Below are 230,686 nucleotides of genomic sequence, written 5' to 3' on the forward strand. Positions count from 1 at the left end.
AAAATGTCGACGACCTCGCGTTCCGGTGGCAGGCTCTGGATCAAGGCGGCATTTGCCACCGTCTGGACATCTCGTCCGGTAATCTCGCGTGACTGATCGTCAATGGCAATCATGCCGCTACATGGTTCAATTTTTAACATATTTGCGGGAATTCCCACAATCACATCGTGAATTTCGATGCTGGCCTTCTCTTCGGCTTGTCGAACGGCGCGCTGAATTGCTTCAGCTGCCTTGTCAATATCCACGATTACCCCGCGGCTGACACCATTCGAACGTTCGTTTCCCACACCAATAACGTTCATTTGCCCTTTAACATTCTCAGCAACAATGACTTTTATTGAGGTGGTTCCTATATCGAGACCAACGTACATCCCTGAATTATCCATAGAAAAAGGAACCTCCTAAGTTAATCTAATATCAACACTGCATGAATTCGCTTTTTCCCCTAATTATTTTTCAGTTTACCACATTTACTAGGGGTTGAAAAAGCCTTATTGACGCTTTTTCGCCGTTGCAATCAAAATGAATTATTTTGTAAAGGGGTACGAGTACGCCCCGACCTCCAAATTGACCACACCTTTTTGCTTCATCTTCGCCGCAATTCCCGGATAATAGGCCATTTTCTGGGCAAAAGTCGGGATGCTGGCGTAGACTTCGTTCCCGTCATTCATGAACAGATGCACCCGATTGGGATTATCTTTATTCGGGGCATCATGAATTTCGCTGATATTGCGTTTAATTTCCGAATCAAGCTTGGCGTATTGCAGAATCATACGGTGCAGTGTTCGTGAACTCTTAAAGTTACCGTACACCGGCGTGCCACTCTTAGGTTGCGTCACCGACTGTTCACTAACAATACCATTTTCCAAGACTTCATAGTAACGATTTTGCTTCATCACGTACCCCGCGGTCGCGTACTCGGTCACCCGAACCGTGGCCTGGTTGGGCCGTTGAAAGTGAATCGTGACGCGCTTTAACCGTGAATTTCGTTGGGGCGCTTGTCGTTCCAAACGTTGCGTGTGCCCCAGCAGCTTGAAGATTGAATCTCCCGGTTGAAGTTGGACGGCCCGCTGAACCCGTTGGGTGCTCAGCGCCTGTGCCCCCCGCACGGTCACGGATTGAAGGTGACTGAGCGGCGAAATCAGGTAAACCATCGCGGCAATCACCACCGCAAAGCTGGTCAACAGTAACGTTAACCGGCGGACCAACTTGCGGTTGCGTTGGTGCTTTAACCGGGGTAATTTATCCCCAATGCGTTTGGCTTGATGAATCCACTTCGGTGCTTTGGCTTGCTTTCGCTGGGCCGCTGCTTTTCGCTGGTAATTCTCCCAGGGCGTCAACGTTTCTTGTTGCTTCTTATCGTTGCGGTTCAAACGAAACTTCACAGCCGCACACCTCCCACTTACTGGATTAGCGCGCTAGTCACGCTTGAGTGAAAGAACCACGTCCAAGACCCGGTCCGCGGCGTCTGGAACACCCAATTGCTTGGACGCAGACGCCATGTCTTGCCGCAAATCATCGTCGGTCATCAGTTGATCGGCCTTGGCCACCAGGGTGTCCCCGGTCAAGTCGGCTTCCTTGATGATCTCCGCCGCCCCCACATTAACCAACGATTGCGCGTTCTTGGTTTGATGGTCCGCCGTGACGTAAGGACTCGGGATTAGAATGGACGGAATCCCATCGGCCGTAATCTCGGCAATGCTGGTGGCCCCGGCACGACCCACAATGGCCGCCACCTTAGGCAGAACCTCCGGCATATTCGGAATGTACGGTTTCACAACCACGTTGTCACCAAGCGTGGTGCCCTTGAGCTGTTCCATCACGCCATCGTAACGCTTCTGTCCGGTGACAAAGACCACCTGATAGTCGCGCTGGTTAAAGGCGGGAATGGCCGCCACCGTTGCCGCATTAATCTTGAGAGCGCCTTGTGAGCCCCCGAAGATGAGCAACGTTGGGACGTCATCCTTCAAGTTGTAGGACTGCCAGTTGAAGTCACTGACGACTTCGGCAGCCTCCTGCGCCCGTGGATTCCCAGTCTTCACCATCTTGCTGGCTGGCAATTGGTCCAGCGCTGCATCGAAGACGTAGGCAATCCGGTCCACGTAGCGACTGAGGAATCGGTTGGTAATCCCTACCACACTATTTTGCTCGTGAATCATCGTCGGGACGTGGAGCCGGCTAGCGGCATACACCACGGCACCCGAGACATAGCCCCCGGTCCCAACGACCACGTCAGGCTTAAAGGTTTTGATCATTTTTTTCGTTTCGTGAACACTCTTGAGGAACAGATACAGCGTCTTGAAGTTCTCCAACGACAGGGAACGCTTGAATCCTTGAATCTTTGTGGACTTAAACGGAATGCCCTTGGCTGGTACAATACTGCTCTCCAGGCCCCGTTCTGAACCCACGTAGAGAACTTCTGCGTGGGGGTCTCGTTTCTTTAAGGCTTTAATTAGGGCCAGCGCCGGGTAAATATGCCCACCGGTACCGCCACCCGATACGATTAGTCGCATTTACTTTTCCTCCTGCTTACCCGTAAGCTTCTCCACGGCTTTGATAAAGCGATCGCCGCGGACCTCAAAGTTCCGGTATTGATCCCAACTGGCATTGGCTGGCGATAAGAGAATAATATCGCCCGGAGCGCTCAGTTGGTAAGCGACTGGCACCCCGGCTTCGGCGTTTTCGACCGTCTTGATGGTCTTCACGCCCGCCTGTTTTGCCGCGTCTTCCAGTAATTTAGCCGTTTGACCGAAGAGTACAATGGCCTTGACGTGCGCCTTCAGCGACGGCACCAACTTCTCAAAGGTGTAGCCCCGATCCAAGCCCCCAGCCAATAACACGACCGGTGCGTTGAACCCCTTCAAGGCCATCTCAGTGGCCTCCATGTCGGTAGCCTTAGAGTCGTTGTAGTATTGACGGCCCTCGGCTTCTAACACGTATTGCGTCCGGTGACGCACACCACCGAAGCTCTTCAGCACGCTGACAATCGCGGCGGTGCTGACCCCCTTGATCTTAGCGACCGCAATTGCGGCCAACGCATTTTCGACGTTATGATCACCGGGCACCTTGATCTCGCTGGCGGCCATGATCTTTTCACCGCGGAAGTACAACTCCCCGTCAACCTCGTAGGCTCCATCTTGCGACTGATTCAGCCGGGAGAACGGGACAACCTTGGCGGCAGACTGCTGACTTAATTCCCGCCATTCGGGATTATCGAAGTTGACGACAAAGTAATCGTCGGCCGTTTGATTGGCCGTAATCTTCATCTTGGCCGCAACATAGTTGGCCCGCGTCTTGTGATAGTCCAAGTGATTCGAGAAAATGTTGGTTAAAACGGCGATGTGCGGGTGAAACTTGGTAGTTCCGACCAGCATGAAGCTGGAAACTTCCAGCACCAGCGTATCGTCGGCCGTTACTTCTTGGGCCACCTTACTAGCAGGAACCCCAATATTACCGGCGTACACCGCGTGACCAGCCGTCCGATCGTGATCCAGCATCTTCTGGATCATCGTGGTCGTCGTGGTCTTGCCGTTGCTCCCCGTGACGGCAACCATCTCGGCCTCGGCCACTTCACTGGTGAGTTCCATCTCGGTGATGATGGGTAGCTTCAGGTCCAACGCACGCTTCACGACGGGAACATCGTAGGGAATCCCCGGATTTTTCACCATCAAGTCATATCCGGCATCTAACAGATCCGGCGTTTGCTTCCCTAAAATCACCTGAAAACCGGCTGCCTGCAACTCCTGGGCATCCTGATTCTTTTCCAGTGGTTGAACGTCACTGACGGTCACCTTAGCCCCCAAACGCTTTAATAATTTGGCTGCATTGGTTCCGCTCTTGGCCAATCCCAAGACCAGAACCTTTTTCCCTGCATATGTCGTGATCTGCTTCATAACACCGTTCGCTCTCCATTCGTTTAGTGTTGCTGATTTATTTTCATTTTATATTGTTGCTGTCCGTCGTCAGAACGACGGCGGACCTACTTAGCTCTAAAATTGACACTACCCCTAGTTTATCAGGTTAGCCGGCTTATCTCACTAAATCTGCCAAAATCTACAAGAAATCTTCGATATTCGGCAAGTTTCCCTTAAAACTGCGGCTTAGTCACGACCCCGGCACCCTTCACTCGACTAAAAAAGGCTAGCCCCGCCCTAACGAGCAAGCTAGCCCATTAGTCGTCAGTCGTTAGTGTGCAAGAATCGTCCACACCCCAGTTAACGCGGTAATCAAACCAATTCCCCAGAAGGTTAAGTCAATCTTCCATTCACTCCAACCCTTCATTTCGAAGTGGTGGTGAATCGGACTCATCAGGAAAATTCGTTTGCCCGTTAACTTGAATGAGGCAACTTGCAACATAACACTCGCGGTCTCAATCACAAAGATCAACCCAATCCACAGCAACGATAGTTCATGATGCAACAGGATGGAAACCGCGGCTAACGCGCCACCCAATGCTAAAGAACCGGTGTCACCCATAAAGATCTTGGCGGGTTTGTGATTAAAGATGAGAAAACCGAGAAGACTGCCGACTACGGCAAAACAAAAGATAGCAATGTTGAGTTGATGTTGTTGGTAGGCAACGATACCGTAAGCCGTAAAGGCAATGCTGGCCAACCCACTGACCAGACCATCCAGCCCGTCCGTTAGGTTCACCGCATTCGAGAAGCCCACCAACCAGATAATAATGAAGACGGCGTACCAGCCACTCATGTGCCAGTCGCCCAGCCCCGGCACGTGAAGCGCCATTGGGAGCTGCTCGTGGATGTAGACCCAGAATAGAATCAGGGCCCCGACGATTTGACCCAGCAACTTCTGCCAGGCCTTCAGTCCTTCATTTTGACGGTGGAACAGCTTGATACTGTCGTCCCACATCCCCAACGCGCCGTACAGGACCAAGATAAACAATAAGATCCAGGTCGTGGATAGAACGTGGTGTGGGGCTAGCGCCCAGCTCGTCACCAAGGTCATGATGACAATCGCGATGATGTACAGCAGGCCACCCATGGTTGGCGTGCCGGACTTTTTCTCGTGCCACGTGGGGCCTTCTTCTCGAATCATCTGGCCTTCATGGCGCGCTCTAAAGTAGCGGATTAGTGACGGCATAAACGCCACGGTAATTATAAAACCACCCAGTAAGGGTAAACCAACATTCATCATTTCTCTTTCTCAATCCTCGTTCTTATTTATTTTGTTTCAGGGTAACTGTTAACGTTGCACCCGAGGCAACGGTGGTACCCGCCTTAATACTTTGCTTCGTCACGTAGCCATCGCCCGTCACGTTCAGTTTAAGGCCTTCAATCTGAGCTAATTTTACCACATCACCCTTCGACCAGCCGGTTAAACTTGGCAGAGCGACCGTGCCGCCCGTATTCAAGAAGACCCGTTGATTCTGATACAGCGTGGTGCCGGCAGAAACAGATTGTTTGGTGACCTTCTGCCCACTGCCTAACGTGGTGACCGTGGCGCCAGCTTTGGTCAACGCCGCCGTGGCTGCCGTCAATGACTTGCCCGTGACGGCTGGCATCTTGGATACCTTGGTTGTCTTGGCTTCGGTATCCTCCTGAAGTGCCCGCGCCATGACGGGTTTCATGATCGATGCCAGTAGTTGGGTTGCCGTCTTGCTGCCGAGATGTGGCTGCTTCATCGTGATATACATGACGTACTTAGGATTGCTAGCGGGGACCGTGGCAGCGACGGAGTACAGATAGTTGTCATCGCCTGACAGATACCCCTTTCCGTTGCTGACCTGCGCCGTCCCGGTCTTCACCGCGACTCGCTGCCCGCTCATCTTGTAGTCACTCCCAATACCATAACTCTTATAGACGACATCTTCCATATGTTTTCGGACAGCCTTGGCCGTTTTGGCCGAAATGGGGTTGCCCATGACTTTAGGCGAGTACTGTTTCACCGTCTTGTTGGTGTCCGAGTCGGTCACCTTACTGATCACGTAAGGTTTCATCATCTTCCCGTTGTTGCTGACGGCCGTCATGGCCTGTAGCATCTGGAAGACCGTGACCTGAATCCCTTGACCAAACGCCGTGTCGGCCTGTTCGATCGGCCGCTGGAAGGCAATGCTCCCACTCAACTCGCCGGGCAACCCAGAGTTGGTACTCTTGAGGAAGCGGAAGCGGTCGATATACTTCTTCCAGGTCTTGGCCCCCATCTGTTGTTCCAAATGGGCCATGGCAACGTTACTGGACAATGCAACCCCCTTGTTATAGGTAATGGTACCCCAGCCAGAGGTGTTCCAGTCCGGAACGGTCTGATTGCCAATCGCGTATTTCCCAGATTGGTAGGTCGCATTCCCATTGTAGTTGCCACTATCAATGGATGACGCCAGGGTAAAGATCTTCATGGTCGACCCCGGTTCGTAAGCGTCCTGAACCAACGTGTCCCGCCAGATCTGATCGATGCCCTTCTTGGTCGTGGCGTTGAAGGTTGGCCGTTGCGTCGCCGCTAGAATAGCCCCGGTCTTGGCGTTCATCAGAACCGCGTTCATCGAGTTGGCCTTGACCTGACTTTGTACGCTACTCATTTCCGTTTCCAGTAGGGTCTGTAACCGGGTGTCTAACGTGGTATAGACGTTATCGCCGTTTTTGGCCTTCTTATACTTCTGTTTCGTCCCGGGAAGTTGGTAGCCATACATATCCTTCTTAATCTTCTGCGAGCCGTTCGTCCCGGTCAGTTGCTTGTTGAAGGCCTGCTCGATTCCCATGGACCCCGTCAGCGTGGTCTGACCATCGCTAGCGGTCTTAGCCTGCGCCAACCCGATCAAATGCGAGGCAAACGTTCCATTGGGATACAATCGAGATTCCTGCTGAATGAAGTTGACCCCGTTGAGATGTTCCTTTTGAATCTTCTGCTTGGTGGTCAACGAGATATTTTGGCCGGCCGTCCCAAATTCAACCTGAAACGGATGACCCGAACTGGGGTTGAGAATCTTGAGGGCCTTCTCGCGACTGATTGGCAGATTCTTGGCCAACACGGTCGCGATCTTTTCCTTATTCGTGGCGTACAGCTTCTGTCCGTCCACACTCTTCTGTCGCTTATCTAAGACGACGTACAGGGAGTAGACGCTGGTATCCTCGGCAATGGCTTGGCCGTTGGCATCGTAAATGGTCCCCCGCTTGGCCTTCAAGGTCTCGTTCGCCGTATACAACTTCTGAGCGGAAGCACTCAGGTTGACGTTTTGAACCTTTTTTCCAATGGAGATATACGAAAAGCGACCAACGATGAGGATAAAAACCGCAATGAAAAGGAAAAACAGAAACTGGCCAACGTACTTCCGGTTCCTGCGGGGCTGCTTATTCATCATTTGTCGCTTATTTGGATCCTTCATTATTTGTTAACATTCCTTATGCGGTCGTTTTGGAGAGATAGACCTTGCTTTTTAGCAATTTTATCAAGCCGACTGCGACTCTGCAACTCATTTATTTGTTGTTGCTTGTTGGTATTACGATTGGTATAGGTGGTCACAGCACTGTTGACGCTTTGCAGTTCGTGCTGGGCATTGCTCAAGGAAATTTTCGCGGAAACGACACAGACCATCAGCACAGCCAAAACGAGGCCGCAAACGGTCATCAAACATTTTTCAAATTTAGAAACCGGTAATTTTTGGCTATTAGGATTGCCTTGAGGGTGAACCTCCGGCTGCGCTTGCCGTTGCGGTTGTTCTATGTTTGGGCGTTGTTGGGGTTCCTGTGTGAGAGGAACGGCTTCAGCTAAATTATTTTGCGCCATAATTGATCATCTTCCTATGTCAATATTTAGTAATTGGTTTGACTATTTAACTTTTTCTAAAACGCGAAGCTTGGCACTATGAGCTCGGTGGTTAGCAGCCAATTCCTCCTCCGAAGGCGTAATCGGCTTACGATTAACCAACTGGTAGTCGGGCTGCAAGTTATCCGGAATCACGGGAATACCGTGGGGAAGTTCCGGTAAGGAGGAATGTTCACGAAACATGGTCTTGACTAACCGGTCTTCTAACGACTGGAAGGTAATGACACTGACCCGGCCGTGAAGTGCCAGCAGGTCGATGGCCTGTTCCAGAGAATCCTCTAGGGCGCCGAGTTCGTCATTCACGGCAATCCGAATCGCCTGAAAGACCTTCTTGGCAGGATGACCCCCGTGGCGCCGAGCGGCAGCGGGAATCCCCTCCTTGATAATCTCAACGAGTTGCCCCGTCGTGTCGATGGGGGCTGTGGCCCGGTGGCGTTCAATGGCCCGGGCAATCGGCTTGGCAAATTTCTCCTCACCGTAACGGTGGAAGATGCGCATCAAGTCGTTGAAGTCCCATTCATTGACCACGATCCAAGCGGTTAACTTGGCGCTCTGATCCATGCGCATGTCTAGCGGTGCGTCGTGTTGGTAACTAAATCCCCGGTCGGCTTCGTCAAATTGCGGCGAAGAAACACCGAGGTCGTAAAGAATACCATCGACCTCGGTAATGTTCCGGGCGTTGAGTTCTTCTTTGATTTGGCGGAAGTTACGCTTGATAAACGTGAGCTTTCCCTCGTCAACGTACTTCTTTAAGTGTTCTTGATTGTAAGTAATTGCGGTCTGATCTTGGTCAAATGCGTACAGGTGACCCGTGGTTAACTGCTCCAGAATGTGCTGGCTGTGACCGCCACCACCGAGAGTGCAGTCAACGTAGGTGCCCGTTGGCTTGATGGCTAACCCCGCCACTGCTTCATTTAACAAAACCGTTACATGATGAAAGTCTTCCATGAACACTCTCCCTTCCCGAGTTACATCCCAAAGTCGATTAAATTTTCGGCGATATCGTCGAAGTCTTCTTCGGCGGCGGTAGAAAATTGTTCCCACCGTTCTTGACTCCAAATTTCAAAGCGGTTCGCCACACCCACGATGACACACTGTTTGGTCAATGCGGCGTGCTCTTGTAAAGATTTGGGTAAGTTGATTCGTCCCTGCTTATCCAGCTCGCACTCCGTCGCAGCGGAGTAAAAGAACCGGACAAAGGCCCGTGCATCTTTACGGTTGACTGGCAAGGCTTTCAATTTTTCTTGCAAGGCTGACCACTCGGACATGGGATAACCGAATAAACACCCATCCATCCCGCGGGTCACCACAAATTGTTCGCCAAGCTGCTCCCGAAATTTTGCGGGGATAATGAGCCGGCCCTTGGTATCGATTGAATGTTCAAATTCGCCCATGAACATGGCCATTACCCCCTATTTGTAACTATTGTCAAGTTTACCACATGCCCCCACTTTCTACCACAACGTTTCCGAATTTTTATAAATTTCCCCACAAAGCTTAAAAAAGCCGCGGCGAACATCTGTTCACCGCGGCTGGAAACCCTTCATATTTCACCCAAAAACCGGTTCAATAATCAAAATTATTAATATTTATGCATTAACTAACTAATTACAAGTAAAAAGCACACGCCAAATCCGAGAAGCCAGTACAAATCGGTTAGGCGCCAGAATGTTTTGAAGAAGCTGGGATACAAAATCTCGTGGTTGCGAATCGCCTGTAGCAAAGTCACCACGATTCCCACCAACATCCAGCCAATCACGAGCCAGGGCATGATAACCCCCGCCCCTGCCGGAATCAAGATGAGTGAGCACCCTAAAAAGAGGGGCGCCATCAGATCCCAGGTGCTTAGCCACGCTGGCCAACGCCGTCGTAGCAAAGCTTTAACGCCCCGAATGAGCAAGAACCCAATCACCAGTATGGCCAGTTGCCCGCCCGGCGATGTCCAAAACTTCATGTTACTTCCCCCCACTGCTAGTCTTCGTTATATTATAGAGATTTCGCGGGGGACTTGCAATCGAGATTTGTAACAACTCCTTGACAAGTTACCCGAACCTGTTGCATTTCGACCGACGCCACGGTAAACTAGTTGAGTAAAATGGGACGTAAAGAGGTGGCTATTCACGTATGGAAAAGAAAAAGAAATCAACATTTCAAAAGATTCTCAACGTTTTTGTTTGGATTATGATCATCGCAACGATTGGGTCACTTGTTTTCGGTGCCATTACCGCGTTCATGAACTAAGCAAGTCCAAGAGGTAAGCTTCGCAGGATAGTGTTTTTCCTGAGAAACTTGCCTTTTAATTTTGCATAAAAACCACAAAGCGTGGTCGACCATTCATTCCGTCACGCAGTGCCTTTTTAACCGGCTAGGCGACGATTTCTGACTATCAATAAGGTAAGTTAGCTAATTAACTGGTTACGCTTACATTGTCCTTCAACATAGATGATGCTGTCCGCCTTACCGTTCGTCAAATCTGGTCTGGATCGCTGTGGGCAGGATCGGGAAAAGCCAAAGGGCGGTCTTTTCCCTCGCTTTGAGCCGATGACCAACGTCTCAAAGTCGTCATTTTCCAAGCAGAGCGCTCGAAAAATCCCACGGCTGAGACCAAATTTGACTCACTCACGGCTGCATGAGACGTATCCAATTCAGCTAGCCGAATGTTGCCACTGCAACGATATTGCCGCGCGTTCAGTAGTTTTCAACCATCGTAACCGGAGACAGTCAGAGATGGAGGTAGCCATAACAGCAGTCTTAGCTGATGTTCTGAGTTAGCTTACAGAGTGGCCGTTGGAGGTTGACGATCTTGGTCAGACTTCAAACCGAGCCGGAGAACCGTTTCTCAGTCCACAGACGTTCCCTCTGGCAAACCCGTAGCCGTGAGTGAAGCGACCTATGAGCTCAGCCGTGGGATTATCTTAGCGGCATCAGCCGGTTAGATAATGGCGACTTGGAAACGCCGATTCTGGGCGGTTCCAAGCGAGCTCCGAGACCGCTTTTCAGGCTCGGAGCGTCTGTTATGATCCCTTTGGGGTTGTCAAATGAAATAATATAATTCATCTGACAATCAACGGAGGGAATATGACATGTCGAAGATCAAGTATAGTGCCGTGGAGAAGCTGGAGTTGATTAATGAGTTTGAAGCATCAGGTCAAACTAATATTGGCTTTGCCAGAGAACATGGTTTGGCAGACAAGGAGGCGGTCATTCGGTGGCGGGCGTTGTACAAACGAGATGGCTTTGATGGGCTTAAAGAATCTAAAGGTTGTCGCAGATACAGTGAGGTCTTTAAGCTAAGAGTCGTGTATGCTTTTTTGAACGGCGAAGGTTCACAACGAGAAGTAGCAATGAAGTATGGTTTGCGCTCAGCTACGCAGGTAAATTACTGGGTTTCCAGGTATAATAGGGACAAAACTGTGACGGCAACCCCGTCTAGAAAGCAGGTCCCAACGATGAGCCGAAAAACTACTCTGGCAGAGCGTATTGAAGTGGTTGAGTACATTACCAAGCAGAACCACTCATATAACGAAGCAGCTGAACATTACAGCGTCTCCTACCAACAAGCCCGTTCGTGGGTGCTTAGAGCTAAGAAAGGTGGTTACAACGCCTTAGAGGATCGACGCGGACACCGTAAGCCACAACGAGAATTAACCGACTTAGATAAGGCCAATTTGCGGATTAAGCAACTAGAAGGTCAAGTCGCCGACATGGAATTACTGAAAGAATTCGTAAAAAAATTTCAAGAAATTCAGCACAAGGGGTGAATCAGCAACATCGACTGGCATATCAGGCAATCAGTGAGGTCAGTCAAGGAAAGCGAGGCGCCATTAAGACATTATTGACGCATATCGGAGTTAGTCGGCAAGCTTATAACAAGTCTTTTCATCGGCAAGAAACGCCGTGGGAGACTCAAGAGCGGCTTCTAGAAAAGCGAATCACTTATTGGTTCAATCAACATCATCAAGCAATCGGAGCTGGCAAGATCTTGTCCAATCTACAGCATGATGAACAGGTGACGTTTAAGGTAACAATCAAGCGTGTTAAACGAATTATGCGTAACTTGAATATCAAGTGTCAGATTCGGGTTAAGAAGCGCCAACGTATCAAGGAACAGGAACAATACATTCAGGACAATGTTTTGAATCGTAACTTTAAAGTCGCCGGTCCCAACCAGGTTTGGCTTGCGGATTCGACTGAGTTGTCTTACGGACCAAAGGGTCAATTCAAAATCCGACTGAGTGGTGTTTTAGATCTATGCGGCCGGAGACTGATCGCCTCATTTTTGAGCACTACAGAAACAGCTGTGGCAGAGATCCAGGTTTTTAAACAGGCTTTTGAACAGGCTGGCGATGTACACCCACTGATCCATACGGACCGTGGAGCTGCTTACACCGCTAAAGCTTTCAATAACTTTCTGTCAGAACATAAAGTGATGCGCAGTATGTCCCGACCAGGAACACCTTACGACAACGCGCCAATGGAGCGTTGGTGGAATGAATTTAAAGCGCATTGGATGGAACGTCATCCAATGCCAAAAACGTATCGAGAGTTTGTGGAGCTGGTAAACGAAGGCATCCACTACTTTAATTACTTGGATCGTTCCCCAGAAAGAAACGGCCTCACCCCAGTAGAATACTGGAATGAAGCCGCTTAGAGTAAATATCCATTTTATATTATTTCGAATGACAACTTGACAGGGACTAGTACAGTCCCCCCACCGCGTTCCAGCTCATAGGTCGCAAACGGTAAGGCGAACAGTGCCATCCGCAACCGTCAGCGAGTCGAGAATGGCTGGCAACCGTAGGCAAAAAGTTACACGACACCCCCAAAACGTCAAAATCCTATGGTCCGCGCCAGAACGCTAACCATAGGATTCTTTTATTGACACCGGGTTAAGGCCGCCAACTGCTGGTCCACAGCTTGGCGACTGGGCGTGGCCTTTCCGATCAGGTCGAGCAGGTCTCGCCCCGTCTCCGTCACCACCGTCTCTAATCCGCTGGTGGCCAGCGAAGCATAGACACTCAGCAGCGTCTGTAAGCTTTGATAGTCCGTCTGCCACTGCACATCACGCTGTGGATTCGCTAGTAAGGTCAGCGTTAACCGGTGAATATTCTGATTAATTCGGGCCCGCGTTTGCCGTTTACGTCGCCGTTCTCGCAAGAGTGGTAAGCTCACAATTCCCAGGAGAATGATAAGCTCACTCACGGCTTTAAGCCAATTGGTCCACATCCCCAATACCATCGAAAAAGCCTCCCCCCATTTAGTTAACAGGATACGCCCGTTAACCCTGTCCGCCAATCATCTTGACGGCTGGGGAGAGACTTAGTTAAGTCACTTACTCTGTAGACGTTTTTAACGTCTTATTCCGATGTCTCTGGCTGGTCGGCCGAACTGTCCGGTTGCTTGTAGACCTGGCGGGGTTTACTTCCCTCCTGTGGGCCAATGTACCCCCGCTGCTCGAGATCATCCATGATGCGCGCCGCACGGTTGTACCCGATGCGGAACCGCCGCTGAAGGAGTGACGTGCTGGCTTTTTGTTGGTCCACCACGAATTTCAGGGCATCGTCAAACAGCTCATCATCACTGTCGCCGGCCTCTTCTTGCTGAATCTCCTCGTCGCTAACCATCATGTCCTCGTCGTAGTCGGCGGTCTGTTGTTGCTTGATAAAGTCGACCACGTTGGCCACGTCTTCGTCCGGGATAAATGCCCCCTGGACCCGCACGGGCGAGTTCGCGTCGACGGGCTGATAGAGCATATCCCCGCGACCCAGAAGCTTTTCGGCCCCGTTGGTATCCAGAATTGTTCGGGAGTCAATCCCACTGGACACGGCAAAGGCAATCCGGGATGGCACGTTAGCCTTGATCAGACCAGTGATGACGTCGACGGATGGTCGTTGCGTTGCCAAGATCATGTGCACCCCAGCGGCCCGGCCCATCTGCGCCAACCGAATGATGGCGTCTTCGACTTCGCTGGAGACTGTCATCATCAAGTCGGCCAATTCATCGACGACGACCACGATGTACGGCAACGTGGGCCGCGCCTGATCGTCCTCGGCGTTGGCTTTCTGCACAAACGCGTTGTAACCAGAAATTTTCCGTTGTCCGAACTGCGAAAAGAGTTCATAGCGGCGTTCCATTTCGGCGACGACCTTGTGCAGAGCCCGGGCGGCCTTCTTAGGTTCCGAGACCACCGGCGTCAACAGATGGGGAATCCCATTGTAAACACTCAGCTCGACCTTCTTCGGGTCAATCAACATGAGCTTAACCTGATCGGGCCGCGCATTCATCAAGATACTGGTAATAATGCCATTGATCGCCACGGATTTACCACTCCCAGTGGCCCCGGCAATCAGTAAATGCGGCATCTTGGTCAGATCCATGCTAACAACCTGCCCCGTGACGTTACGCCCCAACGGCACCTGTAATGGTTTATTGGGGTGAGCCGGTTGGGCTTCGACGACATCGCGAAAGGCCACGGTCGACACTTCTTTGTTGGGCACTTCAATCCCAATCAAGGACTTTCCGGGAATCGGTGCCTGAATCCGAATGCCCTTGGCCGCCAATGCGAGTGCCAAGTCATCGGCAAGATTGACAATCCGTGACACCTTGACCCCGATGGCCGGGTGCAGTTCGTACTCGGTCACGGAGGGGCCAAGGCTAACGTTCTTGACTTCGGCATCCACGCCAAAACTATCGAGGGTCTGCTTCAAAATCTTCGTGTTGGCGTCGATAGCGTTCACCTCATCGGTCTGATCGGTTGGTGGCACCTGTTTCAGAAGATCAGCCGTGGGTAATTTGTAATTCGGATCGACCGGCGTGCTGTTGACCAGCCCCGCAGTGTCCTCTTCGGCTTCGGCGGATGCCGGCGTTGCGGCCGCGCTGCTTGGCGTCTGAGACTGCTCATTCGCCACCGTAATATGGTAGCTGGGTTTCTGACTGGCCGGTTTAGCCGTAGCCACCGGTTCTGGCAGATCCTTGGCGTCCGGATCGGTCGGCGTGACCGGTGGTGTCGCCTTCGTGGGCTTGGCTGTCTCACGTTTAGCACGCAGATCTTTAGCCTTCTCGTTACCACGCTTCAGAGCATCGCCACTGGCCTGAACGCCGTGGTGCAGCGTCCGGGCAATCGTCTGAATCCACCGCTGAATATCCGCGAACGGAATCTGGAAGAAGACGATGACCCCACCGAGCATGATGAGCCACGCGGCAACCTGGGCCCCCACTAAGGCAATCAACCAGGCCACAATACTGAGTTCAAACGCCCCAATGGCTCCACCACCGAGCTGGGCGGTCAGGCCCCCACTCCACAGGTCGGCTAACCCGGCCTGCCAGGTGATGGCAAGAAACTGGCTGTGTTGATCAACTTCAATAAAGTGATTGGCCGTAATCCACAGGAGCCATCCCCCATAGATTAGACCCCCACCGAGCCAATAGTGTCGCGCCAGCTGGGGTAACACTCCCGTGACGGCCAAGGCGGCACCCAAGGCCCCAATTAAGACGAGACCAAACTGATAGGTATCCCCGATGGCTAAGCGGATCAGATTGGCCCATAACGTCCCTAAGAGACCGAGATTGAAGAGGCCCAGTGCGGCTAAGGCTAGAAGTACCAGCCCAATGACATTACTGGTATAGGGAAACGGCTGCTTTTTCGTCGTCCGCCGCTTAGTCGGTTTACGTTTTGCTGGCCGACGCCGAGACGTCTTTCGTTTCGTAGCCAAGAAGCGGCCCCCTTTCGTTTTTCAAAAATTATTTCAGCTTATCGTGTGGGTACTGATGAACCCGTTCGAGATTCGGAAATTGTTGCTGCCGCAAGACTTCGTAGATGACAATGGCAGCCGAATTCGAGAGGTTCAGCGCCCGAATGTGGCGGTCATCTTGGGGAATGCGAATACACTTCTCGACGTTCTTACGCATGAACGGTTCGGGTAACCCCGTGGTCTCCTTACCGAACAAGAAGTAGTGGTCGTTATCGTTTAGACTGTAATCGGGTTCCGTGTAGTCCTGATCCGCAAATTTTGAGACTAAGTAGAGTTGCGTTGGGTCCGGAATTGACGCTAAAAATTCCGGTAAGTTTTCGTGGTAGCGGACATCGACCTTGTCCCAGTAGTCCAGGCCGGCCCGTTTCAAATGGGCATCATCGACCGAGAACCCCAGCGGCTTGATGAGGTCTAAGACCGTATCTGTGCCGGCACAGGTCCGGGCGATGTTTCCCGTATTGGCTGGAAATAGTGGTTCAAATAACGCAATATGATTCGTCATACTCTCTCTCCGTTCTGTCTATCAAACATTCGTTCTGTTCCATCATTATAGCCATTCTGGTAGGCTTTTGACAAGGCCCGCTTTTCACGGTCACTCACCAATTCTGCGTGACGGTAACATGTCAGCTTACACCCAGTTGACCACAGAAAAAAAGCAGTTCCTCGGTGTGGGCACGGCGAGGAGCTGCTTTAGTGAAGTGCTACTTGTCAGCCGCTAACAGTATTCGCTGATATCGACCGCCAAACGATTTCTCATTGGTAAATATAACACCGCGCTGTCAGGTTCGCAAGTCCCTTGCCTAAGATTCTTTAACGTTTTACTCAATTCACTTGCGCGCTTAACAAAGTCACATCGACGGTGATGTGGTCGAACGGATGGGCTTGAACCTCCGCCAGTTGGGCCTCATCAGCACCCCAGTGCATCGGAGTCATCAGCATCAAGTCGGCGAATAGGTCCGCTGGTACCGGCACTTGATAGCGAATTCGCTGGGTCGTCGCCGTTGGGTAGTGTTGCTTAAATAAGCCCAGCACGTTGCCGTTATCGTAGGTGGCGTGCGCACTACCGGCCGGGAAGATGGCCTGTCGCAATTCAATCAGGTAATCGGCGTTGGGGATCACTTTCAACAGACGACCACCGGGGGCGAGCACGCGGTTAAACTCCTTGTAGGCCGACGGTGAGAAGAGATCCAGGACCGTGGTGAAGGTCCCGTCACTAAAGGGCATCTGGGCCAGATCGGCCACGCAGAAGAAGGCGGAACTTCCCAGTTGCGTCGCCAGATTAATTCCCGGCTTGGAGAGGTCAAAGCCAATGGCGGTATCGCGATTGTCGCGGCGTTGCAGAACATCCGCCAATGGCGTGCCCTCCCCGCAACCCACGTCGAGAATGGTCTGCGGACCGGCCGGCATTTGGGCGGCGAATTCGGCCGTAATCCCGGCAAACAAGCCGGCCTGGAGCATCCGGCGCCGGGCGGCCAACATGGCATTGTCGTATTCACTGGCCACGGCACGTTGCATGAAGTATAGGGTACCCTTCTTGGACAGATCCACGTTGTGCCCCTGCGGACAGACCAGGCTGTGTCCGTCGACGTGATCGTACGGGGCGAGGCAGACGGGACAGCGGAATAAATTTACGTGCGCGGTCAAAAAAGCAGCCGCTTCATCAATCTTTTTCATCAGTTGTTTCTCCTTGTTCAGTTCCGGGCGTGGCGGGTTCCGTGTAGCCACCCACGAATTGGCGGTACCAGCGGAAACTTTCCGTAGCAATCACGCGAATCACGGCGTATCCGGGAATTCCCAGAACCACGCCGAGGACGCCAAAGGCTTTCCCGGAAATTAGTAAAATAAAAATAATTGTTAACGGGTGAATCTTAAGGGAGCTTCCCAAAACGAGGGGCGAAATGAACCGGCCCTCCAGCGTCTGCTCAATGACGAAGACCAGCAACACCTTCACCAACATCCACGGTGAAATGAAAGCCGCGACTACCACGGCCGGTACCATGGCTAAAAATGAGCCCAGATACGGGACCAAATTCAAGACACCGGCGACAATCCCCAGCAACAAGGCAAATCGTAGGCCAACAATCAGGAATCCCACGTAGAAGAGAATAGCGACGATAAAGGCCACGATTAATTGTCCCCGAACGTAGTTGCTGACTTGGCGGTTCATTTCGACCAAGAGGTGCTTGGCCGATTCACGGTGCTTAATGGGCAACACCTTGGCCAAATAATCGGGCAATTGATGACCATCACGCAATAGATAGAAAAGAATAAATGGTGCCGTGATGACCCCCACTGCGATGGCGACTACTCGGCCAACAATGTTGCCGACGGAGCTGACCGTGCTCTGGGCGAAGCTAGAAATCACCGACGATGAACTGTCGGCAACCTGCTGGTTAAATTGATCCAGTTGATCCTTTAGTCCACTCAGCCGGTCGTCCTGTAGCCACAGGGAAACGGTGTTGGTTACGTCGCGCCAGTAATGCGGCCACTCGGCAATTAATGTGGTCAATTGCCGTTGAACCATGGGGATCAGGCTCCCGATCCCCCACACCAGAAGCAATGCCACGATGACGAATAGCCCCAGAATGGACCAGGTCCGTCCCACATGGCGTTTCTCCAAGAGATCGACCAGCGGATTGAGTAAATAATACCCCACTCCGGCCAGAATCACTGGAAGTCCCACGATCTGCCAGACCAAAACCAATGGCGTGGCGAGCCACGGGACTTTACTTAGGACTAGTAAAATGAGTAAAATAAGAAGCGTAATAGTTAGTATGGAGACCAAACGATTATTGACCACCCAGTTCCAGAACCAGGAACGTGATTTATGCGTATCTGCTTTCAATAGCTTCACTCCCGTTGATAGCGTGCGTACATTGTACCATATCGTTAGTGACATTGACGACTATCTCACTTGAGAAAGGATTGACGATTTTGCTGTTAGTTGAACCGTTACTGGAAAATTACCCGCAACTCCCCGCCGCTGTGGAGGCTGGGGCCAAACGCGTCGCCCTCGCCGACAACCTCGCCGTTGGCGGTACCACCATTAGTAAGGGGGTCATGGGGGAAGCCGTGCGTTACGCCCACGAACATCAGGTCACTTTAGACGTTGTGATCGCCCCACGTGGCGGCCATAGTCCCTACGATGACGTTGAGATTAAGATGATGGAGGCCGACCTCTTAGAAGCCCAGCAACTGGGCGTGGACGGCGCTATCTTTGGTGCGCTCACGCTCCAACACCAACTCGATCAGGAGGCTCTGAGCCCCCTAATCGCGGCCGCTGGCGGGATGACGCTAACCTTCAGTACGGCCTTTGATCAGATTCGGCCCCAGGATCGCGGGGCAGCCGTTGACTGGTTAGCTAATCAGGGCTTTGACCATATCTTGAGTACGGGTTTGGCGAATGAAGACCGGTTAGAAGACTGGACTATGACCAAACGCCTGACGGATTCCGTCGGGTTGACGCTGGTGCCAGCTGGCGTAGCGACTAACGAGGTCAAGAAGTTCGCCGATCAGTTGGGGACCAACCTCTTTTATGGTAAGAAAGTCTTGGCCCTGTAATTAACAGAGAAAGACTTGAACTTTTAAACAATAGACAAAGGGAGTCGTGGCCAATCCGCCATGACTCCCTTTGTGTTGAGCGAACACCCGCCAATCTTCGAGTTGCCGCATGCAATGTCTCAGGAAACCGCATGTTTCAAGAGACGCTCTTCGTGATTGGTCCAACCCCAAGTTCGCAGTCCCACTGGCTACTGTATCTGCAATCAGTTATTACTTAAATTTCAATTCACCAATACTCCTCGCTACCACAGATCAATCGCGAACCGTTTGCCCTCGCTTAATCGTTGTCAGCAATGCTTGCCATTTGGCCATCACCGCCGCCTCTGTATAGCGTTTAGTCAACCGCAAACTATTCTTCATATAATTTTTCTGTAGTTTGGGATCTCGCAAGTACGAACGAACCTTCCAAAATAACAAGTCCTGATCGTCGCGTGTTACCAAATTGCCGTTCACACCGTCTTCCACCAATTCACTCGGACCATAACGGATGTCATAGCTAATCACCGGCACGCCAAAGCTGAGTGCCTCCAACGTGGCCAACGAGAAGCCCTCCTCATTACTCGTCATCATTTGCAAACTAGCCTGGGTGTACTCAGCAGATAAATCAGTAACAAACCCGCGAAAGAAGACATGTTCACTCAGGTCATGCTCAGCAACGTAAGCCCGAAGTTTCTGCTCTTCATCTTGGTTACCAAAACCAAATAGGTGCAACTCAACATCTGGAAATTCGGTCACCAACCGCGCAACTACTTGAACTTGATGCAATACTTGTTTCTCTGGCGAAAATCTGGCCACACCAATAATTCGGTGCGGTTTTTTTTGACGCAAGTTTACCTTCTGCGACTGCGTATAGCCAACTGGAATGACGGATATCGGCGGTAATTGGTCAAATCGCGCCTGTAAATCTACCTGCTGTTGATGCGTGGAGACGATGAACCGGTCGAATTTTTCCGGCTGTGACAATGGTACTTGATACGAACTCTTCAAGGGTGCCGTCAGAACATCCTCCTGCCCACGCGCATGGGTGCTGTGAAAGACCGCGCACACGGTGACATCAGTGGCAATATTCGCCATAGCTTGACCAATATAACCATTCTTATCACAGAAATAGACGTCCCCCACTGTATATAGCGTATCGAAGAAAAAGGTCTGGAGTTGTTCTTCGGTGTCAAAGAACCAGTCTCGTTGGCGAAAATTTTTGAGGATGACTCGCTTTAACACGGTTTGCCCTTTAACTTCCTGATACGTTTTTTCCATTTTAACCTGTCCGTTACGATTAAAATAAACCTCAGCTTGAACGCGTTGTTGTTCTTTCAGATATTTTGTCTGACTCAGAAACCCTCGAGAGTCGTAAATGTCTCGCTTAACCTTCTGATGGTCTTGATCAAAGTAATTCACGTAGACCAATTGCTGATGGTCTTCATTAGCAAAATGGGCGTACGCCACGTAACGATTCTGCTCGTCAAACAACCGGACATCCGGGGCAATGTCGACAAATTCTAAGCGAAAGCCACAGACTGTTTCCCAAAAATCCAACCAGTCTCGATGCACGTCAATATTATCATCGGTAGCCTCCTGAAAATAATCGTAGAGCGTAAAGCACCGTCCCTGAAGGCCAAACTTAACTGCGTTTTCATGAATTTTAGGATTGTACTTGGTATAAAGACAGGTTGCTGGCCATCCGGCATCGGTAAATAACTTCATGCGATTTACCTGAGCCTTTTCGATACCCGTCAATTTCCCGTTTAGATACGCCCCAACAAAGTAATTCATTTGGCTCCCGCTCCTTTAGTCCATTAAACTTCCCACGGATATTTACCATTTTTATCTTTCTTCGTGTGTTTCATCATGTACTCAGTCCGTTCGTCCATCCGCTTACGGGTCTTTTTTTTATTTCGGTGTCGAACGACCAACACTACAATCCCCAAGACAATGTAGATAGACATTCGAATAAACATCTGAACTTTTTTGTACGCAAACACGCTGGTCAAGATTATCACGGGTCGTCACCTCCTAATAGTTGTAGCGTACATAATTAATCAAACCAGAGAGAAAATGCTCACAGTCATCGATTCGCGTTCGAAAGTGATCATTCCGGGTAAAGAAGCCACCGTAAAATTTGCTGGGCTTGTAGAAAAACATAGCAACCTCGGGTTCAAACGCTCCAACCACTAGCTCATGCTCGGCTCGATATATCCAAACCGCCCGCAAATATTGGACATCATAGTTCTCAAGGAGATCGTCATTACCCGTCCGCTGAACAGCAGCCACCAAACGCATCGTGGCATTCAGGAGCTCCAAGCGGGTTGGATGTGGTGTTATCTGCCGTTTAATAATGTCTAGCTGATCGAACGCATTCTGCAGCCCCATGGCCATGTACTCGCGATTATCAGGAAAGACATGAACCGCCTCGTTCGTCGCGTAGGCAATCCAGTGATCATGATACTTGCCATAGTCATTTTTTACCATAAAGTCAAGCGTCTGCTGTGCCAGCTGTCGAATCTCCTCATCATCAGTGAGCTTGAACAATCGAAGTAGTGCAAAGACAATCTCACCTTCATAGTAAATAATGCGGAAGTGGTCTTTGACCGTCAAATCGGAATTCAACACGTGATTGAACTCGCCCGATGACTGACGAAACGCCTGCACACCGTAAAAAGCCTGACGGGCAACCTCAGTAAATTGGATATCTTGCGTCACTTCTTGATATTTGCAGAGCGCCAAGATTAGCATAGCTTGCGCACCCAGCTTAATTTCTGGTGTTCCTTTTTTCGGTCGTTCAATCACCAACCGTGCGCCATCATGAGTAATCGTTAACTCGTCAATACCCCATTTCAAGGCCCGCTTCACGCGATCAAAATCTTCAGTTTTACCAGTAAATGCAATTGCTTCCAGTAACGCATAAATACTGGAAAAGTGGCGCACACTATTATAGTTTGTTAAAACTCGCTGCATTGCTGGGAAATAACCATAAATAAATTTGCCATTGTCTTGGATTTGCCGTGCTAGATAAGATTCCCCTGCTATCAAATAGTCTGTAATCTCCCGGCGGGGGTCAAGGAGCCGCCGTACACCGATCGTTCCATCCTCCCATGTTGCTAACGGCCAGATATGCTGCCCATCGGAAAAGATACCAAAAGTTGAAAAGCTCCAAATATACTGATTGCCTGCCAAATCAGGTTGCTCGCATCCATCACGTGTTTGTAAATAACGCGCGATTGCTTCAAAATCTAACCAACTACCGGTCTTATTCTCTCCAATAACATGTGCTTCCCCGGGATGAATGAACTCGTGGCCGTTAATTTCCATTTCCAGCAAAGCCGAGTGGAAATCAGCATCGAAGCTAAGTCCTCGCCGCCAAAAGTTCATGCGCTTCATGGATTTTAATTCACGCTGTAAACCAGTCATTTTTCTGCGCTGAACACCGCACACAGCATCAATTCGAACCCAAGAATTCTGCGATGCCGGTGCCAAAATCATCAGAATTTTCGACCATGCCGCTTCGAAATTATTTTCATGAATAAACTTAGTTGTTGCGCGATGGCGTCGATCTGAAACCGACAATGCTAATGTAACCTTTCCTGTTGCAACATCTTGGGCTGAACCAAGATTACTCATCGCCTCTCGAAATTCTCTGATCACTGACTTTTTCATCACTAGAACCGCCCTTCGGATTTACTTCTCTTACAGATAAGAGCCCCCCCAGTTTGACCCAAAGGGGACCCGATTGGGTATAAATTAAGTATACCCACATTCAACATCTTTTATTACTATTTGCATCCTTTGTAACGATTAATTCTAGTCGTCACCGTGCTTTCTATTCTTGCCACCAAAGTACCACCATGAGCCACCAGTTACCGCTGCAATTGCAGCTAGGATTGATCCCCAAAGTGTCAGGTTGTTACCATCCTTTTGTGCGCTCTGATCGGCTGTCGTTCCATCACTAGTCGTGGCCGAGTTGGCAGCCCCACTCTTCGATGCACTCGGCTTGTCAGCAGACTTCTTATCCGACGAGTCATTTGCAGAAGAACTAGCGTTATTGCCATTAGCAACTGGATTAGCTAGGTTAGTAGCAACGGGTTGCTCGCCTGTTTCTGCGGGTGATGAGCTTGCAGTGCCAAGCAACATAGCCATTGCGGAAGCTGTTCCAGCGTAAGTCCCAGCTGTACCCACACCAGCGTTCGCATCAGCATTTGAACTACTGTTATTGCTACCAGTTTCAGCACCATTTCCACCATTACCAGCAGAACCGGAATTGCTACCGTTAGAATCAGAACCGTTGCCATTACCAGTGTTAGAACCACTATCGGCATTCGAGTCACTGTCGGAATCAGAGTCGCTATCACTGTCCGAATCTGAGTCACTATCAGAGTCCGAGTCACTGTCTGAATCAGAGTCGCTATCCGAGTCGGAATCGCTATCCGAGTCAGAGTCACTATCTGAATCGGAATCACCATCTGAGTCGGAGTCGCTATCACTGTCCGAATCTGAGTCACTATCAGAGTCCGAGTCACTGTCGGAATCCGAGTCGCTATCTGAGTCGGAATCACTGTCGGAATCAGAGTCGCTGTCGGAATCCGAATCACTATCGGAATCAGAGTCACTATCGGAATCAGAATCACTGTCGGAATCACTGTCTGAGTCTGAGTCACTGTCGGAGTCGGAATCACTGTCTGAGTCTGAGTCACTGTCAGAATCTGAATCACTGTCTGAGTCAGAGTCACTGTCGGAATCAGAGTCGCTATCCGAGTCGGAATCGCTATCCGAGTCAGAGTCACTATCGGAATCAGAATCACTATCTGAGTCGGAATCGCTATCCGAGTCAGAGTCACTATCGGAATCAGAATCACTGTCGGAATCTGAATCGCTGTCAGAGTCGGAATCACTGTCGGAATCAGAGTCGCTATCTGAGTCTGAGTCGCTATCCGAGTCAGAATCTGAATCGCTGTCAGAGTCGGAATCACTATCTGAGTCGGAATCACTGTCGGAATCAGAATCACTGTCTGAGTCTGAGTCGCTATCTGAGTCTGAGTCACTGTCTGAGTCCGAGTCGCTGTCGGAATCCGAATCGCTATCTGAATCAGAGTCACTGTCTGAGTCCGAATCACTGTCTGAGTCCGAGTCACTGTCGGAATCCGAATCGCTGTCAGAGTCCGAATCACTATCCGAGTCAGAATCACTGTCAGAATCTGAATCGCTGTCTGAGTCGGAATCCGAATCACTATCAGAGTCACTGTCTGAGTCGGAGTCACTGTCTGAGTCGGAATCGCTATCCGAGTCAGAGTCACTATCGGAATCAGAATCACTATCTGAGTCGGAATCGCTGTCGGAGTCGGAATCACTGTCGGAATCTGAATCGCTGTCGGAGTCGGAATCACTATCTGAGTCAGAGTCGCTGTCGGAATCAGAATCACTATCTGAGTCGGAATCACTGTCGGAATCCGAGTCGCTATCCGAGTCAGAGTCACTATCTGAGTCGGAATCACTGTCAGAGTCTGAGTCACTGTCAGAATCTGAATCGCTGTCTGAGTCCGAATCACTATCTGAGTCGGAGTCACTATCTGAGTCGGAGTCGCTATCCGAGTCGGAGTCACTGTCGGAGTCCGAGTCACTATCTGAATCTGAATCGCTGTCTGAGTCCGAATCACTATCTGAGTCGGAGTCGCTGTCGGAATCAGAATCACTGTCGGAGTCTGAGTCGCTATCTGAATCGGAATCACTATCAGAGTCGGAGTCACTATCTGAGTCCGAATCACTGTCAGAGTCTGAGTCACTGTCGGAATCAGAATCACTATCAGAGTCGGAGTCGCTATCGGAATCAGAATCACTGTCAGAGTCGGAATCGCTGTCGGAGTCCGAGTCACTGTCGGAGTCGGAATCGCTATCGGAATCAGAGTCACTATCAGAGCCCGAATCACTATCTGAATCAGAGTCACTATCAGAATCAGAATCACTGTCGGAGTCGGAATCACTGTCGGAGTCCGAGTCACTATCTGAGTCGGAATCGCTATCCGAGTCGGAATCGCTATCCGAATCGGAGTCACTGTCGGAGTCGGAATCGCTATCTGAATCAGAATCACTATCTGAATCAGAGTCACTATCCGAGTCAGAGTCACTATCGGAATCCGAATCACTATCAGAGTCGGAATCACTATCTGAGTCAGAGTCACTGTCAGAATCGGAGTCGCTATCCGAGTCAGAGTCACTGTCAGAATCTGAATCGCTGTCGGAATCCGAATCACTGTCAGAGTCTGAGTCACTGTCAGAGTCTGAGTCACTGTCGGAATCCGAATCACTATCAGAGTCCGAGTCCGAATCACTATCGGAATCAGAGTCACTATCGGAATCCGAATCGCTATCCGAGTTGGGGTCTGAATCACTGTCTGAGTCAGAGTCGCTGTCAGAATCTGAGTCGCTATCTGAATCGGAGTCACTGTCAGAATCGGAATCAATATCGGAATCGGAGTCACTATCTGAGTCAGAATCACTGTCTGAGTCAGAGTCACTGTCAGAGTTCGAGTCACTATCTGAATCAGAGTCACTGTCGGAATCGGAGTCGCTATCCGAGTCGGAGTCGCCATCCGAGTCGGAGTCACTATCGGAATCTGAATCGCTGTCAGAGTCGGAATCACTATCGGAGTCGGAGTCACTGTCAGAATCGGAGTCGCTATCTGAGTCGGAGTCACTGTCGGAATCACTGTCAGAATCTGAATCGCTGTCTGAGTCGGAATCACTATCAGAGTCGCTGTCGGAATCCGAATCGCTATCTGAGTCAGAATCACTATCGGAGTCGGAATCGCTATCTGAATTATCTTCCGCAGCAATCGCTAAATTAGCATAGCTTAACGCGTCATTTGCTGCACTGGAAGCTTTATCCTTTGCTGTCTTAGCTGCGGAGGCTGCAGATTGTGCCTGAGAAGCATAATCCTTAGCAGCCGCATTGTCGCCAGCAGCTTCTGCCGATTTAGCATTATTGTAATGTTCAGCAGCTGTTGAGGCAGCAGCTGAGGCTTCCGAAGCTGCAGACGAAGCTGTTGCTGCCGCGTCTTGTGCCTGGGTTGCGTATGAAGCTGCGCTAGAATTATTGCCCGCATACTGATCAGCAACGTTAGCATAAGAGCTTGCTACAGAAGCGTAATTATCGGCTTCTGCTGCGGCCGAGGCTGCTTCCGAGGCTGCCGATTCAGCATCTTCAGAGGTTGTACCATTAACTGTTAACAATCCGGCACCCAACGTGGTTGTTGTTCCACCAGAAGTAATCTTTAAGAAGTAGTAACCACCTTGGTTAGTCTTAACATCAGACAAGGAAAGTGTGGCGCTCGTTGCGCCAGCAATTGCTTCTTGCGTTCCATTTTCAGTACTTGCGTAATACCACTGATAAGTCGCCGTTTCCGAGCTAGATCCTGCATCAGTAGCAGGTGTCCATTCTAAATCTTCGCCGGCGTTAACCGTCTGATCGTTCAGACCACTACCAACCGTAACTACCTTAGTTGCCGTATACGTGGTGCCATCAGCATTGGTAATCATTGCAGTAATTGTTGTTGTTCCTTTAGCACCTTCAACGGTCTTGAACACACCGGAAGAATCAATGGTGGCTACTGCCGTGTTACTACTGGTCCAGGTCACATTACCCGTAGCATTTACAGGATTCGTGTTTGCCACATAGTTCGTCATATCATTTGTGAAGACGTAACTATCACCCTGAATCTCAATTCCCGTCGCAGGAATTTCGCTGTCATAAATGTCCACTTCGGCTAAATTACTGTAAAGCGTATCCCCTATCAAACCGTATGAGGACTTTACTTGGAAAATCAAAGTTCCTGTGTACGTTTCACTGGTCTTAACGGTCAGCGTTGAGCTCAAAGTAGAGGTTGTGATGAAACCACCCGTCTTATCGGAAACATCTTGCGATTCCAGATACCCGGCAGACACTGCCTTAGCGACCGTCATCCACTTACCGTTAGCCTGAACGTACCAAGTACTTGAAGCACCAAAGATATTTCCAAAACCAGCAACCTTAGAAGTCGTCGTCAGCGAAATTGTACTCCCAGCAACGGTCGTCGTTAATGCTGCTGGTTGCTGCGTGTACCCGGAACTCATGGTAAGTCCCCAAAGGGTTGAGGCATTCCCACTTGGTTTTCCATAGGTACTGCTAGTGTTGTTCGAGTAGTTCACTGCATAGCTGGCAGCGACTGTTGCGTCGGATGCGGCTGTCGTTGCCGCTACTGCGTAGGAGCTGGCATCGACCATAGCTGAATCAGCTGAGGCCGCAAACTGACTTGCCTCCACAAAGTTACCCACGCTAACCGCCGACGAAGCCAACGTCATGTAGCTCGTCGCTGCAAGTGCTGCCTCATCACCGTAAGCAGCATCCAGTAAAGCCGACTGAGCGTAATAGGCTGCCTGGGCCACGTAGGAAGAACCTAGACTCGTGTTAGTCTTCATCGCCGTCGCTAACGAATTAGCAACTGATGAAGCTGCACTCGCTTCTGTCGCCGCAGTCGAAGTAGCTACTGCGGCTGAACTGGCTAACGTAGTCGTATTAGCTAATTGTGCGTCAACAATCGTCTTCGTTGCTGAACTGGCCGCTGCTGAGGCTGCACTCAGTTGATCGTTGGTATAAGCCAAATAGGTAACCGCTTCGTCATACATCATTTCTGCGGTATCTGCATCACCTTCCGCTGCCGCTGAAGCTGCCGTTGAAGCTGCTTCGGCTGCCTCATTGGCATTGCTTAAGGCCGCAGAAGCCGCAGAGTTTGCTGCTTCATAGAAATCGGTAGCTCCAGAATTAAAGTCAGCAGCTGAAGAGTAGGCATTCGTCGCATCATTAGCATGAGACCCAGCAATCGTTGCCAGATTAGCCGCTTCATTCGCAGCACTGGCCGTTAATTCAGCATAGCTAGAAGCCAAGTAGTCATTAGCCTTAGCCTTCTCCAATGCCGTATTCACGTGACCCAGTGCGGTGCTGGCCGCGGTACTAGCCGCGGTGTTGTATGAGCTTGCAGTTGAAGCTGCCGCGGCTGCATCTAGTGCGTAAGAACTGGCCGCGGAATAATCCTTAGCCGTTTCAAAAGCCGCTGCGTTACTGTAAGCCGTGCTGGCTGCCATTGCCGCACTTGTTGCGCTAGAAGCATTGGTTGCCGCAATGGAAGCTTGCGTTTTAGCCATTTCGGCATAGGACTTCGCTGCAACAATATTCTCAATATCCGCAACTTCATAGGCATTGGCAATCGCGCTGCTAGCTGCCGAAGTTGAGGCATTGGCCGCATCCGCGTAACTTGCGGCCAGGCTCGCCGAACTTGACGCTTGATCCGTGTAATCTCCGTTAGCATCTGTCACAACGACGGTTAAAACATTAGACGCCGCTTGGATTGATGACGTAATCACAACCGCAGTGACTTTTTTACCCGTAACTACTGCTTGGAAGTAATATGTTCCTGCTGTATTTAAGGTGATGTTATTGATCGTCGTTGTCTTGCTTCCAGTGGTTGTTTTTAATTCATTCCAAGCCTTACCATCCGTTGAGTAATACCACGTATACGTCTGTGTCCCGGTCAGAGAATAAAGCGTCCCTAGCCCACTAATGGTCGTAGTAATGGTTAAAGTATCTCCTACAGAAATCGCATCATTGTCAATCGCTGTAACTAATGTGGCACCATCCGCATCGGTGGCTTGACCCTCAACATGTGTATTAAACTTTTCTGCCAACGTTGCAGCAACATCGGCATCACTAGCTGCAGATGACGCTAAGACTGCGAAACTCGAAGCAGCTTTAGCATAAGAAGTGGCGTCCTTAGCGTTGGCGGCGTTAGTAGCGTTGACCGCAGCCGTTGAAGCTGCTGCGGCGGCTGCCGCGGCGATAGTTGCTGAACTGGCAGCATCAGCGGCATAAAGAACGGATTGATCACCTTCGTACTTTGCTGCTTCGCTCGCTGAAACGCCGGCGGCACTGGCAGCCAAACTCGCGCTGACAGCGCTAACTGTAGCACCACTAGCAATGTTCGCTACGGCCAGTGTTGAGGCTTGTTCAGCCTGATCTTCAGCAGTTGTCTTGGCTTCTGTTGCCGTTGATAACGTGTTCACAGCTTCGCTCGCCAAACTGTTAGCCGTCGAAAGCGCTCCCATTGCAGCCGTGTATTCTGTATCATCTGTTGCTGTGGCAGCAGCAGCCGCAGCACTGCTGGCCACCGTCCAAGCCTGAGCTGCTTTAATAACTGCTTCATTCAACGCTGCAGCTGCGCTGGAAGCTTCCGCCGCAGCGCTGTTGGCCGACGAATAAGCTGCCAAGGCTGCCGAATTATTCTTATCATATTGCGTAGCCGTGTAAGCACTACTTGCAGCAACCGCCGCCGCGGAAGCCAAGTCCGTAGCCACACTAGCAGCAGAGTTCACGTTCACATTAGCACTGCTAACCAAATTGACAATCTGTTTCGTCGCGGCGTTACGCGCATCCGTAGCTGCTGTGGTCGCTAATGAAGCATACGAACTCACAACATCTGTGTAGGAACTCGCCATTGATAAGGCATTCACGTAAGCCACCGTATTAGAACCAACATCACCAGCAGCACTACCCGCAGCGATATCAATCGATGCTTGGGAATACATGGCGGCCAAACTATTATAATGCTCGACAAAATCATAGGCTTTTTCTGCTTGCTTGTAGGCGCTTTGCGCAGCACTATTGGCCGCTTGGACGTCTAAAGCATTTTGCGATTCCACCACTGCGGCATAACTGCTAGCAGCGCTAGCCGCCGATGACGCAGTGGCCAAGTCAGCAGCTGCAGCTGAATTTTCGGCCGCAGTACTGCTGTTGGTAGCAGAGCTGGATACCGTAGCGCTTTCATAAACAGGTGTGACAACAGTTTTCTTCGTTGTAGCCACCCGCGCAACGGTCTGACTAACTTCTTTGGTCAGCGTCACATCAACCTTGGCAGCTGTGGCAAGACTAGCAGCCGTACTGGCCGTATTCTCGGCAGTGCTGGATGCACTCGTCGCCTCGGCTGAAGTGGCTACCACGCTGGTTGTACTTGTCGCAGCGTTTGATGATGTTGTTTCTGAACTACTGCTAGTCTCAACTTTTTCATCTTCTTGAACCGCGGCTACTGAAGCAGCCGAAGATGTTGCGGCACTACTAGCCGTCGAACCAGATGCGCTATTAGCGGCTACCCCCGTGGTGCTCGCTGACGTGGCTCCTGATTCTACTTCATCTGCAGCTGAACTCGCTGAACTAGCCGCCGATGAGACGACTTTGGCATTGGTTTGTGTGTCAGCTTGACTGCTGGTATCCGCACTCGCAGTCAGTGTTCCGGCCCCCAAAAGCGAAAACGATGCTAATGCAGCGAAAACCCAGGTTTTCCCTACCTTGTACATCTTATACCGCAATTTTGGATCGCCATTAAAAGCTTTATTCCGCATGAATTTCACTTTTAATCGTCCTCCTTAAGTTGTCTGTAAATGGCCGATCGTAAATATGCCTCCCAGTTACGCATCATACTTACTTATTTGAAAATTGAGTATAATCGGCTAATATACTTTTCTATAATGAAGAGTCGTCCATGTAAACGTATACCCCCTATAAACGAAATCTTCAACGAGCTTATTCTATCACAAATTTACTATCGATACTATTTTAAAGATAAAATTATTATTGGTCTATCTAAGAAAATGGTAAAAATCCAGATTTTCTATTTTTTTATCAGGTGTTTTTAATTATTAAGCCAACTGATTATCCATCTATTTATATGCCTATAAGAAGCTTTTTAACTGTTCTAATCAGTTTGTCAACTCTTTATTTGTCATCAATTAAAAGGGTTTTAGATTTCAAAAAATCCATCCTATTTTTTTGAATCATTAACAACTCCGATCAAATGTCGATTTGTTAGTTGGACTTTTTTCGATATTTTATTATATTTGGATTAGAATTTCTGTCTAATTTCGTTTATCTCATCGTAATTTAGACCCATAAAATAAAAAGAATTGCAATTAAATAGCTTATAATTGTACGGAATACTTATGGGATATTAACTAACATTCATCACGTTTTACTCACAAGTTTGAAAATATGTAACATTGTTTTTTTCTGCCGCATCTTAACGTCAAAATACATCTTTAGGAAACCCCAACTTTAAATTTTGACGAAGTATCCCTGAAAGAATTCGTTTTCCTAGCAATCGCTTTCATTTAGATAGTTATGTAAGTACGATGAAATTGCCACAAATTACCCAACAATAAGCATCTTCCTATCAATTGTTTTTTTAATCCGTTGTCAAAAAATAAGCAAAAAAAGATCCACCTGTCTCCGGCCATTAGCCGTTGGTAGATCCTTCACTTTATTCTTTATTTGATTACCGCAACGCGCCCTGAATGATAGACCACAGTCAGTTGATGTCCTGACAAGACACTAGTAGCCACACGCTGCGGTCGCTGCCAACTCGTTCCGGCGATAGCAAGGGCCGCTGCATCCATAGGTGTACTCCGAATACCTCGACGATTGGCCGGCAAGCGATTAGGACCCGTTTCCCAAACGCCCATGACCTCGGTCGTAATGTAGCCTTCGCGGCCGGCATTCTCCCCCGCCGGACCACCGCCCAGATCGGGAATCCCCAGTGCATGACGAATCTCACGAATTAAGACGGCCTCACGATTGACCTGATTATCTTGCGTAGAAAATCCCTGTGACTGCCAGTTTTTCGGAAAGAACTGGATACCCGTGCCATCGTAGTGTTGGCCACCAAGATACTTCTGTTTGGTCTGGCTGTCATGAATAACCTCATCACTGGCACGCGCCTTGTCCACAACCTGAACGATTGTCTCACCCGCAACTTTATTCCAAAAAGTGGCAGCATCCTTAACCATCGGCGTACGCATCAGCTTTGATTCATTGTATAGCTGTAGCACGCCATCACTTCCCATAAAATTTTGAATGTTCTGTCCCGACTGACGATAGGTGTAATCCGTCGCTACCCGGGCCAAACTGGCATTTCCCGTATACTTATTACCATGTGTCAATCGCGTTAACGTTTGTAGTGTTAACGTTTGTAGTTGTGGTTTAGAAAAAAGCTTTTGATTTACGACGCCCTCATTAGGGTTGTATGGCTTCGTTCGTTGGTAATAGCGGATATTACCGGACATCAAAATGTGTAGCCGGTTCATTCCCGCAAAGACACCCATGATTACCATTGCAAGGCCCAACAGCCAACCCAATCGCTTTAGCCATTTTTGCATACGACTCATCCCCCAGCGATACAGTCGAAGTCACTGCGCCATTGTTATAACGAACCGACCGCAACGACTTGGTCAAAATCCAACTGTCGAGTCGACGCGGTCAGCTGTGACTGTGAGTACAATCGACGGGCAATCTTACCTCGCCGATCCGCCTTCGTTCACTGATAGTAATGCCGATTGGGCTCGTACGTGACGTCTCGTGTGACCAGATACCATCTGTTCGTCGCATTTTGACACCCCTTAAAGAAAAACCGCCCAAACGTATCTAACGTTCAGCGGCTTTTCGTATCCAACCGCGCTATCCAGCGGCAGTGACGGTCGTCAAACTCTCAAAATAGTCCAGTAATTCCTGCCACTGGGCAAACACCGCGTCTTCGGAATAACGCTTGGCATTGTCGTAGGCGGCGTCACTGAATTTCTGTAGCAATTGCCGGTCGCCCAGCAGCTTAATCAGTGCATCCGCCAGCTGTTGCGGCTGGCCATTTTCAGTCAAAATCCCGGTCTGACCATCCTGAATGATGTCGCTAGGCCCATACTTAACGTCGTTGGCCACCATCGGGACACCGTGAGACTGCGCCTCTAGCAAGGTCAACGAGAACCCTTCGGCCCGACTAGGTAGCACGCCAATCTGCGCGCGATCATAGACCGCACCGATATCGTGGGTGTAGCCCTTAAAGCTGACCACATCACTCAGACCAGCATCGACCACCTGCTGCTTGAATTTCTTCTCAATATCGCCGTTCGCATAGCCCCATAATTCCAAGCGTGCATCCGGAAATTGTTGATGAACCTGCGCGAACGCCTCGATGGAATGGTTCTGCTGCTTTTCCGGTGCCAGCCGCGCCACGTGAACGATCAGATTCTTCTGGCGCTGGTCAAAATCCTGATGCTGGGCCGCAATCTCAGCGTTCGTGACGTAGCCCACGGGAATCGTGAAGGCCGGAATCGCCGTTCCAAATCGGTCAACGATATCCTGACTCTGTTCCGGTGTCGCTGAAATGACGGCATCCCACTTATTCCAGTTATTCAGCGCGTTGGTATAGTTATTATTCAACGGCGAATGGCGCATGTCGCTGGGGTCACTAACATGGTCATTGTGCAGATGCAACACCTTAAAGGCTGGCGTTTCCATGTGGAAGAGTCCCCAGTCACACTCGACAGTCCGGTCACAAATAAAGACGTTGTGGGCGGTCTGCCGATTCAATTCATCGTAGAAGAACCGCGTCAGCTCATTCATCCCCGTGAAGACCCAGCTACTGTGCCGATAATTCAGCACACGCCACGACAGACAAGCCTTGCCTGCCCGGTTGAGGTAGTGATTCTTCTCGATGTGTGCTTGACCATCCGGCCCGAAATACTGTTCCTGCGAGATCTTCCCGTCCCAGTCGAAGAATTGTTCCAGGCACTTGAACCCCCGAACATCCCACCACACCATCTTGACGGTTCGACCATTCACGTCAAAATACTGGACGTTACTGATCTCTTCACTATTTTTCCGGAAGTAAACAATCATCAGCATCTTCCCCTGCGCGAAAACCTGTAGCTGATTGTCCTTGCGCGTCGTCGTGGTGTTCGCCGGCAAGGGAAAGTCGCCCAACGTAAACGACTGACTGGACACGTCACCACTGCCACAAAAGAACTCAAACAAGTTGACAAAATTTTTCCGCGCAATACCAGCTTGCTTTAGGATGTTACTCAGCTCCATCGAGAACACCCGCGTCACGATCTTGGCGGGTACCTGATGCTTGTCAAATAACCGTAACCGATTGATTTCGGCCTGTTCAATCCCTGATTTTGAATACTGCATGTTGTCATTTAAGAAATAATACATCCTCGCACCGTCCCTTCCTAAACCGTTACGTGCGTCTCAAGCGCCTTCTGCCACCGATTCCAAACCTTCCGACGCGTCCATTGCGCCCGCGAATTCGTGTACGCTGCGTCACTAAACGTCGCCAGTTGATCCGCGTCCGTAAATAGGCCCACGATCTTCTCGGCCATTGCCAGCGTCTGCCCCGGATCGACCAAGTACCCATCCTGGCCATCGGTAATGAAGGCCGCCGGACCGTAATTAAAGCGATAGCTCACCACGGGTAACCCATGCATCAGCGCCTCCATCGTGGCTAGCGGCCCACCATCAGCCAACGACGTATTGATTAGAACCTGATAGCCATCGTAAAAGTCCGTTAGATTAGGCACATAATCTTTGAAGGTCACGCTATCCGCTAGTTTCAGATCAGTCACCAACTTCTTCATATCCGCGACGTATTGCGGGTCGCCATAGCCGTACAGGGTAAATGTCGCGTCCGGAACGCGGTCCTTGACCAGCGCGAATAGCCGCAACTGCTGATCAATCTGTTTATCCTGCCCAATTCGTCCGACGTACAACAGGCTATGCGGCTGCCGCTGACTCGGCGCCACCTTCTCCGTGCCTTCCTTGGACAGGGGCGTCGTCGTGACGGCGGGCATGGCAAAGATCGTTGCCTTGGGGAACCGCGTGTGCAAGTGCTCCGCTTGCTGTGGCGTGGCCGTGATAAAACCATCAAAGTGGCTGAAGTGTTCAAAGGCGGGCTCTAAGAAACCATCCAGAGCAGCGTGGACTGGATCGTTAGGGTTAACGGCATGATTAATCGGAATGTACAGATATTTGTGGGACGCATCGTTCAAGGCCAACAACGGCTGAACCCCCGTCCCCGGTCGGTCAACGATAAACGTCGTGGTCTCGGTATCGCGGTTACTAAGTTCATTCAAGAAGAAAGTAAACAGATCATCCCGATTCTGGAAGAACCGGTCACCCTCACCGCGATAGTCCTTCAGCAGGATTCGCGACAACAACGGATTGCCCTTCGTATCCGCCGCATAGTATTCCTCCAACGCGGTCCGACCGCTCGGCGTGTAGTACCGTTGCAAGATGAGCTTCCCGTTTTGACCGAAGTATTGCGTGGCCGACTTGAACCCGCGCCAATCCCAGAGGTCGGTCCCCACGCGGTTTCCTTGGGGATCGAAGAACTCCTGATAGAAGACTCGACCGATGGTTCCGGGAATAAAGCCCACATTTTCCACCAACCGATCGCCATTGGCCACGCTACTGAAGTTGGCCCCCACCGTGATCTCGTATTCAATCGGAATATTCAGGTTATCCGTCGTCTTCACCTGAACCGGCTGTACGTCCGTGGCCTGTTGAAAATAATCAAACATATTCAGAATTTGGTCATCCGTGACGCCAAAGTCCCCAATTGTCCGATGAAGTAACCGGTCATAAATTTTGGTGACAATCTTCGCCGGCGCCTTGTAGTGGTTAAACAGCTTGACGCGGTTCATGGCCGTATGCTCCACACTCGAATTTTTTTGTAAAATGTATTCGTTAATAAAGTAGTACACAGCGCAACACTCCCATTCGTTTAATGGTTTTATTCTCTCTATGTATGCGGTCACATTTTTGGTCGTTGCAACCGCATATCAACAATTGTCAATTATACCTAATTTCTTTTACAATTAAAACTAATTGCTCCTAAAAACAAAAATTCACTCAACAGGATTATTCAGACTTTGAACCAATTTCTCCCACTTTTGCATGGTCTTCGTTGGCGAATAGTCCAAGACGAGATGCTGCGCGTTTCCCATAAAGGTGCGCTGTAAATCGGGATTTGCCAGGTATTCACGAATCTTTTGATAGAGTTTTTCCTGGTCGTTCACCGGAACCAAGAAACCATTCTCGCCATCGTGAATCATTTCGTTAGGCCCATAGCGAATGTCATAGCCAATGACCGGAACCCCATAACTCAATTCCTCGACCGTGGAAAGTGAGAAGCCCTCTTCAACACTGGTCATCAGCGCCAAGGACGCCGGTCGATACTCACTGGTCAGATCCTTCTGGAACCCTCGCAAGAAAACGTGTTCACCCAAATGGTGCTCGTCAATGTAGACTTGAAGTTCCTTTTGAATTTTCTGTCCAAATCCCAGCATGTGTAACTGAACACGTGGGAATTCCGGAATCAATCGTTCGATAGCCTTAACCTGATGCATGAGTTGCTTTTCCGGCGAATACCGGGCGACACTGATGATGCGATACGGGTCGCGACGCATAACGTCCACTGGATGTGGCGTGGCAAAGCCAACGGGAATCGTGGTCACCGGTGGTAAATTGTCAAAGCGTGCCAGTAAATCACGGCGTTGCTGGTCGGTCGACACCACGATCCCGTTGAATCGGGCCGGATGGGCCAAGATATAATCATAAATGCCGTGCTTAAGCTCGCCGGTCATGATGTCTTGGCCCACTCGCACGTGGGTACTGTGGAAGACTGGACAAATCTTGATATCCGGTCGTGTCCGATCCAGCGACGTCGCCATTTGCCCGTTGCGATCGGTGAAGAAGATATCACCGGGCCGGGCAAGTTCGTCTAGGAAAAACGTTCGAAGTTCGGCCTCATCGTTGAAATAGTAGTCACGTTGCTGGTACTGTTTCAGGGTAATCTCTCGTAGGACCGTCTTCCCGTTGACTTGCTTGAACTGTTTGATGAGTTTTACCTGTTGCTGGGGATTGTAATACAGCTCCGTATCGGTCAATCCCTTCTCCACGAGTAGACTGGTCCGACTCAAAAAGCCATGGGAATCATAGACGTCCCGGCGAATCTTCGCGTGGTGACGGTCGAAATAATTGACGTAGTCGAGACGGGTCGCCTCTTTATCCAAGAAGTGGGCGTACATCAGAAACAGCCCATCTGCGTTGTCGACTCGAATATCACACGTATTGGGAACCTCGCGCAACCGGTAATGACAAATGGTCTGCCAATAATGTCGCCAGTCAAAATGATAGAGCGGCCCATGCTGCTGACTGTTCTGGAAATAGTCGTACATGGAAAACCCGACGTCCGCAAAGCCGAATTTTTCGAGGTGCTCATGCAACCGCGAACCGTACGATAAGTACAGAAGCGTCGCCGGCATCCCGGCCTGCTGGAACAACTGCATGCGGTTAAACTGGGCCTTCTCAATGCCGGTAACCGCCGATCCCAGACTGGTATCTACAAAATAATTCACACTGCCTTCCCCCTTGGGCACTAGCTTTCGTCCAACACACCCGCAAAATAGCACGATGGATGAAAGCACTTGCAATAGTATATGTTCCTAATTTAAGCCAAATCGCGGATGCAAGCAACTAATCCACCCTCAAACTTCGCCAGCGACTGGCATGATAAGGTTTCCTTACCAACACAAAAGCCAGCTTCCATCCGCCTTACAGATAGAAACTGGCTATACTTTAACTTTTCTAGTTTTCACTGGCCGCCTACCGTTCGCGCCAGATGAGCTGGAACGCGGTGGGCAGGACGCCCTGAGCCTGAGAAACGGTCTCAGGACTCGCTTGGAACCGCCCCAGACCGGCGTTTCCAAGTCGCCATTATCTAACCGGCTAACGCCGATCAGATAATCCCACGGCTGAGCTCATCTGGCGCTTCACTCTCGGCTACAATGGTGACACCCAATCAGACATGTTGTGGTTCCCAAACACGTAGACTTGCAAAGAATTTACACCGCTTCCCAGTAAAGTCACAATCTACGCTGGAGGAAGACAGTAATGGCGCCAGCCGTGACAACCCAGTTAGCCGACGTTTCTTGCCGGGTTACTGGGTGGGACGACTTGGGAGACTGGCGACTTTTGCCAGGCTTCCAAGCGAGGTGGAAGCCCGCTCCTTGGCTGAAACCGATCCCCACAGCAGGCAGAATTACTGTTAGCCGCAGGCAATGATTTAATCAATCGACTAACGGATAAGGCGGTCAGCACCATCCAGTATTTCCCGTTGAATCACCCGTGCCATGTCAGTGGGCAACGGTGCGTAACAGGTGATCCAGCGCTGGTCGAACGGCTGGTAAAAGGACAACCGCGCACAGTGCAACGCCTGCCGGTGAATCCACGGATTGGTCTGCGTACCGTAAAGCCAGTCCCCCAGCAACGGATGCCCCAGCGACTGGCAGTGCACCCGAATCTGGTGAGTCCGGCCCGTATACAGCTTAATAGCCAATAGGCTGGCCGTCTTGGACTGGGTTACCACCCGTAGTGCCGTCTTGGCTTGGCGGCCATCCGGACGTACCATGCGTTTGATAAAGGAACCCGGGGCCCGCCCAATGGGGGCCGTAACCGTCACCTGTCGTGGGGTGACCCGGCCCGTAGCCACCGCAATATAGCGCTTATCCAGTTGGCCCAGCTTTAACTGCTTATCCAAAATAGAATGGGCAAAGTGATGCTTGGCAAAGAGCACGGCACCACTGGTCTCCCGATCCAACCGCGTCACGATGTGGGTCACCGTGCTGGGCGCCTGAATCGTGACGAGATGGCCCTTCACCCGATTAGCTAGGGTATCATCCGGATACAAATGTGATGGCACCGAGGCCATCCCCGCTGGCTTATTCACCACTAGGAAGTGTTCATCCTCGTAGAGAATCTCCAGGGGCGCAAAGGATGTGCTCACGTTGGCATTGGCTGGTTCGGGGGGCAGCTGTAGCCCCACCGTTTGTCCGGGTCGCGCCATCGCAATGACACGTACCTCCTCACCGTCTAGGGTCACGACACCGCCGTGAAATTTCACACGTTTGAGAAACGTCCGGGTCACGCCATGATCCATCAAGACCGTCCGCACATGCATGGGACTAGTGCCCGTCACGCGCCACGCAAAACTGGTCATCCGTTCTCCCTCCCGATGAAGGAAGATTCGACGCGTTGCCAGAAATGAGTGTGCCGGTACTCAGCAAACGAAATGCGCTGCTGGGCAATCTGATAGGAGATGGCCTTGATAGGCCGACCTTCAATACTCAACTGGTCGCACATCAAGACGTTGTTCGCCGAACTGACCGGCTCTACACGAATCCACTCGTCCGCCGGAATAATCAGCGGCGACCCGAGCGTTCGAAAGACCAGATTATTGATGGAGGCAATTTCGGCCATCTGAATGGCATCAAACTGCGGGCTCAGCACCGCACCGCCCACGGCCTTGTTGTAGGCCGTCGAGCCGGTTGGTGTCGAGATACACAGGCCATCCCCCCGAAAACTTTCGAAGAATTCACCCTTGATATAGACATCCGCCACCATGGTTCCGGAAACCTTCTTGATGGTTGACTCGTTGAGCGCCAGCGCCCGGTCCGGATGAGTGCCATCGGCGTAGTCGACTTTAATCGTCAACAACGGGTAGCTGACACTCTGACCGTTATCCTCGACCAGACTGTCAATTAGCTCTTGGACCTCATAGTCCCGCCAGTCCGTGTAAAAACCCAGATGGCCGGTATGAATCCCAACGAAACGCACCCGATCTAAGCGGTCATTGTAGTGGTGAAACGCCGATAACAGCGTCCCGTCGCCGCCGACCGTAATGACGATGTCCGGGTCCAGACTGTCTAGGACAATTCCTGCCGCCGTTAATCCTTTTTTTAAGGCCGTCGCAACCTTCACTGAGGCTTGGCCGTTGTTGCCATAAATGGAAACCTTCATTGCGTCAATCTTCCTTACTCTGAGGGGCGTTCGGCGTATCCCCACCCGCACCGTTCTGCGGTGTGTAGTGCTGCGCCTCCTGAATCTCTTCTCGAATTTCGGACATTTCCGTGTCCAACTTGAAGGCGGCCTCCGCCGCGCGCTGAAGTCGTGCACTCAGTTCCGTCGGGAAGTCCCCTTGATACTTATAATTCAACGAATGCTCAATCGTTGCCCAGAAATTCATGGCCAGTGTCCGCACCTGAATTTCCGCTAAAATCTTCTTTTCACCCGTGACGAGCTGTACCGGATACTCAATCACAATGTGATATGACCGGTAGCCACTAGGTTTTTCATTATGAATGTAATCGCGTTCCTCAAGAATCGTGAGGTCGGTTCGTTGCCGGAGGAGGTCAACGACTTGATAAATATCCTCAACAAATTGGCACATGATTCGTAGTCCCGCAATGTCTTGCATATCCTGTTCCAAGCGTTCCTCCGCCACGTGGCGCCGCGTCATCTTCTCCACGATACTGGGGACTGGCTTGACGCGACCCGTGACAAATTCAATGGGCGGCCGTTGATTGCGATTCTCAAATTGTTTCCGAATGCCGCGGAGCTTGACTTTCAGCTCGCTGACGGCCTGTTGATAGGGCAATAAAAATTGATCCCAGTTTGCTATCATGACGACTATCCCCCAACCTTAATTACACAGCTTACCTATGAATTTTACCATAACTTGAGCGTAATCGAGACTAATTACCTCCTATCTGACCGCGAAATTTGAAAGTTGGGGTTAGTTTGATTTTCACGAGGCGTTTAGCTTTACCTGGCCGCAAAAATGTTGCATGATTAGGTTGCGTTTTAAACGAACGGGGCTCACCATCAAACAAACGTTTGGATTGCTATTTTTTGTATTTTTGCTAAAGTAGTGCTATTGTTACTTTTTGTTTGGTGATCCTTGCTGATTACCAACAGGATAGATATTAGGAGGAAGCAATGTGTTAGAAGTCTATTTGTTCGTCAACCCACTGGGGGCACGCTGTATGCGCTCAGAACAGAATATTATGCGGTTGGCTGACCACTTAAATAGCAAGGTGTCGTTTCAATTCGTCCCGCTGCTAAATCAACAAATTATCGAACAGGCTTTGCCAGAGCGGCACAGCTTGGCACAACGTAACGCTTACTTTAACGTTTACTACCAGGCGATTCTCGCCTATAAGGCAGCGCTCTTTCAAGGTAAGCGGAAGGGACGGAAATTTTTACTCGACATGCAGACGGCCGTCGTCAACAACCATCAACAGTTCTCCCAAAAACTGGCGGTTGAAGTTGCCAAGGACTGCCACTTAGACCTCGACATGTTTACCGAAGACTGCGATTCTGATCTGGCGAAACAAGCCTTTCAGACGGATCAGAAGATGGCTGCCGAGATGAAGATTGAACAGTCCTCATCGGCTGTGATCTTCAACTGTGATGTTTCGCAATGTGGGTTGTTACTCAACGATGTCACCTATGATTCTCTGTGTGATGTTTGTGAAAGTCAGGGTGTTGCGACGCGAGAAATGTTAATGGGCGAACCTAATTATGCGCAAAACAACCAACCCAATTCAGCAGCTGCGGGCGCTTTTGCTCCGCATTTACGGGTATTATAAATCGTTTTACATCAAGATCTGAGCGTTCGTGCTCAGGTCTTTTTTTCGCGGCTAAATAATTTATGGTGACCCTAAAAATTTGCGTTTAAAATCCCCCTAAATGTGAGCGGATATGGTATGATTGACCCAACTATTTTAGCCCAAAGGGGAACGTTTATGACAACTGCCATCGTTACAGATACTGCTGCTTACCTCACTGCCGATCAGATCGCCCAATACCCCATCACGGTGCTACCGATTACGGTGATTCTCGGTGGGCAGCAATATCCCGAATCCGAATTAAGCCTGCAAACCTTCTACGATTATCTCAAAACCGACCAGGAACTGCCCACGACGGCTCAGGTCTCCTTGGGGCAGATTGAGGAAGCCTATGACCGACTGGTGAGTCAGGGCGTGGATGAGATTATCTCCATCCACCTCTCCAGCGGGATTACCTCGTTCATGAGTAACCTGCGCGCGTTCTGCCAAACGTACACCAAGGCTAAGATCTATCCCGTTGACTCGCTGGTCGCCAGTGCCGGTGAAGCCAACCTCTGCTTGCTAGCGGGTAAGCTCATCGCGGCCGGACAATCGGCCGACCAGATTGTCCCCCAACTACTGGCTCTACGTGATACGCAGCACGTCTATTTTGCGGTCGATAATCTCAGCCACCTTGCGCGTACCGGGCGATTAACCAATCGCTCGGCCATGATCGGCAATCTCCTGAATATCAAACCCCTGCTGACCTTCAATGAGGCCGGGCAAATCATTGCTATTGATAAGGAGCGGACGATGCGCCGAGCCTTTGGCTTTATCACGGCTCACCTGAAAGCCGATCTCCAACAGATTGACTATCCGCTTCACGCCACGGTCATTGACGCCAACAACGAGGAGACGGCTCTGCGCTGGCAACAGGCCCTCCACGAACAATTTCCCACCGTCCGGGTCTCGCGAAGTACGTTAGGCCCCGCCATCAGCGTGCACACCGGCGAAAAGACCATGGGCGTGCTTTGGCAACAGGACTGGCAATCCATTTCCGATTAGACTAATCAAAAAACAGCATCCGTCTGCGAACTCATCGCGGACGGATGCTGTTTTATTGTTGATTTATTTCTTTAAGTCATGCGCCAATTGGCTAAATTCAGCCAACCGTTCATCAAACGTCTTAAACGCCGTCTCCAGGTAATCTGGCTTCGTCATGTCAACGCCAGCCTTCTGCATGACCTCGATTGGCAAGGCCGAGCTCCCCGACTTCAGGTAATTCAGGTAGGCATCGCGTTTGGCCGCGTCACCGCTGAGAATCCGTTGTGCTAGCGTGGTGGCCGCCGCGAATCCAGTCGAATACTGGTAAACGTAGTAATTGTAGTAGAAATGTGGAATCCGTGTCCATTCGTCCGCAATCTGCGGATCGGAGATGACCCCGTCACCGTAGTAACGCTGATTCAGGTCGCCATAGAACTTGCTCATGAAGTCGGCGGTCAACGTTTCTCCGGCCGCGTCCTGCTGGTGAATGTAATCCTCAAATTCAGCGAATTGGGTTTGCCGGTAAACCGTTCCCTTGAAGCCATCTAGGTAATGATTCAAAATGTACGCCCGAACTTGCGGGTCAGTTTGCGTCTTCAACAGATAATCTGTCAGTAAGTTCTCGTTGGTCGTTGAGGCAATCTCGGCCACGAAAATCGAGTAGTCTCCGTACTGGTAAGGCTGATTAGTCCGCGTGTAGTGGCTGTGCATGCTGTGCCCCATCTCGTGAACCAGCGTGAATAGGCTCTCCAGACTATCCTGCCAATTCAGCAAGATGTATGGCTTGGTATCGTACATCCCACCGGAGTAGGCCCCCGTCCGTTTGCCCTGGTTCTCAACGACGTCAATGGCCCGGCCATCAAACATCTTCTGCACGTTAGCAACATAGTCGGGACCCAGAACGCGCAACGCTTTGAGTGCTTCCTGCTGGGCTTCCGGATAAGTATACTTCAGGCTCGGTTCCCCGGTAATTGGCGTATACAGATCGTACATGTGGAGTTCGGGTAGGCCGAGAATTTCCTTCCGTAGGTTCACGTACTGATGGAGTGAATCCAAGTGAGCATTGACCGTCTTCACCAAAGTATCGTAGACTACGGCTGGCACATGATTACTGCTCATCGCAGCTTCACGAGCGCTCCCGTAATGTCGGACCTGAGCGCTAAAATTATGCGTTTTAACCTCACTAGACAGCGTGCTGGCAAAGGTATGTCGGAATTGCTGATAAACGCTGTACAGCGCCTTAAATGCCTGCTCACGGACCTTAGGCTGAGTGGACTGAAGTAAGACGCCATACAGCCCCTCCGACAGCCGGACATCCTTCCCGTCTTCGTCCTGAACGACAGGGAATTTGAGATCGGCATCGCTCAAGACACTGTAGGTCTTAGCAGAAGCACCAAAGATATCGCTGGCGCCGGCCAAGAGCTTTTCCTCAGCTGCGGATAACGTATGGTCCCGCTCCTCGCCCAACACGTCAAAGAAGTGTTGGTATTCGGTCAGCCGGGGTTCGGCGTCGATCAAGGCTTGGATGACCACCTGTGGCAACGCCAAGACTTCTGGCTCATACCAAGATGTCGCGGCTGCCACCGTGGCGACCAGACTCTCGGCCTGGCCAGACAAGGCCTGCGCGTTGGCGTCGCTAGTATCCTGGTCGTTTTTCAGGGAGGCGTAGACGTAGACCTTTTCCAATTGACGGTTCAGGTCAAAAATTGCCGCCGTCACCTCGTAGAGATCCGCCGCACTTTCCGCCAGTTGGCCTTGATGGGTAGCCACCTCTTTGGCTTGTTGTTTAACCGCGGCGACCGCCGCCTTAAAGGCCGCATCATCGGCATAAATGGGGGTCAGATCCCAAGTCAATGCCTCGGGAACCGCTGTGCGTTTGGGAATTTGTTTCATGTCCAGTCCTCCTTCAAATTTTACATACTCCCAGTTTACCACTTTCACGCCCAACGTTGGCGGCTGATCTCCCGGTCATCTCACTATTTTTTAATTTCTCCGACCCACCGCAAAGGGCGCAGGATCACCCAGCCGGCGGCAACCGTGCGCAAATACCCTTGTCTCTCCAGGTCGGCCATCAACTGCCGCTTAGCAATCTCTAATGACTGGTCAGCCGTCACCCCCACTGCCCGATAATGGCCGCCCACCACCTGAAAACTACTGACGGCTAGCCGATTAACGGTCGCAGCCGCTACAGTTGTCGTCGGTAGCGCGAAGAGCTTCGCGGCAACCAGTGCGCGCCAAATCAGTAGGCCTTGGCCAAAGAGTGGTCGGGTCTTTGCCGTCGTAGCCAACGTGCTGGGAATATCCAAGAGGTGGTGGCCCAGCGGATAAAGGTGCTCTTGGACGGCCAAGACGGCCGGTGTTTTCAGGTGAAGGTCCCGCGCTAATCGGGAGCGCCAAGCTGGATAGTTCAAGACCAGCTTCGGCAACGGCTGTTGATTGCCAGCGGTCAGTGCGGACAGCGTCGCCAGCCAGGTCGTACGACCATGATAGTTTCCCAGTGCATCTTGATAGAGATGGTGGTCGATTCGCAACCGTTGCCGGCGAACATCCCAAAATAACAGGCAGAGACCCCAACCGCGTAAATGCTGCGCGAATCGTTCAATCAGCGACCATCCCAGCTTCTGTCGCGCATAACGACTCCCGAGGAGCCACAGGGGATGGACACCCAGCCGGCGGTACCCTGTCGTTCGTGACCAGACCTGCTGCGTGGTGATGGGACTACACTGAAATTCCAACGCCACTGGCGGCCGGGTTGGGCGTGCCACCCAACAATCCGCACGCTGCTGAATTTCAGGCAACACGTGCTCCAACGTGACGGGTCCCCAATCCGCAAAGAAAGCGGCCAGTTGGCGTTTACCCGCAATATGCTGGGGCGTCTCTCCCTCGCTTAGAATCGAACAGGGGGATTGTGGACGATGGGCAAAGTACGGCTGCACGCGCGTTCCGTGCCGCAAGCCCACGCGTTGATGACAGGCCGGACAGGCGTAGTCTGATCGCCGCTGTGCGTATAGCGCATCCACCAACTGATCCTGCAACAACGCCACCAACATTTGACCACCCCTTTTCTACACCCTAACTCCGTAAAAAGAGGTCCATTATTCGTCAATTTCGCAAATTTCGATAAAAAAGTCCGCCGAACAGGTCCTGACTCATCGCCAGTTCCTGCCCCGCGGGCCGTCTATTTAATCTTGATCCTTCATCGGGAAGTGGGCAATCACTTGATAGATTGGTCCCTTCGCCGAGAACTTCTGTTCGTATTCCGTCTGAATATCTTCCACGCCATCCGTTGCCGCGTGCAAGTCCAGCCACACCCCATCGAAGACCAGGCCGAAGTTATTCAAGCTCCCCAAGGAATACTCAAACAAGCCGCGGTTGTCGGTCTTAAATTGGATCTCTCCTTTAGGCTGAAGGACATCGGCATAGTGCGCCAAAAACACGGGTGATGTCAACCGCCGCTTGGCGTGCCGCGACTTGGGCCACGGATCGGAGAAGTTCAGGTACAGGCCAGCTACTTCGCCCGCCGCAAAGAACGTATTCACCGCTTCGCCATCAGTGTGGACCAACTGAATGTTGGTTAACTCACTGGCCACGACCTTCTTCAGCGCCGCCGCAATCACGGAAAATTGGATTTCAATTCCAATAAAGTTCCGATCCGGATGGGCCTTGGCCATCTCGACGATGAACTGTCCTTTCCCCGTTCCGATTTCAATGTACAACGGTTGTTCCTTGGGAAAGCGGCTCTGCCAATTGCCCTTCAATGGTTCTGGTTCCTCTACCAAACGTTCAGGATGTTCGGCCACGTAATCCTTGGCCCACGGTTTATTTCGCACACGCACGATGCAAGTCCTCCTCTAATCACAACGGCGGGCGCAAGGTTCTGCCTCGCTCCCGCCGACGTTTAATCCGTTACTGACGCTCTTGTCAGTTTTTCCAGTAAAATTAAGTGTTGATTCATAATTTGAAACCGTTGTTGGTGGTAGCTGTCCGCAATCACACTCAGGCAGTGAATCCGCGCGTACCAGTTCACCCGCGCGGTCAAATCAGCCGTGATCGTCTCACCGTAGTCCTGAAGCCAACGTCGCCATTCTTCCAGTGGCACGTATTCACAGAGCAGGGCACCCAGATCATAGGCCGGGTCCGCAAACGTTGCAGCGTCCCAGTCGACCAGGTACAGGCGCCGGCGGTCAGACAACAACCAGTTCTTATGATTTAAATCACCATGACAAACTTCGTAATGCGTCTTGGGCAGTTGCGGTTGCTCCTCCTGCAACGTCGCAAACGCCGATTGAATCAGCGGATGGCGGCGTAAGTCAGCGGCTAAGGCTGGCTGCAAGCGAGCTAACAACTGGGCGGGCGTGGTAAATCGTCCGCCGACTTTTAATAACATATCATGAAGCAGGTGGGCATGATGGACCCGATGAAGTAGCCGAGCGACCCGTTGCTCGCGCATTTCCTCGCGGTGCAACGTCCGGCCATTGAGCCACTCCTGGGCAGTCATGACATCCCCACTGGCAAGCCGCTTAGTCCACACCAACCGGGGTGTGATGCCCTCCATGGAGAGCGCGGCCAGAAACGGTGACGCATTTTGTTTTAAGAACACTTTTTGTGAAGCCTTCGTTCCCATATACGCCGTGCCGGTATTTCCGCCCAGCGGATACAGACTCCAACCGTCACTGATATCCAGCGCCATGGCCACCCCTCCTCGATTTGTCAGCTATTATTAATTCTATGGGCAAATGCGAGCCACGTCAACCCCTATTTTCAACAGAACGGGCTAACCGGTGTGGCGTGTAGATTCTTGCCAGATACCAAACTTCGATGACCTCCACTAGCAGCGTCATGCCAGCCGTCAACACGTGCGGATTGGCCACGACCACGACCAGCCAGAGTAACAAGGCCGCCACGCTCAAAATCAACGTAATCAGCGTCACGAAGCTCTTGAGCCGTTGCGCGGGCAAGACAGGATAGACGTGGGTAAAGACCACATCATCGTATTGCTGGAAGAATGGTAAGAGTTGAAAGCCAATCAGGTAGATAAAGAGTGCCGCCAAGATCACCGGCAGCCACTCGCCACGAACGAAGTACAACAGAAGCATGCCAATCACGGTTAGGCGAACGACTAGGCCACTGAATTCGCTGCCCCGCACCATGCCGCGACTAAAGAGGTAAAGGTAAAGGTGGTCGTGACTAGGCTTGATGAGCTTGTACAGGCCATCTAGGTAGCGGCGACGCTTGATGGTGCCCGACAACATCGGAACTTCCGTGAACATGTTGAAGAAACGATAAATGCCCAGCATCCGGTTATCCTCAATCTTGATCTGCTCACGCCAACGAATCTGTTGTTTCTGCCAATGCTGCGCAAGCCAAGTGGCCACAGCCCCATCGAGGATGAGCGCCAAAATAATTGCGGCCCACGGCACCGTCCAGAGACCAACCGCCAAGATAATCAGACTCACACCCCACTTGATGGCCCAGTGGTTCATCCGCGTCTGACCATTTATCTGGTAGGCACTGGCCAAGTCCAACCGCAGCAACGCGTCCTTAAGGATAATCTGCGCCACGCCCAATTCGACGAGGCGTAACACAGGCCACCCCATTGTCACGCTCATGAAGGGGGCCAGTAAGAAGACCGCCACAAGCTGGGTGGCTTGGGCCAGTCCCTGGCTGTAACGCCGTGCCGCCACGAGATAGGCGTGCATCGCCCGTTCCTTAGGCAGCAAGAAGACCCGGTCGGCATCCTCAATCAAGGTGGCGAACCGGCCAATCTGAGCGACGATTGCCAAGACGACTAAGGCCACCACGGGCGCCCACCAGTAACCGGTCTTGAGCGTCTTCAACATATTGGAATAGCCATAACCCAGTCCACCGAGTAAGAAGAGTAACGCAAAAACAAAGAAATCATTGAATACGAGCCGCAAATACTTGGCCATTTCCCGGAGATGGCGCTGCAGCCGCGTCTTAAATAATCCGGTCATGCGCGATCAACCTTCGTCATCGAAAGGTAGATGTCGTTCAGCGATTCCCCCGCTTCCGGAAGAGCGGCTTGTAACTCGCTGAGCGTGCCTTCGGTCTTCACCTGGCCGTCGTGAAGCAGGACAAACCGGTCACAGTACCGTTGGGCCGTATCCAACACGTGGGTCGACATGAGGATGCTGGCCCCCTGACGCTTACGATCTTCAATTAATTGTAAAAGGTCATTGACCGCCAACGGGTCCAGCCCCAAGAAGGGTTCATCAATTATAAATAACTTGGCCTGCGTCAGAAAGGCACAGACGATCATGACCTTTTGCTTCATCCCTTTGGAAAAGTTCGCCGGGAACCAATCCAGCTTATTGTCCAACCGGAACGTCTTCAGTAACTTATGCGCCGTAGCCCACGCCTGGTCGTGATCCAGGTCGTACGCCATCATCGACACCTCCAGATGCTCACGCAACGTGAGTTCTTGGTAAAGCACCGGTGTCTCGGGGATATAGGCAATCTGCTGTTTGTACGCCTGACTATCCTGTTGAATCGTCACGCCATTCAAGGTAATCGTCCCCTTGTGGGGTGTGAGCAACCCAATAATATGATTAATTGTCGTTGATTTACCGGCACCGTTGAGCCCGATTAAACCAACTAATTCGCCGTCCTTAACGTCAAAGCTGATATCTTTTAAGACGGGAATCTGGGAGTAGCCCCCCACAACGTGGCTAACTTCTAAGGCCATATACATTCCCTCATTTCTCTTTTATTTAACCGATTCGGGAGTCCGCCGAATCCATACATCCATGACCAATCACCCGGTCATAACTCAGCTATTATACCATAGCTCACCCAGTGAACGAACGATAGAGGTGAATCGGGCCCTATTGATGGTGTATAATAAACGAAATCGAAGCGAAAGAAGGAGATTTCATGGATAAAATGACACTCGAACCGCACTATGATGACGATTGTGTCTTTTGCAAAATCTTAAAGGGGGATATCCCGAGCTACACGGTCTACGAGGACAACATCGTCAAGGCCTTCCTCGACATCTCACAGGGGACGCCGGGCCACACGCTGGTGATTCCGAAGACCCACGTCAAGGACATCTTCGCCTACGACGCCGATCTCGCCGCAGCCGTCTTCTCCCGGATTCCCCGGATTGCCCGAGCCGTTAAAGCGGCTAACCCCGCCATTACCGGCATGAACATCGTCAACAATAACGGTAAGGTGGCGTACCAATCCGTCTTTCACTCTCACTTCCATCTGGTACCGCGCTACACGGACGATGATGATTTCCGGATGATCTTTAAGGATAATTCCGGCAACTACACGCCAGATGATTACGCGGCTATTCAGGCTAAAATCAAGGCACAACTGGAGGACTAACGATGGGTATTGGAAAATTCTTAACCGGCGTCACCCTCGCGACGGGGGTTGGTTTGGCAGCCTACTTTACGTTAACGAAACAGGACCCGCGCACTTGGGCCAAACAGCTGAGCGCCCAAGCCAAGGTCACGATGGACCAAGTCGACGATGTCAAGACCGCTAAGGATAACCTGACAGACAAGGTCCAAGCCCTTAGCGCGGCCGTGACCACCGCTACCCCCGCGATCGAAGACATTCAAAGTGACGTCGAGAAATTTGCGTTCAAGATTGCCCCACGCGTCGAGGTTATTGAGGACACCGTTTCTCGCTGGGATAGGTTGTAATTTTGAACTTTTTGTAAAGCTTCTCGTACCTTTTTGGGTTTAGGAAATTTTGTGTTATGATATCCAAGTATGGTGTTTACACCAATTTTGATGAATGGATGTGTTGAGTAATATGAAGAAATGGTTTATCGCCCTTGCCGGCTTGTTACTGACTGTAACGCTTGCTGGTTGTGGGAACCAAACCGTTGCAACCACTAGCGGTGGTAAAATCACCGAAAGTGCTTACTACAGCAGTTTGAAGGGAACTTCATCTGGTAAGCAAGTTCTGCAACAAATGATCCTGAACAAGGTCTTGGAAAAGCAATACGGTGACAAGGTTAAGAAGTCCGAAGTTACCAAGCAATTTAACACTTACAAGACCCAATACGGTTCATCATTCAAGAGTGTCCTTTCCCAAAGTGGGATGACGGAATCCAGCTTAAAGACTGAAATTCGTTCTAACTTACTTCTGAAGGAAGCCGTTAAGGACAACGTTACGATCACGGACGCCCAATACAAGAAGCAATTCAAGAGCTACGAACCAGAAGTTTCCGTTGCCCACATCTTAGTTTCCAAGAAGTCCACTGCTAACACGGTTATCAGCGAATTGAAGGATACCAAGAAGAGCGACATGACGAGTGAATTCACGAAGTTAGCTAAGAAGTACTCCACTGATACGGCTACCAAGAACAAGGGTGGTAAGTTGAGTGCCTTCGATAGCACCGATACTTCTCTGGATTCAACCTTCAAGAAGGCTGCCTTCAAGCTGAAGACTGGCGAATACACCGCTACGCCTGTTAAGACGCAATACGGTTACCACGTCATCTTGATGCTGAAGAACCCTGGTAAGGGAACCATCAAGGAACACAAGGCCGAATTGAAGAAGCAAATCATTGACAACGACATGAACGATTCTACTGTTCTGCACAACGTGGTTGCCAAGGTCTTGAAGAAGGGTGACGTTTCCATCAAGGATAACGATTTGAAGAACATCTTGTCTGATTACTTATCATCAAGCAAGTCTTCAACCACGTCATCTTCATCATCCAAGTAATTTCTGAATTTTCAAAATCCCCGGATCATCGGCAACGATGGTCTGGGGATTTTTTTATGGTCGGTTGGCTAAAGGTTGCAAGCTATAAAACAGCTAAAACCCTTAGTATGACTAAGGATGCCACCCATGATAATAGGCTGGCTGCCTTACCGTTCGCCAAATTTTACTCACTCACGGCTAAACGAGATGTATCCAATTAAACTAGCCGAGCGTTGCCACGCCCGCGATGTCGCCACGTTCAGTTGTTACCTGTACCTGCTAGTAGCTCTCCCCCACTCTTGTGTTTCCAATTTGCTTGAAAGTCTCCCGCCTATTGCTTATCATCATTAAAAAAGCTAGCGTTCACGTGACACCCCCTCTTTTCCAAGGTGTCACCCGAGCGCTAGTTTTTTCAATCTCATTTCTCAAATAAGGCTGGGTCAATCCGCCGATCCTTGAAGTAAAATTCGCGATCATGATCGTTAACCTCGCGCAACACGCGACACGGATCGCCCACCGCGACCACGTTATCCGGCAAATCCTTGGTCACGACACTGCCCGCACCAACGACCACATTGTCGCCAATCGTGATGCCGGGCAGGACGATAACGCCGGCACCGAGCCAGCAGTTCCGACCAATGTGAACCGGCATGTTGTACTGATAATTCTGCGCCCGCAATTCCGCGTTGATGGGATGACCCGCCGTAGCTAGCGTGACGTTCGGTCCAATCATGGTGTGGTCGCCCACGTAGATGTGGGTATCATCGACCAACGTCAAATTGAAGTTGGCGTAAATGTTGGCGCCAAAGTGGACGTGGTGCCCACCGAAGTTCGCGTGAAACGGTGGTTCAATGTAACAGTTGGGCCCCAGCTCGGCAAACAACTCCTGAAGCAGTCGCTGTTGTTGCTCGGACTGACTGGGCCGCGTGTGATTGTAGTCGTAAAGCTTATCTAGATAGCGTTTCTGTTCAACCTCAATGGCCGGATCGTCCGGCAAGTAGAGGTCGCCCGTATGCATTTTGTCCCGATTCGTCATGTGAAAAGTCCCTCCTGCTACCACTTCAAGTTCTATTGATCGTCTCGTCGACTAGTCTTGCTGATCCTTGGGCGCATCCGTGGTTGGCCGGTAGAAGCGCCGACCGTCCAAGGCAAAGACGCGTTCCGAGAATTCTCCCGGTTCCGTATGTTCCACCACGGTATCCAACATCATGATGGAGGCGTCCAGTTCGTCGAGTTGATGAAGCACATCGGCTTCTCGCAAGGCCGGCCGCACTGGCGAACCGTACTCCAATAAACCGTGATGACTGAGAACCATGTGCCGTAGCAATAGCACATCTTCAGCCTGCGGATCCAGCTTCAGCGGCTCGCAAGCCCGGACCAATTCGCCATCAATCAGAACGATGTGCCCCACCAGATTACCGGCCAGGGTGTAGGTCGTCGCTTGGGGCCCCGATAGCTCAATGGTCTTGCCTAGATCATGCAAGATGGCCCCGGCGAACAGTAGCGGCGCGTTTAAATCCGGATACTGTTTCACCACCGAATGAGCCAGCTTCAAGATGGAGATGGTGTGAAACGCCAAGCCCCCCTTAAACGCGTGATGATTACTCTTGGCCGCCGGATACGTGAAGAACTGATCCTGGTATTCTCCCAGCAGTTTTCGCACTAACCGGTTCCAGGTTGGCTGCGTAATTTCAAAGATAGTTTGATTGATGTAGTCTTCCATGGCTGCCCGGTCCATCGGTGCCTGCTCGATAAATTGTTCAGGATCGGTCGGCTCGCCAGGTTTGGACAGTCGCAGATGGAAAATCTTAATCTGGGGATGCGTTTGATAATTCTCCCGTTTGCCTTGCAAGTGGACGATCCGGCCTGCGACGTAATTGGTGACGTCTTCGTCGGAGGCGTCCCAATATTTCCCAGAAATCTCGCCGGAACGATCCTCAAAGACTAGGGCAATATACTGCTTCCCATTCTTTGCTATCCGCACATCGGCGGACTTAAGGAGCACGAATAAGTCAACCGCTTCGTCTACTGCATAGTCCATTAATTGTTTTGTTGCCGCCATGTTAGACCCTCCTAATCGGTTAATCGAATTAAAGTTTCTGTGGTTAATTCATCTGCGACCACGGGATCGGCCGTGAGCAAAATCACCTGTACCTTGGCACTAATCGTCGCCAACAAGCGATAAGCCGCCCGCCGTCGCTGATCATCAAAATTCACCAAGCCATCGTCAATCACCACGGGCATGGCTACCTGTTCAGCCATGACGACGGCGAAGGCCAACTTGACCGCAAAGTCCAGTTGTTCCGCCGTTCCGCGCGACAGCTGACTGACCGATCGCCAAGCGCCATCTGGCCGGCGTACCCGAAGTGTGGTTGGGGTGAGTTCAATTTCAGTATACCGGTTTTCCGTTAATTTACCATAGAATTGGCTAGCCGTTTTCACAATTTGTGGGAGCCGATCACCCGAGGCCGCGGCTAAAGTGGCCGCAATCCACTGGCTCACCAACCGGTCGACCATCCAGTCTTGGGTTAGCGATTGCATCCGCGTTTCCAAATTGGCCAATTGCTGGCGTAACGTGGCTTGCGTTCCACTCGCCGTCAAATGGGCCAGTTGCCCCGCTCCGGTGGCCAATGCTTCGGTCACGGTATCCAGCTGGTGCTGTAACGTGGTGACCTGCTGGGTTGCCGCCGTCTCCTGCTGGCGCAACGTGGTCTGGTCGGACACACGCTGCAAGGCAGCCAATTGCTGATCGCCCATCTGCTGGGCCAGCGCCGCTCGTTGGCTTAACCGGTTGCCCTGAGCACGGACTTGTTCGTACTGGCGGTAGAAGGCGTCCGTACTCCGAACGTTGCGGGTCCGCAGAAAGGTCGTCACGGCCTGGCGGGCCTGGTCGATGGCGACCTGATCGCGCTTCAGTCGTGCGGCAATCGCCGTGACATCACTTTCCTGTGACTGTAGATGCTGCTGCGTGGCCTGAAGCGTCTTAAGCTGCGTGATCAAGGCCGTCAGATCGTTGGCCGCAGCCCGCGGGAGGACCCGTTGAACGGCCGTCTGGAACTCCGTGACCGTCTGCGCCGCCGTGGCCTGTTGGGCCGTGGTTGCTTCAAGACGTTGCGTCAGGCGTTCCCAGGTCACAATGGCCTCTTGGGCCGCCGTCCACTGGTCAACCGGTATATTGCCCAGACCGTGGGCGTCACCAATGTCATCGAGCTGTCGGGTCACCCGGTCGATGACCTGACCATCCTCACGGAGCTGGGCCTGAACGTCACGAATGTCTTCTTCTAGCGATTGCTGCTGCCGACTGGCCGGTGTGCTGCTATCCACGATGAAGACGCCGTAGTAGCCCACGGCCACCCCCAACAAGGCGCCAGCGAGCTTAAAGAGTGTCGCCGGTAAGAACATCGACCCCACTAAAACAATCAACCCGGCGGCCAACCAGCCAATCTGCTTATCGGCCAACGGATTCTTGTGCTGCTGGCGCGTCGGTTGTTGCTGGCGATACTGTTCGTTTAATTGATTGAGCTGTTGCTGCAAGCGGCGGCGCTTTTGCGTGGCCAACGTCAGGTTGGACTTTAGCTGCCGAACCCGCTGAGTCGTGGCCAGTGAAAAGGTTCGCGGCATCTGACCATCCGCGGCGTACTGCTGTTCAATCCCATCGGCCTGGTGCTGCAGGTCGGCTTGATCCGCCTGTAACCGGTGGCGCTCACGCTCGGCAATGGTGATGTCCGGCAGCCGGGCGATTAAGGGGTCAACTTGCCCACTCACCAGGAGATAATCCTGAAATAATGGGTCGAGCTGCTGTTGTGCCTGCAGACTGCTGAGTTGATCCTGATCCGCCTGTTGCGCTGCCTGCGTGGCCTTCACCTGATTGGTTAGCCGTTCCAGCGCCGTAGCGTCGCGCTGCTGAAACCCGTCGTGCGTGGACGTCGGCGTGGACGCCAACTCGCGCCATTGTTGATAAACGGGCCACAGTGCCAGTTGCTGGTCATACTGACTAGCAATCTGGCGTTGCACGGCCAACTGCCGCTGGAGATCCGTTTGTTGTTGGCGCCGCTGTTGCTGGTGCTGCAGTAGATCCCAGTAAGTGGCATAGCTGGCATTGGCCTTGTTTAATTTGGCCGTCAACGTCGCATGTTCCTGAAGTAGCTGGTTCAGGGCCGGTTTACGTCCCTGTGGCTTATACAGGTCGTCAGCGGCGCGGTCCAATTGCTGGGCCTGCCGTAGCCAAAAGTCACTGCCCACTGCACCCACATGACGAAGGCGATCGACCAATTCCTGCTTGGACGCGGAAAACACGGTCCCCAGTTGGGGTTCATTCATGGCGTAAACGTTCTTAAATAACTGCGCATCTACCGGCGCCAATAAGCGCGAGAGTGTGGCCGCCGGCAAAGTTAAATCCAATGTCGTATTACGTAAAGTGACCTTGCCGCCTCGGGGCCCATCGACGCGACTAAGTAGATAGTCGGTTCCGGCCAACGTGAAGGCAATCTCCCCGCCAAACTGACTACCATCCAACGGTTCATAGCGTAGTTCGGGGTGCTTCTTGGTGGGAAAGCCAAAGAAGATGGCGCTGATAAACTGCGTCAACGTTGACTTACCAGCTTCGTTGGGTCCCAATAGTACCGTCAATCCCGCCGCCAGTCGAAAGGTCCGGTCGTGAAATTTGCCGAAACCGTAAATCGTGAGCCGATTAAGACGCATGGTCATCCTCCTCCCCCATGAGTTGGGCTAATTTTTGTTGCGCCGCCGTTTGAAGCTCGGCGGGGGTCTGTTCACGTGTGAACCAATCGGCTAGCGTAGGCGTCTGCGCTAATTTACCAAACAATTCCTGCAAGTTCGCTGGCGTAAACGTCGCGGTAGCCCCCTGGTCCCAGTATTGCTGATCCAACTGGGGCGCGCTGGTCGCTGTCGTCTGGGCCGTGACGGTGATCTTAACGACGTAGCGATTGGCCTGACGCATCACGCGTTGCTGAGTCCGCTGCCAGAGCGCCAGCCAGTCACCGCTGGCAAGCTGTTCCGCGTCATCGCTGGTCAAGGCTTGCGGCAAGCGAACCATCAACGCCGTTAGCGTGGGCCGGTTCGCGGGATTGGCCATCAACCAATCCACTAATTGTTGGCTCAACGCCGTCAACGTTGTGATATCCGGGCAGTCCAATTGCGGTGCGGCCCACAGAACGGCGGCCGTGCTGAAGAAGTGCGGGACGAGTTTTCCCCCTTCACTGGTAACGAGGTAGGCCCCTCGGTCGCCCGCCTCGGTGATGGCCCGACCCTGCGTGTTTCCGGCGTATAAAATGGGCGGCTGTTCCGCCAACAACTGACGCTGGTGAATGTGCCCCAACGCCCAGTAATCATAGCGTTTGGCCAATAATTCGGTCACGGTAAACGGTGCATAATGGTCATCGCTTCCGGTTCCGACCGCCCCGTGCAGCATGCCAATGTGCCAGTCCGCGGCAGCATGATCGGGAAAGGCCGGCGTCTGATCGGCCGTAACCCAGCGTTGCGGATAGCTGAAGCCGCTGATGGCCACCGTTTCACCGGAAGCCAGCGTCAAGGTCTGCGTGCTCACGTCGGCACCGAAGACCGTGACGTTGTCCGGATAAGCAACGGTTTGGTGCTGATCCGCTAGGTAATCGTGATTGCCAAAACTGATGAGCACGGGAATCTGCGCCTCATTGAGACGATCAAACTGTTGAAATAAATACGCCTGCGCCGCGACACTTTGCTCAGCGCGGTCGAACAGGTCCCCCGCCAGTAGAACAAAGTCAACGTGCTCGGCAATGGCGCGATCGAAAACGGCAGTTGCCGCGTGAAACGTGGACTCGCGCACCTGCGTCAACAGGGCGGTGGGGAGGTGTTGCAGCCCCAAAAACGGGCTATCTAAATGTAAATCAGCCGCATGAATAAATTTCATGATTCGGGCCTGCCTTTCTTAAATTAATTGCCAGCCGTGATGCCAACTGGGTATTCGTACTGGATTGGCTGGGTTATAGCCGGCCAGCTTACATTCAGCGGCTGGCAAGGCGGGGTTAAATATTCATATCCCCTAGAAACCTTAGCCAAAAAAATCGCCGGCACCGACCTCCCGAATGGAATGGTTGCGCCGACGACTCTCGAATCCTAGCCTTGGTAAATGGCCTGGATTGGTTGGGTAATCATCTTGTTTAAATCGGTTAACAGGTCGTTAACGCCCCGTTCCTTGTCCATCAAAGCCTTGATGGCGTCCTTTTGGGAAACGCGACCGGCAACTTCTTGGACGTGCTTCATTTCGTCGTCCGTCGGTTGTTGACCTGCCATTTGTTTTTGTTGTAAGTCCATTTGAATTTGTTCAAATTCCTTAAACAACTTGTACGTTTCGTCGTCAGCCTTCATCGTATCGAAAGCTGCTTGAAGGTCCTTGAATTCTTGCGTTTCTTGCAAGGTTTGGGCCACTTGTTCACCCAATGCGTGCATGTCTGCCATTAGTGTTCCTCCTCGGTGGGCGTCCGCCCGGATAGGTTAATCAACAACTATTGTACCATGCTTTAGCGTGCAACCCCAGTGCGTTTCGGCTATTCCACGTAGGATTTCGCCTTTTCCCACCACGATTTCACCTTGTCGGCGGCGTTGTTGAAGGACTTCCCGGCATTGTCGATACCGTTTTGCACCTGATCCCAGATATCACTAGCTGAGGAATCCGTCCCAGAGTTCTCCGCCTTGGCCAGCGTGGACGCATCCTTCGTGGTGAAGGACGTCCCCTTGGTGTTCGGCAGGATCCCCTGCATCTCGGCCTGGAACAGTGGGCCTTCGCCGGTACCACTGACGTTTTCCAAGTGATGCTTGCTACTGGTGCTGTCAAAGCCTTCCCAGGTGGTAACGACCACGTCCGGTGTGTAACCGACGATCCATTTGTCACGGGTGGCATCGGCATCCCCGTCGGCTTCGGTACTCCCAGTCTTCCCGGCGATCGTGTAGCCGTACGGCTTAGCCGTGGCGCCGGTCCCGTAGTTGAAGACGCCCATCATCATGCTGGTCATCTGCTTGGCGGTCTTCTGGGACATCACCTTGGTGGTCTTGGCCGCGCTGTCATCGGTGCTGACCACGACATTCCCCGATGCATCCACAATCTTACGAATGTAGTGTGCCGACGACATGGTCCCGTTATTGGCAAACGCTGTGTAGGCCTGCGCCAACTGCTGTGGCGAGACCCCAGTCTTCAAGCCCCCCAGCGCTAACGCCAGGTTCTTGTCGGACTTGGTCACGGGTAGACCAAACTTCTTCACGGACTCGTATCCCTTGTCCACACCGATCTTGTTGAGTAGCCAGACGGCGGGCGCATTGGTACTCTGGGCCAACGCCTGATACATCGGAATCTTACCACTGTACTGATTGCCGTAGTTTTCCGGCGTATACTTGTTCGACCCATAGGATTTCTTCTTGTCGGTCAGCTGAGAATCGTAGTAGTAACCATTCTCCAGAGCCGGTGTGTAGACGGCCAGTGGCTTAATGGTCGACCCCGGTTGCCGTTGCATTTGCGTCGCCCGGTTGTAGCCCCGGAAGACGTGTTTGCCCCGGCCACCGACCACCGCCTCGACACCCCCGGTATCCGGATCGATTGCGATGCTGGCCGCTTGGACCTTGGTCCCATCACTGGCGTTGGCTGGGAAATAGCTACTGTTCTTGAACAGCGTCTGCATCTGTTGCTGGTTCGATTGATCCAGCGTCGTGTAGATCTTGTAGCCCTTGTTCATGATTTCAGATTCCGTCAAGCCATATTTGCTGACCGCTTCGTTAATCACCGCATCGAAGAAATAGGGATACTTATAGGTGTTCTTATAGGCATAGTTATCACTGGTCGTCAGGGCCGTGGCCTGGTACTGCTTGGCTTGCTCACTGGTGATGGCGCCCGTTTCGGCCATTAAGCCAATGACCACGTTACGGCGAGCACGCGAAGCCGCCGGATGATCGATTGGATTGTAGGCACTCGGTGACGTCAACATCCCCGCCAGCACAGCGGATTCCGGAACGGTCAGGTTCTCCGCGGACGTGCCGAAATACCGCTCGGCCGCATCTTGAACGCCCCAAACCCCGTTACCAAAGTAGGCATTGTTCAGGTACATCGAGAGAATGTCCTTCTTGGAATAGACGTTTTCGATTTCAATCGACAGGAACAGCTCCTTGAATTTCCGCGTAAAGGTCTGTTCCTGCGTCAGATAGGCATTCTTCGCCAGCTGCTGGGTTAGTGTACTCCCCCCACCGCTAATGTAGTTATGCCGCAACACCTTGTTCTTGGCGTACAGTAAAATGGCCCGTGCGTAACCTTTGAATGAAAACCCATATTCATGGTAAAAGTTACGGTCTTCGGTCGAAATCACCGCGCTTTGAACGTTGGATGAAATGCGTTTCAGCGGGACATAGGTACCCTTTTGCGAATACAACGTGCCCGCCTTTTTATTACTCCGGTCATAGATCTGCGTGGGATTTTCCAGCGCAGCCTTGAGATCGCCGACATTGGCCGTCTTCGCCATAAATGTCAGGTAACCACTTAACATCAAAAACGCGCTCAACGCAATCACAATCAACCACCGAGTCAGTTGGAATCGGTGCCAGATATAGCTGAAGCGTGTCTTGAAGCCTGACCAAAAGTTCTGATTAGGTTGTTGGTTATTCATAATAGCCTCTTCTTATCTCAATTGTCGGCTGACAGACTGGGCGGGATTCCCCGCCAATCCGTCAGTCTGTTTAGCCGAGTTCTCTCAGAACTCTATCCTGGGGTCCAAAGGCATTGGTGCCGGTAAAACAGGTCACCAATCGCCATTTGCGCCCACGCTCACGTGTCATATCACCATTTTAGCATAGACCTTACGTCGACCTAAATTTTCGGTGAAACTTTACGAAGCTTTAAAATAGCTTAACGGTCGCTGGTCAGAAATTAAAAAGCGTAAAACGAACGGCTATTCGCTTTACGCCTCTATCTGACTCCTGTAAATTTAGTGGACGATATCTGGATTCATCTCGTCGGCAATCATGTCGTGGAGCTTCTCGGCAACCGCCGCACTGGGACTGATAATAAAGATGGTATCGTGGCCGGCTAACGTTCCCGCTACTTCGGGGAGATTGAGATCGTCGAAGATTGCGGCCAACAGGTTCCCGTTGCTCGGCAGCGTTTTCAAAATATTGACGAATTCAACGCGCGTCAAACCCGTGACCACTTCGTTGATGGTCTCACGGAGACGTTCCTCTTCACTCCGGTTACCGGCCTTAAAAATCGTGTAACGCAAATGGCCGTGGCCATCCTGGGCCTTAACGATCTGCATTTCGCGAATGTCCCGTGAGATGGTGGCCTGCGTCGCTTGAATGCCAACCTCCTCGAGGTGTTCCATTAATTCTTCTTGGGTACCAATAGGATATTGATTGATCAGTTGCTCGATTCGTGATTGACGCATGCTCTTCTTCATTGCGACCACCCTCCCGCATAAAATTGCATTAAGTATAACAAAGGATGCGGAATTTAGCCACACGTCTCTGCATATTTATAAAGCAAGTGTACCAAATATTCGTTTTCAACGCAAAAAGAAGTGTCACATTGGTCGGGAAACTGCTGAACCGGTGCCTTACCGTTCGCGGAATCTGGGCTGGAACGCTGGCGCAAGGCGGTCGGTACGCGACTATCATAAAAGGCCGCAACCATCAGTCTCCCGATGGTCACGGCCTCTACAATTGCTTGATTTAGTTCAGGATTACATTTCATCCGGTGCTTGAACACCCAGTAGACGCAGGGATTCCTTGAGCACCGTGGATACGGCCTTAACTAAGGCTAACCGTGCAGGTAATTCGGCGTCCTCCGTCAAAATCTTGGAGTGCGCGTAGTACTTGTTGAAGGTCTTGGCTAAGCGAATGGCGTACTTGGCAACCACGGAAGGTTCCAATTCCTTGCAAGCCATCTTTACAATGGCTGGGAAGTCAGCCAACGTCTTGATCGTATCCCAAGCTTCGGGATCGGTGATTTCATTGCCGGCTGGCTGCACGTCAACACTGGCCGCCTTGCGCAAGATGCTTTCTGCCCGGGCGTGAGAGTATTGAACGTAAGGTCCCGTCTCACCCTCAAACTTCAGTTGATCGGCCAAGACGAAGTCGATATTGTTGGTCCGTTCGTTCTTCAAATCACCGAAGACGATGGCCCCGACACCCACTTGTTGGGCAACGGCTTGTTTGTTGGCCAAATCAGGATTCTTTTCGTTGATTTCTTCAGCGGCCAACTTGACGGATTCGTCCAGTACCTTGGCCAACAGAATGATCCGACCGGAACGCGTGGACAACTTCTTCCCATCCACGGTAATCAGGCCAAACGGCACGTGTTGCAGGTTGTCAGCGGACTTCACGCCCATCTCCTGAAGCACGGCCTTCAATTGCTTGAAGTAGTAAGTCTGTTCGGAGCCCACGACGTAAAGGTTCTTAGCCGGTGCGTACGTCCGGTCACGGTACAGGGCCGTGGCGATGTCCCGCGTGATGTACAGCGAAGCGCCATCACTCTTGAGGATCAACGCTGGGTTCAAGTCATACTTGCTCAGGTCAACCACTTGGGCCCCTTGCGATTCGACCAGCAGGTGCTTATCCTTCAAGATCTGAACGACTTCCTCGAGCTTGTCGTTGTAGAAGGCTTCACCGTTATAGGTATCGAATTTAACGCCTAATTCGTCATAAACATCATTGAATTCTTGTAAGGAGGCTTCCCGGAACCATTTCCACAGCCGGTGGGCTTCTTCGTCGCCGTCTTCAAGTTTCTTGAACCATTCACGCGCGATATCGTCCAACTCTGGCTTGTCCACGTCTTCCTTATGGAAACGTACATAGTATTCCACCAGCTTGTTAATCGGGTCGGCCTTCACGTCGGCTTCATTCCCCCACAGCTTGTAGGCCGTGATTAGCTTCCCAAATTGGGTCCCCCAGTCACCCAAGTGGTTGTCCTTGATGGGGTGGTAGCCGTTCTTGGTCAAGATCTCAGCGATCGAGTTTCCAATCACCGTTGAGCGTAAGTGGCCCATGGACATTGGCTTGGCGATGTTAGGAGATGACATGTCGATTGGCACGTTACCACCATGACCGTCTTCGTTTTGACCGTAACTGGCACCGGCCGTCAGAACCGTCTTCAACGTGGCCTCACTGTAAGCTCCCTTGTCAAAGAAGAAGTTCAGGTAAGGACCCACGACTTCGACCTTTTCAAAGGCAGTCGTGTCTAGCTTGTCCGCTAAGTCCTGCGCAATCTGTTGGGGTGCGCGGTGCAAGACCTTGGCCAACGTAAACGTTGGGAACGCCATGTCCCCCTTATCAGACGTCTTAGGCCGTTCCAACTTGGCGGCAATTTCGTCCGCGGTCAGTTGGCCGTCCAGTGCTTCGGCTAACGCAGCAGTTACTGTTTGTTTGTAATCCATGCTAATTTTCCTCCCTATAAGTTCCTTCATTGACGTGGTGGGTTTAGTTTACATCATTTTACCGGTGAGATAAAAAAACGTCCCCTACAAAATTATTTGTAAGAGACGAGATTTCCCGCGGTACCACTCTGTTTGACTTAAAAGTCCACTTAAATGATCAATTTAATTGACTCAGCCGCTCCGTTCCGTCCCGTTGATTACCCGGCTCACAGCCTCCCGGATTCGCTGAAAATCATGACGCGACGTACTATTTCGTCTGAGGTGCTTTCGAATAATAAGAAAGACGACCCTAAAGGCCGCCCCATTCGAAAGCGGGTGACGGGAATCGGACCCGCGACGCAAGCTTGGGAAGCTTGAATTTTACCACTAAACTACACCCGCACAACACAAATGAGTATAGCATACCATTTGTGAGTTGTCATTATCTTTTTGCAAATAAATTCAAAATAGTTAGTGAAAACTAGTTTTTATCCGCTTTGTTTCCGGTAATCTTGGCAGCTGACTTGCGTACAACGGCACGGTTATTCATGTCTCCAACCGCCGTCTTATCAGCTGGATCGTAGTCCCGAATCTCAACTAAAACTGAATTATCATACACTTTGGTTACTTCACCCGTGAAATCATGTTCCAGGGGACCAAATTTCTTTGCCGCAACGTAATCGCCAATCTTAATCTCAGTAGTCTCAGCCATTGTTCGTCGCTCCTTTCGTATGCAAATAACAATTATAGCCAATATCAACTTTAAGCGCAAGCATTGACTCCCCCGTTTTTGCCACAGAAATGTAAGATGTTTGAAATAAAAGGCAGATCACGAACTTTAAGGTTAATTTAAATCGTCAAACAAATAAAATCCGATTGTTATCCAAATTATCTAACTTTTGTGCGTGCTAAATCGCCCAATTCCGAACAACGGCGATAGATTACCCCCTTATTTATTCAATATTCAACCTTTGAAAAATACGTTATAATCGAGGCGTTGCGTTACAACTTTTTTTAAATAAGCACTACTCAGTAGGAGGAGAAGTTATCATGAAGAAATGGCAACACTGGGCAATTCGGGGAATTGCGCTCACAGCCGGCTGTCTCGGCCTATTCTGGTCGTCCACGACCGCAAGTGCCAATGCAATCAACACCTACATTGACAATCAGGACTACAGTACCCCTAAGATTACCAAGTCTTACAAGTCGGTACTGCCGAAATACAGTTATCGGTATAACAAACCCGAGGGGGTCGTCGTGCACGAAACGGCCAACCCGAATTCAACGATTTTCGGTGAAATCAGCTATATGACTCGGAATTATAACAATGCCTTCGTCCACACCTTCGTGGATGCTAGCAACATTATTAACATTGCCAACACGAAGTACCTGTGCTGGGGGGCTGGTCCCGTAGCCAACCAACGGTACGTCCAATTCGAACAAGTGGAAGTCCACTCCAAGGCGGCCTTCGCTTCCGAACTGAACAACGCGGCTTACTACACAGCCTATATTTTGAAGCAATATGGGCTGACGCCTAAGCGCTATACGACCGTGCTCTCCCACCACGATGTCTCAAATCGTCTGGGTGGTACGAGCCACTCCGATCCGGATGGTTACTGGGCAACCAACGCGAAGAAGTACTTCGGCACGACGTACAATATGACCGACTTCGTCAACTTGGTGAAGACGCAGTACGCCGACCTTGGCGGTAGCACGGACGCTGATACGACTGTGACCGATGACTCCACACAGCACACGGTCGCTAAGCCAGCGACGAAGCCTAAGGCCAAGACCGTTAGCTACTACCATGGTGGCAACAACGAAACGGCCACGTTGGCCAACAACTACACCAACTGGACCGTTTATAACCACGTTAAGGGAACGAATGGTGCCCGTAAGATTGGCTGGGGTAATCTTAGTGCCGATCACCGTGGTACTAAGGTCTACGTCGACAGCCGCGGGGTCAAGAAAGGCGGCTGGAGTGGTACTTGGTACCGGATTCGCTTTAGCAAAAACTCTGGCTACAAGTACTGGGTCTACAGCAAAGTGCTGAACTTCCCGAAGGTCACTTATAGTGACGCGAGCGGGACACCGACACTGAACACGACGCAAAATAGTGCGCTGTACAACCACGTGTTAAACTCGAACTACCTGTCCAAGACGGTAGCGCACACGCAGGACTTCAAGGCCGATACGACCGTTAAGATTAACAAAAAAGGCTATAAAGCCAGCGACAACTCGACTTGGTACCGGGTGACCGTTGCCGGTAACACCTACTGGGCTAAGTCTACAAGTCTGACTGGTTTAGACGCTTAATGACGATTTCAAAGAACGGGTCACTTCGGGTGGCACGTTCTTTTTATTAAGGAGCTGAAGCCCATGGGTCAGATTCAATTCTATGGAGCCATCTCACTAGATGGTTACTTGGCCACTCCTGATGATCAAATCGACTGGCTGACCACCTTGCCCAATATTCCTGCTGATGTGGGTGCGCAGACACTGCGCCAGATGACCAGCGCAATTCTTGGGCGCGTAACCTACGATGCCGTTCAGGCACTGGCACCGAATGCCCCGTTGAACCCGCACAATCCGCAGATGACCAGTTACGTCATGACGCATCAGTCCCGACCAAACCAGCCGGGGGTCACCTTTACTGACGAACCGGTGACGACCCTGGCACGCCGGTTGAAGCGGGATGGCAACGTCTGGATTGTCGGTGGCAGTGGCGTTTTGACCCCCCTGCTGACGGCTAATCTTGTGGATGAGCTGTACGTCCAGATTGCCCCAGTGCTGTTGGGCGGCGGGAAGCGATTATTCACCGCGTTACCGCACCGTCAGACATTGAAACTGGTCGCCACCCACCAATACGGTCCGCTTGCGGAAGTCGTTTATCACCTGAGTAATTAATTCCCTTTTTGCGGCCGAATATGGTACGCTTAAAGCAAATGGTGCTTAAGGGAGCGGTTACAATGTGGTTAGCCTTACATTTTTGGACCTGGATCATCCTGACAATCTTGGTGATCGTCGGTCTTACCCGGCGTTCGGAAAAACGGATAACGCAATTTCTACTTTTGGCAAGACTGGCCTATTTGGTCATGATTATTAGTGGTGTGGTACTGAGCATCCGCACCTTCGTGCACGCCCCCCTGCTAATCAGTCTCAAATTCGTCCTAGGCATCGCCACCATCGCGCTGATCGAAGTCAGCTTCGGCCGCAAGATGGAACGGGACACGCCGCATCTGATTTACTGGATACTGGCCGTCGTGGCGCTGATTACGGTTGGTTTGGGATTGACGCTGGCGTTTCATTAAGTTGATAGTTATGAAATAACCCAGGAAGCGGCGGTGGCCGTTTTCCTGGGTTATTTGGTGTGTGCAACAAAAAAGCGTAGATCGCCGCAAAACCCAGGCAATCTACGCTTTTAAACTGATCATATAGAAAGATTTATTTACCTTTCTGTTCCTTCAACGCCATCTCCAGCGTCCGGTCAACCAGCACGGACTGGCCATCAATCGTTGGAATCTCCGTCTCCGGCTCCCGCTCCTGGGCCAGTGACAGCTCGGTACATCCCAGGATCACCAGGTCGGCGTGCTGCTCCGTCACCATTTCCCGTAGAATTCGGTGATACAGCGCCGCATCGACGTGATTATTTTCCTTGATATTGTCGTAGATCAAGGTCATCGTCTCATTCTCAATGGCTTCCGTCGGCAATACCGGCTCTAACCCGGCCGCCTTGACCTCATGTTCATAGATCTTGTCGGCAATGGTTCCCCGCGTCCCGGTAATCCCGATGCGCTTGACCTGCGGATAACGGCGCTTAATCTCTTTGACCGCCTCACGTGGCATGTGCAAAATCGGAATATCCGTCGCCGCCTGCAGGTCTTCATAGAAATAGTGCGCCGTATTACATGGCAACGTAAAGAACTCTGGCCGCAACTGGCTCTGCTGTTTAATATCCTCCAGCAGGCTCGGCAGTGGGCTGGGCTGGCTATGGTCTAAGATATAGTTTGTCCGGTCCGGAACCGTCGCATGATTGACCAAAATATAATTCAAATACTCCTGATCGGCGTGGGCCGGTGTCCGCAAGTTTAATTGGTGCACGTAACTTTCGGTCGCCATAGTCCCCATGCCGCCAATAATCGTAAAGAATTTTTGCATGGTAATTACCCCTTGTTTTCTGCGAAGTACTTCTTGAAGTTGACGGTGTAATTATGTTGCATCCACTGAATCAACGCCCACCGCTTCAGGTTCATATCCTGATCATAACGATACGTGGTGCCATATCGACCGGCGGCAATCAACTTGAGTGCCCGCTCCTTGTCAGCATTCTCGCGCGTGTATTGCTTGAAGACCTTGACCGGCACACCCAACCAGAGTGCTTGCTTACTTTCGTCTTGATTGCCATAAACGGTTGGGGCGTCAACCAATTCATTCTTAACATAGTCCTTCACAACCCAATCCGCAAGGTTGTACCCATTCAACGTGACGAAGAAGCTGCTCCGGCCCTGGCGTAGGTTGATTTCAAATAACTTGAACGTTTGGTCACGGACGTCGTACTTCATATCAAAGTTGGCATAACCGGTGAACTCGATGGCTTCCAGGAACGTCTGGATGTTGTGGTAAATTGTCTCGTTATATTCCGGAATGATCGCCACGTAGTTTCCAATCGCCGATGGTGCTGGGTCTTCCAGCAATGGGTGCCCCAGGCACATCATCTTCACGTGATGGTGTTGATCGACGTAGGCGTTCAGCACCCGCATATTACTGTCGTCACCGGGCACGAAGTCCTGCAAAATCAGGTCGGACGTGTACCCATTGGCATAGATTTTGCCGACGATATCCTTGAATTCAGCTTCACTCTGAATCCGGAAAGCCTTCTTTCGACCCTCAAAGTGGACATCGAGCCATTCCACACTATTAGCTGGCTTCAACGCCACTGGATAGTCGAAGGGCTGTTCCACATCCCCGGCCGTCGCTTCCGCCTTGGTGATAATCCGCGTCGCTGGGTACGGCAGGCCATACTTATCGCAGACCTTGTAGAAATTTTCCTTGTTGTTCAAATGCCGCAACTTGTCGTAATCAATGTACGGGCAAATGAAGACATCCTCCAACTCGGCCTTATGCTTACTAATCAGTTCGGCATAGCCATCCCCACACCCGATTAAGATAACCGGCTCCGGATGGTTGGCATACCGTTCCTTGAGCTTACGCATGGTTTCAATCCACACGGGGTCCTCGTCGAATCCCGGAATCAATTCCAAGTTGACTACTTTTGTATAACGCGTGGGTGCCAGCTGGATACTAGCAAAGGCCTGCACGGGTTCATGATAGAGCTCATAAAATGACCGGGCCATCCCGTAAACGTTGAAGTCACTCCCCAACAAGATAGGGGTGAATTTTACGCCATTGTTTTCCATAACGATTTAAAGTCCCTTCACAACTACATTTTTCTTGTTAAACACAATCAAGGTTGTTAGCGGACGAGTCCAATAGCAACCTTGAGCGTTATCGGTGAGCCATCGCTGGCGGACCGTTAAATATTAAACTTGTGTCCGTCGTACCAGATCAACCGTCTTGGCCGTTGTCTCTTCTGGGAAGTACACTTCGTACCACAAGATAAACGTGTAGATGGTAAAGATCTTCTGCATGCTGGACTTACCGTTGATGTGTTCCCGCAGGATGTCCATCAGGGCCTCGGTATCAAAGAACTTGTGGGCCACGTCAGAATTAAAGGCTTCAATGATCCGTGACTTGTAAGGTTCCGTCTTGATCCAAGTGGCGATTGGAGATGGGAAGCCCATCTTTTCCTTCTTCGCTACCCGTTCTGGCAGTTCGGCCTCAGCCGCCGTCCGCAAGGAGACCTTGGTTTCATCGGCGTGAATCCGCGTCTTGACTGGCATCGTGGCCGCAAACTTCGCGACTTCCTTATCAACCAATGGTGTCCGCACTTCCAGCGAGTTCGCCATACTCATCCGATCGGCCTTGTGTAAGATATCGTAAGGCAACCAGGTGTTGATATCGAAGTACTGCATTTGGGTCATTTCATCCAAGCCCTTGACGTCATCGAACAGGTGCTTGGTGTAAGCCCCAGCATCCTGATTCAACTTCGGATTCTTCAAAATCTTGTTACGATCATGGTAATCAAAGACGTAGTTTACCCGGTAGTAGCGTTCACTCAACGGTTGCGCCCCGCGGACTAAGAACCGCCGACCGTGGAACCGTGGGAACTTCTCGGCAATGCCCCCGAGCATCTTACGAATTCCCTTAGGTACCCACTTCTGGTAACGCTCGAACGGAATGGCTTCCAGATACGTGTTGTATCCACCGAAGAATTCATCGGCGCCTTCACCAGACAGTGCCACCTTCACGGACTTACGCGTCCCCTTAGACAGGTAGTACAGTTGCATGGCCGATGGGTTCGAGAGGGGTTCATCCATGTAGTACATGATGGTTGGTAAAATATCGAAATAATCGTCCCCGGTCATGTACAACGGCGTGTTCTTTTGCTTGATTTCCTTGGCAAATTCCGTTGACCAACTCAGTTCACTGTACTTAGAGTTCTTGAACCCTAAGGAGAAGGACTGGATCGGCTTTAATTTAGAAGCTTCGTTCAAGACGTAGGAAGAATCGATCCCACTGGACAGGAAGCTCCCAACTTCAACGTCGGCGATCATGTGGGTCTTAACGGATTCGTCGACGATGCCGCGAATCTTCTTGGCATCCTCTTCAACCGTTTGGCTGTTGTCGATGTGATCGTAGTTAAACTTGAAGTAGCGGTGCGTCTCCGTTTCACCATTGGCCCGGTGAATGAAGTATTGCCCCGGCAAAACCTTGTAGACGTTCTTGAACATCGTGTCCCGTGATGGGATGAATTCAAAGCTCAAGTGAATCGGTAAGAGGGCTTCGTTGAATTCCTTCTTAAAGTTGGGATGTTCGAGGAACGCCTTGATTTCGGACGCCCAGAGGAACGTCTTACCGTCGTCGTAGTAGTACATAGGCTTGATCCCAAAGTGATCCCGAGCGCCAAAGACTTCGTTCTTCGTCTTGTCATAGATGGCAAAGGCGTACATCCCCCGGAGCCGATCCAACAGCTTAGGCCCCCAAGCATCGTAACCGTGAATCAAAACTTCTGAATCCACGTCCGTTTGGAATTCGTAGCCGAGCTTCTGTAAGTCTGCCCGAATTTCTTGATAGTTATAAATTTCACCGTTAAACGTTAAGACCTTTGTCTGGTCCCGGTTGTACATGGGTTGCTTTCCGTGAGCCAAGTCAATGATTGACAAGCGGCGGAACCCCATCACGGCCTGATCATCACTGAAGTAGGCTTCGTCATCCGGTCCCCGGTGCTTGATCCGGTCTGCCATATCATTAATCGTGGTAGCCGGAACATCCTTTTGATTCACATAGCCAACGAATCCACACATGTGCGTATCCCCTTTTTCCTGTTTATTATTAAGTTTCGTCTATTTTGGTCGTTCATTAAGCAATTAATGAAACACAACACCCATCATTTTAGCAAATTTATTTCGGGAATACCATATTATTAAGGATTCTTAAACGGTTCGCTGAAAATGCGTTATGACGGGGCTAAGGCGTCGAGTTCACTGAAATCGGTTACTTTAATCTGTCGACGCCCAATCGTTTCGATAATTCCGGCCGTCACTAACTGCCGGAGCTTACGGCTCAACGACTCCGGCGTCATCCCCAGATAAGCCGCCAAATCCTGCTTGCTCATCGGTAAGTCCACCGTGCCGGTCGCGTGATTGCTGAGTTCTTGTAAATATCCCGCCAGTCGGGGTAACGCGTCGGGAATTGCCAATAGCGTTGCCTGCCGTTCCGCGGCCTTCAGTCGGTCGGCCAGTGCACCCAAGAGGGCCATCGACAACGGTGGTAGCTTCTTAATCAGCGCCGTTAGTGCCGCCCGCGAGATCGTGCATAGCTCGGTTGTCTTAGTGGCTTCAGCGTATGAAGCGTGAATTTCATCGGTGAACAAGGCAATCTCGCCCACGAAGTCCCCTGGATTCAGCACCCGTAAGACCTGTTCTCGACCGTCTTCGGCCAAATGATACAACCGGACCTGTCCCTGATTGACGATATACAGGGTCTGTGAAACCTCACCCGTACTAAAGACGGTGCCCCCCTTGTCCGCGTGAATCGGTCGGGTTACCTGCGCTACTGAAGTCCTCTGATCCACTGAAAGCCGCTGAAAGATGGGCACCTGTGAAACACACTCCAGCTCCCGTTCAATCGAATGTTGATGCGTATGTCCCTGTTCCATGACGCAATCTCCTCCTTAACTAGTCATCCACCGTCCATTTTAGCAAATTATGACGGTAAATCGGTAGCAAACGCCTTATTTCCTAAAATCCCCAATTGTCAAATCAAGTGCAACACAGGACAGTAAGGCGTAAGCATAACCGGATGCATGTTCTTGAAGACCTGTGTTTTGAAGACCTGGGCGGCGCTAGCATAGCCCAGGGATTTACGTAAGCGATGGTTAAGTGCGTTTTGAATGGCTTGGATCGTTGGTAGATCAAAGTTCTTGAGAGAGATGCCCTTCGGAATGTACTCACGGATGAGACCGTTGAGATTCTCATTAGACCCTCGTTCAGAGGGCGTATAAGGATGAGCGAAGTAAACTTTGGTTCCTTGGACCTGATCTAGCTCGGCAAATTCACTGCCATTGTCAAATGTGATTGACTGGAAGTTCTTAGGACCATAGGCCGTAATGACCCCTTGAAGTGCCTGGCGGCAAGTGTCAGCGTGGTAGTCAGGAATCTTAACGATGATTTCAAAACGACTGACACGCTCGGTTAATGTCATCAGTGCGGGCTCGCTAGCAACCCGCTTGCCCTTAACTAGGTCTCCTTCCCAGTCACCCACCAAGATGCGTTGGTCGACGATAGCTGGTCGCTCATCGATTGAGCTACCCAATATCTTCTTATTCTTTCGGGAGCGAGTTCGACGAGTGCTCTTTACTCGGCGACGAAGCTTGACTGGTAAATCAGCGTTACAGAGGTCGAGATAACCTAAATCAATGTACCGATAAACCGTGGGGGTCGATGGACACGGCTTGTCCGGATAAAGTTGATGGAATCGGTGGACGAAGCTATCGACACTATCGACTCTAATCTTGGTTTTGAGTGCTTGGACTAACAGCTTGAAGAAGAGCCAGCAACGCTTTAGTAAACCCTTAGAATGGCATTTAAGGCGGTCTTTTTCATAGACAGCCTGTCCTGCTTCAGCAAAATATTGATAGTATGGCAGATAGTCGGAGTTAAGCTGGCGAACCGTGCCACGCTTGATTTCGCGTGAGATAGTACTGGGATTTCGATGAAGATTACGAGCAATTTGGCGAACAGATTGGTGGTCCTTCAAGAACGCTTCAATTTGGCCACGCTCTTCGGCAGAGAGTTGTTGGTAAGTAATGGTAGTGGTATGATTTGACTGGGTCATGGAGATACCTCTTTCTTTTTGGTTTGGTCGCTTAAAAGTATAGGTCTCCATGGCCTATTTGTTTACCCTTAATGTCTTAAGGGGTGTTGCACTTCAATTTTAAATCGGGCTATTTCCTAAAATATGCTATAGTGAAATTCATAAGAACGCGTACCATCCTGAAGGAGGAACTGTTATGACCCGTCAAACCCACCAAGCCTGTACATCCTTTCTGGCCGGCAAATTGGCCACCATCGACGGCAGCCCGCTGATTGCCCGCAACGAGGACAACGGGGTCGCCATCTGGCCCAAACGCGCCGTCGTTCACCCCGCCACCGACCAGCATCCCACGACCTTTGTCTCTCAGAACAACCAGTTCACCACGACACTGCCGGCCCACGCCGTCCAATACACCGCCGTTCCCGACAGTGATCCCAGCGCCGGCGATTACGCCGAAAGCGGGATTAACGCGCACAATGTGGCCATGAGTGCCACGGAATCCGCCTACGCCAACAGCCGCGTGCTCGGTGTCGACCCACTCGTCAGTGACGGCATCGCCGAGGACGCCATGGTCACGGTCATCTTGCCCTTCGTCGACTCGGCTCAGGCTGGAGTCAAGCGCCTCGGCCACCTGGTCGAAACGCACGGCGCGGCGGAGGCCAACGGCGTGTTGTTCTGCGATAGCGACGAGGTCTGGTACATGGAAATTGTCAGCGGCCATCACTGGGTCGCGCAACGAATTCCCGACGACATGTACGCCGTGGTTGCCAACCAGCTGGCCATTCAAGACATCGACTTCGACCGGCCCGGTGACTTCCTGACTTCCGCCAATCTTCAACACTTCGTTCAGGCCAGCCACTTGAATCCCGATGGCAATCGCTTCAACTCCCGCCACATCTTCGGGACGCAAACCGTCTTCGACGCCCACTACAACACACCGCGGGTCTGGTACGGCCACCGGCTCTTCACGCCCAGTGCCTTTGAAAATCCCACCGATCAAGAATTACCTTTTCTGCGACACGCGGAACGAAAAATCAGTGTGCCCGACGTCGCTAATCTACTGGGGTCGCACTACCAGGAGACCCCTTACGATCCGTTAGGTCACGGCACAGAGACCGAACGCCACCTCTACCGGGCCATCGGACTGTCGCGAACCGAGAATTCCCACATTCTCCAGATTAGACGCCACGTCATCCCCCGCCTGGCCGGCATCGTTTGGCAGTGCTTCGGTAACCCGGCCTTCAATCCTTACGTGCCATTCTACGCGGCCGGTGATCAGCTGGGCGTCGACTACAGCGCCAACAATCAACGCTTTACGCCCCAAAACCCTTATTGGGCGGGAAAACTACTCGAAACGCTGGGAGAGGCCCACTACCAGCAAAATCGCGAACAAATTGCGGACTTCCTCAAGCAAACGCAGTCACTGGGCATTCAGCGACTTGGCCTAGGTGATCAGTTGGATCAACCCAATGCGGCGTCACTGGGAACGTTCAATGCGGCCACCGCTGAACAATTCGCCACGGCGATTGAATCTCAGGCCGGTAAACTGCTCTGTACCAACGCTGAACAGTCCCAGCTATCCTTTAAGATGGATCAGAATTTGTGAAATGATATCGTTTTCAGAGCAAGTGCGGTATAATGAAATTAGCAGCTAGCCCCGAAAGGAATGATTATGATGGATGAAGTTGTACTGTTCAATCCTGGCGATTCAATTGGTAACTTTCACGATTATCACGAAGCCGTCCAAACGGCTCAAATCTATCAAGCCCGTCACACCGATTCCGGTCATGTGTTGGTCGTCAAAAGTGAAAAAGGCGAGCCCTCTTTTGATATTTTCCTAGCAGAATCCCAATTAGGAAACGGCCAAACCGGCCACGCGGCCAGCGAGAAGTACCGCATCAGCAAGAAACTTTAATTTTGGATAAGACGAGCGTCAACGGAAATTATTTTCGTTGGCGCCCTTTTTGTTTTGCTTTAGTTTTTCGTTTTAAACAAGGCGAGTTCGTCCTTCAGGTACCGGCCGGTCACACTCGCCGGATTCTGACTGACCGCGGTGGGCGTTCCGGTTGCCACTAGGTGCCCGCCGTTGATTCCGCCGCCCGGTCCCATGTCGATGACGTAATCCGCATTGGCAATGAGTTCCAGGTCGTGTTCGATGGCAATCACCGTGGCCCCCTGCTGAAGCAACTGGTCAAAGACCGCGACCAACTGCTGAACATCCAACGGGTGCAGGCCCACAGTCGGTTCGTCGAAAATAAACAGTGTGCCGTTCTGGCGTTTACCAATCCGTGAGACTAGCTTGAGTCGCTGCGCTTCCCCACCGGACAAAGCCGGTGTACTTTCACCCAACAACAGGTAACCCAGGCCCATATCATGTAAGGTCTGGAGGGTCTGTTCGATACCGGCCTCATCCGCGAAGACGGGTAACGCCTCATCTACGGACAGCGCTAAGACATCGGCAATACTGTACCCCTGCCATTTTACGGCCAACGTCTCGCGATTATACCGTTGCCCGTGACACTGCGGACAAACCTCCGTGATGTCCGGCAAATACTGGACGTCCAGCGAAATCTGCCCGGTCCCATTACACGTGGGGCAGGCCCCCGCCTTAACGTTATAGGAGAAGCGACTACTGGTGTACTCCTGCGCCTTGGCGGCCGGTGTGGCGGCGAACAGCCGCCGCAGCCGATTCAAAATATCCGTATACGTCGCCACCGTCGACCGCACGTTCTTCCCAACTGGCACGGAATCGACCTTCACCACGTGGCGAATCCCCGCGCGGTCCAGGTGCGTGACGTGTTGCGGTAGTGGCCGATGGTCCACGTCCGCCTCAATGGCTGGAATCAGACTGTCCAGAATCATCGTGGTCTTACCGGCCCCACTCATCCCGGTCACCGTGGTCAGGCGATTCTTGGGGAACTTCACCGCGACATCCTGAATATTGAAGCGGTGCTGAACCTCCAGACCGAGACTGCCCTTCTGCCAGAGATCCTGGTCGCTAAGCTGTGGCCGCTCTCGGAGCGTGGCGGTCCCATTGAGAAATGGGGCAATCAACGACTGCGGACTGTGGGCGATCTCGGCGACCGGTCCCTGATCGATGACCGTGCCGCCCTGCTTGCCGGCGCCGGGTCCAATCTCGATGACCTCATCGGCGGCCGCAATGATCCGCGTGTCATGGTCGACGACCACCACGGAGTTTCCTTGCGCGACCAACCCTCGAAAGGCCTTGATGAGTCCGGTGACGTTCGCCGGATGGAGGCCGACCGATGGCTCATCCAGCACGTAGAGCACGCCGGTAGTCGCACTCCGCAGTGTCCGCCCCAGCTGAATCCGTTGGAGTTCACCGGTCGACAAGGTGGCGCCGGGCCGACTCAACGTGAGGTAGTCCAGGCCGAGGTCGACCATCGGTTGGAGACTCAATAACAGTTCATCCACTAGGTCCGTCCCCAATTTATGCATCCGTTCCGGCAACCACTCGACGATCGTCTGCGCAAAGGTCCGTAGTTGATTAATCGGCAAGTCACAGACCTCGGCCAAATTTTTACCGTTGAGCTGCTGTTTGAGTCGTTTTGGATTCAGCCGCGTGCCATGACAAGTGGGACAGGTGTCGAACGTGTAAAACTTGTTCAGTTTGGCAATGGTCCGATCGTTCTTGGTCGTGGCGAGGCTGTCCTCCACCGCGGCGAAGGCGTTCTCGTAGACCGCATTGTCCATATGAAAGATTTTCCCCTTACTGCTGGGGATGTTGATGGCCACCGTCTGCTTCTTGCCGTGGAGTACCCGCTGCTTATCGGCGGCGCTCAGGTCCTTGTAAGGCACGTCAATCGGAATCCCAATAGCGTTGGCTACGATGGGCATAAAGTTCCGTCCAGGCAGATGCCACGACGCCACAGCGCCCTCCTCAATGGTCTGATCTTCATTGGCAATCAGCAGGGAGGCATCCAGCTGACGGACCTCGCCCAGTCCCCCACAGGTCGGGCAGGCGCCACCGGAATTAAAGGCGAAGTCCTCCGCCCCCGGTGCCCGAAACTTCACGCCGCACGTGGGACAGGTCACGTAGCCGTCGTTCTCCGCCACATCAAGGGTCGGCGGCACCTGGTGGCCGTTGGGACACACGGGCGACCCCAGCCGTGAAAAGACGAGTCGTAAGATATTGAGGCTCTCCGACATGGTTCCCACCGTTGATCGGACCCCGGGCACCGCCGGCCGTTGACGCAAGGCCAACGCGGATGGCAGATATTCCACGGAATCAACCGCGGCCTTCCCCATCTGATTAATTCGGCGGCGCGTAAAGGTTGACAAGGCATTGAGGTAGCGGCGCGCCCCCTCTGCGTACAGGACCCCCATGGCCAACGACGACTTGCCAGACCCACTGCGGCCGGTAATGGCCACGAACCGGTTCAGGGGAATATCAACGTTGAGATTCTTCAGATTGTTGACACGGGCGCCCCGCACCTTGATTTTTGACGGTAACTGATTAGGCATAGAAATAATGGACTCCTTTCGAAATTAGTCAGTGCTTTCATTCTACCCTAGTTATCCGGAAAATTCAGGCGACCGGCTCGACGATCGTTTTAAGGCCGAATTGCGTCCAAGTGGCAACCACTCGCACCACAACCGGTCGTTGGCTCGAACCATTTCGGCCATTTTTCTGACGAACGTGTATACTAATTTTGAGAACCGTTTATCCAAGAGATAAATCCACTATCTGAGGAGGATTTTCGTGAAAAAAACGAGCAACTTATCAACCAGTATTATTATCTTTCTGATTCTAGACGTGCTTCTGGGTATTCTCTTTTTCCTGATGGGTCAGACCATCACCTGGTCGACGATAATTGCCGCCGGGTTAGCCATCATCTACTGGGCTTGTCCCCAGATTGGGCGATTAGTGGGCTTGAACCGCCCCCAACCAACTTCCCCCACAGTCACTGCCAATCAGCCGTACGCCGACTACTATCAGTTGAATTGTCAACTGGATAAGGATACCTGTCCGGACTGTGGCGCACGGGACGGCCGGATTTATCGCACGGATGAAGCCCTGCCTGGCCGTAACTATCCGCCCTTTCATCCCGGCTGCCGCTGTACAGTGACGCCCTGCACGGGAGAGTTGCCCGCAGCCCCTGACCGTCAGTACCGCGATCCCCAGACAAATGCCCTCAAGACGGGCCCCTATCTGACCTACGCAGCTTGGCGACAGGCCATGCTGAAACAATATGGTCCGACCGTCTTTTCACCTAAAAATTCGCAAAAATGATTGTTCCCGTTCACCCAAATCGGTATACTTGAAAACATTAGGGGGCGAGAACGATGGTACGATGGCTACCGTTTATTTTAGTCAGTATCCTCTGGGCAACCCTGTGTCTACGTGACTGGTCCCAGCACCGCTTCCGGCGAATCTGGTGGTGGTTGGGCTGTTGGGGCCTCAACGCCCTGACCTGGACGCCAATCGCCATTACCTTGGGCGGTAGCGTTGGTCAGATTCAGTCTTTCCAGTGGGCCGGGGGTACCTGGGTCTTATGGCCGCTACAGCCAGCAGGAATCGACGCGTCATTCTGGTTAAATATCGTCATGACGGTGCCGCAGGGAATCATCTGGCAATACAATCACAGCGTTCATCGGTGGCGGCAATGGCTGCTGGTGGGGCTGGCAACGGGATTCACCCTGGAAGCCGGTCAGGCGCTCTTCAATCGCCTGGTCAGCCTCGGGCGCTGGGTCGATATCAATGATGTCATTACCAACTGTCTGGGTGTGATGATTGGCGCAACCGTGATGTGGCTCTGCCAACGTCGCTATCCAGACCTAAAATGAGGAGGAACACGCGATGTTCATGACAACTGGTGGGCTAAACCGGGCCCACACGATTCAGGGGATTTTAACTGCAACGACCCATACGATGCTTCGGTCGGAAAAACCCGATCAATTCGAGTTATTCGATGATTTGTTCACCGAGGCCAAACAAAAGCTGATGGCCCAGGCCCAGGAGAATGCCGCCGATGGCCTGATCAACGTGCGGTTTAACACCGAGGTTGTTCGCATGAACGTGGCCCCCAAATTTCTGGTGGTGCACGCCTACGGAACGGCCGTGAAATTCCCGAAATAAAAAAATTTAAATTAGGGGTTCACATTTATACACGGATAGTGTAGTATATTACTTGTTGTTGAGTTGCCCCGATGGCGGAACTGGCAGACGCGCAGCGTTCAGGTCGCTGTTTGAGAGATCAAGTACAGGTTCGAATCCTGCTCGGGGCATCATTTAACAAAGAAAAGGAACGCTGAGAAATCAGCGTTTTTTTTTGTTCAAAATTTTTGAACCCGATCAAGCCACCCGCTTCCCATCATTGAAACGGTTATGTTCAGCAGAGAGTCAAGTCAACGTGAATCGCGTTGAGCAAAAGTGAAACCTTGTTGATCGCATTTCTGCTAAATGATTTGCGGAAATTTTGCACATCTTTTTGCCAACTTTTCCCGACATAATTGTTATAGTCTCTCTCCATATTTCTGTTTCACCACGCTACCCTAGCGCAAACTTTCTGGCTAACACAATTTTCTCATTATCATTTTCATAAAATTTAACTTTCCATTTGAGAATCTTCTGGTATACTTAAGCAGTCTTATCAACCGACTGTTTAATTGACAACTTTAATCACCGTAGCTTCACCTATTTCGTTTTATTCATTAAAAAACTGCGATCAGGGGATCATCTTTTTTTAAAGGTCCTGTCAGGCTTACGCCTATTGCACATACCCTGTACAATTTCCCATCATTTCATTTATCTATGAATGATGGTATTTCCCATGTCTACCCATAAACATGCCGTTCATTGGTCGATATGCTATATAATTAATCTAGTGTGACGTTTAAGCGAAGCTGTCCGACAGTTAACCTGTTCACGTGCACACCTGACTGCAGTTTTCAGTCAACATGCAAGATGTTTTACTTGCCAGTAGCAATTTAATTGTATACAATACTCTGGAAAGTAGACGAAAGGAGGCCAATGCAATGGCAGACGTTAATCCTGTCCTGTTGGACGAACAATTATGCTTCTCAATTTATTCGGCCAGCAAGAAATTTAATCATTTTTACCAAAGTGCCCTCGCGCCCTTTGGCTTAACCTACCCCCAATATATCGCAATGTTGGTGCTCTGGGAAAAGGCACCGCTCACCGTGCATCAACTCGGTGAACGGCTGGAGCTGGACAGTGGTACTCTGACTCCGCTATTGAAGCGTCTTGAAAAACAAGGCTGGGTCAGCCGGGTCCGGAGTCAAACCGACGAACGCCAGGTCCTCATTCATTTAACTGAAATGGCCACCACGAAACGTGATGAAGTCTATTCTCGAATCGGTCAATGCCAAACCTTACTGGGCATGTCTTCCGAGGAGATTGACGACATGATGTCCGAACTGGTCACCGTCAAGGAACAACTCGATACGGTCAGTCACAAACGACTGATCGCCAAAGAAGTCGATAAGATCAACTAAAAATGACCAACGCCCCCTATTCGAGTGTGTTGGTCGTTTTTTTAGTTATGTAGCTGAGGGGTGAAAGCTAGAATCCGCAGTGTGCCAAGGATAAGACTCATTATAATACGATAATCGCGTACTGGCCGCCTTACCGTTCGCCAAATTTGGTCTGGATCGCGGTGGGCAGGACCGGGAAAAGCCCAAGAACGGTCTTTTCCCTCGCTTTGAGCCGTCAACCCGCGTCTCAAAGACGCCATTTTCCAAGCAAAATCCTTGGAAAATCCCACGGCTGAGACCAAATTTGACTCACTCACGGCTACTTGAAGTGTATCCAATTAAATCGGCCAAACGTGGTCACGCCAGCGATGTTACCGTAAGTTTAATGGGTTTCAACCAGCGTAACCGGAGGCAGCCAGAGATGGAGGTAGCCGTGGCAGCGGTGTTAGCTGACGTTTTGAGTCAGCTTACAGCGCGGGACGTGTTTGGAGACTGGCGATTCTTGTCAGGCTTCAAGCCGAGCCGGAGGACCGCTTCTCAGGCCGCAGGCGGTCCCCACAGCGCCGGAATCTCTGGCAGCCGCAGGTGACAGCGGTGACTCATTTAATGGCGACAAGTTTTGTCAGCTGGGGATTGAAGCAGGTTTGCGAACTTTCAACCTTCAGTTATGTAGACTGGCAATCATGGCGACTACCGCAATCAGATTGTTAAAGCCGTGCATCACCATCGTGGCCTGAATCTTATCCGTCCGGCGATAAACGTAAGCGAACGTGCCACCCATCATCGCATAGATCAGCCAGCTAATGGGATTATTACTCTGGTGCACCAGCGAAAAGACGACGCCACTGACCACTACCGGAAGCCAAAAAGCCTTGGCCGGAAAGCAACCGCCCACAAGAAGCCCTCGAAAAGTGAGTTCCTCCAGAATTGGTGAGGCCAAGACCGCCGTGAGACTCAACATGACCAGTGTTAAGGTGCTGTGGCCCATGATATCAGCGATGAGCGTATTGTTCTTCGTGCTGGTTTCGCCAAACAATCCCGCATTGACCAAGCTTAAGACAATCTCGACCCCAATCATGAAGGCGTACCCCTTCGCCATCAGTTTCCAATCCTGCCGTGTGAGTCGTTGCCACCGAACGGGATGAACTCGCCAATACAGCCAGCCGCCCAAGGCAATGGCCACCGCAAATCCCAGCAGATAGCCCGTTGCCCATAGCCCACGCTGCAGAGATGTACCGTGCGTCATGAAGGTCAATGGAATCTGAACAACCGAGACGACGACAATCATAATTAGAACCCAGCCAAAGTTCCAATAGCTCGGTCCTTGCTCCTTTAGTTGCACGTTATCATTCCCTTTTTCATTTTGTTTTCTTGCTAAACAAACCCCTCATCCCCCTTACACTACCAGTCTTTTGACGCTGTCAGCGGAATTTTGTGAGAAATTTGCTAAATATTTATATTTTAATAGCATTTTTGACCATTCTGCGTTACTATAGGGTTGCGGGTAAGTTTGAACTAACTTCAACTTACGCGTGAGGCTTCTGTCCTCATTCAACAGACAGATTTCATTTTACTCCCCCAAAGTAGATGAAATTTTTACAACATAATCCCTCAATTATGTTGTAACCTTACTCTTTGGCCATTGCGACTTATCGTAATGGCTTTTTTTGTGCCCAATTTTGGGCCATCACTCGTCATCTTCAACCGATCGGTGGGGCCATAATTCCCAGAATAGCCAGAAATTCACCACCGTGGCCAACACCAGACCACCGAAGCCAAAGAGCACCTTCGCCCAGCCCACGAGCGCCCAGGCCAGCAAGCCCCACATCGTTCCGCCAATAATCAAACCGGTCATCAGAATAATCAGAATTGTCGTGACCACTTTCATCGGTGCGCGCTCCCTTCACGTTGTCATGCTAAAAGCTTACCACGTTTCGGATAATTTATCGAAAGCAATTTTAGCCCTCACCTGCTTTCAAACTGATCGAACCAATGCTGCCAATCGCAAATCGTGCAATCGCTTGCAACGGCGCTGTTTTAGCGTTTTACCTCATCATTATTTTAGGCCATTTAAGGGGAATTAATTGCTTATTGGCAAATGGTACCCTAAGATAAATGGTGAATGAATACACTAAGTTATAGCAGAAAGGACGACGATCAAGCTTGAAAATCATTACTTTACACGTTTTAGATGATTCCCTACAGGTGAGCTACGCGCCGGCTGGTCAACCGGCCGCCCAACGCCAATTTACAATTGCTTATAATTCGAATCAGGGAATCGGTGAGAATCTGGAGAACCTCCGCGTGAAACTCGTGGGACTCGACGTTGACGCCGCCGTCATCGACAACGCCCTCAGCTACCCCTTCTCCGATACGGTAGTGGGCATCAATCACCAACGCATCGATATTGGGTTAGCCATCACCAACATGCTCAACATCCCCGTCGTCAGCAGTCAGGCCATTGCTGAACAAGGCCTAGACGCCGCGTTGAAAGCAAAGCGCGACTATCTAAGCTGGCATCTGGATTATTACGGCCAGTACCAAGGTAAACGTAACTACGGCCAGGAAGCCATGCTGACTGTGGGAAACGGCTTCTTCGGCCTACGCGGCGCCTACACGGAAGCCCACGCCGACAAAGACAACTATCCGGGCATGTACACAGCCGGACTCTACGATCAGCTGACGACCAACATTAACGGTCGGCAAATCACCAACGAAGACCTGGTGAACCTGCCTAACGCTCAGGCCCTGACCTTTGGTGTCGACCACCAGAATCCCTTCCAGATTAAGGCCAGCGACATTCAAGACATCTACCGGAGCCTTGACCTGCATACCGGGGCGCTAACCACCACCATGCTGGTCCAGCTTTCCACGGGGCATAGCCTCCAAATTAAGACCACTAAGTTGGCCAACATGCACGACTGGCACCGGTTGAGTATTCAATACAGCGTGACCCCCCTCAACTTCGCGGGATCCCTGCAGATCTACTCCGAGATAGATGGTAGCGTTATCAACGCTAACGTTGACCGGTATGCCGCCTTCAATCAACGTCACATCAAGGTTACCGGCACCGGTCAGCAGCCCGATACCATTTACCTGGAAGGTCAGACGCACACTTCGCAGGTCAACTTCATCTTGGGGTCTCATTTGGCAGGACCCGGCCAGGCCCTACCAGCACCGGTGGACGTTCGGCCCAACGCCGAACAACACATCCAGCAGATGCGCTCGGTCGCCGTTCAGCCTAACCAGACCTACACCTTCGAGAAGAACGTGGTCCTCTTTACCAGCCGTGAAACGAAGACCGATCTGATGACCGCGGCTAGTGCCGAATTACCTAAGACCACGTTTGCCGATTCGCTGTCCAGCAACACCGCGTACTGGCAGAAGCGGTGGCAAGACACCGACATTCAGATTACCGGCGACATCACGGCTCAGAAGCTGACACGCGTCAACCTCTATCATCTGTTCATCTCCACGCAGGCCATCGCTTCCGGCAAGATTGACGCCTCGGTCAACGCCCGGGGGCTCGATGGTGAAGCCTACAGAGGGCACGTCTTCTGGGATGAAATGTTCGACCTACCCGTCTACGCCTTGCACGATCCGCAGTTAGCCAAGCAACTTCTGATGTACCGGTATCGTCGTTTACCCGCAGCCAAGCAGAACGCTCAGAAGGCCGGTTTCGCCGGCGCCATGTATCCTTGGCAATCCGGGGCCAGCGGGGATGAACAGTCGCAAGTTGTTCACCTGAATCCGCTGACGAACACCTGGGACCCCGATTATTCCTCATTGCAGCGCCACATTTCACTGGCCGTGGCCTATAACGTCATCATGTATACTCACATCACGGGTGATCAGGACTTCATGACCGATTACGGCCTAGAAATGCTAGAAGAAATTGCGCAGTTCTGGCTCAGCAAGGCAAAGTATGACCAGCAAACCAAGCGCTACACCATCGACCAGGTCATGGGCCCCGACGAATTCCACGAGAATTATCCTAACGCCGATGCAACCGGCCTCAGTAACGACGCCTACACCAACCTCATGGTCACCTGGCTCTTCAACAAGTTGACCGATCTGCGGCACCATTTGCCACAAGCCAAGGTCCAGACGGTCGATCAAAAGACCGACTTCACCAAGGCCGTAGCCGAGAAACTCTACGGTGTCAGTCACCACTTAAAGCTCGATATTAACGAGGACGGCATCATCGGGCAATTCGAGGGCTACTTCAAGCTACCCCAACTCGACTTCAGCAAGTACCAGAAGAAGTACGGGGACATTTCCCGGATGGATCGGATCCTGAAGGCCGAGGGCAAGACGCCTGACGCCTACCAAGTGGCCAAGCAGGCCGATGCACTAATGGCCTTTTATAGCTTGGACGCCAAGACCGTGATGGGGTTGCTCAAACAATTAGGCTACGACTTACCGCAACAGGCCCTGTTAAAGAACCTACAGTTCTACCTTGACCGGACAACCCACGGCTCCACCCTTTCTCGTATCGTCTACGCCGTTCTGACGGCGATGGCGGGTAACATGGACCAGTCGTGGCAACTCTTCTCTCAGGCCCTGTTATCGGACTATTACGACATTCAAGGCGGTACGACCGCCGAAGGGATTCACCTCGGTGTCATGGGTGCCGTCACCCTGATGTCGACGCGGCATTACGCCGGTGTCGACGTGCTGGCACCGGAGATTACGGTGATGCCTCATCTGCCAAAACAGTGGCAGGCCTTGCGTTTCAATCAACTCGTTCGGGGCATCCGCTACCACTTTGAGATCGATCATCACCAAGTCAAGGTGACGGCCGACCACGCTACGACGCTCACTATTGGTCAACATCAAGTTTCACTAAAACCGCAACAACCCGCAACTATTTCATATTAAGGAGTGTTTTTCATGACAAAGTTCGCTGATATTAAAGGATTCGTTTTTGATTTAGATGGGGTCATTACCGATACGTCGGTACTCCACGGTAACGCCTGGCACCAACTCGCCGACTACCTAGGGGTTGCCTGGAGTGACGAACTCGCCAATGGCCTCAAGGGTATTAGCCGCATGGATTCTCTGGAAATGATCCTGAAAGCTGGGGGCAAGGAAAACGACTACACCCAGGCTCAAAAGGAAGAACTCGCCACCAAGAAGAATACGAACTACGTGGCCGAGGTCGATAAGATGACGCCTGCCAACATTTTGCCGGGGATGAAGGCCTTCCTCGATGATCTGCGGGCCAAGGGGTATCAATTGTCGTTGGCTTCCGCTTCTAAGAACGCTCCCCGCGTCCTCAGCAAGCTGGAATTGGCCGACTATTTCCCCAAGGTCGTTGACCCGGCCAGCCTAACCCACGGTAAGCCCGACCCCGAGATCTACACCAAGGGGGCCGAACTGTTGAACCTACCTGCCGCCCAGTGTATCGGGGTAGAAGATGCCGCGGCCGGGGTCCAAGCCATTAACGCGGCTGGTGAAGTCTCCCTCGGTATCGGCGACGCCACGGAATTGGGCGCTGCCGACATGGTCTTCGCCAATACGGCGGACGTCACGTTAACTAACATTGAAAAGAAACTCGGCTAAGCCTGTTGTTTAAGGCTACTGGACAGCTACGATCACGCGGCTGTCCTTTTTGTTTGCCCGCGATTACATCCCCCTTACTTAGTACTAATGGAAAAATGGCGGATTTTGTTGCGGTTTGACGGTTGAGTTTAGGAAAACTTAGGAAACTGGTCAGCAATAAGTTTATTAACCAATCAAAAATGGTGCCTCCATCATCCCTTTCAACCTCGCAGGAATAGACGATGCACCATTTTAGTTTCTCTTTTTATCAATTAATAATGTTTCAAGTGTTCTTTCTTGGAAAATGGCGTCTTTGAGACGCGGGCTGACGGCTCAAAGCGAGGGAAAAGACCGCCCTTGGGTTTTTCCCGATCCTGCCCACAGCAATCCAGACCAAATTTGGCGAACGGTAAGGCGGTCAGCACGCGACTACCCTATTATAGTGGGCGTTATCCTTGTTACACTGAGGATTCTAGCTGTTTTCTAGCGTTTAATCTTCGAAACGGCATTCGATTGAATCCAACGATGATAACCATGGGGGCTAACGATTTGAACATAGGTCTTCTTTTTATGACCAATACGCAGTTTGACCCGCTTAATCAGACGCCACTTAATTTTAGAGTCCTTAGTCAATCCAACTTTGTACTTCAAGTGCATATCATAAAAATAAGGACGATGTTTCTTCAGATGCACCATTTGAGCATGTTTAAGCCTCTTCACTGAAATGACTTTAATCCTAACCCGCTTATGTTTAGTCTTAACGGTTGGCTTGTGCTCCGGCTTGCTACTCTGTACAGCATCCGGTTTAGTGACCGCCTTGTTTACTTCTGAGTCCACTGAAGTCGACGGTATCGTCACATTCGGTCGTGAAGGTGCCTTGGGCGCTGGATAAGCTCGTTCCTCCTTATCGTTTGAAACTAAGTACTTAGACTTCAAGACCTCCTGCTGATACTTCGTAAATCCTAGACCGTTCACCAAATAACTGGGCATATTCTTGTAATAGCTGTTAATCTCACGATAATACTCTCGTAGCCAACTATATTGAACATGATGCTGATACCGTTCCGACAACATAAAATCTTTAGCAATTGTACTAGTATCCATGCCCAGCGCCGACATAATCAAAACAGAGGCAATCCCCGTCCGATCCTTACCAGATGAACAATGAAACAAAGTCGCTCCCCGCTGAGTCAAGAGACCATCCAAAAACTTCTTGTAACCTGTCATCGCCGAATAACTAAACTCTAATTGATGATTATAAAATCCGGCATCGCCAGGCTTATTCTCCTTAGCATCTTCGAAATCACCACTTGCATTCGTATTAAGACCAGCATTCGCAAACTTGCCTAGAATAGAAATGTTTTCCCAAGTGGCCTGTGGAATTTGCTTATCCTCACGCCCTTTGATTTGGCCAGCGGTACGCATATCGACAACATGTTTAACATCATGACTCTGTAGGACTTTAATATCTTCAGCAGTAAATTTCGATAGGTTTGCCGAACGTAATAACCGGTTGGTTTTGATTTTCCATTTTCCGTCAGCCGTCACATACCCACCTAAATCACGCGTATTATTATTACTCGAAGCATCACTCAATTTGAGGCGAGCACCCGGTGCGCCAGTTGCTGGCTCTTCTGGTACATCAAATGTTTTAGGTAAACTAGTTGGCAGATCGTTCGGATCATATGGCAATTTGGGCTTCGCGTTTGGCTTACCTGGCACTACGTTAGGCTTCACGCCACCATTTCCACTTGCACTGGAACCAGAATTTTGACCATTATTTGGCTGCGTTGGGACAACCGGCTTGTGCTCACCGTTATTGGCCACTTCGCTTCCATTCGGTACCGTAGCGACATTGGTTGCCGCATCGCGAGTTACACCATTCGCTAAGGCTGAGGTTACGGGTAAACCGGCATTCATCAAAGTTAACGTCAGAATAGCTAAACTCAGTGAGTGCTTCAAACGTTTATTCATGAAATCCCTCCAAAAGACATATTTTGTTGCCAATTACTAAAGTACCGAAACTTTATTTATTTCTGATTAACATCGCGTATCATTAATGTAAACGATTAATTTATATTCATGAAAGCGCAACATCTTTCTCAGGAGTCACGACCGATCGATTACATGCCTGCCTTTCACAACTATCCCCCTACTTAGTACTAATGGAAAAATGGCGGATTTTGTTGCAGCATGTCGGCCGAGTTTAGGAAAACTTATGAAACGGGATGTAAGGATTACCGGATTACCCATGTGCTGAGCAACGCTTGAAACAACCTCGACAGTAGCCGTGGGATTGTCCGAGCGGCGGTTACCGGTTAGACAATAGTGACTCCCACCGCGTTCAGCTCATTCTGCGCGAACGGCAAGACAGTCACTACCAGTATTACCCCCAAGATTTACCCACAATAAAACGGCATGTCCGTCAGCCCCACAAGCCGTGGGAACCGGCAGACATGCCGTTCTGATCTTCATCATTTTATTGAGCCTACCGAATCAGGCCGAAATGCCGCAAGCCCTTAACAATTCCGTCGTCCATGTTTCCAGCGGTCACATAAGCCGCCTTGTTCTTGGCTTGGAAGACTCCGTTACCCATGGCAATCGGGATGTCCACTTCATCAAACATCTGGAGATCATTTAAGCCATCCCCAAACGCGTAGCTCTTGACGTCGGTCAGTCCCGCTTCCTTGAGGAAGGTTCGAATCCCCGTCTGCTTGGTAACGCCCGTCTGCATGGTATCGAGTGCCCGCGGATTATTCCGGACAAACGACAGCGTCCCGGCAAACTTTTCTTGGTAGAGCCGTTCCTTATCCCGATTGAAGACGTTGAGAAAGTTAATCTCCTGGTGCTGGTACCACGTCGGGTCCACCTGAGCGTCCAACCGTAATAATTTAAAGTTATCGGTGGTATCCTGGTTAGCCTGACTCAACCGGAACCCACGATTGTTGAAGTACCCCAGCGGATCACCCTGCTCCTTAGCAAACGCCGTAATGGCGTCCAAGGTCTCTCGGTCAATGACCGCGGCCGTTAATTTTTTACCTTGATATTGGACGTAACTCCCGTTAGCACTGACCACAGCGTCAATGCCGGTCGCGTCCAAGACGTATTGAATCTCAAAAATGTTTCTTCCAGTCGCAATAACTGGTAGAATATGATGTTGTTGCATTTCTTGAATGGCTGCGACACTTGTCGGTAAAACATTCTTGTTGTCGTCAAATAAAGTACCATCCAGATCAAAAAAGACGATTGCTTGATACATTTAATCAACCTCCTAATCCACTAATACCAACGGTTTCATTATACAACAATGACCAAAGTACTGGAAATGGCGAAAATTTTTCTTCCCGGCAGATGTAGTAGTCAGTCATTTTATGGTACACTATATCTTGTATTTCGAATAAAAGAGGGGCTATCATGGTGATAATTACAGCTGGAATGATCGGAGTCGGCAAAACGACTCTAACTGGAAAAATCGCATCACACTTAAACACGCAAGCATTCTTCGAACCCGTTGGTGATAACCCGGTGTTACCACTTTATTACCGGGATCCAAAGCAATACGGTTTCTTGCTACAAATCTACTTCTTGAACAAACGCTTCAGTATGATTAAGCGCGCGCTCGCGGACGACAACAACGTCTTAGACCGCTCCATCTACGAAGACGCCCTGTTCACGCGAGAAAACAACGCTGAGGGTAACATCACGGACACCGAGCTTGAGGTTTACTTACAACTCCTCGACAACATGATGAACGAACTCGATGAACTGCCAAAGAAGGCGCCAGACTTACTGGTCTATGCGGACGCCGACTTTGACACCATCCTTCACCGGATCAAGAAGCGTGGTCGGGACTACGAACAATTCGACAACAACCCCGAATTGGAATCCTACTACAAGAAGATGTGGACGGCCTACCAAGGGTGGTTCGCCGACTATGACATCAGCCCTAAGATCAAGATTGACTTGCAAAAGTACGACCTTGACCAACCTGGCAACACTGAAATTGTCCTGAGCCAAATCGACGATGCCTTAAAGGACATCCGCACCGATGCGACGGTCTAACTAAAACAAAAAATCTCCCCCAAGCCACTTGGTTTGGGGGAGATTTTTTTGTCTAGTGATCCGCCGTTTCGGATGGTAACAGAATAATTTGACTATCGCCATCATCGTAAGCCAATACGGTTTCTGGTAGTTCGGGAGCATAAGCGAAATTGGTATCAAACCCCGCACTGAGCGCACCGGGTTGATCATCATCGTCCATTTGAACGTATTCAAATGTGGTCGTTCCCTGGTTATTGTGTAACTTGAACGTCAGTAAATTCTCCAACGGGAAGACCCCTTGAAGATCGTGGTCGATAATTTTCCAAACGGCGTCGATCATGTCGCCGGGTAGAACCGCAACGGTGCCATAACTGGCATAACGTGCATGATTTTTTTCGAACATTTTCTTCGCCTCCACTCTCGGTCATTTAGAACTATTATACCGTACTCCCCTTTAAAACGGGAATAATTACGCTTGATGATCGCTAAGACTCTGTGTTTCCTTGCGGTCAAACAGGTTAACGATAAATGACAGAACAATCAATAGCGCACCTGCAATAAAGATCACATGCAAGCCTTGGTACAGAATACCATGTAATGTCGGTAAAAGGTTAGCTGGCAACTCTTTGGCCGTCTGTGGGTTAATCAACTTATTCATCATTGCCAGATTGGTTCCGGCATGACTGGCCACGCCACGCGCCATGGCCACGTTCATGATAATTCCCAGGACCGACACCATGACGGTCTGACCCAGCGTCCGGGCCAACGTGTTAAAAGATGTGGCCACGCCGATCTCGTCGACGGCCACTTTGCTCTGCACCGTGACGGTCGTGGTGGTGATCGTAATCCCAAATCCGGTCCCACAGATTGCCGCAATCACGAAGAAGCTCCAGAATGGTGTGGTTGCGGGAATCACAGCCATGGTGACCGCACCAATCAGTACCAATGTTAGACTGATATTGACAATTTGATACGGGGACCGTTTCATCAATAATTTACCCGCGATGAAGGACCCAACAATCCACATCAGAGAGCTAGGCGTAATCGCGAACCCGGCTTCGGACGCTTTCAGGCCCAACAGCCCCTGCGTCCAAGTGGGAAGATAAACTTCAAAGCCCATGATGAACCCACTCAATAGTGCCGCAATTAAGTTCTGCACCACGAAGGTCCGGTTGGCAAATAGCGCCATGGGAATCAGTGGATCAGCCGCTCGCTTTTCCCGGTGAATAAATATCCAGAACGCGGCGATGGCCACGGTGAAGCCAGCGACGACCCAGACAACGTTGAGGTCACCCTCACCCAGTAGCTGGAATGTCAGCATGACCGCCAATAAACCTACGGACAGCCAAATACAGCCGGCCCAGTCCATGCTGAAGGCCTTGCGTTGCGTCTGTTCATTCAGGTAGAACCAGATCAACCCCATCGTGACAATCCCAATCGGAATGTTGATGAAGAAGATCCAGTGCCAGCTGAGTTGGTCGACGATGAAGCCCCCCAGTAAGGGTGCAACCACTGCCGCAATCCCCCAAGCAGAACCGTTGAGACCCATCACGCGGGCCCGCTGCTCTACCGGGTAGATATCGGCTAGAATCGTAAAGGAGACGGGCATAATCGCGCCGGCACCGATACCCTGCAACGCTCGCCAGGCAATCAGCGTCTCCATGCTGTGGGACATCCCCGATAGCGTGGACCCCAAGACGAAGATGAATAGGCCGACGAGGAACACCACTTTCCGTCCCATCGTATCAGCCAATTTACCATAGATGGGCGTGGCAATAGCGCTGGTCAGCAAGAAGATCGAGAAGACCCAGTTCATCAGGGCCACCCCGCGTAAATCACCGACGATGGTTGGCATGGCAGTGGAGACGATGGTCCCTTCAACGGCGGACATGAACGTTGCCACAAATACGGCAATCGTTACAACCTTAACGTTTGTTTGTTTCTTTTTCATAATTTCCTCCTACCGTTGGGCCCCACCACACAACGAAACTGAGTAGCCAAGCGCGCTACTTCCCAAGTTCTGTTTGAAACAGTAATACTTTATATTATCACGGGTCACCTCTAAAAATACAACCCCTGATGACAATAAACCAGTGAAGGGCTTCATGATTGTGCTTGCTGGCCGCCTTGTTGGCCGCCTTACCACAGCCGATAGTGAGCCCAAGATGAGCTCAGCCGTGGGATTATCTGAACGGCGTGAGCCGGTTAGATAATGGCGACTTGGAAACACCGGTTTTTGGTGATTCCAAGCGAGGAGAAAGACCGCTCCTTAGGCTTTCTCCGTCCTGCCCATCGCGTTCCAGCTCATCTTGGGCGAACGGTAAGGCGACCAGCTCACACAAGGCGGCTGTGATAGAATGCCTGGCAGACGCGGATTACTCGCCCAATTAATTTTAGCCACCAACTCAAAAATCCTGCTGGCAAGCCGTTGGCCCACTAGCAGGATTTCAATTTAAACGTTAATCAGCATGCTTTACTTGCAAGCAGCCTTCAAGGCATCAACCTTGTCCGTGTGTTCCCAAGGCAAGTCGATGTCGGTCCGACCAAAGTGGCCGTACGCAGCGGTTTGCTTGTAGATTGGCCGCTTCAAGTCTAACATCTTGATGATGCCAGCAGGACGCAGGTCAAAGAGTTGACGCACGGCCTGAGCTAATTTAGCTTCCGAAACGGTCCCGGTGCCAAACGTGTTGATGGAGACAGAAACGGGTTCAGCCACCCCAATCGCGTAGGCAATCTGCACTTCACATTCGCTGGCCAACTTGGCCGCCACGATGTTCTTGGCGATGTAACGGGCAGCGTAACTCGCTGAACGGTCCACCTTCGTGGCATCCTTACCGGAAAAGGCCCCACCACCATGGTGCGCAGCGCCACCATAAGTGTCCACGATGATCTTCCGGCCAGTCAAACCGGCATCCCCTTGAGGACCCCCGATGACGAAGCGGCCCGTAGGATTAATGAAGTACTTGGTCTGATCATCCAACAGCTTGGCTGGAATCACGTCTTTAACGACCTTGTCGATCACGTCTTGACGAATCTGATCCAACGTCACGTCGGGATCGTGTTGCGTGCTCAAGACGACCGTGTCGACACGTAATGGCTTGCCATCATCATCGTATTCAACGGTGACTTCCGCCTTAGCGTCTGGCCGTAAATAATCAATGGTACCCATCTTCCGCAAGCTAGCAATCCGCCGCATTAGAGCGTGACTGAGCGTAATTGGTAGAGGCATCAATTCTGGTGTCTCATCGATGGCGTAACCAAACATTAACCCTTGGTCACCTGCACCAATCTTATCTAATGGATCTTCGTCCCCTTCACGCGTTTCGTAGGAGTCATCGACCCCTTGCGCAATGTCGGGTGATTGTTCGTCGATGGCGACTAAGACGGCACAGTTGTCACCGTCGAAGCCATATTGGCCATCCGTGTATCCAATTTCTTTAATGGTCTGACGGACCACCTTTTGGATGTCCACGTAAGCCTTGGTTGAGATTTCACCGAAGACCAGCACCAAGCCGGTCGTCACGGAAGTCTCGCAGGCCACCCGTGAATCCGGATCCTGAGCCAGTAAGGCGTCCAAGATGGCGTCACTGATCTGATCAGCGATTTTATCTGGATGGCCTTCTGAGACGGATTCTGATGTAAATAAATGTCGTTCTTGCAATGGATATTCCCCCTAGATAGTGTTGACGACGAGTTGACCGATAATCTCGCGTCAGTCGGTTACAAGGCAGCTTCACGTGATCCGTGAATCCTATCGGGAATTGACTCATAACTTAAGCATTCTAACATATATCACGGGTGGTTAAAAGAAAGCTTGCCGTTTTTTTGAAAAGAATGATTGACCACGCACAAAACAATATCTATTATAAAAGACAATACTAATATTTGTTGAAATGGAGCGATTCCATGACCACAATCATGGCCTTCTTTAAAAATCGAACGGTCCAGCAGCTGTTCATCTTTGCCTTTTTTCAAAATATCCTCTGGTGGGTCGCCGGGTCGACCGCGGCGACGGGCACGCCCCTGGCTACCGATGTCAAAATCTACCTCGGCGGATACGGGATGCTACTGGCAGCCGGCTACTTTCTGATCCTAAAACGCCATTTTCAATCCCACATCGGGCCAATTCTCGTGGTGGCTGCCGCCACGCTGGGGTTTCTGGCGGCGCCACACGACCACCTGATTCAGCTATACGCGCTACTACTCTGCGTGTTTTTGGTGCTCGCGTGCATCCCCCAATTAGGTCTACAATCCGCTTATGGCCTCGTGGTCTTTAGCTTTCTGGCAGGCTGTGGCGTTCCGGTAATTCTCTTCTTTCTACGAAATCATTACCTGGCAACCCAATTTCTCCTACCGTTAATTCCCCTCGTCGCCAGCTACCTGCTCTTCTTCGAGCGCGACTACTTGCCCGCCGAACGCGATTGGCGATGGACGCTGGTGACACCAGCCGTCATGTTAATCGCCCTGCTCTTTTTGGACTTGTCTTGGCGGGTCCTGTTCGCCGCAATCTTTGCTCTGGCCTATTGGTGGTTGCAGCCCAAGATCAACGACCGTTATCAACTGGTCACGACCAGCGTCGTCCAATTACTTCTCGGCCTACTAATTTTTAACTAGGCGGCTAACGATTTAGTTATGTAATTTTAAAGTTTCGCTAAGCTCGGCGGCAATCGGTCCCGTTCGGTGAATTCCCGTGTTAAAATGGGGCATCATTGAAATTGGAGGAACTCCTATGCCTGAAATCAAAGTGATCGGTGACATCCTCAGCGGTAAATTTCAGCCCACGCTAACTGGAAACACCATTGTCGACGCTGCCCTGATCGATCGCTTTTGTCAGAGCCTAATCACGGCTTTATCCCTATCTCCACAATCAGTTCAAGCCGAACACCACTGGGATCTGGTGGTTGACCCGACTACTATCTACGTCGTTGATGAGCACATTCTTAACGCTAGCGGCCATCAACATCGCCTGGCGAATATTGTCCCGGTGAGCCACACTGAGCTCCTACGTGGCCAAATTGGGGCGACTAAGCGGCGATTAGCGACAATTTTAGCAGCCCAGTCATCGGCAAACTAATGAATCCAACCGGCATGAAAATAGCGGTTGGATTTTTTCTTTACCTCTTTTTTGACTTGCGTTCACGCGAAACGTGAGCCAAGGGACGTTTGATGCGCCCCTTAGCCCACGTTTCAATTACCAACTCAGCGGTTCAACTTAACTATCGTGCGCAATCCGGCTCACGCTTTAGGTGAAATCCTTGATGTGCAACAACGAACCCCGTAGCCATAATGACCGGACTTCCAATCGCTGCTGGAGTAACATAAGTCCGTCGACCAGCTGACAGGGCCGACCGTCGACGTAAAATTGCGATTTTTTCCAATACAGATGCTGATTTTGAATGTCAAACGTCCGTCTGATCTTGTACCCGAAGTTGGTGTAGGTCAGCGTCTCGACCGCAGTCCCCTGCTCAACAACGCACTGGTCGGCCTGTAAGAGTTCTGCGGCGGGAAAAGAGAACTTGCGATGCGACTTACGGTCCCAGAATTCTAACTGATAGGTCGCCGCCACGGACTGCTGGAGGAAGTGTCCCACGTGTCGAAAGAAGTTCAGCCGAAAGTGGGTCAAATCGGTGACGTCGCGGTAAAACAAGCGCTGATGATGGTAATTATCCAAAGGTTCACGTAGCTGGCGTTCAACTTCAATCGTCAATTGTCGATGGGCCTGGCGAGAAGCGAGGAAGCGGTCGATCACATCGCGATCCTGAGCTGTTAAGGGCTGATTACGCGTCTCGTTCGGGAATAAGGTCAATTGCTCATTGGCGTCAGTTGTCATAGTTACTCCTTTTTCGGGCCTCTTAAGCAGGCCTCCATAATCTTACTTTAGCACGTCGGACGTACAATTAACAATTGATATTGTTTGCGTTCTGTCTTACATATCTGATTAATGCGCAGATTATGCATTTTTACACGGTGGCTACGGGATTTTAACTGCATGAACAGTCAATTATCGCTTATTCATGCAGAAAAAATTGTCGTGGCACTCGTCAAAATTCATGGCGATCACTTCGGATTTTGATTCAGTTGTAATTACCGGCTAATACCGGTAACATGATGGTCAAGAACCCTAAGGAGGATACTGATTATGCCAGAAATTTTAGTCACCACCACGGAAAAGATTCCCGGACAGGACTACGAGGTATTGGGCGAGGTCTTCGGCCTGACGACGCAGTCTAAGAACATCATGCGAAACATCGGCGCGTCACTCAAAAACGTCGTGGGCGGTGAGATCAAGGACTACACCAAAATGTTGAATGAATCGCGAAATATTGCCATCGAACGGTTACGGGCCAATGCGATTGCCATGGGCGCCGATGCCGTGGTCATGATGCGTTTTGATTCCGGTTCCATTGGCACGGACATGCAATCCGTGGCCGCTTACGGGACCGCCGTGAAATATCGATAATTGCCCCACATTCGGTAAAGTGTTACTATAGAATGTTCGTTACATTCGAAATATAATTAACTTAATAAAAAGAGCAGTTAAAGTGACTCTATAAAAAGAGTTCTACTTTATCTGCTCTTTTTTTGCGTGTTTTCAATTTTTAGAAAGCGCTTTTTCGATAATTTTACAAGTGGCCACAATGCCTAATGTGTAACGCTTTTCGCGGTGTTACAGGTCTTTTTCGACCATTTATATCCACATCGACAAGATTGTCCCCCGAAAACTATCCACACTCGACATTATGGCATAACACCTCTTCCACTCCCCGTTCTATACTGACGATAGTCAATAAGATATTACACAACCGAATTGTAAAACGTTCGGAAATAAGAAAGAGGTCATTCAAATGTTAAAGAAAGTTGTTAAATGGACAGTTTTAGTCGTTGCCACCATCGTCTTAACTCTGGCCAGTTTCAGTTCCACGATCTTCGCTTCCGCTAGCAAGCCCACACCATCTTGGGGGAGCTGGGATGATACTACGATTACTTACAAGACCAACACCTCTTCTAAGTACTACAAGAGTGTTTGGAAGAACGCCGTTAAGCGTTGGAACAAGGTCGGCGTTGTTCAGTTAAAGGCTGCTAAGAGCGGTGAAAAGGCTGACATCACCTTAACTTCTTCCAAGTCATTAAGCACCAAGAGCGGCAAGTTGGCCGGTTACACGAACTACTCTTACTTAAAGAAAAGCGATAACAACCAGATCGTTTCCGCCAAGTCCACGTTGAACCGGAGTCTCTTAACCAAGTACGGTTACACCAAGAGTCAACGGACCAACGTTGCCACCCATGAAATTGGCCATGCTTTAGGCCTGAGCCACTCCGGTGACAAGTCCAGCGTGATGTACGCTTCCGACCGTTACGCTTCCATCGACCATCAAGACAAGGTTGGTTTACAAGACGCCTACAACGCTTAAAACATCTAACAACAAACTTTCTTATTTGACTGACAGACTCTAGCTTGTCCGGCTAGAGTCTTTTTTTGCGCCACAATAAGGGGTCATAGACGCCATCCCGTCAGACGGTCATAAACGCTTGTTGGTGGGCTTTTTCTAGGGGTGCCGTCATTTGTCAAGGTTGCTGTTCCACGGTAGTTAACGGCTGGTTGGCTAAGGTCATGGCACGTGCTCTGCCCCCCATTCATTAGCGCTCATTATGCTAATCACCTGGACAGTTCTTTCCTATTTAATTTGCTATTTATCGGTAAGCTTTGATACGTCCCTATATCTCCGGTGAAAGAGCGCGGAGAAGACTTTCCGACTGCTAATCCCCTTCCCACCCACTAGGACCTGTTGTGCCTTGTAACGTATCCTATAGCTTTAACCTACCACGCAATTGTCTAGGTCAATCCCGCTTGATCAGCACCCGCTTAGATAGCCGATTGGGCCGTATGACTCTCACTACCTACGTGCGAGCGTAAACAGAAATGGCCTGCCCTCAAAACTCGAGGACAGGTCATTTCTTCCAATATGACTATTCGTAGAAACGAAGACGCCTAACACCCACATGGACAAAGCTCAATTGGGTGGTTACTTGCTTTTGCTGAACAACGTGACTAGAAGCAGCGTACCCGTGACCAGGGGACCGAACAGTATCAGTAAGAAGCTTATCAATAGGTGTTCACAGAATATGTAGATCAGACTAAAAACTTCACCAATGCTTCGCGTGGTCCCTATTGCGTAGTACCAGGGATACGCGGGTATACCATTTGATGTCGAGGTTCTGTTTTTACCACGCCTAATAAACAAGTATCCCAATTTTCCCCGTAACCATGGATAACACAATAACCAGCTTAGAAATATCCAGACAGTATAGGGGGTTATCGGAACTAACCACCCATTCTTAGTATGTTGCGTATTCCAAGTTAGCAGAATTATCATTAAAAATGCCCCGTAAAGTAAGAATAACAAGTATCTCAGCACGCTTTTCATGATTTCACTTTCTTCCCCTAAAGATTGTCTAGTTCCCTACAGATCACGTTTCCCTTACTCAATCGCATCATAAACTTTTCTTTGGCTTCCAAATTGCTCTCTACCGTTCATAAATTATATAATATGCTCAACCTACTCAGCGTGCTTTTCCAATACCCGATCCGCTGTTTTCTCTACCATATTCCTTGCGCTCACTCCCTATCACAATTTCGTAGCAAGGAACCATCAGGTACAGTTAAGAGCTAACTGAAGCCCAGGATAAAGGCGTATAGTTTCGCTCCCCTCACCTTAGCCTCCACAGCCGAATGAAGATGCTTGACCACGGCTACTAGCCCGGATCGTTTGTGCGGAGACATAGGCGAACATTTTAACCGTTAAAAAAAACGACAAACATTGATTTCTCAACGTTTGTCGCATCTTTATGAAGACCGAACATGTTCTTTGTGATACCGGAGGTGGGGTTCGAACCCACACGACCTCAACGGTCACTGGATTTTGAGTCCAGCGCGTCTGCCAGTTCCGCCACTCCGGCAAAAAAATACTGATTGGATACACCCAGTCAAAGGTGGTAATCGGATTCGAACCGACGATGAAGGTTTTGCAGACCTCTGCCTTACCACTTGGCTATACCACCATAATCGCCTATCCAATCTGACTGGACCAGCTGAAATACTTCAAGATGCCCCAATCTAGGGCGGTATGTGGGAATCGAACCCACGCGTGCCGGAACCACAATCCGGTGTGTTAACCCCTTCACCAATACCGCCATCACATTACAAACAGGGATAGTAGGAGTTGAACCCACATCGACGGTTTTGGAGACCGTTGTTCTACCATTGAACTATATCCCTATAATGATGGTGGGGAGTGGATTCGAACCACCGAACCCGAAGGAGCGGATTTACAGTCCGCCGCGTTTAGCCAGACTTCGCTACCCCACCATAAATGGCGCGGGACGGAATCGAACCGCCGACACATGGAGCTTCAATCCATTGCTCTACCAACTGAGCTACCGAGCCATACCATCATGTAATATGTTTGTTGTGTATTAAATTGTTAATAACATAACAACGGTCCGTACGAGACTCGAACTCGTGATCTCCTGCGTGACAGGCAGGCGTCCTAAACCAACTAGACCAACGGACCATAATGTATTATGTTATATGGAGGATACAGGGCTCGAACCTGTGACCCTCTGCTTGTAAGGCAGACGCTCTCCCAACTGAGCTAATCCTCCAAAATGACCCGTACGGGATTCGAACCCATGTTACCGCCGTGAAAGGGCGGTGTCTTAAACCACTTGACCAACGGGTCATACTTATGAAACGGAGAGTGAGGGATTCGAACCCTCGAAACAGGTTAGTACCCGTTTACAGCATTTCCAATGCTGCTCCTTCAGCCACTCGGACAACTCTCCATTATTAAGCTCCGGCAGGCGGGCTCGAACCGTCGACAACCTGATTAACAGTCAGGTGCTCTACCAACTGAGCTATGCCGGAATAATCGCGTGGCAACGTCCTATCCTCGCAGGGGGCGATCCCCCAACTACTATCGGCGTGCTAAAGCTTAACTTCCGTGTTCGGCATGGGAACGGGTGTATCCTTTAGGCTATCGCCACCACACTACTGAGAGCTTATTCTCTCAAAACTAGACATCATCAATTACTTTCCAACGGAAACAACCACGTTTTCAACTTGGTTAAGTCCTCGACCGATTAGTACTGGTCCGCTCCACGCCTCACGGCGCTGCTACTTCCAGCCTATCTACCTGATCATCTCTCAGGGGTCTTACTTCCATATAGGAATGGGAAATCTCATCTCGAGGCGAGTTTCACACTTAGATGCTTTCAGCGTTTATCTCATCCATACATAGCTACCCAGCGATGCGCCTGGCGGCACAACTGGTACACCAGCGGTATGTCCATCCCGGTCCTCTCGTACTAAGGACAGCTCCTCTCAAATTTCCTACGCCCGCGACGGATAGGGACCGAACTGTCTCACGACGTTCTGAACCCAGCTCGCGTACCGCTTTAATGGGCGAACAGCCCAACCCTTGGGACCGACTACAGCCCCAGGATGCGATGAGCCGACATCGAGGTGCCAAACCTCCCGTCGATGTGGACTCTTGGGGGAGATAAGCCTGTTATCCCCAGGGTAGCTTTTATCCGTTGAGCGATGGCCCTTCCATACGGTACCACCGGATCACTAAGCCCGACTTTCGTCCCTGCTCGACCTGTCTGTCTCGCAGTCAAGCTCTCTTCTGCCTTTACACTCGACGAATGATTTCCAACCATTCTGAGAGAACCTTTGGGCGCCTCCGTTACTTTTTAGGAGGCGACCGCCCCAGTCAAACTGCCCACCTGACACTGTCTCCCACCACGATTAGTGGTGTGGGTTAGAGTGTTCACACAGCGAGGGTCGTATCCCACCAGCGCCTCACTCGAAACTAGCGTTCCGAGTTCTACGGCTCCGACCTATCCTGTACAAGCTGTGTCAACACCCAATATCAAGCTACAGTAAAGCTCCATGGGGTCTTTCCGTCCTGTCGCGGGTAACCTGCATCTTCACAGGTAATATAATTTCACCGAGTCTCTCGTTGAGACAGTGCCCAGATCGTTACGCCTTTCGTGCGGGTCGGAACTTACCCGACAAGGAATTTCGCTACCTTAGGACCGTTATAGTTACGGCCGCCGTTTACTGGGGCTTCATTTCTGGGCTTCGCCGAAGCTAACTCATCCACTTAACCTTCCAGCACCGGGCAGGCGTCAGCCCCTATACGTCATCTTACGATTTTGCAGAAACCTGTGTTTTTGATAAACAGTCGCCTGGGCCTTTTCACTGCGGCTACACTTGCGTGTAGCACCCCTTCTCCCGAAGTTACGGGGTCATTTTGCCGAGTTCCTTAACGAGAGTTCACTCGCTCACCTTAGGATACTCTCCTCGACTACCTGTGTCGGTTTGCGGTACGGGTAATTAATCACTAACTAGAAGCTTTTCTCGGCAGTGTGACATCTGGCGCTTCCCTACTAAAATTCGGTCCTCGTCACGCCTTGTCCTTAGCGATAAGCATTTAACTCATCGCCAGACTTGACGCTTGAACACACATTTCCAATCGTGTGCACACCATAGCCTCCTGCGTCCCTCCATCGTTCAAACATGATTAACTAGTACAGGAATATCAACCTGTTATCCATCGCCTACGCTTCTCAGCCTCGGCTTAGGTCCCGACTAACCCTGGGAGGACGAGCCTTCCCAGGAAACCTTAGTCATTCGGTGGATCAGATTCTCACTGATCTTTCGCTACTCATACCGGCATTCTCACTTCTAAGCGCTCCACTAGTCCTTGCGGTCTAGCTTCGTTGCCCTTAGAACGCTCTCCTATCACGCGACCTATTGGTCGCATCCACAATTTCGGTAACATGCTTAGCCCCGGTATATTTTCGGCGCGGGATCACTCGGCTAGTGAGCTATTACGCACTCTTTAAATGGTGGCTGCTTCTGAGCCAACATCCTAGCTGTCTATGCAACTCCACATCCTTTTCCACTCAGCATGTATTTAGGGACCTTAATTGGTGGTCTGGGCTGTTCCCTTTCGACGGTGGATCTTATCACTCATCGTCTGACTCCCGGATATAAATCTGTGGCATTCGGAGTTTATCTGAATTCAGTAACCCATGACGGGCCCCTAGTCCAAACAGTGGCTCTACCTCCACGATTCTTAACTCCGAGGCTAACCCTAAAGCTATTTCGGAGAGAACCAGCTATCTCCAAGTTCGTTTGGAATTTCACCGCTATCCACACCTCATCCCAGCATTTTTCAACATACACGGGTTCGGTCCTCCAGTGCGCTTTACCGCACCTTCAACCTGGACATGGATAGGTCACCTGGTTTCGGGTCTACGTCAATTTACTGAAACGCCCGTTTCAGACTCGCTTTCGCTACGGCTCCGGTCTTTCCACCTTAACCTTGCAAATTAACGTAACTCGCCGGTTCATTCTACAAAAGGCACGCTATCACCCATTAACGGGCTCTAACTAATTGTAGGCACATGGTTTCAGGAACTATTTCACTCCGCTTCCGCGGTGCTTTTCACCTTTCCCTCACGGTACTGGTTCACTATCGGTCACTAGGGAGTATTTAGCCTTGGGAGATGGTCCTCCCGGATTCCGACCACGTTTCACGTGTGTGGCCGTACTCAGGATACTGAACTGAGGGTCAACGATTTCATCTACGGGGGTATCACCCTCTGTGCCGAGCCTTCCCAGACTCTTCGATTATCATTGACTTTGGTAACTCAAATGTTCAGTCCTACAACCCCAAAGAGCAAGCTCTTTGGTTTGGGCTATTCCCCGTTCGCTCGCCGCTACTTAGGGAATCGATTTTTCTTTCTATTCCTGTGGGTACTTAGATGTTTCAGTTCCCCACGTCTGCCTCAACTCAAGTATGTATTCCCTGAGTTGTAATTACTGATTAAAGTAATTGGGTTTCCCCATTCGGAAATCTCCGGATCAAAGCTTACGTACAGCTCCCCGAAGCATATCGGTGTTAGTCCCGTCCTTCATCGGCTCCTAGTACCAAGGCATCCACCATGCGCCCTTCATAACTTAACCTAACGATTACGTCGTAATCGCTGATTAATTGAGTATTAGCGATATAAACTAATTAAAAAACTCAAAAATACGCAGTTGTTTCTCGGTTTAATTATCTTAATAATTAAAGGAAAATAATTGATAATATCTAGTTTTCAAAGAACAAATTCCTTGGCACTTTACGTGCCAATGGAGAATAGCGGGATCGAACCGCTGACCCCCTGCTTGCAAAGCAGGTGCTCTCCCATCTGAGCTAATTCCCCAAAATGATGACCTTGCGGTCAATGGGCATAAATGGACTCGAACCATCGACCTCACGCTTATCAGGCGTGCGCTCTAAACCAGCTGAGCTATACGCCCAAAATCATTTAGCAAAATCATATAATTATGAGAGTAGACCTCTCAAAACTGACCATTGTTTCGACAAAGTATGTGTAGCCTCCGTATATTCCTTAGAAAGGAGGTGATCCAGCCGCAGGTTCTCCTACGGCTACCTTGTTACGACTTCACCCTAATCATCTGTCCCACCTTAGACGGCTGACTCCCGAAGGTTATCTCACCGGCTTTGGGTGTTACAAACTCTCATGGTGTGACGGGCGGTGTGTACAAGGCCCGGGAACGTATTCACCGTGGCATGCTGATCCGCGATTACTAGCGATTCCAACTTCATGTAGGCGAGTTGCAGCCTACAATCCGAACTGAGAACGGCTTTAAGAGATTAGCTTGGCCTCACGACTTCGCGACTCGTTGTACCGTCCATTGTAGCACGTGTGTAGCCCAGGTCATAAGGGGCATGATGATTTGACGTCATCCCCACCTTCCTCCGGTTTGTCACCGGCAGTCTCACCAGAGTGCCCAACTGAATGCTGGCAACTGATAATAAGGGTTGCGCTCGTTGCGGGACTTAACCCAACATCTCACGACACGAGCTGACGACAACCATGCACCACCTGTCATTCTGTCCCCGAAGGGAACGTCTTATCTCTAAGATTGGCAGAAGATGTCAAGACCTGGTAAGGTTCTTCGCGTAGCTTCGAATTAAACCACATGCTCCACCGCTTGTGCGGGCCCCCGTCAATTCCTTTGAGTTTCAACCTTGCGGTCGTACTCCCCAGGCGGAGTGCTTAATGCGTTAGCTACGGCACTGAAGGGCGGAAACCCTCCAACACCTAGCACTCATCGTTTACGGCATGGACTACCAGGGTATCTAATCCTGTTTGCTACCCATGCTTTCGAGCCTCAGCGTCAGTTACAGACTAGACAGCCGCCTTCGCCACTGGTGTTCTTCCATATATCTACGCATTCCACCGCTACACATGGAGTTCCACTGTCCTCTTCTGCACTCAAGTCTCCCAGTTTCCGATGCACTTCTCCGGTTAAGCCGAAGGCTTTCACATCAGACTTAAGAAACCGCCTGCGCTCGCTTTACGCCCAATAAATCCGGACAACGCTTGCCACCTACGTATTACCGCGGCTGCTGGCACGTAGTTAGCCGTGGCTTTCTGGTTAAATACCGTCAACTCCTGAACAGTTACTCTCAGGAGTGTTCTTCTTTAACAACAGAGTTTTACGAGCCGAAACCCTTCTTCACTCACGCGGCATTGCTCCATCAGACTTTCGTCCATTGTGGAAGATTCCCTACTGCTGCCTCCCGTAGGAGTTTGGGCCGTGTCTCAGTCCCAATGTGGCCGATTACCCTCTCAGGTCGGCTACGTATCATTGTCTTGGTGGGCCTTTACCTCACCAACTAACTAATACGCCGCGGGTCCATCCAGAAGTGATAGCCGAAACCACCTTTCAAACAAAAACCATGCGGTTTTTGTTGTTATACGGTATTAGCACCTGTTTCCAAGTGTTATCCCCTGCTTCTGGGCAAGTTACCCACGTGTTACTCACCAGTTCGCCACTCGCTTCATTGTTGAAATCAGTGCAAGCACGTCAATTAACGGAAGCTCGTTCGACTTGCATGTATTAGGCATGCCGCCAGCGTTCGTCCTGAGCCAGGATCAAACTCTCATCTTATAGATGATGTGCTTGAATAGCTCATCGATTGTTGTTACATTTTTAAAAGCGAATTGACTTCGCAAATATTGTTTGGGTTTGATATAAATATCAAACCGCCCTACACATATTTGGTTTGTCGAAACAATGTTCAGTTTTCAAAGGTCTACCAAGTTATCTAATGAAGCATTTGCTCCGTGACAACTTTTAAAGTATATCATGCTGTCAATTTACTGTCAACTGATTTTTTCAATATATTTTGAATAAATATTGAATTTTGGAAGCTCAGTTGAATAAATATTCTCAACAACGATTACTACTATATCAATTATCAATCAGACCGTCAAGCCTTTTTTTAAATTAATTATGTCGCAATCTTTCGTTGCTGTTACAATGTTTGTCCTGTAAATGACAACAGAAAATAGTTTACCAATATCTGCGACTATGGTCAAGTAAAAAATGAATATTTACTGAAATTAGTTTGATGTTTTATGCGAAAGCCCGTCACACCGGCACTTCCACTCCTGTAAAAATACCCATTCTGATCACCCCACTACCCCCACGTACTCACACTGGTCTAGCTCGGAAACCCATTAATCTACCAAAAAAGCCGCAATCACCGTTAAGTGATCACGACCCTTAATCAATCTATTTTAATTCTGGCGCATCCGTCTTATAGTCCGACACGGTACTCTTACCATTGTTCTTCGCCAAAACACTGGTCTTTTCCGACTTCTCTGCGTCCGCTAAACGTTCCATCGCCGGCTTCAGCTTATAGGTAAAGGACGTCTTGTCCACCTTCTTAAAGCCCTTCGGTGTGTAGAACCGTAGCAGGTCACCGTAGATAACCCGATCGGATAAGGACAGTTCCGTCGTGACATGGTTTTGAAGCTTGGCAACTGCCTTCTTCTGCGCCGCCGTCAACTCCAAGACTTTCCCCGTCTGCGTATCGTAGACGGTGCCCCCTACCTTGGTATACTTCGGCGAAACAAAGTTACCGTCACGGAAGGCCACCGTTTGATTCCGATTCTTAGCCAAGAGATCTTGCCCAAACTGAATCGTATCCGTGTTCTTAACGCCTAACAGATCCAGCAAGGTCGGCAGGACATCAATCTCACCACCATAGGTATGATTAATGCCCCCCTTGAGTCCATTGGCGTGAATCATGAATGGCACCTTCTGGAATTGGGCCAAGTCATAGCTGGTAACCTTGCTCTTGCCCAACAGCTGCGCAATCGCGGGACGGTGGTTGTTCGAAATACCATAGTGGTCCCCATAGGCCACGATCACACTATTCTTATACAACCCGACCTTCTTCAGGTAGCTCAAGAACTCGGCAAAGGATTGATCGAGGTAGTGGGCCGTCTGCACGTAAGGGTCCACCGTCTTATCCCCCGTCTTAGTTGCTGGGAAGTCCGTGTTCTTCTTATCCAACTCATAGGGATAATGGTTTGTCAGCGTAATCAGCTTCGCATAAAATGGCTGCGGTAACTGCTCAATATACTTAGCCGACTGTTTGAAGAAGATCTTATCCTTCAAACCATAGCCGACACTATACCCCGGTTTCTCCGTATAGTAGCTGGAGCTAAAGAAGTATTGATATCCCCAGGACTTGTACGTGTTATCCCGGTTCCAGAAGCTGGGAACATCCCCATGGAATGCCGCCGTCGTATAGCCGTCCTCTTGACTCAGGATCGCTGGGGCCGCCTGGAACGTGTTCTGCGTCCCATAGGTGGTCATCGCCGAACCCTGTGGCAGGCCAAACAGAGAGTTTTCCAACATCATTTCAGCATCGGAGGTCTTCCCTTGGGCCACCTGATTATAGAAGTTATCAAATGACAGGGTATTATTGTTATGGTAGAACTTATTCAACGTCGGGGTGACTTCCTTCCCGTCAACCTTGTAGTCGATCAGGAATTGTTGGAAACTCTCCAAGTGAATGATGAAGACGTTCTTCCCCTTCTCCTTGCCATAGTATGACACGTTGGGACTAACCCGATTTTGCTTCAGATATTTCAGCACACTCTTCATGTCCGAGGCATTCGCACTCGCCCGCGTGGCACTCTCCTTTTGCGTCTGGTAGGCGTTAAAGGCCGCATACTCATTCAGGCCGAGATACTTCACGATATAGTTATTGTCAAATGTCCGGGTCAGAAGCCCCGTTCGATCGGCGTTCGCCATACCAAACTCCGCGAACATCAGAGCAAACGACAACACCGTCAGTGAGAAAGCGTACCGCCGCTTAAACGGTCGCGCATCAATCTTACTGACGTGCGTGGCCAGTAGAATAATTAAAACCACAATATCGACATAAACAAAAAAATCATACAAATGCGTAATCTGAGCCAGACTCTTACCCAGGTTATTGCCCACAGAACTAGAGCCCTTCATAATCCCAAAGGACAAGAAGTCCGAGAACTCTCGGTAGTAGACCACATTTGCAAAAATCCAGGTTGATTCCAGTACATCAATAATCAGCATCAACCAATAGGCTAATCGCCCCCGGAAATACAGGGCGATCCCGAACACCAACAGAGCGGCCGGTAGTGGGTTAATCAGCAGTAAAAACTGTTGAACACTCCCCTTAGCACCTAAAGTAAACTCGGTCTGATAGGCAATGTAAGTTTTTACCCAAAATAAAACGACGATTAAAAGGAAAAATCCCATCCGGGTATTTAACCAGTTCGTCTTTCGCTTAAAAAAGTTCGCCATTACGACTGCCTCCACATAGTAATTAACATCTCTCAAGTATAGCGGATATTGCGAGGTAATCAATCCGATTACAGAACCTTTGGAAAAAATTCAATCTTTCATCATTATAAAAAAACAAAACTATGGCCACCCATAGTTTTGTCTTAGTTATCCGTCAATAAATCAAACAGTTCGATAGCAACTAAATCGATGTTATCAAATTCAAAAGTCGTTTCCGGATTGTGTTCAGTTAACGTGTACGTGTGAGTGGCTTGGTTAAAGACAACCGTTGCCTGCTCAACGCCTTCTTTTTCGAAACGACGGGGTTGTGGCTCGTCGGTGGCATCCTCTTGCATCGCCTTTAAGCGATTGATGATACCGATCAATTGAGATTCTTCCATGGTTGGTCCCCTTTCTAGCTTTCCCTTATGATTTTACCAAACTTAGCACGAGATGACACGCCCTAATGCAGAAAAACTCACGGATTTCACAAATCCGACTCTTCTGTCACCTTATCTGGACGAATCACCATGGCAACCAAGCCCGCCAGCATCCCAAAGTAGTAGGTCAACAAGCGCCATAGAATCATTGCTAAGACCAATTTACTATTTGACGTGATGTAGCTTCGGAAAATCATTTCAAAACTATACTCGGCCCCACCAGAGCCTCCTGGAATAGGAAACAGAGAAATCACCATGACAATCAGAATATGGAAACTCGTCACCATAACGATATTGGCCGTGGTGTACCCCAGTGACAGCATAATGAAGTAAGGGATCAAGTAGTAAAAGGCCAATTGAAAGAAAGTAATCACAAAGACGCGGAGCATGAGCTTGCCCTTGCCGCTGATGCGGACACTCTCCGCGTAAAAGGAATCAATCTTACTATTCAGGCTATCTTCGATTCGGTGAAATCGTTCGGCCTTCATGAACCAGTGGAAGGGATACAGGAGCACTCCGACCATCTTCTTGGTAAACGAATACCAAAACATAATCATCAAGAGTCCCACAATAACGGCCAGATGAATGGTGAAACCAAAGATCACCAGCCAGGAGAGTGCGTGGAGCTTGTCTTGAATCTGTTGAAACCCAATAATCAGTGCAATGATAAAGTTAATCACGATCATTGACTGATAGACCACGAACTTCATCAGTAAGACCGAACTCGCTTTCCCAGCATCCACTCCGGTCTGCATCAGGGCAAATAGTTGTGCGGGCTGACCACCGGAAGAAAACGGGGTAATCCCGTTAAACAACTGCTCCACCAGTGGAATTCGCACGGCATCCTTAAAAGTAAAGCCCTCGATTCGATCGGAAATAAAAACCTTCACGATCCAGGACTCCAAGCCTAAATACAGAATCATGCATAAAATGGCGACCCCAAACCACCAGAAGTTAATATGCACAAAGTCATTGACCAAAACAGAAAACTTAATGTCCCGGAGTGAATACGCAAAAATCGCAAATCCCAAGAGGAACATCAAAGCCAGTACCCATTTATTTCGTCGTGACATTCAACTTACCCCTCTTTTGCTTGTTGCGTATAGAACTTCCGCCAAATCTCAGTGAGGTGTTCCTCGGAGTAACGATCGGCGGCCGCGAGACTCTGCTGACGCCAGTGCGCCAACGCCGCCGGATCATGCGGTAGGCTGTGAAGCTGCGCGTTCATCTCGTCATAGTCCTGTGCGGGTTGGTAGTCCCCGGCAATGATGGCCTGGTAAAGATCCAAGTCCCGCAGCAGCACCGGCGTCCCCGTACTAAAGGCTTCTAGCACAGACATCGGAAAGAGTTCATTGAAGGACGGCAGCAAGAAGAGGTCCGCCAGATTGTAGTAGTCCACAAGTTGTTCCCGGGGCACAATCCCCGGAAAGCTCAGATTAGCCGGTGGATCGTCCACGACCTTCTTCAAGGCCGCGTACCCATCCGTCATCCGGCCAAACGAAAAGCCACCCGCCCAGACAAACTGAATCTGCGGATTGTTTCGCGCCAGTTTGATGAAGTCAAATAACCCCTTGCGCTCCTGAATTTGGCCAATCCCCAGCACGGTAAACTTCTGTGGATCATAGCCATAGTGTTGCCGTAGCGCCAACTTACGGTCCTGGTCGACCGGATAGAACTCCTTACGACTCACAAAGTTAGGAATATACGTCACCCGTTCGGCCGGGATTCCGTAGGCCACTAACTTGGGAATAAAGGTCGGATTGACCACCACAATGTGGTCCATCCGTTTGTAAAAGGCAATCACGTATTTATAAAAGATTGACCGGAAAGGCTGGGGAATCTTCAAACTCCCTTCCAACGTTTCCGGCAAAAAATGAACGTAACCAATCTTCCGGCCTCGTCCGGGTAAGAAGGTCGACAGGTAATACGTCGGGTTAATCGTGTGGTAGTGGGTCACATCGACGCGACCATACCGATTAACCGTCACCTGAAACTCATCCTTCAGCCGGGTAGCCAGTAGATTCATTAGTTCATTGTAAGCACTCCCCACGCCCTGTCCCTTAACGGAATCAGCCTTGGAGAACATGTTAATTTTTAGCATTCAATTGCTCCTCTAATCACTAAAGTCTGGGGTATCCTCGTGCGTGGCTTCGTAGCTGGCCTGCGCGTCTTGATAGAACGAAATGACCCGCTGACCAAACGTATCCGCAGAAATCTCGGCTAATTTGCGCGCCAAAAGGTCTGGATCTTGCTCCTCATCCCCGTGCTTGAGGTAGTCAATCACGTTGGCGACCATCTCGTCTTCGGTCTTAAACGTTACACCGAGCGTCCGCTTAGACAATAATTCATCCGTATACGGACTGGTCATCACCACGATCTTCGTCCCCGCGGCCATCGCTTCAATATAGGTCAGTCCCTGCGACTCTGAATCGGATGACGATAGAAAGACGTTGGCCATGTGGTAGTAACGAAAGACATCGTTATTATTCACCTGACCCGTAAACGTCACGTGATCCGTGAGCTGAGCGTCTTTGACCTGTTGCTCCAGATCCGCTTTAGCCGGTCCATCTCCCACGATCAGTAGCTGTGCGTCGGGCACGGCCGCTAAAATCTTAGGCATCGCGGCAATACTTTCCTTGATATTCTTCTCGTAAGCCAACCGGCTCAGTGACAGAATTACCGGCGTATCCGGCTGATAACCCAGATCACGCCGCAGATTAGCCGTATCCGGTTGTTCATACTGGTGGAGATTAACCCCGGTGGGAATCACCCGAATCGGCGCCTTGACGCCATAATCCGTTAAGGTCGTCAGTACGCGATCACTCGGTGCCACGACCCCCGTAAGGTGATAACAGAAGGCCAACGTCCCCTGTTTAACGTGGACGGGCTTCAGAATCTTCCCGTTAGCCACGTAGTGTAAGTAATCCTCATACATCGTGTGGTAGGTGTGCAGACACGGAATCTCAAGGTTCCGCGCCACAAACTTTCCAATCCACCCCATCGAAAACTCGGTCTGCGTGTGGACGATATCTAGATTCAATTCCTTTGCAATCTGATAAGCTTGAAACAATCCCCGTACCGCAATCCGCCGCTCCGTAAAGGACACGAACGGAATACTTGAAAAGCGGAACACATTGCGTTCGTACACGTTACGCTCGACGTTTGGATCGGTCGTCGTAAAGATGTAGACTTGGTGTCCCTGCTTTTCCAATTGATCCCGCAGCGTCTTAATCGACGTTGCGACCCCACTCACTTGAGGGAAATAGGTATCCGTAAATAAGCCAATGTTCATCGCCAATCCCCCTTGCGTCTGTGTTTGGCTAAAAGTTTTGGAGCTTCGCTTTGTACAATCATCACAATTATATGGGTTTGGCTAGGCGATTGCAAACGTCAGCCGTCATCGCAAGAAAATCTCATCATTTAACCGACTAAACCGATACACGATTGCCGAGCGACTGGCCTTAACCGTCGGAACGGTTGGCAAACAAAAGGCCCTGCAACATCATCGTGATTTGCAGGGCTTCTTCGTTGTTTTAAATTAATAGTTGCGTGCTAACCGCCTTCGTAACCACAGGCGGTCCCCACAGCGTCGGAATCTCTGGCAGCCGCAGGTGGCATTGATGACTAATTTAATGGCGGTAGACCTTGTCAGCTTGAGCGTGCGCGCGACCTTTCAACCGTTGCCCACTGATCAGGCTTAAAACCAACAATCTTGTCATCATTAACCAGCCCTGATTCCCCGATCAGCCGTGTTGCGCAACCACCGTGATTTATTTCAAGACGTCTGGAACCGCCGCTTGGACCATCGTCACGACTTCCTGGCTGGTGCTGGCGGAATTCACCGTTGTTTCGGCCAATGACGCCAACTCGTGGGCGTCCAACTGACTGATCAGCTGGCGCGTCTTGAGGATTGACCCGGGCGCCATGGAGAATTCGTCCAGGCCCATCCCCAGCAGTAACGGCAACGCAATTGGGTCACCCGCCATTTCACCACACATCGCAACTGGGATTCCCGCCGCGTGTCCCGCCGAGATGACGTGATCGAGCAGTCGTAAAATCGCCGGATGATAGGGTTGGTACAGATAAGCCACGTTTTGATTGGTTCGATCAGCGGCCAGCGTGTAGCCAATAAGGTCGTTGGTCCCAATGCTCATGAAGTCCACTTCATTGGCGAACCGGTCAGCCAATAACGCCGCGGCCGGCACCTCGACCATCATCCCCACGGCAATCTTCCCCATCGGAACGCGCTTGGCGGTTAACTTCGACCGCTCATCATCATAAATGGCCTTGGCCTGCCGCAACTCATCCAGCGTGGCAATCATCGGAAACATAATCTTCAAGTGCCCGAAGGCGGAGGCCCGAATCAAAGCCCGTAACTGACTGCGAAAGACCTGTTGGTGGGCTAGGCTCTGCCGGATGGCTCGCGCACCCATGAAGGGATTCGCTTCATTTTGTGACGGGCGATACGGTAGCGGCTTGTCTCCGCCGACGTCCAACGTCCGAATCACCACCGGCCGCGGACTTAACTGCTCGAGTACCTGTCGGTAAATGGCAAACTGCTCGTCTTCGGTCGGCAGGTGTTGCGCGTCCAAATAGAGAAATTCCGTTCGGAACAACCCGACACCCTCGGCCCCGCTGGCCAACACCCGAGGGAGATCCGTGGCCGTGCCCATATTGGCGGCCAGCGTCACGCCGACGCCATCCTTAGAGACCGTCTCGTAGTGCGTCAACTTCTCCAATCGCCGTTGGTTCTTCACGCGCTGCGCCATTGTGCGCCGGGCCACTGCAATCTCATCGGCCGTGGGCCCGACCGTCACGTTGCCCTGCGTCCCATTAACGATGATCAGCTCACCGTTCGTTAACTCGTGAGTCGCCGCCTGGGTTCCCACCACGGCGGGAATATTCAGCGACCGCGCCAAGATTGACGAATGAGACGTTCGACCACCGGCGTCGGTGACGAAGCCCAACACTTGTTTGGGATTCACCGCGACCGCCTCACTGGCAATCAGGTCATGGGTCACCACAATCACCGGTGCTTGCACCAAGGCCAGGTCTGGGAGTGTCACCCCCAGCAGATGAGCCGTCAGCCGTTTCGCCACGGCCTGCCAATTCGTCAGACGTTCCTGTAAATAGGGATTGTCCGCCAATTCGGCGAGTTCATCCTTGACCGTCGTCGACACCAGACTCACCGCAAATTCGGCATTGATGTGCTGCTCACGAATCCGTTGTTCAATGTTTCCTATCAGGTCTTGGTCCCTTAACATCGCCATTTGCGCAATAAAAACCTGGGCACGGTCAGCACCCAGGTTTTTATTTACACGAGTTTTTATCGTCTCAATTTCCGAGACGGTTGCTTCAAGGGCCTGATGGAAACGATTTAATTCGTAATCAAGATCAGTGATTGCCTGCTGGGAAACGTGGAGGTCTGGTTCGTCTAGCCGGTAGACCCGGCCGCAAGCCACCCCATCACTGGCAGCAATCCCCTTGAGCATCGCCTTCATTAGTCAGATAAGCCCTCTTTAGTCATCGTTTCAGCAATGGCAGTCATTGCATCAGCTTCGTCGTCACCATCAGTCGTGATCGTGATGTCGGCGTTTTGGCCAACACCCAGGGACATAACCCCCATGATAGACTTCAAGTTAACGGACTTGTCTTGGTATTGCAAGCTAACTTCAGAATTGAACTTACTTGCTGATTGTACCAATAAAGTTGCTGGACGTGCATGGATACCAGTTTCTGCTGTAACATGAAATTCGCGTTTTTCCATAATTGATCGATCTCCTTTAAGCTTAGGTTGACTACTTACCGAACATGACCCGCCTTGACCTGCGCATTGGTCAAACAACCATTCAACGTGTCACGCCTACCTATTAAGAATATCAATCTAAGCGGTAAATTACAAGTTATACATGAACCGCTTTCATCAAAAAATCATTATTCACCGCTATTTCCGGCGTCGTGATCGTAGTGATAGATGAGTTTGCCGCCCTTTTCCGCCTGGCCGACAACCCGTTTGCGCGTTTCAAATGCCATGAAAGCTTTTTGAAAGGCGGGGAAGTCTTCCGGGGTCACTTCGAACTGTTCAATTTTTTTATCCTTTAATTGGTTCATTAACTCTGTAAAGTCACGATCCACTGTCATCACCCTCCTTCCTTGTTGTGTCGACAATGTTGATGTTCTCCCCTATCTTACGGGCAAAAGTGACGTTGGTCAAAACTTTTTCCAAACTTTTTGCAATTTTCGAATAGTCATTTTAGCATTCTAGGGGCGAGAGTGCTAAAATGTAGTCGTTCGCTGGAAATCCCCCGCTACACCGCGAGTTTTCCGTGCAGACAAAATACTTGCACGGTCAGCTGAACGCGGTATAATGTGGTCAATGGTCAAGAAAGGTCAAAGCTTTTCGCAGACCGCGTGGGAATTTCCCACGAGAACTCCAGGCAAGAAAGGAGACGACAAGATGCTATGTCAAAATTGCCACCGCAATGAAGCAACGATTCACCTTTACATGAGTGTAAATGGGCAGCGGCAACAAGTTGACCTATGCCAAAATTGTTACCAGCTGCTAAAGCAACAGCAATCAAACGATTCTGGAAATGGAGGTGGCCGTATGGCACAAGATCCATTCGGCTTTAATAACCTGGATGATATTTTCCGGGCTATGCAAGGCGGCGACAACAACCAAGCTAATTTCCGACAGACTTCCGGTCAGGGTCGACCAACCCAACCTTCTGGCAATCAGGGGGGCTCAGGCAACGGCTTACTCAGCCAATATGGCTTGAACCTCACGCAGTTGGCCAAGGATGGTAAAGTTGACCCCGTCATCGGTCGGGATAAGGAAACGGCGCAAGTCATTGAAATCCTTAACCGGCGGACCAAGAACAACCCCGTGTTAATCGGGGAAGCCGGTGTTGGGAAGACGGCGGTTGTTGAGGGCCTTGCGGAACGGATTGTCGAAGGCAACGTTCCTCAAAAGCTCGCCAACAAGCAGATTATTCGTCTAGACGTTGTCTCACTGGTCCAAGGTACCGGAATTCGGGGCCAGTTCGAGCAACGGATGCAACAGTTAATGAAAGAGGTTCAGTCTAACCCCGACATCATCCTCTTTATCGATGAAATCCATGAAATCATGGGTGCCGGGAATGCCGAAGGCGGCATGGATGCTGGCAACGTTTTGAAGCCAGCCCTCGCCCGTGGTGATTTTCAACTGATCGGTGCCACCACGTTGAGTGAGTACCGGGACATTGAAAAGGACCAGGCCTTAGCTCGGCGGTTCCAACCCGTTACGGTTGACGAACCGAGTGCTGATGAGGCCATTAAGATTTTAAAGGGTATCCAGAAGAAATACGAGGATTACCACCACGTTCACTACGACGACGATGCGATTGAAGCCGCCGTTCGCCTATCCGATCGGTACATCCAAGACCGGTTCTTACCCGACAAGGCCATTGACCTGTTGGATGAGGCTGGTTCACGGAAGAACCTGACGATTAACGTAGCTGATCCAAAGGCCATCGACGAGAAGATTAAGTCCGCCGAAGACCAGAAGCAAGCCGCCTTGAAGCAGGAAGACTACGAAAAGGCTGCTTACTACCGTGACCAAGTCACCAAGTTGGAGAAGTCTAAAGAGAATGCCAAGGATGCTGACCAAAACGCTTCCGCTGAAGTCACGGTCAAGGACATGCAAGACATTGTCGAAGAAAAGACAAATATTCCAGTCGGTGAATTACAAGCCAAGGAACAGCACCAACTCAAGAGTTTAGGGACTGATTTGGAAAAGCACGTTATTGGCCAAAATGAGGCGGTCGATAAGGTTGCCAGAGCCATCCGGCGTAACCGGATTGGCTTGAATGGCACGGGCCGGCCAATCGGATCCTTCCTCTTCGTCGGGCCTACCGGTGTTGGGAAGACCGAATTAGCCAAGCAACTGGCTAACGAAATGTTTGGCTCAACGGATGCTATGGTGCGGTTCGACATGTCTGAGTACATGGAGCCACATTCCATTTCTAAGTTGATCGGGTCACCACCTGGCTATGTCGGCTATGAAGAAGCTGGCCAACTGACTGAGCAAGTTCGGCGTCATCCATACACCTTGATTCTGTTGGATGAAATCGAAAAGGCCCACCCCGACGTCATGAATATGTTCTTACAGATTCTTGACGACGGGCGGTTGACCGATTCTCAAGGACGGACGGTTTCCTTTAAGGATACGCTGATCATCATGACCAGTAACGCCGGGACCGGCGATGCCGAGGCCAACGTTGGTTTCGGGGCTGCCGCTGAAGGCACGACTCACTCCGTTTTGGGCAACTTGACCAACTACTTCAAGCCAGAATTCCTTAACCGGTTCGATGACATCATTGAGTTCAACTCATTGAGCAAGGATAATCTGATGCACATCGTCGACTTAATGATCGATGATGTTAACCAGATGTTGGCCGGTCAAGGTCTGCACATCCACGTCACGGAACCCGTTGAAGAACAACTGGTTCAAAAGGGCTACAATCCAACCATGGGGGCTCGGCCGCTACGGCGGGTCATCCAAGAAGAGATTGAAGACCGGATTGCTGACTTCTATCTCGACCACGCAGACGTTAAGAATCTCGTTGCCAAGATTGAAGACGGGAAGATTACGTTGGCTGCTGATAATGAAGCTAACGCCTCAACTACCAGCACAACGGATTCAAGTGAAAAATAAATGATATTTTAAGGGGACTCGGCCATTACGGCTGGGCCCCCTTTTTTCGATTAATTAAAGAAAGTGTTCTGCTTGAAAAATGACAACTTTGAGACGCGGGCTGACAGCTCAAATTAAGGGAAAAACCACCCTTGGCTGGCCCCGATCCTTCCCACCGCATGCCAAACCGGTATGCGCCGCAATGATGGGGACCAATGACTGGTGTGCCGTAAAACTGATAGCGTTCACATGTTGGCGTGACGGGGAAAAATGGTATACTAGATTTTAAAGGAAACTTCTGGAGGTGAATGGCATGGCATTTTTTGACTGGTTACGACGTTTAATTGAACCTAAACCCCGACGCGACACCGTTCCGCAGCCGGTGGCTCCGCGCCGTCGTTCCAGCAAATCGGTCGTTCCCCCTGTTGAACCGGTCACACCCAGTCAACCCGCGGTAACGCCACCAGTTCTGACTGCCCCAACCATCACTTTACAACCACATCCACAGCCAACACCACCGCAACCGATTGCTACCTTGGTGGTTCGACTGGTGGACGAGCACGACCGGCCCCTACAGCCAGCGTTAGTCCTTACGGGGCAGCTGAATACGCCCGTCAACTACCGCTTTCCCGAGATTTCAGGTTACGCGCTCTCGCGGATTCACGGCTTCACGCAGGACTTCATTAGCGAATATGGCTTAACCACGGTCATTTATCGGCGGCTACTAGGCAAGCCCATCATTGGCTACCTGGTCGACTTCGACTCCGGACGATTACTCGACCTGCCGCAGATTCACCGCGGTAAATTGGGCTTAAACTACACGCTGACGCCCCCTGAGATTACCGGTTACCATATTTTTCAGGCGCAGGGGCCACAACGGGGAACATTTACCCAGCACGCTAAGCGCGTCGTCTACTTCTACCGCCGCGACAGCTGGGAAACCGTCCAGCGCGTCCGGCAGTACGTCTTCTTGCAGGCGGACCACGCCGTCTACGATGAGCCGAACGGCAACGACTACGGTTATCAATTCCCAGCCGATTCCCTCTGGCGACTCTTCATGATTATCACGTTAACGGACGGGTCCGTCTGGTACAACCTCGGTGGCAATCAATGGCTATCGGCGCGCGAGACCCGGCGCCGTGAACACCGGCTGGCCCACCCCGCCCTACCGCAGAAGCGGCTCTGGCATCCAGAACCCTTCGAACGGCTGGGAGCGGTGGATTACGTTCCCGGCGAAGCGGTCTCTATCTACATGGAACCGTACGGTGAAACGGCTGGCCAGTTGACTCACGGCGAATCACTGGACATCCGCGGCAAAATTGTTGACGATCAACAATTAACCTGGTATCAGATCGGCCCAGAGGCCTACATCAACGCCCGTTACGCACGGTTAGTCCCAACACAAACAGCTTAATTGCAGACAAAAGTCCTCCGAACAATCATGTCAGATTGTTCGGAGGACTTTTTCAGTGATCACTGGTTTTAAGTCTAGAGACTGCCACCCCACCGTGAGTAAATTTTAGACTCACTCACGATTACTTCAGCCACGACAACCCACGGGCAACGCTAAATTCGTCGCTACGTGGTCTAACCGCATCAGCTTAGCCGGAGACGAACGGTAAGGCGATCATCCGCCACCAGTAATACGCAGAAGCCAATTTAGAATTCGGCGTTACCCGGTGTCCGTGGGTAAGGGATCACGTCGCGGATGTTTTCCATCCCCGTCACGTACATCAGTAACCGTTCGAACCCAATCCCATAACCGGAATGCTTGGTTTCCCCGTACTTCCGCAGGTCGAGGTACCATTGGTATTCCTCTTGTGGCAAGTGGTTGTCCTTGATCTTCTTTGCCATTTCAGCCTGACGCTCTTCACGTTGGCTCCCACCAATCAATTCACCGATCCGTGGAACCAGTAAGTCAGCGGCCGCAACGGTCTTGCCGTCGTCGTTATCCCGCATGTAGAAGGCCTTGATCTCGCGTGGGTAGTCGGTCAGGAAGGTTGGCCGCTTGTAGATCTGTTCGCACAGGTAGCGTTCGTGTTCCGCCTGTAAGTCGAGGCCCCAGTAGACCGGCACGTCGAACTTAACCGGTGCTTCCTTCAGCAATTCAATCGCCTTAGTGTAGGTGATTTGGGCAAATTTCTCACTGGTCGTCTGGTGTAGCCGGTTCAACAGGTCATCGTCGACGGCGCCGTTCAGAAATTCTAATTCATCCTTGGCGTGCTTCAATAGGTACTCAACCACGTACTTCAGTAACCCTTCGGACTCGTTGATGACGTCCTGGAGATCGGCAAAGGCCATTTCTGGTTCAATCATCCAGAATTCTGAGGCGTGCCGGGCCGTATGCGAGTTTTCAGCCCGGAAAGTTGGCCCAAACGTGTAGACGTTCCGTAAAGCCAAGGCAAAGGCTTCTACGGGTAGTTGACCACTAACCGTCAAGTTGGTTTCCTTCTTGAAGAAGTCTTGACTGTCATCAACCTTGCCATCATCGGTCTTCGGTAAGTTGTTCATGTCTAGCGTGGTGACCCGGAACATTTCGCCGGCCCCTTCGCTATCACTACTGGTGATGATCGGCGTGTTGACGTAGGTGAAGTCGTGTTCCTGCAGATATTGGTGAATGGCGAAAGCCGTCAGTGACCGAATCCGGAAGACCGCGTAGAACGTGTTCGTCCGGGGCCGTAAGTGGGCCATCGTCCGCAGGTATTCGTACGTGTGCTTCTTCTTTTGCAGGGGGTAATCGTTATCGGAGGCCCCTTCCAAGACCACCTCTTCCGCATGGATTTCGAAAGGTTGCTTGGCGTCTGGCGTGTAAACGACCGTCCCAACCACCTTGATCGTGGAGCTCAACGGCAACTTCGTCATTTCGGCGTAGTTGTCGAGGTCACTCTTCATCACGATCTGCGCGTGCTTTAAGCAAGAGCCATCGTTTAATTCGATGAAGCCCACGCGCTTGGAACCCCGCACCGTCTTGACCCAGCCGTGTAAAACGACTTGTTCGTCTTCGGCAAAGTGCTGATCGCTAAATAAATCTTTGACTAAAATTTCTTTCATCAATATTCTCCTTCTGCGGAACCATAAAAAAAGACCTAACATCCCTAACACTAGGGACGAAAGATCTTTCCGCGGTACCACCCAAATTGTTTTTAACTCAAAACCAACTTTAACTAGCGTACTGACATACGCTCCGGTTGATAACGTGTCGGTCACGGCGCGGCCTACTCTTCGCATTTCAGCCTGCAACGAAAACGGGGTTGTCCCGATTGGCCGGGTCACTAAGCTTGCACTGTCCTTAGTTCGCTGAACACCCAGCGCCAATCTGGCGTTGTCCGCTTTTATTGTTTTTGTGTTTATTCAACTGTTGTCAGCGTATCACAACTTGCGGTGGCATACAACTAGAATTTCCGTTTGGCCCGCTGGGAACCTATTTTCTACTGAAAATTCGGTTAAATCTGGCGAACGATTAATCTTCTAATAGCTGGGTAGACTGGGTTGGCTGCCGGCGCGTCCAGCGCTTCTTGAGCTCCAGGACCGCCGTGGGGATGAAGACCCCGATGACCACCAGGCCCCAAGCACTCAGCGGCAAGGTAACGAGGCCGAAGATTCCTTGAAGACCCGGTACCACGGCGACGAACACCACTAGGCCAATCGTGACCAGTAACGCACGGTTCAAGCGTGGATTGCGTTTCAGGCTCGCCCAACTCAGCGGTTGACGGTCCTTAATCGCGTAAATATCAATCATCGAGCCAATCGCCAGGATTAGGAACGTTACCGTCATCCCAATCGCCGCTTGGTTAGCAGAGAGGACGAAGCGGCCTAGGCCGTACGCCCCCAGTGTCAGAAGGGTAAACGTCACGGCTCGAGTGGCTAACCGCCCACCTAGTCCGCGGGCAAATAAACTCTCGTCGTTGGCCACCGGTGGCTGTTGCATGGCGGCCTTTTCGCCCGGCTCCCGGCTGAGGTAGAAGCCGGGAATCCCATCCGCCAAGACGTTAATCAGCAAGAGTTGTTCCGCCAGTAACGGAGCACCCCAACCCATCAGCACCGCGCCGACCATCAGGAAGATCTGGGCGAAGTTGACCCCCACCAGGAATTCAACGGCCTTCAGGATGTTCTGGTAAACGGTCCGTCCCTCTCTTACGGCCGAGATAATCGTGACAAAATTATCGTCCGTCAAGACCATGTCGGCCGCACTCTTGGAGACTTCCGTACCGGTAATTCCCATGGCAATTCCGACGTCGGCGGCCTTCAAAGCCGGCGCATCGTTCACGCCATCACCGGTCATGGCGACGGTCGCTCCGGTCTGTTGCCACGCCTGCACAATACGAATCTTATCGGTTGGGGAGACCCGCGCGTACACGGCAATGTTCTTGATCTGAGCGGCTAATTCCGCGTCTGTCAACGTCCGGAGTTCATCCCCCGACATCACCAGCTGACCCGGCGCCAGCAGATCAATCTCTTTGGCAATGGCTTCGGCCGTCACCATGTGGTCACCGGTAATCATAATCGGCTTGATTCCCGCGGCCTTAGCCTCACGAATCGCCGTGATGACTTCCGGCCGAGGGGGATCAATCATCCCCACCAAGCCAGCAAAGGTCAGCTGGTGCGTCAGGTCTTTCCAGTCCACGGTCTGACCAGCCGGAACAATCTTGTACCCCACTGCCAGCACCCGTAATGCGTTGCGGCCAAACTCATCGTGCATCCGCTTGGCCTGCGCGAAGTCGGCGGGTTGCCAGGCCACGGGTAGCCGGTCAAAGGCCCCCTTGACGATCACCAGTCGCCGACCATCCGCCAGCTGATGCAGCGTTGCCATGGTCTTCTTCGTGGAATCGAAAGGATCTTCGGCTAACCGGGGGGCGTCCTGTTCTAGGGCCTGTCGACTAGCATCGTGGGTCGTCAACCAACGGACAATCGCCAGTTCCGTGGGATCGCCGACCGTCTCTTCTTCACCGTTGACCGTTTGAATCTCCGCGTTCGTCGCCAACCCCAGGTAACGCATGAGGGCACGACCGGCGTGTGTCATTTCGGTAGCGGGCAGCGCCGCCTTGGACTGTGGCGTCCAGTAACGGGTGATGGTCATCTGGTTTTGCGTCAACGTCCCCGTCTTGTCCGAGGCAATCACGTCGACGCCACCGATCGTTTCCACCGCATTGACCCGCCGCATGATCGCGTTACGCTTGGCCATCCGTTTGACCCCGTGAGCCAGACTAATCGTCACGATGATGGGTAACGTTTCGGGAACGGCCGCCACGGCCAGAGAAATCCCGATCATCAAGCTATCCGCGAGCCCCTGATTCTGCATCCAAATGCTGAGGGCAAAGATGGCCATCCCACCCATGACGGCAAAGGTCGTCAGCCAGCCAGATAGCCGGTTCAAGCGGCCTTGCAGTGGCGTGGCCCGCTTCTTGGTCTTGTTCAGTAGTCCCGCAATTTGGCCCAGTTCCGTTGCCATTCCGGTCGTCACGACCTGCACCACGGCGGTTCCTGCCGTGACGGCCGTACCGGAGAATACCTGCTGGTCATCCTTGACTCCTGCTGGCGTCTGTAGGGCGCGTTTGTCCACCGGAACACTCTCTCCGGTCAGGACGGCTTCATCCACAGCCAAGTTCGTGCTGGACAGGACCACACCATCGGCGGGCACCTGATCGCCGGCCTTCAGTAGAACCAGATCACCGGGCACCACGTCCTTGGCCGCAATCGTCTTGGCAATTGCCTCACGGCGCACTGTGGTGGTCGGTAGACTCATCGACTGCAGCGCCGCCAAGGCCTTCTCCGCGGAAGCTTCTTGGTACATCCCGATGATGACGTTAATCACCAGAATCGACCCAATCACGATGGACTTGGTCCAGCCCCCGCCCTGAAAGAGCGCCATGTAGCTGGCCAGGGCCACGGCAAATAACAGGACTAGGGAGGAAACGTCCGCTAAATGGTGGCCAATTTGCCGCCAAATGCTGGGCCGTTTGGCCGCGACCAGTTCGTTATGGCCGTGTTGTTCTAAACGTTGCTGGGCGTCTCGGGCACTCAGCCCTGATTGCGCCGTTAAAGTTAAGTTGGTCATCTCTTTTCTCTTCATAAGTTGTGCCTCCATTTGAATAAGTATGTTATCGTTTCGATTACTATACTCTTATTAAACCGTAAAAATTTAATCAGACTGCGGGTAAATTGTGAAGAAAAATCGAACATTGTATTTTCTATTAACGGCATGTGCTAATATAACGGTCATTCGGATAGTAGCCTAACCATTTCGAAAGCTAGCTAATCCCTTGATACCACGCGTTTAGGGGATGAAGCGCCCTTAACGATTCAGCCCCAAAATTTGTAAGGCCTACTAGTTGCCATGCCTCATCAGATACCCTAGAATCAACTTAATGACTCCCCTACGTCGACGCCATCGACCACGGGATTTAGAAAGGAAGCGTTGGCGTGAAATTTCTCAGGCGCCTACTCATCGTCACTGTACTCGCTGTGGGCCTCTTCGTCCTCAGCAACTGGCAGACCCTCTCCACGCAGTTCACCTACTATCAATCGGCATTCACCCATCTTCTGACACCCACCACGACTAAGAAGGCCGACAACTACCGCAGTAGCGGCTACATTCTCCGGAACCTCAAGGACGCGACCACCAAGACCGGCGCCGAGGACACGCCCGTCGAGACGGCCATGCAAGGCGTCCTGTTGCAACGAAAATACACGTACAGTTACGCCGCAAACACCGATCCCAAAGTCAAAACACTCTTCAACCGGGCCATTGCCATCTACAATCAGACCGGCATTGTCCACTTGGTTGCCGGGGTCCGGACCAAGACCACCAATCACATTACGCTGGGGGTCTATCATCAGCGCGAAACCGGCGATCGCAACCTGATTGAACTGGGCCGCGGCGGTCCGCAGATTACACAACGTATCGGCTGGCAGGGTATCCTCACCACCAATATGGCCACGGCCAAACTCAATGCCACTTACCCCCAGTCCTACAGCCTCTCCGTGACCGTTCACGAGTTGGGCCACGCATTGGGCCTGGACCACAGTTCGGATAAGACGTCGGTCATGACTCCCATCGATCAGGGCCGCACCCAACTTTCGGCGGCGGACTTGAAGAGCCTGCGGGCGATTTACGAGAAAGGCTAGCTGACGTCCCGAGTCAGCTTACAGCGCGGGACGTGTTTGGAGACTGGCGATTCTTGTCAGGCTTCAAACCGAGCCGGAGGACCGATTCTCAGGCCGCAGGCGGTCCCCCACAGCGCCGGAATCTCTGGCAGCCACAGGTGGTGTTGATGACTCGTTTAATGGCGGTAAATCTTGCCAGCTGGGGGCTGAAGCGTACTCACAAGCTTTCAACCTTCAATTAACTAAAAAAACGGACGTGTCGGCTAGTATTCACTAGCATCGACACGTCCGTTTGCTGATTGCTTATAGATTCTTGTCCATGTTAAATGTCAGGTGAGACAGCGTCAGTCCCTTTTCTATCAAGTCGTTGGTAAACTTGGTCGTGACCTTACGCATGTCCGCCGTGACTTGATGGTTCTGCGTCGTCAAGTACGCCGTCAGCTCATCGCCGCTGAGACCCTGGGCCCCTTTCAGCGCTTGGGCCACGTGGGTCCGCAGACTCTCCTTGGCGGCCGTGACGTAATCCGTATCCTGTTCGATGAAGTCAATATAGTGGGATTCAACAATCATCGACAACTTCCGGTACATCCAGTAAGCACTCACATCATCCAGATGGACGGGCGTGCTGCTGTAGGAATCATCCGTATCCGTCGCGTTGGCAAAGAACGGCACGTACGGGCTAAAGGCCGGGACCCCGAAGCACAACCACATGATGGCTGAGCTTTCCTTGGGAACGTCATTGCGCAATTGCAAGACGTGGGAGTTCTGCGTCCGATTCATGGAGATGGGCCGGAATTTTAACCGGTCAGCATCGTCGCCGGGGCCTAACGGATCGTACTTGGTTTCGTTGTAGTGGGAGCTTAGGATATATTCCACGTCCTCCACACTGATCTTGTGGCTGGTCCGACAGATAAATGGCAGATCGCTAGATTGAGGGTCCTGCTTAATCTCTGGGTTCAGGCAACGTTGACCGAACCAAACCCGTGGCGTGTTGTAGTGCCGGTCTTTCTCCGTGCTGGTACCGAAGATGTGCCGGAAGTTCCAGCCGTCCTGGTCCGGGTTCAAATGGTTAGCGGCAACAAATTCCTGAATGCCTTCGGAGTACATGAAGTTGTCAGGGTCATCGAACGTGACCTGTTGAATTGCCACTTGGTTAGCGGCTACCGCATAGGCGTCGTCCGGAATCCGTTGGGCAACCCAGTGGTGACCCGTCACAATTTCCATGTACCACACTTCATCATTATCGGAGAACAGGACACCATTGCCTTCCGGGGACCCATATTGCTTAATCATCTTCCCCAGATAGCGCACGCCGTCACGTGCCGAGTTAATGTAAGGTAGCACCATCGTCTGCAGCGAGTCTTCAGCTAGACCGTTGGCCACTAGCGGATCAAAAGCTAACGCCTGCGGATTGCCGTAAACACTTTCGGTGGCACTCATCGCCACGTTTTGTGAATTAATGCCACTTTCGGCGTATTCCCCCGTCTTGTCCGTTTCCACGTTGGGTGTCGCCAAATAGCGGTAACCATCACTAGGAATTGGGGCCGTGAAGCCGTTTTGATTGGATACCCAGGTTCGCTTGGGTTGATCGTGCTCGGCTGGGTGCACGTAGAACCGTTGCGGCGTCAAGGCTAAGAAGGTGTCGTCATTTCTGGCGATCATCGTGGAGCCGTCGACCGTTGCCTTTTTCCCGACCAGCACCGTGGTACAGGCGGTTAAGTGTTTTGCTGCTTTCATACGAATAACCACTCCTTATTTAAATTTACCAAGCCTAGTTTACGCCTAATCCCCACGGAAGACTAGCCGAGACAGCAACCACCGCCGAAAAAAATGGTAACACTTTCACAAAAGTGTTGACATTTGGTGTGGATTGTCTAAAATAGAGTTGTAATCAATTGAGTCATATTTTTTTGAAATAGTTTGTGAATAATATTTCAATGGCTAAAACTTGTCTAGGAGGCTACACTTATGAAAGTCACAGTAGTTGGTTGTACGCATGCCGGTACCTTTGCAATTAAGCAGATCTTAGCGGAAAATCCCGATGCCGAAGTCACCGTTTATGAACGGAACGACGTCATTTCCTTTCTGTCCTGCGGGATCGCGCTCTACCTCGGTGGAAAAGTCGCCGACCCCCAAGGCCTGTTCTACTCCAGTCCTAAGGAACTCGCCGAACTGGGCGCCAACGTTCAAATGAACCATGACGTCTTAAACATTGACCCAGAAGCGAAAACGGTTACAGTCGAAGACTTGACCACTCATGAACAAACCACGGATACCTACGACAAGCTCGTGATGACCTCTGGCTCATGGCCAATCGTCCCGAAGATTCCGGGTATCGACAACGCAAAGGTCAAGCTCTGCAAGAACTGGGCCCACGCCCAGACGTTGATTGAAGAAGCCAAGAGTGCCCAGCACATCACGGTCATCGGTGCCGGCTATATTGGTGCCGAATTAGCCGAAGCTTACTCCACCACCGGCCACGAGGTTACCTTGATTGACGCCATGGATCGCGTGATGCCCAAGTACTTTGACCGCGAATTCACTGATGTCATCGAACAAGACTACCGCGATAACCACGTGCAATTAGCTCTAGGCGAAACGGTCGAAAGCTTCGCCGATAGTCACGACGGTCGGTTAACCATCAAGACTGATAAGGGCAGCTACGACACCGATTTGGCTATCCTGTGCATTGGTTTCCGGCCAAACACGGACTTACTTAAGGGGAAGGTAGATATGGCCCAGAATGGCGCCATCATCACCGATGACTACATGCGCTCCTCTAACCCCGACATCTTCGCGGCGGGTGATAGTGCAGCGGTCCACTACAACCCAACGCATCAAAACGCCTACATTCCTTTGGCCACCAACGCGGTGCGACAAGGGATTCTCGTGGGCAAGAACTTAGTCAAGCCTACCGTTAAATACATGGGCACCCAGTCGTCATCCGGTCTCGAACTTTACGGTCGGACGATTGTCTCCACTGGTTTAACGCTGGCCGCCGCGGAACAACAAGGTCTCCGCGCCGAACAGGTCATCGTCAAGGATAACTACCGGCCAGAGTTCATGCCTACCACGGAACCCGTTCTGATGTCTCTGGTCTACGATCCCGATACCCGTCGAATTCTCGGTGGTGCCCTGATGAGCAAGTACGACGTTTCCCAATCCGCCAATACCCTGTCCGTCTGCATCCAAAACGAAAACACGATTGACGACTTGGCAATGGTCGACATGCTCTTCCAGCCTAACTTTGACCGGCCATTCAACTACCTCAACATTGTGGCCCAAGCGGCACAAGCACAGGCAGCTAAGTTGACCCCGGCTGAATAAATCAAATAACTATTTCTCTCAGAGTCATTGCTCACGGTTTAACGTGGCAGTGGCTCTTTTATTTTGATGTCCCAACACTGATGGCCGGGAAAGTTTGCTTTTACTTATCGGGCGTTAACCGTTTAATCGTCATACCAGTGACTGGCCGTTTACATCCTTGTTAACCGTTTAAAAAGGGCCTGAGCACAACCTGCTCAGGCCCTTTTTAGCTATTCTGCTTGATTTATCGTCTGACCACGATCTAGGTAAGCCCGATCGTGGCCACGGTTTAAGCTGCCCTAGTCAGGGAACATTGTTCAACGTCCACGTAATCGCCGCTTCGTATTGTCCTTGAACAGCGTCGCCATTCACTTCTAGCACCAGCCCGGCTTCATCGTCCCAGCCCCCGACCACGTCCGTCACGTCATCGTTGGCACTGGAGGTCCCACTCATCACGGTCATTGGCGTGGTCGTGACTACACTTTTCTGGTCACTATCGTGATAGTAAAGGTCGCCAGCCAACTCGCGCCCATCCGCTGTCGTGAATTTCGTTCCTGCCACTTGCAACGACCACTGTGCACCGGCTTCGCGGGTATCTAAAATCTTCACTTGCCAGTCCTTCGTCCGTTTGATTGTTTGCTTATAACCAGTCAGATCCGCGCTTTCAAAGGAACTGTTGGCCGAAACTTCTTGAAATAACAGCTGCCCCGGCACATTAATCGTGTAGGTTACCGTATTCGACACGTTATGGTAAGGGTCCTCAACATTTAGCTTCAGTGTGTTCGCCCCCGCCTTCAAGTCGGCGGCCTGAACGGTATAGTTGAACCGGCCGCTACTATTGTCGTCGCCAGCTGTCATCGCAAAGTCGGCCTGTGTCTTCCCATTCAGCGTTGGGTGAACCGTCATATCCGTGTTGTGCAGGTTAACCCCTTCCGGAATCACCACCAAGCCCTTGAAGGTCGCGTCTTCACCGGCTTCTAGCTGAACACTACTGCCCGATAGCGAGAAGAGGTTCAATTCCAACGTGGGATTAATGGTAAATGACGGCGTGTCCGCCGTAACCACACCGTTAACTGCGGAGAAACGACTGGTATCCGCCGCAACCGTCGTCGCTGCCTTCAAGTCAGCGGCTGTCCCGGTAAAGGAAATCGTCGCCGTGGCATTCTCAGCGTTCAACGCTTCCGTCAGCGTCACCGCCACCTGATTGTCGGTCATGCCCGCCAGACTCACACTGGCCGTCTTACCGTTTTGGTATCGAATCGTGGCCGTGTTGTCATACGTCAGGTCGGTCGGTAGCTGAATCTTAGCCGCCACGTCCTTCCAGGATTGCTTGCCATCATGGTAGTTCAGCTGATAGTCCAGGCGGAACTTGTGCGTCCCCTTGAGGACGTCACCGTTGCCAACGACCTGCTGCGTCGTCAGGTCGGTCAGCGTCGTTGTCGCCTTGGCGTTGACTAATCCCGGAATCTTTTCCATCACGACTAAGTTATTCTCGTAGCTGTCACCGGTCGCCCCGGTAAAGCCCCACCGGACCTGCCCCGTGTTGTCTGGATCAATTTTTTCCAGATCAATATCGGCCGTCTTGCTGATACCCGTCTGCTCGTGGCCCGTGGCTGGATCCTTGTCGTTAAACGTGTAAGTCATCTGCCGCTTATCGGCATTCCAATCTAGCGTCAGATGGTGCCAAGACCCGTTTGACAGCAACGTGTAGTCGCCGGTGATAGCGCCTTCATGAGTTTGCGTGGCGTAGTAGCCTGATGCCGGAATCGGGAGCAGTTGGGACGCCTTCACCATCTGGTAGGTGCTCACTTCACCCGGGTAGTTGTAGGCCAGGTGCGGCCCTGCCAATTTACCATCAAAGGAATCCGCGTCACCCGCGTTGGAATAACTCGTAGAACTGTTTAAATGCGTATCAAATTCCAACGCCCAACTGCGCTGAATGGCACTCGCAGCCAATTTATCTGCCGTCGATTGTTTCTTGTCGGTATCCACGCCCCACACGCCCAAGGTTTCACCGGAGATGGTCTTGCCATAAGTCGGCGTCGCGGCGAGTTCCCGCGAATCGTTCTGTAAGACCAGCGCCATCCCATCGGCCGCCTTCTTTCCGGTATTTCCGAAATACAGCCACATCGAAGCCGTTTCATTTTTAGTCAGATCAAAAGCGTTGTCCGTCGTGGACCATAACGCACCGAACTGCTTCTTGCCGTTATTCACCTTAGCGGCCTGGGTCCCCGACGTCGACGTGTCCACGACCGCCGCCTGATTGTTCGTCGTAGTCCCGGCGTGAAAATGTTCTCCAGGGAAATTCCCTGGGGTGCCGATTTCAAGGCATTATCGTAATCTGTGTCGGCGTGCGCGGTACCGCCCCCAAACAGGAGGGCCCCCAGACCCGCGACGACGCCTAACCAAGTTCTCCATTTCATCGGTAAACGCTCCTTTCCGCCCCCAAACGGTGTTGGCCCTCAATTGACTAAACAACGTGCTACTTCCTCGCTTAAAGAATACCATGCCTTCATCATTTGCCGGATAATTGGTCAAAATCTCAAGCATTTTCTTCTAAAAATGAGTGTGCCGGGTTAGGTTGGCGGGCGCTGGCAAAATACCGGTGTGGTCGGCTAAGAACTGTCCGAAAAATCGTTATATAAAAAACGTGATCCGAGCGATCACGTTGATGATGTTACTTTTACTGTATGTGGTGGCAGTATTTCTAAAGCATACGACAAACTTCCCGCGTAAATGCAATTGTTCTTAACCTTACTGATTTGCAGTACTTCTAAAGCACAATTCAGATTGGCGAAACTCAATTGGTGGTTCTTGACCTTACTGATTTGCAGTACTTCTAAAGCCTCACGTCAGGCATTTTAGTGTTTGATGTTGTTCTTGACCTTACTGATTTGCAGTACTTCTAAAGCGACAAATTAGCCCAGTCATCATTGGTACCCGTTCTTGACCTTACTGATTTGCAGTACTTCTAAAGCCAGATAGTGTTTGCTATCGCAGTGGTTTAGGTTCTTGACCTTACTGATTTGCAGTACTTCTAAAGCCGTTTCGAAAGATGGCCATCACTGACCACCGTTCTTGACCTTACTGATTTGCAGTACTTCTAAAGCCTGTACTATGCAATCCATATATCTGATCCAGTTCTTGACCTTACTGATTTGCAGTACTTCTAAAGCACCACTTACCGGTGAACACATCGGCAAACGGTTCTTGACCTTACTGATTTGCAGTACTTCTAAAGCCATCCTCCATCATCTTCACCGCATCATCAAGTTCTTGACCTTACTGATTTGCAGTACTTCTAAAGCATCCCTAACGTGTTTAAAACCCAGACCATAGTTCTTGACCTTACTGATTTGCAGTACTTCTAAAGCGCTTTCTCGGCGTCGTCGACAAACTCGCCGGTTCTTGACCTTACTGATTTGCAGTACTTCTAAAGCCTGATGTTGTGTCAGTTGTAAGCAAGTTGTGTTCTTGACCTTACTGATTTGCAGTACTTCTAAAGCGGGTCACGAAGAGGACTCTACAGTACTACGGTTCTTGACCTTACTGATTTGCAGTACTTCTAAAGCACCAGTTTTTGAATTTCCATGGCCCCGATAGTTCTTGACCTTACTGATTTGCAGTACTTCTAAAGCGAATCACACGTGAGGTAGCACCCAATGCCGGTTCTTGACCTTACTGATTTGCAGTACTTCTAAAGCACGTGTAGGTAAAGAATGGGACGGCACGAAGTTCTTGACCTTACTGATTTGCAGTACTTCTAAAGCTAGTCTTTGGGATTGCTGATGCGACGGCGTGTTCTTGACCTTACTGATTTGCAGTACTTCTAAAGCTAACGGATTGCCGCGCTCAATGTATGCCAAGTTCTTGACCTTACTGATTTGCAGTACTTCTAAAGCACGACGGACGAACAGTTCTTGCTAAAATCAGTTCTTGACCTTACTGATTTGCAGTACTTCTAAAGCTCGACCTCTTCAATGCTGCGATGTGCCTCAGTTCTTGACCTTACTGATTTGCAGTACTTCTAAAGCATAAATCTAAGAAGACTAGCTAGTCCTTTGGTTCTTGACCTTACTGATTTGCAGTACTTCTAAAGCATCACGCTGAAATTGAGTTTTTACGAGGAAGTTCTTGACCTTACTGATTTGCAGTACTTCTAAAGCACTGACTTTGATGGGCATGAGGATCTTGCTGTTCTTGACCTTACTGATTTGCAGTACTTCTAAAGCCGTTATTTTCACACCAACATCTCATCATAAATTCTTACCAGAGAACAAAATCGCTATCAATGTAGTGATAGTCGCATTCTTTGAAGTAATCCTTTCGACGGGTAGCTGAAAATTCGATTAGAAGAAAGGGCAAGTCAACATTAGCCATGAACCTCACCAACATTCCCAGCTGGCTGACCTGAAGATAATGGCTAACATTGGTCAAAACAATCATGTGTTGATCATGCAATTCTAAAAGCACTTTAACTAATGTTTCAATTATACCATACGGATTTTCTTGAATGTCAGGTGCCAACTGAATCCCACTAAATTTTACCAATTTCGCAATCTCTGGCATCGTTGGGAGTTCCATTGGTACATCCATGAGATAGCTATCTGCTAACATCTGCGATAGTAGTTCACGCAAGCCATCGGCCAACTTTACTGTTTGGTCATCAGCTAATAATTTGACCAACTTAGTCTGAAGTTTTCGCTGGAATAGCTCGTTCAAATCCAGAGTCAACATCGGATCGCCAAACCACTGTGCCCCCCTTTTAGCCGGCACAGATGCAAAATTATCATCACTTACCTTGACTGTATCTGCTTTTCCTTGAACACCTGCAGTCAACTCACGATAGACTCGCTGTGATCCGGTGTCAATCACCGTGATCTTTCCCGGCTGTACAGAAAATGGCGGAAAACTATAATAGGTCACATTCATATCATAATCGTCCTTTCTGCTGAATTGATAATGTCGTGATTGGGTTCTCCCGCAATAAAGTGCATGGCTTGATATTGTTTCTCCGTCAGCATTACCGACTGCACTAATCCCTTTTCCGGCGTAATAGCGGCAATGCGTTGTTCAACGGCCTTGGCATTCTTAGAATTGGCACAAACACGGACATATACGGAGAACTGCATCATGAAGAATCCCTCAGAGATCAATATCTTTCGAAAACGTCGGTAATTTCGACGATCTTCACTACTTACCATCGGCAAATCAAACATAATCATTAATCGCATAATTTGATACCTCATCGGGAACTTCGACCTCGATTCTAATCTGATCTATTTCTGCATTTAAATACTTTAAACATTGCCCAACGTATTTCTCCACAACATTGCTAAAGAGTTCCTTCTTCCCTTGATAGGTCATTTCCAAATCAAACAACCGAACCAAACCAAACTTCACGTCTGGGGTCAAATCATTGATTTTTTGCTGGGCGACCCAGTAATCAATAATCGGCCGAAAGGGTTCCATCAGATCAGAACCTAGATTAAACCCATTCCCGGCATTTTTATGATGGATGCCAAAACAAGTGAGATAACCCCGTGAGACAATCACGCGATCAACCAATGATAAGAGAATTGAATAGCCATAGTTTAGGGCCGCATTCTCAGGAACTAAGTCTGACCGCGAGAAGTCTTCACCAAACAGCAATGGGAAATATTGCCTAGCAACCACAGCTTCTCGATTGGTGGCATCATCCAACTCCAACTTATCTACTTCATCCCTTAAACTTCGTGTTTCCGCGCCTAGAAGATCAGCCACGGCAATCTGATTAGCCATTTTAGCCGCAACCACTCTGGTCCATAAATTAGCTACGCGATCATGCGGCCAATTGACTTGTGAGGTGACTAATGCCGCAGTTCGCAAGTGAGGATAGCATTCGGCCGTCTCGCAGATCGGTTGGCCATCTCTCCCAGTAAAAATTATTTTTACGTGTTCTTCGGACAAGGCTGCTACCGCGGCGGTCGTGATGACCGCTTGTAACGTCTGAATCAGTAACACATTCACCTGATCTACCGGCACATGTAGTCGATCCGAATCTGTCTGAATCACTAGGTTACCCGTAGTCAACGAGACTTTGGCATGCTGACTAATCATAATTGTTCGCCATCCCATCATTCATCCTCCTTGCGTTATACGTTGCAACATGGTATTCTGATATTGGTCAAGTTGACCTGCTTGACCTCACTGATTTGCAGTACTGCGTTAAAGTCAAACAAGGTGGTTTACCCCACCAAGTTTCATCTTATGAGCTCGTTATCGGGCCATTACATATGTATCGTGTGCACACCGGTATTTCCCGGGTGCACACTTTTTTATTTCAAAAATCTAAAGATCTGCTAACTTCACGTATCGCTTGAAAAGTCCTGTGGGAGACTCATAAACAATTTGAGCTTGAGCCGTCAGAGTAATTCCTGATGGTACTTGAAGCATCCCAAGTGAGGTTTTAAATCCTAACTGCTTAAGCGGTCGTCTTGTCATATTACTATGCAGGCCCATCATGATGTCCGTCAAAGTAGATGTCATGCCAGGCTGTGTCACCTTTCCGTTCGCATCACGAACGTCCTGAATTGGCAGTTCACTAAACGCTTCTCGCGAATTGACTAATACACTTGCAAAATTATTCAGCTTACCGTAGAGTGTAAAGTATTTTTCTACCTGCGCACAAATCTCGTCAAAAATAGTTACCAGCGTATCTTTCTTCAAATCTTCTTCAGGAAATTGTAGCGCCGCCTGTAATCCTAATGGTAAAACCAACTGCTGGAAATTACGGTAATAAGTATCCGTATTTAAACCAAATTGATGACACTTCCCATCAACAACATCTTCTATTCGCTGATGTAGATAAACTTTTGGTAGTACAACATCGAAATTCTTAACCTTGCCTTTAGTGTTTGTTAACTCTGGCGTTAACACTTGTTTAGTCGCCTCATCCAACGTCAAACCAGACTCCTGCTGTAATTGTCTTAACTGTTCGAGCATCCTAGTCCGCACACCCACTACTTTGTATGATGGCTGTTTACCATTTATACGAACAATTGCCAAGTAAGCTGTCGTCTGTCCCGAATAGCCACCATAAACCGTCGTGTCACGATTATTTTTAGCCGGAATCAAATCCCGTTTATGCTTAGCTTTCCCAGGATTTTGCTTATCCATAATTGCCTTATAAATGGTCTGATTAAACAACGCACCATGATTCTCAAGCACTTCATGTGTCACCAGCAAATGTTTCAAGCTCATCAAGTGCTTGACATACGCCACATCATCTTTTCGATTCCACAAAATCTCACCAGTTTGCAAATCAGTAATTTTTTCATCCGCCTTATCGGCAACTAAATCATGAATAAAGTTAAATCGACGCAAGTCCAACTGCGGTGCAGCCTGGTACTGACCGTAAACAAAGAACCGTTCCAGCTTAGGGTAACGTTTCAGTAAGTAAGTCCCGATACGAACTGCTAAGAAAGCGTCAATCGCATGGTGATAATCATTCAACTCTCGCAACTTAGGCAATTTCAGTTCTTGTCGGAATTGATGCGTCAACCCAGCTTTAACCGAGATAAGCTTAGTCGTTGCCGGATTGTACTCCGTACTCAAAACATCCGTGACTAGCTTAATCACTTGACGCGTTTCAACCAATTGCCGATTAATAAATCCGGTTGCATATTTATTAATTTCATTTGGTCGCATTAATAAATGCTTGAGTTTACGTGCACTGATTAGGCCTGATGACCGCCAAAGTTCCCATGTACCGCGCATCTTATCCGCAAATAGCTCGGAAGCAAAGGCGTCATTTTTTTCTCGATTTACCTTTTGACCTACTAGTACCCGATTATCTAACGAATCATCTTTAACCAAAGACTGCGGTAGAATGTGATCGATATCATACGACGATAATGCATCGATATTCAGACGCTTACCCGTATACATATCTCGACCATTCTGCAGGAAGTAAAGCATCAGACGCGTAGTGAATTGGGCTTTATTCTTGATTCGATCCTTGAGTTCCGTCTTAACCGCATCATCAACAATTATCTTTGCCTGATCAGCGTACAGATCACTGAGCTTTTTCTGCCGTTGTCGGGTTCGCTGCGGATTCTGATCAGCACCCCGGGCCGCCTCGATAAAGATACGACTAGGTGCTTGACCATGATGCGCTTTCTGAATGTCTCGGACCACTAACAAAATTTGCCGTAAGGCCTTTTTATTTTGTGGCGACGTGTACATCTCGTTAATCGTATCGAACACATCTTGCTTCGCCAGCCCAGCTGCGTTAATCTCGGCAATGGCTTTCGCATAGTCTGATCGGCTCACAATCTGCATGAAGTTCCATTGTGTCTGCCATAATTGATCGAGAATTGACAACCCTTGTTCATCCTTGATACCTGTCAGCAAGCGTGCCGATAGCCGGCCCCAACCACGGTAACGCTTTTGACTGATTCGTTGCCGTTCCTGATCACTTAACCAGTCAATTTCACGTAACTTTTCTTTAAAGATACCGGCATCTTCAAAGACTGTTGACCAGTTAATGATTTTTTCAATATCCGCTTGTCGGTCTGGCCGATCAATATCATGCGGCAATAAATCTTTAAAATCGCGATATGTGGTCAGCGCGTTATTAAAGTGTTTGGGATCAGCTAATCCCTCGATCTTGGGCGCAGTAAGCACATCCCCGCTATTCACTAAGTTTTCACGCAACGCCTTCACGCTGACGGTGCCGTGACCTTTAAACAACTGATTAAAAATTCGCTGTTTCTGGTTGCGCGTCAATAATTTGCCATTTACCCGAACGTTGTTTAACTCGTTTAGAACGGTGAACCGCTGATAAATCAGACTCTGTTGTGGCAACACATCTTCGCCAATAAGGTACGTATCCGTCGTCTTCATACGCTGAATAAAGTTCGTTGCCGAGGCAATCCTATCGACTTTGTCGTCAAAGTTCCACGGCGTGATGTCACCGGTATCCTTACGCACCATCCAGGAAAACTGACTTTCAGCGCTACCAGTTTGGGCTTGGGCCTCAGGCGTCACCATTGGACCGACATAGTAAGGCACCCGGAAGCTTACCAATTCGTCAATTTTATAGGGTTGCGTTGAACGATGACCTACAACCGGATTAGGTTCCCCCAAGAAAGGATAGTAGGCTTTTTGGTTATCAATAATCATGTCTAATTCCTGTTGGTGTACCTGATAAGGAATAACCCCATTTTCCTTTGTCCGCTGTTTGGGCATGAAGTGCTCCAATTCAATCTCGGCACTAATTTTAGTCGCCAACTCAGAATTATCATCTTTCAAAATCTTGTTCAAGTCTTTGTAGAAATCAGCCTGAGTCCCTGCCTTGCCATCTTTACCATCAATATAATGGTCGTAAGCCGTTTGAAGGGCCTGGGCCTTCTTAGCATCCGTTTGTTGATTGGCGTACGCTCGCAACCATTTAAGATGCTCCGCATGGTCTTCATAGCGTTTAATCATGCTCTGCGAGAAATATTGACCGCTAGGCATAATCTCAGTTAACTGAACAGCTGCCTGAAGATCAACCAATTTTTCAATCAGCTCTAACGCTGTATCATCAAATGCGGCTTCCAAATCTGCCCGATGATCCTCGATATCAGCTAGACTAAACGTCCAAGTCTTTTCATCCGCTTTGTCTACTTGGGTGCCTGTCAATAAGAATAACTTGGCCTTTAATCCTAGGATTGCCTTGGAAAATTCAGTTAAATACGGTTTCCAATCTTTATTCTCGTCAGTTGCAGCCATCAGTAATTTAACCAGGGCTCGTTGCCGATCTAATCGGCTACGATTGGTATCCAAAACCAGTTCTGCAATCTTTTCCAAATTTTCTTCTGGCAACTGCGGCGCTACTTCATCAAAGATTACGCGCCAAGTATCATTCACAGACTTAAACCGCTGTTCAAAGTCTAAATCACCCGGTTTAAAGCTGGCTGGACTCCCCGATCGCAGAAAGTTCCCCCGATACTTCACGATATGGTGAATAGCCAAATAAATTTCTCGTAAATCAAATTGTCGATGTTCCGTCATCAACTTCCAACGCAAGTTATAAATCGTCGGATAGTCTGAATAAAATTCATTATCCGTCCGATCATCAAACAACTGGTACTTATTCGTAAATCGTCCGTCCTTAGGTGAAATGTTTGAAGCTTTTTGCCGTGCAAAGAAATTCTCATCAATAGATGAAATGGGTTCATCAAAAATATCTCGCAACAATCGCAGTCGCCAACGACGCCGACTTAAGCGCCGGCGAGTAGTTCGAAACCCCCGCCGTTCAGCTGCTGTTTGCCCTTCCTCAAATAAACGAACACCCAGTCCCGTCTGACCTTTGGTTCGTGTGACATAACCATTCATATCGGCAGTGACCCACCCGATAGAGCTGGTCCCAATATCGAGTCCGATAGCGTATGGTTCGTGCTTATATTCCTGTTCCATGGCGATAACGCCTCCTCAAGTATTCCTGATGACTTCTACTACTAGACTCTGGTTAGCCTAGTCTTTTTCATCAGTTATTCTCAGTTTATGCTGACTTATCCGGCTTGTCTATACCTTTTACAACCAGTTGATTATTTATGAAGCACACCATCTTTTTCTAACGGGCAACTATCTTCATCCCATTTTAATTCCCTTAAAATAGTTTAAAATAAACACAAAAAGTGGTGTTAATCGCCATAAGCCGGCAGTTAACACCACTAATCACTTTATCTTCTAAATTTTCTCAACATAACTTTTCTAAACGACTGAACCTAATCTTGCGAAGCCTTCCGTTGCCGAACATGATACCAGATCACCCCGAGTAAGCCGAACAGGATCGGCCCGACCAGCATCCACATCGTGCTCTGGAAGTCATTATTTTCCAACATGGGTTGAATCAACGTAAATGTGTTGGCCCCCAGCACCACAATGAAGACGACCCAACTAATCACGGTCGTCCAAGCCGGTGACTTATAAACTTCAAACGGCTTTTGAATGTCGTGATTGTGCTTAAACTTGGGAAAGGCGTAGACCAAGAACAGGTAAGGCAACGTCATGGAAACGTTAGCCATCAACGTCAAGATGTTGTAGAAAGCCGAGGGATCCGTCGAGGCAAACGATGCCAACAGAATAATAACGATGACCACAGCACACTGTAACTTCATGGCGTAGCTAGGCATATCATTTTCGTTAAGCTTCGTGAACTTCTTGGGCCACATGGACTTCGGCGTCCCCAGAATCAACGTCTTCAGCGGTGAATACGTCAACGTGAAGAAGGCCCCGGAGTAGGCCAGAAACATCCCCAGCCCCGTGTAGCGCGCGAACCATAGCCCAATCGTGGTGCTCGTCGCGGTACTGAGGCCGAGCGACTCACCTAGGACATCCCCGAGATTCCGCATCATCACGTAACTGATATTCCCCATGTTCGTGGACGGATCGGATAGCACGGCATTCCAGTTCGTACTAATCCCCCAGCAGAGAATCCCGATGGCATATCCCAACGTAATCACGATCGCCGAGATGACAATCGCCTTGGGGAACGTCTTCTCTGGGTTCTTGGTCTTATCGACCATCCCCCCGAGGACTTCCAGACCGCCGTAAGCAAAGATGGCAAACACCGCAAAACTCATGATTCCCATGGGTTGTTGATAATTCGGATGTGGTGACGTCATAAAATGCTGGAGTGGCTGGGCCATGTGACCGTGACGCAAGGCCAATACGACACCGGACACCACCAACAGGATGGCGTTTAAGCTCATCACGGCAAGACCACCCAGACTGGTAATCCGCACGATGCCCTTAACCCCTTTGATGGAGACCCAAGTCACCAGAATCATCCAGAGACAGGACAGAATCCCAATCACCTGCGTCGCGTTCAGCCCGGCAATCGCGAACTTCTGGGTCTGGTCCGTCCCGAAGAACAGCGTGGTAAATGGAATCCACACCTTGGCTGACGTTGAGACCAGCCAGATGATGTAGGACGCAAACCACATGAAGGTTCCGATGAACGCAAACCGGGGGTTCACGCTCACTTCCATCCACTGGTACATCCCACTTCCCTCATCTGATTTAATTGCCGCCCCGTATTCCGCCATCATCAAGGCAAATGGAATAAAGAACAGAACCGCCGCTGCTAAGTAAAATAGGATGGATGAGTATCCCATCAAGAAATAAGCCACCGTACTATTCGCAAAGCCAAATACAGTGGTAAAAATCATCATGACTAACGCCATTAACGTGATTTTATTGTTATTTTCCGCCATTATATTTCTCCCCAAACCTTTTAAACTGCCCAATTGAAGGCGCTTTATCAGTTTATCTGAGGAACCATACAATCCCCTGTTAATTCAGTAACAACCCGCTTAGATTTTCGTGTGATAATTCAACTTTTTCTCATGCAAATTATTTGCTGTTCCATTAGTGGCGCGGGCTCTAACGGCTAATATCCACTATAATATGGTCGTCGCGTACTGACCGCCTAACCGTTAAATTTGGTCTGGAACGCGGCGAGCAGAACCGGGACTTGTTCGCGAACTTTCAACCTTAGTCCCTAACAAAAAGGCGTGGCCCGCAGACCACACCCGTATTATTTGATTAGAGCTTAGACGTTAATTTCACGTCTGGATACTTATCTTGGAACCAGCGTTCTGCGAAATGATTCTCAAACAGGAACAGCGGATCGCCGTGGTTATCCTTGACCAATAGGTTCCGTGACGAAGACATCCGCTCGTCCAGTTGATCGGGATCAATCCAGCGCGCCGTCTTCTTGCCCATCGGTTCCATGATGACTTCCGAATTGTATTCGTTTTGCATCCGGAATTGGAAGACTTCGAACTGCAGTTGCCCCACGGCACCTAAGATGTAATCGCCGGTCGAGTAGGACGTGTACAGTTGCACGGCCCCCTCTTGGACCAGTTGATTGATCCCCTTGTGGAAGGACTTCTGCTTCATTACGTTCTTGGCTGCTACCCGCACGAAGAGTTCCGGCGTAAATTGCGGTAATTTTTCAAACTTGACGGCTTGCTTCCCGGTATAAATGGTATCGCCGATCTGGAAGTTCCCCGTATCGTACAACCCAATGATGTCACCAGCCACGGCCTTCTCCACGTTTTCTCGCGTATCGGCCATGAACTCCGTCACGTTGGACAGCCGGAGCTTCTTGCCGGTCCGTTCCTGCGTGACGTCCATCCCCCGGTCGAATTCTCCGGAGCAGACCCGCACGAAGGCGATCCGGTCCCGGTGCTTGGGGTTCATGTTGGCTTGAATCTTGAAGACAAAGCCCGAGAATTCGGGATCGGTCGGCGCCACGTCCGTATCTTCCTGCGTGTGGTGCGCGGCCGGTTGTGGGGCATATTCCAGATAAGTCTCCAGGAACGTCTTCACCCCAAAGTTAGCCAGCGCCGAGCCAAAGAAGACCGGCGTCTGATCGCCACTGGCAATCTTGGCCTCGTCAAATTGGTTTCCGGCTTCACTAATCAGGGCCATGTTATCACGGGCATCCTGATACCAGCCGTCTTCTTCCAAGTCGTTGTGGGTAACCAGTTCGCCGTCGTCATCCAATGGCAAGTACTGGTGATCGGCATCCTTAGGCCGGAACAACGCTACCCGGTGGTGATACCGGTCGTACAGGCCCTTCAATTCCTTCCCCATCCCAATGGGCCAGTTCATCGGATAGCCTTCGATGCCCAAGACATCTTCCAGTTCGGCGATGAGGTCTAACGGATCACGCCCGTCCCGGTCCAGCTTGTTCATGAAGGTAAAGATCGGAATGCCCCGCATCTTACAGATCTGGAACAGCTTCTTAGTCTGGGGTTCAATTCCCTTGGCGGAGTCAATCACCATGACTGCGGAGTCCACGGCCATCAGTGTCCGGTAGGTATCTTCAGAGAAGTCCTCATGTCCTGGGGTATCCAGAATATTGATGCGCTTGCCCTGATAATCGAACTGCATCACGGAACTCGTTACGGAAATCCCCCGCTTCTGTTCAATTTCCATCCAGTCGGATTTGGCGAAGTTCCCACTCTTCTTCCCCTTGACCGTTCCGGCTTCCCGCACCACGCCACCAAAGAGCAACAGTTGTTCGGTAATCGTCGTCTTCCCGGCATCAGGGTGAGAGATAATGGCAAAGGTCCGGCGTTTATCCACCGCAGATGCTAATTTATTTTCACTCATATTGTTTGTCCTCACAAAGTTTTTTAGTTTTAATTAGTCGTTAAATTTTAATTGCACAGCGTTTTGATTTTAACACATTTACCGTGACAATTCACGGTCTAGCCCCATTTTCACCCGCATCTGCCCCATTTCGTGGTATCATGGAAGAATGAATTCAGGGAGAAACGGGTGAAAATATGTCGGCGAGTACCGAAGCCATCATTATTGAAATAGTCTTTAGTCTAGGCGCCTTGGTGGCCGTGGGCGGGCTAATAGCCCTCCTCGTGGCCAAGGCCAAGCACCGGGCGCTACGACCGGCCATGGGCGTCATCATCAGTGGCGCCGGTCTGGTCATCATCGCGGCCCTCTTGAACGTCCTGCTGTTCAAGTCCTACGACCACGTTCAGGTCAAGAAGACGCAATACTACGAGATTACCAGCCTCACGGCCAACATGAACGCCTCACTGGCCAGTAGCCACGCCCGTCATCAACCGGTGACCCCCGCGGCCAAGAAGGCCAGCAGAAACGTTACTTACTTGATCAAGCATACCGACCAGCCCAAGGCGTCCGTCCAGCTGGCACGCACTGCCCAGCAGGAATTGACGACGCACAAGCAGCCCAATATCAAATTGGTCAAACGCAACTACCGGTTGATCCTCGATGATTACTTTCAGACCATCGTGCGGCCGGACCGCGTCGCCCAACGGCTCAGTGCCCACGCCTATCGACAGGCCACGCACTTTCACAACTAACCTTTAATAGAGAAGAGCTCGAGACCAAGTCTCGAGCTCTTCTTTGTTTATTCAGCTTAATCACTGAAGGTTGAAAGCTAGAATCCTTAGTGTAACAAGGATAACGCCCACTATAATAGGATTGTCGCGTGCTGGTCGCCTTACCGTTTAGCCGTTCTTTTCGATCTGTTGAACCACGTAGTTCACAATCTTCAGGGAACTTAACCCGTCGTCGATCGAACAGAACCGTTGGTAGAAGTCCATAAACTTCTGGTTGTCGCTCATGTCCGGCGTTTTCAGCTTGTCCCCAATCATTTCCAACAATTGGTGCTCGTTATGAGCAATCTCGCCCGGCAAGTCCTTCTCGTAATCGAGGTAGAAACCACGTAACTCGTCCTTGTACATGTGGTAATCGTACGGGTAGAACAAGATCGGCCGCTTCAAGTAAGCATAGTCGAAGAAGACCGAGGAGTAGTCGGTAATCAACATATCACTGATCAGATACAGATCGGAGATGTTCGGATGGTTCGAGAAGTCGAAGACGACCCCTTCGTACCCACTGATGTCCAAGGCGTTGGAAATCAAGTAGTGCATCCGCAAGACCAGCACGGCATCCTTGCCGTAGCGCTCGCGGAATTCATCGAGTGAGAACGGCAATTCGAAGGTGTACTTCCCCTTCTCGGCAAACTGGTTATCCCGGTAGGTCGGCGCATAGAGCACGACCTTCTTGTCCAACGGAATCCCCAGCTCCTGCTTCAAGGCCGTGACGTCCTCGCGGGTACTGTTGATGAGTTCGTCATTTCGCGGATAACCGACCTTTAAGATCTGGTTATTGAAACCAAAGGCCGACCGGAAGATTCGCGTCGAATAGTCGTTGGGCGAGACCAACGCGTCCCAGCGATTGGCTTCCCGAACAAAGTTAGCGTGATACTTCGTGGTCGTGGTTCCCGGCATCGACACGTTTTCGATGTCCAGCCCCAACTTCTTGAGCGGCGTCCCATGCCACGTTTGAATGTACGTCACGTAATTAGGCTTCTTCACCCAAGCTGGGAACCGCGCGTTACTGATCCAGAAGCTGGCCTTTTCCAGCGTCCGTACCCACTTGGCCGTCCGCCGAATGACGAACGGAATGCCATTTTCCTTACAGAACTTCTTCTGTGACCGGTCGATCGACCAGATGAAAGTAAAGCCCGGATAGAGTTGCGTAAACAGCCGGTAGATCGCGTACGGTGAGTCACTGACTTGCCGCCCACCGAAGCTTTCGAAGATCAGCGTTGGCTGGTCGAAGGCCCGGTGTCCGCGCTTAAACAACCGCCGCATGTAGAAGAGGTTGGCCTTGTCCATCAGCATGGATAGTAGCTTGGTGGCACCACCGACCTTGGCCGGCACGCCGGCTAACCGCTGTGGTAAGGTCGGGGCCGCCGTTTCTTGTACCCGAATACCGTTGTCAAACCGTTTGTCGAGAATGACCAAGCGGTGATCGGCCGTAATCGCCTGAGTCACTTGCCCAGCCAATGACTTGGCCAGCACGACGCGTTGTTCGAGGTCCTGTCCCCCCACCGTTGAGCGGATGAAGAGTTGCTGGGTGCTATCGGCTGCCAGATCGGATAGCGGAATCGTCCCGGTAAACAGACCATGCAACGTCATGTGGGTAATCGGCCACTCGGCGGAGCTATCTGCGGAAACGTTCTTTAAGACCAACCGTTGATTCGTGATGGGTTGGTTATTAATCCGACTGGGCCCGATGACTTGAAGCTGATCGTCCAGCAGGTTAATCGCGTTAATCGCGAACTCGTCTTCGGCCTGGTCCGTGTGCATGTTGAACAGAGCCATCCCGTTCGCATCACTGTTCAATTGGTAGTAGCTGGTCAGGGTTAATTGATGCCGGTCGCTTAAGTATTCACTTTCGACCTGAATCAGTCCCCGCGTACTCTGCTGCTGCAAGTTGAGGTACAGTTCCCAACTGAATTCGCTCTGCCCCTCCGCGGAGAATTGCAGATCGTTAGCATTGAGCCGTAACCGCACCACTTGGGCGCTGAGCACCTTGCTAATCGGAATCGTGATCGAGGCCTTGGTTTGCTTTTCCAAGAAGGTGACCGCGAGATCGTCAAACGGTTCCGGCACATCGATCAGTTCCAGTTCGAGTTCTTGTAAATTCTTTTTATGATGTAATCCAGATAAAATCGCACGCACGATGGAAAAACTCCTTAGTAGTTAAAAATCAGCTGGTTCGGCATTTGCGGTGAGAAATGGGCATTGACGGCTAAGTCAACGTACAACCGCGTCTCGGGGGTGAGCAACCGGCTCAAGACGGCTTGGTAGAACGCGAAGATATCGCTGAAACGGCGGTAGTTCGAGTAAGCCAGCACCCCGTAATAGGCTTCCGTGGCCGTAATGACCTGGGTCTTGTCGATAGCATTCGACTCTGCCTTCTCCAATTGCCGCTTGGACATCGTGGCGGCACTGGCCACCTGCTTGGCGTCCTCAAATTGGGTCGCTAACATAGCCGAGGTGGCGCTTAAATTGTAAACGTGCTCCACGGGACGTTCATGCCGAACAAAGCGTAAGACGGCTTCTCCGTGACGATTAAGCAGGTAGCTGGTTGTCGCCACCTCTCGTTGAATCTTTTCGATGCCGACCACTTTCCCATTCAACCCGTAGGTATCCACTTGGGCGAGCTGGTCCGCTTGATACTGACGAAGCACCATGGGCGTCTCGTCGTCAACCTGACGAAGCTCGGCGACCATGTGGCCTTCATCCAAGTAGCGTTTCACCTGTTCTTGATTGTCCGCAAACAGGCGCTGTTCGAAATTATCTAAGCTAATGGCGTGGCGTTCTTCGGCCGTCAGCGCCAATCCGGGCTCATCGGCAAACATTTCTGCCAACGTCACCAGGCGAACATCCTTGACCCGCGGATTGTTGCGTGCCAATTGATTTAAATACTGTCGCACCGTCCACACGGCTTCGAAGTCAACCATGGCGACCAACACGCTGACCTGGGCGTCACGCTGCAGGGCCTTTTGGAGTTGCGTGGAAAAGTTGGGCTTGTGCATACCATTTAGCGATGTCAATAAAAATATAAACTGCTGCATTTTCTGCCTCCGTTTGCGTATCCTAAGAAAAAATCCCTAGTCTGCGACTAAGGATTTCATTGCCAGCACTACTTTTCGTCTTCCTTCCAAGTCTCTTCGTCAGAAAGGCCGAGATCGTGCTTAATTTTAGTCGTGGAGATCCCTTCCGTCCGTGGTAAGTAAATGACTTCACAGTAATCCTTCAAGAAGTCGAACTTACCCTTCCAGTCGTCACCCATGACAAAAACGTCAATGTTGTTTTCCTGAACGTCGCGAATCTTTTGGTCCCACGTGGTTTCGGGAATCACGTGGTCAACGTACTTGATGGCTTCCAGGATGTATTTCCGGTCTTCGTAAGAGGTGTAAGCGCGCTTACCCTTCTCGGCGTTGAACTCATCGGAAGACACACAAACCGTTAAATCATCACCTAAGGCTGCGGCCCGTTTTAATAAGCGAATGTGACCTTTATGTAACAGGTCGAACGTCCCATAAGTAATTACTTTTTTCATGTAGAATCTCCTACTTTATCTGGTTAATTTGCCCCGTTGCTTTACCCGGGGGTCGAGTTTAAAAAAATCCAATAACAAACTAAATAGTAGCATATTGAGCGGTCACGTCAACTTCAAACCACAGACGTTAGACATTTCTTGAGAATTTCCACCCTAACAGAAGACCGCTACGGCTGAAACCACGCGGTAATCTCGTGCCGTTTGTTCTCTCACCAAAAAATCCGGAGCGACCCGGACATCTAATGCCCGTTTGCCTCACGATGTTCGGTTCACAGCGACTTTTTCTCCGCGTGTTCCAACTGCCAAATGGTGTAGAGGTATTGCACGACCGTCTTCACCACGGCGTACAGTGGAATCGCCAGAATCATCCCCAGCAGCCCCGCAATATTGCCGGCCGCCAACAGAATAATGATAATCGTGAGCGGATGAATCTGGAGACTCTTCCCAATAATGTTGGGATAGACCAGATTCCCGTCGATCTGTTGCACGACGACGACCACGATAATCACGTAAATAATCAGGCTGGTGCTCGTCGCAAACGCCACAATCAGTGCGGGTAAAATCCCAATGTACGGTCCCACGTAGGGAATCAAGTTACAGATACCGGCGAAGAAGCCCAGGAGCAACGCGTATTTCTCACCAACGAAAAAGTAACCGATGGCGGTAAAGCTCCCAACGAAGAGGCACTCCACAATCTGACCACCCACGTAACGGGCAATCGTATTGTTCATGCGGCCCAGAAGCTCCGCGGTCTGCTCACCGTGCTTGCTAGGCAACCACCGCCGAATCGCCGGCATGAACTTGTCACCGTCCTTCAACATATAGAACAACATGACCGGCACCGTAACGGCGGTCACCGTAACCGTGGTGACCGTCCCAATGATGCTGCCGATGCCGCTGGTCAGGCCGCTCATGAAGCTCTGGGCGTACTTGGATAACGCCGTTTGCAGTTGCGTTAAGTATTTAGAAAAATCGATCTCCTTTAACAGCGGATGATTAATTAGCTTGTTCAAGACGGCCTCGCTCGACTTGGCGAAGTCGGGAATGTTGCCCACCAACGTTGTGACCTGCGTTACCAGCCGTGGAATCACCCACATTGCGCCGGCGACCAACACCAGGACCAATAGCAAGAAGACCAGGGCTACGGCACCGGTACGGTTGATGTGAAACTTCTTCCAGCGCACCTTCTCCAGCAGCTTGACCACCGGGTTCAGCAGGTAAAAGAGAATCCCCGAGATCAACATGGGCGCAAAGATTGTTGACAGGAAAATTCCAATTGGCGAAAACAGAAAGCTAATCTGCGTACAAACCCAAATCAGCGCGGCAACAATTAACAGTTCCACGGACCAGAACATCAGTCGGGAATTAGCAAACCATTTCATGGGTGAACCCCTTTCGTCATGCATTCTCACGCGATGTCACCATCAAGTCACACCGGTTATGTTTTTTAAAAAAGGAGCGAGCCACGAATGACTTGCTCCTGGTGATACGGAAGACAACTCTTACAGGTCTGTGCCGCACTAATTCGAGCGACGTAATAACTCCTGATACCGTTGATACCATAGATCGACATAGGCTTTAGAAAAGGGGCCTTTGTGGTGATTAATCCAATCGACAAGGGTCAGGACGTTCGCCTTTAAGATCCGGTCGGTTTCTTCGCCGTACTGCCAGCGTTGGCTGAAATCTTGATATTCATCAACGTCGAGCAAGCGTTTCTCACCATCCGGAAAGACCTTCACGTCAAGATCATAATCAATGTATTTGAGCGCTTCTTTATCTAAAACATACGGGGAGGCCAAATTACAGTAATAAGACACCCCGTTATCCCGAATCATCGCAACAATGTTGAACCAGTAATGCTTGTGGAAATAAACGATGGCGGGCTCGCGGGTCACCCACCGCCGCCCATCGTCTTCAGTGACCAACGTGTGGTCATTAACGCCAATGAGGGCATTTTCGCTTGTTTTGAGTACCATCGTGTCGCGCCAAGTTCGATGCAAACTTCCGTCGTGCTTGTAGCTTTTGATCGTAATGAAGTCGCCTTCCTTAGGTCCTCTAGCTTCGCGCGTCATGTCTTAACCCTACTTTCTAAGTAACGGGTAACTATAAAAATTCAATCAATATTATACCAGATTCGGCCGTATTATTGAATAGACACGACAACATTCCTGAACAAAATCCTTGGGCGCCCCGTAATTTTAAGGTAAACTAAAAGAATCAATTAATGAGGTGAACATTTTATGGCACAAGCACCACTCAGCTCCTTTGAACCCTTAATCCCCCAAGTAGCGGCACTTCTGGCCGATGATGACCAGTTAACGGCCTTTTTCGCCAGCCTGACCGTGGGCTACCAACGTGAATGGGCCCGCTACATCTTCGGCGCCAAGGCCGAGGCGACCAAGCAACGCCACATTGCCGACATGCGCCAAATCCTGGCTGCCGGCTACAAGTCCAAGCGCGCCTACGGAAGTCGTCCGAAGGCTTAAGCGCTAGTCATCACCATCTTTTGAACCAACAAGCCCGTCAAACGGAGATCCGCTGACGGGCTTGTTGGTTTTTGATTTAAATTGCATCGTGCCAGAACGGTTGTGAAGCTGTCCGCCTACCGTTCGCACCAGACAGAGCTCCTGATGGCCGCAGACAACCAGCTCATCCGGAGCGAACGGCAAGCCGGCCAGTTTTCACCAAAGTCGTCAGGTAGCGACTCAACGTCTACTTACCCAATTCGCCGGCCTGCAACAGATTCCAGATCTGAATGGCTGGCGTCTGCGACAACTGGTTGACCCGGTAGTAGTTACTCAACAGTACCACGCCATCCGTGCCGTCCTTGCTCAACAGCGTCGTGGCCTCGTACCCGTAAGCCAGACCGTGCGTCCGGATGTAGCCGGGATAAACATACATCCCGCCACCGTACATCGACGACGATCCCGGTACCAACAGGACGTTGACGTCACTTTCCGGATAGAGCTTCCCCTGCAGCATGTTTCGTTGGGCCGTGTAGAGATCGCGAGCGGACATGTAGACCTGCCCGGTACCAAACTGGTAGTACATCGATTCCGTGGACTCGCCGAACCGTTGACCGTAGTTGGCCGTGACGTCGGCATTATTGGCGTTTTGATAACCCTGCGAGTACGTGGCTTGTTGATCCATGTTAAACACAAAACCCGTGTGCTTCAGGTGCCAAGCGTTCGTAATGTTGGTCGTGAAATAGTGCCGGTAGCTCTGCCCACTGACCTTTTCAATAATCCCAGACAGCAACATGAAGTTGACCGGTGAGTAGTCCCACTTGCCGATACGTTCCGGCCGGCTGATGACGTTGGCTAAAATGAACCTAATCATGCCCTTCTCCGAATGCAGATTCGTCGGAAAGGCCGTCAGCGTCAGCCCGCTCTTCATGTCAAGCATGTCACGCAAGGTAATTTGATTGGCCCCAGCAATGGTTGGGTAGTATTTCGACAACGGATCCGTCAGATTTAGCTTGCCCTCACTCGCTAGACGCATGATGAGTCCCGCCGTAAAGGACTTCTGAACGGATGCCAACTGATAAACACTGTGTGCACCATTCTTCTGGTGGGTCGCGGCGTCCGCGTAGCCCCACCCCTTCTGGTAAATGACCTGGTTGTTGTGCACGACAAACGCTGTCCCCACAAACCGGTTGGCCCGCAGTACCGCATCGATCTCACGCGTGGCCGCCGTTGGCTTTGGCTTCGCAACAACCTTCTTAACCACGGGCTTGGCCTTCTTGGGCTTCACCTGCCGGACCACTGAACTACTGCTGGCCTTAGGTTCTGCTTGTGTCTTGGCCTGGTCGTTGAACCACCACGCCAGTCCACCACTGAGCCCTAAGACGGTCACAAATGCTAAGACTGTTCCCCAAGCTTTAGAATTCATGGTAACTCCCCCTTACCCTAATCCAATGACCTATTCGGCCGATTCCCCTAAATCAGCTAGCCATTGACTAATATCATCGAGTTTGAATCCTTTACGATAAAGCGCCTGTTTGGTTTTATATTGCCGTTCCGATTGACTTAGCGCGTGGTAACGCCGCAGGAACTTCTCACCCTGCTTCGCCAGTAAGGCCTGTTGTTCATCTTCATCTGGCGTTAAATCTACGGCATCGAGCATCGCCTTGATCTCGTCACCACCAAAGCCCCGAGACATCAAGCCCTGCCGCATCTTCTGCTCGCGGTTGCGCGTTGCGTTGTGCTGGTAGCGTTTCGCCAACTTCTCGGCCACAGCCGTCCCCACGGCAAGCTGTTCGGTTGGCGTATACAGGGTCAGTGCGTCATCGATGACTTTTTCGCCGACGCCCTTTTGTCGTAAATGTTGGCGAATCACACGCGGGCCCTTATCGCCCGTATGCATCACGGTTCGCACGTAGCTGGCGGCGTAATGCGCATCGTCCACCAACGAAAAATCCCGTAGCTTCTTCAACGTCTGTTCAATCGTGTCTTCCGGAATCTCCAACGTAACCAGCTTATCCGCCACTTCTTTTTCGGTGCGGAGCTGGTGAGACAAGTAATCCAGCGCCCGATTGTAGGCCTTGGCAACGTCATCGGCGGCCGTCAGCCGTTCCTCGAGTGCCTTGTCGATCTCCATACCCTTGTACAGGCGAAAGTCCACCAATACACTGTCGCTAACGGGAAATGCATAGTGCCCGTCAACGTAAATATTAAAGCGTCCACTGCGCTTCTGAGCCTCAATCATGGTAATTACGGCCATTCAGGTCACATCCTTTTCTCGTTATCTGTCCCTATTTTACCAGTTCTCCCCCGATGATGACGACCCCAGTGACGGCTTAGTTAGTCAATCATCTTTTCGCCATCTCACCGTTGCCTAGACCAACCGTCCCTAGCCACCATCACGATGGCCTGCTATAATTAACGGCAATCAGGACGATTTTAAAGGAGTGAGTGATTTGCTAACAGCACACGTCGTTTTTGCGACCATCACCGGAAATAATGAAGACGTCGCCGACATTGTCACGGAAAAATTGGAAGACCTGGGTTGCCAGGTCACCGAAACCGAAATTTCACAGACCGACGCCGCCGAATTTGAGCAGGCGGACATCTGTGTCGTCTGCGCGTACACCTACGATGAGGGATCGTTGCCCGATGAAGGGTTAGACTTCTACGAGGACCTGCAGACGCTCGACCTGCACGGCAAGACTTTCGGCGTGGCCGGGTCGGGTGACACCTTCTACGGCGACTACTACAACACCACCGTTGACCATTTCGAAGCGGCCTTTCGCCAGACCGGCGCAACTCAGGGAGCGGATAGCGTCAAGATTAATCTGGAGCCGGACGCCGATGCCATCACTCAGCTCGACACCTTCGCCACCCAATTGGTCGCCCACGCGGGTTAAATAGTTTTGTCCTTGCCTGCGGCTGCCAGGGATTCCGCTGGTCGCCTTACCGTTCGCCAAATCTGGGCTGGAACGCTGGGGAAGGACCGGGCCAAGCCTGAAGGTGCGGTCTTGGCCCTCGCTTGGAACCACCATAACCCGGTGTCTCCAAGACGCCCAGTGATAACTGGAAATACACCAGTCATCACTGCCCCAGCTGAGCCCAGATTTGACTCATTCACGGCTACATAGCATCCGGACGGCAACACTCGTCGTTAGCCACGGTAAGCCGCAATGACAACCATGCCACAACCCAAGCCGGAGGAGGATAGGGATGGAGCCAGCCGTGGGTGCAACGTTAGCTGGCGTTATTCGCCAAGTTACGTTGCAAGACGTGTTTGAAGACGCGGGCTGACGGCTTCAAACCGAGGCGCGAGACCGCTCTTTGGCTCGCACCGGTCTCCACAGCAGGCGGAACCCCTAGCAGCCGCAGGCGCCATGCCTATACATCTTAACTTTGAGTCAAAAAACGACGACCAATCGCCTGTCAGGGGTGATGAGTCGTCGTTTTTGCGTTAATCAGGTCTTATCGGACTTACCATTGCGCTTCAACCGATTGCGCAGAATGTAGGTAAAGACCGCCTGTTCCTCAATTGTCCCCTCGATTAAGTCCTGAATGGCGGCATTGAGCACCGCACCAAACATCAAGATCAACGCCGTGAAGTCCAGCCAAAACATTAGCACGATGAAGGTTCCAATCGTCTTGTAACTATCAATATTTCGCATGAAGAATTTCAAATACCAACTGAACGCCTGCGATAACAGCAACCAACCGAGCGTGGCGGTCAAGGCCCCGGGCCAAACGTAGCGCAGCTTTAATTTAACGCTGGGTACGAAGTAAAAGAGAATCATCAGGAGCAAGAATGTCATGATGAACGTGACCGGCCATTTAGCGGCATTGACGTACGACAGAATCTGCGTCGGCAAGTGCAGTAACGGCGTCAACCGTTCCAAGACCACCTGACCCACACTAAAGAACAACATCATCAGGAACAGAAAGGCAATCAAGGCAACCATCCAGAAGAAGGCCATCACTCGATTGACAATCGCATTTTGCTTCCGCACCACGCCGTAAGCGCCGTTGACGGTCCGTTGAAACGCCGCGACCGCCCGCGATGACGACCAAATGGCCACGATGACCCCGATGGACAGCACGCTACCGTTTCGATTATTTAAAAACGAATGGATGATGGGCGCTAAAATATCATAAATGTTATCCGGCAGGAACGGTTCAATTCCGTTCATGACGGTATTGGTCTCGATATGGAAAAACGGTAATAGGCTAGCCAGAACCAGCAGCGCTGGAAATAGCGACAGCAACGTATAGTACGCCAATACGGCTGCCGAATCGGACACGTTTGCCATTTGATAGTGTTTACTGATGGTTTGGATGATCCGATTGATTCCCGCTAAATGCGGACGCCATTTCTTCCACACAAGTTGTGGCCCCTTTCATTCCCCTAGAACGACCCGTAATCCTCAGCGAACTTCAACGTCCCAATCATTTTCTCCAGCGTCTTGCGACTGAAACGAACCCGCTTGGCTTGCCGGAACGTTTCGATAAACGTCGCCAGATCGTCATAATTTGCGACCGCCGTGCAATTGTAGGCGTCGCGGGGATTTAACTTCGTCTTGTTACCGACCACTAACGAGTTACTGTGATTGTAACGGTCGTAGTAATTATAGTAAACCAACGGCTTAACAAAGTCGATGATCCGGTCGTTTTTATTTTCCAACTGTCGGTGCATCGTGATTTCACTATTGATGTAACGCACCAGCAACTTGGACGACAACTCGGCCTGCGTGGCGGGATTACTAATACCCGTGTGCAACGTAATCGAGCGTTGACCCCGGCCTTCCTGCTCCAGACTCATGGTGTATCCCTGCGTCAGGGATTCGTTTTCTTCCGACAGGTTCGGTAGGAAGAAGCGATCCAGATGGCTGGCCAAGGCCTTAGGCACTTCCTTCTCCCGGCCGCTCAGGTTCACACCGGAGAAGTCATCCAAGCTAGACGAGAAGATTTCTTCGGAGAGATCGTGGAAGATCATCCCCCGCCAGTACTTGCTTTCTACATTAATCACCCCAAATGAGGTCACCAGCAGGTTGTCAATCTGCATGACCCGCCAGGAATCGCCCTCATTCATTTCCTGCGTCACGGGATTCTTGACCTTATTGGCAAAATGCACGTTGCGCAGAATCTTATAATCGAACCGTTCATGACGCTTAGCGGCCCGCTGGTGAATCTCTCGCATAATTTCATACAACTGTTCGGTCGTCTTTATCTCGGCCCGGTCATACGCTGTTTCACCCATTAACATTGCCCCCATTAATTTTTTCTTGAATCGCTGCTAAAATTCTCTCGGACGCGTGCCCATCCCCATATGGGTTCTTCGCCTGGGCCATGCGATCGTACGCCGCCTGGTCCGTCAAGAGGTCGTCCATTGCCGCCGTCACCCGCTGTGGATCGGTACCAACCAACCGCAACGTGCCGTTGGTGACGCCTTCTGGCCGCTCGGTAGTGTCGCGGAGCACCAGCACCGGCTTGTTCAGCGATGGTGCTTCTTCCTGAACACCCCCAGAATCGGTCATGATAAAGTAACTTCTGGCCGACAGGTTGTGGAAGTCCACGACGTCTAAGGGATCGATCAAATGAATCCGATCCATGCCACCCAATTCCTCGTGGGCTACCGTCTGGACGGCTGGACTCAGATGGACGGGGTAGATGACCTCGACATCCGCATGCGCCTCAACTTCGGCCCGGATCGCCTTAAAGACTGCCCGCATCGGTGCGCCCTGGTTCTCCCGCCGGTGCATCGTCAACAGAATGAGCCGGTTGCCTGACTGAACCTGATCCAGTACGGCATGGTGATAGTTGGCATCCACCGTCTGCTTTAGCGCATCAATAGCCGTGTTCCCCGTGACGTAGATGTTGGCCAACGGGTGGGCTTGCTTCAACAGGTTGTCCTTGGACAGGTCCGTTGGCGCAAAGTACAGGTCACTCAAGATGTCGGTCAATTGCCGGTTCATTTCCTCTGGATACGGGGAATACTTGTTCCACGTCCGTAACCCGGCTTCCACGTGGCCTAGCATGGTCTGGTGATAGAAGGCACTGATACTGGCCGCAAAGGTCGTGGTCGTGTCACCGTGGACCAACACGATATCGGGTTGCGCCTCGGTCAAGACATCGTCGAGCTGATTCAACACCCGCGTCGTGATGTCGCTCAGCGTCTGCTTAGGCCGCATGATATTCAAGTCATAATCGGGCTTAATCTTGAAGATATCGAGGACCTGATCCAACATTTCCCGATGTTGCGCGGTTACCACTGTGATTGGGGTAAATTCCGCGGGACGTTGTTGCATGGCTAGAATGATGGGTGCCATCTTGATGGCTTCCGGACGCGTTCCAAATACCGTCATTACTTTAATCGGTTTCGTCACTATAATTTCCTCCAGCTTTTCATTGATTGATTAACGTCAATTATAGCAGACCCGGGGCCAATTGTACTTTGAATCAGTCACAATTTTACCGTCGTTACGGGCCAGCCAGACATCACTGACCACCAGTTTTCCTATGGCTCCCACAACAATTACTCACCTAACCATCTTAGCCATGATACTGGTATCCAGACTGCTAGTCGGGTAAGCTTGTGCCTTGGAACCTAGACAGCGGGTACCGCGTTCTTCGCAAGGGTTTAAAGAAAACTTTACCTGATTTGCTCGCGGTTCACAACCCTTATCGTAACCAGTGAAATAATTGTCCTGGCCCCCGACTACTTAAGCCGTGATGTATCCCGTCTCAGCCCGTCAAGTCGACCGGCAACTATCGTCAATCAAACCAGCAGTATCGTCAAACCTATCCGTCAGATCACCCGGGACTGCTCATCTGACTTACGTCTGTAAGGAAAATTTAATGGCAAGCCCCCTATATTTGAGGTAAGATGGTATCGTTGTGTGAAAGGAATGTCTGTGATGAAAAAACTTAGTCTGGTCGTTCCTTGCTATAACGAGGAGGAGTCTATTCCCTTATTTTACCGAACCGTTAGCAAGGTGATCGCGTCCATGAACACCCCTACTCCGACGGTAACGCCAGAGTATATCTTCGTGGATGATGGGTCCAGCGACCACACCTTAGAGGAAATGAAACAGTTACACGAGCAACATCCGGAGACCGTCCACTATCGGTCGTTCTCCCGTAATTTTGGAAAGGAATCAGCGCTCGCCGCGGGGTTACAAGCCACAACCGGGGATATGGTAGCCGTGATGGACGTTGACCTTCAAGATCCACCGGAGTTACTACCCGAGATGGTCGATTTGATCGAGAATCGGGACTATGATTGCGTTGGCACCATTCAAAAGGAACGTCGCGGTCAGAGTCGCCTGCGGGCATTTCTGTCACGAAGCTTCTACAGTGTCATCAACTGGATTTCGGACGTCCGGATTGAACCCAACGCCCGGGACTACCGCTTGATGACCCGGCAATTTGTGGATACGGTCTTGTCATTACCCGAATTCAACCGGTTCTCTAAAGGGATCTTCAGCTGGGTCGGCTTCAAGACAACCTACCTGACCTACGAGAGCCAACCGCGGGCCGCGGGAACCACGCACTGGAGTCTACGGCAACTCTTTGCCTACTCCATTGAAGGAATCATCGATTTCTCCAATGCGCCTCTGCGATTAGCCACTTGGGTGGGCAGTCTGTCCTTCCTGGCTTCAATCGTCGCGCTGATCTTCGTGATCGTTCGCGCCTTGACCGTTGGCGGTGCCGTTGCTGGCTGGCCGTCTCTCGTAGTCATTCTTCTGGCTGTGGGTGGGATTCAGTTGTTCTGTCTGGGCATTTTAGGACAGTACATCAGTAAGATTTACCTGGAAACCAAGCACCGACCGAAGTACATCATTCGCGAGGAAAAATAAGCAATTATCGGGCAGCGGCCAAGAGTCGCTGCCCTTTTTGCAACCAGCCACTTGTGAAACGGCCTATCGTTCGATAATCACGTACTTATATCATTTAAAATATATACTGACCATCTCAACCTTACAGTTCACCATAAAATAAAAACCGGGCCGCCAGCGATTGGCAACTCGGTTTCGTCGTTCATATCTAATTAATAATCACGTTCATCAGCATGACCATGCCTAGTCCGACCACGGAAATAACGGTTTCCAAGGTCGTCCAAACCTGGAACGTCTGCTTGACGCTCAAGTCAAAGTATTCTGAGAACATCCAGAACCCGGCATCGTTCACGTGAGAAGCGGCCAGTGACCCGGCCCCGATGGCCAAGGCAACCATGACGGGATCGGCGCTTAACGTGTTCATCAGTGGCAAGACCAGTCCGGCGGAGGTCATCCCAGCAACCGTGGCGGATCCCAAAGAGATCCGTAAGATTACAGTGATTAACCAAGCCAACAAGATCGGTGACAGCTTGGAGTGCATCATCAGTTCTTGCACGGCCTTACCGACACCACCGTCGATCAAGACTTCCTTGAAAGCTGACCCACCGGCGATAACCATCAGTAACATGGCGATCGACTTGATGGCGTCTTCCAAGGTCGCACTGATTTGCTTCATGGTCCGTTGACGATGGAAACCCATGGACCAGATGGCAAATAGCAAAGCAATCACCATGGCAATGACGGGGTTCCCCAGCATCGAGACAATCGCATCTAAACCGTGCGGATTCTTCGGTGCCGCCCCACCGTCAACGACTAATTGGTAAATCGTTGCAGCAGCCATGAAGACCACTGGGAACAGTGACGTCAAAACGGATAAACCAAAACCAGGCGTTTCCTTCAAGTCAAATTCTTTAACTTCCCCGAAGGCTGGTAAAGAACGCTTGATCACGAACAAGTCCGGATTGAACCGCCGAATCACGCGCGTCCAAATAGGCCCAGCCACAATCACACAAGGAATGGCCACGATAATCCCGATCAGCAACATTTCACCAATGTTGGCGCCCAGGACCGTTGCTACGGCCGTTGGTGAGGGTTGTGGCGGTAAGAAGCCTTGCGTGGCCGACAGTGCGGCTGCCATTGAAATCCCCAGATAGAGGAATGGCACTTCGGCTTCCAGCGCAACAGCGAAGACGATTGGCGTCACCAGAACTAACCCCACTTCAAACAGTAAGGAAATCCCAATCAGGAAGGAAGCCACCACGATGGCAATCTGGAGGCGTTTCTTCCCGAATAGGTTGATTAACGTCCGGGCGATCCGGTACGATCCACCGGCATCGGCAACCAGCCGGCCAATCATGGCCCCGAACCCAAAGACGATAATCAGTTCGCCCATGGAGCTACCGATTCCGTCTTTAATCGAGGTCGCAATGTTAGCGGGGTTCATCCCCAGCCCAAGCGCTACCAGTACTGAGGTAACGATCAGTGAAACAAAGGTGTTTAACTTTACACGAATAATCAAAAAGAGTAAAAGTAAAATACCTAAAATCAAAACGACGAACTGCATGCTAATTTCTCTCTTTTCCTATGCTCGATTCAGACTCTCCCACTCGAATCGAGCTGGGAGAATCTTTTTGCATAGAACCCATTGTATGAAAAAAAAGTTTCCCAATGCAAGGGCTTACTTGTATATAATTTTCACATGCGGTCCCACAAAGCCCGGTAAATCGCCTAACGAACAATCATCACGGAAACTGGAGAATATTTTGCCATGTAAGCAGCTTGGCTCCCGAAATACTTCCGTACACCGGTCTGCGACAGCGACCCAATCACCAACAGGTCGGGCTTAACTTCGGGAATAATCGTCTTCACAATCGTTTCACCTGGGTCCCCTTCACCAATGATGATGCTGACCTTCGCAATGCCAAAGCGTTCGGCTAATTTTTGATATTGTTGTAAATGTTTCTGCAAGTCGGCCCGTTGCCCGTGGACGTAATTCTTACTCAACGCCTGGTAAATGTTCATGTTGTCTGACTCCAACACGGAACAGATGACCAACTCACACTCGTCAAACTTGGCCCGATTCATCGCATAGCGGAACGCCAGCTGTGCATCGGGGGAATCGTCTACCCCAACTAAAATTCGACTAAATTTCTTAGGATTCATTGATTCTGAATTTTCCATCGAAAATCCTCCTCTTGTTTGAATACCCTTATTATAAAGGAAAACGGTACCAAACGCGAAATTTCCTGCGAAACTTTCCGTTTAATACCGTTTTATTTTTTCTAATAGTGAAGTGCTGCGGCTCATCAGCTGTGACAAGCCACGTTCCTAGCAGCCTACTCTTTTTTCTTGGACTTTCCTTGGAACATGCCCCAGCTCTTCATCCAACCAATCAGGAACATGATGATGTAGAATGCCGCGGCTACCGTGGAGAAGATCGCGAAAATCATTTGAATAATCCCCACGCCACCGGAAGCCTGCGCACCGCTAAAGAACCAAAAATACCACGTTAGGGCCGACCAGAAGATCGCCCGAAATAAGAGTTTAAATCCAACACCCATGTGAAATAACCCGCTCTCTTAAGAATTTTTCTTTTCCATTATGTATCGGCCAATAATATTTTTAATGATTACTGATTAACCCACTACAGTTAACCAGCGAACTTATCTTATATTCTGGCACGGATATTTTTAAAAGTAAAGCGCTTTTACGATCAAACACCACGTGAGACGGCGCTTCTCGCGTGTCACCGTTACAATTAAAACCAACTGGCTAAACACGTTGAATTAAAGGCCTGATAATTATGACCGCAATATCAAATAATTAATGCAAAACCCCTAAAAATTTGATAGACTTAACTCATATAAGGGAGGTCTGGATCTTGACAATTAAGAAGCTTCTAGTCGCGTTAACGGCGGCAATTACCCTTTTACTCGTCAGTCCCGGTCAGGCATCGGCTAAGACTTGGCACTATGCGGTCACACCGTCCAATTCGTTCTCAACGAAGACGTTCGCTCGCGCATTTATGTACGGTAACCATGAGTTTATGGAACTGTATCAGGCCAAGCGCAACGCCGTTCACCGGACGCCGGATTCCGGACGAACCATCTCCAATCGACAGGTATTTTACGCCCGTAAGACGGCCAACAAACACGTTTACGAAATTATTTATCAGAAAAAATATTACTACATGAATACTTACGATACCCACCTCTACCGCTACAACACGTGGCGCAGTGGTCATAAGCTCATTTCAACCGTGAAACCCAATCAGCCGAAAAAGGTTATGCTCAAGGCCAAGACCCACGTCTACCGCAATCAGTACTGGCTGTACAACTATAGCGGTCAGAACTCCCCGGCCTATCTCCGGTACCGACTAGCCGACAGCGGCAAGTGGGTGATTCATTACGAAAAATAACGATGCTAAAATAAGACGCGCTTGGCCCTGGCCAGACGCGTCTTATTTGATTTTTATGGTTCTAAAATATCTGTTGTTGGTAATCAACTTAATTGGTTACTGGCAGCGGATATTTTTGTATACTGTATAGAGTAAAAATGGGTGACGAATTGTCAAGTCAAGCGCAACTTTATTCCAAAGAAAATTTCTGATGGACTCTTCCAGCCTAAGACCTTACGTGGTCGGTTATTTAATGTTTCAATGAACTGACAGATATCTTGGTCAGTGAGTTGATCTAAATCAGTTCCTTTTGGGAAATACTCACGAATAAGACCATTTGTATTCTCGTTAGTTCCCCGTTGCTGTGGTGCGTGTGGATCTGGAAAATAGACCGGAATACCTAGCTCTTGACTAACTTCACGATATCTTGCGAATTCAGTCCCACGATCCGGCGTAAGCGTACGAACTCGTTTGGGCGTCACAGTATGCAATAAGTCAATCATAGCTTGTGTAACGTTCTTGGCGTTTACTTTGGAAACTCGTTGAGATAGTAAGTAACGTGATTTACGGTCCACCAACGTAACTAAAGCTGAACGTCCAGTCTTACCTCGAACGGTGTCACCTTCCCAATGGCCAAACCAGCTCCGGTTATCACACGACACTGGCCGCTCATGGACTGAAGGAACATCATTAAACCGCCCCCGTCGTTCATTGATTGTTCCTTTGACCTTGCGAGTTTTGCCACGATGGCGGAGTTTACGGGCAAAACCACGAGCGCCACGACTCTTACGTTTAATTCCCAAATTATCACGTTCAATTCCGCGATAAATGGTGTTGTAACTAATTCGCCATCCACTATTTTCGTGAAGTAAACGCCCTGAGATTTGTTCGGGAGACCATTGGTATTGAACGATGCAGCGAAGGACAAAATCTCGTAATTTCAGGTCAGTTAGGAGTCTAGGACGGCGGCTCTTCAGTCGGCGCCTTTGGTAGCTCTCTTGTGCTTTGACAGCTGAGTATGCATCACGACCGCCATTGCGTGTAACTTCACGTGATACAGTGGCTTTAGAACAGCCAATTTTCTCCGCAATAACTTGATAGCTATCGTTTAAAGTGACGCCTAACAGTATGCATTCTCGGTCTTTTAAGGTAAGATGTTTGTACGAACTCATAGCCTAAAATCTCCTTTAAATGATTGTTGTGGTGACTTCATTTTACAGGACTCAGGCTATGAGTTCCTTTTTTATCTTCTTACTTGTTGCACTTCAATTGTAAATTCGTCGTACAAAAAAGGGATATAGTCGCAGATCTATGTCCATCCACTACCACATTTCAAGAGAAAGAAAGTGACTATATCCTATGTCCAATGATACTAAAATTATTCTGGGATAAAAGACCCTAATATCAAAAAACTGAAAATAATGAATCCCTTAGAAGTAAAGGGACCACTCAAGGTACAGGCACTTTTAGACTACCGTCCAAAAGCTTGTCCTAAATGTGGCGTTTTGAACCAGAAGAGCATTATCAAATACGGTTGGCGTTGGACCACGGTTAAACTCCCACAAGCCGTTGAACGAGACGTTAAACTTCACCTTAAAAAACGTAATTTCAAGTGTAAGCAATGCCATCAATACTTTCTGGCAGAAACGTCGTTGGTTCAGCGAAACCACACCATCTCTAACGTCAGCCGGATCTCGTGTTTAGTAAAGCTCAGTGAGACGGTTTCAATGCGGCATATCGCAAACGAATTAAACATTTCGAGTACGAGTGTTTTACGAATCATGCGTAGCTACCAACCGGATATTAAGACAAATTACAGCTGGTTGCCAGCAGTTATTAATATGGATGAAGTCAAGTCTACCAAAGATGCCAAAGGTGCAATGAGCTTTGTCTTTATGGACGGTATGCGAAACGAATTTATCGATATCCTTGAATCACGAACCCTGTATGATCTCGAAAAATACTTCAATCGATATACTAAGGCTGCGCGAGAAGGCGTGAAAATCATTGTGACAGATATGAATTACACGTATCCGCAATTGACAGAAACCGTTTTTCCAAACGCGATTGTGGTAACCGATAGGTTCCACATCGTGAGTTCTATAATGCGTGGTTTCAATCGTGTGAGAGTTCGTATAATGAAGTCCTATGCCAATTCAAATATCAAACATAAGATCTTAAAACGATACTGGAAACTACTCTTAAAACCTAATGAAAAGCTGAACTTCAACGCCTATCATAATTTCACTCATCTCTCAGGAATTAATACTGAGAATAGTACGGTCGATTACATTCTCAGCTTCAATGATGAATTACGCCAAGCGTATGAGCTTTTACAGACCGTTCGGCGAGCCGTCAAGTATCGTCACACGTCCAAACTAGTAACCATTCTAGACAAGAAGAATGATTACTCCGAAGAGCTTGAAACACCGTTAAATACGTTGAGAGAACACCAAGAATCTGTGTACAATGCGCTAAAATACAATTATTCTAATGGACCAATGGAAGGTATCAATAATAAAATCAAAGTAATCAAGCGAGTCAGCTACGGATTCGGTTGTTTTAGTAGCTTTAGATTAAGGATTCATCTAGTATTCGGAATTAAAAAGGCTGCCTAATCATAATACGATTAGGCAACCTCAGACAGCCGATTACCAACAACAGTTGACAAAGAGCCATTTTTATTGCCGAAACGTGCGACACCAGACAGTCAGCTCCGCTTAACGCCACTAAGCAAATAATCCAAGCCCAGGATTCTTCACTTAGTAACGCCCACTCATTGTTTATTGCCAAAACGTGCGGTGCCAAGCAACCGGCTCCGCTTAACAACAATAAGACAAGAATCCAAAAACCAGGATTCCTGCCTTATTATCGTTATGCTCACCAGCTAATCGCTTGGCACCGCACTCTTTTAAAAATGGCCCCACCCGGACTCGAACCGGGATCATTCGCTTAGGAGGCGAGTGCCCTATCCAGTTGTGCTATAGGGCCAATAAAAATAATCCGCTATTAAGTTTACCACGGATTATTTTATTTCTAAAGAAGAATTACTGCTGCGCATCGCGGTCGCGCCACTTTTTTCGCATTCCCTTATTCTTCGTGTGGCGATTCTTATGCTTCTTTTTCTTACTAGGATTAGGCTGTCGCTTCGGGGCAGCGGGACCCTTGCCCTTCTCCGAGACGGCCGTCGCTGTGGCGGCTGATGTGGTTGCCGTTGCCTTCGTCGCCGTCTGCCGAGTCGTGTCAGCAACTGACGACTGAACCGGGGCAACTGCAACAGGCTTTTCGGTGGTCAGGGTGCGTCCGCTAAAGTACAGTGGGACCAACTCGTAGTCCGTATCCTTTAAGAGCTTTTTCAGGTCCCGCAAGTCGTGGTCGTCACCCAGACTGATGACCTGACCGGGCTCGCCCATCCGCCCCGTCCGACCGACCCGGTGAACGTATTCATTCACCGAAGTCGGCAGATCGTAGTTAATCACGGCTGGCAGCTTCGGGATATCCAACCCCCGCGCCGCCACATCCGTGGTTAACAGGAGCCGCGTCCGTCCCAGACGAAAGTCCTGTAAGGCCTTTTCCCGTTGGACTTGCCGCAGGTCACTGGTCAGACTAGCCGCGGACATGTGCTCGTGGTAGAACCGCGTCGCCGTTTGTCGCAAGGTGCTGGCCTGTTTGAAGAAGACCAACGCCCGGAAGTTCGGCATCGCCAGCATTCGTTTAAGCATCTGATCGCGCTTGCCCATCCCGACCTGCAACAGGCCGTGACGAACCTCGCCCTGCGTCTGGTCCTCCTGGCGCACGTCAATCCGGTTCACTGTCTGGCCGAACCACTGGTCCAATTCGTGAAGAATCGGCGTGTCGGTTGCGGAGAAGAAGCCCAATTGGACATCAGCCGGCATATTTTGCGCAATTGACCGTACCGTGTCCAACGTGTCTCCCGTCAGAAGATCGTCGGCTTCGTCCACAATCAGTAAGGACACGAGATGGAGCTTTAATTTACGGTCGCTGACTAGGTTCAATACCCGGCCCGGCGTTCCCACAACCACTTCTGGTCGCTTCTTCAAGCGTTCCGTTTGGCGTTTGACGTTGGCGCCCCCGGTCAACGCGACCACCTTTAAATCCAACAATTTAGCCCAGTCACGCATGACTCGGCTGGTCTGAATCGCCAATTCCTGAGATGGTTCCAACACAATCAATTGGGTTCCATCTCCCGGCAGCAGGTTCGCCAACGCCGGCAACGTGAAGGCCACCGTCTTCCCCGAACCAGTCGGCGCGAGGCCCAAGACGTTCTGGTCTCCCGCTAACGGTTCGTAGACTGCCGTTTGAATTGCGGTCGGTTCAGTGTAGCCCAAGTCTTTAAAATGAGCCTCGAATTGTTTTAACATGTTTTTTTCCTCTTTCTAGTGTTGATCGGCTGGGAACTTCAGGTTAGCAGAGACCCGCAAATCGAATAAGACTTGATTGACGGTCAGACTCCATTGTAACCACCGTTGATAGTCGGCCGCGTTTTGTGCGTTGTCGGGATCTTCCAAGATCCGCGCAAAGTCCTCGGCTTCCGGCAACATTGGGTTCGCCAGTTCAGGTGAACTCAGATCCGTGGCCGTACCATCCGCCGCGCGTTCTTGCACGTGGGTCAATTCCCCAGCACTGTCAATCGTAATGGTTTCTTTCAAGCCGTAGATTTCAGATAAGCTGTAGGAGTTGCTGGTCTTGCCGAAGTTGACGGTTACGTCGAAATCCCCGTAACGGAGAACGGCCAGGCCCTTTCCATCGGCGCCGGTCGCAATGATCGTCGGGAAGAACGCGACGTTTTCGGGTTGACCAAACAGCGCAATCGCCAGGTACAACGGGTAAACCCCCAAGTCCTGGAGTGCCCCACCGGAGAATTCCTTGGTGAAGACGTTCGGCTGTTCGCCGTCTAAGACCTTATCATACCGTGACGAATATTTCATGTAAGTCAACGCCGCACCCTGCACCGTTGGCAGTCCCGTCAATGCTTTGGCGATCGCCTTAAAGTTTGGTGTGTGGACGTGACGGGCAGCTTCGAAGTATTTCACCGCCGGGTGTTGTTTTAATTCCGCCATAATCGCGGCCATTTCACGCCGGTTACTGAAGGCCGGCTTTTCCACGATCACGGAGATGTCACGGTCAATCGCGGCCATGGCCTGCTTGAAATGTAAACTATTGGGTGACGCAATGTAAACCACGTCCAAATTGGCTTGGTCGAGCATGGTTTCGTAATCGGTATAGCTCTTTTCGGCCTGGTTCTTGTCGGCAAAGGCCGTCGCGGTGTCTTGGTGCCGAGAGAAGACCCCGGCTAACGTGTACCGGTGCGACAAAGCAACCGCCTCAACCAATTGTTGCGTAATCCAGTTCGTTCCTACAGTTCCAATGCGAATCATTGCAATCCCTCCATCAATTATCTATCGTTAACTTTATTCTAACAGTCGGGCCGCACGAGCGATAGCAATGAATTAAATTTCTTCCAAATCCAAGGGAAAAAGCGCGTGTTTTCTGTCCAAAAATGTTATATTGAGAGTAACTACTAATTCAAGGGAGGGATTACCGGTGAAAGGTCGGGAGATCGCATTATTTGGCATTTCACTCATGGCTGGTTTAACTAGTGGATTCTCGTTGCGCAATAAGAAGAAGCAACCTCAACCCAGTGAGTCGCCACTGTTCTATGTTGGAACGTGGCAGTTTGTTGACCCCCACAACCAGCGGCGTCACCGGTTAGAAATTAGTCCTAATCTTGACGTGCAGATTGATAACCATCCCCTTCAGGTTTCCGTGAAGAACTTGAACGACACGCAGCTTACCTTCCAAGATAAGTTCGGCTACCACCTGACGATTCACGCCAACGAACGTCAACCAATTTCCTTTTTCGATGAAGCCGACGATTGTACTTATGCGATGAAACCGCTGGACTCGACGGATTAGTGCCGCCAGGGTTCCGGGATACTTAGACGCATTAGACATTATTTTAAATTTTTGAGCCGAGACGTAGGTCTGGGCTCTTTTATTTTGAATGAAAAAGGCCCAATCCCCAATCGGATTAGGCCCCACAATTTTGCTCTTATTATTTGCCGAAAGTTGAAAGTTTATGAAATACGTTCCAGTCCCCAGCTGACAACATTTGGCTAGCTTAATTGAATACCCCTCATGTAGCCGTAAGTGAGTCAAATTTGGTCTCAGCCGTGGGATTTTCCAAGTATTCTGCTTGGAAAATGGCGTCTTTGAGACGCGGGCTGTCGGCTCAAAGCGAGGGAAAAGACCGCCCTTTGGCTTGGCCCGTCCTCCCCACCGCGATCCAGACCAAATTTAGCGAACGGTAAGGCGGTCAGCACGCGACAACCACTATTATAGTGGGCGTTACCCTTGTTACACTAAGCATCCTAGCTTTCAACCTTCAGTTATTTGGTAAACGCATGCCATTCCAGTCGGCTGCCGTTGAACACCGACTTGGCCACCGCCAAGTCCTGGCCGTTCTGCGTAATGCTACCGTTGGCGTCGTATTCAATCAGCTTGACTTGCTGGGCGTGTCCGGACAACTTGCCGCCCGCCGTCCAATAATCTTGTTGGGGCAGGACCGGTCGGACGAACTGCGTCAATACGGCGCGACTGGCAAAGATCACCACGCCCTGGTGGTAGCGCCGACTTAGCAGTTGCACGAGGTGTTTGAGCTTCTGGCCTTGTGTGGCCATGTCCGTATTACTACTATTATATTTACCGTAATAACTCACGGCTACCATAATTGGTAAGGTTCCGGAATCTTGCTTAACGGTCGCCTTGAAATGCTGATACTGACGCTGCGCCGACGTTGTAAAACTAAAGGTATGGGCCACGCCAATCTGAATATCGGCGCCCTGCGACCGCGAATAATTATCGCTAAAATCATCATCGGTATAGGTCGCACCCGAGGTGGCCTGTAGGTAGGCAAAGGTCTCGTGCTTCGCCAACTGCTGAAAGTCCACGTAACCACTGTCCTGATTGATGGTCACCCCACGCACGGGATAACTGGCCACCTGGGCCCGTTGGTGAGCGTCCCACAGATGCCAGCCCCAGCCACCGCCGACCAGTAAGAGTAGCACGGCCACAATAATCAGCCAACGGCGATAACGGCGCCGACGCCGAAACGTATTATCATATATGGGTTGATAGTCGCGCCGTTTCACCGTTCATCACCGGTCCCCTTCACGTGGTTTTGGCCATTACGAGCCTGTGGCCGTCCGTAAATAAAGACGGCATCCTCAACGAAATTTCCAGAGGTATGCCGTCTATTATACCATGACTCTTACGAATCGTAGCGGGTCTGTTCAATTACGTCTCTGACCCGGGTCAAAACTGGTTTAGTACGTGAAGAACTGCGCAAGACAGTCATCATAAAAAGACTGTCGAGGATGGTCATCTGCGAAATCAACGAGTACATCCCCTCTGAACGATACTTCACCTCATCCGTCAGCGACAGGAACGTTACCGCCGCTGCTTGGGCCAGCTCGGAACCACTGTAGCTGGTAATGACAATGATGGCGACTCCGTTGCGTTTGAGCTCGCGGACAATCTCCAGCGTCTCGTGATTCCGACCTGAATGGGAAATCACAATCGCGCAGTCCTGCGCCGTCATCCGCGCTGCCTGCATCAGTTGAATATCATAATCGGGATGGTAGGTCACATTCAGTGGCGTCCGTAAGAACTTATGGTAGCCATCCAAGGCGGCGACCGCCGAGCCCCCTAGGCCAAAGAAGGCCACCGTTTTCGCGTTAATAATTTTAATGACGGCCCGCGCCAAATCATCTTCGTTCAGCGCTTCATTTGTCGCCCGCAGCGAATTAATGGAAAAGCGGAAAGTCTTGTTCGCAATCGTGGCGAGCGAGTCCCCTTCGGCCAATTCTGGAAAACTGTTTTGTTGCGGCGTCATCTCGGCTGCGGTGTGGGCCAAGGCCATCGTAAATTCCCGATAGTTCGAGTAATCCATCCGCTTGACGAAGCGTGAAATGGTTGCGGTAGAGACCCCCGTAGCACTGGCCAATTCCTTAATCGTCATTTCACTGACCACGGCTGGATTATCCAAGGCCAGCTGGGCCACCTTCTTCTCCGTACGAGACAACTGATCATACGTCCCCCGAATTTTTCCAATGGTTGAGCGTGCGATAGTCGCCGCCCCCTTCCAACAATTTTTAAAAGATTACCTTTTGTAAACATTTTACAACATTTCGCTTGAAAAGTGAAACTTCTTTTCATATAATAAGCGAGACGGAAATTTTTCATTTGTGCCTTGAATTGGTGACTTGACCGCCCTTTTTTGGTCGACTGAAGGCCTAGGCGTTGCGTTCTTTGCGCCGATGCGTTATCGTTCAAGGCAGGATGTTTTTTTTCATTTAATAACTTGGCACCACGAAAGGAAGAGCACTATGGACTACATGATTGGGGTCGACATTGGGACGACCAGTGTGAAGACCGTTCTCTACGATACTGCGGGTAAGATGCAGGGCTACTCAAATAACCTCTACCCCCTCTATCAGGACGTACCGGACATGGCCGAAGAAGATCCAGAAGAAATCTTTTCTGCGATTCTGGATGGTTTAACCAGCGTTTTACGGAAGGCCGACCTAAAGAACGGTGATCTCCGCGGCGTTTCCTTCTCCGCAGCGATGCACAGTCTGATTTTATTGGACGAAAATCACAAGCCGTTAACGCGGGCCATTACTTGGGCCGACAACCGGGCGGTCAAATACGCCGACGAACTGCGTCAAAACGGCGTGGGCAAACAACTCTACGAGAAGACCGGGACCCCGATTCACCCCATGACACCACTGAGCAAGCTAATCTGGTTACGCCACGAAAAGGCCGATCTGTTTAAGCAGGCTCGCTGGTTTGTCGGGATCAAGGAATACGTCATCTACAAACTATTTGGTGTCTTACAAGAAGACTACTCCATCGCCAATGCGACTGGGCTCTTCAACATCTTCAACATGGACTGGGACGACCAAGCCTTGGAAGTTGCCGGGATTACCCGCGACCAACTGCCTAAGCTGGTCGACACCACGGATCAACTGACCGGGATGAAGGCCGACTACGCCGGTGTCATCGGGATGGATCCGCAAACGCCATTTGTCATGGGTGCCTCTGACGGTCCTCTGGCCAACTTAGGGGTTAACGCCATCGATCCTGGCGTCGTAGCGGTCACCATCGGAACTTCCGGGGCCGTGCGGGTCGTCACAGACAAACCTAAGATTGATCCTAAGGGCCGGGTCTTCTGTTACTACCTGTCCAAGGATCACTGGGTTGTCGGTGGCCCCGTCAACAACGGTGGGATTGTCTTCCGTTGGGTCCGCGACCAACTCTTCGCCCCAGAAAAGCTGACCGCTGAACAAATGCACGTGGACTCTTACGATCTCTTGACGGAAATTGCCGAAAAGATTCCTGCCGGTTCCGACGGCCTGATCTTCCATCCATTCTTGGGTGGCGAACGGGCCCCAATCTGGGACGCCAACGCCCGTGGATCCTTCTTCGGTTTGACGCGGACACATTCACGGGCTCACATGGTTCGGGCCGCTTTGGAAGGGATTGTTTACAACCTCTACACCGTGATGTTGGCCCTCGAAGAAGTAGTTGGCAAGCCATCCAGCATTCAAGCCACCGGTGGCTTCGCGCGTTCCGCCCTCTGGCGGCAAATGCTCGCTGACATCTTTGAACAAGACGTCACGATTCCAGAAAGTCCAGAAGGAACGGCCCTGGGTGCCGCAACCTTAGGGATGTACGCCTTAGGCATGGTCGATGATCTCCACGTGGTGAAGAACTTCATTGGGGTGGCTAACGTCCACCATCCAAATCCCGACACTTTCAGTGCTTACCGGGCATTAGTTCCAATCTACATTCGTCTGAGTCGGCAACTGCAATCTGAATACAAGAACATTGCGGAATACCAACGGACCCATGTTAATGTTTCCAAAGAAAAATAGATTAATCCCTTAATTTTTCAGAAAGTAAGCGAACAAACAAATAAATTTATGAAACGTTATTGTGGCTTTTTCTTAACGGATTGGGTACAATAATGTTTGCTTACAGTGAGAAGCCGGTGCTGATGCATCGGCTTTTCAAAATTCTAAAAATGAAAGGGCTTACCTTATGGAACTTATAGCTTTAGTCATCGGGGTCATTTTTTTGTTGGTTTTGATCATTAAGTTCAAAATCAATACTTTCGTCTCCCTGATCTTAACCTCCGTCCTCACGGCGATTCTGCTGGGGATGGATCTCACCAAAATTGCCACGACCGTTGAGGCCGGGATTGGGAGCCAATTAGGCGAACTGTCCTTGGTCTTTGGATTTGGTGCCATGCTGGGTCGGTTAGTCGCCGACGCTGGTGGGGCCTACGTTATTGCCACTACTTTGATTGACAAATTCGGGAAGAAACGCCTGCAAATGGCCATCATGCTCGCTTCATTTATTCTGGGCATCGCGCTTTTCTTCGAAGTTGGGATGGTTCTGTTAATCCCTATCGTCTTTGCCATCGCGATTGAAGCTGACGTGCCCATTCTTTACTTGGGGATTTCCATGGCAGCCGCTTTGTCCGTTACTCACGGGTTCTTACCACCCCACCCGGCACCCGTTGCCATCGCGGCCATTCTGAACGCCAACGATGGAAAGGTCCTGTTGTTCGGGTTAGTCGTCGCGATCCCTAGTGCGATCGTGGCTGGCCCCCTGTTTACCAAATTGGCCCAGCGTTACGCGCCAGCCGCCTTTGAACGAAAGGGTAACCTGTCGTCATTGGGTGAAGTTAAAACGTTTAAACCCTCTGAATCACCGAGCTTCGGTCTCTCCGTTCTGACCTCGCTGTTCCCCGTTATCCTGATGGCCATCACGACCATCTACAAGATGACGGTCAACGGTGGAGCGACGCCGACCAAGAATGCCTCGCTGCTCGATCAGATTGTCGCCTTGATTGGGGACCCCGCCATTGCCATGTTGATTTCACTGATGGTGGCGATGTTCACCATGGGCTGGGGCCGGAACCGAAAGACCTCGGAAATCATGGCCTCGATTGAAAACGCCGTGAAGTCCATCGCCATGCTACTCCTGGTCATCGGGGGTGGTGGCGCCTTCAAGCAAGTCCTCATTGACGGTGGCGTTGGTAAGGAAGTCGCCAAGATCTTTATCGATTCCAACATGTCCCCGCTGATTCTGGGATGGCTGGTTGCCGTCGTGCTCCGGGTCGCCCTCGGGTCGGCCACCGTGGCCGCACTGACCGCCGCCGGGATTGTGGCTCCACTGATGGCGCAGGCCGGTGTCGATCCCGCGTTGATGGTGCTGGCCATTGGGGCCGGGTCACTGGCCGCTTCTCACGTGAACGATGCCGGGTTCTGGATGTTCAGAGAATACTTTGATTTGACGGTCAAACAGACGCTGAGCATTTGGACCGTGTTGGAAACCGTGATTTCAGTCGTCGGGCTCCTGATTGTCCTGCTGCTGAACATGGCTTTCCACTAGTCCCCCACCAGCAAAAAATTAATCGAATAAGATAACATCTATATCCGAAAACAGTTGGCAACTCGTACCATTCAGTTGCCAACTGTTTTTCATTTTCGCTTAACCGGTCTCAAACCATTTCACTTCGTTTAACCCGTTATTTGCGGGGAAATTCGAGCACGAACGCCCTTATAAATTAATTTATGGGGTGAAATAGGTTGCACTGCTAATTAGCACCTGTCATCCTACTCATATCTTCGCCACAACTTGTCCGCTAAGCCTTAGGTCGCTGGCCCCCACTTCTATCCACGCCCCGTCCAAATTTCCACTGATTTCTCCCGTCCTTATCGGTACTAGCCGCGTCCTCATCACTCTAAGTTAGCTTTGGTGCGGCCTCTAACGCCAACTACTCCCGCCCAACTCCCGAAAAATCTCGACGCAAAGCCAGCCGAATCACCGGGTTCCGTGCTATAATGGTTAAATCTAAGCATTTGAGAGAAAAAGGAGTCTTTACTTTGGCCAAGGAGTTACGCCGCGAAATCGGCACGTTTACCGCCCTCGCCACCGTCATGGGAACCGTCATCGGTGGTGGGGTCTTCTTCAAAACCGCTAGCGTGGTGGCCGCCAACCACTCCGCTAACATGACCCTGGTTGCCTGGGTACTGGGTGGTCTCTTGACTATCTGTGCCGGTCTGACCAGTGCAGAACTCGCCGCCGCCATCCCCCGTACCGGGGGCGCCATGCGTTACCTGGAGTACACGTATGGCAAACCAGTCGGCTTTTTGATGGGTTGGGCCCAGATGCTGGTCTACTATCCGGCCAACATTGCTGCATTGTCCATTATCTTTGGCGTCCAGTTCGTGAATTTATTCCACCTCGATAGCGCGTGGAAGTTACCCATCGCCATCATCTGTGGCCTCAGCATTACCGGGCTGAACTTCCTGGGTGCTCGCGTCGGTGGCCGCGTCCAGTCGCTCGCTTTGATTTTTAAATTAATTCCCATCGCCGTGATCGTGGTCTTCGGCCTCTTTGCCCCGGCACACACGACCATTCAATTTTGGCCAATCACCACGGGCGATCACATCGGCTTCGGTGGGGCCTTCGCCTCTAGCCTGTTAGCCACCATGTTTGCCTATGACGGCTGGATTAACATCGGGAACATTGCCGGTGAAATGAAGCACCCCGAACGCGACCTACCACGGGCCATCGTCCTAGGACTTGCCTTGATTACCGTGGTCTATACGCTGATTAACTTGGTCTTCTTACGGACGTTACCGATCGACTTAATTGCCGGTAACCAAAATGCTGCGGCCGACGCGGCCATGAAGCTCTTCGGTCAATTCGGCGGTAAGTTAGTCACGATTGGCATTCTGATCTCCGTCTACGGCGCCATCAACGGCTACACCATGACCGGGATGCGAGTACCCTACGCGCTCGCAACGGAGGATAGCCTGCCCTTGTCCAAATACTTCAGTCAGCTGTCGCGCCGGACGTACGTGCCGTACTTTGCCGGTGTCGTGCAATTCGCAATTGCCCTGCTGATGATGCTCATGGGAAGCTTTGATATTCTGACCGACATGTTGGTCTTCGTCATGTGGCTGTTCAACTGCCTGATCTTCATCGCTATCTTCGTCCTGCGGAAGCGTGAACCGGAGTTGGTCCGCCCTTATAAGGTGCCCGGCTTCCCAGTAGTTCCACTGATTGCACTGGTTGGGGGAATCTTTATTATCGTCACCACGTTAGTCACAGAGATTGGCTTAGCCATCACCGGATTGGCCTTAACACTGATAGGTTTACCGGTTTACTTTATTCATCAACGTCGGCGGCAAACGAAAGCCGATTAAACTAAGCGTAAATACTGTAGTCGCCAGCTAAGGGAACCCCTAGCTGGCGACTATTTTTGTCCGTCCAGAGGTCGCTGATCTGGTCGCTAGACTATCTCCCATTTGTGCCAATGAACCGAAAAAAAGCCAGTCGGCAGAGAGACCGACTGGCTAAAGTTAACTGATAAATTTAGTGTTCTTGCATTTCTTCGGGGTGCTTCTTTTCGAAACGGTGTTCTAAGAAGAAGTACAGCGTGATCAAGGCGTAGCAGAGTGTTGGGACAACGAATGAGAATTGCATTGAACCAGAAGCATCTGAAACCAACCCTTGGATGGCTGGGATAATCGCCCCACCAATCAAAGCCATAACGATGATGGCCCCACCGGTTTCGGTGTACCGCTTTTCGTCGATGGCATCCAACGTGTGGGTGTAAATCGTTGGCCATTCTGGACCGAAGAAAAAGCTGGTCAAGATCGCCGTGTAAACGGCAATCATGTTGGGAATCGTGAAGGTGACCACGAGGGCCAACGTCCCTAATAGGGAGAACCACGTCAAGACTCCGGTGATGGAGAACTTGCTCATGAAGACGTTAGCGACCAGCTTACCCACGAACCACGCAATGTAGCTGTAGATCATGAAGGTTGAAGCGGCACTATCGGTGATCTGATGGTTCAAGTTCAGGGCTAAACGAATCGTGAAAGACCATACCGTCGTCTGTAAACCAGCGTAGAAGAATTGCGTTAAAACACCCTTCATGTAACGCTTGTTGTGGGACAGGTACTTGATGGTTTCGCCCAAGCTTGGACGATCTTCAACGGCTTCGTCGGAACCTTCAACCGTCTTCGTCGCCTTCGCCCGTGGCATTGGGGATAAGGCGAAGATGATAAACATCACAACCAGCACAATCAAGATGTACTTGTAAGGCCGCAGGGTCAGTTGTAACATCTGTTCCCCGTAGGCTAAACGGGCAGCGCCGTGCATGGTGGACATCTTGTTGGCTAAGTTGTCAACGGAACCGAAGATCAGGTACTTCCCTAAGACGATCCCCATGATATCACCAAGGGGTACCAAGGTTTGGGAGAAGTTTAACCGCATCGTTGCGTTGGCTTTCGGTCCCAGCATGGAGCTGTAAGTATCACAGGATGTTTCCAAGAAGCTCAGGCCAATCGCAATCGCGAAGATGGCCACTAAGAACATACTGTAAGTTGCCAAGTGAGAAGCTGGGAAGAACAACCCACAACCCACGATGTAGAAGATCAGCCCGGTCATAATAGCAAATTTATAACTGTTCTTTTTGATAATCAATGAGGCTGGAATGGCAATTAAGAAGTAACCACCGTAGAAGGCACTTTGAACGAACGCCGTTGCGGCATCGTTTAACATGAAGACCGTCTTGAATTGGGTGATTAAGATATCGTTTAGACTAGCGGCGGTCCCCCACAGTGGGAAGATCAGCGACACTAAGATAAATTGGAAAAGCGGGGTTTTGCTCAGATAGCCATCGGCCAACTGGGTCCAACCGTGCTTCGATTCAACTGCTTGCATGGTAAAGACTCCTTTATAATGAATTTAAGTAAAACGTTTTATGAACGCTAAAATTAAGGCTAGAACGTTACGCCAGATTCCAAGATGATGTTAGAGAATGGCGTCATTTCACCCGTCCGAACGAAGGCATGCGTTTGTGCTAAGTCCTTCTTCAATTGGCTATGTGGCATGTATTCAATCTCAACGTTAGGCATGAGATCCTTGATGGCTGCCAATTGTTCTGGGTTTTGCGTCTTGATTTCTTCGGCCAAGTAAATCTTTTGAACTTCGAGTTCGGCCAAGATATTCTTCAAAACGTCTTGGAAGCTAGGCAATTGCTTCGTTAAAGCCAAGTCGATTTTCTTGGTTCCCATTGGTACGGGCATCCCCGCATCACCGATGCTGAGCCAATCCATGTGGCCCATGCCAGCAATTACCGTAGATAATTCGGAATTAATAACGGTCGTCTTTTTCATCAGATATTTCTCCTTTTTAACTAAATTGATCACTGGTACACGTGCAACCCTTTTCAACTCATTTGGAACTGCAACCGGTTGAACCGGATCAATTTGACAAATTAGTTGACTAGAAATCGTATGTAAACCGTTTTACGTCAAGCGACATCGTTTACATTATCATAAAACTAAAAGGCTTTCAAGCCCCTTTTGTCGTTTTGTGAAGCTATTCATTTCCAGAAAGCGCCAAAAAAACGCCCACGAAAAACGCGTGGACGCTGAATAGACAGGCAATCTGCCCCGTTATGACTGAATTTATAGTCTGAAAATGTTTTTCACGAAATTAATTGAATTCTGCAATTTTATTACCAAACTTTTTTATTGCGCGGACCCGTAATTTAACGGTTCCGGGAGAGCCGGCAAGTCCGGGAAGAGACGCCGCAAAAATTTTTCCGGCGTCTTCCCCTGCATATCCCGCTCTTGCAGGACTTGGGTGATACCGTCGAAGGTAAACATGAACATATCCTCGCCGTCCTCATCCCTAACCTGATAGAACTTGATACCCAGCTGAAGGGCCGTCAGGATGAGCTGTTGCGTCGCTTTACTCAGTCGTGGCAGCTGCGGGAGTAACTGGCTGGCCGCGATACGGTCATGATACCATTGCCGAGCGACGCGCTGACCGTATTTCATCAGACTCCCCTGTTCCAGGTGAGCCACTAGCTTTGCAGCCGGCGTCAACTCAGGATGCATCAGCACCTCTTCCAGGTCGTCGATCGCCCCCCACTGTTTATTGTGGGCCTGCAACTGGTCGGCCATGGCCCGCATATTCCGAAAGATCCGCTGCCCATTGGCCTGAAATTGCGTCGGCTTTAGCGGATCTTCCAGCGCGACCAGCTGGTTACGCTGGCGGCCTGTCGCCAACAGTTCGCGAATCCGTTTGGCCGGTAACGGTTGGGTCATCAGGTAAATCATGAAGATTTTCAAAAAGTGCAGTGCGTGGCGACTAATCCCGTTACGGGCCAACGGTGTATTGTCGAAGTCCCGCAATTCCAAGTAGCGAATCCCCCCGGTCAGGAAGTCTTGGGCGTTGGCCTGGCCTTTCAACCGCACCGGGCCATAGAATTCGTGGGCGGAGAAGTAGGTCCCCGCATCGATGCGTTGCTGAATCTGCGCGAGATGCTGGGTTAGTGAGGTATACGTGACCTGTTCTTCTGGACGGTTCACGAAGCCAAAGCGACTGTTGCGAATGCTGCGCACGGGCCGCGCCAATTCCGCCGGTAGCGGATCGAAGAAGCCCTTTTCAGCAATGGGACTCGCCCCAAAGAGATAGGTGAGTAGCCACTGGTTGCGGACAAAGTTCTGCGCAATCCGGAAATACAACGCGTTCTTAAAGGCCACGATTGAGTCGAACTCGGTTGTATAGTGGCTGAACAGCCGGTGAATCACGGGATCGGGAATGCTGTAATTCACGTGAACCCCCGTCACGCAACCGTGTTGGAGGCCATACTTCTTTACTAGATATTCCCGATACGGCTTGATCGCCGGTCGGTCGAAATGCGCTGCAATGAACTGTAGATCCGTGTCATCCATGACCGGTGGCATGCTCAACGGCCAGATACGATCGTCACCTTCGAGCGTCCGGTAGGCCACCGTCTGCAAGGTATCCAGTTGGTCCAGCGTTCCCCCGATATTGGGATTAGGATCCGTGATGACTTCCAGTTGACTTTCAGTGAAGTCTGTTTGGAAGTACGGGTGAAAGGTCCGTGACCCAAACTTACTTGGGTGCGGCCGCCGACTCAACCGGCCATGCTGGTCAATCCGCTGTTCTTCAACTTCCAATCCCACAAGGCTGTGATAAAGCTGTTCCGATAAGTTTTCTTCTTGAATAACCGCTAATAAGTTGTCCAGCATGGCGGTAACATCCCCTGTCGTTCAAATGGTTTGACTATACTTTAAAGTTTAAACAAAAAGCCCCCGCCTGTCACTGATATTGTTCGCGTTTCAGCAAATAAAAAGAATTTTCTAAATTCAGTAAACTTTGCGGGCCATTCAGGGACAACAGCGTCTTGCCGTAGCCGCCACACCCCTTGCTTTTACCTGCAAAATATTATTTTTATTATCTTTTCTTCCTATTAATAACTATCAAGTTAATCTGATTGTTACCGCTAAATTCAATTTAACTGCAACAAATCAACGAAAAAATACATTAGTAATAAGTATAGCGCGCAAAAAGAGTGGGACAAACGGCGATTAGCAGTTTTAAGCGGAACCAACTGCCTTTTGTCGTAGGTTGCAACACCCGATAGTCGGAAACAAAAAGGATCTGAGACCTTTGTCCCAGACCCTTCCTCAATCTGTGTGATTGCATGTTCACTTTTCAGCCTACTAGCTACGGCAATGGTGCTCACCCGTCGATGACAACAACTGAAACGGTGTTCAGCCCTGAAATTCAGTTGTTCCCCTGACGAGTAGGCCCCGCTCCAGTCCCCAGCTAGCAAGGGTTATCACCATTAAACGAGTCATCAACGCCACCTGCGGCTGCCGCGGCTGCCAGAGATTCCGGCGCTGTGGGGACCGCCTGCGGCCTGAGGAGCGGTCCTCCGGCTCGGTTTGAAGCCTAGCAAAATTCGCCAGTCTCCAAACACGTCCCGCGCTGTAAGCTGACCCGGAACGTCAGCTAACACCGCTGTCACGGCTACCTCCATCTCTGACTACCTCCGGTTACGAAAGATGAAAGCCACCAAATAGGTGATTATATCGCTGGAATAGCAACGTTCGACCGGTTTAATTGGATACCTCTCACGTAGCCGTGAGTGCGTCAAATTTGGTCTCAGCCGTGGGATTTTTCAAGTGATTTTCTTGAAAAATGGCGTCTTTGAGACGCGGGTTGACGGCTCAAAGCGAGGGAAAAGACCGCCCTTTGGCTTTTACCGTCCTCCCCACCGCGATCCAGACCAAATTTGGCGAACGGTAAGGCGACCAGCATACTGTAATGGATGCTGCCCTTATCACACTACGTATTCTAGCTGTTTTCTAGCTTCTAACCGCCTCGTTTCACACTCTTTATCTTTTATCTCACCGTCTCGTGGATCAGCGTAAATGGTTCTGCCGAATCGCTGATTTCGATGTTGGCGTATAACAGGTCCTTGATGTCGTCGACGTTTTCACGGTCGCTGTAGATCGTCAGGAGTGAGTCGCCGGCCTCTACCTTGTCGCCGACCTTCTTGTTCATCATGATCCCAACGGCGTAGTCCAACTTGTCGTCAGCCTTCTGCCGGCCACCGCCAAGTAACATGCTGGCGACACCCATTTCATCGGCTTCAACCCGGCTAACTACCCCACTGGTCTTAGCTGGCAATGGAATCTTGAACTTAGCTTGCGGCATGATTTCTGGATGATCAATTACACTGCGGTCGCCACCTTGAGCTTCGACCATGTCCCCGAACTTCTTCAGTGCGGAGCCATCTTCAATGGTCTTTTCACACATTGCCCGGGCTTCCGCCATGTTGTCGGTCTTACCCGACATGACCACCATGTAAGACCCTAATGTCAAGACCAGGTCGGTAATATCGGCCGGAGCTTGACCCTTCAACAGGTCGATGGATTCCTTGATTTCCAAGGCGTTCCCAATGGCATTCCCCAGCGGCTGGTTCATATCGGAAATAATGGCCATGCAGTTCATGCCCACACCCTTGCCGATACCGACCAAGGCCTTCGCCAATTCACGTGAGTCATCCAACGTCTTCATGAAGGCCCCGGAACCGGTCTTAACATCGATCACCAACGCATCCGTCCCTGACGCAATCTTCTTACTCATGATGGAGCTGGCAATCAGTGGAATGGAATCCACGGTGTCGGTCACATCCCGCAAGGCATAGATCTTCTTGTCAGCGGGCGCAATGTTCCCCGTGGCCCCGACGATCGCCAAGCCTTGGTTCTGCACCTGCTTGATGAAGTCGGACTCGCTGATTTCAACTTGATAGCCTGGAATCGCTTCCAATTTATCCAAGGTGCCACCCGTGTGTCCGAGACCCCGACCCGAAATCATCGGTACGGGAATCCCAAGTGCGGCAACGATTGGCGCCAACGGAATACTGGTCTTGTCCCCCACACCACCGGTCGAGTGTTTGTCCACCTTGAGGCCGTCAATGCTGGACAGATCCAGATGATCCCCAGACTTCATCATGGCCATTGTCAGCTCTGAACGCTCTGCATCGGTCATGTCCTTGAAGTAAGTTGCCATTAAAAAGGCACTGGTTTGGTAATCAGGAATTTCACCGGAAACGACCCCGTCCACGAAAGTTTGAATCTCTTCCTTGGTCAGTTCGCCACCGTTACGTTTCTTATCAATAATATCAACCATTCTCATGTTTCAGCCACTCCATTTCTAATTGGATGCGTTTACCGCGACTGCGCTGTCGGGGTAACCTTCAGTAGTTGTGCTGCTGCGTGTTGATCAATAATCAAACAATTGGGGTAACCACCCAGTAAGGCGGCCCGAACCGCCGGAACCTTGGCGTCACCGGCTGCGACTAGGATCGAATGTTCCTTCTGTCGCAAATTTTCGAGATCAATGCCAATCGTGCGCTGATTTAACTTGGGATCGACGACTTCACCATTCTCGTCGATGTAACGGGAGAAGATATCTCCCACGGCATGGGCCTGCAAAAAATCTTTCTCCTGATCCTGCAGGTAACCCAGCTGAAAGACCAGCGCTGAACTCCGCACCGTTCCCACGGAGTAGATGGCGATGTTGGCTTTTCTCCCCAGCTCTAGGAGGTACTGAATGTGTCGCTCGGCCTCCACCAATTCCTTAGTTTGTTGGTGGTCAAAGATCACGGGCAACGGTAAGTACTGGGGCACTGCGTGGAAAGCATTGGCAAAGGCGTCAATGCTCTCGTAGGCATACGTGTGCTCCGTGGAGTAGCTCACACTCCCTTTAAGCTGAATGACTTCAACGCCGGTTAGCGTATCCGGTTGTAAATTCGACCCAATGGCATAGATGGTCTTCCCCCAGCCGATCCCAATAATATCGTGTTCGGCCACGATATCTTCAAGATAGTGTGCCGCGTACTGACCGACCGTGTTGAGCAGCTCGCTGGCTGCAGTTAATTGGGTCGGGACCACGTGAACGTCCACGCGATAGGCACGCGTCAGAGCCTGTTCCAGCGTCTGAACGTCTTGGACCGGATCAATAATCTGGATCCGGACCAGGCCCTGCTCTCTGGCATACTGCAAGAGACGGGAAACGGTTGGGCGAGAAATCCCCAGTTGGTGGGCAATCTGACTTTGACTCTGATCTGATTGGTAATACATCTTCGCGACGGCCAAACTCTGAGTTAGTCGCTGATCCGTGGTCTCCGCCATGAACTTGCCCTTCTTTCCTTCATTAAATGCGTTCCTCATCTAGTCGCTGTTCGACGGAAGACACAAAACTGGTAGTCCCCACCAATCGTAAACTGGTAAGGTCCAGTCAGCATGAGGTGTGCCTACCAGTTCTGTGACTGATCAACTCAGTTCAAAATAAGGCTAACGCAAACACTAATTTACTCTGCAATGGCCGCTTCTAAGGCCACCTTAATCATGTCACCAAATGACGTTTCCCGTTCTTCGGGACTCGTGGATTCACCGGTAACCAAGTGATTACTAATCGTCAGGACGGACAGGGCCTTCACGTGGTACTTCGCCGCAATCAGGAATAATGCTGCCGATTCCATTTCGGTGGCGATGACCCCGTAATCGACCAACTTCTGCCGGTCCATTTCATCATTGTAGAAGCGATCCTCAGCTAAGATGTTCCCCACCTTAACCGGAATCTTCAGGTCTTTAGCCGCATGGTACGCCGCGTCCAACAGGCCGAAGTCACTCAACGTCGCGTAGTAGATACCGCCGCCAAACGTGTTGTGAATGATGGCCGAATCCGTCGTCGAGCCTTGCGCCAAGACCACGTCGCGAACGTGTACGTCGGGACTCATCCCGCCAGCGGTACCGACCCGGAACAACTTCTTGGCGCCGTAATCGTTAATCAGCTCGTGGGCGTAGATGGAGATGGATGGAATCCCCATCCCGGTGCCTTGAACGGAGATACGGTGGCCCTTGTAAGTTCCCGTATAACCGAAGGCGTTGCGGACCTTGTTGTAGCACACTGGATTCTCCAGGAACGTTTCCGCAATGTACTTGGCCCGCAGTGGGTCACCTGGCATTAAGACAGTATCGGCGATATCGCCCATTTTTGCTTCCAAATGGTTACTCATAATGGTTTTCCTCCTTGGTTGCGCTAGTTCAAGTCAGCTAAGAAACTGTGACCCGCGTCGTTGCCGGCCACGCCAAAGTTATCCAACACAGTTGCGCCAAAGTCCGAGAATGGTGACCGGATACCTAGGCTCCCCCCTTGTTTGAAGCTTGGGGAGTAGGCCAGCAACGGCACAAATTCACGGGTGTGGTCCGTCCCGGTATAGGTCGGGTCGTTCCCATGGTCAGCGGTAATCATCAACAGGTCATCGTCGTGCATGTTGGCCATGACGGTGCCGAGGCGTTGGTCAAAGTCCATTAAGGCTTGACCAAAGCCCTTGGGATTCCGCCGGTGACCGTACATCGCATCGAAGTCCACCAAGTTAATGAAGCAAAAGCCAGTAAAGTCTTCTTGCATGACGTGATCGACGTGATCCATCCCGTCCATGTTGCTTTCATTGTGGTAGCCTTCGTCGATACCGTGACCGGAGAAGATGTCGTTAATCTTCCCCACGCCGACCGTATGGATGCCAGCGGCTTGCAGGCGATCCATGTCGGTCTCCCCGGTCGGTTCCAAGGTGAAGTCACGCCGGTTGGCCGTCCGCGTAAAGTGTTGCGCATCGGGTCCCACGTATGGCCGTGCAATGACCCGGCCAATCAAGTTTTCCGGACCGTTCACCAGAGAACGCGCGTATTCACAAATCTTGTAAAGTTCTTCGAGCGGAATCACGTCTTCATGGGCGGCAATCTGAAGTACCGAGTCGCCGGATGTGTAAACGATCAAATCGCCCTTGGCCATCTGTTGTTCACCCAATTCGGCGATGATCTTGGTCCCGGATTCGGGCCGGTTACCAATAATCTTCCGTCCTGAGAACGCTTCCAATTTCTTTAACAAGTCAGCCGGGAAGCCGTTGGGATAAGTACTCAAGGCCTTGCGAACGGGCAGGCCCATCATTTCCCAGTGACCATCCATCGAATCCTTGCCGGCGGAGATTTCTTGCATCTTGCCGTAGTAAGCCTTGGGGGCGTCAGCGACGGGAACCCCTTCGATCGGTGTATCCCGGAGATTGGATATCCCCAATTTAGCCAGGTTCGGTAAGGCTAGCTTGCCCGCGTAGTAGTGACCCACATGACCCAGAGTATCGGCTCCTTCGTCACCGTAGTTCACAGAGTCCGGTGCGGCCCCCGTCCCGACAGAATCCATCACTAAACCGAAAATGCGTTTAAACTTCATATCCATATCCCCACTTTCACTGACTAATTTTTAATAACCTGACTTCGTCCCAGCAGCTTCACCCGTCAAGATGGCTACCGTAGCACTGACACCCAAACGACTGGCACCAGCATCGATCATCGCTAAGGCTTCGTCCTTGCTGTGAATCCCACCGGAAGCCTTGACACCCAAACGGTCGCCGACAGTTTCACGCATTAATTTCACGTCTTCAATCTTGGCACCCGCCGTTGAGAACCCAGTCGAGGTCTTCACGAAGTCGGCACCGGCTTGTTCACTTAACTTGCAGGCCCGAATGATTTCTTCATTGTTTAACAGGCAAGTTTCCAAGATAACCTTCAATAATTTACCCTTGGCGTGAACAGCTTCGGCTAAGGCTAAGATGTCCTTGCCAACCTTATCGTTGTTACCGGCTTTCAACTCACCAACGTTGATGACCATGTCGATTTCTTCGGCCCCATCGTCAATGGCTTTGTTGGCTTCAAAGACTTCACTGTCCGTTGCCATGGCTCCGAGTGGGAAACCAACAACGGCGATTGGGTTAACGTCGCTGTCCTTCAATTGCTCAGCAACGAACGGAATCCAGTAGGAGTTAACACAGACGGAAGCTGTATCAAATTTCTTAGCTTCGTCACAGGTTTGTTTGATGCTGGCTTCAGTTGCGTCAGCCTTTAAGTTAGTGTGATCAATGTATTTTGCTAATTGTGCAGTCGTTAATGTCATAGTATGAAACCCCTTTCATTTATCACAATTAGCATACCGAATTCGTGCACGTTTGTAAAGCCTATTTTTGAAATTTTGTTCATGTCACTTTTAATTGTGTTTTAATGAACAAATTAATAAAGAGATTTCATGTTAAACGTTTTACCTATGAAAGCGCATTCTAACAATGCTTCCGGCTAGCCACCGCGGGCCATCTATTCTGATAGTTTGCTCACAATTAACCCCCAGTTCGGCTTTAAAATTTTTTTGTTTTTTCGGCTGAACGCCAAAAAAGCCACCGTGACAGGGAATGTCCCCGTGACTGATAGCTCGTCATGGTTTTACTTAAATGGTCTAGCACCGCCAGACTTCACGAGGAAGTAGCCTAGCGCGGCAGTAGAAAGCGCCGCTGTAACGCCACCCGATCCGCCGTCGCCACACCCAAAACATCACGCAGATACGGTGTGAGGCCGCCGTACGCGTAGTCGATGAGTGACAGTGCCTGCTCGAAGTAGTCCGGATTCACCGACGCGAGGTCACGGACCGCATGCTGAAAGTTGGTGCGGCCGTTGCCTAATTTAACGGCCGCCACCCGCTGGTCGATATGTTCGGCCGAGGCTGGGTTCGTCAGCAAATAGTCGGCTAGCAGCTGCTCCGAGGAGACGCCAAGCGCCGCTAAGATGAAGATCGCCGCCATCCCCGTCCGATCCTTACCGGCCGAGCAGTGAAAGATAATGCCTTCATCGCACGGTACCTGCAGGAGAATTGGAAACAATCGGCGATACGCCGCTTGCGCCTGAGGAGCCGTCACCAGACGACGGTAGACCCGCATCATCCGGTGATAACCACTGCGCGGGTCGCGACTGAAGCGCCGTTGCAATTCGGCCACCGACGCCGCACTCTCAGCCTCGTCGTCATCGAAGACCGGTAGATGACAGTACCGCATCTGTGGGCCCAACCGATCCGGCGCGGCTTGCGTCTCCGCGGTGGAGCGAAGATCGATGACTAACCGCACACCAATGGCCTGTAACTGCAGGCAATCGGCCGGCGTCAGACTCGCCAGATGGGCCGTGCGCAACAACCGATGCCACCGCACTGGTCGGTCGTCGGTCCCCAGATAGCCGCCCAACTCACGAAAGTTGAAGCCCCCCTGGAGATGTAAGACTCTTGCCGTCATCGTGTTCGCCCCCCTACAGATATTTAAAGATGGCTTGCGGGAGCCCCACCCGCTCGGCCGATAGCTCGGCGGCGGTGTGGAGGGCCGCTGGGAAACGAAAGGCCACAGGCCACTGCGGATTCAACATCAATTGTCGCCCAATCGCGAGAAACGCTACCTGCTGGTCCAAGCGCTGAACGTCCGCTGCCCGGGCAATCTCACCAGCCACCATCAACGGCAGGTTGCCAATCTGGGCCTTAAAGAGCCGCCGGACTGGTGCCGTGGCCGCGCTGGTCTGCGCCGTTTGGTCGTAATGGTGCAGTGACAGACTCAGGTAGTCGATGGATAACTGGGTGAGTAGCCGGCTCAGCGTCAGCGTATCCAGTAGCCGTAAGCCACCGGGCTCCACCTCTTCTGGGGACAACCGATAACCAACGACAAAGGGCTGACGGGCCTGCTTGGCGACCTGTAAGACCCGCTGAACCACGAGCAACGGCAGGCGTACCCGGTTCAACAGGTCACCGCCGAAGTCATCGGTTCGCCGGTTGGAAAGTGGCGAGAGGAACTGCTGTAGCAGAAAACTATTGGCGCCGTGCAGTTCGACCCCGTCGAAGCCGGCCAGGATTAGCCGTTGCGTGGCCGCGCCAAACTGATCGACAATTGCTAGCACCTCTGCACGGGTGAGTGCGTGCGGCATCTCAACCACCCCATGGGCGGCCCGAACCGCACTTGGCCCGACCACCGGCGCACCATTCGTGGCGACGTGGTTGGTCATCCGCCCGGCGTGGACCAATTGTCCCACGGCTCGGGCCCCGGACGCATGAATGGCCGCGGTTAACCGCCGCAAACCGGGAATCATGGCATCGTCGGCCGCACTAAGCGATCCGGTCACCGTAGCTCCGCTGGCGTGGACGTAGATAGACCCGACGATGTCGAGACCCACGTGGCGGGCGTGTTCTCGGTGAAAGTAACAGTCATCTCGACCAACTTCACCGTCAAATAAAGCCGTCCGCGTCTCTAACGGCGCCAGGCAGTACCCGTTCCGCAGGTGTAAGGGGCCCAGTGTCTGCGGCCGATCAAAACTAAATTGCTGTGCCATTGTATCCACCTCGCTTACGTCCGGGTAATTTCTGGAATGTCGAAGTCCAACAGACTATGTAGCGTGGCAATCACCTGGCGCAAGGCCGCCTCCACTTCGGAGACCTCGCCCACGATGACCACCGACCCGCTGAACCGGTCAATGAATCCCAGCTTCACGTTGCTGGACTTGGTGGCGACATCCCCCGCGATAATCGACGCCTCGCTGGGGGTAATCGTCAAGATACCCAGCGCATTCTTCGGCGTTTGAATACCTAATTTTTCGTAAATATCCGCCGTGGGATTCGCCACGATATGGGCTAACGTGACCTGCTTCCCCGGCACATACTCCTGAATGGTGCGGTCAATCTCTCGACTCATTTCACTGACCTCCTCTAGCCTTGATTCGCCAAGGCCTGAACCACATCCCTAGCAATCACGATTTCCTCATCGGTTGGAATGACGGCCACCTTGACCCGGCTATCCGCCGCCTCAATGCTGAGGGCGTTGGCGTGGTTCTTCTCCGGATCCAGACGCACGCCCAGATATCCCAGGTTGTCACATACCCGTTGCCGAATCAGCGCGGAGTGTTCGCCAATGCCGGCCGTAAAGACCAAGGTATCCAGCCCCTGCAGGTCGGTCGTGTAGGCTCCAATGTACTGCTGAATCTGGTGTACGTACACGTCGAGGGCGAGTTGAGCGCGTTGATTGCCCGCCTCGGCCGCGATGTCGAGGTCCCGAATATCGTTGGAAATACCCGATAGCCCCAGCAAACCGGAATCCTGATTCAACATTTCCCGGACCGCATGGGAATCCATGTGCAACTCCTCTTCAATGTAGGGAATAATCTCCGGGTCAATGTCCCCGGACCGCGTGCCCATCACGATCCCCGCGAGCGGTGTGAAGCCCATGGAACTATTGACGGACTGGCCGTCCAGCAGGGCCGTCAGACTCCCGCCATTTCCCAGGTGACACGAGATCATCCGGTGCGTCTGCTTACGGCCGAAGAGCTCGGGGGCCCGCTGCGCGATGTACTCGTGAGACGGGCCGTGGAAGCCATACCGCCGAATCCCGTGGTCCACATAATAGCTGTACGGTAGCGCGTACATGTAGGCTTTGGCGGGAATCGTATGGTGAAACGCCGTATCAAAGATCGCGACTTCCTGGGCCTCGGGCAGTAGCTTCTCAAACGCCTCAATCCCCAGTAAATTCACAGGGTTGTGTAACGGCGACAAGACAGAGAGTTCGTGAATTTTTGCTTTGACATCCGCATCAACCACGACCGGCTGTGAGTAGTATTTCCCCCCGTGTGAGATCCGATGACCCACGCCGATAATCTCGGCCTTGCTGGTGATGACGTGGCTACTCAACAACGTGTCGATCACCAGCTGAATGGCCGCGACAAAATCCGCGATGGGACTCACCAATTTACTTTGTTTGCCCGCAATCACGTAGGTAAACGTACTGGTCTTCGAGCCAATTCGGTCGAGTTGACCACTCATCAGAACGGTTTCGGCCGGCATTTCGTATAACTTGAACTTCAATGAAGAACTACCGGCGTTGATTGCAAGAATTTTTTCTGCCATAAGATCTATTCCCTCTCTAGTCATTTCGAAGTCACGCTAGGCGTGCTGGGCCCGCAGTAAAACGCGTGGCCTACTTGATAATTTGTTGGTAGAGCTTGGCCAAGTCGTCGTCCGTTGGTACAACCGGGTTTCCCGGGAAGGTCGCATCCAGTTTGGCGTTAGCAACCACCGTCTCGGTCATATCAACCGCGACCTTCAGATCAACGCCAAAGGCTTGGAGCGTCTGCGGACAGTCCATCTGTACCATCATCTGGTGAATATGACTGATCAATCGACGAACCGCGACCCGGTCGCCCATGCCGTTAGCAGCCAGACCGGCCTTGCGCGCAGCCTGGGCGTACTTAGCGCAGGCCGTTTGATCGTGCGCGGCGTTGTAGCCGACCACGTGAGGCAGGAGCATGGCGTTTGCCAGACCGTGGGGCACGTGGAAATTAGCGCCGAGCTGGTGAGCCAGCGAGTGACAGATGCCCAGACCGGCGTTGCTAAAGGCAATTCCGGCGGCACAGGAGATCTCGTGCACCCGTTTTCTTGCTGCCTCATCATCGCCGTGTTTGAAGCAGGTCACGAGGTCGTGGGTCATCACGTCGACGCCCTTCTCGGCTAAGCCATCGGTCAGGACGTTCGCGTCCACCGCCACCAATGACTCCAGTGAATGGGTCAAGACGTCGAGGCCGGAATAAGCCGTCACCGACTTCGGCGCGGTCATGACCAACTGTGGGTCCAGTAGCGCTTCGTCTGGCCGCAGGAAGTCTTCCATGATCGGATACTTCCGGTGATTCTCGGGATCAGAGAGCACACAGTGTTGGGTGACCTCGGAACCGGTCCCACTCGTGGTGGGAATGGCGATGAACTTCTTGATGCCGTCCTGTCGTAGCTTATCGCCGAAGAAGCGAATCCCCTTGGCCGTATCGATGGCGGACCCGCCCCCAATCCCAATCACGATGGTTGGGGCGACCGGCACATACTGCTTGACGCCGTCGACGATGGTTTCCAGCGGCGGATCGGGCTTCACGTTGGCAAAGACCGCCACCTGATTACTGCCGTCAATCTTGGATAGGATCTGCTTCAGCGCCGGGGTGTCCGGCAGAAAAGCATCACAGACCAGAAAGATCGTTTCATTCTTCAACAATTCCAGCCGTGACAGGCTATCATTGCCCGAATAAATCGTCGTTGCGAGTGAAAATTTTTCCATAACTTACGCCTCCCAAGTCCGTAGTGAGAACCCTTCTGGTGAGTTGAGCCGGCGCCGGCGCGTGTAGGTCTTGGACGTGGCCGTCCCTTCCCCCGTTGGTGTCGCAATCGTCAAGGCTGAAGCCCCACTGTGAGCACCGTTCGTGGCTACCCCGGTTCCACAGTAAGTTGGGCCGTTGACCACGAAGATTGATGTATTCAAGCGGTGCGCCGCCTGGTTAATGTGCGGTAAGTTTTCGGAGTGAATCGAAGCCGTGTGGTGCAGGCCGCCTTCAATCTCGGTGGCGGTTGCCAGAACAGCCTTGAAGTCTGGGCACGTCACGATTGGTAGGATCGGCATCAACATTTCCGTCGTCACCAGTGGGTGGTCCTTGGCGGCTTCGAGAATGATCAGCGTTGGTTTCCCAGTGTAACGAATACCCGCTTCGTCCAGGATGAAGGTCGCATCCTTACCGACAAACTTCCGGTCCGGATCGCCCTTAGGCCCGATGGTCATGTCGACTAACTTCTGAATATCGGTGGCCTTGGTAACCAAGAAGGCGCCTTCATTTTGCATCCGCGTCATCAGGTCGTCCTTGACGGCAGCCTCTACCACCACTTCTTTTTCGGCGGTGCAGAGGATGTTGTTGTCAAACGCGGCGGAATCCACGATGTTGTGGGCGGCTAAGGCAATGTTCGCCGTTGCATCGACCATGGCAGGTGGATTGCCGGCACCGGCCCCCACAGCCTTCTTACCACTAATCAAGGCTTGGTGAACCACGGCGGGACCCCCAGTGATGGAGAGCATGGCGACGTCCGGATGGTGCATGACTTCCTGCACGGATTCAATCGACGGCGTTTCCAGAGAAACCACCAAGTTGTGCAGGCCGGTTGCCTTGGCCACGAATTCATTGAGCTTTTCGATCGTCCAGCGCGTGATGTTCTTCGCACCAGGATGGGCACCGAAGAAGACCGTGTTGCCCCCGGCCAACATCATGATGGCGTTGGCAATCACCGTTTCGGACGGATTGGTACTAGGACCCACGGCACCAATCACACCGAATGGGGCGTATTCGTACATCACCAGCCCGGCGTCACCCGTTTCCACTTCCGGTTGAAGCAGTTCGGGACCCGGCGTGTTGTACAGTGCATTGTGTAACTTGGCAACTTTAGCGCTGACCGTCCCCATCCCGGTTTCCTCGTGAATCCGTTCCGCCATGGTTTGAATGTACGGCCGGAAGCCCTCACGAATCGCGTCAATCACTTGATTACGCACGGCGATTGGCTGGTCGCCAAAGTCAATCTGGGCGGCCTTTGCCGCGGCAATGGCTTCGTTGACGGTCTTGAAGATTCCGTTGTTGCCGGGTGCTGCGGCCGCGTTGGCCCCTGGCTTTTGGCTTAATTCTTCATTCAAAATTTTGCGGATTGCTTGTTCGATTTCTTCTGTTTGCATACTACTTACTCTCCTTTAGAAAGGCAGCCACCGCTGCTTCACAAATTGCTTGATCCTCTTCAATCAGACCACCACTGACGCCAATCGCGCCGATGGCAATGTCTTCAATCTCTAACGGAATACCGCCGGGAAATGAGACCAATTGACCGTCCAGCATGGTTTCCATCTGATACAACGGTCCTCCCGGTTGGATATCACGGCTAATCGCCTTGGTGGGTTCCTTCATGGCAATCGCCGACCAAGCTTTCTTCGGGGCCAGCGTGACGCTGACCAGGTTGGCGTTGGGCATGTGGTACATCATCTGTGGCGTGGTCGCCTGGTCCATGATACAGATGGTCACACCGACCTTGAGTTCATCGGCCTTGGCAACCGCTGCGTCAATCACCCGTTCCATCTTATGACGGTCGAAGAGATTATTGCCCGGCTCGCCCTGACCGGCTAAGACCCCGCGCACCAATTCTTTAAGTTGTTCTTCATTCATTGTTTTCGCCCCATTGCTTGAGCGTACTGCGCGATGACGCGGTCAGTGAGCTCGTTAATTTGATATTCATAGTCCTCAGAGCGGGCCATAATATAGAAGAAATCCGACAGACGGTTAATGTACCGTTCGAGGACGGGTCGGACCGGATTGTCGCTGGCAAAGCGGACAAAGAGCCGCTCTGCTCGCCGACAGACGGTGCGACAAACGTGGAGCTGAGCCCCCGCCGTGCTGGCCCCGGGCAGGATGAAGCTCGTGACCGGCGGCAGTTCCGCCGTATACCGGTCAATGATCCGCTCCAACTGCAACACGTCGTCGTCCGTAATGACCCGACTATTCGCGTTAAATTTTGTGGCTTCCTGCGTGGCCACTTCGCCTTGCAGGAAGAACATCTTGTATTCGATCTGGCGTAAAATCTCTTGGTTCTCCGCCTTCACGCAAAACTTATCGGCGAGACTCACGTTGGCGTTGAGTTCATCAAACGTCCCGTACGTTTCGACGCGTAGCGAATCCTTCTTCACCCGCGTACCATCGTACAGACTGGTCGAGCCCTTGTCGCCACCTTTGGTATATATCGGCATCTCACCGTCACCCCTCTCTTACTGATCAAATCGGTCAATGATGCCCACGATTGCGCAGTCGTTGACATCCACCGTTGTCGCGTCCTTGTGGTTCGTCAGCCGGGCACCGGCCCCACGCACCAATAAAACGTATTCGCCAATACCGGCGCCAACAGAGTCAGCCGCAACCTCCTGATGACGAACGGCTTGGCCATCCGAATTCACCGGCTGGACGATCATCAACTTACGTCCGACCAACGACGGATCTTTTTGCGTCGAGACGACGCTGCCAATTACTTTTGCCATATACATGCTTCATCAGTCCTCATCTGTAGGTTCATCTGCTTGCGACTCAGGGTATCCCGCGCTTCAGCGGTCAACCGTTGGGTAGGCGTCACGACCAGAATCGTCTTGTCCGGTAACCCGGCAATCGTCGCTCTAGCAATTGCGTGGGGATACACGGCACGAATCTGGCGAAACTCTGGCGTCATGAAGATGACGGGCCAGTCCAACAACATGGTACGCGGGATAAACTGCAGGCTCAGGTCGTTGACCACGAGTCGTAGCTGTACCCGGTAGTCGATCGCCTGTAGGAGCCAGGCCACCCAGGGATCGGTGGTGTCCAGCCGGTATAAATGACTCACGAGTTCAATCGAGAGGTTCGCCACGGTCACGGTTGCATGGTCCAAAAAGACTTGCGTATCGGGAACCGCCGCATGCCGATCGTAGACACAGTCATAGGTTCGGCGTTCCCGTTGTTTTAACTTCGTCAGGACTTGCGCCACTAACTGTTCCAAATCGTTCACCACCTCGTTTTAGCTTATCGACGTCACTTGACCTTGACGATCCGGGCGATGGTGTCGCCGTTCACGTTGGCCGCGTTGGCTTCGTCGGTATCAATGTGCATTTCCAAGACGAAGTCCTCACGTGGCCGGGCAATCACGTCGTTGAAGATGGTCCGCCGATCTTGGGACTTAATCTCAACGGCGACGGTATCGCCCAACTTGACGCCAAAGCGGGCGGCGTCCTGATTACTCATGTGGATGTGCCGCTTGGCAATGATCACGCCTTGAACCGTGACCTCACCGTTGGGCGTCACCAACTTCACAGCAGGCGCGCCGTCTAAGTGACCAGACAATCTGATCGGGGCATCAACCCCGATGCGGATGGCTTCAGAGCGGGCAATTTCCACCTGGGAGTGTGCCCGGCAAGGCCCCAAGACCCGCACATGTTCGATCGTGCCCTTGGGTCCCACGATGTCCACCGTCTGCTTGGAGGCGAATTCGTTGGGTTGCTTCAGCGGCTTGAGCACCGTCATCTCCTGGTTGGGAAATAACGTGGCGAAGTCCGCCTGGGTTAAATGAATATGGTGATTGGACACCCCAATCGGGATGCGATCGGGATCCAATTCTTCTTTGATAACACGTTGAATGAGTTCACGTAATGCTGTTTCGTCCATGTCTATGGCCACCTTCACTGCTGATTAACTACTTTGCGACGGGCTTCTTAGCGCTGGGTAAAATGTTTTCCACTTCAGCGTGCGGACGTGGGATGACGTAAGAACTCATCACTTCACCGATGTTTTCCGCGGCGGCCACACCAGCATCAACGGCGGCTTTAACGGCACCAACATCTCCGCGGACCATCACCGTTACCAGGCCACTCCCAATCTTTTCTTGACCCATCATTTCAACGTTAGCGGCCTTAACCATGGCATCTGCCGCTTCGATCGATGCAACGAGACCCTTGGTTTCAATCATACCTAATGCGTTATTCATGTTTGTTTCCTCCTAAATTTAACTGAGACTTGTTCTGTTCTAGTCGACCCTATTTTTTCTTGCCGAAAAGTTCTTGGTAGTGAATACACTTTTTCCGGGGTTCACCGAGCTTGCGGGGGCAATCTGGGTCGTTGCACAGATTGCACGTGGCCTGCTTGGTAGCTGCCGGTTGCTTGGCGGGTTGGGGGGCGGTTGGCGCCGTCACGGTCGGTTGCGCCGTGGGCCGTTTGGCGACCACCGTCTCCGGGGTTACCGGAGCTGCGGTCGGCGTCGCTACTGGAGCGGCTGACTCAGGCGGCGTGGCCGGTGCCGGTTCCCGCGAGAAGACCGGCGTATGACTCAGCGTCTGCACACCCGGTGCCGGATTGGCCAGCACGGTTGCGCCCACGTACGCGGCACCCACAGCACGGCGTCCCGTCTCAACGGCGACCGATACCGCAGCGACATCCCCGTGAATGCCGACCGTTACCCAGCCGCCACCCTTGGTATTCTCGATACCCAACAAGCCGACTGCTGCCGTTTTGAGCATCTTATCCGCGGCAACGATGGCGCTCGGTAGGCCCGCTGTTTCTAAATATCCAATTGCGTCCATCATGTCTAACCACCTAATCGTCTATTTTTTTGAAGGGGACGCCCTTGACCAGTCGCGCGGCATTGGCCCCGAGCCGACGCAACTGATCGTTGGAGGTCGTCATCACCGAGAACAGTGGCTGGGTGGGCCGTAAGTTCTTGTAGTGCACGACCACCTGCTGACCCGCAAAGCCAATGCCAACGGACAACCGCGACGCGAGCGCCGCTTGGTAGGCGCGCGCCACAACGTCGTCTTCGACAATGACCTTGGTCTGCACCGGAATAGCTTCCTCCTCGATTCTGTTGAGCAACGGCTGTAAGGCCGCCGGTACCTGACTGGTTGCGTCCGGCACGCCAATCAGAATGGCTGGTTTTTCCATCGGTTTAACCATGTGCGGCACCCCTCTCCCGGGCATACGAGAGAATCAGACCGGTTGCCACGGCGTTCCGCGGTCCCGCAACGGCCCGAATGTTCCCCCGGCCGGCCACCAAGCTGTAATGCGACAGCTCATCGGTGACCAACTGAGGAATTTCGAAGTCCAGTGCGGACCCGCCGACGATCACGACGAAAGGAATATCGCGAATGTTGCCGGTCGGGCTCACGTGTTGCAGTGCCCGGCGCGCATTTTCTACGAAGACCCGCTTCTTGGCGGTCTGGCGAATCTGCTTGACCTTCTCGATGTTCATGTCCCCGGGCAGTGGCACGTAGCCATCGGGTTTGATGACGACCGTGCGGGCAAAGATCTCGGACGGCAACGGTTCGTCGAAGAACTCGACGGCGCCGTCCTCGTGACGAATCTGGAAGAGATTCTCCACCCGAGCCAGTGGGTACTTCTTGATGTCTTCTGCGAGGTAGACATCGTCCAGCCCCAATTCAGAATTGATAATCATGGTCACCATGTCGCCGGCACCGGCCAAATGAATCGCCACGATCTCGTCTTTTTGGTTGATGATCGATGCGTCCGTCGACCCCGCACCCAGGTCCAGAATGGCGATGGGCTTGGTGGTTCCCGGCGTGGTTAACGCGCCGAGAATGGCGGCTTCGGCCTCGGCCCCACCGATTTCAACGGGAATCTTGAGGTCTGCCTGGATGGCGTCCGCAATCTGCTGCATCTGCAAATGATCCGACTTCACCATGGCGGCAATCCCCACGGCCTGTTCGGTTGAAAATTCCCCGGCCAGGCCACCTTGAACCTTGACGGGAACCGCTGTATCCACGGCCAACAGGTCCTGAATCGCAATCTCGTGGTTCTGCTTCTTGGTGAGCTCGGCCATCGTCTGGCGAACCTTCTCAAGCATGCCGCCGACGTTGGTGCCCGCCTCACCCGTGATATCTTGAATCCGGTTGAACTGGTTAATCTTCGCCATAATGGCGTCGGCCCCAGCCGCAACATTGATCTTGTCCGACCCATCCTGTGCCTGAATCTGAATGCTCCCGGCCGGAATGACCCGCGCCTTGACATCCCCCTTAGGCGTCTTGATGACCACCGCCGACCGGTTGCCGATCAGCGCCCGCGAGACCGGCACGATATTCTTGGTCTCCTCGGCCGTCAGGTCAAACAACGTGGCGATGCCATACGGGTTAGAGAGTTGGGCAATCACTTGTCCCTTCCCGGCAACCTCGACACCGGCCATCATTCCCAGTGGAATCTTGTCCAGCCGGGCCACCTCATCCACGATCGGCAGCATGTGGTCCAACCGATTGTCGATCAGCACCCCGTCATCGTTTTGGAGGATGGCTGCCGTGATGGTGTAGCCTCCGCGCTGGTAAAGATTAATCAACCGCGCGGCGTCCTCGAAGTCCACCTCGGCGGGAATCAAGACAATGTAGGGCCGGTCGCGATCCGTCTCCTGCCGCAACTGCAACAGATTCACGGTATATCCCGAACCAATTCCCACACCACCCGGAGTATTGGGATTGTGGCCAATCATGGTCGACTCTGTAATCACGGTCTCGGTGATGGTCTCCATCGCCACGTCGCCAATTACCGGGGTCGCCTCGTTGATTCTGATCAGGTCGATGTCTTCCAGCGTGAGTTGGCTCTTGTTGAGCACCTGCGTCACGGCCTTCTTGATCCCAATCAGATTCTGCTTGGTGCCTTTAATCCCTGTCGTTTCTGCAATATCCGCATTGATAAACTCGACTGACCCTTGATCGGAAATGTTGGCCAAGGCAACTTCTGTCGAGGAATTACCAATGTCTACGCCTATCACCTTTTGCATGCGAAGACTCCTAACTAATTGTCACCCTTCAATTTCTTCCGGGATTCGTAGAAGTCGGCAGCTTGTGCAAACCACCCGGCATTGATTGGAGCGTGGTATTTGTCCTTCAACTCGGTCGAAATCTCTAGCAGTTCGGCTTTCGTCGACCGGTACGGCCGTAATGCATTGTACATTTCCAACAGCCGGTCATCGGGAATTGACGTGAGTTCCGAGGCCCGTTGGAAGTTCCGTTGCACGGCGTCTCGACCGGCATCGTTAGCCACTTCACCTTGCAGCCGCAGGGTATCCGGCGTAATCCGCAGGTCATTGGACTTGATCTTGTCGCTTAAAATATTGTCTAGCGTGATATCCTGCAACTGCTTACCCGATGGCGAATGCACCAATTCTGGGTGTTGCGAGTAAAGCGGATAGTCTTTCTTCGTCAGCGCCGCTTGCGGTGCGGCGGCTTGGGGGTGGGTCGTCGCAGTGGCGGTCGTGGTATCCGTATCCCCAATCTGCTGGACGATCTTTGCTACTAAGTCATCAATCTCGCTCATAACCGTTCCTCCTAATTAAAGTTAACTTCGATCTGTTCAGCGGGCTTGCCCATCACGACTTGTTTGGTCTCCTTGATGTGCATCAGCGCTGAGAGCGCCTGGTACTGAACCCGCGCCATCTGGTCGTTGACCGTTGGCACCGGACTTGGCGACATGCCCTTGGCGTATTCCGCGGCGTTCTTCCCGATGGCCCGGTAGGTATCCCCGTCAATCACGGGTGCTTGGGGGAAGAGTTCCAGGTTGGACAAAGGTTCTTGGTCCTTTTGGTGAATGATCGTCGTCCCTTTCGACTGAATGGCAATGGCGATGCCAGACCCAGAGAGGTGATCCCCCTCGGCCCCACAGAAGGACACGTCCGACGTCCGGTAAACCTTGACGATCCGGGCTTTCAAGCCCTCTTCTTCGATTCACGCGACAACTTGTCGCAAGATTTCCTTGTGGCTGATCCCGGTCAGATTGTGATCGAGGACCTCTGCAAAGGCCGGTGCGACCGCGATGACCACTTCATCGCGTGAATAGCCGGGCTTGGCCGGACCAACGTGTTTGAACCAGTCCACGGATTTCTCCGGTTCCGGCTGATCGCTGTTGACGGGTGCGGCAACGGCCGTGTCCGCCTGAAAGGAAATCGGCGTGTCGACGGCATTCGTTTCGGCAATGACGTTACGAATAATACTGCGTAGTAATTTTTCATCAATTTCTTGAACCACAGGATTGACCCCCTTCTCTGTTTAGAGCTGCATGTTCTGCGGATCGATGGCAAACGGTAAGTTCTTGATCCGTTCCCATTCGTCCGTGTCTTCTTCCAACCGGTACCCGGTACCAGGACCTTGGTAGTCGTTGGCATCGTTCACGGCAGAAATAACATTCCACTTTTCATCGAAGATAGCGGAGGTCTGCAGGAAGTCGCCACAAACTTTTTGCTTCTGTAAGTCAAGAACGGCTTGGGCGGTGTCCTTGAACCCGCTGTTATACAGCGCTTTCACAATATCAACACCGGTAACGCCGCGGTCCATCAGGTCTTGAGCGGCCTTCATGTCTTCAACCATGTTCCGTTCCGGCATATCCTTAGACGTGTTGGCGTAGGTTGCGGCTTCCACTTCCTCATCGGTAATCTTTGGTAATCCGAGATCGGCAAAGACGGCTTGTAAGGCCCGTGCGGCTTGATTCCGCGACTTGATGATCGTTTCTTCTTCAACCGGGTGAATCCCACCGTTGATGGCCAAATCCCGTTCCATGACGTAGTAGTCGTCGTAGTCCAGACCATCCGTGTTAGAGCCGGCAAAGGTGTTGTCGTAGTTAGGCGTTGAGGAGTACCCGGAAGAAATGTAGTCGGTTCCGGCGATGAATTGCCCCAGTAGCCGTTCCGTCCGTCGCATGTCTGAGTGGGAGAAGGCTTGGTCATTGGCCGAAGCACATTCCAAATCAAGCATCATGCACAGGAGATTTTCGCCCAGAACGGAGCGAATCCCAGAAGGTACGGACCCGGGAATTCCGATACAACTAACCCCACCATTTTGGAGGCCTTGTACGCCGGAAGCCTTGGTAATAAAGATACAACGTGACTCTAAGTACAACATCGACTTGCCTTCGGTGTAGCCCATCATAACTTCAGAACCAGAACCGGAGGTAAACCGCATCTTCAGTCCCCGTGAGGCGTAGCAGGAAGCTAAGAACCCTTTGGACCAAGGCGTATCGTCACCATCCGTGAAGACCTTATCGGTACCGTAAACGGAAATGGTCTCGGCATAGCCGGTAAAGCCCCGCATCCCCAGGCTCAGCTCCAGTGCTTCTTCAACGGAACACTGGGTGATCACGCCGGGACGACCGGTCTGAGCGCCGACCATTAAGGCAATGGCGTTCAATGGGGCGTAGCGGGCAACCGCCGTGGTGGTTTCTTGTTCGGGGAAGCCCCGGAGTGCGGCATCCGCAGCGTCCGCGGCAATCTGAACCGGATTATCCCGAATGTTGGTCACGTGGCATTGGGTCGCCGGCGTCCGCCGTGGCCGCATCTTCTGGGTGGCCATGATCATTTCGGCAAAGTTCAGCTTGCTGATAACCTCTTCGGCCTTGGCCGGGGTCATGGCCGTGGTCAACGCGATGATATCCTTCCGGCTGACGTTAGGGTCACAGAGCATGTTGGCAATCTTGGTGGAATCCATGGCCATGACCTTTTCGGCATTTTCTAGCTTGATGCCGTAGTTGGCGATGTAGAGGTCGATCAGGTCGAAATCTGCGCGTTTCTTACTATCTAACTCGGTCACCACGCCATTTTCAATGGTGATGCTAGGCTTCGGGTCGTTGGGGCCCATCATGGCAACAAAGCCTTCTTCGGGCCATTCCTTGACGAAACCATCCAGATGGATCGGGCGTTTCTCAAGTGCTTCGAATCTCTTTTGACGTTTCACTTAAATATCCCCCTTCACTAGCGAATGTATGATGGAAAATCGTTGACGGGCGTCTCGCCTAACTGGGCCAGGAGCTTCAGGCCAACTTCACGGCCGGCAATGACTGCCTGACGGACCGCACCAGAATCGCCACTGATGTGGACAATCCCTTCGTTGGAAAAGCTGGTGCCGTGACCGGGTGAGGCGAAGGTCAAGACGTCGACGCCGGCCGTCTTAATGGCGGTATCGGCCATGACCACGCCAATTCCTGAAGGTGCGCCACAGATTAAGCCGTATGCCTTCCCTTCAGGGGCGCCAAAGGCCATGTGGCAGGCACCCGCGGCTCTGGCGGTGAATTGGAGTTCCAGGTGACCAGCCGCCGAATTGTAGACGTCGCCGAACGTCCGGCTGAGATTGTCCAAGGCCACCTGAATGGCTGACCGAACGTCTGACGGATCGAATCCGCCGATTAGAATCAGCACACCGTGGCCGGCGCCGCCCTTGGTATCCCGCGGCATTTCAATATCAATGACTTCGGTGTTGGTGGCCTTAACCGCCTCATCCATCGCCATGATCTGGGGACCGGCACCTGTCCGGGAACTCAATACCCCAATCACTGAAAAGCGCTTTTGAACGTGTAAATGGTCCAACAGTAAGGCGTCCACGCTGGGAATACACATCCCAATCGTGTCGCCGATTTCGCTGGCCCCGACGAACTCGGGGACCACGCTAGTCGTATTCAAAAAATTATCCATTGTTTTTCCTCCCGATGACTGCGGGGTCGGTGTGACCGTTACCCCGTGACGCAGAAGTTGCGCGACGACTTGATTAATCATTTCCTGATTGGTCATCGTTATTTACCCGACAACGCCTATTTCTTCGTTGGTAGAATCTTTTCAACGTCGGTGTGGGGACGAGGAATAACGTAGTTAGAAAGAACTTCACCAATGTTTTCAGCAGCGGAAACGCCGGCATCAACAGCGGCCTTCACGGCACCCACATCGCCTCTAACCATGGTCGTCACTAACCCGTGGCCAATCTTTTCTTGACCGACTAAGTCAACGTTGGCTGCCTTAACCATTGCGTCGGCAGCTTCGATAGCGGCAACTAACCCTTTTGTTTCGATTAAACCCAGTGCTTCTTGTTCCATGATGAAAACCTCCATTTGTGGTAGACGATCGTGATCGCCTGAACTTTTAAAACGCTTTCAGTATAAAAAAGCTTGGTTGCACTATTTCTCTCAAATTTGTACTTTTTGCGACAAGATAGTTCGAATCGACCGACGATTAACAAAAAGCTCAAAATATTACAAAAAATTTGAAAATTTCGATTGAAGTTAGAATTAGAATCAACTACAATTATGCAATGATAGCGGATTCATCATTATTTTGACGGCACTTAGCCAAATATTACAAGACGAGGATTCAGGACCTTATGGGGAGGACCGATTATGCCTACTTATTCACCAAGTCAAGCAAACTACCGCGAACTCGCACACTCATTAGCCACGTTTACTAGTCTGACACAGATTAAAACCATCTTTTTCGACTTCACGGGGATCCTGTTGAAGGATGACTTTGTCTACGTTAACCAGTCTGTGATTCAAGATAATCTCAGTAATAACGGGTTCGATGAGTACGCACTGTTTCCCGTGAGCCGGAACATTCAGCTCTGGGGTGCCATCATGTGTGAGAGCACCAACGTTTCCAAGAAGCGCCTCTTTCTCTCACGCGCCTACTTAGAAAATCTCATGCGGCAGATTTTTACCGAGGAGACTCTCGGAACCGTCAGCGTGTGGGAACCCCTCACCTCCGATCAGGTCGATCAGATTGGAAGTCTCGACGGCTTTATTCGCATGGGGGCCGAGAGCAACCGCCCCGCCGCACAGTTCGTGCCGCCGACCGCCAGCATCGCCGGTCAGCCAATCGACAACGACGAGGCCTTTCATAGTATTAGCCTGGCCATCGAATACATACGCAAGAACATTCAGCGCCCGATTTCATTAAACGAGGTTGCCCAACACGCCTTCCTGTCGGCGTCGTATCTCAGCCGCCTCTTTAAGAAATACTTGCACGTCAACTTCATTGAGTACGTCAACAATCAAAAGATTGCGCTGGCTCAGGAGAAGCTGTCGATGACGCTGACGCCGATCAACCAAATTTCTACGCAGATTGGCTTCACACAGACCAGTTACTTCACCAAGATCTTCAAGAAAAAGACCGGCCTCACGCCGTCCGAGTATCGCCAACGCAACCATTCCATTCGCAAGGTCTACACAATTCCGCGCGAGCTCGATTGGAATGAACAGGGCTCCATCATCGATATCTCTCAAGAATATTTCAAGGCTCACCACATCGACTACCACACCGAATCCGCCGAGGGCGCGACCTACGTCAACAGCATTGGCGACTTAAGTGACGCTGACGGCGAACGCGGCTGGATTTACACCGTCGATGGGCAGCAGCCCAAGCAGTCGGCCGATGAGATTACGGTTCACGATAAGTCGGTCATCCAGTGGGTTTACACGGATTACACCAACCGCTAACACCGCTCGTACCGGGCCTAGTCGTCATAGTTGGCTCGGCAATTGTCACTAGTAAAACGTTTTATCTAAATAATTTACGCTAGCCGCCTTACCGTTCGCGCAGGATGAGCTGGATCGCGGTGGGCAGGACGCCCCGAGCCATAGAGCGGTCTCCGGACTCGCTTGGAACCACCCAAAAGCGGTGTTTCCAAGTCGCCATTATCTAACCGGCTAACGCCGTTCAGATAATCCCGCGGCTGAGCTCATCCTGCGCTTCACTCTCGGCTACATAAGTGAGATCATTTCAACGTTTAACCGGTCAGTCAAGTGCCACCGACACTCGTGACAATGTGCACTGCCACGGTTACTTAACGCCATCTAATGCTGCAGGAGGACAGGAATGGAGCCAGCCGTGACGACGGTGTTAGCTGGTGTTTTTTACCAGCTTAGACCGTGGGACGACTTGGAAGACTGACGGGTGTTGTCAGGCTTCTAAGCGAGCCGGAAGCCCGTCCTTTGGCTACAGGCGGTCCCCACAGCAGGCGGATTTTCTGTCAGCCGGAGGCTACTGGGGCGCTCATATTTTACGAACGGTAAGGCGGCCAGAACCGTGTGAGGTCGCCTAACAACCCAAAAAGCCACCAACTTCGCGGTTGGTGGCTTTTTTGTCGTATCGTTAATGATCGCGTTTAGCTAACCAGGACTTGGAGCCCGGCCGCTAGAACCCCGCCGACAATCGGACCGCACATCGGTACCCAGGCGTAGCCCCACTCACTCGACCCCTTGTTGGGAATCGGCAGCAAGGTGTGCGCCAGCCGCGGGCCCCAGTCACGCGCCGGATTCAGAGCGAACCCGGTCGTGGTCCCGAGAGCCATCCCAACGACGGTGATTAGCGTGCCGACGATGAAGGGTTTGAGTCCCTGCGTGAAGTCACCTAGATTAAGCAAGATAAACGTGAAACCCCAGGTCGCAATCACTTCGGAGAAGAAATTAAACCACGGACTGGAGATAGCCGGCCGGGTCGCAAAGATACCGACGATGTTGCCCGAGGCCTCGTCTGGCGACGCCTTGAAGTGGGGATAAAATTGAATAATAACTAACGCCGCACCCACAAACGCCCCCAAGAATTGGCCTAATAGATAAGGCACCACGTCGCTCCACGGGAAGAAGCCAAACGCGGCAAATCCAATCGTAACCGCCGGATTCAGATGCCCGTCCGAGCCTAACGCACCTCCCACGTAAACACCCATGGTCACCGCTAATCCCCAGGCAATACTGATATAGGCCCAGTTGGAGCCCGTGCCGTAGGTCTTCCTTAGGTTAACCCCCGCACAAGTCCCTGCCCCTAGTAAGATCAGAATCAACGTTCCAAAGAATTCGCCAATAAAACCATCCATTACCAAACACCCGCCTTCGCTAATTTGTTAGTCCCTGCACAAATACCGACAGAATCAGTCATCTATGCCCGGTGAATTATGAACAAGCGTAGTGTAGCATAGGCCTACCGCACCATTTTTGACCAGCACGGGAAATATTTTGTTCAGTCGTGTAAGCGCTAACAAGAAAGAACAGATTGCTGGCGTTTTTTCTCAATCCTAGGATTATTGTGACCCGCTCGCGCCAAAAAAGTCGCAACGCTGGCCACAAGAAAAGCCCGACAACCGTTAGACATATCCGTCTACCAATTGCAGGGCCCTTCACTTGCTTAAATTGTTTAAAGCTGAAGGTTCAAAATGGTGATAAATTCACAGCTGACAAGGTTTGAAGCCACTAGATCAGGCGTTACTGGCCACCTCGTCTGCCAGAGATTCCGGTTACAAAAGGTTAAAGCCACGAAGTTTACACCACCATCGCTGGCGTGGTTGCTTTCGGCCAAAACATTCGATTATAAGTCTCCTGTAGCCGTGAGTTCGCCAAATTTGGTCTCAGCCGTAGGATTTTACCAAGTGTCTTACTTGGTAAAATGGCGACTTTGAGACGTGATTTTTCGGCTCAAAGCGAGGGAAAAGACCGTCTTTTGGCTTTTTCCGTCCTGCCCACCACGTTCCAGACCAAATTTGGCGAACGGTAAGGCGGTCAGCTCGACGGTAGCTACTAAAACAACTTTTTATCTATCGAAAAGCTTAACCTCAGGATCGGCCTCCAAGAACTCGCGTAGCGCCGTCGTGTGTTCTCCCGTTAGCGCCGAGACCGTGAAGATCTGCTGGGCCCCCGCACGCTTGAGCTGGTCACACGACCAGTCAATGGCGTGTTGGTCGGTGGCCACATCAATCTTGGTCACCACACCAATCACCGGGCGGCCAAACATGGTACTGAAGGCTTCCGGAAAGATTAAGCGCTGGTCCGTGGCACTCTGGAGCATGACCACCACGTCCGCATCCATCGCCGTGGTCGCAATGTTGGTGTACATCCGCCGATGCTCAATGTACTCGCCCGGCGTATCAATAATATTTTGATAGAATTCCACCGCTTGCGTCTTGTCATAGTGGATGGTGAGGTCCTTAAGTCGCTGGAGGAGGGTAGTCTTCCCGCAGCCAATGGCCCCAATAAACATCGCCCGTTGCATCGTCTAATACCCCTTTGTCGTAAAGTACCAGTGAACCCGGTCGCCGTTCTTCACGTGCTTCAGGTTCGCGGCCTGATCAATAAATTTATCGTTGACCCGATATTTCCACCCGCTCCCCGTCTTCACGTCGTTCTCAGCGAGGCCGTTAATGCTGCTGACGTAGACCGCCACTCCATTCTGGTAAACCAGCTTGAGCTTAGCCGCCTGCAGCACGGAAAAGGCCGTGGGATGGGCACCTAATTTGACGTTGCCCTTGAAAAAGGTCTTCTTGTAGCCCGAAACCACCAGATAAGCCTTGCCTGCGACGGGTTGTTTGGCCTTTGTCGACGTGGCTTGACGTTTCTGCGTCGTCGTCACGGCCTTGGTGGTCGTTGTGGCCTTCTGGCGACGCACCGGCATAGTCGTGGACTGACTGGTCCGTGAGGTGGCCGACTGCCGGGCACGCGAGGACTTGGTTGTGGCCGATTTTACGGAAGAAGTGGCCCGCCGGTGGGGGGCTTTGGTCGAACTCGCCGTGGACTTTTGGTGGGCCTGCTTGGACGACGCGGTCGCTTGATCCCCGGCCGATTCAGACTGCGTTGTGGCGACAGAACTGGCGATAACCCGCTCCTTTGCGGGCACCGTGGTCGCTTGTTGCCGATGCTGCTGCACGGCCAAGGCCCCACCGATGACGAAAATGGTGACGACCGCCGCAACAATAATACCTACCGACTTCTTCATGAACCCAACTCCTTATCGCAAAGTCTTATTTGAACGTGTACACCATCTTTGAGGAATACTTGCCGTTGTGGTAAGCACTGGCCGCTAAGCTCACTTGACCATAGGCTAAGGTCATGCTGTAAGCATCCTTGACCGTGCCGTCACTCTTCACGTAGCTGAGCATGGTCCGCAGTGGCGTTGCCGTTTGGCCCTTCTTGATGGCCGTCTTGTTCAGGAAGTTGAAGGCCGTCTTGTTGGTTGCTAAGCCCAGGATAGCTTCGGCCGTAGAGTTGGCGTTCGGGTTGGTCTTGCCGTTGTAAACGTAGCCAAAGGCCCCGTTCTTGTAAACTGCCTTCTTGAGGTAGCTTCGACCGGCCTTGGCAGCGGCGGTAACCTTCTTGTTTTTGCTCTTGCCCATCGTCAAGGCGTTCACGGCAACGGCCGTCGTATCGCTGTCAACACTAGCGGCGGTATTGTTATAAGCCCACCCATGGTTAGATTGCTGATTCTTAGCGATCTTCAGGCTGAGGGAAGCCTTGGAGAAGGCGGCCTTGCTAGGTTTCTTAAAAGTCTTGTTGGAGGAAACCGCGATCAGCGCCGTACTCTGGACGTTGACCGTTTGCTTGGTCATGGATTTCTTGTACAGCGTGCTGACCAGGTTCAAGTTCTTCTTAGCGCCGGCTGGCTTGTACTTGGTTGGATTGACGCCGATAGCCTGTAACCCAATGATGGCGTTGGCCAAGACGGCGGGATCGCTCTTCTTCGATACCACGAGGTTCTTCTTAACGAGCTTCTTTTGACTCTTGGTGAACTTGTACCCCTGCTTCTTCAGGCCCAAAAGGAAATCTGAGTAACCAGCTGCGGCCCCCGTTGTTGGGTAAGCGGATTTACTGAAAATCTTCGCCTGACTCTTCAGGCCGTCCTTGTTGGCCTTCATCATCTTCTTGGCGTATGTATTGGCCTTCTTAATATGACTGGTCCGGTAACTCTTGCTGGCCGTCTTGACGCTGGCCGCACTGACATCCGCCACGGGCACCACTGCGCCTAACATCATTACTGCCGTCATTGAAGCTGCGATTACTTTATTTGTCTTAAACATTATCCCATCATCCTTTTGGTAAAATTTGGTATTTCATCATTAAACGCTTCATCAGCTGTCGCCACGGTCGGTACAAAATTGCCAGACTAACCGCATTGGTCGCCGCGTGTAGCGCGTCAAACATGAAACTCCCCGCGAAGGCGACAAAGAAACTGGCCCCCCGCAATGGCCGAACGTAGGCCAAGGCGTACCATAAATCCATAATCCAGCCGAACCAGAATCCCCACAAGGCCCCCCAGATGACGAGTAGCCAGACGCTATCCTTGAGCTTGCCCCGGTAGATCAGGCCAGTTGTTAACCCCATGAGGCCCCACGCCAGCATTTGCCACGGCGTCCAGGGCCCCTGTCCCAGAAATAAGTTGGAGACCAGGGCCATCATGGACCCGCTGACAAATCCCAACTCGGGTCCCAGGCTAATGGCGCTGACAATCACCACGAAACTGGTGAGTTGCACGTTGGGAATGGCGGCCAGTGGCACGCGCCCCAACACGCCTAGGGCGACGATGACGGCCAGAAAGACCAGTAGGCGCGTCGTCATTTGGCGTCTCTCGAAGTGCCAGTAGGCAGGTAACAGGCTACAGATTAGGCAACCAAAGCTAAAGGCCAGGTAGTGTTTGCCCTTTAATAGCAGCATCCCCGCCAGCAATAGCCCCATCAGAAGCACGGCCACTGCTAAGCGCCAGTCAAATTGTCGTCGTTGTTCGATAAGCGATCACCTCCCTTCAAGGTTACCTGCACGTCCCGCCAGAATAAGGCTTGCGGGACCTGCTGGCGTAATAGGCGGTTCACCGCCGTGGTTGCTAAAAAATTATGGGTAAAGAACTGACGCGTGCCCTGCTGCTGTGAGAGCTGGCCGTCAAACATGAAGGCGCAGGTCGTGGCAAACTCGGCACAAAAGTCCATATCGTGGCTGGCCATGACCAGCGTCAGGCCGGCCGCGTGTGCCTGCTGGAGTAGTTGCCCAATCTGCTGTTTGGTCGTAGGGTCCAGGCCCTTGGTTGGTTCATCCAAGAGGAGGACTTGAGGATCGCCAATCAAGGCCAATCCCAATCCCAGGAGTTGTTGTTGACCCCCACTCAGGTCGAAGGCATTCCGGTCGGCCACCGCTTCAAGCTGTAGGCGGTGAAGCATGTCACGGACGGTCGCCTCGACCGCCGAGGCTCCGACCAATTCGGCCTGCTGGCGAAGCTCCGCGGCAACCGTCTCCCCACTGAACTGCTCGGTGGGGTTCTGGGAGAGGTACCCCAACTGCGTGAGTCGTTCGGCATTCTTGAACCGCCACGTCACCGCCTTGCCCAGCCGTGCTCGGCCGTGCTGCGGCTTCCGTAGACCGGCCAGTACCGAGAGTAGCGTTGACTTACCGGAACCATTCTTGCCAATGATGGCTAACCAGTCGCCCCGCGCCACGGTCAGATTAAGCTGTTGCAGCGTCGTGGCGGCATTTCCCGGATAACTCAGGATCAGATTCTTCGCCGTCAAGAGTGGGGCCGCCGCTAGCTGCAGGTGGGGTGCCCGCTGCGTCATGGTGAAGGTCCATCCCGCCTGCCGAATCAGCTGGCGACCGGCCCGGACGGTCAGGGGCAGGTCCACCACGGGAAGGTCGTGGGCTAGAAAGAACTCGGGGACCGCGGGCACAAATGCCTGCAGCTCCGGCAGTCGATTCATCCGCGCCAAGCCGGTGGTCACCGGCCCATCATAGGCCAGCTGCCCGTCTCGCAACAGCAATAGCCGATTACTCATGGCCAAGACGTTACTCAACCGGTGCTCCGTCAAAATGATTGTCAGCCCCAGCTCGTCGTGGACCTGTTGGAGGACGGCTAGAAAATTCTGGGCCGTCGTCGGGTCCAACTGCGCGGTCGGCTCATCCAGTAGAATCACGTCGGGCTTCAACGCCAACACGGAGGCCAGGTTGACCAGCTGCAACTGTCCGCCGGATAGGCTCTCGATGGACCGCTGGAGAAGCTGATCGAGCCCCAGAAAGTTGGCGAGTTCGGCCACACGGGTGGTAATATCGGCGGTGGTCATCCCCAGATTCTCAAGGGAAAAGGCCAGTTCCTCAATCACGGTCGCCATGATCGGCTGGGTCTGCGGGTCTTGGGCCACGTAGCCCAACCGCTGGGCACTTTCTTGACTCGTCAGGTCCCCCAGTGATTGGCCGTCCAGCCGAACCTGCCCGGTTACCGTCCCAGCCGGTTGAAGCTCCGGCTTGAGTTGCTTTAACAGCGTCGTCTTACCGCTACCCGTCGCACCGACAATGGTGATGAAGTCCCCGCGATCGACCGTAAACGACAGGTCCTCGAGTGTGGCCGACACCGCCTCCGGATAGCTAAAGGCGAGGTGGTCCACCGTGATTAATTTTCCCATAAGTGATACACTCCTTCGCCCAGTAAGGGTAAGCCGGCGAGCCCGAGGACCGGAATTGCCAGTAGCCAATCCGTCGTGCCGCCTAATGACAGCTGATAAACGTCGGTAGTCCACCCCCACCCTGACCAGCGTAGCCACAGGGCGACGTCGAAGAGTATCAGGGCACTCCCGAGAAACCAGCCGTCCGCGGCCCGCCAGTGATACGTCTGATAGTGACTCCGACGACGGGCACCGAACCCACGGGCCTCCATCAGAACCGCCGTCTCCATGGATGAAGAGATGGAATCAATCAGAAGAATCCGCATTAGCTGACCGGTCTTCCGAATGCGCTGTGACCACGCCCCCTCCGTCACGACGAGTCCCCGCGTCTTCTGGAGCATCATCAGCCGGTGGAACTTCTGGGAGAAGAGGGTCACGAGCCGCATCGAAATCGTCAGCAACATGGCCAGCCGTGGCACAACGGGAAACAAGAGGTAGCTGATCTTTGGTGTGGTTAAGCTCCCGTTGAGCAGCACGAACGTCAGAATCATGGCGCCCAGCATCACGGCCATCGTGGTGCCATAGAGGAGCGCGGACCGCGTGAGGCGAAAGGTTACTGGCCCCAACGTTGCTTGCCATAGGACGTTTCCCCGTTGATTCAGCAGAATGTTAAAGAGCAGAATCGTCAGCATAAAAACGCTGGTTCCGGCCAGTAAGCCCTTAACGCGTTGCCAGCCGAAGTACCAGCAGTTCAGCCCCACGATTCCCACAAACAACGTTCCCGCCACGATCAAATGGTTAAACAGCAGCAAGATTGTAAATAAGGCCACAAAGTAACCGGCGAGGGTGGCCGGATGTAATTGATTGAAAAACGTTTGACTTGCTACAGTACCGCCATTCATCCCCTATCGCCGCCTTTCTTGTAACCGCTAACAGTAGCCATCATATCATCTAAAAACACGCCTGCCCTTCGAAAATCTTGCAAAGTTGGCTTTATTTTCTACTAGTCTTAGTAGGATTTCGCGCTCGCGAAGAAATTGACCGTTCCGGTACAAAATAGTCATTCCTTTGGTCTAGTCCACCGTCTTCTAACCCCGGTAACATCGACTTTCCTGAGCCGGTCAAAAAAGTCTTAGTCTGCCACTCTCCTGGCAGACACGGCTGAACCCAAGCGCCACATGCCAAGAGGCCAGGATAAAATCCCGGCCTCTTGGGTTTGGCGTTGGTTAACTTGCGATTGACTTCACACACTGGTTGCTTAGGGATTAGAAGACGGCCGACCACCACAACCCTCGTTGCCCAGCCACCTAAAGTTCTGATTTAGCCTGGCGCCGAGCTGCTCGTGCTGCCTGACGTTCGGCCTTCTCCTTATTGCTAGGAATCTCCACGTAACCATCCCGATGATTCACGTACCGCGCCATGGCAAAGAGGTAATCCGACAGCCGGTTGAGGTACGTCAAGATGGCGGGATCTAGCGGTTGAACCGTATTTAAAGCCACCGCGGACCGTTCCGCACGGCGGGCCACCGTCCGAGCATACTGCAAGTGCGCGCCGGCTGGTGAACCCCCGGGAAGGATGAATTCCTTGAGGTCCGGCGTGGCGGCCATGAACGCATCCACCCGCTGTTCCAGCCAGGTCGTATCAGCCGCGGCCATTTCCTGATGGCGTTTGACACTGATGTCGGCCTCCAACACGTAGAGCTTGCGTTGCACGTCGCACAGCTCGTTGCCTAAGTCGCCTTGGTTCGGCTGTAGGCTGGTCACCACCACGCCTAAATAGGATTGTAGCTCGTCAATTTCGCCGAGCGCCACAATCTGGAGGTCCGTCTTTGCCACCATCTGGCCACTCACTTGTTTGGTCAGCCCGTGATCGCCGACCCGCGTATAAATTTTCGTCATCTTCTTCACCTTTCGTCTCGGGTTGCCCCGGCTAGTTGTGCCTAGCGAATCGGGCAGGCACCGCTGGCACAATCGGATTGATCGACCAGTTCCACGTCCTTTTGATCATGATTGCCGTTCAACTCGGCGAATTTTTCCGCCACGTCTCCGGTAATCTGAGCGCGGTGTTGCCGGTAAGTCGCCGCGTCGATGGGTTCCTTGGGCGCCTGCTTGAAGTCCGCGCCACTGTATGGAAGCAGCGAGGTTGATTTAATCGTGTGACGGTACTGCCGCAGAAGCCGACTGATCTGGTCGCCCTCTTCTGGCTGGAAAGTCACCGTACAACTCACGGCATTGTCGGACCAATACGTCTGCAGGAAGGCCTGGGTCGCAAACTGCTCGGCCATCGACACGCTCCCCGCGGACGCAAAGGCTGGATCATCGGCGTGGGCGGCCTTCACGGGGAATTCCACGCACATCGTATTTTGACTGTAAACGTCGGGCTCCACCTTGTAGCCGCACGCCCGCAGCGCCGGCAGTAAGGGATCACTGTCCTGGAAACGAATCCGCTGAATCAGGTAGCGCGCATAATGGAAGTGCATCCCCTCGGAGACACCGGCCAACTTAGCCACGGTGCCGGAGGGCTTGACCGTCGTGTGCTTGATGGACGGCTGGCATCCCAGCGTCTGGGAATAAGCCTTGTCGGCGGCGACCACGGCGTGATACAGGTCACTAACCCGTTTAACGGCGGCTTGATTGTACAGTGGCCGGCTAATCAGCTGACCGTCGGCGGTCTTCTCCGTTGTGAAGCCCGTCACCACACGCTGCTTAAAGGTCTTCAAGATCCAATCCTGAATTCCCGACATGGACACGCCAATCCGGCGATTCTTCTGGATGGCCCGGCGTGAGACTTCCCAGTCGTAGTGGCTAAACGTCACGCGCTTCGTGTACCGTGCGCCCAGACCAAAGGCGTCCTCGAGCGCCCAGCCCTGATCCTCGGCCACGCTGGGGAAGACTTCGAAAAGGTTGCAGGGTTCACCGTTACTCAGTGAGATTTCACCACAAGGATTGGTCCCCTCCACGGCGCCGTCGATGCCCTCTTGACGGCCATCGGCTATCCGGCCGTAATTCCGAGATAGGTCGAGATTGACCATTCCCGGCTCCCCATTTTGCTGGATAGCCTCAGCCATGGGCTGGTAATCGTCGAATTGCTGGTCAACGGCCACACTATTGTTGGAGGCCCAGCGATGATGATATAACTTTTCTTTGTCCTGCTTCATGGTCATGAAGTCATGATCCTCGGCACCACCCAGGGCAAGCTCGGCCGAACGTCGGACGTTGCCGGCCACTACGGTCTTGCCGATCAGGTTACCCAGATCCGTGCAATCCACGGCGGTCAGGTGGCGGCCTACCGCGGCATTTAAAATGTTGTTGCTATCAAAGAGCATCTCGACTAACGGCATGGGCCCGGAAGCCGTCCCCCCGAAACCATGAATAGGCGCATCCTTAGGCCGAATGTCACTGATATCCAACACGACCTGGGTCTGCCGGTCGGGATTGGTCCCGGCAAAATGCGCATCGATGAGGTTGGCGTTGGCCAGTACCCAGCCTTCGCGGGTATCCGGCAACCGATAGTAGCGGGTCCCCGCCAACGAGTGGTCCCGCAACCATGCGGACCGGTCCACGGCACCTAACGCTACCGAGGCCTCGTAGGAGGTGCTGGCGGCATCGATCAGAATGGTCAGGTCGATGGCCTGGTCGACGCGCGGCATCTGCCGAACGTTGTTGGGGGTCACGGAGAAGCCGACCCCGCCACCCTTCATCAACTGGTCAAACATGAAGGAAAATGGCATTGACACCGCTACTTGATTGGGCGTCAAGTAACTGGGAATAATGTGGCTATCCCCGTAAACTTGCGGCCGAACGGCAATGAACCAGCAGTTATTGAGTGCGTCGCCATTTCTCTGTTGGTAGTCGGTCCCGGAAATCCATAGGTTGCGGCCAGAGGGCGTCGCGGCCAAGCCATAGATTAGCTTGAAGAGCCGCTGGGCCTCATGGGTTAGATCTGCCACCACTTGGGCGTCGGCACGATCATCGTGAAGCCGCGGGTCGAGGTTAATGTTGCCCTCCACCACGCGTTTCACCGTTTCGGGCCATTCCTCGGTCCGCTGTTGCTCGGGGAGCCACCGCGCGTAGGTCCGCTTGTAGGTCACCCACCCCAGTTCACCCCAGTGTGGCGTCACCGTTTGGACCACGTTTTCTATGAAATCAGCCGTCAACGTGATCGTTGCGGCCGTTGCTGTCTTCATCATTGTCATCGCTCCTGTCATCAAGAATGCACTATATATAGTATCAGAGGCCAGAATAAAATACAATATATAGAAAATTGGGATTGTCCCTAGACATTTTACCGCCAGCCGCTATGTAACATAATTAACGGGTGCGACTCAAGCTTTTTCTCCGAGCGACTAATTGTAAGTGGACAACAACGGCTAAATCCATTTAACTGGCGAGCTCACGCTATTGGAATCATCAAGCCACCGCGGGGGTAAATGACCGGTCACTGACATCGTTTAATTGGTCATAAATTTACTGGTCGTGAGTAAAACTTGATTTATTTGGTGTCACCAGCTGTGTCTGTCATTCCCTACCCCTAGATGTTGGGGTAACAACACGAAAAAAGCCGGGAACTGACTCCCGGCTTCTCACAACTACTGTTTAAAAATCCCCCAGATTGACCCACGAGCGGTCAACCACATACTCAATGGCCAAAACAAAATGTTGCAGATTAACCGACGGAATTGATCAGCGCCCAAGTGATCTGACTGCTGTAAGTGGCCGTCGACTGATGCGCATCGCCATCTAGGTCCAGTAGTAGGCCCTGATTGGCGGCCCAGTCGCCCGTCACGTCGGTCGTGGTGCTGGCCCCATCGGTGTGCGTCATGACGGGAACGGCGGTAGCGCCCAGCGTAGTCTGTGCCGTACCGTTGACGTAGACCAACCGTCCCGCCAGTTGGTCGCCATCCGCGGCTGTCAACGGCGTAGCGGCGGCCGTCAGTTGCCAGTTGTTCCCACTGGCGCGCGTGTCCTGAATCACAATATTTAAATCACTCGAACTATCGCGTGCGACCAAATGGGACGTCCCGGTCAGTTGGGCCTGATACTGCGCCGTTCCACTCACCGATTGAAATTTCAGCTCGCCAACCGTGATGATGACCTCACCGATGTTGGACAATGCCCCCGTGGTCTTATCCTCGGCAGTGAGATCCAGAACGTTCGCGCCCGGTTGAAGCTTATCGGCGGGCACGGAAACGGAGAACTTCCCCGCCGCATCACTCGAAGAAAGTGCCGTGTCGTCCAGCTTCGCATCATTCAAGGTCCCGTGAATCGTCAGATTACTGTTGGTCACGGCGCTAGCGGAATCCGTCACCGTCCCGGTCACCGGCACGGCGGTGGTGCCATCGGCCGAGATGGCCGTCTGATCCGTGGCTAGATGTAGGGTCGACGGCGTGATGGTAAAGCTCGGCGACGTCGCCTGAACGATGGCGTTGCTCCCTTTGAATTCACTCACGGTGGCCGGAACCGCGGTACTACTGGTCACACTGGCCGCCGTCCCAGTTAAGGAAATCTTGGCGGTCGAATTGGCCTTGCTCAGGTCCTTTAAACCGACCCCGTTCCCCTGATTGATGGCGGCAAGGTCGGCGGCTCCCAGCGTGGTCGTGTCTCCATTGGCATAGCTGACGGTCCCCTTGGTGATCGTCAGGTGATCTGGTAGCTTAAGCTCGGCTTGAATGCCTTGCCAGTCCGCCGTCCCACTGTTGTAGCTCGCGTTATAGGTCAACGCGACCGGCGAGTTGGCCTTGATGGTTCCGCCATCGCTGACGGACTTGCCGTTGGCCGTCAGGTCCGCGGTAGCCGTGGCATTTACCAGATTAGGAATCTGTTCGAAGGCAACCATGTTGGCCTCACTATAGATCCCAGTGGCCCCGGTGAAGCCCCACGTAGCCTTGCCGGTATTATCGGGATCGATAATGCTGGGGTCAACATCCATACTGCTGGTCTGCCCGGGCTGACTGGCCCCAGTGGTCGGATTCTTATCGTTGAAGGTGTAGGTCATCTTCGCAGAAGCCGACCCAGACTTAGGCGTATAGCTCAAAGTTAAGTGGTGCCAGGCGCCGTCGGAGAGAAACTTGAAGTTGCTGCCTTGGATGACGCCCTTGTGGACCATCTGTATGTAAGTCCCCGTAGTCCCACCAACGTTATGCCCAAAGATATCTATTCCGCCTTCAGTCTTCGTCACGGGCGTATACGTCGACGCCTGTCCTGGATAATTAGCTGCAAGGTGTGGTGCGGTCAGCTTTCCACCCGTAGTGTCCGCATCAAATGACGCTGCACTCTTGGCGTTGGCCAGTTCGGTTGCCTGATTCAAATACGAATCGAACTCCAGCGCCCAACTATTCTGAATCGCCGTCCCGGCAACAGCCGAGGTATCGGTCGTTCCCAAGTTAGCGACGCCCCAGACGCCTAGCGTTTCTCCATACGGTGAATTTGTCCCAAAGTTAGGGGTGGCCGCCATCGGATTATTGGCGTTTTGCAGGACCAGCGCCATGCCGTCGCCGGGAACTACTTGAGGTGCATAACTCGAGTCATATCCTTTCGAGCCAAAGTTAAGCCACATGGAAGCGACCTGTTTTTCATTCAAATTAAACTTAAAGTCCGGTAGCGACCAGATGGAACCCACTTGACTCCCACCAGTCGTCAGCTCAACCACCTGGGTGTTCGGAGAATCCGCGTTTTGCCCCGCGACAACATTGGCTTTATTGTTATTAGAGCTTCCAGCCTGAAAATATTTATCTAGCGGCAATCCCTGCGGAACTGTCTTCAACCCCGTCGTTAAGTCCAACTGATCACTCGCATAACCTGTCTGAGTTCCGCTCAGCCCTAACAACAATGCCGCTACCCCAACGGCTAACCATCCTATTCGTTTCATCCGCATTCCCTCAATTCACATGGTTCATTTCGTGTCGCCCGTCAAACAACCAGGTGCAGGTAATATTATACTACTAAACTGTTATCAATAAAACAGTTTATGGGAGATAACGTTTACAAATCATATTTGTATTAGTAAATTACCTTTATTTCGGTGATCGGTATAATTTCATGTGCAAATAATTATCCATCTAGAGGAAACTGTGAGTCTTATAATCCGGATAAAAAAACGACCATCCCGATGGACAGCCGCGTTTAGAAGACGATTTAAAATGAGATTACTTCTTCACCAGCACCGTGACGCTTTCCACGTGTGGCGTCTGTGGGAATTGGTCAACGGGTTGGATTGGACCGTCGATGGCGTAGCCGAGTTCTTGGAACCGGGCGACATCGCGGACCAGCGTTGCTGGGTTACAACTGACGTAGACAACCTTCTTCGGGCCCATCTTCGCCGTGGAATCAATCAGGCTTTCGGCCAGACCCTTACGTGGTGGGTCAACCACTACGACGTCGGGCTTGATACCGGCCTCTTGCCACTTAGCCATCTGATCTTCGGCCTTGTCGACTTCAAAGGTCACGTTGGTCAAATGGTTCTTTTGGGCGTTCACCTTGGCGTCTTCGATGGCTTCAGGAACAATATCGACCCCGTAGACCTGCTTGGCATGCTTAGCCAAGGCCAGTGAAATCGTCCCGATCCCACAGTAAGCATCGATGACGGTCTCCGCGCCAGTCAAGCCGGCCTTGTCGATGGCCATTTGGTAAAGCTTTTCGGTCTGTTGCGGGTTGACTTGGTAGAAGGACCGCGCCGAAATGGCGAAGGTCAAGCCTAACAGACTGTCTTCAATCGTCGGCTTGCCGTACAGCGTCCGCGTCACGTTGCCCATGATAACGTTGGTCTTCTTGGCATTAACGTTTAACACGATGCTCGTGACTTCCGGCAAGGCTTCGTGAATCTGTTCAACCAATTGGGCCTGACTCGGCAACTTTTGGGTCCGACTGATCAGGACAATCATCATCTCATGACTGTAGTAACCACGCCGCACCATGATGTTGCGGATGACGCCCTTGTCGTTGATTTCGTTGTAGGCCGGAATCTCAAACTGACGGAGTAAGTCCCGAACCTTTACGATGGCGGCATCGATGGCGGGATCTTGAATGTAGAAGTCGGTTAAGGGGATGAGCTCGTGGCTGTGCTGGCGGTAGAAGCCGGTTTCCAACTGGCCCTTAACCATCCGAACGGGCACTTGCGCTTTGTTCCGGTACTGGGTAGGATTTTCCATCCCCAGTGTTGGGGCAACTTCGACATCTTGATGGTCCTTACTGAAGAGTTCGGCAATCTGGTGTTGCTTGAACTTCAGTTGGGCCGGGTAAGCCAAGTGTTGGAGCGGTGCGATCCCCGTTTGCCGGTACGTCTTGTCCACGTCTTCGACCCGATCCGGTGAGGTTGTTTTCCACGTGATCGCCCGGGCAAAACCGTAATGACTCTGAACCTTGGTGACCTGAATCGTCAACTTTTCACCGGGTAAGGCGTTTTCGATAAATAATGGGAAGTCGTCGACCTTGGCCACGCCCATTCCCTGATAAGTCAGGTCGGCAATGGTGACGTCGAGTCGTTCGTTTTTAGTGACTGGTGCTTTAGTTTTCATGTGTTCTCCTTAATGAGAAAGGGATTTTGCCCCTAAAAAATCGCGCAAAATCCCTTCAGTATCTTAGTCTTCCGTTGGCTGTTGGTCGTCGGGCAGGCTCTCCACCTGCTTGACGAACCGTTGCTCTGCTTCCAGAATCTCCGGCGATTCACTAGTAACCGCCGAATCCGGAATGGCGTCGAGGTTGGCATACATTTCAATATGCTGACCCAGATTACGGAACTTCATGGGGGCATCCCCACCGTATTCGCCATCCAGGTTAATCATCATCCGCTCCTCGACCGGCTTGGCAATCACCTTGCTGGTCTTCTTGTAGATGATATGGGGGTCGTTGATGTGCTTACCCCCGTTTAAGACCAGCCCCATCAGCCGGAGAATCTCCGGCATGCTGGCCGTCTTCACGATGATCATGGTAAATTTCCCGTCATCCAGGGCGGCGTCGGGCACAATCTGCTCGAAGCCCCCGATGGAATTGGTCAACGCCAAGAGGAACATGGACGCCTTCCCGCGGAAATGACCGCCATCATAGGTCAAGTCCATGTCGATCGGTTTGATGCGTGGTAACAGCTCGGCCCCCTTCAACAGGTAGGCCAAGTAGCCGAAGATGGACTTCAGGTTGGACGGCACGTCATAGGTGAGTTCCGTCAACAACCCGCCACCGGCGATGTTAATGAAATACGAATCGCCAGCTTTACCAATATCCATCTTAATGGTTTGGTCCTTCAAGACCACCTTCGCTGCCGCCAACGGATCTTCGCGCGGGATGTGTAACGCCCGGGCATAATCATTCGTGGTACCGGCAGGAATAATGGCCATTTTAGGACGATGTGGTAATCCAGCAATCCCGTTTACAACTTGATTGATCGTCCCATCGCCCCCGGCAGCCACGATCAGCTCGAAGCCAGCCTTGGCTACCCGAGTCGCTTCGTTTTGAGCCGAATTAGGGTCGGCTGTGGTCGCAAAGGCACTCGTCTCGTACCCCGCTTGTTCAAACACCGCTAGAATGTCAATCAGGTCTTTCTTCAGGGCTTCACGACCTGAAGTTGGATTATAAATGACCCGTGCCCGTTTACGCATGATGTGCCTCCATTGCTCTCTATTGCTGTAATGCCGTCATTAACAACTTGTTAACGACTTGTGGGTTTGCTTGCCCGTGCGTTTGCTTCATAATCTGCCCCACCAGGAACCCAACAGCCCGTTTCTTCCCGTTGTTAAAGTCCTCAATGGATTGTGGGTTGGCCTGCAAGACATCGTCAATGATGGGTTGCAATTTGGCAGGATCGGACAGTTGAACCAAGCCGTTCTTCTCGACAAAGGCCTTGGGTTCCTCACCCTTGGTAATCGCCTTGAAGACCTTCTTAGCCATCTTGCTGGAGATCGTGCCATCGGAAATCAAGTTGATCATCCCGGCTAAGTTAGCGGGAGTCAGCTTCGTGGCTTGTAAATCAACGTGGTTATCGTTCAGGTAGGCGTTCACGTCCCCTTGCAGGTAGTTGGCCGCCATCTTCGGATCAGCCTTTAAGGCCACCGTAGCGTCGAAGAAGTCAGACATTTCCTTAGTCTGCGTGATGACCATGGCGTCATAATCCGTCAACCCAAGTTCATTGACATAACGTTCACGCCGCTTGGTTGGCATCTCTGGCATGGCATCGCCCAGTTCCTTGATCCAGTCATCGCTGATGTTCAAGGCAGGCAGGTCTGGTTCTGGGAAGTACCGGTAGTCATCGGCCCCGGCCTTGACCCGCATCAGGATCGTTTCGCCGGTCTTTTCGTCGAACCGCCGCGTTTCCTGTTGGACGGATCCGCCGGACATCAAGACCTGTTGTTGCCGCTTTTCTTCGTACTCCAACCCGCGTTGCACGTAGTTAAAGGAGTTCAAGTTCTTCAGCTCGGTCTTGGTCCCAAACTTCGCTTGGCCTACGGGACGCACGGAAATGTTGACGTCGACCCGCATGGACCCTTCTTCCATCTTCACGTCGGAAATCCCAGTGAATTGAATCCGTTGCCGCAGGGCTTCCAGGTAAGCATAGGCTTCGGCTGGAGAGGCAATGTCTGGCTTGGACACAATTTCAATCAGCGGGGTCCCCTGCCGGTTCAAATCGACGTAGGAGTAGTCGCGTTCGTGGGTGTTCTTCCCGGCATCTTCTTCGATGTGCATCTCGGAGATCCCGATCTTCTTCTTCACGCCATCGACATCGATTTCAACCCAGCCGTCATGGCCGATTGGCTTGTCGGATTGCGTAATCTGGTAGGCCTTCGGGTTATCGGGATAGAAGTAGTTCTTCCGGTCGAAATGCGTGTGTTGTTCAACCGTGGCGTGTAAGGCCAAGGCCGCGATGATACCGTCCGCCACAACACCCTTGTTGGTCGTTGGCAGGACCCCAGGGTACCCCCAATCGATCACATTGGTGTTGGCGTTAGGATCGGCCCCGTAAGCCACGGGGGATGGGCTAAAGATCTTTGAATTGGTCTTTAACTCGATGTGGACTTCTAGTCCAATAGTCGTTTCAAAGTTCATTAGTTTTGACCTCCTAACGTTGGGACTTGTAAATGAAAGTCAGTGTTTTGTTCGAAGACGTAGCCCGCCTTGTACAGCGTGCTTTCGTCAAACGGCCGCCCGATCAGTTGCATCCCAACTGGCAAGTTGTTGCTGAAGCCGGCTGGTAAGGACAGACCTGGTAGCCCCGCTAAGTTCACGGGAATCGTTAGGATATCGTTCATGTACATGGTGATGGGGTCCTTGATTTCGGCCCCTAAATCAAAGGCTGGCGTTGGTGCAACCGGCCCCATGATGAAGTCGTGGTCTTTCAGAACGGCCTTAAAGTCGTTGATGATGACCGTCCGGACCTTGGCCGCCTTCAGGAAGTAGGCGTCATAGAATCCGGCCGACAGGGAGAAGGTCCCCAGCATGATCCGGCGCTTAACTTCGTCGCCAAAGCCTTCAGAACGGGACTTCACGTAGACGTCTTCCAGGTTCTGAACGTCCTTGGCCCGGTAGCCGTAACGAATCCCATCGAACCGTTGTAAGTTGGATGAGGCTTCGGATGAGGCGATGATGTAGTAAGCGGCGACCCCATATTTGTTGTGTGGGAGAGAAACTTCGTCGACCGTGGCCCCCAGCTTGCGGTAGGTATCCGCAGCAGCCAGAATAGCGGCCTTCACATCTTCATCGACCCCTTCGGCCAGGAATTCCTTCGGTAACCCGATCCGCAGGCCCTTAACGCTGGCGGCATCGTTTAAGTCGCTGGCGAAGTTAGGGACAGCCTGCGTGGAACTGGTCAGGTCGTGATCGTCATGCCCGGCAATGGCACTCAAGATGGTGGCGTTATCCTTCACGCCACGCGTCAACGGGCCAATTTGGTCCAGACTGGACCCAAAGGCAATCAGGCCCCACCGGGAAACACGACCGTACGTCGGCTTCATGCCGACCACGCCGTTAAAGGATGCCGGTTGACGAATAGATCCCCCGGTATCGGTTCCCAAGGCTGCGACGACTTGCCCGGAAGCAACGGCCGCAGCGGAACCACCCGAAGACCCACCAGGAACCTTGGTCTGATCCCAAGCGTTCTTGGTTTGCTTGAAGGCTGACGTTTCGGTCGACCCACCCATGGCGAATTCGTCCAGGTTGGTCTTCCCGACCGTCACCATTTGGGCATCGGCGAGCTTAGTCGTGGCCGTGGCGTCGTAGACGGGCTTGAAGTTTTCGAGAATCTTCGAAGCTGCCGTCGTGGTAAGGCCCTTGGTGACGATGTTATCCTTAATGGCCACGGGAATCCCGGCCAATGGTTGGTCGGCGTTAATCCCAGCGGCGTCAATCTTCGCCGCTTGGTCCAAAGCCGCGTCTTCGTTCAGTGCCAAGAAGGCGTCAATCTTCGGGTCGGTGGCCTTGATGTTGTCGAAGGTGGCTTGGGTCAGTTCCTTAGAGCTGAACTTCTTGGCCACCAAATCGGCGTGGAGACTGGCCAGATCTTGCTTGAAATAGTTCATCTGTTAGTTATCCTCGCTTTCATCAATGATGGCTGGTACCTTCACGAAGCCACGAGCGGCATCCGGTGCATTCTTAAGGAGCGCTTGACTCTGTCCCCAATTGTCGGCGACATCTTCGCGCATTACGTTTAATTGATCAGAAACACTGCTTGTTGCTTCAACGCCGTCAGTATCAACGTCGCTAAGCGTTTCAAAAAGGCCAATGATGTCATCCAATTGGGGCGTAAAAGCATCCAACTGAGCATCCGTAAATTCAAGTTTTGCTAAGCTAGCAACGTGTTGAACTTGGTCTCGATTAATTCGATTAGCCATCAATATCCCTCTTTCTAATTTATCCGCATTCACCGTCTATCTTCCACATTCCGGAAGATAAACACACAATAACATTCTACCATATATCCGCGAACCGCCAAAGATTCTGACGGGAAAATGCTGGCTTTTTTCATGATACCGGTTGACTTGAATTTTAAGTAAGGGTCTTCATCATTAACTTGGCCCGGTTTAGCCCGCCCACGCTTAATTTTCTGGTGATTTCAAAAGCGGGGCTGACCACTGAAAGCCCATGATACCAGTTAAAGAGGGACGTGACAACTCATTTCACCGCGGATCACGTCACCCGGTGGACAAAAAGGTTGTGGGCCCCTGTATCCTTGACGACACAAACACCCACAACCTCACCAAACCTATTGTTTAAATTTTAGTAGCTATTAAAGACGTGACTGGTAAACTTCTTCGATCCGGTCGAACGGGACAGGAAGCTTTGCACCCCATCTGTCGAGGAAACCGTAATATCAATCGGTACCCCGGACGGCAGATACTTTTGCGCCGCCGTTTGCAGGTACTGCGTAAAGCTGATGATTTCCGTTTGACTGTAGAACTGAATCGTGATGTTCACGTGCATGCCTTGAAGATTCTTGCCGTTGTAACGCGCTTGTGCGGTCACGCCACTCAGGTTCGGGAAGAAGTTCTCAACCTGCGTCTTGAAGTTCGTGAAGGAACTCTCGTCATTACTGTTCGGACTGCTGGACCCACTCTCAATTGGGAAGACGTAATTCTTGTCGCCCAGTGGCGTCCACGTCTTAATGCTCGTGGCACCGGCTTTATTGTTGGAATAAGCCAGGAAGGTCCCGCCGACCAGGCTATCATTGGAAGCCTGGCGGTAAACGGCAATCACGATTGGCACGTTCTTCAACGCGGACTTCTTGCGGAGACGTTGTAAGACCGTGTTGGCCGCCTTCTTGGCGTAGGCCTCGCCGGTAGCCTTGTCGATCTTCGTCTCGTACGTGGCCCCGTACTGGGTCTTCTTGTAGTAGTCCACAGAGTTGACCGCAATCCCAATCGTCACGCCACCCAGCGATAACTTATTATCCTTCTGGGTCATGTAGTCCTGTTCTTCCAGTGCCTGGATGTAAACGGGATTCCGCTTAGTGGGCGACGTTGAGCCGTTGCTGGTGGGGTTCAACCCATCCGGATTGGACTTGGACTTGCGATCCAGCCAATTCTGAACGGTGGAACTACTCAGGTACTGCCCTTCTTGGAAGACGTACTTCTTGGTCGAGAAGACCTTCTTGGACACACTCAACATACCGTTTTCAAAGCTCTTCAAGTTGTAGGTGTTCCCGGAGTCCTGACTGTTCGTGACCCCCCGCGACTTACTGGTCTGATAGTGGCCACTCTTAATGACCCCTTCGTAGTCCCCATCCGTCGACTGTCCCGTCAATTGGGTGCCCCCAGATTTATTGCTTCCGGAACCGGAAGACATGCTGGAACTACTTAAATTACCACACGCAGCCAGAAATAATGGTACCGCGGCCAACGCGATAAAAGTTCGTAACCGTTTCACGACTTGTTTCCTCCTAAAGGTCATCATTTGTTGTCATTCATTGCCGCCGCCAGCTGAGCTTCGTTCCACACGGGAACGTTTAGGCTCTGTGCCTTGGTGAGTTTGCTACCGGCCGCTTCCCCAGCGATGAGTAAATCCGTCTTCTTGGAAACGGACCCGGTGACCGTGGCGCCGTGTTGCTCCAACCAGGCCGTGGCTTCGGGGCGCGTGAGCTCCTGGAGCTTCCCGGTCAACACGATGCGTTGGCCCGCGAATTGTCCCTCGGGGTCAACGGGTGTGGCTGGGCCACTGGTATAGGTCAGGTTAACGCCAAGGTCGGCGAGCTCCTGGACCAGGTCACGGACCTGATCACTGCTAAAGTACGTGACCACACTATCGGCAATGATGCCGCCAATGGTATCAATCGCCGCGATGGTCTCACTATCGGCAGCCATCAAGCTATCGAGATCACCGAATTCGGCGGCAATCGACCGGGCCGCCTTGGCGCCCACGTGCCGAATGCCTAAGCCAAATAGCAAACGTTCTAATGAATTATTGCGACTATTATCGATTGCTGTCAAGAGGTTTTGGGCTGACTTCTCCCCAAATTTATCTAAAGTTAATAATTGATCGGCAGTCAGGCGATACAAACTCGCCACGTTGGTGACCAGTTTGCGGTCGAAAAGCTGCGCCACAATCTGTGGGCCCAGGCCGGCAATGTTCATCGCGTTGCGGGAGGCAAAGTGGTTCATCCCCTCGGCCAGCTGTGCCGGACAATTAGGGTTGATACACCGCAAGGCAACTTCCTCATCCAAATGAACCAGTTCGGCGCCACACGACGGGCACTTGGTGGGAATCGGATAGGCCTTGGCGTCGGCCGGTCGTTTATCGGCGACGTACTGAGAAATTTCAGGGATGATGTCGCCCGCCTTGTGCAGGAGCACCGTATCCCCTAAGCGAATATCCTTGGCTTCCAGGTAGTCCGGGTTGTGTAGCGACGCCCGCGCCACGGTACTTCCCGCCAGTGCGACGGGTTCCATGACGGCGGTCGGCGTGACGATACCGGTTCGGCCCACCGTCCATTCGATATCGAGGACCTTCGTTTGGACCTCTTCGGGGGGGAACTTGTAGGCAATCGCCCACCGCGGCACCTTAACCGTGGCCCCCAACGACCGCTGAAGTGGCAACGGATTGGCCTTGATGACGATCCCGTCTATCCCATAAGGTAAATCGGACCGTTTGGCCTGATACTGATCGATGTACGCCCCCACCTCGGCCATGTTGTGGGCGACTTGGTAGGTCGGATTGGTCGTGAAACCCAGTTCGGCCAACTCATCGAGTAGCCCGCTCTGTGTCCGCGTATTCAGCGGTTCGTAATCGGCAATGTTGTACATGAACGTGGCCAATTGCCGTTCCGCCGTAACCTGAACGTCCAACTGCCGCAGGGAGCCGGCCGCCGCGTTTCGCGGATTGGCAAACGGCGCCTTGCCGGCGGCTTCCCGGCGTTCGTTCAACGCCAGAAAGGCGGCCTTGGGCATGTAGCATTCCCCGCGCACGTCGATTGTCAGTGGACGACTCAGCGTTTGCGGAATGGACTTAATCGTCTTCAGGTTGGCCGTGATATCTTCGCCAATCTGCCCGTTACCCCGTGTGGAGCCCTGAACAAACTCACCGTTCTCGTACCGCAGTGAAATGGCTAGTCCGTCGATTTTTAGCTCACAGTTATAGTCAAAGTCTTCAGCCACGTTGGCCCGCAGACGCTCGTCGAATTCACCAAGTTCCTCGAGCGAAAAGACATCGCCCAGCGACAACATCGGAATCTCGTGGGTAACCTTCGGCAGGTCGCCGCGAGTGGTTCCCCCCACGCGTTGGGTTGGTGAGTCCGGCGTGACGATTGCCGGAAAGGCCGTTTCTAAGGCGACCAATCGGGCATACACGCGATCGTAAACGTCATCCTCAACGGTCGGGGTATCGGCATCGTAATAGGCTTTCCCCCACTTAATCAGCTGGGGGCGTAATTCGGCTGCTTCCTCGGCAGCCTGTGATTCAGTTAAAGTATTAATGGGCTTATCCGTCATGTTATCCTCCCACGTTAACTCAATTAGTCAACCCGCTTGATGGGCGCAAAGGCGGCCAATAACCGCTTGACACCCTGTTCTGGAAAGGCAATATCGAGTTCCGCGTCTTCGCCAGTCCCACTGACCTTGACCACGGTTCCGATGCCCCACTTCTTATGACTGGCCTTGTCGCCAATGTTCCACGCCACCTTACCAGCACCGGTCCCGGTGGGTTCGGTGATTCGGCCGGTCTTACCGTGGTACGGTTGTGCCACGGCGCTAGCGGTCCGTCGGGCAAATGGCACGTCCCGGCGACTCGGCGTCAATCCGGCCTTGCTTTCGCTATAATCCAGATGTAGCAATTCCGGTGCAATCTCGGTAATGAACCGCGACTCTGGGTTGTTCTGCCGCCGACCGTAGAGCATCCGCGAATAAGCGTTAGTTAGGTACAGCTTCTGTTGGGCCCGCGTGATGCCAACGTAGGCGAGACGCCGTTCTTCTTCCAGTTGGTCGTCTTCGAGGAGTGCCCGTGATAGTGGGAAGATCCCCTCTTCCAGACCCATCAAGAAAATAACGGGGAATTCCAGCCCCTTAGCGGCATGGAGCGTCATCAACGTGACTTCCGCCGGTTCTTCGTCGACGTCGTCTTGAGCCGAGACTAAGGCTAAATCAGCCAAGAATTCTACCAAGCGGTCGTCATTTTCATCGTGATCCTCGTTGTCCCAGCCGTCATCGAACTTTTGCGTGACGGACAGAAATTCTTCAATGTTTTCAATTCGCGTTTCGGCTTCCAGCGACTTGGACGCCTTCAGCGCTGCCATGTAGCCGGTCTGATCCAGCAATTGACTGGTGATATCCGAGACGCTCGCCGTTGCGGCTTGGTCCTGAACCGCCTTGATGGTCAAACCAAACTTCTCCATCGCATTGCGGATACGGGCGCCCAAATTAGTGGCGAGGCTGATATTTTGCGTCGCTTCCAGCTCGCTCCAGCCGTTGAAATCGGCAAAGTCCCGCAGCTTCGTTAAACTCGTCGCGCCAATCCCGCGCTTGGGCTCGTTGATAATCCGTTCCAGACTCATGGAATCGGCCGGGTTGGCGATCAGTGTCAGGTAGGCCAAAACATCACGGATTTCCTTACGGTCGTAGAACTTGTGACCCCCGACCATGGTGTAAGGAATGTTGGCCTTAACCAGTGTTTCTTCAATCACCCGCGACTGGGCGTTGGTCCGGTACAGGATGGCAAAATCGCCGTAATCGTGGTGATTCTTCTCTCGTTCTTCTTGAATCTTAGCGACCACGTAATGGGCCTCGTCATTTTCATTTTGTCCGCGATAATAGGAGATGGGTTCGCCCTCCGGATTCTCCGTCCAGAGGTCCTTTTTCTTCCGGTTAACGTTGCGTTGAATCACGTCGTTGGCGGCCTTCAAGATGGTCTTGGTAGACCGGTAGTTCTGTTCCAGCAACGTCACGTGAGCGTCCGGGTAGTCGTGCTCAAAGTTCAGGATGTTTTCCATATTGGCACCCCGCCACCCGTAGATACTCTGGTCACCATCCCCGACGACGCAGAGATTGTGGTACTTCTTCGCCAACATGTTGACCAGCATGTACTGGGCGTCGTTGGTATCCTGATATTCATCGACGTGGATGTATTGGAACTTGTCCTGATAGTGCGCCAGGACCTCTTGATTGTCCTTAAATAACTTGATGGTCAGCATGATCAGGTCGTCGAAATCCATGGCCTGGTTCGCCTGTAACTGCCGTTGGTAGCTCTCATACACGTCGGCCACGGTTGTCTCGAACGGATTGCCCGCCGCCTCACGCATCATGGCTGGTGTCTGCAGGGCGTTCTTAGCGTTAGAAATGGCTCCCAGCACCGAACGCGGATCAAACTTCTTCACGTCAAGGTTCTGTTCCTGCAAGACGCGCTTAATCAGCGTCCGTTGTTCTCCGGTATCCGCGATCGTAAAGGCCCGGTTGTAGCCTAATTTGTCGGCATCTCGCCGTAAGACCCGCACACACAGCGCATGGAACGTTGATACCCATACGTCATTGCCGTCCGGTCCCAACAGTTTGGCGACCCGTTCGCGCATTTCCTTAGCGGCCTTATTCGTAAAAGTAATCGCCAAAATCCGCCAAGGCATCACGTTATTGTGCTCAATCAGGTAGGCCACACGGTGCGTTAAGACCCGCGTCTTCCCACTACCGGCACCCGCCAATACCAGGAGAGGCCCCTCCGTTTGAAGGACCGCCTCCGTTTGTTTATCATTCATGCCAGTTAACAATTCTTCTCCTGCCACCGTGAACACAATCCTCTCTGTAGTTAGTCCTGACTATTATAGCAAAATTCCGAGGGTAACGACACCGCTAGCACCCAAATGGCCCTCAGCGATTTCGCTGGTCAACGCACGATTAACTTGGCCGCGCTGACCGTTTATTTCTTGAATCGACCTTCTCCGTCGCCTTGCCAACAGCACAAGGTCTGTCGTCGATTACGTACACATGTTCCCCTTTTCTAATCCTTCCCCATTTTAGCAAAAGTTCGCCGTAGCGCCTACCCTTTTGACCGACTTTTCAAAAACTCTTATGATGTGCCTTATGATATGGCTACCAAGTAGTTATCTGCCGGTCTTTCGCCAAAACCACAAAACTGCATTGCCCCGAACACTTTCTTCCGGAACAATGCAGTCGCTGATGTTTAATTTAAGTTAGTCATCCGTCGTCGACCGCGCCGGATCGTCCGGAGTAGCCGCCGCGTCGGACCAGATGTTGGTATCATCGAGTTGATCGAGGATGGGCTTGATGCTGTCGCCCTGAACGGCGATGTGACCCATCAGATCATCGTCTTCTTGATGCTTCAGGTGGTAGAACGTGAAGTGCCAGTTGGCCTTCAACTGCCACTGTGTCCGCATCGCCGGCAACTGTGCCTTGGTAAAGGCTGCAGTGACCGCTGGCGTGAGGATGTGCGCTGAGGCCAACGGCAAGCCGGCAATGGCCCGCAAATGCTGGTCGAATTCCGTGACGTTAGCGGCGGCTTCGAAGACGTAGCCCGTTTCGCTCGGTGCCGGCACAATCTTCTTGACGTAGATGGCCCCACTACTCGTCAGGTAGAAGGAGACCTCGAAGACACCGACGTAGTTGACGTGCTTGGTCACCTCGGTGGCAATGCGTTGAATTTCTCCAGCCACCGCATCGTCGACCTGTGCGGGAACCCACGTCCGGATTGGCCGGTCATCCACCGACTGTGTTTCCGTAATGGGAAAGGCTTGCCCGTTGCCGTCCTGATCCCGCGCAACGATAATTGAGTATTCGCGATCATAGGCAATCTGGGATTCCAGGATATAGGTACCCCAGTCCAAAAGTCCGGCCGCCTTGGCGATGTCCGTTTGGGTCTTAATCACGAGTTCTCTGCCCCGCGACCATTCCTTCTGAATAGGCTTCAAGACACACGGGTAGCCAATCGCGTTGATGGATTGGTAGACGTCATCGAGATTAATGATGGTGGCGTAAGGCGCGATGTTGACGTTCAATTGTTCAAAGAACGCCCGCTCCAATAGCCGGTCCTGCATCATTTCGAGCATATCCGAACCCTGGGGAATCCGCGTGTATTGCGCCAAGAACTTCACAACCTACGTGCTGACTTGATCGGAATCGTAGACGATGGCCGCGCAGCTTTCCGCGAAATGCTGCAATTTATCGCTATCCTTATTACTGCCGATCGCTTTAAAGTCCGCTAATTGTAATGCTTCACTGGTTTCATCGGCACCGTACGCACCGACCCGTAAACCCATCTTCCGGGCGGTCGTGACCAGCATTGCCGCGTTGGCACTGCTCCCGATCACGCCAATCGTATCTCCAGGATATAAGACTGTGTTCGCCAATTTGCTCCCTACTTTCTAACTCAGATTTAAATGATTCTAGGCACTGGTTTATCCCCTACACGCTTTATTTTAAAGTTTGCGCCGTGAATAAACAAGCCAGGTGTTTAGTTAATCTTTTGCAAATATAACTGTGTTATCCTCAAAGGCGGCGATGCTGGCCAACGCTTCCAGTTGGATGCCGGCATCTTCCACCATTTGATGGCCCTTTTGGAACCGTTTCTCAATCACCACACCGACTCCAGCCACTTCAATCTGGGCGGTTCTGGCAATGTCTAGCAGGCCCTGAACCGCCTGCCCATTAGCGAGAAAGTCGTCGATGATGAGCACCCGGTCTTCGGGGCTTAAGAAGCGACGGTCAATCGAGATATCGTTGTTGACCTGCTTGGTGTACGAGTAGACCTTCGCCGTGTAGAGATGGTCCGTCAGCGTCAGGCTCTTGTGCTTCCGAGCAAAGATGACCGGCACGTTGAGGTGCAGTCCGGTAAAGACCGCGGGGGCAATCCCCGAAGACTCGACCGTTAAGATTTTAGTGATGCCGGCATCGGCAAAGCGCCGCGCAAATTCGGCACCCAACTGATCCATTAATTGCGGATCAACTTGGTGATTTAAAAAGTTATCGACCTTCAAGACGTTTCCCGGTAAAACCGTTCCGTCTTGGCGAATGCGGTCCTCTAAAAGTTTCATGACAACGCGGCCTCCATTTATTTAGTGCACCCCGACTGGGCCAAACGGGCGATTTACTCGCTGTCCCATTCAAGGCTACACGTTAATTACTTTTATTCTACCTGATTGAACCTTAAAATAACAACGCCCCGCGCCGACATTTACCAAGGCTTAACCAATCCATAACCCCAGCAATTCCGCTAAGACCATGGTCAACGCCAAAATGGCGAGATTTCTCACGGCCAAAATAAAAGTCTGCTTTTTGACCTGAATCCGGAAAAAAGCGGCCACATTCTTGTAGATTAGTGGGATACTGATTAGGGACAACAACGACCAGACGGGCAAATCACCCAGCACGACGCTGGCAATCAACGCCAGATACCCGACAATGTAAAAGCTGGCAAAGAGCCATAGGGCACGTTGTTTACCCAGATAATAGACAATTGTCTTACGATTCAGGTCTAGGTCTTCCTGGGCGTCGCAGATGTTGTTGGCCAGCAACAACGCCGCAATTGCCATCACCGCAATCCCCGAGGCCAACAGGACGCGGAGGCTGAGCATCCCCGTGAACTGCCCCGTCTGATAGAGGTTCAGGTAGACGGTAATCAGCATGATCAGGTAGCCCATCGTAAAGCCGGCAAAGAACTCTCCGGTTGGCGTCCCCGACAACGGCCGCGGACCGCCGGCGTACAGGTAGCCGACTAGAAAGCACAGCACCCCCATTACCAGTAGCGGCCAGCCGGTGACCCAGACCAGATACAGGCCAATCAGCCCCGCCACCACGGCGAAGCTTGCCATCAGCGCAAAGACGCGGTGAATCTTCAGGTGCTGCACGCCAATAATATTGGTTTTCTTCTTCCACTCCGCCGCCTGATTGCCGGCCTTGGTGTAGTCCTGATAGTTATCGTTGATGTCCACGGCCATGTTAAACAGCAACATAGCGATAAAGAACAGCGCCGTGACCGACCAATTCAGTTGATGAAAGTTCGCCTGAACAAAGATGAGACCTAACAGAAACGGCCACACCGACGCGATTTTCGCCTTAATTTCCACTAATTCCAAAAAGATATTGAGCGTCAAGTTAATCCCCCCGAAAATGAATTCTAGCTTTAGGATAACCTTTATTTGACAACGTTTCCACATGTCGGTAAGATAAATTTTAACGTACATATAGTGAGGTGCAGTATGGATCGACAACTTTGGCGGCAATTTCCCCAGGTGGAACCGCAACTCGTCGCGCTACAAGATTACTTGTTAGCCGCGGTCCAGTTAGATAACCAACCCATCCACAGTAAAATATTAGCTTTATTAAACGCCGGCGGTAAGCTCCTGCGCCCCGGTTACTTTTATTTATTCGCCGCATTTGGCGATCGGGCCACCCCGGACCAGCTACAGGCCGGGGCCGCCGCGTTGGAGATTCTCCACGTGGGTACGCTGATTCACGACGACGTCATTGATGAGTCCCCGACCCGCCGCGGCGTACGGACCATTCAGATGAAATACGGCCAACGCAACGCCATTTACGCCGGTGACTTCATGTTCACGGCCTACTTTAACCAAGTCTTGAAGTCCACTGCTGAGCGTGATCTGATTCAGAACCACATCGACGCCATGCACCGCATCTTACAGGGTGAACTAAGCCAAATGGCGCTAAACTACCAAGAAGACGTCAGCATTGACGCCTACCTCAAGGAAATTGCGGGCAAGACGGCCGAACTCTTCGCGTTGAGTTGCTATCAGGGCGCCCGGCTGGCGGCGGCCCCGGAAACCGTCGTCGCCAAGGCCCGAGAGATTGGGCTCGCCATCGGCAGTGCCTATCAGATCTTGGACGATATCTTGGATTACGCTGGTGATCCCAAGAAGACCCGCAAGCCGGTGCTAGAGGATCTGCGTTCTGGTGTGTACTCCCTGCCCCTCATTCTGGCTATTCCACAGGCGCCACATGAGTTCCACCACCTGCTGAAGAAGAAACAGGCGATGACGGGCACCGATATTGCGGCGGTTCAGAGCTTGGTCGCCCAGCACCACGGTGTCGCCAAGGCCCGCCAACTCGCCGGTCAACTCACGGATCAAGCGCTCGACGCCATCGCCGCGCTTCCGGCCGGTCAAAATCGAACCGACCTCGCAACGCTCACGGCCATGCTGCTGCGCCGCGACCATTAGCTCGTACCGTTCACTATACAGGAGTGGCCCGAAGAAGTCGCGATTCAACGTCGACAATCGTATCGAACCCTGCAATGACCAAACACGTGGACATTTTGGGTTAACAAACGTCACGGGCCACCATGTTTCATGTTATCCCATTAAACGTCAGCCATCGCCATCACCGGTCGATGGCTTTTTTGACGCCGCTATGCCCAGTCAATCGACCAATTCATCACCGGATAATTCCGCAAATAAACTACTTAATGGCTAGATACGATCGCAGACCCCTTCCCTTGCCATTCAACGGGTCATTCCGTATCATGACAGTTGAGCCCAGCACTTAATCAAAAAATGTCCGCTTTCAACACATCGATGAGGCAAGCACCACTAACCAATCTACAAGATCGTACCCAACCATCCAGTACCAGTATCAAGCAGTCTACCAGCATGAAAACACATTCTTTCTGCACCACCAGATACAGGCACACACGACACCTGCCCTGAGCACACCCAACCTTGGGGCCAAACGCTGGACTCGATCCACGTTTTACCGCAACAGAAAAACCTCTGACCAACCCAATCAGAGGTTTTTTTAAACAATTATGCCGAACGTATGTTCAATAGGTGTTTCTTTACCGGCCGCGATCCAAGTTGTACAGCGATTGAAAACGCGGATTATCACGGTACAGCTCGGCCGGCGTGCCCTGCATATCAAAGTGACCGTCCTCAATGAACCGTACTTGATCGACATGATTAATCCCAGCCAAGTGGTGGGTTACCCAGATAATCGTCTTATCGTGTAACACGTCAAAGACCGTATCCAGCAGGTGCTGCTCGGTAATCGGGTCGAGGCTGACCGTGGGCTCGTCTAGGATGATGATCGGCGCGTCCTGCAGGAGAATCCGGGCCAGCGATAACCGCTGCCGTTCGCCGCCGGAGAAGCGGCTCCCCGCCTCCTGAACCTGCGTCTGATAGCCTGCCGGTAACCGCGTAATCAGGTCGTCCAGTTCGACGGCCTTTACCGCGGCCATGACTTCCTCGTCCGTGGCGTTTAGATTTCCCAGCCGGACGTTGTTCATGACCGTCGTATTAAACAGATACGGTTGCTGGTCCAGCACACCAAACAGCGTGGCGCGTTGCTCCTGTAAGCGTGAGATAGACTCGCCGTTCAGGGTAATCTGCCCACTGGTCGGCGTCTCATCGCCCAAGATGAGTTTCAACAGCGTACTCTTCCCAGTGCCGCTGGGGCCAAGTAGCGCCAGCTTTTCGCCGGGATGAAGTGTTAACGAAAGATCGTCGATGACCTCCCGCTTGGCCCCCGGATAGGTAAACTTCACGTGGTCCAGCTTCAATTCGTCCAGCGCGCCAATGGTGGTTTGGGCGACCTGTTCCGGCTCGTGTTCGTCCAGGGCATTCACCCGTTGAATGGAGTTCTGATAGACCGGCCACTCGCTGACCCCCTGGCTCATATCGGCGAAGGGTTCGACCGTAGGGAAGAGTGCCAGACCAAATGCAGCGACCCAGTTGGCCTCAGCCTGGTTGTGGGTGAACATGACACCCGCCCACCAGACTAGAAGAATGACCGCGGCCCCGAAGATAAATTGAATGGCAAAGTTCCGCCACCACTGAAAATGATGGTCCGAACGCCG

General features: G+C 51.5%; 178 protein-coding genes, 16 tRNA genes, 3 rRNA genes, 4 pseudogenes, 1 CRISPR repeat array and 1 riboswitch (2 of these 203 cut by a window edge). Of the genes and pseudogenes, 42 read left to right on the forward strand and 159 right to left on the reverse strand.

Annotated elements, in window-relative coordinates; all coding sequences use genetic code 11:
• The 10 genes from ftsA to KB236_04960 form a co-directional block, all read right to left on the reverse strand.
• Nucleotides 1-386, reverse strand: partial view of a cell division protein FtsA gene (gene ftsA / locus KB236_04915; GenBank protein UIF30070.1) — the start only. It extends 946 nt beyond the left edge of the window; 386 of the gene's 1,332 nt are visible here — the first part of the coding sequence; the start codon lies at nt 384-386; its stop codon lies beyond the left edge, outside the window.
• A 141-nt stretch (nt 387-527) separates the two neighbouring features.
• A complete protein-coding gene (locus KB236_04920; GenBank protein ID UIF30071.1) occupies nt 528-1,385 on the reverse strand; it encodes an FtsQ-type POTRA domain-containing protein in 858 nt (285 codons plus the stop codon).
• A 33-nt stretch (nt 1,386-1,418) separates the two neighbouring features.
• Nucleotides 1,419-2,513, reverse strand: coding sequence for an undecaprenyldiphospho-muramoylpentapeptide beta-N-acetylglucosaminyltransferase (murG, locus tag KB236_04925; GenBank protein UIF30072.1), 1,095 nt, complete (start codon nt 2,511-2,513; stop codon nt 1,419-1,421).
• Nucleotides 2,514-3,893: a UDP-N-acetylmuramoyl-L-alanine--D-glutamate ligase gene (gene murD, locus KB236_04930; GenBank protein ID UIF30073.1), complete on the reverse strand. Its 1,380-nt coding sequence runs from the start codon at nt 3,891-3,893 to the stop codon at nt 2,514-2,516.
• A 292-nt stretch (nt 3,894-4,185) separates the two neighbouring features.
• Nucleotides 4,186-5,157 (reverse strand): phospho-N-acetylmuramoyl-pentapeptide-transferase, encoded by a 972-nt coding sequence (gene mraY, locus KB236_04935; GenBank protein UIF30074.1) that lies wholly within the window; start codon nt 5,155-5,157, stop codon nt 4,186-4,188.
• A gap of 22 nt (nt 5,158-5,179) precedes the next feature.
• Nucleotides 5,180-7,339, reverse strand: a complete 2,160-nt coding sequence (locus KB236_04940; GenBank protein ID UIF30075.1) for a PASTA domain-containing protein — start codon at nt 7,337-7,339, stop codon at nt 5,180-5,182.
• A complete protein-coding gene (gene ftsL / locus KB236_04945; protein ID UIF30076.1) occupies nt 7,339-7,740 on the reverse strand; it encodes a cell division protein FtsL in 402 nt (133 codons plus the stop codon). The genes KB236_04940 and ftsL overlap by 1 nt, the downstream gene beginning before the upstream one ends.
• A 42-nt stretch (nt 7,741-7,782) precedes the next feature.
• On the reverse strand, nt 7,783-8,727 hold the full coding sequence (gene rsmH, locus KB236_04950; GenBank protein ID UIF30077.1) for a 16S rRNA (cytosine(1402)-N(4))-methyltransferase RsmH: 945 nt from the start codon (nt 8,725-8,727) through the stop codon (nt 7,783-7,785).
• 20 nt (nt 8,728-8,747) lie between these two features.
• On the reverse strand, nt 8,748-9,179 hold the full coding sequence (mraZ, locus tag KB236_04955) for a division/cell wall cluster transcriptional repressor MraZ (protein ID UIF30078.1): 432 nt from the start codon (nt 9,177-9,179) through the stop codon (nt 8,748-8,750).
• 200 nt (nt 9,180-9,379) lie between these two features.
• On the reverse strand, nt 9,380-9,733 hold the full coding sequence (locus tag KB236_04960; protein ID UIF30079.1) for a DUF3397 domain-containing protein: 354 nt from the start codon (nt 9,731-9,733) through the stop codon (nt 9,380-9,382).
• Nucleotides 9,734-9,903: 170 nt separating this feature from the next.
• Between KB236_04960 and KB236_04965 the strand changes: the two genes are divergently transcribed.
• From KB236_04965 to KB236_04975, 3 genes are all read left to right on the forward strand, one after another.
• Nucleotides 9,904-10,020 carry a DUF4044 domain-containing protein gene (locus KB236_04965; GenBank protein UIF30080.1) on the forward strand — a complete coding sequence of 39 codons (117 nt, stop codon included), beginning with the start codon at nt 9,904-9,906 and terminating at the stop codon, nt 10,018-10,020.
• A gap of 842 nt (nt 10,021-10,862) precedes the next feature.
• Entirely contained in the window at nt 10,863-11,540 is a 678-nt protein-coding gene (locus tag KB236_04970; GenBank protein UIF30081.1) for a transposase, read from the forward strand.
• Nucleotides 11,537-12,430, forward strand: coding sequence for an IS3 family transposase (locus KB236_04975; GenBank protein UIF30082.1), 894 nt, complete (start codon nt 11,537-11,539; stop codon nt 12,428-12,430). The genes KB236_04970 and KB236_04975 overlap by 4 nt, the downstream gene beginning before the upstream one ends.
• 224 nt (nt 12,431-12,654) lie before the next feature.
• On the opposite strand, the gene KB236_04980 is transcribed toward KB236_04975, so the two are convergent.
• The 5 genes from KB236_04980 to KB236_05000 form a co-directional block, all read right to left on the reverse strand.
• Nucleotides 12,655-13,017 carry a hypothetical protein gene (locus KB236_04980; protein UIF30083.1) on the reverse strand — a complete coding sequence of 121 codons (363 nt, stop codon included), beginning with the start codon at nt 13,015-13,017 and terminating at the stop codon, nt 12,655-12,657.
• 119 nt (nt 13,018-13,136) lie between these two features.
• Entirely contained in the window at nt 13,137-15,491 is a 2,355-nt protein-coding gene (locus KB236_04985) for a DNA translocase FtsK (protein UIF30084.1), read from the reverse strand.
• Nucleotides 15,492-15,519: 28 nt separating this feature from the next.
• Entirely contained in the window at nt 15,520-16,032 is a 513-nt protein-coding gene (locus tag KB236_04990) for a tRNA (cytidine(34)-2'-O)-methyltransferase (protein UIF30085.1), read from the reverse strand.
• Nucleotides 16,033-16,352: 320 nt separating this feature from the next.
• On the reverse strand, nt 16,353-17,204 hold the full coding sequence (locus KB236_04995; protein UIF30086.1) for a methyltransferase domain-containing protein: 852 nt from the start codon (nt 17,202-17,204) through the stop codon (nt 16,353-16,355).
• Nucleotides 17,191-18,429, reverse strand: coding sequence for an AI-2E family transporter (locus KB236_05000; GenBank protein ID UIF30087.1), 1,239 nt, complete (start codon nt 18,427-18,429; stop codon nt 17,191-17,193). Before KB236_05000 ends, KB236_04995 begins: the two co-directional genes overlap by 14 nt.
• 35 nt (nt 18,430-18,464) lie before the next feature.
• Between KB236_05000 and KB236_05005 the strand changes: the two genes are divergently transcribed.
• Nucleotides 18,465-19,091, forward strand: a complete 627-nt coding sequence (locus KB236_05005) for a copper resistance protein (GenBank protein UIF30292.1) — start codon at nt 18,465-18,467, stop codon at nt 19,089-19,091.
• Nucleotides 19,092-19,343: 252 nt separating this feature from the next.
• Here KB236_05005 and KB236_05010 read toward each other — a convergent pair whose 3' ends face one another.
• The 11 genes from KB236_05010 to KB236_05060 form a co-directional block, all read right to left on the reverse strand.
• Entirely contained in the window at nt 19,344-20,864 is a 1,521-nt protein-coding gene (locus tag KB236_05010; protein UIF30088.1) for a glycosyltransferase, read from the reverse strand.
• Between the two features lie 23 nt (nt 20,865-20,887).
• The gene (locus KB236_05015; GenBank protein ID UIF30089.1) at nt 20,888-21,091 is read right to left on the reverse strand and encodes a hypothetical protein; all 204 of its coding nucleotides are present in this window, start codon (nt 21,089-21,091) and stop codon (nt 20,888-20,890) included.
• A 13-nt stretch (nt 21,092-21,104) separates the two neighbouring features.
• On the reverse strand, nt 21,105-22,745 hold the full coding sequence (locus tag KB236_05020) for a glycosyl transferase family 1 (GenBank protein ID UIF30090.1): 1,641 nt from the start codon (nt 22,743-22,745) through the stop codon (nt 21,105-21,107).
• Between the two features lie 144 nt (nt 22,746-22,889).
• Nucleotides 22,890-30,515 (reverse strand): KxYKxGKxW signal peptide domain-containing protein, encoded by a 7,626-nt coding sequence (locus KB236_05025; GenBank protein UIF30091.1) that lies wholly within the window; start codon nt 30,513-30,515, stop codon nt 22,890-22,892.
• Between the two features lie 912 nt (nt 30,516-31,427).
• The gene (locus tag KB236_05030; protein ID UIF30092.1) at nt 31,428-32,315 is read right to left on the reverse strand and encodes a hypothetical protein; all 888 of its coding nucleotides are present in this window, start codon (nt 32,313-32,315) and stop codon (nt 31,428-31,430) included.
• Between the two features lie 298 nt (nt 32,316-32,613).
• Nucleotides 32,614-34,146: a glycosyltransferase gene (locus KB236_05035; protein UIF30093.1), complete on the reverse strand. Its 1,533-nt coding sequence runs from the start codon at nt 34,144-34,146 to the stop codon at nt 32,614-32,616.
• Nucleotides 34,147-34,163: 17 nt separating this feature from the next.
• Nucleotides 34,164-35,693 carry an accessory Sec system glycosyltransferase Asp1 gene (asp1, locus tag KB236_05040; protein UIF30094.1) on the reverse strand — a complete coding sequence of 510 codons (1,530 nt, stop codon included), beginning with the start codon at nt 35,691-35,693 and terminating at the stop codon, nt 34,164-34,166.
• A gap of 144 nt (nt 35,694-35,837) precedes the next feature.
• Entirely contained in the window at nt 35,838-37,349 is a 1,512-nt protein-coding gene (locus tag KB236_05045) for a glycosyltransferase (GenBank protein ID UIF30095.1), read from the reverse strand.
• 719 nt (nt 37,350-38,068) lie between these two features.
• Complete coding sequence (locus KB236_05050) at nt 38,069-38,989, reverse strand: RluA family pseudouridine synthase (protein UIF30096.1); 921 nt, start codon at nt 38,987-38,989, stop codon at nt 38,069-38,071.
• Complete coding sequence (locus KB236_05055; protein UIF30097.1) at nt 38,986-39,789, reverse strand: NAD kinase; 804 nt, start codon at nt 39,787-39,789, stop codon at nt 38,986-38,988. The genes KB236_05050 and KB236_05055 overlap by 4 nt, the downstream gene beginning before the upstream one ends.
• A gap of 4 nt (nt 39,790-39,793) precedes the next feature.
• Nucleotides 39,794-40,453 carry a GTP pyrophosphokinase family protein gene (locus KB236_05060; protein UIF30098.1) on the reverse strand — a complete coding sequence of 220 codons (660 nt, stop codon included), beginning with the start codon at nt 40,451-40,453 and terminating at the stop codon, nt 39,794-39,796.
• Between the two features lie 316 nt (nt 40,454-40,769).
• Between KB236_05060 and KB236_05065 the strand changes: the two genes are divergently transcribed.
• Complete coding sequence (locus KB236_05065) at nt 40,770-41,420, forward strand: DsbA family protein (protein UIF30099.1); 651 nt, start codon at nt 40,770-40,772, stop codon at nt 41,418-41,420.
• Nucleotides 41,421-41,576: 156 nt separating this feature from the next.
• Complete coding sequence (locus KB236_05070; GenBank protein ID UIF30100.1) at nt 41,577-42,443, forward strand: DegV family protein; 867 nt, start codon at nt 41,577-41,579, stop codon at nt 42,441-42,443.
• Between the two features lie 63 nt (nt 42,444-42,506).
• Here KB236_05070 and pepF read toward each other — a convergent pair whose 3' ends face one another.
• The 6 genes from pepF to KB236_05100 all read right to left on the reverse strand — a co-directional run bounded on the left by pepF (nt 42,507) and on the right by KB236_05100 (nt 49,134).
• Nucleotides 42,507-44,315, reverse strand: coding sequence for an oligoendopeptidase F (gene pepF, locus KB236_05075; GenBank protein UIF30101.1), 1,809 nt, complete (start codon nt 44,313-44,315; stop codon nt 42,507-42,509).
• An 83-nt stretch (nt 44,316-44,398) separates the two neighbouring features.
• Nucleotides 44,399-45,457, reverse strand: a complete 1,059-nt coding sequence (locus tag KB236_05080; GenBank protein ID UIF30102.1) for a competence protein — start codon at nt 45,455-45,457, stop codon at nt 44,399-44,401.
• Between the two features lie 147 nt (nt 45,458-45,604).
• Nucleotides 45,605-46,258 (reverse strand): tRNA (guanosine(46)-N7)-methyltransferase TrmB, encoded by a 654-nt coding sequence (gene trmB / locus KB236_05085; GenBank protein UIF30103.1) that lies wholly within the window; start codon nt 46,256-46,258, stop codon nt 45,605-45,607.
• Nucleotides 46,259-46,320: 62 nt separating this feature from the next.
• Complete coding sequence (locus tag KB236_05090; GenBank protein UIF30104.1) at nt 46,321-47,112, reverse strand: phosphotransferase family protein; 792 nt, start codon at nt 47,110-47,112, stop codon at nt 46,321-46,323.
• A 58-nt stretch (nt 47,113-47,170) separates the two neighbouring features.
• Nucleotides 47,171-48,397 (reverse strand): ABC transporter permease, encoded by a 1,227-nt coding sequence (locus KB236_05095; protein UIF30105.1) that lies wholly within the window; start codon nt 48,395-48,397, stop codon nt 47,171-47,173.
• On the reverse strand, nt 48,394-49,134 hold the full coding sequence (locus KB236_05100) for an ABC transporter ATP-binding protein (protein UIF30106.1): 741 nt from the start codon (nt 49,132-49,134) through the stop codon (nt 48,394-48,396). Before KB236_05100 ends, KB236_05095 begins: the two co-directional genes overlap by 4 nt.
• A gap of 191 nt (nt 49,135-49,325) precedes the next feature.
• On the opposite strand from KB236_05100, the gene KB236_05105 reads away from it, so the two are divergent.
• The 3 genes from KB236_05105 to KB236_05115 all read left to right on the forward strand — a co-directional run bounded on the left by KB236_05105 (nt 49,326) and on the right by KB236_05115 (nt 51,131).
• Nucleotides 49,326-49,775, forward strand: a complete 450-nt coding sequence (locus KB236_05105) for an HIT family protein (GenBank protein UIF30293.1) — start codon at nt 49,326-49,328, stop codon at nt 49,773-49,775.
• Between the two features lie 2 nt (nt 49,776-49,777).
• Nucleotides 49,778-50,098: a hypothetical protein gene (locus KB236_05110; protein ID UIF30107.1), complete on the forward strand. Its 321-nt coding sequence runs from the start codon at nt 49,778-49,780 to the stop codon at nt 50,096-50,098.
• Nucleotides 50,099-50,210: 112 nt separating this feature from the next.
• Nucleotides 50,211-51,131, forward strand: coding sequence for a peptidylprolyl isomerase (locus KB236_05115; GenBank protein UIF30108.1), 921 nt, complete (start codon nt 50,211-50,213; stop codon nt 51,129-51,131).
• A gap of 397 nt (nt 51,132-51,528) precedes the next feature.
• Here the strand turns inward: KB236_05115 and KB236_05120 are convergent, their stop codons facing one another.
• From KB236_05120 to KB236_05165, 10 genes are all read right to left on the reverse strand, one after another.
• A complete protein-coding gene (locus KB236_05120) occupies nt 51,529-52,146 on the reverse strand; it encodes a sugar O-acetyltransferase (GenBank protein UIF30109.1) in 618 nt (205 codons plus the stop codon).
• A gap of 51 nt (nt 52,147-52,197) precedes the next feature.
• The gene (locus KB236_05125) at nt 52,198-53,172 is read right to left on the reverse strand and encodes an HD domain-containing protein (protein UIF30110.1); all 975 of its coding nucleotides are present in this window, start codon (nt 53,170-53,172) and stop codon (nt 52,198-52,200) included.
• Between the two features lie 11 nt (nt 53,173-53,183).
• Nucleotides 53,184-55,811 (reverse strand): AAA family ATPase, encoded by a 2,628-nt coding sequence (locus tag KB236_05130; protein ID UIF30111.1) that lies wholly within the window; start codon nt 55,809-55,811, stop codon nt 53,184-53,186.
• On the reverse strand, nt 55,801-57,021 hold the full coding sequence (locus KB236_05135; GenBank protein UIF30112.1) for a DNA repair exonuclease: 1,221 nt from the start codon (nt 57,019-57,021) through the stop codon (nt 55,801-55,803). Before KB236_05135 ends, KB236_05130 begins: the two co-directional genes overlap by 11 nt.
• 206 nt (nt 57,022-57,227) lie before the next feature.
• Complete coding sequence (locus KB236_05140; GenBank protein ID UIF30113.1) at nt 57,228-57,569, reverse strand: YlbF family regulator; 342 nt, start codon at nt 57,567-57,569, stop codon at nt 57,228-57,230.
• A gap of 89 nt (nt 57,570-57,658) precedes the next feature.
• A complete protein-coding gene (locus tag KB236_05145; protein ID UIF30114.1) occupies nt 57,659-59,758 on the reverse strand; it encodes a PBP1A family penicillin-binding protein in 2,100 nt (699 codons plus the stop codon).
• A gap of 318 nt (nt 59,759-60,076) precedes the next feature.
• The gene (locus tag KB236_05150; GenBank protein UIF30115.1) at nt 60,077-60,544 is read right to left on the reverse strand and encodes an ArgR family transcriptional regulator; all 468 of its coding nucleotides are present in this window, start codon (nt 60,542-60,544) and stop codon (nt 60,077-60,079) included.
• A 282-nt stretch (nt 60,545-60,826) separates the two neighbouring features.
• Nucleotides 60,827-62,518, reverse strand: a complete 1,692-nt coding sequence (gene argS / locus KB236_05155; protein ID UIF30116.1) for an arginine--tRNA ligase — start codon at nt 62,516-62,518, stop codon at nt 60,827-60,829.
• 310 nt (nt 62,519-62,828) lie between these two features.
• Nucleotides 62,829-62,899 (reverse strand) — tRNA-Gly (locus tag KB236_05160).
• Nucleotides 62,900-62,978: 79 nt separating this feature from the next.
• Nucleotides 62,979-63,209, reverse strand: a complete 231-nt coding sequence (locus KB236_05165) for a DUF2187 domain-containing protein (GenBank protein ID UIF30117.1) — start codon at nt 63,207-63,209, stop codon at nt 62,979-62,981.
• Between the two features lie 338 nt (nt 63,210-63,547).
• Here KB236_05165 and KB236_05170 point away from each other — a divergent pair, with 338 nt between their 5' ends.
• From KB236_05170 to KB236_05180, 3 genes are all read left to right on the forward strand, one after another.
• Entirely contained in the window at nt 63,548-64,813 is a 1,266-nt protein-coding gene (locus tag KB236_05170) for a peptidoglycan recognition protein family protein (protein UIF30118.1), read from the forward strand.
• Nucleotides 64,814-64,876: 63 nt separating this feature from the next.
• Entirely contained in the window at nt 64,877-65,404 is a 528-nt protein-coding gene (locus KB236_05175) for a dihydrofolate reductase family protein (GenBank protein UIF30119.1), read from the forward strand.
• 62 nt (nt 65,405-65,466) lie between these two features.
• Complete coding sequence (locus KB236_05180; GenBank protein ID UIF30120.1) at nt 65,467-65,808, forward strand: DUF1516 family protein; 342 nt, start codon at nt 65,467-65,469, stop codon at nt 65,806-65,808.
• A gap of 133 nt (nt 65,809-65,941) precedes the next feature.
• On the opposite strand, the gene KB236_05185 is transcribed toward KB236_05180, so the two are convergent.
• From KB236_05185 to KB236_05205, 5 genes and pseudogenes are all read right to left on the reverse strand, one after another.
• On the reverse strand, nt 65,942-66,655 hold the full coding sequence (locus KB236_05185; GenBank protein UIF30121.1) for an amino acid racemase: 714 nt from the start codon (nt 66,653-66,655) through the stop codon (nt 65,942-65,944).
• A 5-nt stretch (nt 66,656-66,660) separates the two neighbouring features.
• Nucleotides 66,661-67,914 carry a carboxylate--amine ligase gene (locus KB236_05190; protein ID UIF30122.1) on the reverse strand — a complete coding sequence of 418 codons (1,254 nt, stop codon included), beginning with the start codon at nt 67,912-67,914 and terminating at the stop codon, nt 66,661-66,663.
• Between the two features lie 123 nt (nt 67,915-68,037).
• Entirely contained in the window at nt 68,038-69,921 is a 1,884-nt protein-coding gene (asnB, locus tag KB236_05195) for an asparagine synthase (glutamine-hydrolyzing) (GenBank protein UIF30123.1), read from the reverse strand.
• 152 nt (nt 69,922-70,073) lie between these two features.
• A complete protein-coding gene (locus KB236_05200) occupies nt 70,074-70,775 on the reverse strand; it encodes a Crp/Fnr family transcriptional regulator (protein UIF30124.1) in 702 nt (233 codons plus the stop codon).
• 188 nt (nt 70,776-70,963) lie between these two features.
• Nucleotides 70,964-71,953 (reverse strand): annotated as a pseudogene (locus KB236_05205) (IS30 family transposase).
• Between the two features lie 175 nt (nt 71,954-72,128).
• Between KB236_05205 and KB236_05210 the strand changes: the two are divergent.
• Both KB236_05210 and KB236_05215 read left to right on the forward strand, forming a co-directional pair.
• Nucleotides 72,129-73,538, forward strand: coding sequence for a C69 family dipeptidase (locus tag KB236_05210; GenBank protein ID UIF30125.1), 1,410 nt, complete (start codon nt 72,129-72,131; stop codon nt 73,536-73,538).
• A 69-nt stretch (nt 73,539-73,607) separates the two neighbouring features.
• Nucleotides 73,608-73,847 carry a hypothetical protein gene (locus KB236_05215; GenBank protein ID UIF30294.1) on the forward strand — a complete coding sequence of 80 codons (240 nt, stop codon included), beginning with the start codon at nt 73,608-73,610 and terminating at the stop codon, nt 73,845-73,847.
• A 59-nt stretch (nt 73,848-73,906) separates the two neighbouring features.
• Here KB236_05215 and KB236_05220 read toward each other — a convergent pair whose 3' ends face one another.
• Nucleotides 73,907-76,417, reverse strand: a complete 2,511-nt coding sequence (locus tag KB236_05220; GenBank protein UIF30126.1) for an excinuclease ABC subunit UvrA — start codon at nt 76,415-76,417, stop codon at nt 73,907-73,909.
• A gap of 238 nt (nt 76,418-76,655) precedes the next feature.
• On the opposite strand from KB236_05220, the gene KB236_05225 reads away from it, so the two are divergent.
• From KB236_05225 to KB236_05245, 5 genes are all read left to right on the forward strand, one after another.
• The gene (locus KB236_05225; GenBank protein ID UIF30127.1) at nt 76,656-77,186 is read left to right on the forward strand and encodes a minor capsid protein; all 531 of its coding nucleotides are present in this window, start codon (nt 76,656-76,658) and stop codon (nt 77,184-77,186) included.
• A 53-nt stretch (nt 77,187-77,239) separates the two neighbouring features.
• Entirely contained in the window at nt 77,240-77,740 is a 501-nt protein-coding gene (locus tag KB236_05230) for a VanZ family protein (GenBank protein UIF30128.1), read from the forward strand.
• A gap of 13 nt (nt 77,741-77,753) precedes the next feature.
• The gene (locus tag KB236_05235; protein ID UIF30129.1) at nt 77,754-78,032 is read left to right on the forward strand and encodes a YbjQ family protein; all 279 of its coding nucleotides are present in this window, start codon (nt 77,754-77,756) and stop codon (nt 78,030-78,032) included.
• Nucleotides 78,033-78,097: 65 nt separating this feature from the next.
• Nucleotides 78,098-78,181: transfer RNA gene (locus KB236_05240), tRNA-Leu, on the forward strand.
• Between the two features lie 750 nt (nt 78,182-78,931).
• Nucleotides 78,932-79,411, forward strand: coding sequence for a MarR family transcriptional regulator (locus KB236_05245; protein ID UIF30130.1), 480 nt, complete (start codon nt 78,932-78,934; stop codon nt 79,409-79,411).
• A 640-nt stretch (nt 79,412-80,051) separates the two neighbouring features.
• Here KB236_05245 and KB236_05250 read toward each other — a convergent pair.
• Both KB236_05250 and KB236_05255 read right to left on the reverse strand, forming a co-directional pair.
• A complete protein-coding gene (locus KB236_05250; protein ID UIF30131.1) occupies nt 80,052-80,732 on the reverse strand; it encodes a CPBP family intramembrane metalloprotease in 681 nt (226 codons plus the stop codon).
• 345 nt (nt 80,733-81,077) lie between these two features.
• Nucleotides 81,078-81,278 (reverse strand): hypothetical protein, encoded by a 201-nt coding sequence (locus tag KB236_05255; GenBank protein ID UIF30132.1) that lies wholly within the window; start codon nt 81,276-81,278, stop codon nt 81,078-81,080.
• 275 nt (nt 81,279-81,553) lie between these two features.
• Here KB236_05255 and KB236_05260 point away from each other — a divergent pair, with 275 nt between their 5' ends.
• Nucleotides 81,554-84,271: a glycoside hydrolase family 65 protein gene (locus KB236_05260; GenBank protein ID UIF30133.1), complete on the forward strand. Its 2,718-nt coding sequence runs from the start codon at nt 81,554-81,556 to the stop codon at nt 84,269-84,271.
• Between the two features lie 12 nt (nt 84,272-84,283).
• Nucleotides 84,284-84,955 carry a beta-phosphoglucomutase gene (pgmB, locus tag KB236_05265; protein ID UIF30134.1) on the forward strand — a complete coding sequence of 224 codons (672 nt, stop codon included), beginning with the start codon at nt 84,284-84,286 and terminating at the stop codon, nt 84,953-84,955.
• 462 nt (nt 84,956-85,417) lie between these two features.
• Here pgmB and KB236_05270 read toward each other — a convergent pair whose 3' ends face one another.
• Entirely contained in the window at nt 85,418-86,908 is a 1,491-nt protein-coding gene (locus tag KB236_05270; GenBank protein ID UIF30135.1) for a tyrosine-protein phosphatase, read from the reverse strand.
• A 514-nt stretch (nt 86,909-87,422) separates the two neighbouring features.
• A complete protein-coding gene (locus KB236_05275; protein UIF30136.1) occupies nt 87,423-88,193 on the reverse strand; it encodes a Cof-type HAD-IIB family hydrolase in 771 nt (256 codons plus the stop codon).
• 155 nt (nt 88,194-88,348) lie between these two features.
• Between KB236_05275 and KB236_05280 the strand changes: the two genes are divergently transcribed.
• Nucleotides 88,349-88,996 (forward strand): deoxynucleoside kinase, encoded by a 648-nt coding sequence (locus KB236_05280; protein ID UIF30137.1) that lies wholly within the window; start codon nt 88,349-88,351, stop codon nt 88,994-88,996.
• Between the two features lie 52 nt (nt 88,997-89,048).
• On the opposite strand, the gene KB236_05285 is transcribed toward KB236_05280, so the two are convergent.
• The 3 genes from KB236_05285 to metK all read right to left on the reverse strand — a co-directional run bounded on the left by KB236_05285 (nt 89,049) and on the right by metK (nt 92,636).
• Entirely contained in the window at nt 89,049-89,378 is a 330-nt protein-coding gene (locus tag KB236_05285) for a DUF960 domain-containing protein (GenBank protein UIF30138.1), read from the reverse strand.
• A 66-nt stretch (nt 89,379-89,444) separates the two neighbouring features.
• Nucleotides 89,445-90,926 carry an MFS transporter gene (locus tag KB236_05290; GenBank protein ID UIF30139.1) on the reverse strand — a complete coding sequence of 494 codons (1,482 nt, stop codon included), beginning with the start codon at nt 90,924-90,926 and terminating at the stop codon, nt 89,445-89,447.
• A gap of 522 nt (nt 90,927-91,448) precedes the next feature.
• Nucleotides 91,449-92,636: a methionine adenosyltransferase gene (gene metK, locus KB236_05295; GenBank protein UIF30140.1), complete on the reverse strand. Its 1,188-nt coding sequence runs from the start codon at nt 92,634-92,636 to the stop codon at nt 91,449-91,451.
• Nucleotides 92,634-92,752, reverse strand: a riboswitch (SAM riboswitch). (Overlaps the previous gene by 3 nt.)
• Nucleotides 92,753-92,881: 129 nt before the next feature.
• On the opposite strand from metK, the gene KB236_05300 reads away from it, so the two are divergent.
• The gene (locus KB236_05300; protein UIF30141.1) at nt 92,882-93,589 is read left to right on the forward strand and encodes a hypothetical protein; all 708 of its coding nucleotides are present in this window, start codon (nt 92,882-92,884) and stop codon (nt 93,587-93,589) included.
• 115 nt (nt 93,590-93,704) lie between these two features.
• Complete coding sequence (locus tag KB236_05305; protein UIF30142.1) at nt 93,705-94,049, forward strand: hypothetical protein; 345 nt, start codon at nt 93,705-93,707, stop codon at nt 94,047-94,049.
• A gap of 168 nt (nt 94,050-94,217) precedes the next feature.
• Here the strand turns inward: KB236_05305 and KB236_05310 are convergent, their stop codons facing one another.
• Complete coding sequence (locus KB236_05310) at nt 94,218-94,781, reverse strand: hypothetical protein (protein ID UIF30295.1); 564 nt, start codon at nt 94,779-94,781, stop codon at nt 94,218-94,220.
• A 330-nt stretch (nt 94,782-95,111) separates the two neighbouring features.
• Between KB236_05310 and KB236_05315 the strand changes: the two genes are divergently transcribed.
• Both KB236_05315 and KB236_05320 read left to right on the forward strand, forming a co-directional pair.
• Nucleotides 95,112-95,435 (forward strand): heavy metal-binding domain-containing protein, encoded by a 324-nt coding sequence (locus tag KB236_05315; GenBank protein ID UIF30296.1) that lies wholly within the window; start codon nt 95,112-95,114, stop codon nt 95,433-95,435.
• A 385-nt stretch (nt 95,436-95,820) separates the two neighbouring features.
• Nucleotides 95,821-96,387 (forward strand): matrixin family metalloprotease, encoded by a 567-nt coding sequence (locus tag KB236_05320; GenBank protein ID UIF30143.1) that lies wholly within the window; start codon nt 95,821-95,823, stop codon nt 96,385-96,387.
• Nucleotides 96,388-97,848: 1,461 nt separating this feature from the next.
• Here KB236_05320 and KB236_05325 read toward each other — a convergent pair.
• The 24 genes from KB236_05325 to KB236_05440 form a co-directional block, all read right to left on the reverse strand.
• A tRNA-Leu gene (locus KB236_05325) sits at nt 97,849-97,933 on the reverse strand.
• Between the two features lie 31 nt (nt 97,934-97,964).
• Nucleotides 97,965-98,035: transfer RNA gene (locus KB236_05330), tRNA-Cys, on the reverse strand.
• Nucleotides 98,036-98,094: 59 nt separating this feature from the next.
• A tRNA-His gene (locus KB236_05335) sits at nt 98,095-98,167 on the reverse strand.
• A gap of 14 nt (nt 98,168-98,181) precedes the next feature.
• Nucleotides 98,182-98,252, reverse strand: a tRNA-Trp gene (locus tag KB236_05340).
• A 7-nt stretch (nt 98,253-98,259) separates the two neighbouring features.
• A tRNA-Tyr gene (locus tag KB236_05345) sits at nt 98,260-98,342 on the reverse strand.
• 5 nt (nt 98,343-98,347) lie between these two features.
• Nucleotides 98,348-98,420: transfer RNA gene (locus KB236_05350), tRNA-Phe, on the reverse strand.
• 52 nt (nt 98,421-98,472) lie between these two features.
• Nucleotides 98,473-98,547: transfer RNA gene (locus KB236_05355), tRNA-Asp, on the reverse strand.
• An 18-nt stretch (nt 98,548-98,565) separates the two neighbouring features.
• Nucleotides 98,566-98,638, reverse strand: a tRNA-Val gene (locus tag KB236_05360).
• A gap of 4 nt (nt 98,639-98,642) precedes the next feature.
• Nucleotides 98,643-98,715, reverse strand: a tRNA-Glu gene (locus tag KB236_05365).
• A 12-nt stretch (nt 98,716-98,727) separates the two neighbouring features.
• Nucleotides 98,728-98,818: transfer RNA gene (locus KB236_05370), tRNA-Ser, on the reverse strand.
• 9 nt (nt 98,819-98,827) lie between these two features.
• Nucleotides 98,828-98,900, reverse strand: a tRNA-Asn gene (locus tag KB236_05375).
• Nucleotides 98,901-98,906: 6 nt separating this feature from the next.
• Nucleotides 98,907-99,023, reverse strand: a 5S ribosomal RNA gene (gene rrf / locus KB236_05380).
• A gap of 72 nt (nt 99,024-99,095) precedes the next feature.
• Nucleotides 99,096-102,011 (reverse strand): 23S ribosomal RNA (locus tag KB236_05385).
• Nucleotides 102,012-102,180: 169 nt separating this feature from the next.
• Nucleotides 102,181-102,253, reverse strand: a tRNA-Ala gene (locus KB236_05390).
• A gap of 22 nt (nt 102,254-102,275) precedes the next feature.
• Nucleotides 102,276-102,350: transfer RNA gene (locus tag KB236_05395), tRNA-Ile, on the reverse strand.
• Nucleotides 102,351-102,446: 96 nt separating this feature from the next.
• A 16S ribosomal RNA gene (locus tag KB236_05400) occupies nt 102,447-104,012 on the reverse strand.
• The 16S, 23S and 5S rRNA genes sit together here with 13 tRNA genes alongside, the layout of an rRNA operon.
• 627 nt (nt 104,013-104,639) lie before the next feature.
• Nucleotides 104,640-106,703: an LTA synthase family protein gene (locus KB236_05405; protein ID UIF30144.1), complete on the reverse strand. Its 2,064-nt coding sequence runs from the start codon at nt 106,701-106,703 to the stop codon at nt 104,640-104,642.
• A gap of 143 nt (nt 106,704-106,846) precedes the next feature.
• Complete coding sequence (locus KB236_05410; GenBank protein UIF30145.1) at nt 106,847-107,083, reverse strand: YkuJ family protein; 237 nt, start codon at nt 107,081-107,083, stop codon at nt 106,847-106,849.
• Nucleotides 107,084-107,169: 86 nt separating this feature from the next.
• Nucleotides 107,170-108,195, reverse strand: coding sequence for a flippase-like domain-containing protein (locus KB236_05415; protein ID UIF30146.1), 1,026 nt, complete (start codon nt 108,193-108,195; stop codon nt 107,170-107,172).
• A gap of 5 nt (nt 108,196-108,200) precedes the next feature.
• Nucleotides 108,201-109,223: a glycosyltransferase family 4 protein gene (locus KB236_05420; protein UIF30147.1), complete on the reverse strand. Its 1,023-nt coding sequence runs from the start codon at nt 109,221-109,223 to the stop codon at nt 108,201-108,203.
• A 12-nt stretch (nt 109,224-109,235) separates the two neighbouring features.
• Nucleotides 109,236-110,414 carry a glycosyltransferase family 4 protein gene (locus KB236_05425; GenBank protein UIF30148.1) on the reverse strand — a complete coding sequence of 393 codons (1,179 nt, stop codon included), beginning with the start codon at nt 110,412-110,414 and terminating at the stop codon, nt 109,236-109,238.
• A 478-nt stretch (nt 110,415-110,892) separates the two neighbouring features.
• Nucleotides 110,893-112,623, reverse strand: a complete 1,731-nt coding sequence (gene ptsP, locus KB236_05430) for a phosphoenolpyruvate--protein phosphotransferase (GenBank protein ID UIF30149.1) — start codon at nt 112,621-112,623, stop codon at nt 110,893-110,895.
• Nucleotides 112,623-112,889 carry a phosphocarrier protein HPr gene (locus tag KB236_05435; protein ID UIF30150.1) on the reverse strand — a complete coding sequence of 89 codons (267 nt, stop codon included), beginning with the start codon at nt 112,887-112,889 and terminating at the stop codon, nt 112,623-112,625. Before KB236_05435 ends, ptsP begins: the two co-directional genes overlap by 1 nt.
• 167 nt (nt 112,890-113,056) lie before the next feature.
• Nucleotides 113,057-113,290 carry a hypothetical protein gene (locus tag KB236_05440; protein UIF30375.1) on the reverse strand — a complete coding sequence of 78 codons (234 nt, stop codon included), beginning with the start codon at nt 113,288-113,290 and terminating at the stop codon, nt 113,057-113,059.
• Nucleotides 113,291-113,579: 289 nt separating this feature from the next.
• On the opposite strand from KB236_05440, the gene KB236_05445 reads away from it, so the two are divergent.
• Nucleotides 113,580-115,817, forward strand: a complete 2,238-nt coding sequence (locus KB236_05445) for an ATP-dependent Clp protease ATP-binding subunit (GenBank protein UIF30151.1) — start codon at nt 113,580-113,582, stop codon at nt 115,815-115,817.
• Nucleotides 115,818-116,109: 292 nt separating this feature from the next.
• Nucleotides 116,110-117,210: a MucBP domain-containing protein gene (locus KB236_05450; GenBank protein ID UIF30152.1), complete on the forward strand. Its 1,101-nt coding sequence runs from the start codon at nt 116,110-116,112 to the stop codon at nt 117,208-117,210.
• Between the two features lie 245 nt (nt 117,211-117,455).
• Here the strand turns inward: KB236_05450 and asnS are convergent, their stop codons facing one another.
• Both asnS and KB236_05460 read right to left on the reverse strand, forming a co-directional pair.
• Nucleotides 117,456-118,847 (reverse strand): asparagine--tRNA ligase, encoded by a 1,392-nt coding sequence (asnS, locus tag KB236_05455; GenBank protein UIF30153.1) that lies wholly within the window; start codon nt 118,845-118,847, stop codon nt 117,456-117,458.
• Nucleotides 118,848-119,256: 409 nt separating this feature from the next.
• Nucleotides 119,257-121,866, reverse strand: coding sequence for a cation-translocating P-type ATPase (locus KB236_05460; protein ID UIF30154.1), 2,610 nt, complete (start codon nt 121,864-121,866; stop codon nt 119,257-119,259).
• A 587-nt stretch (nt 121,867-122,453) separates the two neighbouring features.
• Here KB236_05460 and KB236_05465 point away from each other — a divergent pair.
• Nucleotides 122,454-122,921 (forward strand): matrixin family metalloprotease, encoded by a 468-nt coding sequence (locus tag KB236_05465; GenBank protein ID UIF30297.1) that lies wholly within the window; start codon nt 122,454-122,456, stop codon nt 122,919-122,921.
• A gap of 282 nt (nt 122,922-123,203) precedes the next feature.
• On the opposite strand, the gene KB236_05470 is transcribed toward KB236_05465, so the two are convergent.
• Complete coding sequence (locus KB236_05470; GenBank protein ID UIF30155.1) at nt 123,204-124,637, reverse strand: C69 family dipeptidase; 1,434 nt, start codon at nt 124,635-124,637, stop codon at nt 123,204-123,206.
• A 231-nt stretch (nt 124,638-124,868) separates the two neighbouring features.
• Here KB236_05470 and KB236_05475 point away from each other — a divergent pair, with 231 nt between their 5' ends.
• Nucleotides 124,869-126,227, forward strand: coding sequence for an FAD-dependent oxidoreductase (locus KB236_05475; GenBank protein UIF30156.1), 1,359 nt, complete (start codon nt 124,869-124,871; stop codon nt 126,225-126,227).
• Nucleotides 126,228-126,509: 282 nt separating this feature from the next.
• On the opposite strand, the pseudogene KB236_05480 reads toward KB236_05475, so the two are convergent.
• The 7 genes and pseudogenes from KB236_05480 to KB236_05510 form a co-directional block, all read right to left on the reverse strand.
• A pseudogene (locus KB236_05480) lies at nt 126,510-128,629 on the reverse strand (hypothetical protein).
• A gap of 321 nt (nt 128,630-128,950) precedes the next feature.
• A CRISPR array of direct repeats spans nt 128,951-130,438; the repeat unit is 36 nt; unit sequence GTTCTTGACCTTACTGATTTGCAGTACTTCTAAAGC.
• A gap of 34 nt (nt 130,439-130,472) precedes the next feature.
• Nucleotides 130,473-131,138, reverse strand: coding sequence for a type II-A CRISPR-associated protein Csn2 (gene csn2 / locus KB236_05485; GenBank protein UIF30157.1), 666 nt, complete (start codon nt 131,136-131,138; stop codon nt 130,473-130,475).
• Nucleotides 131,135-131,440, reverse strand: coding sequence for a CRISPR-associated endonuclease Cas2 (gene cas2, locus KB236_05490; GenBank protein UIF30158.1), 306 nt, complete (start codon nt 131,438-131,440; stop codon nt 131,135-131,137). The genes csn2 and cas2 overlap by 4 nt, the downstream gene beginning before the upstream one ends.
• Nucleotides 131,418-132,323 (reverse strand): type II CRISPR-associated endonuclease Cas1, encoded by a 906-nt coding sequence (gene cas1 / locus KB236_05495; GenBank protein ID UIF30298.1) that lies wholly within the window; start codon nt 132,321-132,323, stop codon nt 131,418-131,420. The genes cas2 and cas1 overlap by 23 nt, the downstream gene beginning before the upstream one ends.
• Before the next feature lie 213 nt (nt 132,324-132,536).
• Nucleotides 132,537-136,649, reverse strand: a complete 4,113-nt coding sequence (cas9, locus tag KB236_05500) for a type II CRISPR RNA-guided endonuclease Cas9 (protein UIF30159.1) — start codon at nt 136,647-136,649, stop codon at nt 132,537-132,539.
• A gap of 311 nt (nt 136,650-136,960) precedes the next feature.
• The gene (yjeM, locus tag KB236_05505; GenBank protein UIF30299.1) at nt 136,961-138,454 is read right to left on the reverse strand and encodes a glutamate/gamma-aminobutyrate family transporter YjeM; all 1,494 of its coding nucleotides are present in this window, start codon (nt 138,452-138,454) and stop codon (nt 136,961-136,963) included.
• 328 nt (nt 138,455-138,782) lie between these two features.
• On the reverse strand, nt 138,783-140,360 hold the full coding sequence (locus KB236_05510; GenBank protein ID UIF30160.1) for a peptide chain release factor 3: 1,578 nt from the start codon (nt 140,358-140,360) through the stop codon (nt 138,783-138,785).
• A gap of 176 nt (nt 140,361-140,536) precedes the next feature.
• On the opposite strand from KB236_05510, the gene KB236_05515 reads away from it, so the two are divergent.
• Nucleotides 140,537-141,091 (forward strand): hypothetical protein, encoded by a 555-nt coding sequence (locus KB236_05515; protein ID UIF30161.1) that lies wholly within the window; start codon nt 140,537-140,539, stop codon nt 141,089-141,091.
• 147 nt (nt 141,092-141,238) lie between these two features.
• On the opposite strand, the gene KB236_05520 is transcribed toward KB236_05515, so the two are convergent.
• From KB236_05520 to KB236_05540, 5 genes are all read right to left on the reverse strand, one after another.
• Nucleotides 141,239-143,263 (reverse strand): CDP-glycerol glycerophosphotransferase family protein, encoded by a 2,025-nt coding sequence (locus tag KB236_05520; GenBank protein UIF30162.1) that lies wholly within the window; start codon nt 143,261-143,263, stop codon nt 141,239-141,241.
• Nucleotides 143,264-143,277: 14 nt separating this feature from the next.
• Nucleotides 143,278-144,162: a hypothetical protein gene (locus KB236_05525; protein UIF30163.1), complete on the reverse strand. Its 885-nt coding sequence runs from the start codon at nt 144,160-144,162 to the stop codon at nt 143,278-143,280.
• A 68-nt stretch (nt 144,163-144,230) separates the two neighbouring features.
• A complete protein-coding gene (gene tagD / locus KB236_05530) occupies nt 144,231-144,650 on the reverse strand; it encodes a glycerol-3-phosphate cytidylyltransferase (GenBank protein UIF30164.1) in 420 nt (139 codons plus the stop codon).
• Between the two features lie 269 nt (nt 144,651-144,919).
• Complete coding sequence (locus KB236_05535) at nt 144,920-146,032, reverse strand: AI-2E family transporter (GenBank protein UIF30165.1); 1,113 nt, start codon at nt 146,030-146,032, stop codon at nt 144,920-144,922.
• A gap of 138 nt (nt 146,033-146,170) precedes the next feature.
• Nucleotides 146,171-146,722 carry a DUF402 domain-containing protein gene (locus tag KB236_05540; protein ID UIF30166.1) on the reverse strand — a complete coding sequence of 184 codons (552 nt, stop codon included), beginning with the start codon at nt 146,720-146,722 and terminating at the stop codon, nt 146,171-146,173.
• A gap of 168 nt (nt 146,723-146,890) precedes the next feature.
• On the opposite strand from KB236_05540, the gene KB236_05545 reads away from it, so the two are divergent.
• Entirely contained in the window at nt 146,891-147,136 is a 246-nt protein-coding gene (locus tag KB236_05545; GenBank protein UIF30167.1) for a YdeI/OmpD-associated family protein, read from the forward strand.
• A 226-nt stretch (nt 147,137-147,362) separates the two neighbouring features.
• Here KB236_05545 and KB236_05550 read toward each other — a convergent pair whose 3' ends face one another.
• Nucleotides 147,363-148,541, reverse strand: a complete 1,179-nt coding sequence (locus KB236_05550) for a beta-lactamase family protein (protein UIF30168.1) — start codon at nt 148,539-148,541, stop codon at nt 147,363-147,365.
• A gap of 30 nt (nt 148,542-148,571) precedes the next feature.
• Nucleotides 148,572-149,372, reverse strand: coding sequence for a recombination regulator RecX (recX, locus tag KB236_05555; protein ID UIF30169.1), 801 nt, complete (start codon nt 149,370-149,372; stop codon nt 148,572-148,574).
• A gap of 196 nt (nt 149,373-149,568) precedes the next feature.
• Here recX and KB236_05560 point away from each other — a divergent pair, with 196 nt between their 5' ends.
• Nucleotides 149,569-150,015 (forward strand): flavodoxin, encoded by a 447-nt coding sequence (locus KB236_05560; protein ID UIF30170.1) that lies wholly within the window; start codon nt 149,569-149,571, stop codon nt 150,013-150,015.
• A 558-nt stretch (nt 150,016-150,573) separates the two neighbouring features.
• Here KB236_05560 and KB236_05565 read toward each other — a convergent pair.
• The 3 genes from KB236_05565 to wecB are packed head-to-tail and all read right to left on the reverse strand — an operon-like array spanning nt 150,574 to nt 153,471.
• Nucleotides 150,574-151,491, reverse strand: coding sequence for a YihY/virulence factor BrkB family protein (locus KB236_05565; protein ID UIF30171.1), 918 nt, complete (start codon nt 151,489-151,491; stop codon nt 150,574-150,576).
• 23 nt (nt 151,492-151,514) lie between these two features.
• Nucleotides 151,515-152,366 carry an NERD domain-containing protein gene (locus KB236_05570; GenBank protein ID UIF30172.1) on the reverse strand — a complete coding sequence of 284 codons (852 nt, stop codon included), beginning with the start codon at nt 152,364-152,366 and terminating at the stop codon, nt 151,515-151,517.
• Nucleotides 152,359-153,471, reverse strand: coding sequence for a UDP-N-acetylglucosamine 2-epimerase (non-hydrolyzing) (gene wecB, locus KB236_05575; protein UIF30300.1), 1,113 nt, complete (start codon nt 153,469-153,471; stop codon nt 152,359-152,361). Before wecB ends, KB236_05570 begins: the two co-directional genes overlap by 8 nt.
• Nucleotides 153,472-154,023: 552 nt before the next feature.
• Here wecB and KB236_05580 point away from each other — a divergent pair.
• A complete protein-coding gene (locus KB236_05580; protein UIF30173.1) occupies nt 154,024-154,965 on the forward strand; it encodes a glycosyltransferase family 2 protein in 942 nt (313 codons plus the stop codon).
• Between the two features lie 187 nt (nt 154,966-155,152).
• Here the strand turns inward: KB236_05580 and KB236_05585 are convergent, their stop codons facing one another.
• The 3 genes from KB236_05585 to KB236_05595 form a co-directional block, all read right to left on the reverse strand.
• A complete protein-coding gene (locus tag KB236_05585; GenBank protein ID UIF30174.1) occupies nt 155,153-156,508 on the reverse strand; it encodes a gluconate:H+ symporter in 1,356 nt (451 codons plus the stop codon).
• A gap of 164 nt (nt 156,509-156,672) precedes the next feature.
• Entirely contained in the window at nt 156,673-157,125 is a 453-nt protein-coding gene (locus tag KB236_05590; protein ID UIF30175.1) for a universal stress protein, read from the reverse strand.
• Nucleotides 157,126-157,280: 155 nt separating this feature from the next.
• Nucleotides 157,281-157,505, reverse strand: coding sequence for a hypothetical protein (locus tag KB236_05595; protein ID UIF30176.1), 225 nt, complete (start codon nt 157,503-157,505; stop codon nt 157,281-157,283).
• A 320-nt stretch (nt 157,506-157,825) separates the two neighbouring features.
• On the opposite strand from KB236_05595, the gene KB236_05600 reads away from it, so the two are divergent.
• Nucleotides 157,826-158,362, forward strand: a complete 537-nt coding sequence (locus tag KB236_05600; GenBank protein ID UIF30177.1) for a hypothetical protein — start codon at nt 157,826-157,828, stop codon at nt 158,360-158,362.
• A 152-nt stretch (nt 158,363-158,514) separates the two neighbouring features.
• Here KB236_05600 and KB236_05605 read toward each other — a convergent pair whose 3' ends face one another.
• Nucleotides 158,515-159,513: an IS30 family transposase gene (locus tag KB236_05605; GenBank protein UIF30178.1), complete on the reverse strand. Its 999-nt coding sequence runs from the start codon at nt 159,511-159,513 to the stop codon at nt 158,515-158,517.
• A 249-nt stretch (nt 159,514-159,762) separates the two neighbouring features.
• Between KB236_05605 and KB236_05610 the strand changes: the two genes are divergently transcribed.
• A complete protein-coding gene (locus tag KB236_05610; protein UIF30179.1) occupies nt 159,763-160,959 on the forward strand; it encodes an ISL3 family transposase in 1,197 nt (398 codons plus the stop codon).
• A 300-nt stretch (nt 160,960-161,259) separates the two neighbouring features.
• Here the strand turns inward: KB236_05610 and KB236_05615 are convergent.
• From KB236_05615 to KB236_05625, 3 genes are all read right to left on the reverse strand, one after another.
• A tRNA-Arg gene (locus KB236_05615) sits at nt 161,260-161,332 on the reverse strand.
• Nucleotides 161,333-161,388: 56 nt separating this feature from the next.
• The gene (locus KB236_05620; protein ID UIF30180.1) at nt 161,389-162,723 is read right to left on the reverse strand and encodes a DEAD/DEAH box helicase; all 1,335 of its coding nucleotides are present in this window, start codon (nt 162,721-162,723) and stop codon (nt 161,389-161,391) included.
• 15 nt (nt 162,724-162,738) lie between these two features.
• A complete protein-coding gene (locus KB236_05625) occupies nt 162,739-163,740 on the reverse strand; it encodes a Gfo/Idh/MocA family oxidoreductase (GenBank protein UIF30181.1) in 1,002 nt (333 codons plus the stop codon).
• Between the two features lie 166 nt (nt 163,741-163,906).
• Between KB236_05625 and KB236_05630 the strand changes: the two genes are divergently transcribed.
• Nucleotides 163,907-164,278: a DUF4828 domain-containing protein gene (locus tag KB236_05630; GenBank protein ID UIF30182.1), complete on the forward strand. Its 372-nt coding sequence runs from the start codon at nt 163,907-163,909 to the stop codon at nt 164,276-164,278.
• A 473-nt stretch (nt 164,279-164,751) separates the two neighbouring features.
• Here the strand turns inward: KB236_05630 and KB236_05635 are convergent, their stop codons facing one another.
• Complete coding sequence (locus KB236_05635; protein ID UIF30183.1) at nt 164,752-165,513, reverse strand: Lyzozyme M1 (1,4-beta-N-acetylmuramidase); 762 nt, start codon at nt 165,511-165,513, stop codon at nt 164,752-164,754.
• 119 nt (nt 165,514-165,632) lie between these two features.
• On the reverse strand, nt 165,633-166,490 hold the full coding sequence (locus tag KB236_05640; GenBank protein UIF30301.1) for a MurR/RpiR family transcriptional regulator: 858 nt from the start codon (nt 166,488-166,490) through the stop codon (nt 165,633-165,635).
• 259 nt (nt 166,491-166,749) lie between these two features.
• Here KB236_05640 and gntK point away from each other — a divergent pair, with 259 nt between their 5' ends.
• From gntK to KB236_05655, 3 genes are all read left to right on the forward strand, one after another.
• The gene (gntK, locus tag KB236_05645; GenBank protein UIF30184.1) at nt 166,750-168,300 is read left to right on the forward strand and encodes a gluconokinase; all 1,551 of its coding nucleotides are present in this window, start codon (nt 166,750-166,752) and stop codon (nt 168,298-168,300) included.
• A 166-nt stretch (nt 168,301-168,466) separates the two neighbouring features.
• A complete protein-coding gene (locus KB236_05650) occupies nt 168,467-169,825 on the forward strand; it encodes a gluconate:H+ symporter (protein ID UIF30185.1) in 1,359 nt (452 codons plus the stop codon).
• A gap of 452 nt (nt 169,826-170,277) precedes the next feature.
• Complete coding sequence (locus KB236_05655; GenBank protein UIF30186.1) at nt 170,278-171,648, forward strand: amino acid permease; 1,371 nt, start codon at nt 170,278-170,280, stop codon at nt 171,646-171,648.
• A 169-nt stretch (nt 171,649-171,817) separates the two neighbouring features.
• On the opposite strand, the gene fucP is transcribed toward KB236_05655, so the two are convergent.
• From fucP to KB236_05795, 28 genes and pseudogenes are all read right to left on the reverse strand, one after another.
• The gene (gene fucP, locus KB236_05660) at nt 171,818-173,173 is read right to left on the reverse strand and encodes an L-fucose:H+ symporter permease (protein UIF30187.1); all 1,356 of its coding nucleotides are present in this window, start codon (nt 173,171-173,173) and stop codon (nt 171,818-171,820) included.
• A 59-nt stretch (nt 173,174-173,232) separates the two neighbouring features.
• Nucleotides 173,233-173,628: a D-ribose pyranase gene (gene rbsD / locus KB236_05665; GenBank protein UIF30188.1), complete on the reverse strand. Its 396-nt coding sequence runs from the start codon at nt 173,626-173,628 to the stop codon at nt 173,233-173,235.
• Nucleotides 173,629-173,985: 357 nt separating this feature from the next.
• On the reverse strand, nt 173,986-175,518 hold the full coding sequence (locus tag KB236_05670) for a gamma-glutamylcysteine synthetase (GenBank protein ID UIF30189.1): 1,533 nt from the start codon (nt 175,516-175,518) through the stop codon (nt 173,986-173,988).
• Between the two features lie 1,159 nt (nt 175,519-176,677).
• On the reverse strand, nt 176,678-177,976 hold the full coding sequence (locus KB236_05675; GenBank protein UIF30190.1) for a pyrimidine-nucleoside phosphorylase: 1,299 nt from the start codon (nt 177,974-177,976) through the stop codon (nt 176,678-176,680).
• A 32-nt stretch (nt 177,977-178,008) separates the two neighbouring features.
• Complete coding sequence (locus tag KB236_05680; protein UIF30302.1) at nt 178,009-178,974, reverse strand: sugar-binding transcriptional regulator; 966 nt, start codon at nt 178,972-178,974, stop codon at nt 178,009-178,011.
• Between the two features lie 179 nt (nt 178,975-179,153).
• Nucleotides 179,154-179,861, reverse strand: coding sequence for a purine-nucleoside phosphorylase (deoD, locus tag KB236_05685; GenBank protein ID UIF30191.1), 708 nt, complete (start codon nt 179,859-179,861; stop codon nt 179,154-179,156).
• A gap of 23 nt (nt 179,862-179,884) precedes the next feature.
• On the reverse strand, nt 179,885-181,078 hold the full coding sequence (locus KB236_05690; GenBank protein UIF30192.1) for a phosphopentomutase: 1,194 nt from the start codon (nt 181,076-181,078) through the stop codon (nt 179,885-179,887).
• 24 nt (nt 181,079-181,102) lie between these two features.
• The gene (deoC, locus tag KB236_05695; GenBank protein UIF30193.1) at nt 181,103-181,792 is read right to left on the reverse strand and encodes a deoxyribose-phosphate aldolase; all 690 of its coding nucleotides are present in this window, start codon (nt 181,790-181,792) and stop codon (nt 181,103-181,105) included.
• 364 nt (nt 181,793-182,156) lie between these two features.
• The gene (locus KB236_05700; GenBank protein UIF30194.1) at nt 182,157-182,948 is read right to left on the reverse strand and encodes a tyrosine-protein phosphatase; all 792 of its coding nucleotides are present in this window, start codon (nt 182,946-182,948) and stop codon (nt 182,157-182,159) included.
• A gap of 13 nt (nt 182,949-182,961) precedes the next feature.
• Complete coding sequence (locus KB236_05705; GenBank protein ID UIF30195.1) at nt 182,962-184,026, reverse strand: NADH:flavin oxidoreductase; 1,065 nt, start codon at nt 184,024-184,026, stop codon at nt 182,962-182,964.
• Between the two features lie 14 nt (nt 184,027-184,040).
• A complete protein-coding gene (locus KB236_05710) occupies nt 184,041-184,385 on the reverse strand; it encodes a BMC domain-containing protein (GenBank protein ID UIF30196.1) in 345 nt (114 codons plus the stop codon).
• A 14-nt stretch (nt 184,386-184,399) separates the two neighbouring features.
• Entirely contained in the window at nt 184,400-185,590 is a 1,191-nt protein-coding gene (locus KB236_05715) for an acetate kinase (protein ID UIF30197.1), read from the reverse strand.
• A 70-nt stretch (nt 185,591-185,660) separates the two neighbouring features.
• Nucleotides 185,661-186,782, reverse strand: coding sequence for an iron-containing alcohol dehydrogenase (locus KB236_05720; GenBank protein ID UIF30198.1), 1,122 nt, complete (start codon nt 186,780-186,782; stop codon nt 185,661-185,663).
• Nucleotides 186,783-186,785: 3 nt separating this feature from the next.
• Entirely contained in the window at nt 186,786-188,213 is a 1,428-nt protein-coding gene (locus KB236_05725; GenBank protein ID UIF30199.1) for an aldehyde dehydrogenase EutE, read from the reverse strand.
• A gap of 1 nt (nt 188,214) precedes the next feature.
• Nucleotides 188,215-188,694 (reverse strand): heme-binding protein, encoded by a 480-nt coding sequence (locus tag KB236_05730; protein UIF30200.1) that lies wholly within the window; start codon nt 188,692-188,694, stop codon nt 188,215-188,217.
• Nucleotides 188,691-189,272 carry a cob(I)yrinic acid a,c-diamide adenosyltransferase gene (locus KB236_05735; GenBank protein ID UIF30201.1) on the reverse strand — a complete coding sequence of 194 codons (582 nt, stop codon included), beginning with the start codon at nt 189,270-189,272 and terminating at the stop codon, nt 188,691-188,693. Before KB236_05735 ends, KB236_05730 begins: the two co-directional genes overlap by 4 nt.
• An 18-nt stretch (nt 189,273-189,290) precedes the next feature.
• Complete coding sequence (locus tag KB236_05740) at nt 189,291-189,563, reverse strand: EutN/CcmL family microcompartment protein (GenBank protein ID UIF30202.1); 273 nt, start codon at nt 189,561-189,563, stop codon at nt 189,291-189,293.
• Nucleotides 189,545-190,060, reverse strand: coding sequence for a PduM family microcompartment protein (pduM, locus tag KB236_05745; GenBank protein UIF30203.1), 516 nt, complete (start codon nt 190,058-190,060; stop codon nt 189,545-189,547). Before pduM ends, KB236_05740 begins: the two co-directional genes overlap by 19 nt.
• A 20-nt stretch (nt 190,061-190,080) precedes the next feature.
• Nucleotides 190,081-190,710 carry a phosphate propanoyltransferase gene (locus KB236_05750; GenBank protein ID UIF30204.1) on the reverse strand — a complete coding sequence of 210 codons (630 nt, stop codon included), beginning with the start codon at nt 190,708-190,710 and terminating at the stop codon, nt 190,081-190,083.
• A gap of 28 nt (nt 190,711-190,738) precedes the next feature.
• Nucleotides 190,739-191,029: a BMC domain-containing protein gene (locus KB236_05755; protein ID UIF30205.1), complete on the reverse strand. Its 291-nt coding sequence runs from the start codon at nt 191,027-191,029 to the stop codon at nt 190,739-190,741.
• Between the two features lie 49 nt (nt 191,030-191,078).
• Nucleotides 191,079-191,621 carry a BMC domain-containing protein gene (locus KB236_05760; GenBank protein ID UIF30303.1) on the reverse strand — a complete coding sequence of 181 codons (543 nt, stop codon included), beginning with the start codon at nt 191,619-191,621 and terminating at the stop codon, nt 191,079-191,081.
• Nucleotides 191,622-191,634: 13 nt separating this feature from the next.
• Nucleotides 191,635-191,991, reverse strand: a complete 357-nt coding sequence (locus KB236_05765) for a glycerol dehydratase reactivase beta/small subunit family protein (protein ID UIF30206.1) — start codon at nt 191,989-191,991, stop codon at nt 191,635-191,637.
• Nucleotides 191,984-193,822, reverse strand: coding sequence for a diol dehydratase reactivase subunit alpha (locus tag KB236_05770; protein ID UIF30207.1), 1,839 nt, complete (start codon nt 193,820-193,822; stop codon nt 191,984-191,986). The genes KB236_05765 and KB236_05770 overlap by 8 nt, the downstream gene beginning before the upstream one ends.
• A 14-nt stretch (nt 193,823-193,836) precedes the next feature.
• Nucleotides 193,837-194,358 (reverse strand): diol dehydratase small subunit, encoded by a 522-nt coding sequence (locus tag KB236_05775; GenBank protein UIF30208.1) that lies wholly within the window; start codon nt 194,356-194,358, stop codon nt 193,837-193,839.
• An 11-nt stretch (nt 194,359-194,369) separates the two neighbouring features.
• Nucleotides 194,370-195,065: pseudogene (locus tag KB236_05780) on the reverse strand (propanediol/glycerol family dehydratase medium subunit).
• Nucleotides 195,066-195,086: 21 nt separating this feature from the next.
• A complete protein-coding gene (locus KB236_05785; protein UIF30209.1) occupies nt 195,087-196,763 on the reverse strand; it encodes a propanediol/glycerol family dehydratase large subunit in 1,677 nt (558 codons plus the stop codon).
• Nucleotides 196,764-196,780: 17 nt separating this feature from the next.
• A complete protein-coding gene (gene pduB, locus KB236_05790) occupies nt 196,781-197,578 on the reverse strand; it encodes a propanediol utilization microcompartment protein PduB (protein ID UIF30304.1) in 798 nt (265 codons plus the stop codon).
• Nucleotides 197,579-197,613: 35 nt separating this feature from the next.
• The gene (locus KB236_05795; protein UIF30210.1) at nt 197,614-197,892 is read right to left on the reverse strand and encodes a BMC domain-containing protein; all 279 of its coding nucleotides are present in this window, start codon (nt 197,890-197,892) and stop codon (nt 197,614-197,616) included.
• Between the two features lie 300 nt (nt 197,893-198,192).
• Between KB236_05795 and KB236_05800 the strand changes: the two genes are divergently transcribed.
• A complete protein-coding gene (locus tag KB236_05800; GenBank protein ID UIF30211.1) occupies nt 198,193-199,287 on the forward strand; it encodes a helix-turn-helix domain-containing protein in 1,095 nt (364 codons plus the stop codon).
• Between the two features lie 668 nt (nt 199,288-199,955).
• Here the strand turns inward: KB236_05800 and KB236_05805 are convergent.
• From KB236_05805 to KB236_05905, 21 genes and pseudogenes are all read right to left on the reverse strand, one after another.
• Nucleotides 199,956-200,663 (reverse strand): aquaporin family protein, encoded by a 708-nt coding sequence (locus tag KB236_05805; protein UIF30212.1) that lies wholly within the window; start codon nt 200,661-200,663, stop codon nt 199,956-199,958.
• A gap of 710 nt (nt 200,664-201,373) precedes the next feature.
• Complete coding sequence (locus KB236_05810; GenBank protein ID UIF30213.1) at nt 201,374-201,832, reverse strand: EutP/PduV family microcompartment system protein; 459 nt, start codon at nt 201,830-201,832, stop codon at nt 201,374-201,376.
• Nucleotides 201,833-201,835: 3 nt separating this feature from the next.
• Entirely contained in the window at nt 201,836-202,552 is a 717-nt protein-coding gene (locus KB236_05815) for a DUF4430 domain-containing protein (protein ID UIF30214.1), read from the reverse strand.
• 25 nt (nt 202,553-202,577) lie between these two features.
• Nucleotides 202,578-203,630, reverse strand: coding sequence for a fucose-binding lectin II (locus KB236_05820; protein ID UIF30215.1), 1,053 nt, complete (start codon nt 203,628-203,630; stop codon nt 202,578-202,580).
• Between the two features lie 7 nt (nt 203,631-203,637).
• A complete protein-coding gene (locus KB236_05825; protein ID UIF30305.1) occupies nt 203,638-204,285 on the reverse strand; it encodes an ECF transporter S component in 648 nt (215 codons plus the stop codon).
• 17 nt (nt 204,286-204,302) lie between these two features.
• A complete protein-coding gene (locus KB236_05830) occupies nt 204,303-205,994 on the reverse strand; it encodes an ATP-binding cassette domain-containing protein (GenBank protein ID UIF30216.1) in 1,692 nt (563 codons plus the stop codon).
• A complete protein-coding gene (locus KB236_05835) occupies nt 205,982-206,875 on the reverse strand; it encodes an energy-coupling factor transporter transmembrane protein EcfT (GenBank protein ID UIF30217.1) in 894 nt (297 codons plus the stop codon). Before KB236_05835 ends, KB236_05830 begins: the two co-directional genes overlap by 13 nt.
• Before the next feature lie 405 nt (nt 206,876-207,280).
• A complete protein-coding gene (locus KB236_05840; protein UIF30218.1) occupies nt 207,281-207,871 on the reverse strand; it encodes a cob(I)yrinic acid a,c-diamide adenosyltransferase in 591 nt (196 codons plus the stop codon).
• Between the two features lie 41 nt (nt 207,872-207,912).
• Nucleotides 207,913-210,162, reverse strand: a complete 2,250-nt coding sequence (gene nrdJ, locus KB236_05845) for a ribonucleoside-triphosphate reductase, adenosylcobalamin-dependent (protein ID UIF30219.1) — start codon at nt 210,160-210,162, stop codon at nt 207,913-207,915.
• Between the two features lie 476 nt (nt 210,163-210,638).
• Entirely contained in the window at nt 210,639-212,840 is a 2,202-nt protein-coding gene (locus tag KB236_05850) for a hypothetical protein (protein UIF30220.1), read from the reverse strand.
• Nucleotides 212,841-213,117: 277 nt separating this feature from the next.
• Nucleotides 213,118-214,485: a 23S rRNA (uracil(1939)-C(5))-methyltransferase RlmD gene (gene rlmD, locus KB236_05855; GenBank protein UIF30221.1), complete on the reverse strand. Its 1,368-nt coding sequence runs from the start codon at nt 214,483-214,485 to the stop codon at nt 213,118-213,120.
• A gap of 63 nt (nt 214,486-214,548) precedes the next feature.
• Nucleotides 214,549-215,562, reverse strand: a complete 1,014-nt coding sequence (locus KB236_05860; GenBank protein UIF30222.1) for a diacylglycerol kinase — start codon at nt 215,560-215,562, stop codon at nt 214,549-214,551.
• Between the two features lie 19 nt (nt 215,563-215,581).
• Nucleotides 215,582-217,003, reverse strand: coding sequence for an Asp-tRNA(Asn)/Glu-tRNA(Gln) amidotransferase subunit GatB (gene gatB, locus KB236_05865; GenBank protein ID UIF30223.1), 1,422 nt, complete (start codon nt 217,001-217,003; stop codon nt 215,582-215,584).
• Complete coding sequence (gatA, locus tag KB236_05870; GenBank protein ID UIF30224.1) at nt 217,003-218,472, reverse strand: Asp-tRNA(Asn)/Glu-tRNA(Gln) amidotransferase subunit GatA; 1,470 nt, start codon at nt 218,470-218,472, stop codon at nt 217,003-217,005. The genes gatB and gatA overlap by 1 nt, the downstream gene beginning before the upstream one ends.
• 3 nt (nt 218,473-218,475) lie before the next feature.
• The gene (gene gatC, locus KB236_05875) at nt 218,476-218,784 is read right to left on the reverse strand and encodes an Asp-tRNA(Asn)/Glu-tRNA(Gln) amidotransferase subunit GatC (protein UIF30225.1); all 309 of its coding nucleotides are present in this window, start codon (nt 218,782-218,784) and stop codon (nt 218,476-218,478) included.
• Nucleotides 218,785-219,169: 385 nt separating this feature from the next.
• Entirely contained in the window at nt 219,170-220,339 is a 1,170-nt protein-coding gene (locus KB236_05880; GenBank protein UIF30306.1) for a CamS family sex pheromone protein, read from the reverse strand.
• Complete coding sequence (gene ligA, locus KB236_05885) at nt 220,339-222,372, reverse strand: NAD-dependent DNA ligase LigA (protein ID UIF30226.1); 2,034 nt, start codon at nt 222,370-222,372, stop codon at nt 220,339-220,341. The genes KB236_05880 and ligA overlap by 1 nt, the downstream gene beginning before the upstream one ends.
• A 23-nt stretch (nt 222,373-222,395) precedes the next feature.
• Nucleotides 222,396-224,648, reverse strand: coding sequence for a DNA helicase PcrA (gene pcrA, locus KB236_05890; GenBank protein ID UIF30227.1), 2,253 nt, complete (start codon nt 224,646-224,648; stop codon nt 222,396-222,398).
• A gap of 408 nt (nt 224,649-225,056) precedes the next feature.
• Nucleotides 225,057-226,229 (reverse strand): annotated as a pseudogene (locus tag KB236_05895) (ATP-grasp domain-containing protein).
• Nucleotides 226,230-226,337: 108 nt separating this feature from the next.
• The gene (locus tag KB236_05900; protein UIF30228.1) at nt 226,338-226,913 is read right to left on the reverse strand and encodes a xanthine phosphoribosyltransferase; all 576 of its coding nucleotides are present in this window, start codon (nt 226,911-226,913) and stop codon (nt 226,338-226,340) included.
• 150 nt (nt 226,914-227,063) lie between these two features.
• On the reverse strand, nt 227,064-227,972 hold the full coding sequence (locus tag KB236_05905; GenBank protein UIF30229.1) for a 1,4-dihydroxy-2-naphthoate polyprenyltransferase: 909 nt from the start codon (nt 227,970-227,972) through the stop codon (nt 227,064-227,066).
• A 105-nt stretch (nt 227,973-228,077) separates the two neighbouring features.
• On the opposite strand from KB236_05905, the gene KB236_05910 reads away from it, so the two are divergent.
• Nucleotides 228,078-229,055, forward strand: a complete 978-nt coding sequence (locus tag KB236_05910; GenBank protein ID UIF30230.1) for a polyprenyl synthetase family protein — start codon at nt 228,078-228,080, stop codon at nt 229,053-229,055.
• Nucleotides 229,056-229,669: 614 nt separating this feature from the next.
• Here the strand turns inward: KB236_05910 and cydC are convergent.
• On the reverse strand, nt 229,670-230,686 hold the 3' portion of the coding sequence (gene cydC, locus KB236_05915) for a thiol reductant ABC exporter subunit CydC (protein ID UIF30231.1). 720 nt of this gene lie beyond the right edge of the window; only the last 1,017 of its 1,737 coding nucleotides appear in the window; the start codon falls outside the window, past its right edge — the gene reads right to left on this strand; the stop codon is at nt 229,670-229,672.

The sequence above is a fragment of the Levilactobacillus brevis genome, from assembly GCA_021383565.1.
Lineage (GTDB): Bacteria > Bacillota > Bacilli > Lactobacillales > Lactobacillaceae > Levilactobacillus > Levilactobacillus brevis_B.

Bases quoted from the DNA above. Each gene is read 5' to 3' on its own strand.
- murD (UIF30073.1), bottom strand. From the start codon at position 3,893: ATGAAGCAGATCACGACATATGCAGGGAAAAAGGTTCTGGTCTTGGGA.
- KB236_05060 (UIF30098.1), bottom strand. From the start codon at position 40,453: ATGATAGCAAACTGGGATCAATTTTTATTGCCCTATCAACAGGCCGTC.
- KB236_05740 (UIF30202.1), bottom strand. From the start codon at position 189,563: ATGTATATGGCAAAAGTAATTGGCAGCGTCGTCTCGACGCAAAAAGAT.
- KB236_05230 (UIF30128.1), top strand. From the start codon at position 77,240: ATGGTACGATGGCTACCGTTTATTTTAGTCAGTATCCTCTGGGCAACC.
- argS (UIF30116.1), bottom strand. From the start codon at position 62,518: ATGGATTACAAACAAACAGTAACTGCTGCGTTAGCCGAAGCACTGGAC.
- KB236_05545 (UIF30167.1), top strand. From the start codon at position 146,891: ATGGCACAAGCACCACTCAGCTCCTTTGAACCCTTAATCCCCCAAGTA.
- KB236_05735 (UIF30201.1), bottom strand. From the start codon at position 189,272: ATGCCGATATATACCAAAGGTGGCGACAAGGGCTCGACCAGTCTGTAC.
- KB236_05220 (UIF30126.1), bottom strand. From the start codon at position 76,417: ATGCCTAATCAGTTACCGTCAAAAATCAAGGTGCGGGGCGCCCGTGTC.
- cas1 (UIF30298.1), bottom strand. From the start codon at position 132,323: ATGGGATGGCGAACAATTATGATTAGTCAGCATGCCAAAGTCTCGTTG.
- KB236_04965 (UIF30080.1), top strand. From the start codon at position 9,904: ATGGAAAAGAAAAAGAAATCAACATTTCAAAAGATTCTCAACGTTTTT.
- KB236_05670 (UIF30189.1), bottom strand. From the start codon at position 175,518: ATGCTGGACAACTTATTAGCGGTTATTCAAGAAGAAAACTTATCGGAA.
- KB236_05860 (UIF30222.1), bottom strand. From the start codon at position 215,562: ATGCGTAAACGGGCACGGGTCATTTATAATCCAACTTCAGGTCGTGAA.
- KB236_05835 (UIF30217.1), bottom strand. From the start codon at position 206,875: ATGAATGGCGGTACTGTAGCAAGTCAAACGTTTTTCAATCAATTACAT.
- KB236_05270 (UIF30135.1), bottom strand. From the start codon at position 86,908: ATGAATAAACGTTTGAAGCACTCACTGAGTTTAGCTATTCTGACGTTA.
- KB236_05550 (UIF30168.1), bottom strand. From the start codon at position 148,541: ATGAATTCTAAAGCTTGGGGAACAGTCTTAGCATTTGTGACCGTCTTA.
- KB236_05590 (UIF30175.1), bottom strand. From the start codon at position 157,125: ATGGAAAATTCAGAATCAATGAATCCTAAGAAATTTAGTCGAATTTTA.
- ligA (UIF30226.1), bottom strand. From the start codon at position 222,372: ATGACGGATAAGCCCATTAATACTTTAACTGAATCACAGGCTGCCGAG.
- KB236_05140 (UIF30113.1), bottom strand. From the start codon at position 57,569: ATGGCAGACATGCACGCATTGGGTGAACAAGTGGCCCAAACCTTGCAA.
- ftsL (UIF30076.1), bottom strand. From the start codon at position 7,740: ATGGCGCAAAATAATTTAGCTGAAGCCGTTCCTCTCACACAGGAACCC.
- recX (UIF30169.1), bottom strand. From the start codon at position 149,372: ATGGCCGTAATTACCATGATTGAGGCTCAGAAGCGCAGTGGACGCTTT.
- KB236_05605 (UIF30178.1), bottom strand. From the start codon at position 159,513: ATGAGTTCGTACAAACATCTTACCTTAAAAGACCGAGAATGCATACTG.
- KB236_05135 (UIF30112.1), bottom strand. From the start codon at position 57,021: ATGAAATTTATTCATGCGGCTGATTTACATTTAGATAGCCCGTTTTTG.
- KB236_05105 (UIF30293.1), top strand. From the start codon at position 49,326: ATGACACTCGAACCGCACTATGATGACGATTGTGTCTTTTGCAAAATC.
- KB236_05445 (UIF30151.1), top strand. From the start codon at position 113,580: ATGCTATGTCAAAATTGCCACCGCAATGAAGCAACGATTCACCTTTAC.
- KB236_05420 (UIF30147.1), bottom strand. From the start codon at position 109,223: ATGCTAAAAATTAACATGTTCTCCAAGGCTGATTCCGTTAAGGGACAG.
- KB236_05840 (UIF30218.1), bottom strand. From the start codon at position 207,871: ATGACGAAAATTTATACGCGGGTCGGCGATCACGGGCTGACCAAACAA.
- KB236_04940 (UIF30075.1), bottom strand. From the start codon at position 7,339: ATGAAGGATCCAAATAAGCGACAAATGATGAATAAGCAGCCCCGCAGG.
- KB236_05175 (UIF30119.1), top strand. From the start codon at position 64,877: ATGGGTCAGATTCAATTCTATGGAGCCATCTCACTAGATGGTTACTTG.
- KB236_05750 (UIF30204.1), bottom strand. From the start codon at position 190,710: ATGGACGAAACAGCATTACGTGAACTCATTCAACGTGTTATCAAAGAA.
- KB236_05130 (UIF30111.1), bottom strand. From the start codon at position 55,811: ATGCGTCTTAATCGGCTCACGATTTACGGTTTCGGCAAATTTCACGAC.
- KB236_05825 (UIF30305.1), bottom strand. From the start codon at position 204,285: ATGGGGCTATTGCTGGCGGGGATGCTGCTATTAAAGGGCAAACACTAC.
- KB236_05625 (UIF30181.1), bottom strand. From the start codon at position 163,740: ATGATTCGCATTGGAACTGTAGGAACGAACTGGATTACGCAACAATTG.
- KB236_05730 (UIF30200.1), bottom strand. From the start codon at position 188,694: ATGAATGAAGAACAACTTAAAGAATTGGTGCGCGGGGTCTTAGCCGGT.
- KB236_05810 (UIF30213.1), bottom strand. From the start codon at position 201,832: ATGCAACGGGCGATGTTTATTGGGGCCATTGGCTGCGGGAAGACTACC.
- asnB (UIF30123.1), bottom strand. From the start codon at position 69,921: ATGTGTGGATTCGTTGGCTATGTGAATCAAAAGGATGTTCCGGCTACC.
- KB236_05815 (UIF30214.1), bottom strand. From the start codon at position 202,552: ATGAAGAAGTCGGTAGGTATTATTGTTGCGGCGGTCGTCACCATTTTC.
- KB236_05245 (UIF30130.1), top strand. From the start codon at position 78,932: ATGGCAGACGTTAATCCTGTCCTGTTGGACGAACAATTATGCTTCTCA.
- KB236_05030 (UIF30092.1), bottom strand. From the start codon at position 32,315: ATGCAAAAATGGCTAAAGCGATTGGGTTGGCTGTTGGGCCTTGCAATG.
- KB236_05535 (UIF30165.1), bottom strand. From the start codon at position 146,032: ATGAAATGGTTTGCTAATTCCCGACTGATGTTCTGGTCCGTGGAACTG.
- KB236_05765 (UIF30206.1), bottom strand. From the start codon at position 191,991: ATGGTTAAACCGATGGAAAAACCAGCCATTCTGATTGGCGTGCCGGAC.
- KB236_05770 (UIF30207.1), bottom strand. From the start codon at position 193,822: ATGCAAAAGGTGATAGGCGTAGACATTGGTAATTCCTCGACAGAAGTT.
- KB236_05675 (UIF30190.1), bottom strand. From the start codon at position 177,976: ATGAGAATGGTTGATATTATTGATAAGAAACGTAACGGTGGCGAACTG.
- wecB (UIF30300.1), bottom strand. From the start codon at position 153,471: ATGACGGTATTTGGAACGCGTCCGGAAGCCATCAAGATGGCACCCATC.
- KB236_05760 (UIF30303.1), bottom strand. From the start codon at position 191,621: ATGGACGCAATTGGATATTTAGAAACAGCGGGCCTACCGAGCGCCATC.
- KB236_05900 (UIF30228.1), bottom strand. From the start codon at position 226,913: ATGAAACTTTTAGAGGACCGCATTCGCCAAGACGGAACGGTTTTACCG.
- KB236_05910 (UIF30230.1), top strand. From the start codon at position 228,078: ATGGATCGACAACTTTGGCGGCAATTTCCCCAGGTGGAACCGCAACTC.
- KB236_05090 (UIF30104.1), bottom strand. From the start codon at position 47,112: ATGGCGCTGGATATCAGTGACGGTTGGAGTCTGTATCCGCTGGGCGGA.
- pgmB (UIF30134.1), top strand. From the start codon at position 84,284: ATGACAAAGTTCGCTGATATTAAAGGATTCGTTTTTGATTTAGATGGG.
- KB236_05620 (UIF30180.1), bottom strand. From the start codon at position 162,723: ATGTTAAAACAATTCGAGGCTCATTTTAAAGACTTGGGCTACACTGAA.
- cas9 (UIF30159.1), bottom strand. From the start codon at position 136,649: ATGGAACAGGAATATAAGCACGAACCATACGCTATCGGACTCGATATT.
- mraY (UIF30074.1), bottom strand. From the start codon at position 5,157: ATGATGAATGTTGGTTTACCCTTACTGGGTGGTTTTATAATTACCGTG.
- KB236_05115 (UIF30108.1), top strand. From the start codon at position 50,211: ATGAAGAAATGGTTTATCGCCCTTGCCGGCTTGTTACTGACTGTAACG.
- KB236_05570 (UIF30172.1), bottom strand. From the start codon at position 152,366: ATGGGTGAAACAGCGTATGACCGGGCCGAGATAAAGACGACCGAACAG.
- KB236_05150 (UIF30115.1), bottom strand. From the start codon at position 60,544: ATGAAGAAGAGCATGCGTCAATCACGAATCGAGCAACTGATCAATCAA.
- KB236_05210 (UIF30125.1), top strand. From the start codon at position 72,129: ATGACCCGTCAAACCCACCAAGCCTGTACATCCTTTCTGGCCGGCAAA.
- KB236_05200 (UIF30124.1), bottom strand. From the start codon at position 70,775: ATGGAACAGGGACATACGCATCAACATTCGATTGAACGGGAGCTGGAG.
- KB236_05470 (UIF30155.1), bottom strand. From the start codon at position 124,637: ATGAAAGCAGCAAAACACTTAACCGCCTGTACCACGGTGCTGGTCGGG.
- KB236_05460 (UIF30154.1), bottom strand. From the start codon at position 121,866: ATGAAGAGAAAAGAGATGACCAACTTAACTTTAACGGCGCAATCAGGG.
- KB236_05510 (UIF30160.1), bottom strand. From the start codon at position 140,360: ATGAGTGAAAATAAATTAGCATCTGCGGTGGATAAACGCCGGACCTTT.
- KB236_05880 (UIF30306.1), bottom strand. From the start codon at position 220,339: ATGACCTTTAGGAGGAAACAAGTCGTGAAACGGTTACGAACTTTTATC.
- fucP (UIF30187.1), bottom strand. From the start codon at position 173,173: ATGCAAGCAGTTGAATCGAAGCACGGTTGGACCCAGTTGGCCGATGGC.
- KB236_05110 (UIF30107.1), top strand. From the start codon at position 49,778: ATGGGTATTGGAAAATTCTTAACCGGCGTCACCCTCGCGACGGGGGTT.
- KB236_05710 (UIF30196.1), bottom strand. From the start codon at position 184,385: ATGAGTCGAGAGATTGACCGCACCATTCAGGAGTATGTGCCGGGGAAG.
- pduB (UIF30304.1), bottom strand. From the start codon at position 197,578: ATGATTAATCAAGTCGTCGCGCAACTTCTGCGTCACGGGGTAACGGTC.
- KB236_05215 (UIF30294.1), top strand. From the start codon at position 73,608: ATGGATGAAGTTGTACTGTTCAATCCTGGCGATTCAATTGGTAACTTT.
- KB236_05305 (UIF30142.1), top strand. From the start codon at position 93,705: ATGCCTGAAATCAAAGTGATCGGTGACATCCTCAGCGGTAAATTTCAG.
- KB236_05465 (UIF30297.1), top strand. From the start codon at position 122,454: ATGCAAGGCGTCCTGTTGCAACGAAAATACACGTACAGTTACGCCGCA.
- mraZ (UIF30078.1), bottom strand. From the start codon at position 9,179: ATGTTCATGGGCGAATTTGAACATTCAATCGATACCAAGGGCCGGCTC.
- KB236_05405 (UIF30144.1), bottom strand. From the start codon at position 106,703: ATGGCGAACTTTTTTAAGCGAAAGACGAACTGGTTAAATACCCGGATG.
- KB236_05290 (UIF30139.1), bottom strand. From the start codon at position 90,926: ATGAAAAAGAAACAAACAAACGTTAAGGTTGTAACGATTGCCGTATTT.
- KB236_05280 (UIF30137.1), top strand. From the start codon at position 88,349: ATGGTGATAATTACAGCTGGAATGATCGGAGTCGGCAAAACGACTCTA.
- pepF (UIF30101.1), bottom strand. From the start codon at position 44,315: ATGAAACAAATTCCCAAACGCACAGCGGTTCCCGAGGCATTGACTTGG.
- KB236_05285 (UIF30138.1), bottom strand. From the start codon at position 89,378: ATGTTCGAAAAAAATCATGCACGTTATGCCAGTTATGGCACCGTTGCG.
- KB236_05275 (UIF30136.1), bottom strand. From the start codon at position 88,193: ATGTATCAAGCAATCGTCTTTTTTGATCTGGATGGTACTTTATTTGAC.
- tagD (UIF30164.1), bottom strand. From the start codon at position 144,650: ATGAAAAAAGTAATTACTTATGGGACGTTCGACCTGTTACATAAAGGT.
- KB236_04960 (UIF30079.1), bottom strand. From the start codon at position 9,733: ATGAAGTTTTGGACATCGCCGGGCGGGCAACTGGCCATACTGGTGATT.
- KB236_05705 (UIF30195.1), bottom strand. From the start codon at position 184,026: ATGGCACAGCAATTTAGTTTTGATCGGCCGCAGACACTGGGCCCCTTA.
- csn2 (UIF30157.1), bottom strand. From the start codon at position 131,138: ATGAATGTGACCTATTATAGTTTTCCGCCATTTTCTGTACAGCCGGGA.
- KB236_05020 (UIF30090.1), bottom strand. From the start codon at position 22,745: ATGAAAAAGTCAGTGATCAGAGAATTTCGAGAGGCGATGAGTAATCTT.
- KB236_05320 (UIF30143.1), top strand. From the start codon at position 95,821: ATGTTAAAGAAAGTTGTTAAATGGACAGTTTTAGTCGTTGCCACCATC.
- KB236_04995 (UIF30086.1), bottom strand. From the start codon at position 17,204: ATGAAAAAGATTGATGAAGCGGCTGCTTTTTTGACCGCGCACGTAAAT.
- KB236_05595 (UIF30176.1), bottom strand. From the start codon at position 157,505: ATGGGTGTTGGATTTAAACTCTTATTTCGGGCGATCTTCTGGTCGGCC.
- KB236_05800 (UIF30211.1), top strand. From the start codon at position 198,193: ATGCCTACTTATTCACCAAGTCAAGCAAACTACCGCGAACTCGCACAC.
- KB236_05805 (UIF30212.1), bottom strand. From the start codon at position 200,663: ATGGATGGTTTTATTGGCGAATTCTTTGGAACGTTGATTCTGATCTTA.
- KB236_05850 (UIF30220.1), bottom strand. From the start codon at position 212,840: ATGAAACGAATAGGATGGTTAGCCGTTGGGGTAGCGGCATTGTTGTTA.
- deoD (UIF30191.1), bottom strand. From the start codon at position 179,861: ATGAGTAACCATTTGGAAGCAAAAATGGGCGATATCGCCGATACTGTC.
- KB236_05610 (UIF30179.1), top strand. From the start codon at position 159,763: ATGAATCCCTTAGAAGTAAAGGGACCACTCAAGGTACAGGCACTTTTA.
- KB236_04980 (UIF30083.1), bottom strand. From the start codon at position 13,017: ATGGTATTGGGGATGTGGACCAATTGGCTTAAAGCCGTGAGTGAGCTT.
- rlmD (UIF30221.1), bottom strand. From the start codon at position 214,485: ATGAAAACTAAAGCACCAGTCACTAAAAACGAACGACTCGACGTCACC.
- KB236_05540 (UIF30166.1), bottom strand. From the start codon at position 146,722: ATGACGCGCGAAGCTAGAGGACCTAAGGAAGGCGACTTCATTACGATC.
- KB236_05585 (UIF30174.1), bottom strand. From the start codon at position 156,508: ATGCAGTTCGTCGTTTTGATTTTAGGTATTTTACTTTTACTCTTTTTG.
- KB236_05715 (UIF30197.1), bottom strand. From the start codon at position 185,590: ATGGCAGAAAAAATTCTTGCAATCAACGCCGGTAGTTCTTCATTGAAG.
- KB236_05450 (UIF30152.1), top strand. From the start codon at position 116,110: ATGGCATTTTTTGACTGGTTACGACGTTTAATTGAACCTAAACCCCGA.
- KB236_05690 (UIF30192.1), bottom strand. From the start codon at position 181,078: ATGGATATGAAGTTTAAACGCATTTTCGGTTTAGTGATGGATTCTGTC.
- KB236_05100 (UIF30106.1), bottom strand. From the start codon at position 49,134: ATGTATATGGCCTTAGAAGTTAGCCACGTTGTGGGGGGCTACTCCCAG.
- KB236_05185 (UIF30121.1), bottom strand. From the start codon at position 66,655: ATGCAAAAATTCTTTACGATTATTGGCGGCATGGGGACTATGGCGACC.
- KB236_05795 (UIF30210.1), bottom strand. From the start codon at position 197,892: ATGGAACAAGAAGCACTGGGTTTAATCGAAACAAAAGGGTTAGTTGCC.
- murG (UIF30072.1), bottom strand. From the start codon at position 2,513: ATGCGACTAATCGTATCGGGTGGCGGTACCGGTGGGCATATTTACCCG.
- KB236_05830 (UIF30216.1), bottom strand. From the start codon at position 205,994: ATGGGAAAATTAATCACGGTGGACCACCTCGCCTTTAGCTATCCGGAG.
- rbsD (UIF30188.1), bottom strand. From the start codon at position 173,628: ATGAAAAAGACGACCGTTATTAATTCCGAATTATCTACGGTAATTGCT.
- KB236_05775 (UIF30208.1), bottom strand. From the start codon at position 194,358: ATGAGCGAGATTGATGACTTAGTAGCAAAGATCGTCCAGCAGATTGGG.
- gntK (UIF30184.1), top strand. From the start codon at position 166,750: ATGGACTACATGATTGGGGTCGACATTGGGACGACCAGTGTGAAGACC.
- KB236_05050 (UIF30096.1), bottom strand. From the start codon at position 38,989: ATGACCAGTTTTGCGTGGCGCGTGACGGGCACTAGTCCCATGCATGTG.
- rsmH (UIF30077.1), bottom strand. From the start codon at position 8,727: ATGGAAGACTTTCATCATGTAACGGTTTTGTTAAATGAAGCAGTGGCG.
- KB236_05435 (UIF30150.1), bottom strand. From the start codon at position 112,889: ATGGAAAAACGCGAATTTCATGTTACAGCAGAAACTGGTATCCATGCA.
- ptsP (UIF30149.1), bottom strand. From the start codon at position 112,623: ATGAAGGCGATGCTCAAGGGGATTGCTGCCAGTGATGGGGTGGCTTGC.
- KB236_05820 (UIF30215.1), bottom strand. From the start codon at position 203,630: ATGTTTAAGACAAATAAAGTAATCGCAGCTTCAATGACGGCAGTAATG.
- KB236_05145 (UIF30114.1), bottom strand. From the start codon at position 59,758: ATGAATAACCAACAACCTAATCAGAACTTTTGGTCAGGCTTCAAGACA.
- gatA (UIF30224.1), bottom strand. From the start codon at position 218,472: ATGAACTATTTCAAGCAAGATCTGGCCAGTCTCCACGCCGATTTGGTG.
- KB236_05415 (UIF30146.1), bottom strand. From the start codon at position 108,195: ATGTCACGACGAAATAAATGGGTACTGGCTTTGATGTTCCTCTTGGGA.
- KB236_05725 (UIF30199.1), bottom strand. From the start codon at position 188,213: ATGCAAACAGAAGAAATCGAACAAGCAATCCGCAAAATTTTGAATGAA.
- gatC (UIF30225.1), bottom strand. From the start codon at position 218,784: ATGGCTAATCGAATTAATCGAGACCAAGTTCAACACGTTGCTAGCTTA.
- KB236_04970 (UIF30081.1), top strand. From the start codon at position 10,863: ATGTCGAAGATCAAGTATAGTGCCGTGGAGAAGCTGGAGTTGATTAAT.
- KB236_05120 (UIF30109.1), bottom strand. From the start codon at position 52,146: ATGACGAATCGGGACAAAATGCATACGGGCGACCTCTACTTGCCGGAC.
- KB236_04990 (UIF30085.1), bottom strand. From the start codon at position 16,032: ATGACGAATCATATTGCGTTATTTGAACCACTATTTCCAGCCAATACG.
- KB236_05170 (UIF30118.1), top strand. From the start codon at position 63,548: ATGAAGAAATGGCAACACTGGGCAATTCGGGGAATTGCGCTCACAGCC.
- KB236_05235 (UIF30129.1), top strand. From the start codon at position 77,754: ATGTTCATGACAACTGGTGGGCTAAACCGGGCCCACACGATTCAGGGG.
- KB236_05095 (UIF30105.1), bottom strand. From the start codon at position 48,397: ATGACCGGATTATTTAAGACGCGGCTGCAGCGCCATCTCCGGGAAATG.
- KB236_05525 (UIF30163.1), bottom strand. From the start codon at position 144,162: ATGCAGCAGTTTATATTTTTATTGACATCGCTAAATGGTATGCACAAG.
- KB236_05055 (UIF30097.1), bottom strand. From the start codon at position 39,789: ATGAAGGTTTCCATTTATGGCAACAACGGCCAAGCCTCAGTGAAGGTT.
- KB236_05425 (UIF30148.1), bottom strand. From the start codon at position 110,414: ATGAACATTGGCTTATTTACGGATACCTATTTCCCTCAAGTGAGTGGG.
- KB236_05700 (UIF30194.1), bottom strand. From the start codon at position 182,948: ATGACGGCAAGAGTCTTACATCTCCAGGGGGGCTTCAACTTTCGTGAG.
- KB236_05010 (UIF30088.1), bottom strand. From the start codon at position 20,864: ATGAATTACTTTGTTGGGGCGTATCTAAACGGGAAATTGACGGGTATC.
- nrdJ (UIF30219.1), bottom strand. From the start codon at position 210,162: ATGATGAAGACAGCAACGGCCGCAACGATCACGTTGACGGCTGATTTC.
- KB236_05070 (UIF30100.1), top strand. From the start codon at position 41,577: ATGACAACTGCCATCGTTACAGATACTGCTGCTTACCTCACTGCCGAT.
- KB236_05190 (UIF30122.1), bottom strand. From the start codon at position 67,914: ATGGAAAACAATGGCGTAAAATTCACCCCTATCTTGTTGGGGAGTGAC.
- KB236_05475 (UIF30156.1), top strand. From the start codon at position 124,869: ATGAAAGTCACAGTAGTTGGTTGTACGCATGCCGGTACCTTTGCAATT.
- cas2 (UIF30158.1), bottom strand. From the start codon at position 131,440: ATGCGATTAATGATTATGTTTGATTTGCCGATGGTAAGTAGTGAAGAT.
- asnS (UIF30153.1), bottom strand. From the start codon at position 118,847: ATGAAAGAAATTTTAGTCAAAGATTTATTTAGCGATCAGCACTTTGCC.
- KB236_05300 (UIF30141.1), top strand. From the start codon at position 92,882: ATGACCACAATCATGGCCTTCTTTAAAAATCGAACGGTCCAGCAGCTG.
- KB236_05125 (UIF30110.1), bottom strand. From the start codon at position 53,172: ATGGCGGCAACAAAACAATTAATGGACTATGCAGTAGACGAAGCGGTT.
- KB236_05035 (UIF30093.1), bottom strand. From the start codon at position 34,146: ATGTATTATTTCTTAAATGACAACATGCAGTATTCAAAATCAGGGATT.
- KB236_05680 (UIF30302.1), bottom strand. From the start codon at position 178,974: ATGGCGGAGACCACGGATCAGCGACTAACTCAGAGTTTGGCCGTCGCG.
- deoC (UIF30193.1), bottom strand. From the start codon at position 181,792: ATGACATTAACGACTGCACAATTAGCAAAATACATTGATCACACTAAC.
- KB236_05515 (UIF30161.1), top strand. From the start codon at position 140,537: ATGTCGGCGAGTACCGAAGCCATCATTATTGAAATAGTCTTTAGTCTA.
- KB236_05580 (UIF30173.1), top strand. From the start codon at position 154,024: ATGAAAAAACTTAGTCTGGTCGTTCCTTGCTATAACGAGGAGGAGTCT.
- KB236_05655 (UIF30186.1), top strand. From the start codon at position 170,278: ATGGTTAAATCTAAGCATTTGAGAGAAAAAGGAGTCTTTACTTTGGCC.
- KB236_05410 (UIF30145.1), bottom strand. From the start codon at position 107,083: ATGGAAGAATCTCAATTGATCGGTATCATCAATCGCTTAAAGGCGATG.
- KB236_05165 (UIF30117.1), bottom strand. From the start codon at position 63,209: ATGGCTGAGACTACTGAGATTAAGATTGGCGATTACGTTGCGGCAAAG.
- KB236_05650 (UIF30185.1), top strand. From the start codon at position 168,467: ATGGAACTTATAGCTTTAGTCATCGGGGTCATTTTTTTGTTGGTTTTG.
- KB236_05720 (UIF30198.1), bottom strand. From the start codon at position 186,782: ATGGAAAAATTTTCACTCGCAACGACGATTTATTCGGGCAATGATAGC.
- KB236_05255 (UIF30132.1), bottom strand. From the start codon at position 81,278: ATGAAAGTGGTCACGACAATTCTGATTATTCTGATGACCGGTTTGATT.
- KB236_05755 (UIF30205.1), bottom strand. From the start codon at position 191,029: ATGAATAACGCATTAGGTATGATTGAAACCAAGGGTCTCGTTGCATCG.
- gatB (UIF30223.1), bottom strand. From the start codon at position 217,003: ATGAACTTTGAAACGACTATTGGACTAGAAGTCCACATCGAGTTAAAG.
- KB236_05180 (UIF30120.1), top strand. From the start codon at position 65,467: ATGTGGTTAGCCTTACATTTTTGGACCTGGATCATCCTGACAATCTTG.
- KB236_05000 (UIF30087.1), bottom strand. From the start codon at position 18,429: ATGTCACTAACGATATGGTACAATGTACGCACGCTATCAACGGGAGTG.